Source organism: Vagococcus hydrophili (assembly GCF_011304195.1).
Classification (GTDB): domain Bacteria; phylum Bacillota; class Bacilli; order Lactobacillales; family Vagococcaceae; genus Vagococcus; species Vagococcus hydrophili.
Genome location: NZ_CP049887.1, coordinates 2,246,732 through 2,477,417 on the forward strand (window position 1 = coordinate 2,246,732; position 230,686 = coordinate 2,477,417).

Annotated in this window: 216 protein-coding genes, 20 tRNA genes, 3 rRNA genes, 3 pseudogenes, 1 riboswitch and 1 other annotated feature (2 of these 244 cut by a window edge); of the genes and pseudogenes, 205 read left to right on the top strand and 37 right to left on the bottom strand. The window is 34.8% G+C overall.

Translation table 11 applies throughout. The features are described from left to right. The 11 genes from G7082_RS10935 to G7082_RS10985 all read left to right on the top strand — a co-directional run. A protein-coding gene (locus G7082_RS10935; RefSeq protein ID WP_166035113.1) for a THUMP domain-containing class I SAM-dependent RNA methyltransferase crosses the window boundary here: on the top strand, positions 1 to 266 show its 3' portion. Its footprint begins 889 nt before the window's first position; only the last 266 of its 1,155 coding nucleotides appear in the window; its start codon lies beyond the left edge, outside the window; it ends in the stop codon at positions 264 to 266. Position 267: 1 nt separating this feature from the next. Then, positions 268 to 1,767 (top strand): carboxypeptidase M32, encoded by a 1,500-nt coding sequence (locus G7082_RS10940; RefSeq protein ID WP_166035114.1) that lies wholly within the window; start codon positions 268 to 270, stop codon positions 1,765 to 1,767. A 324-nt stretch (positions 1,768 to 2,091) separates the two neighbouring features. Then, positions 2,092 to 2,958, top strand: coding sequence for an ROK family protein (locus G7082_RS10945; RefSeq protein ID WP_166035115.1), 867 nt, complete (start codon positions 2,092 to 2,094; stop codon positions 2,956 to 2,958). A gap of 159 nt (positions 2,959 to 3,117) precedes the next feature. Beyond that, entirely contained in the window at positions 3,118 to 4,482 is a 1,365-nt protein-coding gene (locus G7082_RS10950; RefSeq protein ID WP_166035116.1) for a TrkH family potassium uptake protein, read from the top strand. Between the two features lie 120 nt (positions 4,483 to 4,602). Continuing rightward, entirely contained in the window at positions 4,603 to 5,493 is an 891-nt protein-coding gene (locus G7082_RS10955) for a class I fructose-bisphosphate aldolase (protein ID WP_166035117.1), read from the top strand. Positions 5,494 to 5,741: 248 nt separating this feature from the next. Continuing rightward, positions 5,742 to 6,404: an NAD(P)H-dependent oxidoreductase gene (locus tag G7082_RS10960; RefSeq protein WP_166035118.1), complete on the top strand. Its 663-nt coding sequence runs from the start codon at positions 5,742 to 5,744 to the stop codon at positions 6,402 to 6,404. Beyond that, positions 6,404 to 6,580, top strand: coding sequence for a hypothetical protein (locus G7082_RS10965; protein ID WP_166035119.1), 177 nt, complete (start codon positions 6,404 to 6,406; stop codon positions 6,578 to 6,580). The genes G7082_RS10960 and G7082_RS10965 overlap by 1 nt, the downstream gene beginning before the upstream one ends. Positions 6,581 to 6,646: 66 nt before the next feature. After that, the gene (locus G7082_RS10970; protein ID WP_166035120.1) at positions 6,647 to 7,225 is read left to right on the top strand and encodes a hypothetical protein; all 579 of its coding nucleotides are present in this window, start codon (positions 6,647 to 6,649) and stop codon (positions 7,223 to 7,225) included. A 189-nt stretch (positions 7,226 to 7,414) separates the two neighbouring features. Further along, a complete protein-coding gene (locus G7082_RS10975; protein ID WP_166035121.1) occupies positions 7,415 to 8,287 on the top strand; it encodes an ATP-binding cassette domain-containing protein in 873 nt (290 codons plus the stop codon). Positions 8,288 to 8,289: 2 nt separating this feature from the next. Further along, positions 8,290 to 9,045: a hypothetical protein gene (locus G7082_RS10980; RefSeq protein WP_166035122.1), complete on the top strand. Its 756-nt coding sequence runs from the start codon at positions 8,290 to 8,292 to the stop codon at positions 9,043 to 9,045. A 115-nt stretch (positions 9,046 to 9,160) separates the two neighbouring features. After that, positions 9,161 to 9,910, top strand: a complete 750-nt coding sequence (locus G7082_RS10985) for a tyrosine-protein phosphatase (protein WP_166035123.1) — start codon at positions 9,161 to 9,163, stop codon at positions 9,908 to 9,910. A gap of 157 nt (positions 9,911 to 10,067) precedes the next feature. Here the strand turns inward: G7082_RS10985 and G7082_RS10990 are convergent, their stop codons facing one another. Beyond that, positions 10,068 to 10,547: a methylated-DNA--[protein]-cysteine S-methyltransferase gene (locus G7082_RS10990; protein WP_166036076.1), complete on the bottom strand. Its 480-nt coding sequence runs from the start codon at positions 10,545 to 10,547 to the stop codon at positions 10,068 to 10,070. 93 nt (positions 10,548 to 10,640) lie between these two features. Here G7082_RS10990 and G7082_RS10995 point away from each other — a divergent pair, with 93 nt between their 5' ends. Genes G7082_RS10995 through G7082_RS11010 form a run of 4 tightly spaced genes read left to right on the top strand, consistent with a single transcriptional unit; the run spans position 10,641 to position 14,079 of the window. Then, positions 10,641 to 12,005 carry a bifunctional metallophosphatase/5'-nucleotidase gene (locus G7082_RS10995; RefSeq protein WP_166035124.1) on the top strand — a complete coding sequence of 455 codons (1,365 nt, stop codon included), beginning with the start codon at positions 10,641 to 10,643 and terminating at the stop codon, positions 12,003 to 12,005. A gap of 19 nt (positions 12,006 to 12,024) precedes the next feature. After that, positions 12,025 to 12,663, top strand: coding sequence for a YutD family protein (locus G7082_RS11000; protein ID WP_166035125.1), 639 nt, complete (start codon positions 12,025 to 12,027; stop codon positions 12,661 to 12,663). After that, on the top strand, positions 12,664 to 13,431 hold the full coding sequence (locus tag G7082_RS11005; protein ID WP_166035126.1) for a TIGR01457 family HAD-type hydrolase: 768 nt from the start codon (positions 12,664 to 12,666) through the stop codon (positions 13,429 to 13,431). 3 nt (positions 13,432 to 13,434) lie between these two features. Continuing rightward, entirely contained in the window at positions 13,435 to 14,079 is a 645-nt protein-coding gene (locus G7082_RS11010; protein WP_166035127.1) for a TIGR01906 family membrane protein, read from the top strand. A gap of 46 nt (positions 14,080 to 14,125) precedes the next feature. Here the strand turns inward: G7082_RS11010 and G7082_RS11015 are convergent, their stop codons facing one another. Continuing rightward, positions 14,126 to 14,614 (bottom strand): phosphatidylglycerophosphatase A family protein, encoded by a 489-nt coding sequence (locus G7082_RS11015; RefSeq protein ID WP_166035128.1) that lies wholly within the window; start codon positions 14,612 to 14,614, stop codon positions 14,126 to 14,128. A 71-nt stretch (positions 14,615 to 14,685) separates the two neighbouring features. Beyond that, a complete protein-coding gene (locus G7082_RS11020) occupies positions 14,686 to 15,672 on the bottom strand; it encodes an NAD(P)/FAD-dependent oxidoreductase (protein WP_166035129.1) in 987 nt (328 codons plus the stop codon). Positions 15,673 to 15,801: 129 nt separating this feature from the next. Between G7082_RS11020 and G7082_RS11025 the strand changes: the two genes are divergently transcribed. From G7082_RS11025 to manA, 6 genes are all read left to right on the top strand, one after another. Next, positions 15,802 to 16,473 carry a TetR/AcrR family transcriptional regulator gene (locus G7082_RS11025; RefSeq protein WP_166035130.1) on the top strand — a complete coding sequence of 224 codons (672 nt, stop codon included), beginning with the start codon at positions 15,802 to 15,804 and terminating at the stop codon, positions 16,471 to 16,473. Positions 16,474 to 16,491: 18 nt separating this feature from the next. Beyond that, on the top strand, positions 16,492 to 18,210 hold the full coding sequence (locus tag G7082_RS11030) for an ABC transporter ATP-binding protein (protein WP_166035131.1): 1,719 nt from the start codon (positions 16,492 to 16,494) through the stop codon (positions 18,208 to 18,210). Next, entirely contained in the window at positions 18,207 to 20,057 is a 1,851-nt protein-coding gene (locus G7082_RS11035) for an ABC transporter ATP-binding protein (RefSeq protein ID WP_166035132.1), read from the top strand. Before G7082_RS11030 ends, G7082_RS11035 begins: the two co-directional genes overlap by 4 nt. Before the next feature lie 138 nt (positions 20,058 to 20,195). Beyond that, positions 20,196 to 21,071, top strand: a complete 876-nt coding sequence (locus G7082_RS11040) for a VOC family protein (protein ID WP_166035133.1) — start codon at positions 20,196 to 20,198, stop codon at positions 21,069 to 21,071. Between the two features lie 116 nt (positions 21,072 to 21,187). Further along, positions 21,188 to 22,225, top strand: a complete 1,038-nt coding sequence (locus G7082_RS11045; RefSeq protein ID WP_166035134.1) for a serine hydrolase domain-containing protein — start codon at positions 21,188 to 21,190, stop codon at positions 22,223 to 22,225. Continuing rightward, on the top strand, positions 22,219 to 23,184 hold the full coding sequence (gene manA / locus G7082_RS11050; RefSeq protein ID WP_166035135.1) for a mannose-6-phosphate isomerase, class I: 966 nt from the start codon (positions 22,219 to 22,221) through the stop codon (positions 23,182 to 23,184). The genes G7082_RS11045 and manA overlap by 7 nt, the downstream gene beginning before the upstream one ends. Before the next feature lie 48 nt (positions 23,185 to 23,232). On the opposite strand, the gene ald is transcribed toward manA, so the two are convergent. The 3 genes from ald to G7082_RS11065 all read right to left on the bottom strand — a co-directional run bounded on the left by ald (position 23,233) and on the right by G7082_RS11065 (position 26,579). After that, positions 23,233 to 24,345 carry an alanine dehydrogenase gene (ald, locus tag G7082_RS11055; protein ID WP_166035136.1) on the bottom strand — a complete coding sequence of 371 codons (1,113 nt, stop codon included), beginning with the start codon at positions 24,343 to 24,345 and terminating at the stop codon, positions 23,233 to 23,235. Positions 24,346 to 24,544: 199 nt separating this feature from the next. Continuing rightward, a complete protein-coding gene (locus tag G7082_RS11060) occupies positions 24,545 to 25,234 on the bottom strand; it encodes a type 1 glutamine amidotransferase (protein ID WP_166035137.1) in 690 nt (229 codons plus the stop codon). Position 25,235: 1 nt separating this feature from the next. Continuing rightward, entirely contained in the window at positions 25,236 to 26,579 is a 1,344-nt protein-coding gene (locus G7082_RS11065; protein ID WP_166035138.1) for a Mur ligase family protein, read from the bottom strand. 267 nt (positions 26,580 to 26,846) lie between these two features. Between G7082_RS11065 and G7082_RS11070 the strand changes: the two genes are divergently transcribed. From G7082_RS11070 to G7082_RS11095, 6 genes are all read left to right on the top strand, one after another. Beyond that, entirely contained in the window at positions 26,847 to 28,403 is a 1,557-nt protein-coding gene (locus tag G7082_RS11070; protein WP_166035139.1) for an ABC transporter substrate-binding protein, read from the top strand. 100 nt (positions 28,404 to 28,503) lie between these two features. After that, the gene (locus G7082_RS11075; protein WP_166035140.1) at positions 28,504 to 29,460 is read left to right on the top strand and encodes an ABC transporter permease; all 957 of its coding nucleotides are present in this window, start codon (positions 28,504 to 28,506) and stop codon (positions 29,458 to 29,460) included. 1 nt (position 29,461) lies between these two features. Next, positions 29,462 to 30,289, top strand: a complete 828-nt coding sequence (locus G7082_RS11080; RefSeq protein WP_166035141.1) for an ABC transporter permease — start codon at positions 29,462 to 29,464, stop codon at positions 30,287 to 30,289. 2 nt (positions 30,290 to 30,291) lie between these two features. Next, on the top strand, positions 30,292 to 31,188 hold the full coding sequence (locus tag G7082_RS11085) for an ABC transporter ATP-binding protein (RefSeq protein ID WP_166035142.1): 897 nt from the start codon (positions 30,292 to 30,294) through the stop codon (positions 31,186 to 31,188). After that, positions 31,181 to 32,083: an ABC transporter ATP-binding protein gene (locus G7082_RS11090; protein ID WP_166035143.1), complete on the top strand. Its 903-nt coding sequence runs from the start codon at positions 31,181 to 31,183 to the stop codon at positions 32,081 to 32,083. Before G7082_RS11085 ends, G7082_RS11090 begins: the two co-directional genes overlap by 8 nt. A gap of 1 nt (position 32,084) precedes the next feature. Next, positions 32,085 to 32,477, top strand: coding sequence for an OsmC family protein (locus tag G7082_RS11095; RefSeq protein WP_166035144.1), 393 nt, complete (start codon positions 32,085 to 32,087; stop codon positions 32,475 to 32,477). Positions 32,478 to 32,823: 346 nt separating this feature from the next. On the opposite strand, the gene G7082_RS11100 is transcribed toward G7082_RS11095, so the two are convergent. Continuing rightward, positions 32,824 to 34,227, bottom strand: coding sequence for a TrkH family potassium uptake protein (locus G7082_RS11100; protein ID WP_166035145.1), 1,404 nt, complete (start codon positions 34,225 to 34,227; stop codon positions 32,824 to 32,826). 131 nt (positions 34,228 to 34,358) lie between these two features. Here G7082_RS11100 and G7082_RS11105 point away from each other — a divergent pair, with 131 nt between their 5' ends. After that, positions 34,359 to 34,619, top strand: coding sequence for a hypothetical protein (locus G7082_RS11105; RefSeq protein WP_166035146.1), 261 nt, complete (start codon positions 34,359 to 34,361; stop codon positions 34,617 to 34,619). Positions 34,620 to 34,953: 334 nt separating this feature from the next. Here the strand turns inward: G7082_RS11105 and tyrS are convergent, their stop codons facing one another. Then, the gene (gene tyrS / locus G7082_RS11110; RefSeq protein WP_166035147.1) at positions 34,954 to 36,222 is read right to left on the bottom strand and encodes a tyrosine--tRNA ligase; all 1,269 of its coding nucleotides are present in this window, start codon (positions 36,220 to 36,222) and stop codon (positions 34,954 to 34,956) included. A 389-nt stretch (positions 36,223 to 36,611) separates the two neighbouring features. On the opposite strand from tyrS, the gene hemH reads away from it, so the two are divergent. Beyond that, entirely contained in the window at positions 36,612 to 37,553 is a 942-nt protein-coding gene (gene hemH, locus G7082_RS11115) for a ferrochelatase (RefSeq protein WP_166035148.1), read from the top strand. A gap of 37 nt (positions 37,554 to 37,590) precedes the next feature. On the opposite strand, the gene G7082_RS11120 is transcribed toward hemH, so the two are convergent. Further along, positions 37,591 to 37,992 carry a ribonuclease HI family protein gene (locus G7082_RS11120; protein WP_166035149.1) on the bottom strand — a complete coding sequence of 134 codons (402 nt, stop codon included), beginning with the start codon at positions 37,990 to 37,992 and terminating at the stop codon, positions 37,591 to 37,593. An 82-nt stretch (positions 37,993 to 38,074) separates the two neighbouring features. On the opposite strand from G7082_RS11120, the gene G7082_RS11125 reads away from it, so the two are divergent. Beyond that, positions 38,075 to 38,515 (top strand): EbsA family protein, encoded by a 441-nt coding sequence (locus G7082_RS11125; protein WP_166035150.1) that lies wholly within the window; start codon positions 38,075 to 38,077, stop codon positions 38,513 to 38,515. 17 nt (positions 38,516 to 38,532) lie between these two features. On the opposite strand, the gene G7082_RS11130 is transcribed toward G7082_RS11125, so the two are convergent. Further along, positions 38,533 to 38,736, bottom strand: coding sequence for a cold shock domain-containing protein (locus tag G7082_RS11130; protein WP_166035151.1), 204 nt, complete (start codon positions 38,734 to 38,736; stop codon positions 38,533 to 38,535). 165 nt (positions 38,737 to 38,901) lie between these two features. Between G7082_RS11130 and G7082_RS11135 the strand changes: the two genes are divergently transcribed. From G7082_RS11135 to G7082_RS11305, 35 genes are all read left to right on the top strand, one after another. Beyond that, positions 38,902 to 39,588, top strand: coding sequence for a CBS domain-containing protein (locus G7082_RS11135; protein ID WP_166035152.1), 687 nt, complete (start codon positions 38,902 to 38,904; stop codon positions 39,586 to 39,588). Between the two features lie 8 nt (positions 39,589 to 39,596). Continuing rightward, positions 39,597 to 40,052 carry a signal peptidase II gene (gene lspA / locus G7082_RS11140; protein WP_166035153.1) on the top strand — a complete coding sequence of 152 codons (456 nt, stop codon included), beginning with the start codon at positions 39,597 to 39,599 and terminating at the stop codon, positions 40,050 to 40,052. A gap of 89 nt (positions 40,053 to 40,141) precedes the next feature. Then, complete coding sequence (locus G7082_RS11145; RefSeq protein ID WP_166035154.1) at positions 40,142 to 40,573, top strand: Fur family transcriptional regulator; 432 nt, start codon at positions 40,142 to 40,144, stop codon at positions 40,571 to 40,573. A 452-nt stretch (positions 40,574 to 41,025) separates the two neighbouring features. Continuing rightward, positions 41,026 to 42,586 (top strand): 16S ribosomal RNA (locus G7082_RS11150). A gap of 85 nt (positions 42,587 to 42,671) precedes the next feature. Next, a tRNA-Ala gene (locus tag G7082_RS11155) sits at positions 42,672 to 42,744 on the top strand. A 191-nt stretch (positions 42,745 to 42,935) separates the two neighbouring features. Further along, a 23S ribosomal RNA gene (locus tag G7082_RS11160) occupies positions 42,936 to 45,844 on the top strand. Between the two features lie 74 nt (positions 45,845 to 45,918). Continuing rightward, positions 45,919 to 46,034, top strand: a 5S ribosomal RNA gene (gene rrf / locus G7082_RS11165). The 16S, 23S and 5S rRNA genes sit together here with 19 tRNA genes alongside, the layout of an rRNA operon. A 13-nt stretch (positions 46,035 to 46,047) precedes the next feature. Further along, positions 46,048 to 46,121: transfer RNA gene (locus tag G7082_RS11170), tRNA-Asn, on the top strand. An 11-nt stretch (positions 46,122 to 46,132) separates the two neighbouring features. After that, positions 46,133 to 46,204, top strand: a tRNA-Glu gene (locus G7082_RS11175). Between the two features lie 24 nt (positions 46,205 to 46,228). Continuing rightward, positions 46,229 to 46,301, top strand: a tRNA-Val gene (locus G7082_RS11180). 11 nt (positions 46,302 to 46,312) lie between these two features. Further along, positions 46,313 to 46,385: transfer RNA gene (locus G7082_RS11185), tRNA-Asp, on the top strand. A 4-nt stretch (positions 46,386 to 46,389) separates the two neighbouring features. Further along, positions 46,390 to 46,462, top strand: a tRNA-Phe gene (locus tag G7082_RS11190). 6 nt (positions 46,463 to 46,468) lie between these two features. Next, a tRNA-Tyr gene (locus G7082_RS11195) sits at positions 46,469 to 46,549 on the top strand. A 21-nt stretch (positions 46,550 to 46,570) separates the two neighbouring features. Then, positions 46,571 to 46,641: transfer RNA gene (locus tag G7082_RS11200), tRNA-Trp, on the top strand. An 11-nt stretch (positions 46,642 to 46,652) separates the two neighbouring features. Further along, a tRNA-His gene (locus G7082_RS11205) sits at positions 46,653 to 46,725 on the top strand. A 13-nt stretch (positions 46,726 to 46,738) separates the two neighbouring features. Further along, a tRNA-Gln gene (locus G7082_RS11210) sits at positions 46,739 to 46,809 on the top strand. A gap of 5 nt (positions 46,810 to 46,814) precedes the next feature. Next, positions 46,815 to 46,885, top strand: a tRNA-Cys gene (locus tag G7082_RS11215). A gap of 19 nt (positions 46,886 to 46,904) precedes the next feature. Continuing rightward, positions 46,905 to 46,988: transfer RNA gene (locus G7082_RS11220), tRNA-Leu, on the top strand. A 41-nt stretch (positions 46,989 to 47,029) separates the two neighbouring features. Then, positions 47,030 to 47,103: transfer RNA gene (locus G7082_RS11225), tRNA-Asn, on the top strand. Between the two features lie 28 nt (positions 47,104 to 47,131). Continuing rightward, positions 47,132 to 47,221, top strand: a tRNA-Ser gene (locus tag G7082_RS11230). A 17-nt stretch (positions 47,222 to 47,238) separates the two neighbouring features. Further along, a tRNA-Glu gene (locus tag G7082_RS11235) sits at positions 47,239 to 47,310 on the top strand. Positions 47,311 to 47,335: 25 nt separating this feature from the next. After that, positions 47,336 to 47,408 (top strand) — tRNA-Phe (locus tag G7082_RS11240). 6 nt (positions 47,409 to 47,414) lie between these two features. Next, positions 47,415 to 47,494: transfer RNA gene (locus tag G7082_RS11245), tRNA-Tyr, on the top strand. Positions 47,495 to 47,505: 11 nt separating this feature from the next. Continuing rightward, positions 47,506 to 47,578: transfer RNA gene (locus G7082_RS11250), tRNA-His, on the top strand. Positions 47,579 to 47,591: 13 nt separating this feature from the next. Continuing rightward, positions 47,592 to 47,662 (top strand) — tRNA-Gln (locus tag G7082_RS11255). 151 nt (positions 47,663 to 47,813) lie between these two features. Beyond that, a complete protein-coding gene (locus G7082_RS11260) occupies positions 47,814 to 49,370 on the top strand; it encodes a PTS transporter subunit EIIC (protein ID WP_202983103.1) in 1,557 nt (518 codons plus the stop codon). 22 nt (positions 49,371 to 49,392) lie between these two features. Then, positions 49,393 to 50,763, top strand: a complete 1,371-nt coding sequence (locus G7082_RS11265) for a class-II fumarase/aspartase family protein (RefSeq protein WP_166035155.1) — start codon at positions 49,393 to 49,395, stop codon at positions 50,761 to 50,763. Next, positions 50,763 to 51,551, top strand: a complete 789-nt coding sequence (locus tag G7082_RS11270) for a carbohydrate deacetylase (protein WP_166035156.1) — start codon at positions 50,763 to 50,765, stop codon at positions 51,549 to 51,551. The genes G7082_RS11265 and G7082_RS11270 overlap by 1 nt, the downstream gene beginning before the upstream one ends. 158 nt (positions 51,552 to 51,709) lie before the next feature. Beyond that, a complete protein-coding gene (locus tag G7082_RS11275; RefSeq protein WP_166035157.1) occupies positions 51,710 to 52,465 on the top strand; it encodes a MurR/RpiR family transcriptional regulator in 756 nt (251 codons plus the stop codon). A 229-nt stretch (positions 52,466 to 52,694) separates the two neighbouring features. Further along, positions 52,695 to 52,844 (top strand): teichoic acid D-Ala incorporation-associated protein DltX, encoded by a 150-nt coding sequence (locus G7082_RS11280; RefSeq protein ID WP_166036078.1) that lies wholly within the window; start codon positions 52,695 to 52,697, stop codon positions 52,842 to 52,844. A 16-nt stretch (positions 52,845 to 52,860) separates the two neighbouring features. Further along, entirely contained in the window at positions 52,861 to 54,372 is a 1,512-nt protein-coding gene (gene dltA / locus G7082_RS11285; RefSeq protein WP_166035158.1) for a D-alanine--poly(phosphoribitol) ligase subunit DltA, read from the top strand. After that, complete coding sequence (gene dltB / locus G7082_RS11290; protein WP_166035159.1) at positions 54,369 to 55,601, top strand: D-alanyl-lipoteichoic acid biosynthesis protein DltB; 1,233 nt, start codon at positions 54,369 to 54,371, stop codon at positions 55,599 to 55,601. The genes dltA and dltB overlap by 4 nt, the downstream gene beginning before the upstream one ends. Before the next feature lie 18 nt (positions 55,602 to 55,619). Then, a complete protein-coding gene (gene dltC / locus G7082_RS11295; protein WP_166035160.1) occupies positions 55,620 to 55,856 on the top strand; it encodes a D-alanine--poly(phosphoribitol) ligase subunit DltC in 237 nt (78 codons plus the stop codon). Next, on the top strand, positions 55,853 to 57,115 hold the full coding sequence (gene dltD, locus G7082_RS11300) for a D-alanyl-lipoteichoic acid biosynthesis protein DltD (protein ID WP_166035161.1): 1,263 nt from the start codon (positions 55,853 to 55,855) through the stop codon (positions 57,113 to 57,115). The genes dltC and dltD overlap by 4 nt, the downstream gene beginning before the upstream one ends. Before the next feature lie 171 nt (positions 57,116 to 57,286). Next, a complete protein-coding gene (locus G7082_RS11305; protein WP_238842646.1) occupies positions 57,287 to 57,916 on the top strand; it encodes a lysozyme family protein in 630 nt (209 codons plus the stop codon). 47 nt (positions 57,917 to 57,963) lie between these two features. On the opposite strand, the gene G7082_RS11310 is transcribed toward G7082_RS11305, so the two are convergent. Next, positions 57,964 to 58,824 carry a polysaccharide deacetylase family protein gene (locus G7082_RS11310; protein ID WP_166035162.1) on the bottom strand — a complete coding sequence of 287 codons (861 nt, stop codon included), beginning with the start codon at positions 58,822 to 58,824 and terminating at the stop codon, positions 57,964 to 57,966. A 168-nt stretch (positions 58,825 to 58,992) separates the two neighbouring features. Here G7082_RS11310 and recJ point away from each other — a divergent pair, with 168 nt between their 5' ends. Beyond that, positions 58,993 to 61,317, top strand: a complete 2,325-nt coding sequence (gene recJ, locus G7082_RS11315) for a single-stranded-DNA-specific exonuclease RecJ (protein ID WP_166035163.1) — start codon at positions 58,993 to 58,995, stop codon at positions 61,315 to 61,317. Further along, positions 61,314 to 61,825: pseudogene (locus G7082_RS11320) on the top strand (adenine phosphoribosyltransferase). Before recJ ends, G7082_RS11320 begins: the two are co-directional and overlap by 4 nt. A 47-nt stretch (positions 61,826 to 61,872) precedes the next feature. On the opposite strand, the gene G7082_RS11325 reads toward G7082_RS11320, so the two are convergent. Next, complete coding sequence (locus G7082_RS11325) at positions 61,873 to 62,421, bottom strand: P-loop NTPase family protein (protein WP_166035164.1); 549 nt, start codon at positions 62,419 to 62,421, stop codon at positions 61,873 to 61,875. Between the two features lie 82 nt (positions 62,422 to 62,503). Then, on the bottom strand, positions 62,504 to 63,319 hold the full coding sequence (locus G7082_RS11330; protein WP_166035165.1) for a GNAT family N-acetyltransferase: 816 nt from the start codon (positions 63,317 to 63,319) through the stop codon (positions 62,504 to 62,506). A gap of 143 nt (positions 63,320 to 63,462) precedes the next feature. Here G7082_RS11330 and G7082_RS11335 point away from each other — a divergent pair. Next, positions 63,463 to 63,535, top strand: a tRNA-Thr gene (locus G7082_RS11335). A 132-nt stretch (positions 63,536 to 63,667) separates the two neighbouring features. Here the strand turns inward: G7082_RS11335 and G7082_RS11340 are convergent. Next, complete coding sequence (locus G7082_RS11340) at positions 63,668 to 64,006, bottom strand: zinc ribbon domain-containing protein YjdM (RefSeq protein ID WP_166035166.1); 339 nt, start codon at positions 64,004 to 64,006, stop codon at positions 63,668 to 63,670. Positions 64,007 to 64,225: 219 nt separating this feature from the next. Between G7082_RS11340 and mltG the strand changes: the two genes are divergently transcribed. The 7 genes from mltG (at position 64,226) to G7082_RS11375 (ending at position 69,832) form a co-directional block, all read left to right on the top strand. Then, positions 64,226 to 65,506, top strand: a complete 1,281-nt coding sequence (mltG, locus tag G7082_RS11345; protein WP_238842647.1) for an endolytic transglycosylase MltG — start codon at positions 64,226 to 64,228, stop codon at positions 65,504 to 65,506. 170 nt (positions 65,507 to 65,676) lie between these two features. Then, a complete protein-coding gene (greA, locus tag G7082_RS11350; protein ID WP_166036080.1) occupies positions 65,677 to 66,150 on the top strand; it encodes a transcription elongation factor GreA in 474 nt (157 codons plus the stop codon). 201 nt (positions 66,151 to 66,351) lie between these two features. Further along, entirely contained in the window at positions 66,352 to 67,083 is a 732-nt protein-coding gene (gene liaF, locus G7082_RS11355; RefSeq protein WP_166035168.1) for a cell wall-active antibiotics response protein LiaF, read from the top strand. Next, complete coding sequence (locus G7082_RS11360; RefSeq protein WP_166035169.1) at positions 67,080 to 68,159, top strand: sensor histidine kinase; 1,080 nt, start codon at positions 67,080 to 67,082, stop codon at positions 68,157 to 68,159. The genes liaF and G7082_RS11360 overlap by 4 nt, the downstream gene beginning before the upstream one ends. After that, positions 68,152 to 68,784, top strand: a complete 633-nt coding sequence (locus G7082_RS11365; protein ID WP_166035170.1) for a response regulator transcription factor — start codon at positions 68,152 to 68,154, stop codon at positions 68,782 to 68,784. Before G7082_RS11360 ends, G7082_RS11365 begins: the two co-directional genes overlap by 8 nt. A gap of 24 nt (positions 68,785 to 68,808) precedes the next feature. Then, positions 68,809 to 69,474, top strand: coding sequence for a potassium channel family protein (locus G7082_RS11370; protein WP_166035171.1), 666 nt, complete (start codon positions 68,809 to 68,811; stop codon positions 69,472 to 69,474). 70 nt (positions 69,475 to 69,544) lie between these two features. After that, the gene (locus G7082_RS11375; protein WP_166035172.1) at positions 69,545 to 69,832 is read left to right on the top strand and encodes a HesB/YadR/YfhF family protein; all 288 of its coding nucleotides are present in this window, start codon (positions 69,545 to 69,547) and stop codon (positions 69,830 to 69,832) included. A 43-nt stretch (positions 69,833 to 69,875) separates the two neighbouring features. Here the strand turns inward: G7082_RS11375 and G7082_RS11380 are convergent, their stop codons facing one another. Continuing rightward, on the bottom strand, positions 69,876 to 70,685 hold the full coding sequence (locus G7082_RS11380; RefSeq protein ID WP_166035173.1) for a DUF1189 domain-containing protein: 810 nt from the start codon (positions 70,683 to 70,685) through the stop codon (positions 69,876 to 69,878). A 184-nt stretch (positions 70,686 to 70,869) separates the two neighbouring features. Between G7082_RS11380 and G7082_RS11385 the strand changes: the two genes are divergently transcribed. From G7082_RS11385 to glmS, 13 genes and pseudogenes are all read left to right on the top strand, one after another. Then, a complete protein-coding gene (locus G7082_RS11385; protein WP_166035174.1) occupies positions 70,870 to 71,478 on the top strand; it encodes a superoxide dismutase in 609 nt (202 codons plus the stop codon). Positions 71,479 to 71,665: 187 nt separating this feature from the next. Further along, on the top strand, positions 71,666 to 71,959 hold the full coding sequence (locus tag G7082_RS11390; RefSeq protein ID WP_420825035.1) for a DUF1507 family protein: 294 nt from the start codon (positions 71,666 to 71,668) through the stop codon (positions 71,957 to 71,959). 18 nt (positions 71,960 to 71,977) lie between these two features. Then, positions 71,978 to 73,213 (top strand): FtsW/RodA/SpoVE family cell cycle protein, encoded by a 1,236-nt coding sequence (locus G7082_RS11395; RefSeq protein ID WP_166035176.1) that lies wholly within the window; start codon positions 71,978 to 71,980, stop codon positions 73,211 to 73,213. Positions 73,214 to 73,230: 17 nt separating this feature from the next. Next, positions 73,231 to 76,656 (top strand): pyruvate carboxylase, encoded by a 3,426-nt coding sequence (locus G7082_RS11400; protein ID WP_166035177.1) that lies wholly within the window; start codon positions 73,231 to 73,233, stop codon positions 76,654 to 76,656. A 24-nt stretch (positions 76,657 to 76,680) separates the two neighbouring features. After that, on the top strand, positions 76,681 to 77,820 hold the full coding sequence (locus tag G7082_RS11405; RefSeq protein WP_166035178.1) for a CAP-associated domain-containing protein: 1,140 nt from the start codon (positions 76,681 to 76,683) through the stop codon (positions 77,818 to 77,820). Next, positions 77,817 to 78,245: a YlbF/YmcA family competence regulator gene (locus tag G7082_RS11410; protein ID WP_166035179.1), complete on the top strand. Its 429-nt coding sequence runs from the start codon at positions 77,817 to 77,819 to the stop codon at positions 78,243 to 78,245. Before G7082_RS11405 ends, G7082_RS11410 begins: the two co-directional genes overlap by 4 nt. Next, complete coding sequence (locus G7082_RS11415) at positions 78,235 to 78,582, top strand: YlbG family protein (protein ID WP_238842648.1); 348 nt, start codon at positions 78,235 to 78,237, stop codon at positions 78,580 to 78,582. Before G7082_RS11410 ends, G7082_RS11415 begins: the two co-directional genes overlap by 11 nt. Before the next feature lie 138 nt (positions 78,583 to 78,720). Beyond that, a complete protein-coding gene (locus G7082_RS11420) occupies positions 78,721 to 79,140 on the top strand; it encodes a PTS sugar transporter subunit IIA (RefSeq protein ID WP_166035180.1) in 420 nt (139 codons plus the stop codon). 12 nt (positions 79,141 to 79,152) lie between these two features. Next, a complete protein-coding gene (locus G7082_RS11425; RefSeq protein ID WP_166035181.1) occupies positions 79,153 to 79,650 on the top strand; it encodes a PTS sugar transporter subunit IIB in 498 nt (165 codons plus the stop codon). Between the two features lie 17 nt (positions 79,651 to 79,667). Next, entirely contained in the window at positions 79,668 to 80,480 is an 813-nt protein-coding gene (locus G7082_RS11430) for a PTS mannose/fructose/sorbose/N-acetylgalactosamine transporter subunit IIC (RefSeq protein ID WP_166035182.1), read from the top strand. Beyond that, complete coding sequence (locus tag G7082_RS11435) at positions 80,477 to 81,304, top strand: PTS system mannose/fructose/sorbose family transporter subunit IID (protein WP_166035183.1); 828 nt, start codon at positions 80,477 to 80,479, stop codon at positions 81,302 to 81,304. The genes G7082_RS11430 and G7082_RS11435 overlap by 4 nt, the downstream gene beginning before the upstream one ends. Positions 81,305 to 81,505: 201 nt before the next feature. Next, complete coding sequence (locus G7082_RS11440; RefSeq protein ID WP_166035184.1) at positions 81,506 to 84,031, top strand: sigma 54-interacting transcriptional regulator; 2,526 nt, start codon at positions 81,506 to 81,508, stop codon at positions 84,029 to 84,031. Positions 84,032 to 84,417: 386 nt separating this feature from the next. Next, positions 84,418 to 86,225, top strand: a pseudogene (gene glmS / locus G7082_RS11445) (glutamine--fructose-6-phosphate transaminase (isomerizing)). Between the two features lie 106 nt (positions 86,226 to 86,331). Here glmS and G7082_RS11450 read toward each other — a convergent pair. Continuing rightward, the gene (locus tag G7082_RS11450; RefSeq protein WP_166035185.1) at positions 86,332 to 88,722 is read right to left on the bottom strand and encodes a transglycosylase domain-containing protein; all 2,391 of its coding nucleotides are present in this window, start codon (positions 88,720 to 88,722) and stop codon (positions 86,332 to 86,334) included. 107 nt (positions 88,723 to 88,829) lie between these two features. Further along, on the bottom strand, positions 88,830 to 89,429 hold the full coding sequence (locus G7082_RS11455) for a GNAT family N-acetyltransferase (protein ID WP_166035186.1): 600 nt from the start codon (positions 89,427 to 89,429) through the stop codon (positions 88,830 to 88,832). Positions 89,430 to 89,607: 178 nt separating this feature from the next. On the opposite strand from G7082_RS11455, the gene G7082_RS11460 reads away from it, so the two are divergent. The 4 genes from G7082_RS11460 to G7082_RS11475 all read left to right on the top strand — a co-directional run bounded on the left by G7082_RS11460 (position 89,608) and on the right by G7082_RS11475 (position 93,704). Then, entirely contained in the window at positions 89,608 to 91,242 is a 1,635-nt protein-coding gene (locus G7082_RS11460) for a peptide ABC transporter substrate-binding protein (RefSeq protein WP_166035187.1), read from the top strand. 92 nt (positions 91,243 to 91,334) lie between these two features. Beyond that, complete coding sequence (locus G7082_RS11465) at positions 91,335 to 92,231, top strand: deoxyribonuclease IV (protein WP_166035188.1); 897 nt, start codon at positions 91,335 to 91,337, stop codon at positions 92,229 to 92,231. 94 nt (positions 92,232 to 92,325) lie between these two features. Beyond that, positions 92,326 to 92,556, top strand: coding sequence for a YneF family protein (locus tag G7082_RS11470; RefSeq protein ID WP_166035189.1), 231 nt, complete (start codon positions 92,326 to 92,328; stop codon positions 92,554 to 92,556). 191 nt (positions 92,557 to 92,747) lie between these two features. After that, a complete protein-coding gene (locus G7082_RS11475; RefSeq protein WP_166035190.1) occupies positions 92,748 to 93,704 on the top strand; it encodes a LacI family DNA-binding transcriptional regulator in 957 nt (318 codons plus the stop codon). A gap of 45 nt (positions 93,705 to 93,749) precedes the next feature. On the opposite strand, the gene G7082_RS11480 is transcribed toward G7082_RS11475, so the two are convergent. After that, on the bottom strand, positions 93,750 to 94,043 hold the full coding sequence (locus tag G7082_RS11480; RefSeq protein ID WP_166035191.1) for a hypothetical protein: 294 nt from the start codon (positions 94,041 to 94,043) through the stop codon (positions 93,750 to 93,752). 280 nt (positions 94,044 to 94,323) lie between these two features. Here G7082_RS11480 and G7082_RS11485 point away from each other — a divergent pair, with 280 nt between their 5' ends. The 6 genes from G7082_RS11485 to G7082_RS11510 all read left to right on the top strand — a co-directional run bounded on the left by G7082_RS11485 (position 94,324) and on the right by G7082_RS11510 (position 102,176). Then, positions 94,324 to 95,988, top strand: coding sequence for a glycoside hydrolase family 13 protein (locus tag G7082_RS11485; RefSeq protein WP_166035192.1), 1,665 nt, complete (start codon positions 94,324 to 94,326; stop codon positions 95,986 to 95,988). Positions 95,989 to 96,008: 20 nt separating this feature from the next. Next, entirely contained in the window at positions 96,009 to 97,769 is a 1,761-nt protein-coding gene (locus G7082_RS11490) for a glycoside hydrolase family 13 protein (RefSeq protein WP_166035193.1), read from the top strand. A 99-nt stretch (positions 97,770 to 97,868) separates the two neighbouring features. After that, positions 97,869 to 99,128 (top strand): extracellular solute-binding protein, encoded by a 1,260-nt coding sequence (locus G7082_RS11495; RefSeq protein ID WP_166035194.1) that lies wholly within the window; start codon positions 97,869 to 97,871, stop codon positions 99,126 to 99,128. 65 nt (positions 99,129 to 99,193) lie between these two features. Continuing rightward, positions 99,194 to 100,495 carry a sugar ABC transporter permease gene (locus G7082_RS11500; protein ID WP_166035195.1) on the top strand — a complete coding sequence of 434 codons (1,302 nt, stop codon included), beginning with the start codon at positions 99,194 to 99,196 and terminating at the stop codon, positions 100,493 to 100,495. Between the two features lies 1 nt (position 100,496). Next, on the top strand, positions 100,497 to 101,345 hold the full coding sequence (locus tag G7082_RS11505) for a sugar ABC transporter permease (protein WP_166035196.1): 849 nt from the start codon (positions 100,497 to 100,499) through the stop codon (positions 101,343 to 101,345). Between the two features lie 12 nt (positions 101,346 to 101,357). Next, positions 101,358 to 102,176 carry a DUF1189 family protein gene (locus G7082_RS11510; RefSeq protein ID WP_166035197.1) on the top strand — a complete coding sequence of 273 codons (819 nt, stop codon included), beginning with the start codon at positions 101,358 to 101,360 and terminating at the stop codon, positions 102,174 to 102,176. A gap of 210 nt (positions 102,177 to 102,386) precedes the next feature. Here G7082_RS11510 and G7082_RS11515 read toward each other — a convergent pair whose 3' ends face one another. Next, entirely contained in the window at positions 102,387 to 103,472 is a 1,086-nt protein-coding gene (locus tag G7082_RS11515) for an FtsW/RodA/SpoVE family cell cycle protein (protein ID WP_420825036.1), read from the bottom strand. A 228-nt stretch (positions 103,473 to 103,700) separates the two neighbouring features. After that, a complete protein-coding gene (locus G7082_RS11520; RefSeq protein ID WP_166035199.1) occupies positions 103,701 to 105,065 on the bottom strand; it encodes an MATE family efflux transporter in 1,365 nt (454 codons plus the stop codon). A 164-nt stretch (positions 105,066 to 105,229) separates the two neighbouring features. Here G7082_RS11520 and trxB point away from each other — a divergent pair, with 164 nt between their 5' ends. From trxB to thrB, 5 genes are all read left to right on the top strand, one after another. After that, on the top strand, positions 105,230 to 106,144 hold the full coding sequence (gene trxB / locus G7082_RS11525; RefSeq protein WP_166035200.1) for a thioredoxin-disulfide reductase: 915 nt from the start codon (positions 105,230 to 105,232) through the stop codon (positions 106,142 to 106,144). 139 nt (positions 106,145 to 106,283) lie between these two features. Next, positions 106,284 to 108,002, top strand: coding sequence for a phospho-sugar mutase (locus G7082_RS11530; RefSeq protein ID WP_166035201.1), 1,719 nt, complete (start codon positions 106,284 to 106,286; stop codon positions 108,000 to 108,002). Between the two features lie 29 nt (positions 108,003 to 108,031). Next, complete coding sequence (locus G7082_RS11535; protein ID WP_166035202.1) at positions 108,032 to 108,343, top strand: ArsR/SmtB family transcription factor; 312 nt, start codon at positions 108,032 to 108,034, stop codon at positions 108,341 to 108,343. A gap of 122 nt (positions 108,344 to 108,465) precedes the next feature. Then, the gene (locus G7082_RS11540) at positions 108,466 to 109,740 is read left to right on the top strand and encodes a homoserine dehydrogenase (protein WP_166035203.1); all 1,275 of its coding nucleotides are present in this window, start codon (positions 108,466 to 108,468) and stop codon (positions 109,738 to 109,740) included. Between the two features lie 13 nt (positions 109,741 to 109,753). Beyond that, a complete protein-coding gene (gene thrB / locus G7082_RS11545) occupies positions 109,754 to 110,614 on the top strand; it encodes a homoserine kinase (protein ID WP_166035204.1) in 861 nt (286 codons plus the stop codon). Between the two features lie 50 nt (positions 110,615 to 110,664). Here thrB and yidC read toward each other — a convergent pair whose 3' ends face one another. Both yidC and G7082_RS11555 read right to left on the bottom strand, forming a co-directional pair. Then, entirely contained in the window at positions 110,665 to 111,594 is a 930-nt protein-coding gene (gene yidC / locus G7082_RS11550) for a membrane protein insertase YidC (RefSeq protein ID WP_166035205.1), read from the bottom strand. An 83-nt stretch (positions 111,595 to 111,677) separates the two neighbouring features. Continuing rightward, a complete protein-coding gene (locus tag G7082_RS11555) occupies positions 111,678 to 111,950 on the bottom strand; it encodes an acylphosphatase (RefSeq protein WP_166035206.1) in 273 nt (90 codons plus the stop codon). A 105-nt stretch (positions 111,951 to 112,055) separates the two neighbouring features. Between G7082_RS11555 and G7082_RS11560 the strand changes: the two genes are divergently transcribed. The 21 genes from G7082_RS11560 (at position 112,056) to G7082_RS11660 (ending at position 131,446) form a co-directional block, all read left to right on the top strand. Further along, positions 112,056 to 112,817 (top strand): TrmH family RNA methyltransferase, encoded by a 762-nt coding sequence (locus G7082_RS11560; RefSeq protein WP_166035207.1) that lies wholly within the window; start codon positions 112,056 to 112,058, stop codon positions 112,815 to 112,817. 128 nt (positions 112,818 to 112,945) lie between these two features. After that, a complete protein-coding gene (locus G7082_RS11565; protein WP_166035208.1) occupies positions 112,946 to 113,449 on the top strand; it encodes an HD domain-containing protein in 504 nt (167 codons plus the stop codon). Positions 113,450 to 113,539: 90 nt separating this feature from the next. Further along, the gene (locus G7082_RS11570; protein WP_166035209.1) at positions 113,540 to 113,866 is read left to right on the top strand and encodes a winged helix-turn-helix transcriptional regulator; all 327 of its coding nucleotides are present in this window, start codon (positions 113,540 to 113,542) and stop codon (positions 113,864 to 113,866) included. A gap of 49 nt (positions 113,867 to 113,915) precedes the next feature. Beyond that, positions 113,916 to 114,122, top strand: a binding site (T-box leader). A 52-nt stretch (positions 114,123 to 114,174) separates the two neighbouring features. Next, complete coding sequence (pheS, locus tag G7082_RS11575) at positions 114,175 to 115,221, top strand: phenylalanine--tRNA ligase subunit alpha (RefSeq protein ID WP_166035210.1); 1,047 nt, start codon at positions 114,175 to 114,177, stop codon at positions 115,219 to 115,221. A gap of 4 nt (positions 115,222 to 115,225) precedes the next feature. Continuing rightward, positions 115,226 to 117,643 carry a phenylalanine--tRNA ligase subunit beta gene (gene pheT, locus G7082_RS11580; RefSeq protein WP_166035211.1) on the top strand — a complete coding sequence of 806 codons (2,418 nt, stop codon included), beginning with the start codon at positions 115,226 to 115,228 and terminating at the stop codon, positions 117,641 to 117,643. A gap of 93 nt (positions 117,644 to 117,736) precedes the next feature. Then, the gene (locus G7082_RS11585) at positions 117,737 to 118,765 is read left to right on the top strand and encodes a 3-deoxy-7-phosphoheptulonate synthase (RefSeq protein ID WP_166035212.1); all 1,029 of its coding nucleotides are present in this window, start codon (positions 117,737 to 117,739) and stop codon (positions 118,763 to 118,765) included. A 204-nt stretch (positions 118,766 to 118,969) separates the two neighbouring features. After that, positions 118,970 to 119,884, top strand: a complete 915-nt coding sequence (locus G7082_RS11590; RefSeq protein ID WP_166035213.1) for a YitT family protein — start codon at positions 118,970 to 118,972, stop codon at positions 119,882 to 119,884. Between the two features lie 221 nt (positions 119,885 to 120,105). After that, on the top strand, positions 120,106 to 120,546 hold the full coding sequence (locus tag G7082_RS11595) for a MarR family winged helix-turn-helix transcriptional regulator (protein ID WP_166035214.1): 441 nt from the start codon (positions 120,106 to 120,108) through the stop codon (positions 120,544 to 120,546). A 22-nt stretch (positions 120,547 to 120,568) separates the two neighbouring features. Beyond that, positions 120,569 to 121,546 (top strand): beta-ketoacyl-ACP synthase III, encoded by a 978-nt coding sequence (locus tag G7082_RS11600; protein WP_166035215.1) that lies wholly within the window; start codon positions 120,569 to 120,571, stop codon positions 121,544 to 121,546. A gap of 32 nt (positions 121,547 to 121,578) precedes the next feature. Continuing rightward, positions 121,579 to 121,824, top strand: coding sequence for an acyl carrier protein (locus G7082_RS11605; protein WP_166035216.1), 246 nt, complete (start codon positions 121,579 to 121,581; stop codon positions 121,822 to 121,824). A gap of 82 nt (positions 121,825 to 121,906) precedes the next feature. Continuing rightward, the gene (fabK, locus tag G7082_RS11610) at positions 121,907 to 122,869 is read left to right on the top strand and encodes an enoyl-[acyl-carrier-protein] reductase FabK (protein ID WP_166035217.1); all 963 of its coding nucleotides are present in this window, start codon (positions 121,907 to 121,909) and stop codon (positions 122,867 to 122,869) included. Between the two features lie 12 nt (positions 122,870 to 122,881). Further along, on the top strand, positions 122,882 to 123,817 hold the full coding sequence (gene fabD, locus G7082_RS11615; RefSeq protein WP_166035218.1) for an ACP S-malonyltransferase: 936 nt from the start codon (positions 122,882 to 122,884) through the stop codon (positions 123,815 to 123,817). A 12-nt stretch (positions 123,818 to 123,829) separates the two neighbouring features. Beyond that, entirely contained in the window at positions 123,830 to 124,564 is a 735-nt protein-coding gene (fabG, locus tag G7082_RS11620) for a 3-oxoacyl-[acyl-carrier-protein] reductase (RefSeq protein ID WP_166035219.1), read from the top strand. A 10-nt stretch (positions 124,565 to 124,574) separates the two neighbouring features. Next, complete coding sequence (fabF, locus tag G7082_RS11625; protein ID WP_166035220.1) at positions 124,575 to 125,813, top strand: beta-ketoacyl-ACP synthase II; 1,239 nt, start codon at positions 124,575 to 124,577, stop codon at positions 125,811 to 125,813. A gap of 2 nt (positions 125,814 to 125,815) precedes the next feature. Next, positions 125,816 to 126,286, top strand: a complete 471-nt coding sequence (accB, locus tag G7082_RS11630; protein WP_238842649.1) for an acetyl-CoA carboxylase biotin carboxyl carrier protein — start codon at positions 125,816 to 125,818, stop codon at positions 126,284 to 126,286. Between the two features lie 10 nt (positions 126,287 to 126,296). Further along, the gene (fabZ, locus tag G7082_RS11635) at positions 126,297 to 126,725 is read left to right on the top strand and encodes a 3-hydroxyacyl-ACP dehydratase FabZ (protein ID WP_166035221.1); all 429 of its coding nucleotides are present in this window, start codon (positions 126,297 to 126,299) and stop codon (positions 126,723 to 126,725) included. Positions 126,726 to 126,729: 4 nt separating this feature from the next. Continuing rightward, on the top strand, positions 126,730 to 128,088 hold the full coding sequence (locus tag G7082_RS11640) for an acetyl-CoA carboxylase biotin carboxylase subunit (RefSeq protein ID WP_166035222.1): 1,359 nt from the start codon (positions 126,730 to 126,732) through the stop codon (positions 128,086 to 128,088). 19 nt (positions 128,089 to 128,107) lie between these two features. Next, positions 128,108 to 128,968, top strand: coding sequence for an acetyl-CoA carboxylase, carboxyltransferase subunit beta (accD, locus tag G7082_RS11645; RefSeq protein WP_166035223.1), 861 nt, complete (start codon positions 128,108 to 128,110; stop codon positions 128,966 to 128,968). Positions 128,969 to 128,974: 6 nt separating this feature from the next. Beyond that, positions 128,975 to 129,766: an acetyl-CoA carboxylase carboxyltransferase subunit alpha gene (locus tag G7082_RS11650; RefSeq protein ID WP_166035224.1), complete on the top strand. Its 792-nt coding sequence runs from the start codon at positions 128,975 to 128,977 to the stop codon at positions 129,764 to 129,766. 295 nt (positions 129,767 to 130,061) lie between these two features. After that, positions 130,062 to 130,394 carry a metal-sulfur cluster assembly factor gene (locus tag G7082_RS11655; RefSeq protein WP_166035225.1) on the top strand — a complete coding sequence of 111 codons (333 nt, stop codon included), beginning with the start codon at positions 130,062 to 130,064 and terminating at the stop codon, positions 130,392 to 130,394. A gap of 527 nt (positions 130,395 to 130,921) precedes the next feature. Next, positions 130,922 to 131,446, top strand: coding sequence for a DUF4230 domain-containing protein (locus tag G7082_RS11660; RefSeq protein WP_166035226.1), 525 nt, complete (start codon positions 130,922 to 130,924; stop codon positions 131,444 to 131,446). A gap of 135 nt (positions 131,447 to 131,581) precedes the next feature. Here the strand turns inward: G7082_RS11660 and G7082_RS11665 are convergent, their stop codons facing one another. Further along, on the bottom strand, positions 131,582 to 132,745 hold the full coding sequence (locus G7082_RS11665) for an iron-containing alcohol dehydrogenase (protein WP_166035227.1): 1,164 nt from the start codon (positions 132,743 to 132,745) through the stop codon (positions 131,582 to 131,584). 109 nt (positions 132,746 to 132,854) lie between these two features. Here G7082_RS11665 and G7082_RS11670 point away from each other — a divergent pair, with 109 nt between their 5' ends. Beyond that, positions 132,855 to 133,754, top strand: coding sequence for a helix-turn-helix transcriptional regulator (locus G7082_RS11670; protein ID WP_166035228.1), 900 nt, complete (start codon positions 132,855 to 132,857; stop codon positions 133,752 to 133,754). Positions 133,755 to 133,763: 9 nt separating this feature from the next. On the opposite strand, the gene G7082_RS11675 is transcribed toward G7082_RS11670, so the two are convergent. Continuing rightward, positions 133,764 to 134,492 (bottom strand): TraX family protein, encoded by a 729-nt coding sequence (locus tag G7082_RS11675; RefSeq protein WP_166035229.1) that lies wholly within the window; start codon positions 134,490 to 134,492, stop codon positions 133,764 to 133,766. Positions 134,493 to 134,752: 260 nt separating this feature from the next. On the opposite strand from G7082_RS11675, the gene G7082_RS11680 reads away from it, so the two are divergent. From G7082_RS11680 to G7082_RS15070, 12 genes are all read left to right on the top strand, one after another. Then, the gene (locus G7082_RS11680; RefSeq protein ID WP_166035230.1) at positions 134,753 to 135,421 is read left to right on the top strand and encodes an MIP/aquaporin family protein; all 669 of its coding nucleotides are present in this window, start codon (positions 134,753 to 134,755) and stop codon (positions 135,419 to 135,421) included. A gap of 103 nt (positions 135,422 to 135,524) precedes the next feature. After that, positions 135,525 to 136,193: a 5'-methylthioadenosine/adenosylhomocysteine nucleosidase gene (locus tag G7082_RS11685; protein ID WP_166035231.1), complete on the top strand. Its 669-nt coding sequence runs from the start codon at positions 135,525 to 135,527 to the stop codon at positions 136,191 to 136,193. Further along, entirely contained in the window at positions 136,190 to 136,570 is a 381-nt protein-coding gene (locus G7082_RS15060) for an HD domain-containing protein (protein ID WP_238842650.1), read from the top strand. The genes G7082_RS11685 and G7082_RS15060 overlap by 4 nt, the downstream gene beginning before the upstream one ends. A gap of 230 nt (positions 136,571 to 136,800) precedes the next feature. Beyond that, on the top strand, positions 136,801 to 137,787 hold the full coding sequence (locus G7082_RS11695; protein WP_166035232.1) for a LacI family DNA-binding transcriptional regulator: 987 nt from the start codon (positions 136,801 to 136,803) through the stop codon (positions 137,785 to 137,787). Positions 137,788 to 137,800: 13 nt separating this feature from the next. Next, complete coding sequence (locus tag G7082_RS11700) at positions 137,801 to 138,232, top strand: GNAT family N-acetyltransferase (protein ID WP_166035233.1); 432 nt, start codon at positions 137,801 to 137,803, stop codon at positions 138,230 to 138,232. Next, positions 138,229 to 138,687, top strand: a complete 459-nt coding sequence (locus tag G7082_RS11705) for a GNAT family N-acetyltransferase (RefSeq protein ID WP_166035234.1) — start codon at positions 138,229 to 138,231, stop codon at positions 138,685 to 138,687. Before G7082_RS11700 ends, G7082_RS11705 begins: the two co-directional genes overlap by 4 nt. A 123-nt stretch (positions 138,688 to 138,810) precedes the next feature. Next, positions 138,811 to 139,836 carry a DUF1002 domain-containing protein gene (locus G7082_RS11710; RefSeq protein ID WP_166035235.1) on the top strand — a complete coding sequence of 342 codons (1,026 nt, stop codon included), beginning with the start codon at positions 138,811 to 138,813 and terminating at the stop codon, positions 139,834 to 139,836. A gap of 274 nt (positions 139,837 to 140,110) precedes the next feature. After that, positions 140,111 to 140,572, top strand: a complete 462-nt coding sequence (locus G7082_RS11715) for a DUF1801 domain-containing protein (protein ID WP_166035236.1) — start codon at positions 140,111 to 140,113, stop codon at positions 140,570 to 140,572. After that, the gene (locus G7082_RS11720) at positions 140,569 to 140,859 is read left to right on the top strand and encodes a DUF1905 domain-containing protein (protein WP_166035237.1); all 291 of its coding nucleotides are present in this window, start codon (positions 140,569 to 140,571) and stop codon (positions 140,857 to 140,859) included. Before G7082_RS11715 ends, G7082_RS11720 begins: the two co-directional genes overlap by 4 nt. Next, on the top strand, positions 140,860 to 141,210 hold the full coding sequence (locus tag G7082_RS11725) for a DUF2200 domain-containing protein (RefSeq protein WP_166035238.1): 351 nt from the start codon (positions 140,860 to 140,862) through the stop codon (positions 141,208 to 141,210). Between the two features lie 127 nt (positions 141,211 to 141,337). After that, positions 141,338 to 141,523, top strand: coding sequence for an aromatic acid exporter family protein (locus G7082_RS15065; RefSeq protein ID WP_238842729.1), 186 nt, complete (start codon positions 141,338 to 141,340; stop codon positions 141,521 to 141,523). Next, positions 141,523 to 141,816, top strand: coding sequence for an aromatic acid exporter family protein (locus tag G7082_RS15070; RefSeq protein ID WP_238842651.1), 294 nt, complete (start codon positions 141,523 to 141,525; stop codon positions 141,814 to 141,816). The genes G7082_RS15065 and G7082_RS15070 overlap by 1 nt, the downstream gene beginning before the upstream one ends. A gap of 107 nt (positions 141,817 to 141,923) precedes the next feature. On the opposite strand, the gene G7082_RS11735 is transcribed toward G7082_RS15070, so the two are convergent. Continuing rightward, positions 141,924 to 142,079, bottom strand: a complete 156-nt coding sequence (locus G7082_RS11735; protein ID WP_166035239.1) for a hypothetical protein — start codon at positions 142,077 to 142,079, stop codon at positions 141,924 to 141,926. Positions 142,080 to 142,321: 242 nt separating this feature from the next. Here G7082_RS11735 and G7082_RS11740 point away from each other — a divergent pair, with 242 nt between their 5' ends. From G7082_RS11740 to G7082_RS11805, 14 genes are all read left to right on the top strand, one after another. After that, positions 142,322 to 142,663: an SdpI family protein gene (locus G7082_RS11740; RefSeq protein WP_166035240.1), complete on the top strand. Its 342-nt coding sequence runs from the start codon at positions 142,322 to 142,324 to the stop codon at positions 142,661 to 142,663. After that, positions 142,660 to 143,382 (top strand): response regulator transcription factor, encoded by a 723-nt coding sequence (locus G7082_RS11745; protein ID WP_166035241.1) that lies wholly within the window; start codon positions 142,660 to 142,662, stop codon positions 143,380 to 143,382. The genes G7082_RS11740 and G7082_RS11745 overlap by 4 nt, the downstream gene beginning before the upstream one ends. Next, complete coding sequence (locus G7082_RS11750; RefSeq protein WP_166035242.1) at positions 143,382 to 144,830, top strand: sensor histidine kinase; 1,449 nt, start codon at positions 143,382 to 143,384, stop codon at positions 144,828 to 144,830. The genes G7082_RS11745 and G7082_RS11750 overlap by 1 nt, the downstream gene beginning before the upstream one ends. A 135-nt stretch (positions 144,831 to 144,965) precedes the next feature. Then, complete coding sequence (locus G7082_RS11755) at positions 144,966 to 145,256, top strand: UPF0223 family protein (protein WP_420825012.1); 291 nt, start codon at positions 144,966 to 144,968, stop codon at positions 145,254 to 145,256. Further along, positions 145,253 to 146,017: an inositol monophosphatase family protein gene (locus tag G7082_RS11760; protein WP_166035243.1), complete on the top strand. Its 765-nt coding sequence runs from the start codon at positions 145,253 to 145,255 to the stop codon at positions 146,015 to 146,017. Before G7082_RS11755 ends, G7082_RS11760 begins: the two co-directional genes overlap by 4 nt. 136 nt (positions 146,018 to 146,153) lie before the next feature. Continuing rightward, on the top strand, positions 146,154 to 147,995 hold the full coding sequence (gene typA / locus G7082_RS11765; protein WP_166035244.1) for a translational GTPase TypA: 1,842 nt from the start codon (positions 146,154 to 146,156) through the stop codon (positions 147,993 to 147,995). A 207-nt stretch (positions 147,996 to 148,202) separates the two neighbouring features. Continuing rightward, the gene (pcrA, locus tag G7082_RS11770; protein ID WP_166035245.1) at positions 148,203 to 150,452 is read left to right on the top strand and encodes a DNA helicase PcrA; all 2,250 of its coding nucleotides are present in this window, start codon (positions 148,203 to 148,205) and stop codon (positions 150,450 to 150,452) included. Between the two features lie 14 nt (positions 150,453 to 150,466). Then, positions 150,467 to 152,488: an NAD-dependent DNA ligase LigA gene (gene ligA, locus G7082_RS11775; RefSeq protein WP_166035246.1), complete on the top strand. Its 2,022-nt coding sequence runs from the start codon at positions 150,467 to 150,469 to the stop codon at positions 152,486 to 152,488. Between the two features lie 56 nt (positions 152,489 to 152,544). Further along, positions 152,545 to 152,850: an Asp-tRNA(Asn)/Glu-tRNA(Gln) amidotransferase subunit GatC gene (gene gatC / locus G7082_RS11780; RefSeq protein ID WP_166035247.1), complete on the top strand. Its 306-nt coding sequence runs from the start codon at positions 152,545 to 152,547 to the stop codon at positions 152,848 to 152,850. Next, entirely contained in the window at positions 152,850 to 154,319 is a 1,470-nt protein-coding gene (gene gatA / locus G7082_RS11785) for an Asp-tRNA(Asn)/Glu-tRNA(Gln) amidotransferase subunit GatA (protein WP_166035248.1), read from the top strand. Before gatC ends, gatA begins: the two co-directional genes overlap by 1 nt. Continuing rightward, entirely contained in the window at positions 154,319 to 155,749 is a 1,431-nt protein-coding gene (gatB, locus tag G7082_RS11790) for an Asp-tRNA(Asn)/Glu-tRNA(Gln) amidotransferase subunit GatB (RefSeq protein WP_166035249.1), read from the top strand. The genes gatA and gatB overlap by 1 nt, the downstream gene beginning before the upstream one ends. Before the next feature lie 24 nt (positions 155,750 to 155,773). Next, positions 155,774 to 156,796, top strand: coding sequence for a diacylglycerol kinase (locus tag G7082_RS11795; protein ID WP_166035250.1), 1,023 nt, complete (start codon positions 155,774 to 155,776; stop codon positions 156,794 to 156,796). An 18-nt stretch (positions 156,797 to 156,814) separates the two neighbouring features. Then, positions 156,815 to 158,194: a 23S rRNA (uracil(1939)-C(5))-methyltransferase RlmD gene (rlmD, locus tag G7082_RS11800; RefSeq protein WP_166035251.1), complete on the top strand. Its 1,380-nt coding sequence runs from the start codon at positions 156,815 to 156,817 to the stop codon at positions 158,192 to 158,194. A 17-nt stretch (positions 158,195 to 158,211) separates the two neighbouring features. Beyond that, complete coding sequence (locus tag G7082_RS11805; protein WP_166035252.1) at positions 158,212 to 158,844, top strand: hypothetical protein; 633 nt, start codon at positions 158,212 to 158,214, stop codon at positions 158,842 to 158,844. A 43-nt stretch (positions 158,845 to 158,887) separates the two neighbouring features. On the opposite strand, the gene G7082_RS11810 is transcribed toward G7082_RS11805, so the two are convergent. The 3 genes from G7082_RS11810 to G7082_RS11820 form a co-directional block, all read right to left on the bottom strand. Then, positions 158,888 to 159,436: a hypothetical protein gene (locus G7082_RS11810; RefSeq protein WP_166035253.1), complete on the bottom strand. Its 549-nt coding sequence runs from the start codon at positions 159,434 to 159,436 to the stop codon at positions 158,888 to 158,890. After that, a complete protein-coding gene (locus G7082_RS11815; RefSeq protein WP_166035254.1) occupies positions 159,433 to 160,239 on the bottom strand; it encodes an FtsX-like permease family protein in 807 nt (268 codons plus the stop codon). The genes G7082_RS11810 and G7082_RS11815 overlap by 4 nt, the downstream gene beginning before the upstream one ends. 104 nt (positions 160,240 to 160,343) lie before the next feature. Then, positions 160,344 to 162,491 carry an LTA synthase family protein gene (locus G7082_RS11820; protein WP_238842652.1) on the bottom strand — a complete coding sequence of 716 codons (2,148 nt, stop codon included), beginning with the start codon at positions 162,489 to 162,491 and terminating at the stop codon, positions 160,344 to 160,346. A 220-nt stretch (positions 162,492 to 162,711) separates the two neighbouring features. Between G7082_RS11820 and G7082_RS11825 the strand changes: the two genes are divergently transcribed. The 3 genes from G7082_RS11825 to ybaK are packed head-to-tail and all read left to right on the top strand — an operon-like array spanning position 162,712 to position 165,185. Continuing rightward, entirely contained in the window at positions 162,712 to 163,890 is a 1,179-nt protein-coding gene (locus G7082_RS11825) for a class I SAM-dependent rRNA methyltransferase (protein WP_166035255.1), read from the top strand. Positions 163,891 to 163,924: 34 nt separating this feature from the next. Next, positions 163,925 to 164,722, top strand: a complete 798-nt coding sequence (gene aroD, locus G7082_RS11830; RefSeq protein WP_166035256.1) for a type I 3-dehydroquinate dehydratase — start codon at positions 163,925 to 163,927, stop codon at positions 164,720 to 164,722. Further along, a complete protein-coding gene (gene ybaK, locus G7082_RS11835) occupies positions 164,673 to 165,185 on the top strand; it encodes a Cys-tRNA(Pro) deacylase (protein ID WP_202983105.1) in 513 nt (170 codons plus the stop codon). The genes aroD and ybaK overlap by 50 nt, the downstream gene beginning before the upstream one ends. Positions 165,186 to 165,233: 48 nt before the next feature. On the opposite strand, the gene G7082_RS11840 is transcribed toward ybaK, so the two are convergent. Continuing rightward, positions 165,234 to 166,508, bottom strand: a complete 1,275-nt coding sequence (locus G7082_RS11840; RefSeq protein WP_166035258.1) for a BaiN/RdsA family NAD(P)/FAD-dependent oxidoreductase — start codon at positions 166,506 to 166,508, stop codon at positions 165,234 to 165,236. A gap of 127 nt (positions 166,509 to 166,635) precedes the next feature. Between G7082_RS11840 and gdhA the strand changes: the two genes are divergently transcribed. Both gdhA and G7082_RS11850 read left to right on the top strand, forming a co-directional pair. Beyond that, complete coding sequence (gdhA, locus tag G7082_RS11845; protein ID WP_166035259.1) at positions 166,636 to 167,985, top strand: NADP-specific glutamate dehydrogenase; 1,350 nt, start codon at positions 166,636 to 166,638, stop codon at positions 167,983 to 167,985. 122 nt (positions 167,986 to 168,107) lie between these two features. Further along, positions 168,108 to 169,454 (top strand): glucose-6-phosphate isomerase, encoded by a 1,347-nt coding sequence (locus tag G7082_RS11850; protein WP_166035260.1) that lies wholly within the window; start codon positions 168,108 to 168,110, stop codon positions 169,452 to 169,454. Between the two features lie 134 nt (positions 169,455 to 169,588). On the opposite strand, the gene G7082_RS11855 is transcribed toward G7082_RS11850, so the two are convergent. Further along, positions 169,589 to 169,738: a hypothetical protein gene (locus G7082_RS11855; protein ID WP_166035261.1), complete on the bottom strand. Its 150-nt coding sequence runs from the start codon at positions 169,736 to 169,738 to the stop codon at positions 169,589 to 169,591. Between the two features lie 158 nt (positions 169,739 to 169,896). Between G7082_RS11855 and G7082_RS11860 the strand changes: the two genes are divergently transcribed. From G7082_RS11860 to rpmF, 14 genes are all read left to right on the top strand, one after another. Further along, complete coding sequence (locus tag G7082_RS11860) at positions 169,897 to 170,334, top strand: OsmC family protein (RefSeq protein ID WP_166035262.1); 438 nt, start codon at positions 169,897 to 169,899, stop codon at positions 170,332 to 170,334. 203 nt (positions 170,335 to 170,537) lie between these two features. Continuing rightward, entirely contained in the window at positions 170,538 to 170,870 is a 333-nt protein-coding gene (locus G7082_RS11865) for a hypothetical protein (RefSeq protein ID WP_166035263.1), read from the top strand. 110 nt (positions 170,871 to 170,980) lie between these two features. Then, a complete protein-coding gene (locus G7082_RS11870; RefSeq protein WP_166035264.1) occupies positions 170,981 to 171,790 on the top strand; it encodes a hypothetical protein in 810 nt (269 codons plus the stop codon). A gap of 130 nt (positions 171,791 to 171,920) precedes the next feature. Then, a complete protein-coding gene (murC, locus tag G7082_RS11875) occupies positions 171,921 to 173,258 on the top strand; it encodes a UDP-N-acetylmuramate--L-alanine ligase (RefSeq protein ID WP_166035265.1) in 1,338 nt (445 codons plus the stop codon). 38 nt (positions 173,259 to 173,296) lie between these two features. Further along, entirely contained in the window at positions 173,297 to 173,776 is a 480-nt protein-coding gene (locus G7082_RS11880; protein ID WP_166036085.1) for a MaoC family dehydratase, read from the top strand. After that, positions 173,763 to 174,452 carry a Bax inhibitor-1/YccA family protein gene (locus G7082_RS11885; RefSeq protein ID WP_238842653.1) on the top strand — a complete coding sequence of 230 codons (690 nt, stop codon included), beginning with the start codon at positions 173,763 to 173,765 and terminating at the stop codon, positions 174,450 to 174,452. The genes G7082_RS11880 and G7082_RS11885 overlap by 14 nt, the downstream gene beginning before the upstream one ends. Positions 174,453 to 174,579: 127 nt before the next feature. Next, the gene (gene polA / locus G7082_RS11890; RefSeq protein WP_166035266.1) at positions 174,580 to 177,231 is read left to right on the top strand and encodes a DNA polymerase I; all 2,652 of its coding nucleotides are present in this window, start codon (positions 174,580 to 174,582) and stop codon (positions 177,229 to 177,231) included. An 85-nt stretch (positions 177,232 to 177,316) separates the two neighbouring features. Then, positions 177,317 to 178,159 carry a DNA-formamidopyrimidine glycosylase gene (gene mutM / locus G7082_RS11895; RefSeq protein ID WP_166035267.1) on the top strand — a complete coding sequence of 281 codons (843 nt, stop codon included), beginning with the start codon at positions 177,317 to 177,319 and terminating at the stop codon, positions 178,157 to 178,159. A 1-nt stretch (position 178,160) separates the two neighbouring features. After that, positions 178,161 to 178,763, top strand: coding sequence for a dephospho-CoA kinase (gene coaE, locus G7082_RS11900; RefSeq protein ID WP_166035268.1), 603 nt, complete (start codon positions 178,161 to 178,163; stop codon positions 178,761 to 178,763). A gap of 138 nt (positions 178,764 to 178,901) precedes the next feature. After that, positions 178,902 to 179,363 (top strand): transcriptional regulator NrdR, encoded by a 462-nt coding sequence (nrdR, locus tag G7082_RS11905; protein WP_086951500.1) that lies wholly within the window; start codon positions 178,902 to 178,904, stop codon positions 179,361 to 179,363. A gap of 19 nt (positions 179,364 to 179,382) precedes the next feature. Continuing rightward, positions 179,383 to 180,798 carry a replication initiation and membrane attachment family protein gene (locus G7082_RS11910; RefSeq protein WP_166035269.1) on the top strand — a complete coding sequence of 472 codons (1,416 nt, stop codon included), beginning with the start codon at positions 179,383 to 179,385 and terminating at the stop codon, positions 180,796 to 180,798. Continuing rightward, a complete protein-coding gene (gene dnaI / locus G7082_RS11915) occupies positions 180,798 to 181,730 on the top strand; it encodes a primosomal protein DnaI (protein WP_166035270.1) in 933 nt (310 codons plus the stop codon). Before G7082_RS11910 ends, dnaI begins: the two co-directional genes overlap by 1 nt. 87 nt (positions 181,731 to 181,817) lie before the next feature. Continuing rightward, entirely contained in the window at positions 181,818 to 182,384 is a 567-nt protein-coding gene (locus G7082_RS11920) for a YceD family protein (protein WP_166035271.1), read from the top strand. A gap of 58 nt (positions 182,385 to 182,442) precedes the next feature. Then, entirely contained in the window at positions 182,443 to 182,622 is a 180-nt protein-coding gene (gene rpmF, locus G7082_RS11925; protein WP_086951496.1) for a 50S ribosomal protein L32, read from the top strand. 163 nt (positions 182,623 to 182,785) lie between these two features. Here the strand turns inward: rpmF and G7082_RS11930 are convergent, their stop codons facing one another. From G7082_RS11930 to G7082_RS11950, 5 genes are all read right to left on the bottom strand, one after another. Next, positions 182,786 to 185,533 carry a polysaccharide deacetylase family protein gene (locus G7082_RS11930; protein ID WP_166035272.1) on the bottom strand — a complete coding sequence of 916 codons (2,748 nt, stop codon included), beginning with the start codon at positions 185,531 to 185,533 and terminating at the stop codon, positions 182,786 to 182,788. A 98-nt stretch (positions 185,534 to 185,631) separates the two neighbouring features. After that, a complete protein-coding gene (gene plsY, locus G7082_RS11935) occupies positions 185,632 to 186,264 on the bottom strand; it encodes a glycerol-3-phosphate 1-O-acyltransferase PlsY (RefSeq protein ID WP_166035273.1) in 633 nt (210 codons plus the stop codon). Between the two features lie 105 nt (positions 186,265 to 186,369). Continuing rightward, positions 186,370 to 186,540, bottom strand: a complete 171-nt coding sequence (locus G7082_RS11940) for a hypothetical protein (protein ID WP_166035274.1) — start codon at positions 186,538 to 186,540, stop codon at positions 186,370 to 186,372. Next, positions 186,540 to 187,121: a DUF1700 domain-containing protein gene (locus tag G7082_RS11945; RefSeq protein WP_166035275.1), complete on the bottom strand. Its 582-nt coding sequence runs from the start codon at positions 187,119 to 187,121 to the stop codon at positions 186,540 to 186,542. Before G7082_RS11945 ends, G7082_RS11940 begins: the two co-directional genes overlap by 1 nt. Beyond that, positions 187,118 to 187,432 (bottom strand): PadR family transcriptional regulator, encoded by a 315-nt coding sequence (locus G7082_RS11950; protein WP_166035276.1) that lies wholly within the window; start codon positions 187,430 to 187,432, stop codon positions 187,118 to 187,120. Before G7082_RS11950 ends, G7082_RS11945 begins: the two co-directional genes overlap by 4 nt. 302 nt (positions 187,433 to 187,734) lie before the next feature. Here G7082_RS11950 and G7082_RS11955 point away from each other — a divergent pair, with 302 nt between their 5' ends. The 5 genes from G7082_RS11955 to G7082_RS11975 all read left to right on the top strand — a co-directional run bounded on the left by G7082_RS11955 (position 187,735) and on the right by G7082_RS11975 (position 192,815). Beyond that, positions 187,735 to 188,784 carry a phosphate/phosphite/phosphonate ABC transporter substrate-binding protein gene (locus G7082_RS11955; RefSeq protein ID WP_166035277.1) on the top strand — a complete coding sequence of 350 codons (1,050 nt, stop codon included), beginning with the start codon at positions 187,735 to 187,737 and terminating at the stop codon, positions 188,782 to 188,784. A gap of 78 nt (positions 188,785 to 188,862) precedes the next feature. Then, positions 188,863 to 189,615: a phosphonate ABC transporter ATP-binding protein gene (phnC, locus tag G7082_RS11960; protein ID WP_166035278.1), complete on the top strand. Its 753-nt coding sequence runs from the start codon at positions 188,863 to 188,865 to the stop codon at positions 189,613 to 189,615. Next, a complete protein-coding gene (gene phnE / locus G7082_RS11965) occupies positions 189,615 to 190,430 on the top strand; it encodes a phosphonate ABC transporter, permease protein PhnE (RefSeq protein ID WP_202983106.1) in 816 nt (271 codons plus the stop codon). The genes phnC and phnE (G7082_RS11965) overlap by 1 nt, the downstream gene beginning before the upstream one ends. Positions 190,431 to 190,445: 15 nt before the next feature. Further along, complete coding sequence (gene phnE, locus G7082_RS11970; protein ID WP_166035279.1) at positions 190,446 to 191,255, top strand: phosphonate ABC transporter, permease protein PhnE; 810 nt, start codon at positions 190,446 to 190,448, stop codon at positions 191,253 to 191,255. A gap of 12 nt (positions 191,256 to 191,267) precedes the next feature. Next, on the top strand, positions 191,268 to 192,815 hold the full coding sequence (locus tag G7082_RS11975; protein WP_166035280.1) for a bifunctional metallophosphatase/5'-nucleotidase: 1,548 nt from the start codon (positions 191,268 to 191,270) through the stop codon (positions 192,813 to 192,815). 53 nt (positions 192,816 to 192,868) lie between these two features. Here the strand turns inward: G7082_RS11975 and G7082_RS11980 are convergent, their stop codons facing one another. Next, a complete protein-coding gene (locus G7082_RS11980; RefSeq protein WP_166035281.1) occupies positions 192,869 to 194,113 on the bottom strand; it encodes an MFS transporter in 1,245 nt (414 codons plus the stop codon). A gap of 300 nt (positions 194,114 to 194,413) precedes the next feature. Between G7082_RS11980 and parE the strand changes: the two genes are divergently transcribed. Together parE and parC are read left to right on the top strand one after the other, a co-directional pair. Beyond that, positions 194,414 to 196,417 carry a DNA topoisomerase IV subunit B gene (parE, locus tag G7082_RS11985; RefSeq protein ID WP_166035282.1) on the top strand — a complete coding sequence of 668 codons (2,004 nt, stop codon included), beginning with the start codon at positions 194,414 to 194,416 and terminating at the stop codon, positions 196,415 to 196,417. Positions 196,418 to 196,447: 30 nt separating this feature from the next. Continuing rightward, positions 196,448 to 198,889, top strand: a complete 2,442-nt coding sequence (parC, locus tag G7082_RS11990; RefSeq protein WP_166035283.1) for a DNA topoisomerase IV subunit A — start codon at positions 196,448 to 196,450, stop codon at positions 198,887 to 198,889. A 53-nt stretch (positions 198,890 to 198,942) separates the two neighbouring features. On the opposite strand, the gene G7082_RS11995 is transcribed toward parC, so the two are convergent. Beyond that, complete coding sequence (locus G7082_RS11995) at positions 198,943 to 199,527, bottom strand: histidine phosphatase family protein (RefSeq protein WP_238842731.1); 585 nt, start codon at positions 199,525 to 199,527, stop codon at positions 198,943 to 198,945. A gap of 344 nt (positions 199,528 to 199,871) precedes the next feature. Between G7082_RS11995 and pflB the strand changes: the two genes are divergently transcribed. From pflB to G7082_RS12135, 28 genes and pseudogenes are all read left to right on the top strand, one after another. After that, positions 199,872 to 202,118, top strand: a complete 2,247-nt coding sequence (gene pflB / locus G7082_RS12000) for a formate C-acetyltransferase (RefSeq protein WP_166035285.1) — start codon at positions 199,872 to 199,874, stop codon at positions 202,116 to 202,118. A gap of 71 nt (positions 202,119 to 202,189) precedes the next feature. Next, positions 202,190 to 202,951 (top strand): pyruvate formate-lyase-activating protein, encoded by a 762-nt coding sequence (pflA, locus tag G7082_RS12005; protein WP_166035286.1) that lies wholly within the window; start codon positions 202,190 to 202,192, stop codon positions 202,949 to 202,951. Positions 202,952 to 202,997: 46 nt separating this feature from the next. Next, positions 202,998 to 203,101: riboswitch (guanidine-I (ykkC/yxkD leader) on the top strand. A gap of 55 nt (positions 203,102 to 203,156) precedes the next feature. Beyond that, the gene (locus tag G7082_RS12010; RefSeq protein WP_166035287.1) at positions 203,157 to 203,495 is read left to right on the top strand and encodes a DMT family transporter; all 339 of its coding nucleotides are present in this window, start codon (positions 203,157 to 203,159) and stop codon (positions 203,493 to 203,495) included. A gap of 1 nt (position 203,496) precedes the next feature. After that, the gene (locus G7082_RS12015) at positions 203,497 to 203,811 is read left to right on the top strand and encodes a DMT family transporter (RefSeq protein ID WP_166035288.1); all 315 of its coding nucleotides are present in this window, start codon (positions 203,497 to 203,499) and stop codon (positions 203,809 to 203,811) included. 58 nt (positions 203,812 to 203,869) lie between these two features. After that, entirely contained in the window at positions 203,870 to 204,196 is a 327-nt protein-coding gene (locus G7082_RS12020) for a GNAT family N-acetyltransferase (protein ID WP_166035289.1), read from the top strand. A 39-nt stretch (positions 204,197 to 204,235) separates the two neighbouring features. After that, complete coding sequence (locus G7082_RS12025) at positions 204,236 to 204,397, top strand: GNAT family N-acetyltransferase (protein WP_166035290.1); 162 nt, start codon at positions 204,236 to 204,238, stop codon at positions 204,395 to 204,397. A gap of 99 nt (positions 204,398 to 204,496) precedes the next feature. Then, complete coding sequence (locus G7082_RS12030; RefSeq protein ID WP_166035291.1) at positions 204,497 to 205,423, top strand: manganese-dependent inorganic pyrophosphatase; 927 nt, start codon at positions 204,497 to 204,499, stop codon at positions 205,421 to 205,423. 70 nt (positions 205,424 to 205,493) lie between these two features. Next, a complete protein-coding gene (locus tag G7082_RS12035) occupies positions 205,494 to 206,444 on the top strand; it encodes a DUF1803 domain-containing protein (RefSeq protein WP_166035292.1) in 951 nt (316 codons plus the stop codon). Between the two features lie 63 nt (positions 206,445 to 206,507). After that, entirely contained in the window at positions 206,508 to 206,861 is a 354-nt protein-coding gene (locus G7082_RS12040; protein ID WP_166035293.1) for a thioredoxin family protein, read from the top strand. 2 nt (positions 206,862 to 206,863) lie between these two features. Beyond that, entirely contained in the window at positions 206,864 to 207,220 is a 357-nt protein-coding gene (locus G7082_RS12045; RefSeq protein WP_166035294.1) for a hypothetical protein, read from the top strand. An 86-nt stretch (positions 207,221 to 207,306) separates the two neighbouring features. Next, positions 207,307 to 208,215: an RluA family pseudouridine synthase gene (locus G7082_RS12050; protein WP_166035295.1), complete on the top strand. Its 909-nt coding sequence runs from the start codon at positions 207,307 to 207,309 to the stop codon at positions 208,213 to 208,215. A gap of 202 nt (positions 208,216 to 208,417) precedes the next feature. Continuing rightward, the gene (gene pyrR, locus G7082_RS12055) at positions 208,418 to 208,957 is read left to right on the top strand and encodes a bifunctional pyr operon transcriptional regulator/uracil phosphoribosyltransferase PyrR (protein WP_166035296.1); all 540 of its coding nucleotides are present in this window, start codon (positions 208,418 to 208,420) and stop codon (positions 208,955 to 208,957) included. A gap of 144 nt (positions 208,958 to 209,101) precedes the next feature. After that, complete coding sequence (locus G7082_RS12060) at positions 209,102 to 210,394, top strand: solute carrier family 23 protein (RefSeq protein ID WP_166035297.1); 1,293 nt, start codon at positions 209,102 to 209,104, stop codon at positions 210,392 to 210,394. A 34-nt stretch (positions 210,395 to 210,428) separates the two neighbouring features. Continuing rightward, positions 210,429 to 211,355, top strand: coding sequence for an aspartate carbamoyltransferase catalytic subunit (locus G7082_RS12065; protein WP_166035298.1), 927 nt, complete (start codon positions 210,429 to 210,431; stop codon positions 211,353 to 211,355). Between the two features lie 10 nt (positions 211,356 to 211,365). Beyond that, on the top strand, positions 211,366 to 212,646 hold the full coding sequence (locus tag G7082_RS12070) for a dihydroorotase (RefSeq protein WP_166035299.1): 1,281 nt from the start codon (positions 211,366 to 211,368) through the stop codon (positions 212,644 to 212,646). A gap of 3 nt (positions 212,647 to 212,649) precedes the next feature. After that, the gene (locus tag G7082_RS12075; RefSeq protein WP_166035300.1) at positions 212,650 to 213,723 is read left to right on the top strand and encodes a carbamoyl phosphate synthase small subunit; all 1,074 of its coding nucleotides are present in this window, start codon (positions 212,650 to 212,652) and stop codon (positions 213,721 to 213,723) included. 1 nt (position 213,724) lies between these two features. Then, positions 213,725 to 216,904, top strand: coding sequence for a carbamoyl-phosphate synthase large subunit (gene carB / locus G7082_RS12080; protein ID WP_166035301.1), 3,180 nt, complete (start codon positions 213,725 to 213,727; stop codon positions 216,902 to 216,904). Positions 216,905 to 216,928: 24 nt separating this feature from the next. Further along, entirely contained in the window at positions 216,929 to 217,708 is a 780-nt protein-coding gene (locus G7082_RS12085; RefSeq protein ID WP_166035302.1) for a dihydroorotate dehydrogenase electron transfer subunit, read from the top strand. Then, positions 217,705 to 218,625: a dihydroorotate dehydrogenase gene (locus G7082_RS12090; protein ID WP_166035303.1), complete on the top strand. Its 921-nt coding sequence runs from the start codon at positions 217,705 to 217,707 to the stop codon at positions 218,623 to 218,625. The genes G7082_RS12085 and G7082_RS12090 overlap by 4 nt, the downstream gene beginning before the upstream one ends. Then, positions 218,622 to 219,338, top strand: a complete 717-nt coding sequence (gene pyrF, locus G7082_RS12095) for an orotidine-5'-phosphate decarboxylase (RefSeq protein ID WP_166036088.1) — start codon at positions 218,622 to 218,624, stop codon at positions 219,336 to 219,338. The genes G7082_RS12090 and pyrF overlap by 4 nt, the downstream gene beginning before the upstream one ends. Continuing rightward, positions 219,338 to 219,958, top strand: coding sequence for an orotate phosphoribosyltransferase (pyrE, locus tag G7082_RS12100; protein ID WP_166035304.1), 621 nt, complete (start codon positions 219,338 to 219,340; stop codon positions 219,956 to 219,958). Before pyrF ends, pyrE begins: the two co-directional genes overlap by 1 nt. A gap of 86 nt (positions 219,959 to 220,044) precedes the next feature. Next, positions 220,045 to 220,644, top strand: a complete 600-nt coding sequence (locus G7082_RS12105) for a Type 1 glutamine amidotransferase-like domain-containing protein (protein ID WP_166035305.1) — start codon at positions 220,045 to 220,047, stop codon at positions 220,642 to 220,644. A 347-nt stretch (positions 220,645 to 220,991) separates the two neighbouring features. Then, positions 220,992 to 222,910 (top strand): annotated as a pseudogene (glgB, locus tag G7082_RS12110) (1,4-alpha-glucan branching protein GlgB). A gap of 46 nt (positions 222,911 to 222,956) precedes the next feature. Beyond that, complete coding sequence (locus G7082_RS12115; RefSeq protein ID WP_166035306.1) at positions 222,957 to 224,099, top strand: glucose-1-phosphate adenylyltransferase; 1,143 nt, start codon at positions 222,957 to 222,959, stop codon at positions 224,097 to 224,099. Further along, positions 224,089 to 225,276: a glucose-1-phosphate adenylyltransferase subunit GlgD gene (glgD, locus tag G7082_RS12120; protein ID WP_166035307.1), complete on the top strand. Its 1,188-nt coding sequence runs from the start codon at positions 224,089 to 224,091 to the stop codon at positions 225,274 to 225,276. Before G7082_RS12115 ends, glgD begins: the two co-directional genes overlap by 11 nt. Continuing rightward, complete coding sequence (glgA, locus tag G7082_RS12125) at positions 225,245 to 226,678, top strand: glycogen synthase GlgA (RefSeq protein ID WP_166035308.1); 1,434 nt, start codon at positions 225,245 to 225,247, stop codon at positions 226,676 to 226,678. Before glgD ends, glgA begins: the two co-directional genes overlap by 32 nt. A gap of 36 nt (positions 226,679 to 226,714) precedes the next feature. After that, the gene (locus tag G7082_RS12130) at positions 226,715 to 229,117 is read left to right on the top strand and encodes a glycogen/starch/alpha-glucan phosphorylase (RefSeq protein WP_166035309.1); all 2,403 of its coding nucleotides are present in this window, start codon (positions 226,715 to 226,717) and stop codon (positions 229,115 to 229,117) included. Between the two features lie 17 nt (positions 229,118 to 229,134). Then, positions 229,135 to 230,686, top strand: the 5' portion of a protein-coding gene (locus tag G7082_RS12135) for a glycoside hydrolase family 13 protein (protein WP_166035310.1). The gene runs 299 nt beyond the window's last position; the window shows 1,552 of its 1,851 coding nt (coding positions 1–1,552); it begins with the start codon at positions 229,135 to 229,137; its stop codon lies beyond the right edge, outside the window.

Sequence of the window (230,686 nt, forward strand, 5' to 3'; positions counted from 1 at the left end):
ATGGTGTTATTGTTGCCAATCCGCCATACGGTGAACGTTTAGGTGAGGAAGAAACGGTTCAGGCATTATATAAGCTAATGGGTAAAACGTATCGTTCAATGCCAACATGGAGTAAATATTTCTTAACAAGTGATTTAACCTTCGAAAAACATTACGGACCAAGATCAACGAAGAAAAGAAAATTATATAATGGGGCATTACGTACTGATTTATTCCAATACTGGGGCACACGTCCTCCAAGAAAACCAAGAGAAGAGAGGGAATAAAATGACTAAAGAGCAAGAATTTTTAGCTTACTTAAAAGAAATTTCATTGCTTCAAGAAGCAGTTGGCCTATCTGAATGGGATAGCCAAACTGGTATGCCTGAAAAAGGAGCTACTTACCGTGCTGAAATGTCTAGTTATTTATCAGGAATGGCCTTTGAAAAATCAACGAACCAAACCATGAAAGATTACTTAACATATTTTGAAGCCAATCAAGACGAGTTGTCAGATTTTGGTAAACAAGTTTTTGCAAAAACAAAAGAAAATTTTGATTTAAACAATAATATTCCTGTAGATCGTTTCCAAGCTTTCTCAAAATTAACATCAAACGCGCATAGTATTTGGGTAAATGCTAGAGAAGCTAAAGATTACGCTATCTACAAAGAAACCTTAGAAGAAATTATTAAAATGACGAAAGAATTTATTCCTTTGTGGAAAAAATCTGAAGCGACAAACTATGATGTTCTTTTAAATCAATACGAACCTGGTATGACAACAGCTATTTTAGATGATGTCTTCAAACAAGTTAAAGATGGCATTATGGCTATTAGAGCGGAGATTGAAGAAAAAGGAACGACTCCACGTACTGATTTTGTCAGCTACAATGTGCCAATCGAAAACCAAAGAGAATTCGTCTCAACAGTTATCGAAAGAATTGGTTACGACTTTTCTAAAGGTCGTTTAGATGATACAGTTCATCCTTTCATGTTGAACTTAAACCGAAATGACGCTCGTATTACAACAAGATGGGCTGAAAATGACTTCACGATGGCGACATTAGGTACGATTCATGAAGCAGGTCACGGCATGTATGAACAACACGTGGACGCTAAATATGATTACACACCACTTGCTGGTGGAACTTCTATGGGAATCCATGAGTCACAATCATTATTTAATGAAATTATTGTGGGTGGAAGTAAAGCCTTCTGGAGTAAACAATATCCATTATTACAATCATTAACTGGTGATACATTTAAAGGGATTGATAATGATACATTCTACAAGGGGCTTAAAGAAACAAAACCAAGTCTTGTTCGGATTGAATCAGATTCATTAACTTACCCATTACACATTATTATTCGTTATGAAATCGAAAAAATGATTTTTAACGATGAAATCGACGTGGCAGATCTTCCAAAAATCTGGAACGATAAATATGAAGAGTATTTAGGTATTCGTCCAGAAAATGATTTAGAAGGTATCCTACAAGATGTTCACTGGGCTGGTGGGAGCTTTGGTTACTTCCCATCATATGCTTTAGGTTATATGTATGCGGCCCAATTACATCATGCCATGAACAAAGTCATGGATGTAGAAGAAATTCTAGCGTCAGATGATTATTCAGCGATTCGCGAATGGTTAACTGAAAACATCCATCAATACGGAAGTTCAAGAAAACCAAATCAATTAATTATGGATGCAACAGGCGAGAGCTTAAATCCACAATATTTGATTGATTACATGAAAGATTTATATTTTGATGTTTATCAAGTGAGATAGACATTATTAAGTACTTCTAATTAATTTTAGAGGTGCTTTTTTTTATTTTCCCCAGTTGCTAGGATCTAAACGCTTTTTTCACCACGCTGATGTAGTCTGGTATAAAAAATCTGCTCCTGCGGCAACTTCAAAAACCACAATCAATCCGAAAAGCATGGATTGTTTGTGATTTCCTCCAGTTGCTTGGAGCAAACCTATTTTTTATACACGCTGATTATCCATTTTCTATGGCTCTTTATGTCAATAGTATAGGTTAGTATAGTTTAAACCAGGTGACTGTGATAAACTAAAATGGAAATTTTAAGCAAATGGGGAGCGGTAGAGATGATATATGGAGCAATTGAAGCTGGTGGAACAAAATTTGTTTGTGCAGTCAGTGATGAAAATTTAACAATCTTAGAACGTGTGAGCATTCCAACAACCACACCAGAAGAAACAATGAAAGAAGTTTTCGCATTTTTTGATCAACATCAACCAAACGCAATTGGTATTGGATCATTTGGACCGATTGATGTGAATCCGCTATCAGAAACATACGGATTTATTACGTCAACACCTAAAGTAGCATGGCAAGATTATCCATTCTTAAATGAAATGAAAAAACGTTACGATATCCCATTCGGTTGGACAACTGATGTGAACGCAGCGGCTTACGGTGAAATGAAAAAGGGTGCAGCAGTTGGTAAATCTAGCTGTATGTATATTACGGTTGGAACAGGTATTGGTGCTGGTATTGTCGTCGATGGCAAAGTAATTCATGGTTACGGTCATCCTGAAGCGGGGCATTTACTTGTAAGAAGACACGTTGAAGATACCTATGAAGGAACTTGTCCTTTCCATAAAGATTGTTTAGAAGGCTTAGCAGCGGGTCCAGCTATTGGCAATCGTTTTGAGACACCTGCCCAAAACTTACCAACAGATCATAAAGCATGGGAAATTGAAGCTCACTACTTAGCGCAAGCTTTAGTAAGTTATACGTTAACAGTTTCGCCAGAAAAAATAATTTTTGGTGGTGGCGTTATGAAACAAAAACAATTATTCCCATTAATTTATAAGGAATTCGAAAAATTAATGAATGGTTACGTGGCGACACCTAATTTAGAAGATTATATTGTTCCTTGTCAATTGGAAGATAATGCGGGTATTACAGGTTGTTTACTGCTTGCGGAAGATGCTCTAAATAACAAGTAATATAATAATCAAAATTGAGATTGACGAAAATGTTAATCTCTTTTTTTAGTTACTTGGAATTAAACACCTTTTTCATCACGCTTATAATCTATGGTTGAAGTCTACTGTAAACAAAGGTACAATGGGCGATAAAGACTAAATGTAATTGAGGAAATAAGAATGATTGATAAGATTAAAAAGCGTCAAAAGAAATTAAAAATGAAATTTAAAATTAGTAATGTCCAGTTTATTGTGCTGATGTTTTTGCTGATTATTTTGGCAGGATCCGTGCTGTTGTGGTTACCTATAACGCACCAAGAAGGTCAAACGTTAGCTTATATTGATGCTTTGTTTGTAGCAACGTCAGCAGTCTGTGTGACAGGATTAACACCGATTAATATCTCAGAAGTTTTAAATCCACTAGGTCATACGATTATGATGCTTTTGATTGAGCTCGGTGGACTTGGTTTTATGTCAGTGGTTTTAATCATCGCGATGATGTTTAAACGACGCCTCTCCTTCCAATCTAGGTTGATAATGAAGGACATGTTAAACTTAGACAGCCATGGTGGTGTGGTTAAGCTATTATCTTTTGTGGTTCAATTTTCATTAACAATACAAGGAATAGGCGCTGTTCTTCTAAGCACCCAGTTCATACCAGAGTATGGGTTAAAGAAAGGTATTTTCTATAGTGTCTTTCATTCAGTTTCAGCTTTTTGTAATGCTGGTTTTGATTTGTTTGGTGATAGCTTAATTGGTTATCGTTCGAATAGTTTTGTTTTAATTGTTATCGCGTGCCTGATTTTAGCAGGTGGCTTTGGTTTTATTGTTTGGTACGATTTAATTCATTATAAAAAAGAACACAAACTATCACTCCATACGAAGATTGCTTTATCGGTTTCATTATTTTTAGTGGTCTTTGGTACGGTTATTTTCTTTGTGACAGATGTGGATGGTAAATCTGGTTGGTTTAATCAATTTGCGAATAGTTTCTTCTTAAGTGTTACACCAAGAACAGCAGGTTTTGCCTCATTAGATTATGGAAGTATGAGTTATGCTGGTTTGCTCTTGACGATTGTTTTAATGTTTATTGGTGGAACTTCTGGATCAACTGCAGGTGGGGTTAAAACAACAACGATTGGTGTTTTAAGTGTTCAACTAATTAGCCTTCTTAAAGGACGCGAAAGTGCGGAAGGCTTTGGTCGTTCTATTCCATTAAAAATTGTTTTGAAATCGTTCATGTTTGTTTTCTTTTCAAGTGTGATTTGCTTTGTGAGTGCTTTGATACTTGCGATGACAGAAACAATTCCTTACCAATCAGGTATTGAGTATGTTTTGTTTGAAGTAGTATCTGCTTTTGCGACAGTAGGATTAACGATGGGGCTGACACCTAATTTAACTGTTTTTGGGAAGTTTCTGATCATGGCCTTAATGTTTATTGGTCGAGTGGGACTTTATACGGTAATTTTCTCCCTACTAAGAAAAGAAATGAAATCTCAAGGGCACAATTTTAGTTACCCTCAAGAAAATGTATTAATTGGATAGAACAAGTTAGAGGATGACCTTAATAAGTCATTCTTTTTTTATTTCTTTCAATTTTCTATTAAAAAATCTGTTCACTTGTATTATAATGAGCATAGAAAAAAGTAAGGGAGTCAGATAAATATGTTAGATGAAAAAAAACTGAAAATTATGCAAGAAAAACCAGGATTTATTGCGGCCTTGGATGAGAGTATTCGTCGGACACCAAGTGCGTTAAGATCATATGGGATTCCTGATGAAACGTATCATACAAATCAAGAGATGCTTGATTTAATTCATGATATGAGATATAGAATCATGGCTAGTTCTGATTTTGATTCAGAACATATTATTGCGACAATTTTATATAAAGATACGCTGAAAAGAACTATTCAAAGAGTGAATACTTGTGAGTATTTATTAGAGAAAAAAGGGATTATTCCCTTCTTAAAAATTGACCAAGGACAAGAACCTGTCATGAATGGTGTTCAACTTATGAAAGAAATCACTGATTTTGATGAGTTGATGGATTTAGCAAAAGCAAATAAAATTTTTGGAACTAAATCTCATTCAATCATTTTGAGTGCTAATAAAATGGGAATTAAAGAAGCTGTAGATCAACAGTTTGATTTGGCTAGAAAAGTTCTTGATAACGGCTTGTTACCAATTATCGAACCAGAAGTTGATATTCATAGTCCGGAAAAAGAACAATCAGAAGCTATTTTAAAAGAAGAGCTTTTAGGGCATTTAAACCAAATGAACCCAGACCAAAAAGTGATTTTAGAACTTAGTTTACCAAGCATTCCTGATTTTTATGAGGAATTATTAAGTCATCCAAATGTTGTAAGAGTTGTTGCTTCATCAGGGGGCTACAAAAAAGCGGAAGCGGACAAAAAATTAAGCCAAAATCATGGTATGATTGCAAGTTTTTCGAGAGCACTAGAAGAAGGTTTAGCGTACCAAGAAACAGATATGGAATTTGATTTTGCTTTAAGAGAAAGTATTCAATCAATCTTTGATGCGTCGATTCAATAGAAAATAGAAAAATCATTTATTAGCTTTTATTCTGTTAAAACAGGTAACAAGCTAGTAGATGATTTTTTGATTATTTCTTTAGAATAAAAATGTCAACTTTAAATAAAGGTTAATAGAATAGATATCTAATTACTAGATGAAAAGAATCTAGAGTGATTAGGTATTCTTATTTGGAATATCTAACTCAAGCAATTTTTTTTATTTAATCAAAAATAATTGGTATGATATGGCAGAATGGAGTGGTAACTGTGAATCAAACCTTAGTCATCATTGCTCATCCAGACGTTCAAAATTCTGGCGTGCAGCAATTTTTAATGGAAAGCTCTCAAAATCTAGGTGGAGTGACAAATTATATATTAACGGAAGAAGCCATTGACATAAAAAAAGAACAAGCAAGATTTAAAGAGTATAAGCGGATTATTTTTCAATTTCCAATGTATTGGTATAGTAGTCCTTTTATTCTTAAAAAATGGCTGGATGAAGTGTTTCAAGACACTAAAACAACAGCCCTATTAAGAGGGAAAGAATTAGGCTTAGTCGTTAGTATGGGTGTTTCTGAAACTTCTTTTGAGGCAGGTAAATCAGAAGGTTTTACGTTGTCAGAAATTTTTAGACCCTTTGAAGCTTTCGCTAAAAAAAATCAAATGACCTACTTACCTATTTTTTCGGTTTCTTTATTTTCATATTTGACTGAATATAAGAAAAAAGAGCTATTGATAAATTATCAACAGTATTTAACTAAAGTGAATAATGACAGCTTTAAAGAAAAAGAAGCTTGGTTTGTTAAACAGTTAGAAAAGATGACTGAAACGTCAAATGAAGATCTTTCAGGCATTCTGAATGTGTTAGAAGATAACCGTGATGAATTAGATGATTTAATGACTTTAGTTCACGAAATGAGGGAAGAATAGTGCATGAAGAAAGTTGGGTATTAGCGCAAATAAAAACAATATCTGAATCTGCCACAACCTACGTGGAAAAAGCTTATTACCAAGAACTAGAGAAAATAATCATTGAACAGTATAAAAGAATTGAACAAGCAAAGGGTGAGTTGGATGGAAATCTTTGGAGTCCTAAAAAATGGTGAAAGCTCTTTATTTTGTGAGATTTTATAGTATACTAGAAAAAAGACTTGAAAATAATGGGTGATGATATGAAGAAAACTTGGATTTTATTAGTAATTCCTTTTTTATTCTTAGTTAGTTGCGGAAAAAAAGAAGAAGTTAAAACAACAGCCACAAGTAATGAACCAAAAGGAATGGTTATTAAAGATGATGCAAAAAAACGAAGTGACATCATCAATAATATTTTAGTAGGTAAATCGAAATTTAGTTTCAATAATGCGCCTTATGATACGATGTCTGATGGAAAATTTACCCAAAATGAGTTATGGGGAACCTTCCAGTCTAAAGATGATCCAACAACTCTTGTTCAGATTAACGCCTCAGATAACGAGCAAAAGATTTATGGTGATATTTCAGGGTATGAATTAGAAGGTATTAAGTGGGATAAACAAGAAGAAGTTCAATATTCTGGTTTCATGGAAGAGGCCATTCAATTTTCTAAAGATAAAAAAACGATGATGTATAAAGCACGTACAGGCGACGTGATTTTTTCAATTACACTCTTTGGTGAAAAAGAATTAACGGATAAAAATATTCTTTCTTTAAAGACTTTAGCTAAAGGCATTAAAGTAGAATTTGTAGAAGGTCAAGTAACTTCTAATCAATAATCAATGACAAATGAGAGCAAATGAGCTAGAATAGTTCTTTGTTCTCATTTTTATTTGAGAACACGAGTAATTGTTTTCTTTTTGACGCTTTTTGTTACTCGTTTGTTATGCACATGTAATATTTGTATAATATCATGAGAAGGTAAGTTCTTATCATGAGCATGCTATGTAGGAAAGGAAAAATTTATTATGACAATAGAAGTTAGAGGGATGTCTAAAACCGCAGATAATCTTCTAGTACTTAATGACATTGATTTAGTTTTTCAAGAGAAAAAAATCTATGGTTTATTAGGACAAAATGATTCAGGAAAAACAACGTTAATGCGTTTAATTGCCCGTTTAAGATTTCCAACAGAAGGGTACATTGAAATTGATGAGATGGATATAGAAGATAATCCAGCTGTACTTAAAAATATTTATTTTCAAACACATGATGATATTTATCCAAGACGAGCTAAATTAAAACATATTGTAAAATGGATGGGACAATTTTATCCAAACTTTCAAACAGAAGAGTGTCTAAATTTGTTAGAAAAGTATCATTTAAACGAAAATGCTATTTTTAGAAGAATGCCTTTGAAGGATAAGACATTATTTAGAACATGTTTAGCTTTAAGTAATGATGTGGATTACTTATTACTTGATGAACCGGCATTTACTTTAGACGCGTATCATCGACATGCATTATACCAAGATTTATTGAAAAGTTATGATCGTTATCCAAAAACAATCATTTTATCAACTCATGCCATTGATGAGATTGAAGAAATTATTGATCGTGTGGTTATCTTAGAAGATGGTCAAGTTTTAATTGATGATGAAGTTAAAAATATTGTCAGTAAAGCTTACTCAGTTAAAGGTGATGAGCGTGATGTGAGAGAATTCTTGCAACAAAAAACAATCTTAGGTCAAGAATATCGTCAAGGTGTGATTAAAGCCTATGTTCAACTCGAAGAAAATGAATTAGAGCATAGTGATCAATTAGAATTAAAACCATTAAACTTACAAGAGTTATTTATTCAGTTAACTAAAGATGTTTATGGTAAGAAGGAGGGAGAATAATTATGAATAAAACAGCACTTATTCGAACTCAGTTATTCCAACAATTAAAAGTATTAAGTTTGTTTATGGTCTTCTATGCTATATTTTTAGGGGCTGCTACAGCGATTCATCAGTTAACAACGAAAAATTTTGCTTTTGATGGCATTAGTTATTTCTTTACCGTGTATTTAGTGATTGGGATTTGGATTAGCTTTTCATCTAATATTACATTTTATAGCTATCATTCCTTCTCAAGAGAGACTATTTTAAGTCGGATGATGATTGTCCAGTTGATTGTTAGTTTAGTCTCAGCAGCTTTAATTGAGCTACACAACTTATTGGTTTTAAAAGTACCATTCTTCTCATTTATTAAACCAGATGACAATATCAAGAATGTTTATATTGATGCTTTGTCTAATCAAATTATTGTTCGAGCGTTTCTGACGATTTTATTTACAGCTTTGGTTATGTTTTGTGTGTTACAATTAGCGAACTTAGCTGTGATTACAACGTATTCAATGAAACAAAAGAAAATATTCATCATTTTAGCGGTGATTACAGTGATTGTGATAGGTATTATCTTTAGCCTACCTTATTGGTCAAAAGGAATGTTTAGTGTGTTAATTACAGTCTTTGGCTTCATTACAGGAGTCAATCAAAGCTTAGTACCAAACATTGTGATTCCATTCGTCTTACTGCTTCTAGTAACACTTATCGCAGCCTACCTAAGTCGTCGTTTCATTAAAAAATTAGAAGTTCATAAAAACCTATTCATCTAAAAAATTAAATTAGTGATAGCTACTTGAATTAAAAGGTAGCTATCTTTTTTTATTTCCATCAGCTATGCTATAATAGACAAAAATTATATTTTTCAAGAACAAGGGAGGAAAAGAGATGCATTCATTAGTTAACTTTAGAGATATTGGAAATGTAGAAACAATGGCAGGAACAAAGGTGAAGCCAGGTTTCTTCTTAAGAAGTGGTGAAGTTGTAGGCGTCGAGGAAAGCACTGTTAGTCGCCTATTGAATGATTATAAATTACGTACAATTGTGGACTTGAGAGGTCAAAAGGAAACAAGTGAACGTCCTGATGATAATATCCAAGGTGTTGATTATGTAAACATTGATATTTTAAAAGATGTAAAAGGTCAAGGAGCAAGCTTCGAGGAGCTTTTAGCAGGTTCTGCGTCTGCTCATCAAGGAATGTTAGATTTATATGGACAAATGATTTTGACAGATGGTGCTCAAAAAGGCTATCAACAATTTTTAGAGATGATTATTGAAAAACCTGATAAATCGGTTCTTTTCCACTGTTTTGCTGGAAAAGACAGAACTGGTTTAGCAGCCGCTTTAATTTTAGGAAGTTTAGGTGTTTCAACAGATTTAATCTATAAAGATTATTTGTTAACAAACGATTTAAGAAAAGATGCGAATCAAAAAATTGTGGATCAATTGAAAAAACAAGGGTTAACGGATCAACAATTACAAGAAGTGTTAGTGATGATGAACGTTGATAGTCGTTACTTAGAACATTCCTTTGATATTATGGAAAAAGAATTTGGCGGGTTTGAAGGCTATATTACAAACGGTTTACACATGCCGAAAAGCTTCTTTAAAGATATGAAATCAGCTTATACAGCTTAATAAAAAAGAGGTTGTGACAGAAGTGTTTAGCTTCAAGAAATAAGAAGGAAATCACGAAAATTGCTTTTCAAATTGTTGTGATTTTCGGCTTATTTCTTAAAGAAGCTACTTCTGTGACACCGTTTAGTTTGTAAAAAAGAGACTGTGACGTATTATGTCACAGTCCCTTTTTATTTTTTTCTAATGATAATAATCTACGTTTAATGGCAATTCCTTCGGGGCTATTGCCAGAATAACCAACCAATTTGCCGTTTTTTCCAATAACTCGGTGGCAAGGAATAATAATAGGAATGGGATTATTTCGATTGGCTTGTCCTACTGCTCGTTGGGCCTTTGGAGAATCAGCTAGAATCGCAATTTCTTGATAGTTTCTAATTTCGCCGTAAGGAATGGTTTGAAGAGCATGCCAAACTTTACGCTGAAAAGTCGTTCCAATTGTTAAATGTAGTGGTACGGTGAAAGTCAATAATTCTCCATTAAAATAGGCAGTAAGCTCTTTTTTTGCTTGTTCTAAATGTTGTTTTTGTAGAAAACTAAGTTCAGGTTGATCTATTGCTTCTTCAACAAAGTCAATTCGGGTGATACCTATATCATCAGCAGTTAGCCAAATTTTAAGTGCACCAAATTCTAAATACATCATACCCACTCCTTTTATATCTCTTATCATATCCGTTTTTTACAAGGTATGGTAATATTATAAGGTAAAGTAGCATGAAAGGTAAATGGCTATATGAATGAAATAATCAATATATTACATACAAATGACCTACATTCTCACTTTGAGAATTGGCCTAAAATTAGACGTTATCTTAATCAAGCACATAGTCACTATCAAGAAAAAAATGAAGAGACTATTTTAGTTGATTTAGGTGATTTCATGGATCGGTTTCATCCGTTGACAGACGTGACAGATGGCATTGCGAATACTGGACTTATGAATCAAGTGCCTTATGATTATGCAACGATTGGCAATAACGAAGGAATTACCAATAGTAAACAACATTTAAATAATTTGTATAATGAGGCTCATTTTGATGTTATCCTAGCTAATCTTTTGGATAACGATACAAAAGATTTTCCTAAATGGGCGAAGCCTTATGATATAAAAATAACGAAAGAAAAAACAAGAATCGCTGTAATTGGATTAACCTGTCCGATTAATTTAACGTATGAACCTTTTGGCTGGACTGCTTTGGATCCTTTAGAAACATTAAGTAGATGGTTACCGGAAATGAAAGCACAAGCTGATATCATTATTGTTTTATCACATTTAGGATTACCAGATGATAAAAAAATTGCTGAAAAATTTTCTGAAATTGATGTCATTATCGAATCTCATACCCATCATTTATTTGAAACAGGGTTAATGCACTGCAATGTCTTATTAGCAGCTGCAGGAAAATTTGGACAACATATTGGTGAAGTTGAGCTGACTATTGTAGAACATCAATTGATTGCTAAAAACGCTAAAACAGTTAAAGTTGAAAACTTACCAACTGATATAAAAGATCAAGAAGAAATTGTTCGATATCAGCAGTTAGGTAGTCAATTATTAAAGAAACAATTAGTTGGCTCTTTACCAGAAAAATTGGAGAAAAAAACTTCTCTTATGGCATTTACCCTTGAGGCAATGAAAGAGTACTCAGGATTAGAGGTTGCCTTATTAAATACTGGGACTATTTTAACTGATTTGGAAAAAGGCAATGTGACTAAAAAAGAACTCCACGATTGTTATCCTCATCCTATGAATTTAATCAAAGTACAATTAAAAGGTCGTGATGTCAAGCGACTCGTTTATGAGATTGAACGATTGAGAGATTATTTACAAAACTATCAAGTGGTAGGAATGAAATTTAGAGGAAAATATTTTGGCGAAATATGTTATGATAGTCTTAGCTTTTGCCAAGAAAAAAGAGAAGTTAAATGGTGTGATAAAGAAATAAATGATGACACTATGTACGAATTTGTGACAGTTGATCATTTGTCGTTCTTACCTTTCTTTCCAACCATGGAAATTGCAGGTGACATTCAAATAATTAGTCCGGACTTTTTAAGAAAAGTTGTCGGTAAACATATAACCAATAAATTTAGTTAAAACTAGAGGTGTAAAAATAATGACTGAAGAAGTAAAGAATGAATTAGAAGTAAATGAAGAAGTAGAAGAAGTTGTTGAAGAGGTGGATGAAGCCCTACAAGAGATGTTGGCAAATTTTACCCCAGATAGTTTTGCGTTAGGTCAAGGAACTTACGCATTAGTTAAAAATTACCGTGATGGCTTTGATTATGAAGCAATTATCAAACGTTATAATGATGTTTTGGAAAAATATGATTATATCGTAGGTGATTGGGGTTATGATCAATTGCGTTTAAAAGGCTTCTTTTTAGATGATTTTAAAGGGGCTCCAATGGACGCTAAAATAAGTACCTTAGAAGATTACTTATATGAGTACTGTAATTTTGGCTGCGCTTATTTTGTTATTCAGCAAACTGGAGAATTTAAACGTCGTGGACGTAATGTCAGCAATCAAAAACGAAATAATAACAACAATAACAACAAGCCAAAACCTAAGGCTCACACAGAAGAAAAGAAATTCAATCAAAATAAGAATAAAAGAAAACCAAAATTTAAAGGAAACAATAAACCAAATCAAGAGAATAAGAAAAAAGCAGAATCAAGTCAAACTTCAAAAAATAATAATCATCAATTTACAATTAGAAAAAAAGAATCACAAGCTAAAAGTGAGGGAAACTAGATGAAAGAGTATCAAGGTTATTTGATTGATCTAGACGGGACAATTTATTTAGGTGAAGAACCTATTCTAGCAGGTAAGAGATTTGTTGAAAAATTACAAGCGAGAGAAATTCCGTTTCTATTTGTGACGAACAATACAACAAAAACCCCAGAAGCAGTGAAAGAAAAACTGTCTAAGCAATTTGATATTCATGTAACAAGCCAGACAATTTATACAGCAACTCTTGCGACTGCAGATTATATGATAGAAAAAAACTTAGGTAAAAAAGTCTATGTCATCGGTGAATCGGGACTAAAATCAGGCATTGAAGCAGCTGGTTTTGAATTGACAGACCAAGAACCTGATTATGTGGTCGTTGGTTTAGACACACAAGTAACTTATCAAAAAATTGCCACAGCCACATTAGCTATTCAAAAAGGGGCACATTTTATCGGAACGAATCCTGATAAGAATATCCCGACAGATCGCGGTTTACTCCCTGGAGCAGGCAGCTTAATTGGAATGCTTGAGATTGCGACAAAACAACGTGCAGTAATCATCGGAAAACCAGAAGCAATCATTATGAACAAAGCTTTGGAAAGATTAAATTTAATAAAAGAAGAAGTGATTATGGTAGGAGATAATTACGAAACTGATATTAGGGCTGGCATTGATAACGGCATTGACAGTTTACTGGTTTTAACAGGTTTCACACCAAAAAATGCAGTGAAAGATTTAAGTATCCAACCAACCTTTGTCATTGATTCTTTAGATGAATGGACATTTTAGTGCATGGAAAAAATTAAAAAATATGGAAGTATCTTAATGTTGGTTTTATTTTTATTAACTTTAGCTATAACACTAACGATTAATGCGAGATGGCTCTATGTGATGGATATCAACCGGCTAGATATTTTAGATTATTTAGATGTGTCAAAAAAACAACTACTTGTTAATTATGATCAATTAATGCATTATTTAAATGTCATTTGGATGAATCCTCTAAAGATGACTGATTTTCCAGTATCTGAGAGTGGAGCGCTTCATTTTTATGAGGTGAAACGTCTTTTTCAAATTAATTATGCTGTTTTGCTTCTAACGGTTATTCCTAGTGTTTTGTATGTGAAAAATCAATATAAAAGTGGCAGGTTATGGGAAATTGTTAGACCTTTTACGTACCTATTAACAGGTCTTGTCATGCTTGTTTTCTTTATGGCTGTTGGATTTGATACTTTTTTTGTGAAATTTCATGAAGTCTTTTTTAACAATGATGCCTGGGTCTTTAATCCAATAACGGATCCCATAATTATGGCATTGCCCCAAGAGTATTTTATGCACTGTTTTATGTTGTTCTTCATCCTATTTATCGCTTTTATAACGAGCTTTATTTTTGTCGGGAGAAGACAATTAAAGACGTTAATTAAATCAAAAAAATAAGAAATCTGGCTCTTTCCAAGAAATGAAAGAGCACAGATTTCTTTTTTTATTTTGGTATTGAGTGAGCGATACGACTAGCCGCTGCTGCCGCAATAGCTCCCACTAAATCATCTAAGAAAGTATGGACTTGTCCGCCTTCATGAGAATTTAACTTCGCTAAAATACCAGGCTTCACTTTATCGATGTAACCGTAGTTAGTAAAACCGATTGAACCATAGACATTAACAATCGATAAGGCCATGATTTCATCAATTCCGTATAAACTTTCATCCGTTGAGATGATTTCTTGTAATGGTTCTAATAATTGATTTTTTTCAGCAAGGATATCTAATTGAATCCCAGTAACAATAGCATTTTGAACTTCTCTTTTTTCAAGAACAGCTTCCACGTTTTCTTTACAAATCGCTAACGTTAAATTTTCAACATAATCTTTTTGTAAGAAGTAAACTAATTCTCCCATATCATCAAGTGTTACACCGCGCTCTAATAACAAGCTATTGGCACTTTCTTTTAATGTTTCTTTTTTTACTATCATTGATTCACCTTCTTATGTGTGTCATGTTAATAATTATACAAAATTAAGAGACTAAGAACAAGGGACATTTGTTATTCATAAAGACTGGTACTGTGCATTGGTTGCAGTCTTTCTTTAGGGTTAATGTAGTGAATCGCGTTATTTACCGCAGTTGGCGCTTCACCAAATCCTGTGGCGATTAGTTTTACTTTACCTTCATACGTTGTAATGTCTCCAATAGCAAACACCCCAGAAATAGACGTTTCTGTATTTGATTTGGTTAAAATGGACGATCCTTTAAAATCAAGGGGCCATTTCTTAATAGGACCAAGTGAAGATGAAAAACCGTAATTAACAATTAAGTCATCAATCTGAATTTCCTCACTAGTTTCTTCTTTTGGATTTTTGATTGTGATTGAAGAAAGTGTTCCGTTAATGCCATTTAAAGTATCAATGACATAAGGTGTTTTAATGTTAATCGTTGAATTCATTAATTGATTCACACTATGTTCGTGAGCGCGAAAAGCAGGGCGACGATGAATCAATGTCACTGATTCAGCAATATTTTCAAGCATTAACGCCCAATCCACAGCAGAATCGCCACCACCACAAATTGTGACATTCTTGCCAGAAAAGACAGACATATCTTTGACATAGTAATGTAATTGTTGCCCTTCAAAATTTTCATGGCCCTCTAAATTTAATCGTCTTGGTTGGAAAGAACCGTTACCAGCTGCGATAATAATTGTTTTAGAGTAATGAGTGCCTAAATTTGTTTTGATTTCAAAGACATCCTCTTCTTTATCAAATGACAAAACTTCTTCACCTAAACAAATCGTATGATTGAATGGTTCAATCTGTTTAGCCAAAGAATCAACTAAAGTTTGTGCTTTAACATTTGGAAAACCTGCTACATCATAAATAAGTTTTTCAGGGTAAAGTAATGAAAGTTGCCCCCCTAAATCAGGTAAGACTTCAATGATTTTTGTTTTGGCTTGACGCATGCCAGCGTAAAAGCCTGCAAAAAGTCCGGTTGGTCCACCACCAATAATAGTAATATCATATATATTTTCGTTCATTTTATCGACTCCTTAAGGTTTAAATCTCAACTTGTAGTATAAATCAGTTAAGGCAAAAAGCATATTTTTTTGACTTATGACACCCTGTCATATATAATGACAGGGTGTCATAAAGAAGGAGTGAGAAACATGCCAACGACAACTTTTTTTAGATTAGATCAAGAAAAGCAAGATAAAATTATCCAAGCAGCCAAAAAAGAATTTACAGAAGCGCCAATTAATGAAGCGTCAATTGCAAAGATTATTAAAGAGGCGGATATTCCAAGAGGTAGCTTTTATCAGTATTTTTCTGGAAAAGAGGATTTGTTTTATTATTTGTTTGATAGAGTGAGAAAAGGACCGGAAGATTATTTGTTTGAGTGTTTAGAATCAGAAAAGGGAGATTTATTAGAGGCATTTAAGAAGTTTTTTGATTATTTTGTTAAAGAAGTTTTTGAAGGTGAGGAAACCTTATTCTTTAAAAATATTTTTTTACATATGACGTATCACAATTCTAGTCGAGCACTTCTGAATGAATTGAGTGAGAAGGAACAAGAAGCAAGAAAAAATCACATTGAAAATCACCGTAAAGGATCAAAAGAAGCTTTTCAGCGAATTTATCAGATGGTCAATCATGAGTTATTAAAAACGACATCTGAAAGGGAATTTAAAATGTTGTTTCGTCAATTATGTACAATGATTTCTAATACCATTAATGAAGGGTATCGAATAAAAAAATGTGATAAAAAATTTAGTGTGGAACAACTAATTCAAGATTTTAATTTAAAAATTGATTGGCTAAAAAATGGTGTAGCTAATTAGTAGAAATGGAGTGATCAAATGATCCGAATAATCAAAAAAATGTCGATGACTGCATTTTTAGGGGCAATTATCTTCATGGTCATTCAAATTACGAGTGATTTATATTTACCAACGCTAACATCTGATATTATCGATAAAGGCGTAACTAAGGGGGACACGTCCTACATCATGCATGTCGGGTTAATTATGATTGGTATCTCTTTAATTGGGATCGTCGCGTCTGTTTTTAATACGCTAATCGCCAGTCGAGAGGCACAAAAATTAGGAAAGAGACTACGTTCAGAAATATATGAAAAAGTTGAGTTTGCTTCTCATACAGAATTTGAAAAAATTGGCACAGCTTCACTGATTACAAGAACAACAACTGACGTGAATCAAATTCAAATGGTGAGTCAAATGTTTCTTAGATTGATGATTAATGCACCGATTACCTTAATTGGAGCGAGCGTCTTAGCTTATTCAAGAGATCCAGAATTAACAAAAATATTTTTATATATTATGCCAGCTTTAATTATCATTGTAGGGGGAATTATGTATTTTGCAGTTCCTCTATTTAAAAGTTTACAATTAAAAACAGATAAATTGAATTTAGTCTTTAGAGAAGGTTTGACAGGTGTCCGTGTTATTCGCGCCTTTAACCAAACGATTTTTGAAGAAAAAAGATTTGATGATGCTAACAAGGATTACACGCAAACAGCGATTAAAGTGAATACATTAATGAGTTTCTTATTACCTATTGTGACGCTGATTATTAGTATTACCAACGTTTCTATTGTTTGGTTTGGTGGTCATAATGTGGCTGAAGGAAGCTTAGAAGTAGGAACGATGATGGCTTTCATGACTTATGCTATGCAAATTTTAATGAGTTTTATGATGATGACCATGATTTTCATTTTTGTTCCTCGTGCCCAAGCTTCTGCAGTGAGAATCAATGAAGTTCTTGACCTTAAAAATGATATTGAAAATAAAAATGAGGTGAAAGAGCTGACTGGAGATAAAAATTTACTATTTCATGATGTTGAGTTCAGTTATCCAGGTGCTGAAAAGGCCGCTATTACTCAAATTGATGTGAGCGTCAAATCAGGAGAAACATTAGCAATTATAGGAGGAACTGGGTCAGGAAAGACAACCTTAATTAATATGATTCCAAGATTCTATGATGTGACGAAAGGTAGCTTGAAGGTAAACAATCAAAATGTGAAAGAAGTCGATCAAGTTGCGCTTCGGGACCGGATTGGATTTGTGCCTCAAAAAGCTGTTTTATTCACTGGGACTATTCGTTCTAACATGTTGTATAGTTTTCCAGAAGCCACAGAAGATGATATCTGGAAGGCTTTAGAAATTGCTCAAGCAAAAGAGTTTGTTTTAGAACTTTCAGAAGGATTAGATAGTATTGTGGAACAAGGGGGAAGTAATTTCTCAGGTGGACAAAGACAACGTTTATGTATTGCGCGTGCTTTAATCAAACCGGCAGATATTTACATTTTTGACGATTCATTTTCAGCTTTAGATTTTAAAACAGATGCGCTTCTTAGAAAAGCATTAAAAGAATCTGTCACAGAGTCGATTGTTGTTATTGTCGCTCAAAGAATCAGTACAGTTGTAGAAGCTGATACGATTTTAGTTTTAGATAATGGTGCCATGGTAGGTAAAGGAAATCACCAAGAATTAAAAGAAACCAATGAAACATATCAAGAGATTTTAACATCTCAACTTAGAGAGGAGGAAATTGCATGAGAGGCGGACCAGGAAAGCAACACAATATGAAAGGTAAACCAGATAAAGCTAAAAATTTCTGGAAAACAACCAAACGATTAATGGGCTATCTTTCTAAAAAAATCTATCTTGTTCTTTTTGTTATTATCTTGGCAATTACCTCAACAGTCTTTCAAATCAGAACACCAAAAATATTAGGTGAAGCGACAACTGAAATTTTTAAAGGATTAATGAAAGCAAAAGAACAAATGCTGCAAGGCGTGAAAGTGGATAGTGTTCCGATTGATTTTGATAAAATTGGAACAATTATTTTTATTGTTTTAGGAATGTACTTAGCATCAGCTATCTTTAGCTTTATCCAACAGTTTATTATGACTCGGATTTCTCAAAACATGGTCTATCAATTAAGACAAGAGTTGAAAGAAAAAATGGGTCGAGTGCCAATTTCGTATTATGATACCCATAGTAATGGTGATATCATGTCCCGGGCTATTAATGACATGGATAATATCTCAGGAACATTGCAACAAAGTTTAACTCAATTAGTAACTAGTGTGATTATGTTCTTTGGTGTCTTGTTTATGATGTTAACGATTAGTTGGAAATTAACGTTAGTCGCATTGATTACAGTTCCTCTAAGTTTAATTGTAACAATGATGATTGCGCCTAAATCACAACGTTATTTTGCGAAACAACAAAAGACACTGGGTTTACTCAACAATCAAATAGAAGAAACTTACGGGGCTCATGCTGTGGTTAAAAGTTTCAACCACGAAAAAGAAAATATCGAAACTTTCGAAGAACAAAATAGTGAATTGTTTAATTCAGGTTGGAAAGCACAATTTATATCAGCGATGATCATGCCTTTAATGAATTTTATTAAAAATATTAGTTATGTATTTGTGGCGGTTATTGGTGGGATTCAAGTAGCTAATGGGCAAATCACCATTGGTAATGTCCAAGCCTTCATGCAATATACCAATCAATTTGCCCAACCATTAGGACAAATGGCGAATTTAATTAATACAATTCAAGCGACAGTGGCGTCAGCTGAGCGGATTTTTGAAGTCATGGATGAAATCGAAATGACAGATAGTGTTGTAGAAGTGCCAACAAGTCTTGATACTAAGGCGGAAGTTGTTTTTAATAACGTGGCATTTGGATACTCGGAAGATAATATTCTAATGAATGATTTTAACTTAAGCGTTGAAAAGGGTCAAAAAATTGCGATTGTAGGCCCAACAGGAGCAGGTAAAACAACCTTAATTAACTTATTAGAACGTTTCTATGATGTGAGTCAAGGAAATATTTTATATCGAAATCGAGACATTCGAAACATGAAGCGAGAAGAATTACGAGCAGATATCTCCATGGTGTTACAAGATACTTGGTTATTTACAGGAACTATTTTTGATAATATAAAATATGGGAATCAAAAAGCCACAGATGAAGAAATTTACGAAGCTGCTAAGGCGGCTAGAGCAGATGATTTCATTCGCAGATTGCCAGAGGGATATCAAACAATTCTTAACGAGGAAGCATCGAATATTTCTCAAGGACAACGGCAATTAGTTACCATCGCAAGAGCCTTTCTTGCCAATCCAGAAGTTTTAATATTAGATGAAGCAACCTCAAGTGTGGATACAAGAACGGAAATTTTAATTCAAAATGGCATGGATGAGTTGCTTAAAAATAGAACAAGTTTTGTCGTGGCTCACAGATTATCAACAATTAGAGATGCGGATAATATTATTGTGATGGAAAAAGGCTCAATCGTAGAAACTGGAAATCATGATAAGTTAATGGCAAATGAAGGCTTATATGCCGATTTATATAACAGTCAATTTAGTGGCAATGTTTCAATTTAAGTTAGTTTAGGACTAAAAAGAGCTTATTTCCAAATAAATAGTTATATTATTAGTCAAATTTCATATAATAATGGTACAATGATAACCGAACAATTTATAGTTATGAAGATTGATAATATACTAGGAGGAATTTATTGTATGGGAAGCTTTTCGTTAGACCCAAAAACTACCTTGTCGTCTATTGCATTGAAAGTTAAAGACTTAGACAAAATGATTAATTTTTATCAACGTGTAATAGGTATGAGCACTATCAGTGAAGAAAACGACATGGCGATTATGGGAATTGGAAGTAAGCGAAAAAAATTAGTTGGTTTGATAGCCACACCAGATGGAAAGGAAGATTCCAACACTCGGACTGGTTTATATCATATGGCTTTTGTGCTTCCAACAAGAGAAGATCTCGCCCTTTTTTTGAAACACATTATGTTAATGAACTATCCTATCGAGGGTCAAAGTGACCATGGTTATTCAGAATCAATTTATATCAATGACCCAGAAGGTAACCGCCTTGAATTTAGTTGGGATAAACCAAAAGAAAAATGGCCGCTCTTAGAAGGTAAAATTAATGGTGTGACGAAAGAATTGAACATGCATAAATTTTTATGTCGTGTTGAAGGAACTTATGAAATGATTCCTGCAGAAACAAAGGTAGGTCATGTTCATTTGTCTATTTCAAATTTAGATCAAAGTGGTGATTTCTATGTGAAAACACTAGGTTTCGCTATTAAAGACGATGATTTTGCTAACACGCACTTTTTAACGGTGAACGATTACCATCATCAAATTGCTTTAAATGAGTGGACACCAGCGATTCAAACACCATTAGTTACCGAAACTGATTTAGGTGTGGATCATATTACTTTTAATTTACCAACATTTGAGAGTTTGTTACTTTTAAAAGAACATCTTGAAGCCCAAGAAGTTGATTTTTACTTTAATAAAGGTAAAAAAATTATTGGTATTAATGATCCGAATGGTATTCAGTTATGGTTTATTGCATGTAAGTGCCAATAAGAATGAAAAAAGTAGAGATAAAAGTGTCCAAATTAAGGAACTTTATCTCTATTTTTATTTTATTGAAGAAATTGTGGTAGAATATAGGCGTAATTAAAAATAGGAGTAAACCATTTATGTACCAACAAACGAAAGCTTTTATGCAGAAAATTGTCAATGAAGAGCAAATTCCAGGAATTACTTTTGCATTTATTGAGGGTGACTCTCTTGAAAAAAATCAAATAGGAGTTAAGCAGACATATCCAAATATTGAACCATTGGAAAAAGAAACTTTGTACGATATGGCATCATTAACGAAAATGATTTGTACTAACACAGTGATCTTGAAACTATTGGAAACAAAAACAATTGAGATAGAGCAACCGCTCAATGTTTACTTACCTGACTTTTTAGATGAAAAGGTAACAATTAAAGAGTTGTTAACCCATACTTCAGGTATCAATCCTTTTATTCCAAACCGAAATGAGTTAGAAAAAGAAGAGTTAAGAGCTGCTATTTTAAGATTAACGTCTGATGAATCAAGAGGAAAAGTTGTCAAATATACGGATACTGGAACGATTCTTCTAGGTTTTCTGATTGAAAAAGTGTACGGAAAATCAGTTCAAGAGGTGTTTATGGAGGAAGTTTTGATTCCTTTAGATATGACACAAAGTAGATTTAAAAATTTTCCGAAAGAAAAGGCAGCTCCAACGGAAAAAAGAAGCGATCGTGGATTAGTCCAAGGGGATGTTCATGACCCAAAGGCTTTTGTTTTAGGTGAAAATTGTGGCAGTGCTGGATTATTTAGCACCCTCGATGATACCATTGCTTTTTCTAAAATGATGTTAAGTCGTGGTAAACACAATCAGAAAACGTTTCTTAAGTCAGAAAGTATCGACTTATTATTAAACAATTATACTGAAAATTGTGAACGCCCAAGGTCTTTAGGTTGGGATTTGATTCCTTATGAGGAACGGTTTTTACTATATCACACAGGTTATACAGGAACTTTCATTATTCTGGATATCCAAACACAAGGCGCTTTTATTTTCTTGTCTAACCGGGTTCACCCAATAGATAAGAGAGAAGAGTACCTCGCAATTCGAGATGAGTTAGTGGCAATTTATTTAGCCGAAAAAATAAATGTTAATTTAGGGAGAGATTGTACATGTTAGAACCATTATTTTTACAACCAGTGCTTCAAGAAAAAATTTGGGGTGGAACAAAATTAAAAACAGATTTTGAATACCCATTAGAAAGTGATAAAGTCGGTGAGTGTTGGGCAATTAGTGCGCATCCTCATGGGGTTTGTACTGTTGAAAATGGTCCATTTAAAGGTGAAAAATTAGATGAACTTTGGAAAAATCAACCAGAACTTTTTGGTAATTCAAAAGAAGACGTTTTTCCTTTATTAACTAAAATTTTAGATGCGGCAGATGACTTATCTGTTCAAGTTCATCCAGATGATTTATACGGAAAAGAGCATGAAGGTGAATTAGGAAAAACGGAATGTTGGTATATTATTAGTGCTGATCCAGGTGCTGAAATTATTTATGGACATCATGCAAAAACAAAAGAAGAATTAGCTGAGATGATTAATAGTGGTGACTGGGAACATTTATTAAGACGTGTACCAGTAAAAAAAGGTGAGTTTTACTTTGTTCCAAGTGGGACAATTCATGCGATTGGTAAAGGTATCATGATTTTAGAAACCCAACAAAGTAGTGACACAACTTACCGTGTGTACGATTATGATCGCTTGGATGATGCAGGAAATCCTCGTGAATTACACATTCAGCAATCACTAGACGTAACAAATGTCCCTCACGTTGATCCTGAATTAGGAATTAAAGAAGAAGGACAAGGGGAATCAAGTGTAATCACTTATATTGAATCAGATTATTTTAACGTTTATAACTGGGAAGTATCAGGTATGCTAAATCTTAAAGCGACAGCTCCTTATACGTTAGTGAGTGTGTTAGATGGTTTTGGTTATATCTCACTTAATGACCAAAAAGAAAAAGTTGAACTTAAAAAAGGGCAACATTTCATCTTAACTTCAGATATTGAAAAATGGCATTTAGAAGGCGATTTAAAAATTATTGCTTCTGAACCAGGAACTAAAAACAGATAATCAAAAAAGGGATTACGACAAAGTTTTGTCATAATCCCTTTTATTTTTTTAAATTAAATCAACTAATGGTGTAAAGCTGCGGTCTTGATCGAGCGCCACTTGTTTAAAGGTTAAATGCCCTTTACATGTATTAACACCAGAAGCTAAAACGTTGCTATCATTGACTGCTTGAACAAATCCTTTGTTAGCTAATTGTGTGATGTAAGGTAAGGTATTGTTTGTTAAAGCAAGTGTAGCAGTTCTAGCAACTGCACCTGGCATATTTGCTACAGCATAATGAAGAACGCCGTGACGCGTATAAACAGGATCATCATGACTCGTGATTTTATCTGTCGTCGCAAAAATACCACCTTGGTCGATTGCGATATCAATAATAACAGAACCTTCCTTCATATCCTTAACCATTTCTTCAGTGACAAGAGTAGGTGCTTTACGTCCTGGAATCAGAACAGCTCCGATAACTAAGTCAGCTTTTTTTAGTGAATGGTGGATATTATGAGAATTAGACATCACTGTTTCAATATTGTTTCCAAAAATATCATCTAATTGAGCTAAACGTTTTTGGTTCACATCTAAGATACGAACGTTTGCTCCTAAACCGATAGCGATTTTAGCAGCGTTTGTTCCAGCCACACCACCACCGATAATTAATACATTTCCTTTAGGTACACCAGGTACTGAAGATAGTAATACTCCAGAGCCACCTTGCGTTTTTTGTAAGAAGAAAGCGCCAGTTTGAGGTGCCATACGTCCAGCAATTTCAGACATTGGCGTTAATAGTGGTAAACTGCCATCTGGTAATTGCACTGATTCATAGGCAATAGCTGTTACTTTGCTTTCAATTAAGGCATCAGTTAATTCTTTAGCTGGTGCTAAATGTAAATAGGTAAATAAGATCAAATCTTCTTTAAAGTAAATATATTCCTCTTTTAAAGGTTCTTTTACTTTTAAGACCATTTCTACATCCCAAGCTTCTTTGGCTTCTTTGACAATTGTTGCTCCATTTTCTTGATACTCTGCATCCGTGTAACCAGAGCCGATGCCGGCGTTGGTTTCGATAAGCACTTCATGATTGTTATCTGTCAATGTTTTGACAAATGGAGGTGTTAAAGCCACACGGTTTTCATTGTTTTTCAGTTCCTTTGGTATCCCAATTTTCATAGAGATTCCTCCTGTCTTTTAAATAAGAATTCTACCGCTAGCCTAAGTATACACCTAACAAAAATAAGATTCTAGGTATTTCTAAGGAAAAAGTGCATGATATCACAAAAATTATTTCGTATGATTTTTCATTTATGAAAACAATTATTTTCATAAAAAAAGGATTTGCTAACATAAAATTATGCAGCAAATCCTTTTTTTAATCTTTCAAATCAGTTAATGAAAATGTTTGGTTATATTTTTTCTCTGTTGCCATATTCAAAATTCTTAAAGCAAGATTTTTATTTTTAGCAAGGAGTGGGCCGTGGAAGTAAGATCCAATAACATTTTTATAAACAACGCCTTCTGTTTGATCTTTACCGTTGTTACCATAACCTTTTTTGACAATCCCTAAAGGTTTTTCGCCTTCTCCTAAGAAAGTTGTTCCATTATGGTTTTCAAATCCAAGGTAGGTTTCATCAAATTCTTCGTTATAAATTTCGATATCCCCAATAAAACGATTGTTATCTTGGCTTAGTGTGTAATGAGGCATCGCATGAATTCCTTCAATTTTCTCACCTTGTGCGCCAATGTAATACTCACCTAGAAGTTGGAAACCACCACAGATTGCAAGGACCACACCGTCATCTTCAATGTATTTAGTTAATTCTTGTTTTTTAGTTTGAATGTCTTTTGATACAATGACTTGTTCGTAGTCTTGACCACCGCCAAAGAAAATTAAATCAAAATCATCAGCGTTAAACTCTTCATAGATACTAACAATATCAATAGAAAAATCAATTCCTAATTGTTTTGCATAAAATTCTAATAATAACAGGTTGCCATTATCACCATATGTATTAAGTAAATTGCCATAAAGATGACACACACGTAAATTATAAGTTGCCAATTTAGTTCGCCTCCTTAATATAGCCTTGTTGGATTAATTCTTTTCTCATTTGCAGTACTGCCGTGTAAGTTGCTAAAACGTAAACATGTTCAGTTGGAACTTGTTTAATTTCAGAAATAACTTCTTTAATATTAGGCATCTCGGTTAAGTTTTTAGGATCAATCCCAGCTACTTTCAGACGTAAAGTCATATCTTCATGACGCTCGCCGCCTGTAATCACTTTGGGAATGGACATCTCTTGTAATTCTTCTAATTGACTGTCCCAAATCCAACTAATATCAATCCCATCTGCATAGTTAGCATTAAGTAAAGCAACAAGTGAAAAGTCAAAAGGTGCCATCTTCATTGTATCAATGACTTGGTTAAGCCCAACTGGATTTTTTACTAAGACAAGGGTACATTTTTTATCTCCAATTTGAATCACTTCTTGACGACCAAATACTTTTTCATCATAAGCTAAACCTTTTCGGATTTTTTCAGGCGCAATATTGTAGTATTCTGCTACAGCAGTCGCTGAAAGGGCGTTATAAACATTATATAATCCACCAACTTCAATATTATACGTTTCCTTATCAATCACAAATTCAGCAGAAGTATTCGTTGTTTTGATTAAATCTGTTAACTGATACTCAAGCTCAGGACGTTTAAAGTCACAGTTAGGACAATAGTATTTACCTAAGTTACTATAAGTAATCATTTTATATTCTAAGATATGTTGACACTCAGGACATAAAACGCCATCTGTATTGTAATGGGCATGGAGCGCTTGGTCTTCCTTGTGATTAAATCCGTAATATTTAACGGGATTTAGAGTTTTAACAGAATTAAAGATTGGTAAATCGCCATTCATTAAAATAGTCGCTTCAGGTGCTTTTTTAGCGCCGTCTACGATTAATTTGTAAGTTGTGTAAATTTCACCATAACGATCCATTTGATCTCTAAAAATATTAGTAAAAACAAACAATTCTGGTGTTAAAAATTCAGTGACTTTACTCAGACTAGCTTCATCTATCTCAAGAACTGCGAAATTTTTTCCATTCTTATTCTTTTTACCTGAAAGAAAAGTTGAAACAATTCCTTGAAGCATATTTGCTCCTGTTGTATTGGTTAAAACTTCTCCAAACTCTTGTTTTAATATGTTCACTGTAAGGGCAGTGGTTAAGGTTTTACCATTTGTCCCTGTGACAACGATAATATGATAGTCTTTCGCTAATTGATCTAAAACCTTTGGATCAATTTTTAAAGCTATTTTACCTGGGAGGCTACTACCACCTTTAAAAAATGTTTGTAAAAACCAACGACTTGACTTACCAGCAAAAGTCGCCAAACTACTGCGTACGCTCATGTATGCTTCCTCCTATTTAAAACTTCAACTAATATATAATACCATATTATATTTAAAACATTGACTAAATGTAAAGAATCAAACCTAAAATTAAACAGATTTTATGAAATAAATAAGATTTGTTCTTAGAATGATAAATTTACTATCTTTTTATAAGTGTAAACAATTGACGGAAATCCTTGATTTGGCTATACTTAGGACTGTTATATATTAAAATGTGATTAAAAGATCCTTTAAATCAATTAATCATCAACAAGGAGAGATTTGATGGAAAAAAAATGGCTTTTCGGAATGACTGCAGTTATCGCGATGACGTTAACGGCATGTGGTTCTAATAAGACAGAAGCACCAAAAGAAAAAAAGGATAAAGATACGTTTACCTACGCAATTAGTGGGGACCCAACGTCACTTAATCCAATCAATGTGGGAGATAGATGGGGATTAACAACAACTAATATGATTTTCTCACCACTTGTCCGCATTGAAGGAGATGGCACTCAGAAAATGGAGTTAGCCAAAGAAGTGACACCAAGTGAAGATGGTAAGTCAGTTACCGTTAAACTAAAAGACGATATCAAATGGTCAGACGGTGAAAAATTAACAGCGGATGATGTTATCTTTACCTATGAACAAAAAGTGAAAAAAGAAAATGGCAATGCGGATAGTTTATGGATTGATGATAAACCTATCGCATTTGAAAAAGTAGATGACACAACTGTTAAGTTTAATTTCCCTTCTGTGAGTGCCGCAGCAATGAACAATATCGCCACAGAAACGTATATTATTCCAGAGCATGTTTATAAAGATGAACCAGATTTTTCAGTCAATGAATTAAAAGCTAAACCTGTAGGAACTGGTCCTTACAAATTAACGAATTACAAACGTGGTGAATATTTGCAATTTGAAGCCAACGATACATATTATGGCGGCAAAGTGAATGTTCCTAAAGTAAACTTGAGAATTATTAGTAATGCAGATACAACGAAAGTGGCTCTTCAAAAAGGCGAAGTGGATGCTTCATACATCTTACCTAATAACATTGAAGACATTAAAAAATCTGATGTAGCAACGTATGAATACAGTGAAAACCGTGTTGGCTACATGGGTGTTAACAATAACTCGGATAAATTAAAAGATGTGAAAGTTCGCCAAGCAATATTTTACGCTTTAAATAAAGAAGAATTAAACAAAGCAGGTTACTTAGATGCTAAATATTATGACAATGTGTATTCTATTTTGCCACCAAATAACCCATACGCAACTGATAAAGTCGAAAAATACGACACTGATGTTGAAAAATCTAAAAAATTATTAAAAGAAGCCGGTGCAGAAGATTTAAAAATCAACTTAGCTTTCTCTTCTGATGATCCTGTTCAAACGATTCAAGCAACGTTAATGCAACAACAATTACAAAAAGCAGGTATCACCTTAGAACTTACTGGTGGGGATAGTGCAGCCTATTTTGCTGAAATGCAAAAACCTGAAACGAAGAAATATGATTTATTCATGGGTGGTTACATCATGGGTAATGATCCTGATTTATATTCTTCATTATTTAAAACAGGTGGTTCTTCTAATTACTTCCACTATAGTAGTGATAAGACAGATAAATTGTTTAATGCAGGTGTTGTTGAATTAGATGATGCTAAACGTAAAGATGTTTATGCTGATTTACAAAAACAAATTGCTGATGATGCTGTCTTTTATCCAATCGTAGATAGTAAAAAAGTATTAGCAGTTAATAAAGCAGTTAAAGATGTAGAAAAAGCTGGTTTAATTCCAATTTATACATTTGAAGATCTTTCTAAATTATCAATCAAATAGAGATAATTTAGTTGAAAAAACTTCGTAAGCAAATTAATCCTTGCCCGAAGTTTTTTCTGTCATATAGAAAGAAAATAAAATGGATAAAGGATGAAGAAAAATGGCTAAGTATATTTTAAAAAGAGTCTTACAAGTAATCCCACTTCTTTTTATTGTTTCATTTATCGTGTTCTCATTGATTCATTTAGCACCTTATGATGCAATCGATTCAATCACAACACCTAATATGTCGAAAGAAACGGTGGAGATATTAAGACAGCGTTATGGATTAGATCAACCCTTTTTAGTTCAATATTTTATGTGGTTAAAACAAATTCTAACTGGAGACTTTGGACATTCTTTAGTGAGTCAACAAAGTATCGCTCAAGAATTGGCAATTAGAATTCCAAATACGATTAAATTGATTTTACCAGCTTATATCACAGCCCTTATTATTGCGATTGTTCTAGGTTTAGTAGCTGGAGCAAATAAAGGTAAATTCCTTGATAAATTCATCGACGGGATTTGTTCTGTTGGAATTTCAATGCCAACATTTTGGTTTGCCATGTTAATGATTTACTTCTTTGGATATAAACTAAATGCCTTACCAATTATTGGTATGCATACGGTTGGAAATGAAGATTCTTTTCTTGATTTTCTCCAACATTTCATTATGCCTTATATTGTTTTAACTGTGGCATTTTTCCCAGACTTAACTCGTTATGTGAGGTCTTCCACAATGTTACAATTATCGGAAGACTATGTCATGGTTCAACAGTCATTTGGAGCAAGTAAAAAGGAAATCTTCTTTAGACATGTGAGTAAAAACGTCTTGTTACCAATTGTGACTCAAATTGGTTTAGCCTTACCAATGCTTGTAACAGGAGCAATTATTACTGAAAGTATTTTTGGTTGGCCAGGCATTGGACCATATTTAATGAGTGCCACTAAAGCACTAGATTTCCCAATTATTATGGCAGTTATGCTCTTATCGGCAACTTTAGTGATTTTAGGGAATTTATTATCGGATATTTTATATACGATTGTTGATCCTCGGATTAGTCAGGGGGATAAGTAAAATGAAAGAAAAGAAATGGTTGAACATTTTAAAAGAAAACAAAACATATTGGTTCCCGATTATCTTTTTAGTCGGCTTAACACTGTTAGCATTAATCGCGCCACTTCTGCCAATTGATCCTAATGCAACAGATGTAGCGCAAATGTCATCTCCGCCAAGTTTTAAACATGTTTTTGGGACAGATGAAGTCGGGAGAGATTACTTTATTCGGGTGGTTTATGGTAGTCGGATTTCCCTTCTTGTGGGTGTCTTAGCGATGTTAGCTTCAACACTGATAGGAACAGTGATTGGGATTGTTTCAGGTTATTTTGGTGGTTGGATTGATAGTTTGTTGATGCGAATTGTCGATATCTTGTCTTCAATCCCTTGGTTAGTTTTAGTGATTGTACTAAGCGTATTGTTAAAACCAGGTTTAGTAACAATTATTTTTGTGATTGGTTGTTTTTCATGGATGAGTATTTCTCGTTTAATTCGAGCGGAAACCTTATCTGTTAAAGAAAGAGAATATGTGATCTACGCCCAATTTATTGGTGAAAAGGATTCTAAGATTATTATGAAACATATTTTCCCAGCTGTTTTACCAACTTTGATTGTGGCTGCAACAGGAAGTATTTCTTCAGCGATTATGACCGAATCAGCTTTAAGTTTTCTTGGGATTGGTATTCAGCCTCCAGTGGCATCTTGGGGAAGTTTACTACAAAATGCCCAAGCGAGTTTACAACAAGCACCGTACATGGCAGTTTTACCAGGTTTATTTATTATCTTAACCGTCTTTTCATTTAATAGTTTAGGTAATTACTTACGTGAATTAACGAGTGTGGAGGGATAATGATGACAGAAAATATTTTAGAAATTAAACATTTAGCAGTTTCAGTTAATAAGAAAAATAAAGACGCTATTCGTATTATCAAGGGGATTGATTTAACAATTCCTAAAGGAGAAATTGTTGGAATCGTTGGTGAATCTGGTAGCGGAAAAAGTATGACCATGAAAAGTTTAATGAAGATTTTACCGGAAAATGGTCATACAACTTATGATAGTTTTTACTTTGATGGAGTGAATCAAGAAGGTAAAAAAGAACGGATTCCAGCAGCAATGATTTTTCAAGACCCAATGACGTCTTTAAATCCTTTAAGAACGATTGGCTATCATTTAATCGAAGTAGTCCAAAGAAAACAAAAGGTCAATAAAAAAGAAGCAGAAAAATTAGCCTTAAAAGAGTTGGAAAAGGTAGGTATCAATTTACCTGAAAAAAGAATGAACCAGTACCCACATGAACTATCTGGTGGAATGCGACAACGGGTAATGATTGCGATGGCTTTACTGGCTAAACCAAAATTATTGATTGCAGATGAGCCTACAACAGCTTTGGATGTGACAATTCAAGCACAGATATTAGAGTTGATTCGAAATCTTCAAAAAGAAGAAGATCTTTCAGTGATTCTTGTGACCCATGACTTTGGAATTGTTGCTGGTATGTGTCAAAGTATTCGCGTGATGTATGACGGTAAAATTGTGGAAGAAGGTCAAATTGATGAAGTCTTCTATGAGCCAGCACATCCTTATACAAAAGAGCTGTTAAAAGCTATTCCAACAGGAGATAAAGGACAAACCTTGTATTCTTTAAGTAGTTATAAGGAAACCACAGAAGAAAGAGAACAAGCTGAAATGTACGTTTTATCAAATACTCACCGTGTGTTGGGAAATGGAGGAGAAAGTCATGAGTAATGAATTAATCCGCGTAGAAAACATTAAACGTTATTTTCCAGTCAAAAATAATTTTGGACAAGTCAAGACCGTGGTGAAAGCCGTTGATAATGTATCTCTAACAATCAAAAAAGGGGAAACATTAGGTTTAGTAGGCGAGTCTGGAAGTGGCAAGACGACTCTAGGTAGAAGCATCTTACAACTAGAAACAATCGATGAAGGTCAAATCTATTTTAAAGATCAATCCCTAATTACAAGTAGTAAAGAAGAAAAGAAACAGTTACTAAAAGAAATGCAAATTATTTTTCAAGATCCTTATTCATCTCTTAATCCGAGAATGACAGCTTTAGATCTTGTTTTAGAGCCTTTACTTTTACAATTTTCTAAAACGGAGGCTTTAGAAAAGGCAAAAGCAATACTTACTAAAGTTGGCTTCACTGAAGAAATGTTCTCAAAATACCCAAAAGAGTTTAGTGGGGGACAACGTCAAAGAATTGGTATCGCTCGAGCTGTCGTTGTGAAACCTGAATTCATTTTGTGTGATGAGCCAATTTCAGCTTTGGATGTCTCTATTCAAGCTCAAGTAATTAACTTACTTGTTGATTTGCAGAAAGAATTAGGCTTAACTTATCTTTTCATCTCTCATGATTTATCCATGGTGAGATATATTTCAGATCGAATTGCTGTGATGTATTTAGGGAAGTTAGTTGAACTTGGACCAGCTGAAAAAATATTTAGTGAACCTCAGCATGCCTATACTAAACGATTATTACAAGCCATTCCCATTGCAGACCCTAAAAAAGCAAGAGCTGCTCAAGCAGAAAATGAGATGAACCACTTAGAAGAAATAGATACAAGCAATCAAACAGAATGGGTTGAAATTAGCCCAGAACATTTTGTTTTAAAGGAGAGATAACATGTCAGTCGATAAAATTGAATTAATTCAAGGAGAAAAAGGAATGGAGTTGCCTGTTGCTACGGGTAACTGGGTAATGCTTAGAAATGAAGGTTACTCACCTGTTCAAAGTATGGTTGGAGCAATCGGGGCTTGTGGCGCTTATGTTTATCAAAGTATTTTAGAGAGTTCAAGAATTGAGTACGTCTTTGAAAAAGTTGAAATTGAGTATGAAAGAGATACAGAAATTCAAAGTGAACCTTTAAAAGAAGTTAAAATTAATTTCTTTGTTAAAGTTGATGAAAAAAGTCAAGGACGAGCAGAGCGAGGATTGAAGTTAATTAGTAAACATTGCCCAGTCATGCAGTCTTTAGATCCGAGAATTAAAGTGGTAGAAGAAGTTAATTTTATTTAATAGCATAATAAAAAACACAAAAATTTAAAAGATAATTTTTGTGTTTTTTGTTTGTTTTTTAGTTACTTGGAGTTAAACGCCTTTTTCACCACGCTATCTGGTCCGGAATAAAAAATCTGCTCCTACGACAACTGGAAGAAACTAAAATTAATTCGAAAAGCGTGAATTATTTTTAGTTTCTTCCAGTTGCTTGGAGCAAAACGATTTTTTATTCACTCCGTTGTAGTCCGGGTTCAAAAGGCAACTCCTGCGGCAGCTTCACAAAGTATAATCAATCCGAAAAGCATGGATTGTTTATGCTTCGCTCCAGCTGCTTGGAGTTAAACGCCTTTTTCACCACTCTGAATTACCCGATAATTATTTTTTCTGTTGGGAATAAATAACCGTGGTCTTGTCGTTCTTTTGGGACGAAGACCATTAGGGTATATAACATCCCAATGCGTCCGATGAACATCAGGACTGCAATCGTTAGTTTTCCGATCAAGGTAAGGTCATCGGTGATGCCAAGTGAAAGTCCAGTTGTACCGAAAGCTGATGCGACTTCTACGATAATCGCAATCATGGAGTGTTCTTCGGTGATGGATAAAATTAGAACGGCAAAGAAGCACATGGCGATAGATAGATTAAATACAACAACAGCTTTTTTGATGTCTCGATCATCGATTCGGCGGCTAAAAATAGTAACGTTATCTTCGCTTTTAATGAATGAAAGCATGTATAAGCCGAGAATCGCAATGGTTGTTGTTCGAACCCCACCACCAACTGAACTAGGACTACATCCAATAAACATGAGCATAGAAAAAAGTAAGAGTGTCGGTGTTTGGAAATCATTTAAATCATTCATCTGTAAACCAGCATTTCTAGTTGTTGTAGAGTAAAACATGGAGCTCATCCATTTTTGGATTTCAGGCATCTCAGAGAATAAATGATTTCGCTCAAGAAGGTATATGGCTAACGTTCCAAAAACAAATAGAATTAAATAAATACTGATAGCTAGTTTACTAAATAGTGAAAATCTAAAGGGGAAACCTGTTTGATATCTTTTATATGTTAGCCATTCTTTAATTTCCATAATAACTGGAAAACCAATTCCACCTACCATAATTAATAAAATTAAGATGGTAATAAAAAGATAATCCTGTGAGTACGGAGTTGCTGATGAGCCAGTGACATCAAATCCAGAATTTGTTACAGCGGAGATCGCTTGATAAAAACCTTGGAAGGTAGCTTCTCCAATCGTGGGGTGATGCCCTGAAAAATAAAAACGTAATGAGAAAATAATACCAAAAATAAATTGGATAATTAATAAAGTGTAAACTGTATTTTTGATTAAACGAACACTTCCACTTAATTTAGGAGAGTTCATGTCAGTCATAATCAGTTGCCGTCTTTTAAGGGAAATTCTTTTTCTTGAGAGAATAAAGAAAAAGGTAGAGAACATCATAATCCCAAGTCCTCCGATTTGAAAGAGTATTTCTAGTAGGACGATACCACGTTGGTTGAAGACTTCGTTAATATTAAAGGTACTAAGACCAGTAACGCTGACAGTACTTACCGCCATGAAAAGCATGTCAAATGCGGAAACATCAGCACCTTCTTTTTGGAAAAAAGGTAGACTTAATAAAAAAAATGAAACGATTGTCATTAAGACGTAGTAGGTAAAAATAATTTGAATGGTGGACAGATGAGTGTTAACAAATCGATGTCCATCCCGCCTTAATTGGAATAAAGACCACTTTTTCTTAAACATAGTAAACTCCTTTGTAATTACATCTTGTTAAGTATAACAAGTAGGGGTTAAAAAGACAAAAAAAATCAGCCTTTTGACGGATGTTATAGGTTCATTTTTTAGTATAATTAAATAAAAGGGAGTGAAGGGGAATGTTAACAATTATTCAGGTACAAACCATTACTTTTATTATTGTTATTTTGTTTCTAGTTCAAAAGAATGGACATTTAAAAAGAAAAGAAAGTTCTAGTTTACTTACTTGGTTAGCAGTACTTTCAGCAGCTAATGCTTTGATCATTTGTCTTTCAATTATTGAAGTATCAGCGTTTAATTTACTGATGCTAGCAAGTGTGAACGGTCTAGTCACAATACTTTATTTATACATACAAAATTATGAGTTATCTAAAAATTGAAGTAAAAAAAGACGAAACTGATTATTGCCAGTTTCGTCTTTTTTAATTTCCACCAGTTACTCAGAGTAAAACGCCTTTTTCACCACTTTATGTAGTCTGGATTCAAAAGGCAACTCCTGCGGCAGCTTCACAAATCATAATCAATCCTAAAAGCGTGGATTGTTTATGATTCGCTCCAGCTGCTTGGAGTTAAGCACCTTTTTGATCACTCTATTGTAGTCTGGAATAAAAAATCTGCTCCTACGACAACTTCAAACATTAAAATTAATTCAAAAAGCACGAATTATTTTAAATGTTCTCCAGTTGCTTGGAGCAAAACGATTTTTTATTCACTCTATACTAAATTAATCAGTGTGTATTTTTTCTTTCCTTTTCTTACAATGATGAATTTATCTTCGATTGATAAGTCGGCTGTAATATCGACTGTGACATCCTTGATTTTTTCACCATTGATTGAAATGGCACCATTTGTGACATCTTCACGTGCTTGACGTTTAGAAGGTTCTACTTTTGTTTCAACTAACCAATCAACAATGTTCATTGTATCTTTGCCAATCGTAGCATTTGGCATGTTTTTAAAGCCATCTTCGATTTGATGAGCTGTTAACTGCTTCACGTCGCCAGAGAATAGAGCAGCAGTAATCGTTAAGGCATCATTTAATGCTTCTTCACCATGAACAAAGGTTGTCATTTGGCTAGCTAATGTTTTTTGCGCTTCACGTTTGTGTGGTTCAGTAGCTACTTTTTCTTCCAATGCAGTGATTTCTTCTTGCGTTAAGAAAGTGAAAAATTTTAAGTACTTGATAACATCACGGTCATCTTGGTTTAACCAAAATTGGTAAAATTCGTAAGGAGATGTTTTCTCTGGATCTAACCAAATGGCACCACCAGCTGTTTTACCGAATTTAGTTCCATCAGATTTTAACATTAAGGGAATCGTTAAACCGAACGCTTTAGCCTCAGCACCTTCTTGTTTTCTAATTAAATCTAAACCAGCTGTAATATTTCCCCATTGATCAGCTCCACCGATTTGAAGACGGACATCATGGTGACGGAATAAGTGTAAGTAGTCCATTGATTGTAAAATTTGGTAAGTAAATTCAGTAAATGAAATACCAGTTTCTAAACGACTAGAAACGATATCTTTTGCTAACATGGTATTAATGTTAAAGTTTTTACCGTAATCTCTTAAGAAATCAAGAAGAGATAAATCTTTTGTCCAATCGTAGTTATTCACCATTGATAATTGTTGATCGTTATCTTCATCAAAGAAAAGTTTTCTCATTTGATTTGTTAAACAATCCACGTTGTGTTGAACTTGCTCCATTGTTTGAAGTTGACGCTCACTCGTGCGTCCACTAGGATCGCCAATTGTACCAGTTGCCCCACCGATTACGATGTATGGATGATGTCCTAATAATTGGAATCTTTTTAGCATCATAAAAGGAATTAAATGCCCAATATGCATGCTGTCTCCAGTTGGGTCAACCCCGCAGTATAAAGAAATTTTATTGTGTTCTACATAGTCACGTAAACCTTCAGCATCTGTTTGTTGATTAATTGCGTCACGCCACATTAACTCATCGATAATATTTGTTGTCATAAAAACATCCCTTTCTATAGATAAATAAAAAGTCCCTACAGAGATTACTCTCTATAGGGACGAAATAATAATTTTCCGTGGTACCACCCAAGTTAGTGTGAAGCATCACACCACTCATAGTTTTTATCGGTTACAAGCCGTAGATAACTAGTGCAACTGAATGTAATTCATCAACTTATGTGTGTCAAATTTCAGCAACCTTTGACTTTCTATAAACAGGGATAAGGGACTACTATTTCAATCGTTATCAATTTATTTAATTACCCATATGCTAAATCAAAAGTGCTGATTTGTCAAATAAAGAATTATTTCGTGAAAAAGTATACTTTCTTTTTAACTTTTAACAAAAAATGTTAAACTGGTAGAGTTACAAAAGGGGGAGAAAATACTTGGTAAAACAAGGCGTTTTATTAGCAAACATCGGAACACCAGATAAACCAGAAACAAAGGAAGTGCGTGAGTATTTAAAACACTTCTTAGGAGACAAACGTGTGATTGATAAACCAAGGTGGCAATGGTTACCTATTTTACACGGAATTATTTTAAATACGCGGCCTAAGAAATCGGCTGCTCTATATAAAAGTATTTGGGAAGAAGAAGGGTCACCTTTATTAATTCATACCAAAGCGCAAACAGAAAATTTACAAAAACTGTTGCCTGATGTATCGGTTAAATTTGGTATGGGATACAGTCACCCGACTATTTCAGAATCACTAAAAGCATTTGAGGAGGAAGGTGTAGAGGAGATTACAATAGTTCCTTTATACCCTCAGTATTCAACAACTACCACAGCTTCAATTCATGATGCAGTATTTAAGCATTATTTGAAAGAAGAAAACATTCCTAAACTTCATTTGATTAGAGAGTTCACAAGTCATCCCTTATATATTGAGATGCTAAGAGAGCAAATTATTTTAGGGATTAAAGAATACAATCCTGAACTTTTAGTTTTTTCTTATCACGGTTTACCTGTTTCTTACATTGAAAAAGGGGACCCTTATAAAGAACAATGTGCCAAAACAACCGCTGCAATTTTTGATGGTTTTGAGATAGACGTTCCTCATAAGGTAACCTATCAATCAAAATTTGGACCAGAAGAGTGGTTAACACCTGCCTTAGATCAAACATTGATGAATTTGCCAAGCGAAGGCGTGAAAAAAGTTCTCATTATTACACCAGGATTTGTTTCAGATTGTATTGAGACTCTAGAGGAGATTGAAGGCGAAAATAGAGAATACTTTATGGAAAATGGGGGAGAAGAGTTTAATTATATCCACCCATTTAACGGAGACCCTGAATTTGCAAAATTGCTTTTAGACGTTATTAAATAAATTAAAAATGATGAGGAGACTTATTGAGTCTACCTCATCATTTTTTTAGTGTTAGTTGCAGCGCTTGCTTAGCTAAGTTGTCAGCGCCTTTATTTTTTTGTTCCCCTTGCCATTCGATGAACAGTAGATCGAATCGGTCGGTTAAAATCAATATTTTTTTCAGAAGACTAGAAAAAATAGGGTCTTTAGCATATTTTTTTTCTAAGGATTGAACAACAATTCGACTATCTGAATAGATGAATATTGTTTCTTTCTCCCAATTATGAGTAAGTGCAAATTCTAAAGCAAATAAAAGTATTTCAAATTCAGCTTCATTATTAGTTTTTGCTCTAAGTGGTTGTTTTATTTGTAATTGTTCTTTATCTATTAGAACAATCATACCACCCGCACTAACTTGTTTTTTTTGATGAGTTGCGGCATCAATATAGATTTTTATCATCGGATTCTCCATTTTTATTTTTTATTTATTTATCTTATGGTAAGATAGGTAATTGTAGAAGAGCTTTTTATAGGAGGCTAATATGAGTACGAGTAAAATACATGTTTTTCGATACCAACCTGAACTTTCAGGATCAATAATCTATTGGTCGATGACATTTGTCCTGTTTTTATTGAGCATGATAGGACTACTAGAAGAACAAGGAAGAATCAATTTATTTAGTATTATCACATTTTTAATTTTTCTTTTTTTTGTTTACCTAGGAACTAGAAGAAAAATGATTCTCACCAACGAACAATTGAAAGTATCCGCTATTTTAAAAAAAAATCGTTATCAAATTGATATTGATAAAATAAAAAACATTTCAGTAGGTAGTCACGGTATAACGATTAAAACAGAAGCTAGAGAGTATGTTTATGTGATGTTTCCACCATCTAAAAATGCATTTGTTTTAAATTTACAGAAGGAAAGCTTATTTACGGGGACGATTTACGGAATAGAAAAAAGTGTTGACGAAAAATAAGTCAACACTTTTTATTTTTATTCAATCACAAGTACTTCTGCTGCTTGTAGACCACGTGCACCTTCTTTAATCGCAAACTCTACTTTTTGACCTTCAAAAAGTACTTTGAATCCCTCTTGAATGATGCCGGTAAAATGTACAAAAATTTCTTCGTCTCCGTCATACACTAGAAAACCATATCCTTTTCTAACGTCAAACCATTTCACTGTGCCGAATTTCATTTTACATACCCCCTAGTGGTCATTTACATGCCTATATTCATTATACGGTGTAAGTATTGTTACGTCAAACACAGGCTTAATCATGTAAAGTATAAATAATAACTCTTTTTACTTTAAGGGAATTGTTATATACTAATCTTTAGTAATTAAGAAATGAGGTGTCTGATGAATAGGGCTGATATTTTTTTAGTCTCATTTAATAAAATAGAGAAATGGTTGAAAAAGCAATTAGAATTCCCAAGTAATATGGGGGTAACAGAAATGTTGAGGAGAGTCAAAAAACGTTCTGATTTACCAATTGCAGAGATTGAATTTGATCTTATCGAGTTTTCCCAACTAAGAAATGCCATTGTGCATAATAGGATTGAAACAGATTTTATTATTGCTGAGCCTAATGAATGGGCAGTGGAGAGAATACTTGAAATTGAAAATGAGCTACTGCATCCGCGCCTAGTGGAACGCATTTTAAAAACAAATGTAAAGATTTTTACAGCAGATGTTCCGCTTCAAGAAATCCTTTATATAATAGTAGAAAAAGAATATTCTCAGTTTCCAATTTATCAAAACAAAAAGTTTAGAGGCTTAATTACAACCAAAGGAATTGGTATGTGGTTTGCTAAAAATGCTGATAATAATATGATGGATCTTAATTATTACACAGCGATTGATATCTTAGATCTAGATAATAAAAGAGATGCTGTCTCCTTTTTATCATTGAGTGACACAGAATACAAAGCAAAAGAACTATTTAAAAGTAATCCGAGACTAGAAGCAATCTTAGTTACTCAGAATGGTAAAAGTAACGGCAAATTAATTGGGATTATTAGTCCTAAAGATTTATTTGGAGAGTGAGAAAAAATATGATTTATTATAGTTTAATAGTTTTAGCATCGGTAATAATTGATCAATTGATTAAATATTGGGTGGTATCAAACATTGAAATACATGAAACGATTTTTAGTAATCCAATCTTATCCCTAACTCATATAAGAAATAGTGGGGCAGCGTGGAGTATTTTAGAAGGGAAAATGTGGTTCTTTACTGTCGTCACAGTTATCGCTTTGATAATATTACCTTACTTACTTTATAAATATCATAATGAAAGTAAATGGATGACGATTGGTTTAAGTTTAATTATTGGTGGCACGTTAGGGAATTTCATCGATCGTATCCGATTAGGCGAGGTTGTTGATATGTTTCAAGTAGAGTTTTTTAATTTTCCAATCTTCAATTTTGCGGATGTTTCATTAGTAATAGGTGTTATGTGTATTTTTGTATATATCTTATTTTTTGAAGAGAAATCTAAAGGAATGTAAATAAAATATACTTATATAACGTAGATTCTTGATATATTGTTAAAATGGTAGTAGAATGAAAATATAAAAAATTCACAAGGATGATGAATATGTCAAATCATATTGTTGAAGATGCAATAAATAAGATGAAAGAATCTAATATACGTATCACACCACAAAGATATGCAATCTTAGAGTATTTAGTTGAGAGTAAAAGTCATCCAACAGCGGATGAAATTTATAAACATCTTGAGCATCGTTTCCCAAATATGAGTGTAGCAACGGTATATAACAATTTAAGATTATTTACAGACATAGGTTTTGTTATTGAAATGGCTTATGGAGACTCTTCTAGTCGATTTGATTTTACATCTACAAAGCATTACCATGCTATTTGCGATAATTGTGGTAAAGTAGTTGATGTCTATTACCCTGGCTTGGAAGATGTGGAGTCGGCAACTGAGCAATTAACAGGATTTAAAGTAAGGGAACATCGCTTAGAGATGTATGGGTTATGTCCTGATTGTCAAAAAGAATCGTAGTAAAAAGCAGGTGATTTTCACCTGTTTTTTATTTTTTTTAGTTTTTTTGAAAAAAAATTAAAAATAAGCTTGATTTTTATTTAAACAATTGATATATTAATACATGTCGTTACGACGGGTGTTAATTTTAAATAACAAAAAAATATTTAAACAAAACACTTGAACAACGAAATGATATGTGTTATTATCATTAAGTCGAAAAGATAACTGACATATTAAATAACAACTTCTGGGAAAACTTTTTTAAAAAGAGTTGACATTCAAAAGAAGTTGTGATAAGATATAAAAGTTGTTACGGCAACGAAATGGATCTTTGAAAACTAAACAAAGTAAGACAAACCAAATGTGATAGGGCGTTTCTATTTTATAGAAACAAACCATATTTAGTGAAATAACATTCGCTAGCAAGTTTTAAAATTAATGAGCTAAACATCGCAAGATGTTAATCAACTTTTATTGAGAGTTTGATCCTGGCTCAGGACGAACGCTGGCGGCGTGCCTAATACATGCAAGTCGAACGCTTTGATTTTCACCGGAGCTTGCTCCACCGAAAATCAGAGAGTGGCGGACGGGTGAGTAACACGTGGGCAACCTGCCCAACAGAGGGGGATAACACTTGGAAACAGGTGCTAATACCGCATAATTTGTTTTCCCGCATGGGAGAATAATAAAAGACGCTTTCGGGTGTCACTGTTGGATGGGCCCGCGCTGCATTAGTTAGTTGGTGGGGTAATGGCCTACCAAGACCGTGATGCATAGCCGACCTGAGAGGGTGATCGGCCACACTGGGACTGAGACACGGCCCAGACTCCTACGGGAGGCAGCAGTAGGGAATCTTCGGCAATGGACGAAAGTCTGACCGAGCAACGCCGCGTGAGTGAAGAAGGTTTTCGGATCGTAAAACTCTGTTGTTAGAGAAGAACAAGTGGGAGAGTAACTGCTCCCACCTTGACGGTATCTAACCAGAAAGCCACGGCTAACTACGTGCCAGCAGCCGCGGTAATACGTAGGTGGCAAGCGTTGTCCGGATTTATTGGGCGTAAAGCGAGCGCAGGCGGTCTTTTAAGTCTGATGTGAAAGCCCTCGGCTCAACCGAGGAAGGTCATTGGAAACTGGAGGACTTGAGTGCAGAAGAGGAGAGTGGAATTCCATGTGTAGCGGTGAAATGCGTAGATATATGGAGGAACACCAGTGGCGAAGGCGACTCTCTGGTCTGTAACTGACGCTGAGGCTCGAAAGCGTGGGGAGCAAACAGGATTAGATACCCTGGTAGTCCACGCCGTAAACGATGAGTGCTAAGTGTTGGAGGGTTTCCGCCCTTCAGTGCTGCAGTTAACGCATTAAGCACTCCGCCTGGGGAGTACGACCGCAAGGTTGAAACTCAAAGGAATTGACGGGGGCCCGCACAAGCGGTGGAGCATGTGGTTTAATTCGAAGCAACGCGAAGAACCTTACCAGGTCTTGACATCCTTTGACCACTCTAGAGATAGAGCTTTCCCTTCGGGGACAAAGTGACAGGTGGTGCATGGTTGTCGTCAGCTCGTGTCGTGAGATGTTGGGTTAAGTCCCGCAACGAGCGCAACCCTTATTGTTAGTTGCCATCATTTAGTTGGGCACTCTAGCAAGACTGCCGGTGACAAACCGGAGGAAGGTGGGGATGACGTCAAATCATCATGCCCCTTATGACCTGGGCTACACACGTGCTACAATGGACGGTACAATGAGTTGCGAGACCGCGAGGTTTAGCTAATCTCTTAAAGCCGTTCTCAGTTCGGATTGTAGGCTGCAACTCGCCTACATGAAGCCGGAATCGCTAGTAATCGTGGATCAGCATGCCACGGTGAATACGTTCCCGGGCCTTGTACACACCGCCCGTCACACCACGAGAGTTTGTAACACCCAAAGTCGGTGAGGTAACCTTTTAGGAGCCAGCCGCCTAAGGTGGGATAGATGATTGGGGTGAAGTCGTAACAAGGTAGCCGTATCGGAAGGTGCGGCTGGATCACCTCCTTTCTAAGGAATATTACGGAAATCACATGGTTGTACTTACTTTGTTTAGTTTTGAGAGATCTATTTTTAAAAATAAATCCTTAAACAAGGGGCCTTAGCTCAGCTGGGAGAGCGCCTGCCTTGCACGCAGGAGGTCAGCGGTTCGATCCCGCTAGGCTCCATTAGTATTGTTATAATACTAAAACATATTGTTCATTGAAAACTGGATAGTTGAAGTTAGACATCAACATTTTTTTTTAACACACCGAGTTGATCAGTTTTATTATTAAAATTGTGATACATAAAATACTATTTAAATTAGCTATCGCTAGTTGATTTAAATAAACAAAGTCTAACCATTAGGTTAGAAAAAGGTTAAGTGAATAAGGGCGCACGGTGGATGCCTTGGCACTAGAAGCCGATGAAGGACGGGACTAACTCCGATATGCTTTGGGGAGCTGTAAGTAAGCTATGATCCAGAGATTTCCGAATGGGGGAACCCAGCATCTTTTATAGGATGTTACTTTCAAGTGAATACATAGCTTGTTAGAGGTAGACGCAGAGAACTGAAACATCTAAGTACCTGCAGGAAGAGAAAGAAAAATCGATTTCCTTAGTAGCGGCGAGCGAAACGGAAACAGCCCAAACCAACAAGCTTGCTTGTTGGGGTTGTAGGACTCAGCTGTGGTAGCTGTTGTGGATAGTCGAATCGACCTGGAAAGGTCAGCCGGAGCGGGTAAAAGCCCCGTAGACGAAATTGACAACACACCTATGAGTATCCTGAGTACGGCGGAACACGAGAAATTCCGTCGGAATCCGGGAGGACCATCTCCCAAGGCTAAATACTCTCTAGTGACCGATAGTGTACCAGTACCGTGAGGGAAAGGTGAAAAGCACCCCGGAAGGGGAGTGAAATAGAACCTGAAACCGTGTGCCTACAAAAAGTCAGAGCCCGTTAATGGGTGATGGCGTGCCTTTTGCAGAATGAACCGGCGAGTTACGATTGCATGCGAGGTTAAGCTGAAGAAGCGGAGCCGTAGCGAAAGCGAGTCTGAATAGGGCGAGTGAGTATGTAGTCGTAGACCCGAAACCAAGTGACCTACCCATGTCCAGGTTGAAGGTGCGGTAAAACGCACTGGAGGACCGAACCCACGTACGTTGAAAAGTGCGGGGATGAGGTGTGGGTAGCGGAGAAATTCCAAACGAACTTGGAGATAGCTGGTTCTCTCCGAAATAGCTTTAGGGCTAGCCTCGGAATTAGAATGATGGAGGTAGAGCACTGTTTGGACTAGGGGCCCGTCTCGGGTTACCGAATTCAGATAAACTCCGAATGCCATTCATTTATGTCCGGGAGTCAGACAGTGAGTGATAAGATCCATTGTCGAAAGGGAAACAGCCCAGACCACCAGCTAAGGTCCCCAAATATATGTTAAGTGGAAAAGGATGTGAGGGTGCACAAACAACTAGGATGTTGGCTCAGAAGCAGCCACCATTTAAAGAGTGCGTAATAGCTCACTAGTCGAGTGCCCTTGCGCCGAAAATGTACCGGGGCTAAACATATTACCGAAGCTGTGGATAGAACTTAGGTTCTATGGTAGGAGAGCGTTCTAAGGGCGTTGAAGCTAGATCGTAAGGACTGGTGGAGCGCTTAGAAGTGAGAATGCCGGTATGAGTAGCGAAAGACAGGTGAGAATCCTGTCCACCGAATGACTAAGGTTTCCTGGGGAAGGCTCGTCCTCCCAGGGTTAGTCGGGACCTAAGCTGAGGCCGATAGGCGTAGGCGATGGATAACAGGTTGAGATTCCTGTACCCGTTTGTTTTGTTTGAACAATGGAGGGACGCAGTAGGTTACAAGATCGCACTGTTGGATATGTGCGTTCAAGCAACAAGTCTTGGTAAGAGTCAAATGCTTTTACCTTTAAGGACAAGTTGTGATGAGGAGGGAAATTAAGTACCGAAGTCTTAATATCACACTGCCAAGAAAAGCTTCTAGTTAGAAACAAACGGCCCGTACCGCAAACCGACACAGGTAGTCGAGGAGAGAATCCTAAGGTGAGCGAGAGAACTCTCGTTAAGGAACTCGGCAAAATGACCCCGTAACTTAGGGAGAAGGGGTGCTGAACGCAAGTTCAGCCGCAGTGAATAGGCCCAAGCGACTGTTTATCAAAAACACAGGTCTCTGCAAAATCGAAAGATGACGTATAGGGGCTGACGCCTGCCCGGTGCTGGAAGGTTAAGAGGATGGGTTAGCTAGTAGCGAAGCTCAGAATTGAAGCCCCAGTAAACGGCGGCCGTAACTATAACGGTCCTAAGGTAGCGAAATTCCTTGTCGGGTAAGTTCCGACCCGCACGAAAGGCGTAACGATTTGGGCACTGTCTCAACGAGAGACTCGGTGAAATTTTAGTACCTGTGAAGATGCAGGTTACCCGCGACAGGACGGAAAGACCCCATGGAGCTTTACTGTAGTTTGATATTGAATGTTTGTAACACATGTACAGGATAGGTAGGAGCCGTAGAGCTCGGGACGCTAGTCTCGAGGGAGGCATTGGTGGGATACTACCCTTGTGTTATGACCATTCTAACCCGCGCCACTTATCGTGGCGGGAGACAGTGTCAGATGGACAGTTTGACTGGGGCGGTCGCCTCCTAAAAAGTAACGGAGGCGCCCAAAGGTTCCCTCAGAATGGTTGGAAATCATTCGTAGAGTGCAAAGGCATAAGGGAGCTTGACTGCGAGAGCTACAACTCGAGCAGGGACGAAAGTCGGGCTTAGTGATCCGGTGGTTCCGCATGGAAGGGCCATCGCTCAACGGATAAAAGCTACCCTGGGGATAACAGGCTTATCTCCCCCAAGAGTTCACATCGACGGGAGGTTTGGCACCTCGATGTCGGCTCGTCGCATCCTGGGGCTGTAGTCGGTCCCAAGGGTTGGGCTGTTCGCCCATTAAAGCGGCACGCGAGCTGGGTTCAGAACGTCGTGAGACAGTTCGGTCCCTATCCGTCGCGGGCGTTGGAAATTTGAGAGGAGCTGTCCTTAGTACGAGAGGACCGGGATGGACACACCTCTGGTGTACCAGTTGTTCTGCCAAGGGCATTGCTGGGTAGCTATGTGTGGAAGGGATAAACGCTGAAAGCATCTAAGCGTGAAGCCCCCTCAAGATGAAATTTCCCATTTCTTTAAGAAAGTAAGATCCCTGAAAGATGATCAGGTAGATAGGCTAGGAGTGGAAGTGCAGTGATGTACGGAGCGGACTAGTACTAATCGATCGAGGACTTAACCAAAGAAAAACGGTGAAGTAAAAAAGATGTCTAACTAAAACATTCAGTTTTGAGTGAACAATCACTCTAATAATAAGTGTGGCGATGATGGCAAGAAGGATACACCTGTTCCCATGCCGAACACAGAAGTTAAGTTTCTTAGCGCCGAGGGTAGTGAGGGGTTTCCCCTTGTGAGAGTAGGACGTTGCCATGCTTATTATAAATTATCCGGCATAGCTCAGTTGGTAGTAGCGCATGACTGTTAATCATGATGTCGTAGGTTCGAGTCCTACTGCCGGAGTTGTTTCAAAAGGCCCGTTGGTCAAGCGGTTAAGACACCGCCCTTTCACGGCGGTATCACGGGTTCGATTCCCGTACGGGTCATGTAACATAATATATTCCATATATGGAGGTTTAGCTCAGCTGGGAGAGCACCTGCCTTACAAGCAGGGGGTCAGCGGTTCGATCCCGTTAACCTCCATTATCTAAACTGGTTCCGTGGTGTAGGGGTTAACATGCCTGCCTGTCACGCAGGAGATCGCGGGTTCAAATCCCGTCGGGACCGTTTAGGCGCAGTAGCTCAGTTGGTAGAGCAACGGATTGAAGCTCCGTGTGTCGGCAGTTCGATTCTGTCTTGCGCCATTATATGGAGGGGTAGCGAAGTGGCTAAACGCGGCGGACTGTAAATCCGCTCCTTCGGGTTCGGCAGTTCGAATCTGCCCCCCTCCATTATTAATATTATCAAACTATAGGGGTATAGTTTAGCGGTAGAACTACGGTCTCCAAAACCGTCAGCGTGGGTTCGATTCCTACTACCCCTGTTTTTACTATGGCGATTGTGGTGAAGTGGTTAACACATCGGATTGTGGTTCCGACATGCGTGGGTTCGATTCCCATCAGTCGCCTATTTAATAATATTGGGCTATAGCCAAGCGGTAAGGCAACGGACTTTGACTCCGTCATCGTTGGTTCGAATCCAGCTAGCCCAGTTTTTGGCGGTATAGCCAAGTGGTAAGGCAGAGGTCTGCAACACCTTTATCATCGGTTCAAATCCGGTTACCGCCTTTTATAGATATATCCTTATGCCGGCGTGGCGGAATTGGCAGACGCGCTGGACTCAAAATCCTGTGCCCGCAAGGGCGTGCCGGTTCGACCCCGGCCGCCGGTATTGCATTTATTGCATATAAGGATAGTCTAATAATTAAATAATCCGGCATAGCTCAGTTGGTAGTAGCGCATGACTGTTAATCATGATGTCGTAGGTTCGAGTCCTACTGCCGGAGTTTTACTTTAAATAAGTTTTTTGAACCTGGAGAGTTGTCCGAGTTGGCCGAAGGAGCATGATTGGAAATCATGTAGACGGTAATAACTGTCTCAAGGGTTCGAATCCCTTACTTTCCGTAATTTTATAATTCTTAGGCCCGTTGGTCAAGCGGTTAAGACACCGCCCTTTCACGGCGGTATCACGGGTTCGATTCCCGTACGGGTCATTACTAAACTATTAATTATAGTTTGGGCGCAGTAGCTCAGTTGGTAGAGCAACGGATTGAAGCTCCGTGTGTCGGCAGTTCGATTCTGTCTTGCGCCATTATATGGAGGGGTAGCGAAGTGGCTAAACGCGGCGGACTGTAAATCCGCTCCTTTGGGTTCGGCAGTTCGAATCTGCCCCCTCCATTTTTATCATGGCGATTGTGGTGAAGTGGTTAACACATCGGATTGTGGTTCCGACATGCGTGGGTTCGATTCCCATCAGTCGCCTATTTAATAATATTGGGCTATAGCCAAGCGGTAAGGCAACGGACTTTGACTCCGTCATCGTTGGTTCGAATCCAGCTAGCCCAGTTAAGACTTGATGATTCAAGTCTTTTTTTTTGTCCAAAAATGATCTAAGTCATTTTTGCTTATCTAGATAGTATTAAGTAATGTTAAGAAGCTTTTTATAAAAAAATTTAAGTGTTAGTATATATTTATCATTTGAAAAGGAGAAGAAAAGATGATTAAAAAAGGGGATTTTGGTGAGTCACTACAAAAGTTTGGACGAACGTTACTTCTTCCAATTGGGGTTTTAGCACCGGTCGGGATGATTTTAGGAATCAGTGGAGCATTTGTTCAACCTTATATGATTGAAAAGTTTGCATTTTTAGGAAATGAAAATGTTAATGCTATTCTTATTAGTATTAGAACGATTGCAAGCGTTATCTTTGATAATATTCCACTACTATTCGCTATGGGTGTGGCTTATGGAATGAGTAAAAAGGATAAAGGAATTTCTGTTTTTGCTGCTGTGACTGGTTATTTAACTTTAATCATTACTATGAATGTTTGGTTGACTTTAACTGGTAAGATGGCTGATCCAGAAATTATGACACAAGTTGGACAAATAAATGTTTTGGGTATTCAAACAATGAATATCAGTGCAGCAGGGGGGATTGTTACAGGGTTAGTTGCTGCTTGGGCAACAGATAAGTTCTATAATTTAGAACTTCCAACTGCATTTGCATTCTTTTCAGGTAAGAAGTCAGTACCAATTATTACAATTGGCGTCATGATTTTAATTGGGGCGTTATTACCATTTGTTTGGGAAGTTTTTGTGCTAGTTTTAACGAAATTTTCAGTGGTTATTTTAAGCACAGTTGGTCCATTCTTTACGGCAGCTGGTGAACGATTATTTATTCCTTTTGGTTTACACCATGTATGGAACGCGCTCTTTAGATTTACTGAAGCAGGCGGGTCTTATGTAATTGATGGGGAAACCTTTGTTGGAGTTGTCCCAGCGATGAATGAAGTGTTATTCAATCAAGGGCCAAATAGTGAGTATTGGTCAATGATGCCTGATTTAACAAGATTCATGGCACAACAACAAATGCTTGTGACACTGTTTCTTTTCCCTGCGATTGCTTTAGCCATGTATAAAGCGTGTCGTGTAGAAAATAGAATAGAAGTTAAGTCGATGCTGATTACGTTGGTTTTAACAGCGATGTTAGGAAACGTTACTGAGCCGTTAGAATTTACTTTTGTGTTCATTGCCCCTCTCTTGTATTTAGCTTATGCAGTTATTGTTGGGATTGGAGCTGTGCTACTTTCTTTAGCAGGAGTGGCAGTTGGATACATTAGGGGAACGGTTTTTGACTTTGCGATTTTCGGATTATTATATGAAAAGACTAACTGGATATTCTTAGTAATTATTGGACTTGGTTTAGCAGTTGTTACTTATTTTATTTTTTACTGGGCAATTATTAAATTTGATATTAAAACACCTGGTCGTGAAGAATCACAAAATATGGATAATACATTAATTAAAGAAAAACGTTACACAGAAGTTGCTGAGATCGTGGTTGAAGCGCTAGGTGGTAAGGAAAATATTGAAAACGTTGAAAACTGTATTACCCGTCTAAGAATTGATTTGAAGGATATTAATGTTGTCAATAAAGAGTTGCTTGAAAAATCAGGTTGTACTGGTTTCTTCTTCCCGGCAGCAAAACATATTCATGTTGTTTATGGCCCTCAAGTTGAATTCGTTAGAAATGCTGTAGATGAAGCATTAGCATAGTAAAAAATGAGGAGGAAAAAAAGTGAGAGCACTATATGATTCAAAAAGTAAAACAATGGATGATCGAGGGATAAAAGAGTTATTCTCGAATGAAGCAAAATATAAAACGTGGCTAATGTTTGAAGCTGCCTTAGCAGAAGCACAAGCGGAGTGTGGTTTTATTCCTAAACAAGCCGCTCTTGATATTAAAGAAGCCGCTAAAATTGAAAATATTGATTTTGAGGAAATGAATAGAATCTATTTAAAAATTGGACATGGGTTTGTGCCTTTTCTAAAAGTTTTAGTTAAAGCTTGTCCAAAAGAGAGCGGGAAATATATTCATTACGGGATTACCACTCAAAATATTCAGCAAAGTTCTCAATTATATATGGTGAAAACCGTTCATGATAAATACATGAAACTTCTGGGTGAGATTTTAGAGAACTTAAGTAAACTAGCTGAGGATAATAAAGATACTGTCATGACAGGTCGGACTCATGGTCGTCATGCCACTCCGATTACATATGGCTATAAAGTTTCTGTTTGGATAAGTGACTTCATTGAATGTGTGGAGAGAATGAGAGAGGCAGAAAAACGTGTCTTTAAAATTATGATGGGTGGAGCGGTAGGAACATTTAGCTCCATGCCAGAAGTTGGGATTGATGTTCAAAAGCGCGTAGCTGAGTTAACAGGTATGTATCCAATGGAAGTTCCTTCAAGAAATATTAGTACTCATAAATTAGAGTACATGATGAATTTATCATTAATGGCAAATATTTGTCATAAAATTGGAGAAGAAGTTTATAGTACTACTTTAGAAGAAATTGCTGAAGTGTCGGAAGGATTTAGCAAAGGGACAGTTGGAAGTAGTACCATGCCTCATAAAATTAACCCTAAACTAGCTAAAGGCATTGTAGCCAATTCTCAAAAATTGTATTCATTACCTGGTGTTGGTATGTACTCAGCCGTTAGACCATATGAAGGTGACAGTAGTTCATACATGTTATTTGATGGCATTTTAGAAGAAGCCCTAGAACTCACAACTGAAGTTTTGCTTAGAACAGAGGAATTAACTAGAACAATGGTCCCTCATCCTGAGCGAATGCTTCACAATGTGTTGAGAAATAAAGGCTTAGATAATACAGAATACGTTATGATGAAAATGGCTGATAAACTTGGGAAAGATGAAGCTCATTCACTTCTATATGACATTGCGATTAAAACAGCAGCTGATGGTGAAGACTTCTACACAAATCTCATGAAAAATAGCTTAATTTCTTCAGAATTTACAGCAGAAGAAGTGAAAGCACTAATCGATCCTAGAAACTATGTGGGACTTTCCAGTGAACTAGCGTCCAAAGAAGCAATACGAGCTCATGAAACAGCTAAATTTATTCAAGAGAATTATAAGTAATGGCAAAGTTGGTCATAAACGCAGATGATTTTGGTTATTCTAAGGCAATTAACCACGGTATTATTGATTCTTTTCAGAATGGTGTTTTAACTTCAACGACTCTAATGGCAAACATGCCAGGATTTGACCATGCCGTAGAATTAAGCCGTAGTAATCCCAATTTAGGAGTGGGAGTTCATTTGTCAATGACATGTGGCAAACCAATACTTACTAATGTTACTGATTTAGTGGAAGAAACTGGGAAGTTTAAATGTTTAGATAAAATCAAGGCGGAATTATTTGAAACTAATTTAGAGCAGCTTTATGATGAATGGGATGCACAAATCAAACACATTCAACAGGCAGGGATCAACATTAGTCATCTTGATTCCCATCATTATACTCACTCGATGGGAGATCATTATAGGGTAGTAGAGGCTTTATCCCTTAAATATCATTTACCAATTAGAAATAGTCATGATGTGAGAACTAAATTTATTAATCCTAATTTAAGTCCTGCCGAGGAGTTATGGCCCCTATTTAACTATCCAGAAATGAAAAGAATGGATAAAAGGTTTTTAGAAGTAAAACAACAACTTTTTAAGATAATCGTGAAAGATTGCCAAAAATACTCTGAGAAAAATAAAGTAGAAGCTGTTTGTCATCCTGGGTTTTTGGATGAGGAAGTTTGGTTTGGCTCAAGTTTTAATTTAGCTAGAATGAGAGAAGTTTCAATTTTATGTGACTTAGATCTTAGTAAATTATTTTCCGAGTATGAATTTGAACTATGTAATTACCATGATTTTTAATCAAATTTAATTTAAGAACATAAAGGCTAATATTTTTAGATAAAACTAACAAAAAGTTAGTGAATATTTAGAGATATCAGTCTTTTTTGCCGTTCTTTGTATCAGACATAAGTAGGAGTTTATGATATAATTCCAAATAGTAGGGGGTAGGGAGTGGAATGGACTTTCTTAAGAATTACGATGAGTTAACTGTTAGTGAGAAAAAGGTACTTCGCTATGTTATAGACAATACTAAAGCCGTTCCTTATATGAATATCAATCAACTTGCAGATGTCAATTTCGTGTCGAAGACCGTGATTATTAATTTATGTCAAAAGTTGGGCTTTAGTGGTTTTAAAGAGTTGAAATTTACCATTAATAATTCAATAAGAGAAGAGCTGGTATCAGAAGAACTAAATGAAGATAAAGTAATCAAGAAACTCGAAAAAAGCATTGAAAAGACGTTATCCTTAGTTATAGATGAGACGATTGATGGCTCGGTTGATTCAATCCTACAAGCAAAAAATATTTTTATCATGGCAAGGGGAACCAGTAAACCTGTTGGGTATTATTTAGAGCATTTATTATTTTCCATGGGTCTTCACTGCTTTTTTATTGATGATTATAATTTATCAGAGTCTTTTACACGACTGGTCACAGAGGATGATGTAGTGATTTTGTTTTCACTATCTGGTCAAACGAAAAAAATTCTTGAAACAGCAAGGGTTCTTAATGTAAAAGGAGCGAAAATGATTAGTATTACATCATTTCAATCGAATAAATTAAGTGATTATTCAGATTATAGTTTATACTGTCATACCGATAACTTTGATACGAAAAAGGATGATTCTATTTCTCGAATTGGTTTCTTTCTTCTAGTTGATTTATTGATTGAAAGTATTAAACAGAAATTATCAAATAATCACATCATTTAGAACTTTCAAAACTTAAGATAATAGTGTAGAATTATATCTTGTGTTTTGATTTCTCGTTGTTTATAATAATTTTGTATTAATATTACTGTGATGTTACAAATGTTTCTATTATGACGATTTCTAGGTCTTAGGTCGTAGAAAAAATTACAACATATGCTTGATACCAAAAATAATATTCTACGATATAATTTGTTTATGATAAAGACGAGAGGATGAAGTTGAAATGGAAATGAAAAAAGTAATTAAAAATGAAGAATCAAGATATTGGTTATCTTTTGTGGGAAAAACAGTGCTTTATGCAACTATATTGTTAGGTTTAATCTATTTATATCACTATAGTTCAGTAGGCGGAGGTTCCTTTATTTACAACCAATTCTAGAAGGAGTATTTGATCGATGAAAAATATAATCTTAGAAACAGTCAAAAAATGGTCTGATGAAAAAGCGGACACTATTTTTTTCGACGAAGGGACACTAAGCCCTACGTATGCAGATTTAGAAAAAAAATCTGATTCACTTGCGTTTTACTTAGAAAACAATCATCAAAACAAAGATAATATTTTAGTTTATGGTGGACAAAATAGCCAAATGGTTACCAGCTTCTTAGCTTGTACCAAATCGGGTCATGGTTACATTCCAGTAGATGCTCACACGCCAGTCGATCGTGTTGAAATGATTTTAGAAGAATCACAAGCAACATGTGTCATTTCTTTAAGCGAATGGCCGTTGAATGTCTCTGATAAAGTGATTACCTTAGAAAAATATGAAGCATTGACGACTGCAGGAGATAAAGCTTCCTTAAAGCATATGGTTGTAGGTGAAGATGTCTACTATACAATCTTTACTTCTGGTACCACTGGGAAACCTAAAGGCGTCCAAATTACTTATGATAATTTAGAAAGTTTTTGTGAGTGGATGTTGTCAGATTTTAGTTTAAAGACAGAGCAACGCTTTTTATGCCAGGCACCATTTTCTTTCGACTTATCAGTAATGGATTTATATCCTTCATTACTAACTGCAGGAACGTTAGTACCGATGGAAAAAAATATGGTAGAGAGTTTCCCATTACTGTTTAGCAGTATTCCTAAAATGAACTTAAACGTGTGGGTATCAACGCCTTCGCTTGTTGAAATTTGTTTACTAAATCCAGATTTCACTGGAGAAAAATTACCTAGTTTGGAAAATTTCCAATTTTGTGGTGAAGAGTTACCACATGGTGTGGCTCAAAAATTATTGGAACGTTTTCCAGAAGCGATAATTTTTAATACGTATGGTCCAACAGAAGCAACTGTTGCGATTACAAGTGTTCAAATTACACAAGACATTTTAGATAGTAACGAAAGATTACCTTTAGGAAGAGCTAAGTCAGATACACGATTAATTATTTTAAATGATGAAGGTCAGGCTCAACCAGAAGGCGAAATTGGTGAAATCATCATCGAAGGACCTGGAGTTTCAACGGGTTACTTCAATAATATTGAAAAAACAGAAGAAGCTTTCTTTTCTTACGAAGGTAAGCCTGCTTATAAAACGGGCGATGCTGGTTTACTTCAAGATGGTCTGCTCTATTATAAAGGTCGCTTAGATTTCCAAATTAAATGGCATGGCTACCGAATTGAATTAGGGGATATTGATCATCACTTAATGGAAAATTCGCGTTTAAGAAATGCGTGTGTGGTTCCAAAATACAATAAAAACCACAAAGTTCAACAATTGATTGCGTATGTTGTATTAGAGACTGAAAGTGAACTCGAAGAAAAAGAGTTAACGAAAGTTTTGAAAGCTGAACTAGAATCTAGTGTTATGGACTATATGATTCCACAACGTTTCATTTATGTGGATCAATTACCATTAACACCAAATGGTAAGGTTGATCGTAAGTGGTTGATTAATGAGGTAAACAAATGATAGATAAATTAGCACAGTTTATTACTTATTTAACACCTTATGAAAAACCATTTTATTTTGTACTAATTGCCGTTTTATTTATTCCCTCAATTATTTATTCATTGAGAGGTAAGAGGCTGCATTGGTACCAAACGCTTTTAACAGTATTCTTTTTATGGATTAGTTTTGCAGGACCTAACATAAAGCAAGGTTATGCCCTAATTGGTTATGTTGTTTGGCAATGTCTTTTAACTGGTGTTTACTTTAGATATCGTCAGAAAGCTAACAGTACTTTCTGGTTTTATATTGCGGTATTTTTAAGTATTATACCGATGATTATTTTAAAAGTAGGACCGCTGACAGATAGTAAATCATTCTTACTCTTTTACTTTTTAGGTTATTCTTACTTAACGTTTAAATCTGTTCAAGTGATTATGGAAATTAGAGATGGCATTATTAAAGATTACAAACTTAAGCACTATATTCAATTCTTACTCTTCTTTCCAACAATTTCTTCAGGACCGATTGACCGTTACCGAAGATTTTTAAAAGATTTAAATAATCCACCATCAAAAGAAAAATATACTGAGCTACTAGGTAAAGGAATTCATTTTATCTTCTTAGGCTTTTTATATAAATTTTTAATTGGTTATGCTTTAGGTAGTCATTTATTACCTTTAGTTCAATCTTTTGCTTTGACAAGAGAAGGCGTATTCCTTGGAACATTAGGTTATATGTATGTCTATAGTTTGTATTTATTCTTTGATTTTGCAGGTTACAGTTTGTTTGCGGTAGGGGTAAGTTACCTACTTGGTTACGAAACACCTATCAACTTTAACAAACCGTTTTTAAGCCCAAATATTAAAGAATTTTGGAACAGATGGCACATGTCTCTCTCTTTTTGGTTTAGAGATTATGTTTACATGAGATTAATGTTTACCTTGATGAAGAAAAAAGTATTTAAGAGTAGAATAGTAGCATCAAATGTTGGCTACTTTGCTTTATTCTTAATCATGGGTGTTTGGCATGGTTTAACATGGTATTATATTGTTTATGGTTTGTATCATGCTCTTTTAATTTGTACTTGTGATGCGTGGTTAAGATTTAAGAAAAAACATAAAGAGCAATTACCAAGTAACAAATGGACCAATGCTTTTGCAATATTTTTAACGTTTAACGCAGTTTGTTTCAGTTTCTTGATTTTCTCAGGATTCTTAGATACACTAGCTAAGCAATTATTTAATATATAATAATAGGAGATGACAGGAATGGATATTAAAGAAACAGTATTAGCAATTTTAGAAGATTTAACAGGTCAAGACGTAAGTGGGACTTTAGATTTAGATTTATATGATGAAGGGTTATTAGATTCAATGGCAACTGTTCAAATGCTTGTTGAAGTAGATGGTCAATTAGGTATTACAGTACCAGTTTCAGAATATGAAAGAAGCGAATGGGGAACACCACAACAAATCATTAACCAAATTACAGCTTTACAAGGATGATCTCTAAGAAAAAATTATTTACTGCGATTGGGCCACTTTTTGTCGCTTTAATTATTGTTGGTGCGGTGATCTTTTCCCCAATCAATTGGTTTTCTAAACCATCGCAAAAAGCAGTACATAAATCGGCATCATCGATGGCAGTAAATGTATTAAAAGGAAATGATTTAAAAAACGAGGCTATGGGTAGCGGTAAATATTTACCCTTCTTTGGTTCATCAGAGTTAAGTCGTGTGAATGCTTTTCATCCGTCAGTATTAGCTCAGAAATACGATCGACCTTATGAGCCTTATTTACTAGGTGCTCCTGGGACCCAATCTTTAACTCACTTTTTCATGTTAAACTCTATGGAAAAAGAATTAAAGAATAAAAAAGTTGTCTTTGTTATCTCTCCTCAATGGTTTGTTAAAGACGGTGTGGGTGACCCAATGTTCTCATTGTTTTACTCACCACTACAAGTCAATCAATATTTGATGAACTTAGATAAAGTTGATGAAAATGATCAATACTTAGCAAGACGTATGCTGAAATTTTCAAGTGTTAGAACAGATACTCAGATGAAATTAATGATGAAAAAAATTAAGTCTGGTGAAGAGTTATCAACGATGAATTACAACCGTGCATCGTATAATTATGAAGTTCTTTCAAAAGAAGATAGCTTATTCAGCCGAATTGGTATCACATCTAAAAGTGATAAGATTACTGAGAAAACAAAAAAATTACCAAGTCAATATTCTTATGAAGAATTAGATAAGATGGCTTTTGAAGCAGGTAAAAAAGGAACAAGTAATAATGAGTTTGAAATTGCTAATTCTTTCTACACTAATCGCATTAGTCCAATGAAAGGTAAATTAGAAAATTCTCAAACGAAATTTGATTATACTGTTTCTCCTGAATTTTCAGATTTCCAGTTAGTTTTAAATAAATTAGCTGAAAACAATATTGACGCTATGTTTGTCATTCCGCCAGTTAATCAGAAATGGTCAGACTATACAGGTCTTTCAACAGATATGTTAGATACTTTCAGTAAAAAGATTACCTATCAGTTAAATTCTCAAGGGTTTAACCATGTGTATGATTATACGCAGAAGCGTGCTGAACCATACTTTATGGAAGATACGATTCATTTAGGATGGCGTGGTTGGATGCAAATGGATCAGGATTTACAAGGATTCTTAAAGGATACAACTAAGCCAGAATATAAGATGAATCCTACAGAGTTTTTATCTAAAGATTGGCAAAAAAGAACAGATTTTGAATGAAAAATGAAAAATAGAGCCTGACCTTTGAGTTAGTCTCTATTTTTTTATATCATTTAGTTGCGGTCATATCTTAATTATGGCTTAAGTTTTGTCGGTTTTACTTGAAAGAGAAGCCAAATTATGACAAAATAACTCGTAAGTTAAAATTAGTAAAAAGGGAGCAATAATTAGTTGAAAGTAAAGAAGAAAAAAAGTTTTTTTAAAAAGTTTGTATTTACTTTATTGCTCAGCTTGGTGGTCCTATCTATCGTTACAGTCTTTATATTAAGGAAGCAAGTTAAAAATGTCATGGTTTGGGAAGATCAAGTAACAACAGCTGCCAAACAATATGGGATTGAAGAATATAGTGATGTGATCTTAGCGATTATCTATACTGAAAGTAAAGGTGATCATGTGGATTTAATGCAGAGTAGTGAAAGTAAATATGGGACAAGAAATCGTATTTTTACAAGTGAAGAAAGTATTGAATCAGGTGTCGAGCACTTAGCAGAAGTGATTAAAGAAGCTGATGCTCAAAAGTGTGATATTTGGACAGCAGTTCAAGCTTATAATTTCGGTTCGAAGTATATAAATTATGTTTCTGATCACGGCAAAAAGAATACGCTAGAAATTTCTGAAACGTATTCAAGAGATATTTTAGCACCGTTATTAGGAAATAAAACTCAGGAAACTTATTTTTATAAGCATCCCTTTGCTTTGATGCATAATGGGGGAAAGCTTTATAAAGATGGTGGAAACTTTTTTTACGCAGAAAGTGTTAAATGGAATTTAAAATTAGTTAAATTATTTTCAAAATTTTAGAGTAAAAAAGAGAGACTGTGACATAAGTAGGTCACAACCTCTCTTTTTTATTGGTAAGATGTAACAAACTCTCCAAAAGCATTTCCATCATATCCTGGTGAGATTCGAACTCTTTTTAAGGCAAATAGACCATCTGATTTTTTAGCATATCCTGGTTCAGTTGTAATCGCCATTTTGTAACCTACTTCTTCTGCGATGCGTTGAACACGTTCGTCATATCGCCCAGCAGGATAGCAGAGTAAGCTAGTGTTTTGACTCAATTCTTTATCAAACCAAGCTTTAGAATCTTTCAACTCGCTTGTAATATGGCTATCTTCAAGAGTGTTCAAGTCTAAATGGGAAACAGTGTGGCTTTCGATATTAATGGTGTCACTTTGAGCCATTTCTTTCATTTGTGCTAAGTCAAAATAACTTGATGATCCCAGTTTAGATGTGATGTAACTAATTGTTGCTTTCATTTTAAGATCTTTTAAAATTGGGAACCCTTCTGTGTAGTTGTTGAGATAACCATCATCTAAAGTAACCCAAACAATTTTTTCAGCTGGCTTTTTATTTTCTGTTAAAACAATATAGGCTTCTTCTGGTGTTAAGGTATAGTAACCATTATCTTTGAGCCATTTCATATGTTCTTTGAATTCAGCAGGAGGAACTTTTAGTGAGTTTCCTTCAGGCTCTGTTAAACTGTGATACATTAAAATCGGGAAACTAATTTCTGTATCGCTCTCAATCCATTTTGTTTTCTCTTTGGAAGTTGAACTGGTTTCAGTTGATAAAGCTGTGACCTCAGTTGAGGAAGATGATGTTTTTGCCACTTCTTTAGTTTTGAAGGGGTTTAAAAAGATGAAACTTGCTAGGGCTACTTCGACAATTAATAAAAAGAAGAGTAACCAAACCCATTTCTTTTTCATAAGGGCCTCCTTAATTTTTATTTCTATTAGAAAGTTTAACAAAACATTGGTATCTAAGCAAGATAGACTGAGAACTGTTTCCTCTTTTTTCGAAGTTGTGCTAAAATGAGTGAGAGAGACATGGGTCTTTTTTTTATTGGAAAAAAGTTTAAGATCAGGAGTGTTAATTTGAAAGAATCACTATATAAATGGAATGTACAAGCAGAGGAAGAGACGTCTAGCGTACTTATTCCTGAATTAGACAGATTAAAGATTAATCAAGAGTTAGCACCACTTTTATGGAGCAGAGGGATTACTACGCCAGAACAAATAGAAACTTATTTCAATCCAACTGTGGCAAATTTCCACGATCCTTTTTTACTTTATGATATGGAAAAAAGTGTGGAGAGAATTCAGCAAGCCATCGAAAATGGCGAAAAAATACTGGTTTACGGTGATTATGATGCTGATGGTATTACAAGCACTACCGTTATGAAAGAAGCTATTGAGTTGATTGGTGGTAATGTCTGTTACTACCTACCTAATCGTTTTACAGATGGTTATGGACCTAATGTGGCTGTTTATAAGAGAATGATTGAAGAAGAGGAAATTCAACTTATTGTAACTGTTGATAACGGAGTAAGTGGGCATGAAGCCATTCAATACGCTAATACAAAAGGTGTGGATGTGATTGTTACAGATCACCATGAATTACCAGAAGAATTACCAGAGGCTTTTGCTATTATTCATCCGAGACACCCAAAAGGAAACTATCCTTTCAACGATTTAGCAGGGGTCGGTGTAGCTTTTAAAGTAGCAACCGCCCTCTTAGGTGAAATTCCGATGGAGAGTCTGGATTTAGTGGCGATTGGGACAATTGCTGATTTAGTTTCTTTAACCGATGAAAATAGAGCCATGGTAAAAATTGGTTTAGAAATAATGAAACAAAGCGAAAGAATTGGATTAAATGCTCTTGCTGACGTTGCAAAAGTTGATTTGACAAGCGCCTCAGAGGAAACGGTTGGATTTACTCTAGCCCCTAGATTAAATGCTATTGGTCGTCTAGGAGATGCTTCACCTGGTGTTGAGTTATTATCTACCTTTGATGATGAAGAAGCAGCCAATATTGCCACATTTATTCAACAAAAAAATACGGAACGTCAAACCATTGTAAAAGATATTACAGCAGAAGCTCTTGAGATGGCTAGAGAAAAAACAGATGATGCTATTTTAATTTTAGTGAATGAAACATGGCATCAAGGAGTTTTAGGAATTGTTGCCAGTCGAGTTGTTCAAGAATTGCATAAACCAACAATTGTTTTGAATTTAGACAAAGAGACTGGTCTTTTAAAAGGGTCTGGTCGGAGTGTTCAAGGAGTTGATTTATTTCAAGTCTTAAGTTCGGTGAAGGACGAGTTAGAAAGTTTTGGTGGTCATCATATGGCTGCTGGCTTAACCTTGAAACACGAAAAATTAGAAGATATAAAAAGCCAAGTGAACCAAAAAATTATTGACTTAGGAATGACTTCTCTAGATAAAGAGGAATTACTGATTGACCGCGTTCTTGAGTTAGATTCAGTCAATGTGGAATTTATTGAACGGTTAAAATTATTATCACCATTTGGGACAGATAACCCGTCACCTTATTTTTTAATTAAATCTAATAAGCTAAAAAACATTAAACAAATCGGGGCAGATAATGCTCATTTAAAATGCCAGTTAAGTGAAAAAGAAACGACAGTCGATTGTCTCGCTTTTAATCGTGGTCAAGAAATTCATGAATTTGAATTTGCAGATGAGATTGAAATCGTAGGGCAGTTATCAATTAACGAATGGAATGGTTTTAGAAAGCCTCAAGTGATGCTGACTGATTTCGCTATTTCAGATTGGCAAATTTTTGATGCCCGTGGTAAGAAAAAACAAGAAATCAATCCACAAACAGACAATGTGGGCTATCTTGTTTTCGAGGAGAAAGTGTTTGAGAAAGTTCAATCTAGAAATCCGCATACTTACTTAATAAAAGATATGAATGAAGCGTTAATTGAAAGGATTAATTCACATGAGGAAGTAGTTATTGTGGATTGTCCTTATGATTTAGAAAATGCTAAGGCTATTTTTAGTCAACTAAATGTCGCAAGAGTCTTTCTAGAAGCTAATGTATTGCAAGAGCATTATTTAACCGGACTTCCAACCAGAGAACAATTTTCAAAACTATTCAAACTAATCGCAGCACAAGAATCAATTGACATCAGAAATAAAATTAAAGACATTTCAATGTATTTAAAAATTGATAAAAATCTATTAATTTTTATGATTCAGGTGTTTTTTGACTTAGGATTTGTTACAATAGATGATGGTCTAATGACTAAAGTCCAAAATCCAGTGAATAAGCCCTTACCAGAAAGTAAAATCTATCAAGATTATCAACACAAAATTGAGATGGAAAAATTATTTTTATACAGCGACATTAAAGAAATTAAACAGTGGATTTTGCAACAGGAGGAATTCAAATGAATTTAAAAGATTATATTGCTAGTATTCCAGACTACCCAAAAGAAGGGTTATCTTCAGAGATATTTCACCTTTAATGGGAGACGGAGCAGCTTACCAGGAAGCAACAAGACAAATTGTAGCTTACGCTAAAGAACGTGGTGCAGAGATGGTTGTCGGACCAGAAGCTCGTGGATTTATTATCGGTTGTCCCGTGGCTTATGAGTTAGGAATTGGCTTTGCTCCTGCTCGTAAAAAAGGGAAATTACCTCGTGAAACAATTGAAGTAGAATACGGCTTAGAATATGGGACTGATATTTTAACGATTCATAAAGATGCGATTAAACCTGGTCAAAAAGTGATTATTTGTGATGATTTATTGGCAACAGGTGGAACAATTGCTGCAACAATCGAATTAGTAGAACAATTAGGTGGCATTGTTGTGGGTTGTGCCTTTTTAGTTGAATTAAATGAACTAAACGGTCGCGATAAAATTGAAGGTTATGATATTTTAAGATTAATGGATTTTTAATAAAATAAAAAAAGCGAACTTAGATAAATATGGCTAAGTTCGCTTTTTTATTGTGTACCACGCATACGATGTTTTCTGTTTTCAGCATGTTTTTTCATTCGCTGCTGATTCTTCATGTATTGGTGTAATCTTTTCTCATCTTTTGGAGACTCTAAAATCATGACACGAGAGGTTTGATTATACAAATTTGTTTTTATACTAGGTAATCTTTTTCTAAAACGATGATTCCATTTGAATAATTTAAACATTCGCTTAATGACTTTTTTCTTCTGTTCAAAAGATCTGGATTTATCAAAAACTTGGGAAACCGTTCGTTTGAAAACTCTGTATTGTGTGATAAAAATAGGATAATCTAAAATAACAATCAATTGTGCCTCGTCAAACGTTTGTTTCGTCCAAGAGCTGACTTGAACGCCTTCAACAATCCACGCATCCAGTGAAGACAGACGTGAGTTGAGTAAAGTGAAGCGTTGATTTTTATCTTTTATTTTTAAAAAATCATCCAATGAAATACCTTGGATGAGATATTTTTCTTGAAGTTTGATAGTTAATGAGGTTTTGCCACTTCCAGCATAGCCTATAATTCTAATTTTCATTTGATTTTGTCTCCAGTCTCATAGATACCTATTAAGACTACCTCAAAAAGAACATTATTTCAATAACCGTATAGAATATAATTTATTTTTTAAGAGGTAAAAAAAGCTGTAATTGAGTTAATTTAGTTGTTAAACCAAAGGAATGTAACATTGAAAATTCTTTAGACGAAGAGTCAAAATTACTTAATGTGAGTGTTTTTTCGAATTGATTATTTAGGTAAATTAAGATATCTTTTATCAAAGATAAGTGCTGTTCATTAAATATAACTAACTGTTGAATTGCTATGCTCGAATCACTTTCTGTAAAACTTAAATAACCGATAATCTGATGTTGATAGTGAATCATTAAAGAATTTTGAGCAAAGATTAATCTATTTTGCCAAGGAATGGTGATAGGTTCTTTGAGGCTGATACGATCCATTGGAAACTGGATAAGCTCAACAAGTGAGTCTTGTTTGTTATCTAAATTACTGATATCAGCAATAATCAGTTCATTTAATATACTATATGAAAGAGAGTCGTACATTTTTTTAGCTTTATAATTAGTGGCAATCACTTCCAGGCGAATCCCTTCACAATTATTTTGAGTAGCTAGTAGTTCAGCGTGTTTCATTAATTTCGTACCGACGTGTTTTCCTCTTGAAGCAGGATCAACAGAGATACCTCCAACCCACATTATTCTTTTATGATTTAATGTTTGAATCCCTAAAAGGATTACACCAAGATAAGCGCCTTCTTCTTCAAAAACGCAAGAAAAATCCCGAGAGAGGCCTAGAGAGTCGATCCGATGGTTTAATTGCTGTTCAGTCATATTAATTGGAACAAGGTAATCGCTGAATCCTTTGTTCCAAGTCTGTGTAACACGAGGCATCGAGGCTTTTGCAATAGGTAATAACATAAAATAAACTCCTTTATCTTCTATAGTAATTACTTATAAATTTAAAGGAGTTGAAAGCAAGAAGCAACTTTTATGAATTATTGTAAAAGAAGTTGACTTACGTTAAGGATAACGGTATCCTATTTAATGATAGAAGAGTATTTGCCGCCTTAGCTCAGTAGGTAGAGCGTTTGCATGGTAAGCAAAAGGTCACCAGTTCAATCCTGGTAGGTGGCTTTGAACCAATAGTGATAATCCTTTATTTATGAGGGATTATCATTATTTTTTTTAAACTTATTACCCAAAAATTAACCTTTTTATTCAAAAAAATAGTAACAAAGAGAATCAACTCCTTGTTACTAAAAAAGATTATAGTTTTTTTACAAATTCTGATTTTAATTTCATTGGACCAAAGCCATCAATTTTACAATCAATATTATGATCGCTATCAACTAATTTAATGTTTTTCACTTTTGTTCCTTGTTTGATTGGGTTGCTTGCACCTTTTACTTTAAGGTCTTTAATGACAGTAATGCTGTCTCCATCAACTAAGATATTGCCGTTTGAATCTTTAACGATAAACTCAGTTGATTCAGCTGAATCTTGTTCTTGTGACCATTCGTGGGCGCACTCAGGACAAACGAATAAACCTCTATCTTCATAAGTATATGCTGATTCACAGTTAGGGCAATTTGGTAATGTTGTCATGTAAACTCTCCTTTAAATTTTATCAATGTTATTGTAACCTATTGAATCTAAAAAAGGAAGTTTATTCTTAATACCTAGTTTTATGAATGAACAAGCATTATAATTAAGTAACAAATATTAAATAAAAAACATTTTTTTTATTTAATATTTGGAATTTTTAAAGAATCATGTATAATGATAGGAGCAAATTTAAAAAAAGAAGTTAAGGAGGACACCTTTTTGACGAACAATAAAGATAACGATTTTAACCAAAAAGATGATGGTCCCAAGTCTGGAAAAGATTTAAAAGATTATGTATTAAATTCTCTACAGGAAACTCCAGATACTGAGGAAGTAGTGCCGGAAAAACCTGAAGTTAATCAAGAAGTCCCAAGACGATCTCGAGGTGGTAAGCAAGATAAATACAGCTCAAGAAAAAAAGAAAATAATATGGTGAAAAAAATTGTTTTGATTATTTCATTGGCGCTTGTGCTGACAATCGCTGTAGCAGTCTTTTCGTTCTATAGCTACTTTAAGTCTAGCTTAAAACCACTTGATTCAAGTAATGATAAATTGGTTCAAATTGAAATTCCGATTGGTAGCTCTAGTAAAGAAATTGGGCAAGTGTTAGAAAAAAGTAAAATCATAAAAAGTGGTTTAGTTTTTTCTTACTATGTAAAAATGAATAATATTTCTGATTTTCAAGCAGGGTATTATCAAATGGCACCTAACATGACCCTTGAAGATATCACAAAGAATTTACAAGCGGGTGGAACATCAGAACCAGAGGCTTTAGCGGACGCTAAGATTACAATTCCAGAAGGTTCATCAATTGATCAAATTGCTGAATTGTTTGAGAAAAAAGCTGATGTTAAAAAAGAAGATTTTATGAAAGTTATTGAAGACGAGAAATTCTTCAATAAAATGGCTGGAAAATACCCAGAGTTGTTAACTAGTGCTAAACAAGCAAAAGATGTGCGTTACCGATTAGAAGGTTATTTATATCCTGCGACATACAATTACTACAAGGATACGTCTCTTGAAGATATCATTGAGCAAATGATTGTTAAAACAAATCAAGTGATGACACCATTTTACGAGACAATTGAGCAAAAGAAAATGACTGTCCAACAAGTCTTGACTTTATCTTCTTTAGTTGAAAAAGAAGGTAGTTTAAAAGAAGACCGTCAAAAAATTGCCCAAGTTTTCTTCAATAGAATCGAGACGGATATGCCATTACAATCTGATATCTCAATTCTCTATGCGATGGATCAACATAAAGTGCATTTGTCGAACAAAGACACGCAAATTGATTCACCTTATAACTTGTATGTGAATAAAGGTTATGGACCGGGACCGTTTAATAATCCTAGTGAAGAGGCAATCTCAGCTGTTATGAGTCCAGAACCTAATGATTATATCTATTTCTTAGCAGATGTGACAACAGGTAAAGTGTACTATGCTAAGACATATGAAGAACATTTAGAACTTAAAAAAGAATATATTGACGATAAAAAATAGATGAAATTTTTTTAAAGAGTGAACAAAAAATTTGTTTTTTGATGTTTACTTTTTAATCCTAACATGGTAATCTGTTTGTTATATTGCTAGTGAAAAGCTTTTCCGATACATTTCGGAAAAGCTCTTCATTTGTCAAATAACTTAATATCGTTTTAAGGAGACGTGAGTCGATTATGGAAAAAGTATATCCGATGACTTTAGAAGGTAAAGAAAAATTAGAGCAAGAACTTGAAGAGTTAAAAACAGTTAAACGTAAAGAAATTGTAGAACGTATTAAAATTGCAAGAAGTTTTGGCGATTTATCTGAGAACTCAGAGTATGAGTCTGCAAAAGATGAGCAAGCCTTTGTTGAAGGGCGAATTACAACATTAGAAAATATGATTCGTTTTGCACAAATCATTGATAATAATAATGTTTCAAAAGATGAAGTATCTATTGGACGAACTGTTAAATTTATAGAATTACCAGATGGTGACGAAGAAGAGTACACTATCGTAGGGAGTGCGGAAGCTGATCCTTTATCAGGTAAAATTTCTAATGATTCACCAATTGCGAAAGCTTTAATTGGACACAAATTAAATGAAGTTGTGACAATTAGTACACCAGGTGGAGACATGGAAGTTCGCATTGAAGAAATTTCTTAATTAAAAACAATAAAGATCTAATTTAAAACAAGTCATTAGCCGCAAAATTGATTTTTGTGTTTAATGACTTGTTTTTGTCAGAATGGAAAAATAAAAAACTAGGACTAAAGTCGTAGAGAATGTTCCTTCTTTTGTGGTTTTGTAAAATGTGTATTTCACTATATACTAGGGATAGAGAAATTTAAGTAAAGGGGAAAGCTTATGCAAAGTTCATGGAGATTCTTTATAGTAACTGAATTATTACTATTTTTATGGGCAGTCTATCAATTATTTGATAATGTGCCAGTGTTATTAATTTTAATTTTTGCTATTATAAATTTTGTCTATTCAGCTAAAAAAGTTTATAAAACTTCCTTCAATCAGTTTCAAAAAATTGGTAGTCTAGCGGCGATGTTGATTTGTCTTTTATATAGTCCCGCCGTTTGGTTGATGCTTGTTTTAGCGATTCTTTTTGTTGGTCTTAAGGGTGTTGAAGTGTCAGGTATTGATCTGTTTTCAAGTGCACCTTGGCGAAAAAAACAAATCAAAATGGTGAAAACAACAGCAAGCGAGCCAAAGTCAGGTCGTCGTTTTAAACGTCCTTGGGTGGGCAATCAACGATTTGGAAGTGATACCTACGAATGGGACGATATCAATATGTCGATTATTTACGGAGACACAATCATTGATTTAGGCAATACTTTATTACCTAAAGAAGACAATGTCGTGATTGTTAGAAAAGGCTTTGGTAAAACACGCATTTTAGTGCCAACAGGAATTGGTGTTTGTTTAGAGCACTCAGCAATGATTGGAGAAGCGGCATTTGAAGGAGAACATTTCAATTTGAAGAATGAGTCTCTAAAATTATATAGTAATGAGTTTGATGAAGCGGCAAGACGTGTTAAAATTGTAACGAACACATTATTTGGAGATATTGAGGTGATTAGAGTATGATTTCTAAAAAGAGTCGTCCTTTAATCTTTTTCTACTCCTTTTTAATGACGTTTATGATCTTAATTATTACTTTATATACTTATTTTTACGCAAAAAATCAAAAAAAATGGATGTTAGAATTAATTCATACGACCATGTTTAAAGTCCCTATCATCATTTATGTGATTGTGATTGCATTAGCTGTTAGCGGCATTGTAATTACACTTCTTTTTGTGTCAAATCGAAAAACATATAGTAAAATAGAGGAACAGCTCCAGCTTTTGGCAGTAGGTAATTATGAACATGAATCATTTACAGAAATTGAAACCTTTGTCAGTCAAGATGAGTTTGTTTCAGAACTTGAGCAAGATATCTATAAAATTAGAAATAAAATGGTGACAATCTCAAGAGAGCTTCAAGAATCAAATAGTTACCCTAAAATGCTTGAAGGTGAAACAAAAGAAGAAGTCATCAAAGAGGAGCGTCATCGTATTGCAAGGGAGTTACATGATTCGGTTAGTCAGCAATTATTTGCCGCAACTATGATGTTATCAGCGCTTAATGAGGGTGTCTCAGAACTAGATGTTCCAGAAGTTGTGGAAAAACAAGTTCAAATGATTGCAAATATCATTAATACTTCTCAATCTGAGATGCGTGCCCTGTTGCTGCATCTGCGACCAATTAATTTAGAAGCTAAGTCATTGAAACAAGGTATTGAGATGCTTTTAAACGAACTTCAAACTAAAATTAATATCGAACTCTTATGGAATGTAGAAGATGTTTGCTTACCTAGTTCAATTGAAGATAATCTATTTAGAATTATTCAAGAATTACTTTCAAATACGCTGCGACACGCCAATGCAAAATCTTTGGAAGTTTATTTGAAAAAAATTGACCAAACAGTTTTACTAAGAGTGGTGGATGATGGTCAAGGTTTTGACATGAATCAGCCAAAAGTAGGTAGTTACGGTTTAAATAATATCAGAGAGCGGGTTGCTGGCATGGGAGGTACTTGTCGAATTGTCAGTTTTAAAGGACAAGGGACAAGTATTGAAATAAAAGTTCCTGTATTAGAGGAGAGTGAAACGAATGATTAAAGTATTGTTAGTTGATGATCATGAGATGGTAAGATTAGGAGTCTCATCTTATTTAATGATTCAATCAGATATTGAAGTGATTGCAGAAGCTGAAAACGGCTTGATTGGTTATGAGAAAGCATTAGAATTGAAACCGGATGTCATTTTAATGGATTTAGTGATGGATGTCATGGACGGGATTGAAGCAACAAAGAAAATTCTTTCAGATTGGCCTGAGGCACGTGTCATTATTGTGACGAGCTTTATTGACGATGAGAAAGTTTATCCAGCCATTGAAGCCGGAGCGGCAGGTTATCTCCTAAAAACATCATCAGCCAAAGATATTGCCAATGCGATTCGTTCAGCTCACCAAGGGGAAAAAGTGTTAGAACCTGAAGTGACAAGTAAGATGATGGAACGGTTATCAAAACCAAAAGAACATGTTTTACATGAAGACTTAACCAACCGAGAAAAAGAAATTTTATTACTTATTTCAGAAGGTAAAAGCAATCAAGAAATTGCAGACGAATTATTTATCACACTAAAAACAGTGAAAACACACGTTTCAAATATTTTATCAAAATTAGATGTTGAAGACCGTACGCAAGCGGCTATTTATGCGTTTAAGCAAGGTATTGTCAAATAAATTAAATAAGTAGGGAGAATCATTATGCGTAAATCATTTGCTATTATTGGATTAGGAAGATTTGGTGGGAGTGTTTGTCGTGAATTAATTAAATCGGATCAAGAGGTATTAGCCATTGATAGTTGTGAAGATAGAGTGAATGAATACATGAATATTGCAACACATGCTGTTGTAGCTAATGCTCAAGATGAAGCAACATTACGGTCATTAGGTCTTAGAAATTTTGATCATGTGATTGTCGCAATTGGGGAAGATATTCAAGCAAGTATCTTAGTTACTTTAATGGCAAAAGAGATGGGTGTGCCAAGAATCACAGCTAAAGCCCAAGACGAGTATCATGCCCGCGTTTTAGATAAAGTGGGAGCAGATACAGTTGTCCATCCAGAAAGAGACATGGGTATTCGGTTAGGGCATAAATTAACCTCGAACAATATGTTGGACTTCATCGAGCTTTCTGAGGATTATTCATTAGCCGAAGTCATGATCACGCATAAGAAGTTTTATAATAAAACCATTGAAGAAATTAACTTTAGAAAACATTTTAATTTAACCATTGTAGCTATCAGACGTGCAAAAAATGAGTTAATCGTCTCACCCCCAGCTAATCAGATGATTATTGAAAATGATATTTTGTTAGTTGTCGGGCACAATGAAGATGTGGATCATTTAGATGAAAAGATGAACCGTTAGCAGTGAGCAAAATGCTCATTGCTTTTTTTTTTATATGTTACAATTCATTTGTAAGAAATGGAGTGATGGAATGAAACTAGAAATAACCCCAGAAGCAGTTGAGTGGTTTGAGAATGAATTACTATTAAGCTCTGGAGACAGCATTAGAATTTATGGGAAATATGGCGGAGCAACTAATGTCCATGTTGGTTTTTCAACAGGATTAGAAGTAACCACTCCTAATGAAGCACTCATTGAAAAAGTGGAAAATGGGATTACGTTTTTCACTGAAGTAGGGGACGAATGGTTTTTTGCTGATTACACCTTAGAGGTTTCTTTAGATGAGACATTAAAAGAGCCAGCTTATTATTATAGATAAAAAAGATAAGGAAAATGACAGTTACGTCAGATTCCTTATCTTTTTATTTTTGTTTTGTTTTTCGATTTGGTTTAGGGAAAATATTAAAGTAAATCAAAAGTGTTAAGGCAAGTCCAGCAGACCCTAATGAAAGACTAGGCCATAAAAATTGAAGGACAATGGTTAAAATAGTTGGAATCGTTGCACAATATACTAAAACTTTGAAAATTTCGCCAAATTTTAAATTGATCATCTTAAGTTTGGTAAAGATATTAGCGAAAAATGTCATAACGACTAAATCAAATAATAAACTTAAGAAAATGACTAAACCTGATGTTAATAAAATAAATAGCACTAATACCATTTTTTGAGAATCATTCGTTAGTAGATTGGTTAAAAAATCTTTATCCAATATTTTGAGTTGAGGTGTTGTATAAGGTAATGATAACACACTGCTATCTAGAACATCAGCAGTAGAGCCAACTGTAGGTAAAACTAAAACAACTTCATTTTTTAGAAGTGCTAGAGCCATGTTACCACCAGTAGCATCTGTTTCAATATCCTTCTTATTACGTTTGCCTTCAGGATCAAAGGTGAAGATCATTGAATTGGTTTGATAAATAAAACCGGCATCTTTCTTATCTGTTTTAATCGCCCCATCTTTAATTGAAAAGTCGGGCACTTTCTGAATGATTTTATCGCCATCTTCTTTTAATGAATCAAGAAAACTCATACTTTGAATCACCGTTGGTAAGCTCAAGATGATAGATAAAAGAATCATGTATAAGAAAACATGGAACCCTTTTTTCTTTCTTGCTTCAATCAAAAGAGAAGGTTGCTTAAATGCTGCTTGAATTAATTTAAATGTACTCATAAGATCTCCTTTGTGAATTAGTCAATACCTTTTATTGTAACGCGTTTGAATCACGGAAACAAGCTTTTGGGATAAATGTTTTTTTCAGTTCAATTTTTTGTTTTTATTGTCGCTTAATGTTATATTTAATGTGTTAAGTCAGACCATTAAGGATTGATTTACTAACTATTAGGAGGCTTTTATAATGACATACACATTACCAGAATTACCATATGCATACGATGCACTAGAACCACACATTGATGAATTAACAATGAAATTACATCATGACAAACATCACAATACATATGTAACTAATTTAAACGCAGCAATTGAAAAACATCCAGAATTAGGATCTAAAACAGTTGAAGAATTAGTATCTAACTTAAACGATGTACCTGAAGACATTCGTATGGCAGTTAGAAATAATGGTGGTGGACATGCAAACCATACTTTCTTCTGGGAAATTATGGCAGCAAACGCTGATGGCGAACCAACAGGAGCAATTAAAGGAGCCATTGAAAGTGCATTTGGAAGTTATGAAGAATTTAAAACAGCCTTCACAGCAGCAGCTTTAGGACGTTTTGGTTCTGGTTGGGCTTGGTTAGTTGTTAATGAAGGTAAATTAGAAATCATGTCAACACCAAATCAAGATTCACCATTATCAGAAGGAAAAACACCTGTATTAGGTTTAGATGTTTGGGAACATGCTTACTATAAAAAATATAGTAACGTTCGTCCTGATTACATTAAAGCATTCTTTAATGTTGTTAACTGGGAAGAAGTAAACAAACGTTTCTCAGCAGTAAAATAGAAAAATAACCCAAAGAGTAAAAGAATTCTTCTTTTACTCTTTTTTATTTGGTAGAATTCTTTACAATGATGGCTTAAATAGACTATTATATATGAAAGAAACTATTTATTAATTTAATGAATGAACATATAAATGAAAATTCTTGAGTATGTTATAATAGGTCAAGGAATTAAGGAGGGCTATCATGATTTTAGAGATAGTAAAAGCTGAAGCATTAGAGGAATTAAATAAAGAAGCAGCCAAAATAAGACAATTGATTACCAATCAAAAAAACTATCAGTGTATTACTCAATGTAAAGCGTTTGAAGAAGTGGTTGATACACAAATGTATGGTTTTTCAAAACAAATAGATTATGCTAAAAGAATTGGCATTTTAACAAGAGAAGAAGGCAGTAAAATAATTAGCGATTTAGAGCAAGAATTAAATCAAGTGTACGGATCTGTTTTTGATGAGCAAAAGAAAAAAGAAACAAGTAAGTAGCGAGAGGAAGTGGTTTTTTTGCCGAAACAAATCAATAAACGCTTGTATTTAGATTATGGTATTTTAATTCCGTATTTATTTTTATCAATTATGGGGATTATTATGGTTTATAGTGCTAGCTCCGCTAAATTGGCGATGCAGGGAAGGAATCCAGCATCAGACGCCATTAAGCAAGCAGCTTTTTTTGTGATTGGCTTACTAGCAATCACGTTTATCTATAAAATGAAGACAAAAGTTTTTCAAAATAAAAATTTTATTATGATTGCTATTGGCGTAATTAGTTTAATGTTAATTTTAACTAAATTTACGAATATGGGACAATCTGGTGGTGGAGCAGATGGTTGGTTAAACATTGGGGGAATTACACTTCAACCAGCAGAATTTCTGAAAATTGTGATTATCTGGTATCTAGCTTATATTTTATCCAGAAGACAAAATATGATTAATAAAAATTTCAAGGAAGCGGCGATGAAACCGTTAATTTTAATTGGTGGTTTGATTTTCTTAGTCGTAATCCAACCAGATAATGGGGGAGCTGTTATTTTAGCAATGATTGCTTCTATCATGATTTTTGCTAGTGGTATTAATTATTTTTATACAGTCCTAGCAATGGGAACAGGAATTGTTGGTGCCTTTTTAGCGATTCAAACGATTGTTTTAACAGGAGGACTCATTTTTCCTGATCGCTTTCAATATGTTTATAATCGTTTTAGAACCTTCTCTAACCCATTTGTTGACCCATTAGGTGCCGGACATCAAATGGTCAATTCTTACTACGCCATGAGTAATGGTGGTTGGTTTGGATTAGGGATTGGTAATAGTATTCAAAAGAAAGGCTTCCTACCAGAAGCTCAAACCGATTTCATGTTCTCGATTGTTATTGAAGAACTAGGTTTGATTGTCTCTTTTGTTATTTTAGGCGTGTTATTGTTTTTAATTTTAAGAATTTTAATTATTGGTATTAAGTCAAAAAATACCTTTAATTCGATGATGTGTATTGGTATCGGCGGGATGATGCTTATTCAAACATTTATCAATATTGGTGGTATTACAGGGATTATTCCTTTAACAGGGGTAACTTTTCCATTTTTAAGTCAAGGTGGCTCAAGCTTAATCACGTTATCTATCGCTGTTGGTTTTGCTTTAAATATCAGTGCAGATGAGAAAAAAAGTCATTTTGACAAACAAAATGAAAAACTAGCAATAGAGTACTCAAGAGAGCAGACAACACGTATGCTTGAATATCATAAATAAGGTTGGAGGAATTTAGTATGAAAAGAGTTTTAGTAGCTAACCGTGGTGAGATCGCTATTCGTGTTTTTCGCGCATGTACAGAGTTAAATATCCAAACTGTGGGTATTTACGCAATGGAGGATGAGAGATCAATTCATCGATTTAAAGCAGATGAAGCTTACCTAGTCGGGAAAGGTAAAAAGGCAACAGACGCGTATTTAGATATTGAAGACATTATTCGCATCGCCAAAAGTAGTAAAGTAGATGCCATCCATCCGGGATATGGATTTTTATCTGAAAATTTAGAGTTTGCTAAAAGATGTCATGAAGAAGGTATTATTTTTATCGGGCCAACGTTAGAACACTTAGATATGTTCGGTGATAAGATTAAAGCAAAAGATGCCGCTATTTCTGCAGGTGTTCAGTCTATACCAGGAACAGACGGTCCAGTTAACTCAGTTGAAGAGGTTTTAGAATTTGCGAATGAATTTTCTTATCCAATTATGATTAAAGCCACACTTGGCGGTGGTGGTCGTGGTATGCGTGTTGCTCGTAATGAAGAAGAAGCAAGAGATGGTTATGAACGTGCTAAAAGTGAAGCGAAAGCAGCTTTTGGTAATGATGAAGTCTACGCAGAGAAATACATTTCAAATCCTAAACATATTGAAGTTCAAATTTTAGGAGATACACACGGTAATGTGATTCATTTATTTGAAAGAGATTGCTCCGTTCAAAGACGTCATCAAAAAGTTGTTGAAGTGGCTCCCTGTGTGTCTATGTCAGATGAGCAACGTGTGAAGATTTGCGATGCTGCTGTTAAACTAATGAAACACGTTGGTTATGTGAATGCTGGAACGGTTGAATTTTTAGTTGAAGGTGAGAATTTTTATTTCATTGAAGTCAATCCTCGTGTCCAAGTAGAACATACAATTACTGAATTAATTACTGACGTGGATATTGTCATGTCTCAATTAGAAATTGCAATGGGCAAAGACTTACATAAAGAAATCGGTATTCCAGAACAAGAAAAAATTAGTATTCACGGCTTTGCAATTCAATGTCGGATCACAACAGAAGATCCTTTGAATAATTTTATGCCTGATACTGGTAAAATAGATACCTACAGATCACCAGGTGGTTATGGTATCAGACTGGATTTAGGAAATGCTTTTGCAGGAGCTGTGGTAACACCATTCTTTGATTCTTTACTTGTAAAAGTCTGTACTCACGGAATTACTTTTGATCAAACAATTTCAAAAATGAATCGTGCACTTAAAGAGTTTAGAATTCGTGGTGTAAAAACGAACATTCCTTTCTTAGCCAATGTGATTTCACATCCAACCTTTAAATCGGGTGACGCGATTACAACCTTTATTGATGAATCACCAGAACTGTTTGAGTTTCCTCGTGTAAGAGATCGTGGAAATAAAACGATGAAATATATTGGTGAAGTGACAGTTAATGGTTTTCCTGGTGTTGGGAAACTAGAGAAAAATTTCCAAAGTGAAGCTAGAATTCCGGGGAAAATCATCACAAAACCAACAATTCAAACAGCTAAGAACATCTTAGATACTCAAGGTGCTGATGCTGTGGTTGATTGGATTAAAAATAAAGATGAAGTGTTACTGACGGATACAACCTTTAGAGATGCCCATCAAAGTTTATTAGCAACTCGTGTTAGAACGAATGACTTAAAGAAAATTGCTCAATTAACAGACGAAGGTGTTCCTGAATTGTTTTCAAGTGAAATGTGGGGTGGTGCGACCTTTGATGTGGCGTACCGTTTCTTAAATGAAGATCCATGGGTACGATTACGTAAGCTAAGAAAATTAATGCCAAATACATTGTTCCAAATGCTCTTTAGAGGATCGAATGCTGTAGGCTATCAAAACTATCCAGATAATGTGTTAAAAGAGTTCATTGAAGTATCTGCGGCAGAAGGAATTGATGTCTTCCGTATTTTTGATAGTTTAAACTGGTTACCACAAATGGAAAAAAGTATTCAGTATGTTCGAGATACAGGGAAAATTGCTGAAGCAGCGATTTGCTACACTGGAGACGTGTTAGATCCAAATCGTGCGAAATACAATCTTGCTTATTACCGAGATATGGCAAAAGAGCTGGAAAAAATGGGTGCTCACATTATTGCAATTAAAGATATGGCAGGGTTACTTAAACCACAAGCTGCGTATCACTTAATTACTGAGTTGAAATCAGCAGTAGATGTGCCAATCCATTTGCATACTCATGATACATCAGGTAATGGGATTATCACTTATTCAGCTGCAACGAAAGCTGGTGTCGATATTATTGATGTGGCTATGAGTGCGATGAGTAGTGCCACAAGTCAACCAAGCATGAGTAGTTTATATTACGCTCTTAACAATGGACCAAGAACGCCCGATGTTAATATAGAAAATATTCAACAGATTAACCATTATTGGGAAGATGTTCGTAAGTTTTATGCGCCATTTGAAAATGGTATTAGTGCCCCTCAAACAGAAGTTTATTCTCATGAGATGCCAGGTGGTCAATATTCAAATCTTCAACAACAAGCAAAAGCTGTTGGACTTGAAGAAAAATGGGAAGATATCAAAGGTATGTATTCTGATGTGAATGAACTATTTGGAGATATCGTTAAAGTAACCCCATCATCTAAAGTAGTAGGGGATATGGCTTTATTCATGGTTCAAAATAACTTAAACTCAGATGATATCTATGCTAAAGGTCGAGAGTTAAATTATCCTGAATCTGTGATTAGTTTCTTCCAAGGAGATTTAGGTCAGCCAACAGGAGGATTTCCTAAAGAACTTAAGGAAATTATCTTAAATGGTCGTGATTCAATTGAAGTTAGACCAGGAAGTTTAGCTAAAGCAGTTGATTTTGAGGCTGTTAAGTTAGAGTTAAAAGACTTAGTTGGTTTTGAACCAAGCAAGCAAGATGTTTTAAGTTATATTATGTACCCTCAAGTCTTTCTTGATTACTGTAAAATGCATGATGCTTTTGGAGATGTGGAGTTACTGGATACGTTAACGTTCTTTAAAGGGATGCGTGTGGGTGAAACAGTTGAAGTTAGAATTGAAAAAGGTAAAACTTTGATTATTACTTTAGATGAGGTTGGTGAACCTGACTTAGAAGGTAATCGTGTGTTATTCTTTAATTTAAATGGTCAACGTCGTGAAATCGTGATTAAGGACCAAAATGTGAAATCTAAAGTCTTGTTAAAAGAAAAAGCAGAACCAACCAATAAAGGACATGTGGCAGCAACTATGTCTGGCTCAGTTTTAGATGTTCTTGTAACGCCTGGAGAGGCAGTTCAAAAAGGACAAGCGCTCCTTGTAACAGAAGCGATGAAAATGGAAACAACGATTTATTCTAAGCGCGATGGCGTGGTGAAACGTGTGTTAGTTTCAAAAGCGGATGCCATTCAATCAGGAGATTTAATGATTGAATTAACGATTTAATTCAAAAGGAAGTAGGCATTATAAGTGAAACGAATAATTGAATTTGTTGTCTGTTTGATATTAGTCTTTAGTGTGGTTTATATAAAACCAGTCATATCATCTTACAAAAATCCAAAGCCTAAGAACGATCTTTCAATTGAGAAAGTAAAAATGACCCATAAATCTGTGCCCTACTATGAACTAAATACAACAGGGATGGCAAATCAGATTGGTAAAACAAAAGAAGAATTTCTAAAAGAATTTCCCAATCCTAAAAAACGCTGGGAATCATATGATCAAACAGAGTGGCTTGTTTACGGGGACTCAGTTAATGATTATTATCAAGTTGAAATAAAAAACCATGTGGTAGTCAGTGCCTTTGTTTTAGGAAGTGACGTTGATTCAAGCCCTTTTACAATGAACATGAATTTAGTTGATTTAGCAGAAATTACAACAATTTTTTCTAACTTCAATTTTGAGTATGGGGATCAAAAATACGAGGTTGAATTAACAGAAGATGACATGAACTATAGGCCTTTAGTCGCTTTTAATAATGGTACTTTTGCTATCTTGCATATGAATCAATTGACAGGGAAACTCTTAGGCATTCGCTATCTTGATAAACAGACGCTCCTTAGTATCATGCCCTATCAAATGGAACAAGAAAATCATGTTAAGCTGACTAAACAAAAGGATACCACTGATTTTAAAAAAGTAGATGAAGCTAACCGAGAACAATTAGTCACTTTACTTAATCTTTTTAGAGAGAAAGATGAAAAAAAAGGCTACCATGTAGATGTTGATTTACAAAACAAAGCAAATAAAGGCTTAGAGATTTTATCAGAAAAGCCAGAATCAATTATTACTGATCAAGATCATCTGGCTGATTGGAAGAAGATGAGCGAAAAACAATCAGAGGCTATCTTGTTATTATCAGATGAAGAGATGTTAAAATTAGGCAAGGAAGTTGAATTGAAAAGTAAAAAAGATCACGGTGTATTTTATGGTCCAGTCAACGACGTTCCTTTTATGGTTACTAATTGGTATGGCAGCCGTTTCTATCATGAAGAAATTGATCATAAAAAAGATACAACGGTTGGCATCACATTTACCAAAGAAAAATCATTAATTTTCTTTGGTGAAGAAGAAAAAAAACAGACGATTGAAAGTAGTGATAAACCTTGATTTATAATGAAGATTTTTTCGAAATTGAAAATCTAGTGAATGAATTATCGGTTGAATTATTAAATAGTCAACACGTTTTAGAGTATGTATCCATTTATAAAGAAATGGATCAAAGTACTGAGGTGGATGTCGTATTGACAGAGTTTTTAAAGGCTAAGGAAAGTTTTGAAAAAATTGAACCTTATGGTAAATACGCACCCGATTTCAAAGAGAAGCGCCGAGAACTAAGACAGAAAAAGAGACTATTAGATACGAATGACTTAGTCTCTAGTTTTAAATATCAAGAAACCTCACTTCAAAATATGTTAGATTACGTGACTCATGATCTTGCGAAAGCTATTTCAGATGACATCAAAATTGATGCCGGTAATCCATTTTTTGAATTTGCAAAAAGAGGATGTGGAGGTAGTTGTCATGTTAGTTAAAGAAGTTGAAGATACGTTAGAGCTAGTTCCCAGAAGAGGTTTAGTGGTCTGGGTTTATAGTTTGAAACAATTAAAAAATTTACGTCGTTTTGGTTATGTCCATCATGTATCAAAAAAAATGAAATACGTTGTGCTCTATGTTGATGATATAGATGTTGATCAAAAAGTTGAGAAATTAGAGAAGCAATTCTTTGTTCGTAGTGTTGAAAAATCAATGCGTCCAGACATTAATATGGATTTCGATAACCGTCTAGGTAATAAAGAAGTTATTGAAGCAGAACCTTTAGAATTTGAAGAGCAAAAAACAGAAATTAGATTAGCAGAGTTTGTAGAATAGAAAAAAATAAAGTGTTTAAATGGATAATTATCTGTTTAAACACTTTTTTATTTGCTTAAAAGAGCGTTATATAAGGCTCTAAATCTGTTTTAGAAGTTGGCACGTGAATTGCTTATATATAAATGAGGTGAGAAATAGATGAAAAGAAATTATTTAATTGCAACACATGGAGAATTAGCCAAAGGTATTCAAAGTTCACTTAATATCTTAGCTGGAAAGGGAGATGATGTGACTGTTATTAATGCCTACATGACAGATGAAGATTACACACCTGTTATTGTTGACTTTATTAATAGCATTGGTGAAAACGAACAAGGCGTTATTTTTACTGATTTATTTGGTGGGAGTGTGAATCAAAAAGTCGTAACAGAAGTTTTAACAGCAGGCAGAGAAGATATTTTTATTTTATCTAATATTAATTTAGCTATTATTTTATCGATTTTATTTTTACCAGAAGAAAGTGCAATTACCACAGAAATGATTCAAGAGGCTATCAATGAAAGTCAGGTAACACTTGTACAAACAAATCAAGATGATGAAGAAGAAGATATCTTTTAGGAGGAAAAAAGAATGATTACACAAGTTAGAGTTGATGACAGATTAATCCACGGACAAGTTGCAGTTGTTTGGACCAAAGAATTAAACGCCCCACTTTTAGTTGTAGCAAATGACGAGGCAGCTAAAAATAATGTGATGCAAATGACATTAAAAATGGCTGTTCCTAATGGGATGAAGTTATTAATTCGTTCAGTTGCGGATGCTATTGAATTGTTTAATGACCCTAGAGGAAAAGATAAACGAATTTTTGTTATTGTAAACAGTGTTTCTGATGCCAATAAAATTGCTCAAAATGTGACAGATTTGGATGCAGTCAATGTAGCTAATGCAGGTCGCTTTGATAAATCAGATCCAGCAACGAAACAAATGGTCTTTCCAAGTGTTCAGTTAAATCCAGAAGAGATTTTGGCAGCTAAAGAGTTGGCTTCCTTAGAAAGAGTCAAAAGTTATAACCAAGTGTTACCAACGAATCCACAAATTGATTTAAAAGAAACAATAAGCAAATTTTAAAAGGGGGAAATTGAATTATGTTAATGAATGCATCCATGGCAGCTTTAGCTGTATTTATCTGTTTTGCGGGAAACTACTTAACAGGTCAAAGTATGATGGAAAGACCACTTGTTGTTGGTCTTGTGACAGGTATGCTTTTAGGAGATATGAAAACAGGGGTTTTAATGGGGGCAGCGCTAGAAGCTGTGTTCTTAGGAAATGTTAATATTGGTGGTGTGATTGCTGCAGAACCAGTAACAGCAACAACTTTAGCAACAACGTTTGCCATTATTTCAAATATTGATCAAAAAGCCGCCATGACTTTGGCTGTGCCAATCGGAATGTTAGCAGCTTTTGTCGTAATGTTTTTAAAAAATGTTTTTATGAATATTTTTGCACCAATGCTTGATAAAGCAGCACGTGAAAACAATCAAAAAATGATTGTGACGCTTCATTATGGAACGTGGGTAATCTATTACCTAATCATTGCTTCTATTTCATTTATCGGAATTTTAGCAGGAAGTGGTCCAGTTAACACCTTTGTTGAAAATATTCCAGAACGTTTGATGAATGGTTTAAGTGCAGCAGGAGGATTACTTCCAGCCGTAGGTTTTGCTATGTTAATGAAATTATTATGGGATAAAAAATTATCAGTCTTTTATATTTTAGGCTTTGTTCTAACAGCTTATTTAAATTTACCAGCTGTTGCAGTGGCTGTTTTAGGTGTAGTTATTTGTGTAGTCAGCGCTCAACGTGATTTACAAATTCAAGAAATTCCTTCAAGTGGTGTAAAAACAGCAGCAAGTGGAACGGTATCTAAACAAGATGAAGAGGAGGACTTTTTCGCATGAAATTCCAAGAAAATTTAAACAAAGAAGAAAAGAAAATGATGCGTTCTGTATTTTGGCGCTCATGGACAATGAACGCTAGTCGTACAGGAGCAACACAATATCATGCGGTGGGAGTTATTTATACGTTACTGCCAGTTATCAATCGTTTTTATAAAACAGATGAAGAGCGCGCTGAGGCCATTGTGCGACATACAACATGGTTTAATGCCACAATGCACATTAATAACTTTATTATGGGACTAGTTGCGTCAATGGAGAAACAAAACAGTGAAGATGAAACTTTTGATGATAGTTCAATCACTGCCGTTAAAGCGTCTTTAATGGGTCCAATTTCAGGTATTGGCGATTCGTTCTTTTGGGGTATTTTAAGAGTTATCGCTGCAGGTATTGGGATTTCTTTAGCGGCTACAGGCTCACCTATGGGCGCGATTGTTTTCTTATTACTATATAATATTCCAGCCTTTTTAATTCACTACTACGCTCTTTATAGTGGGTATTCAGTTGGTGCTAGTTTCATTCAGAAAATGTATGAATCTGGAGGAATGAAAATTTTAACGAAAGCTTCTAGTATGCTTGGTTTAATGATGATGGGTAGTATGACAGCTTCAAACGTTAAATTCAAAACAATTTTAGAAGTAAGTGTTAAAGGCAGTAAAGAAGCCATGAAGATGCAAGTCTACTTAGATCAATTGTTTATTGGTCTGATCCCGTTAATTGTTACCTTGGGTGCGTTTTGGTTACTACGTAAAAAAGTCAATGTTAATGTGGTTATGTTTGGTATTATGTTCTTAGGAATTATTTTAGGTCTATTAGGTATTTGTTAATATTAGTTACGATTAATGTAAAAAATGAATGTATTTACTAATAAAACATCATTTTTACGTTATACTAAACGTTGTTTGGTAATGAATAAAAAGCAATGCAGACACTTAATTTTAAGTTTTGTTTGTATTGCTTTTTTAGAAAATTAATTTAGGTTATTTTTACTTAAAATTAATATATCAGAGATGTAGAAGGTGGTTAGGATGAAAAAAGAAACCCATGACCTAATATTAAAAATACTGGAAAATGAAAAAGAAGGTCTGACAACAACAGAAATAGCAAAGGCACTTGATTTAAGTCGTTCAGCTACTAGTTTGTATTTAAATAAATTACTAGAAAAAAGAGAAATTGATCAAAAAGGAAGTCGCCCTGTTTTATGGCAATCCATTGGTTTAAGTCAAACAGAGATTAAAGATGTTTTTCAACAATACATCGGCTATGACGGAAGTGCTCGTGAAGCGATAGAAAAATGTAAAGCAGCAATTTTGTATCCTCCCATTGGCTTACCTTTGTTATTGTGTGGTCCAAGTGGTGTGGGAAAAAGTTTTTTAGCAAAAATTATTTTTGATTACTTGAAGGAGCACAGAAAAGAAGAAGCGAAGACTTTTATTACATTTAACTGTGCAGATTACGCGAATAATCCAGAGTTATTATCATCGATTTTATTTGGACACACAAAAGGTGCGTTTACAGGAGCCGAAAATGATAAAAAAGGCCTATTGCTTCAAGCAAATGGCGGCGTCTTATTTTTAGATGAAGTTCACCGATTATCAAAAGAAAATCAAGAAAAACTGTTCCAATTTATGGATAGTGGTAAATTCAGACCGGTGGGTGAAGAAAGCAAAGTTGTCTCTAGCCAAGTTCGTCTGTTATTTGCAACAACGGAAGAACCAAAAGAAGTCTTATTGCCCACTTTTTACCGACGGATTTCAGTGGTTGTTAATCTACCTGCCCTTCATGAACGGTCTATTTTGGAGCGAATATCTTTAGTTAATCATTTATTTATGAGAGAATCACTGCGTTTAAATTGTGATTTAAAAATTGAGAGTAAAATTTTTAAGCAATTATTAGATCAACAAATTCCGGGAAATGTAGGAAGTTTGATTAATGAAATTCAAATGTACTGTGCAGATGCTTTAAGAAAAAGTACCACTCCGGAGGTCTTAGAAATAAGTGAAGGAAAACAAACGGAATTTACGATGATTTCTTATCAAGCACATCAAAGTAGTCGTAAAATTGATTACATGAGTCAATTAAATGATGCGTTTACCTCATTAATGAATAGCGAAACAGCTGTCATTGATTTGAAGGAGGAACTCTTACAATTTGATACTCATTTTTTAGAAGGCAATTTTCATGTGGAAAATGATGTCTTAGGCAATCAGTTAATGCTTCAAATAAGTCAGAACAATCAACAAATAATTAATGACCCACAGTTAACTTGTCGTAGTGTCAAAAGTATTATTCGGTTTCTTCAAATTAATCAAAATTCTTTGTCGATTAAAACTCTTGAGGAGCTCAAAAGAAAAGTCACGAAGGAATATCCCCGAACAGCCTTATTTGCTCATTATGTGACAGAAAAAGTATCGTCTGAAATCAAGTTATTTGTGGAAGTTATGTTAAGCGTGTTGCTTATTGACAAGATATCTGAGGACATTAGATATCACGCCTTACTTGTTGCTCACGGAGATACCACAGCCTCAAGCATTCGAGGAGTTGCTAATAAGTTGTGTGGGGAATATATTTTTGACGCAATCAATATGCCTTTAACCTCATCAATTAGAGATGTGGTGGCTCAGGTGAAAATTTGGCTTTCGGAAAGAGATACTTCAGAGGGCGTTATTATGTTGGTAGATATGGGATCGTTAACTCATTTATACAAAAGTTTGAAACCACAAATACTAGGTGAGTTACTTGTAATCAATAACTTGACCACGTCGTACGCCCTTGAGATTGGACAGCAGTTGGTTAACGGTCAAATGTTCTATGATGTAGCTAAACACGCAGAAAAAACCTTTCAAACCAACGTTCAATATTTTGAAGGTTTTTCGGTTGAAAAAAATATTATCATCTCAAGTATCTCTGGACATGATATATCTAAAAAATTAAAAGCAATTTGTGAGAAGAACTTTAATCCTGATATAAAAATTATTACGCTGAATTTTAATGAACTTAGAAACATTTTAGATCGGGCCAGTAATGAGCAGGATTATTTGAAGGAAACTTCTCTCATCCTAACAACTTCTTATTTAGATAATCAAACAGATGTTCCAAGTGTCAATTTACTTGATGTTTTAGATGAAGATGCAGAAAAACAATTGGATATAACCTTTAAAAATTTGATTCATCCAAATAATGTGGCAAATATTTTAAATGAGTTTATTCATTTCTTTTCAAAAGAAGGTTTGTCTGAAAAATTAGAGTTTTTAAACCCTGATGTGATTATTAAGCAAGTTGAAAATACCACTGAAAAATGTGAGAAACGCTTTAATTTACAATTAAGCGCAAAAATGAAATTTAATTTTACCATGCATTTGGCGTTAATGATTGAGCGAATGATGCTAGGTGACACAGATTATCCTGTGCCAGGTAATTTATCAGAGCTTAAACTAAATAATAAGTTCTTTTATCAAAATATGAAGGACATCCTTTATATTTTGGAACAGTTTTACCGAATTCAAATATCAGATTGGGAATTATTTGTTTTATATGAAATATTAAATGCTTAATAAAGAATGACAGGAGAGCTGAAAGAAGCTCTTACTGTCATTTTTTTATACCAATTTCCTAGCAGATACACCAGTGTATCTATACCAATTATTTTAAAAAAACAATTTTTTGTGGAATTTTATTGACTAAACATTGAAATAGAAGTAAGCTATTCTTGTTTCTGTTATAAATATCACGAGGAGGATAGTGTACCAATTGATTGGATAGCGCCAGACCTGTTTTAGACAGGTGACGAGGAAGAACTTATCGAAGATTTCGGCGGGTAGTTCTAGGAAGCTGCATCCTAAAGATGAACAGTAAAATTAGACAGTAATGTCTTTGACAAAGTGTTGATCACGCAGGACAGAAAAACATTAAATTTAAAATGAAAGTTGGATAATATAGTATGTGTGGAATCGTTGGAGTCGTAGGAAGTCAAAATACAAAGAATATTTTATTAAATGGATTACATAAATTAGAGTATCGAGGTTATGATTCAGCAGGAATTATGCTAAGTAATGAACAGGGCATGTATGTGTCAAAAACACCAGGACGCGTGGCTGAATTAGAAGCTTTAGTCTCAGATCAAAAAGATTCTGGAACAGGAATTGGGCATACTCGTTGGGCAACTCATGGTCAACCAACTGAAAATAACGCTCATCCTCATTTAGCAAAAAGTGGTCGTTTTGGTTTAGTTCATAATGGCGTGATTGAAAACTATGAAACTTTAAGAGATACATATTTAACAGATATTACGTTAGCAGGCGACACTGATAGCGAAATTATCGTTGAAGTGGTTGATTATTTTTCAAGACAAGGTTTATCAACTTTAGATGCCTTTACAAAAATGTTAGGTGAAGTAAAAGGGTCATATGCTTTAGCATTAATCGACGTTGAAGATGATCAAAAAATTTACTTAGCTAAAAATAAAAGTCCATTATTAATCGGTTTAGCAGATGGTTATAACTTAGTAGGTAGTGACGCTTTAGCGATGATTGCTGAAACAGACCGTTTTGTTGAGATTATGGACGGGGAAAGAATTATTTTAACAGCAACAGAAGTAACCATTTTAGATAATGACAATCAAGAAGTCTCAAGAGACTTTTATGTGGCTGAAATTGACGCCAATGATGCTGAAAAAGGCTTATATCCTCATTACATGGCAAAAGAAATTGATGAGCAACCAGCAGTTATGAGAACATTAATCCAAGAGTATATGACAGTTGATGGCGTAAGTACGATCTCTGATGATATTTTAGATGAAATGACAGCAAGCGACCGTATTTATATTGTTGGTTGTGGAACAAGCTGGCATGCAGGAATTGTTGGTAAAAAAATTATTGAAGAGTTAACTGGTATTCCAGTTGAGGTTCATTTAGCAAGTGAGATGGGTTATGATATGCCGATTCTTTCTAAAAAACCTTACTTCATTTTCTTAACTCAAAGTGGAGAAACTGCCGATAGCCGTCAAGTATTAGTAAAAGTTAATGCTATGAAATTACCATCATTAACCATCACTAATGTAAAAGGTTCAACTCTATCACGTGAAGCAACTCATACATTATTATTACATGCTGGCCCTGAAATTGCAGTTGCTTCAACAAAAGCATACACATCACAAATTGCTGTTATGGCCTTTTTAGCCAAAGCAATGGGTGAGAAGTTAAGCAATACTCAAGCACAAGCATTAGACTTAGTTCATGAGTTAGGTATAGTTGCAGCTGGTATGGAAACACTTGTTGATATGAAAGAAGATTTTGCTAAACTCAGTGAAGATTTCTTCTTTGAAACAAGAAACGCTTTCTACATTGGTCGTGGGTTAGACTACGCCGTTTCATTAGAAGGTTCTTTAAAACTGAAAGAAATTTCTTACATTCAAGCAGAAGGTTTTGCAGCTGGTGAGTTAAAACATGGTACGATTGCTTTAATCGAAGACAACACACCAGTGGTTGCGATTATCTCAAATGAAGAGATGGGAAGTCATACACGTGGAAATATTAAAGAAGTAGAATCTCGTGGGCTAAAACATTAGTTATCGCAGTTGAAGGATTTGAAAAAGAAACGGATGCGATTGTTTTACCACATGTCCATGGCTTAATTAGTCCATTGTTGACAGTGATTCCGTTACAATTCTTAGCATACTATGCTAGTTTACAACGTGGCTTAGATGTTGATAAACCAAGAAACTTAGCTAAAAGTGTTACAGTAGAATAAAAATAGAAACCATTGATTCTGAAGTTGAGACTAGCTTCAGAGTCAATGATTTTTTTTGCAAAAAAATAGATTAAGGATGAGACCAATCATCCTCAATCTATTTAAGTTATCGTTTCTTTTTCGTGTTTTGCGGCTTAAAGTAAGAATTCCAAGCATCCTTATAGTTATCATCTGTTCCACCAATACCAAATCTAAAGGAGCTGTCTTTAGGACTGCTTCCTTCAGAGTAAAGACTTGTTTTTGTTTTAGAACCACGAAGATTCATGTTATAACCTTCTGTATTGAAACTACCTTCTTTTTGACCAGTAAAATCAACTACTTTTTCTTTCTTGACGCTAGAATCTAGAGAGAATTTTTCGTCGATACCAAAGATGTCTGGATTTTGTTGATAGACATAGTTAGTAATGTAAGACCAGTAAACCATATTCTGTTTATTCCACGTGTCATACATGATAGTCGGTTGATCGTATCCAATCCAGCTACTCATCGTCACAGAAGGATTAGAAGCAGTAAACCAGTAATCTTTCATGTCATCGGTCGTTCCTGTTTTTCCTGCCCAATCAGCTTTAGCTAAGGGAGACCCAATACTATTGAAGGTATCTTTTGCTTGTTGCCCAGTCCCCGAATTAATGACGTCTTTCATCATATCATTCATAATACTTGCAGTGGAAGGTTTGAAGACTTGAACAGGGTCTTTTTTGTGTTCGTAGATAATTTTGCCACTGTTGTCCGTAATCTTATCAATGGCGTAACCTTCGTTATAAACACCTTTATTGGCTAGAGTAGCATAAGCAACAGTTTCCTCAAAAACAGAAATTCCGGTTGATGTTCCACCCAAGGGGATTGACTCGTATCCAAATTCCTCTGCACTAATGCCTTTTATATTCATTTTATCGAAATACTCTTTAGGGTTAACTTCATTACCTAATTCGCCATAAAGATTAACCACAGGGATATTAAGGGACCATTTCAATGATTCTCTAACTGATTTGAAAGAATTACTTCCTTTATCTGAATAGTTATTAATGACTTGACCACTTTTATATTTCTTTGGATAATCTGAAAGCATTGATTCTGAGCCAATTAGACCCACATCAATCGCAGGCGCGTAAGCAATGATTGGTTTGATCGTTGAACCTGGTTGGCGATTCATTTGGAACGCATGATTATATTGATTTTTACTGTAATCACGTCCACCAATAAATCCGTAAATACGTCCCGTTTTATTGTCCATTAAAACACTACCTGTTTCTAAGGTCATGTCCCGTCCGTCATCTAAAACGTACCCGTATTGAGCAACAGCTTCTTGCATTGAATTATGGACATTTTTATCAATAGAACTGTGAACAGTGTAACCATTTTGGCGCAATTCTCTTTTAGAAATTTCAAGATATTTATCATTTAAATCTTTTGATTCTGCAATATCTTTAGCGCTTAGCCCATCTTTTTCATAATAGGTTGGCATAATTTTTGTTGCAGCTTCATTGACTAAATAATCATACAAGTAACCACTGTTATTACTTAATGGTGGTTCTGGTTGAATAAAATCTTTTGCTAAGTCATAATCTTTGGCTTCTTGATACTCTTTTTCATTAATCATTTTCTCACGATACATGTTAAAAAGAACGTCATTTTTTCGATTAAGACCTGCATCAAAATTTTCCTTAAAGGTAGCTGTATTTGTATAGGGTGAGTACTCAATTGGACTTTGAGGTAACCCTGCTAAAAAGGCAGCTTGTGGTAAGGAGACATCTTTGGCATGAACACCAAAAATACCTAATGCAGCTTCTTCAATACCAGCGATGTTTTCTCCGTGGTTATTTCGTCCAAAAGGAGAGACATTTAAGTAAGAATTTAAAATTTCTTCCTTTGAAAAGAATTTTTCGGTTCTTGCTGCGAGTAATATTTCAGAAGATTTACGTTTGTAGGATGTTTCACTCGTTAATACTTGTTGTTTAATCAATTGTTGAGTGATGGTTGAACCACCAGAACTACCACCAACGCCAAGAATATCAGAGGCGGTTGCACGAATAATAGCTTTAGGAACAATTCCTTTATGATCGTAAAAATTTTCATCCTCTGTAGAAACAAGGGCTTTTTTTACAAAAGGCGAAATATCTTCAGATTTAACAGATGTCCGAATTAAATCTGATTTAATGACTGAAACAAGTTCTCCATTAGAATATAAAATCTTGGATTGTTGTTCTAAGTCATTAATCTTTTGCGAGAGCTCTTCTTTACCTGGCACATTTAAGTCTGAAACCAGAGAAGCAAAGTAGCCAAAGCCAACACCTAAGCCAAGAAAACCTAATCCTGAAGCTATCAGAACGAAAATTAAAAAAATGGAACGCATCACTCGGTAAAAGACGTTTAGAGAAAACGAGAAAGTTTTCTTTGGTTGCTCTTGATTTTCAGAGTTGATTGTTCTTGATATATTTTCGTTATCAGGAGTTGGAGGGATAGGCGGTTGATTGTTGTTGTTGCTAGGTTGTGTCAATATATCACCTCAAAACTTATAATGATAAAATTATATCATTTTATCCCTACTATGCCTAGTTTTGAAGAATATGATTTGATTAATTAATAAAGTTTTATTTATTTTTATTAATTGTCAGGTCTCCAAGTCATATAGTACCAACCTGTCTCGTTTAAAAATAATTTTCTAAAAAAACTGTTTTTTGCTGATACAATCTTAAAGCCCAGATTTCTATATAGTTTAATTGCTCCAATATTTGATTCTGCCACATAAAGAGAGAGGTATTCGTGCTCATGAACCGTATTTTTCGCTTGATTAATCAATTGATGCCCAATTCCTTGTCCTCTAAAGGTTTGATCAACCACCACATAGTCAATATAAACTTCATTTTGTTCAACGTGATGTTCTAAAATGCTAAAAATAGTTAATAGCTTTAGTATTTTCAATGGAGAATATTTAAAGAATAAGGAAACAAACTCTTTCATCGTCGTATCACTCTCATTATTTCGTTTGAGAAGGAGGGAACCGGCAATGTGATGCTCAGTTTCTGCGATATATTGAATATTAGAACTTTCCTTATTAGGAAGTTGCCAAAATTTACTGGAAAGTTGAATAATTTCAGTATTTGTAAAATGACTTTGTTTAAATTTGTTATGAAAACTTTCTAAAACAAGTGCTTTTATATTCTCCCCATTTTTTTGATTATCGTAAGTAACAGTAATGTCCATGATAAACCACCTTTCATTGATAGTTCCATTCTACACCGTGTGGTAACCCCATCCTCAAGGATAAAAATATCTTTATTGTATAAAAACATCACGTTAAATAAATATTGCATTCCTGTTAATTTTTTGGTAAGTTTTAATTGTGAAAAAAATAATTTGTTATTTTAAAGGAGACGGTATTGTGAGAAAAAGCAGTTTTTATCTAATTCTAATAAGTTCTATTTTTATTTTAACAGCCTGTACGACAACCAAAACTAAAGAGAAAGAAAGTGAAGAAGTCGCTAAAATAAATGTTATTCAGGAGTTAAATACAATAGACCCATCCTTTTCTGTGGATGTTAATAGTAACATTGTGTTAAATAATATTTATGAAGGTTTGTACCGATTAGATATGGAAAATCAGCCAATACCTGCTGGCGCGAAGGCGTTACCGGAAATTAGTGAAGATGGCTTGATTTATGTGATAAAGTTAAACCCAGAAGCTGTTTGGTCAAATGGTAAAAAAATAACAGCAGATGATTATATATATGCACTAAAAAGATCGATTACCTCAAAAGACGCCCCGCAAAACAATTATTTTTATGACAACATTAAAAATGGTCATGAGGTTTTAGAAAAAAAGAAATCAGTTGAAGAGTTAGGGATTAAAAAAATTGATGATATGACACTTCAATTTGAGTTATCTGAAGCGACTCCTTATTTTACAGCAATGTTAGCAATGCCTGTTTTTTTTCCGTTAAATCAAGAATTTATTGAGGAGAAGGGAGATGATTTTGCGACAACGAGTGAAAACGCCCTTTACAATGGCCCGTTTGTTCTAAGTGAATTTAAAGGCGCTGGAACGAGTAGTAACTGGGTGTATCTTAAAAATGAAACCTATTGGGATAAAGAAGAAGTGAAGTTAGACAAAATAAAGTTTGATGTGGTCAAAGAAACAACAACTAATGTCAATTTATTTGAGAACGGGCAAACAGATGAGGTGAGTGTTTTAGGTGAATATGCTAAAAATAAAAAAGAGGATCCTCAATTTGTTCAAGAGAAGACGACTCAAACGGTTTTTCTTGGTTATAATCACACCAAAGAATTCTATCAAAATGCTAAAATTAGGCAAGCAATCTCTTTACTAATTAACCGAGAAGAATTAGCTCACAATATTTTAGGGAATGGCGTGGAACCAGCAACAGGTTTAATCTTCGAACACTTAGCGGTTAATCCTAAAACGGGAGAAGATTTCACTAAAAATCGCCCGTCATTACTGGCAACAGATGTAGATAAAGCGAAGCAACTTTGGTTAGAAGGAAAGAAAGAATTAGGTTTAGAAGAAACTGAAAAAGTAACAATTCAGTTAATTACATTTGAAAATGAAGATATGGCAAAAACAGCAGAATACTTACAAGGTGTGATCACTGAAAATTTAGAAGGAGCTAAAGTTGAAATTAATTCATACCCAGTGTCTGTTTTTATGGACAATGCGAATAAACAAGCTTTTGATTTATATCTTGTTAGTTGGGGAGCGGATTATGCTGATCCTAATGCCATGTTGCAATTATTCAAATCGGATTCAGGTAGTAATTGGGGGAAATATCAACAACCAAAATATGATAACTTACTTTCAGAAGCTAAGAAAAATAGTTTAGTGCCAGAAAAGAGATGGCAAAATCTAATAGATGCTGAAAATTTACTCATGAAAGAACAAGGAATCACCCCTATCTACAGTTCAAATCCAACCTATCTAAGAAGTACGGAGTTAAAAAATGTCAAATTCCATAACGTGGGCCCAAGATTTGAATATAAATATGCTGAATTAAAAAAATAGCGAAAGTTTTGCTCTTATTTTAGGCAAGAAACTTGTTTGCTAATTTCTTAAATTGTACAATTAGGAGAATAGATAAAAGGGAGCGAATAAATATGTTATTAGGATCACACGTAAGCATGAATGGTAAGGCAATGTTATTAGGTTCTGCAGAATCAGCTGTTAGTTACGGCGCTAATACCTTTATGATTTATACAGGAGCACCACAAAACACAAGAAGAAAGCCTGTCGAAGAACTAAATATTGAAAATGGCTTAGCGTTTATGGCTGAAAACAATTTGGATATTAAAGATATTGTGGTTCATGCCCCTTATATTATAAATTTAGGTAATACGATTAAACCTCAAAATTTTGGTTTTGCTGTGGATTTTCTACGTCAAGAAATTGAACGCGTGGAGGCTATTGGTGCCACTCAAATCACTCTTCATCCAGGAGCTCATGTGGGCGAAGGAGCAGAAAAAGGGATTAATCAAATTATCAAAGGTTTGAATGAAGTCTTAAGACAAGATCAAGTTCCTCAAATTGCCTTAGAAACTATGGCTGGTAAAGGAACTGAAATTGGTCGTTCTTTTGAAGAGTTGGCTCAAATTATCGATGGTGTTACACACAATGACAAGTTATCTGTAACATTAGATACGTGTCATATCAATGATGCTGGCTATAATATACGTGAAGACTTTGATGGCGTTTTAGAAGAGTTTGATAAAATTATTGGTCTTGACCGCTTAAAAGTGATTCATGTGAATGACTCAAAAAATCCGCAAGGTTCTCATAAAGACCGTCATGCAAATATCGGTTTTGGAACGATTGGATTTGATGCCTTAAGTTATGTGGTTCATCATCCACAATTAGAAAACTTGCCAAAAATTTTAGAAACACCTTATGTCGGTGAAGATAAGAAAACAGCGAAAGCGCCTTATGCTTTTGAAATCGCGATGTTAAAAGAAAAGAAATTCAATCCTGATTTACTAGATTTAATTACAAATAGTTAATAAAATATAATAAAAATCCTTTTCTTTTCAAGGGTTATCTAGTAAAATATAGAATTGTGAGATTAATAAATTAGTGGAAGGAGTGACCAAAAATATGAATACAGGATTAGTTATATTATTCATTGTTATTGCATTGTTAGTCGGTGCAGTAGGTGGATTCTTTTTCGCTAAAAAAACATTCGAAGATCAATTAGAGAAAAATCCTCCAGTTAATGAGGATATGTTACGTATGATGATGGCTCAAATGGGACAAAAACCATCTGAGAAGAAAATCCGTCAAATGATGCAAAATATGAAACCTCAAAATACTAAAAAGAAAAAATAGTAGTGTTTAAAGAGGCTTTCAACCATACAAGGAAAGGATAGGTGCTTTTTAGTACCTATCTTTTTGTGTATTCTCAATCAGATTTGAATCGCTTTATTTTATTGAAAAAATATGAAATTAAGCATTTTTTAATAGTAAATTATTTTTTTTAAAGTATAATGACAGTAATATGCTCAAAATGGGGTGGGGAAATGACAACTTTATCAGATGTTGCCAAAAAAGCGAATGTATCAAAAATGACCGTTTCTAGGGTGATTAACCATCCAGAAAAAGTAACAGATGAATTAAAAGAATTAGTATTTAAAGCGATGAAAGATTTAGATTATAAACCCAATGTGGCGGCTAAAGCTTTAGCGAACAACAGAACGCAAGTTATTAAGTTTTTTATTTTAGAAGAAATTGATACAACAGAACCTTATTACATGAATTTATTAATGGGAATCTCAAAAGAACTGGATAAGCATCAATATTCCTTACAACTTGTGACTGAAAATAGTTTTGATTTAGGTCAAAGCGACGGCTATATCATTACAGGGATGAGAGACGAAGATTACCCTTGGATTGAACGTTTGGAAAAACCCTTTGTTTTGTTTGGTGAAAATCGTTATGGGTATGATTTTGTGGATACAGATAACGCAAAAGGGACCGAGTTGTCTACTGAACACGCCATCTCTCAAGGGTATGAAAAAATTGTTTATGTTGGAATTGATGTTAAGGAGCCTTTCGAGTTTTCAAGAGAATCAGGCTACATAAACACGATGCAACGCTACCAGAAAGTCCCAGAAATTGTGAGATTCAACAATCGCTCGCATTTTTCTTACCAGTTTATTGCTGATAAATTTTTAAGATATCCTAAAAAGACAGCGTTTGTTTGTAGTAGTGATCGTTTAGCTATTGGAATTGAGCGTGGACTTCAAGCAAGTAAAGCGAAAGTGCCAGAAGATTACGGTGTGATTGGCTTTGATGGTGTCTTTTTAGATCAAATCGCTTTCCCGAAATTAACAACAGTAAAACAACCTGTTTTTGAAATGGGGGCAGCTTGTGCCAATATGTTGTTAAATAAAATTAAACAAAAAGGAGCACCACAAGGTAACTTATTGTTTGAAGCCTCACTTGTTGTTAGAGGAAGCACTGAAAAAGATAAATAAAAACAAGGGATTGCGACGTACTTATGTCACAGTCCCTTGTTTTTATTATATTAGAATTTTAGTTGTTCTAGTCGTGACTTCTAGTTCGAGAGGTTGAATTAAATAGTTGAAGGTCGGTTCATTCTCAAAATAAAATTGAGCTAAAGGAGAAAGAGGAATAATTAACTGATTGTCATATTGAGCATCAGAGATAAAGGCATTCATTAGTTCATTAAGATGATCTTCGCAGTAGATTTCTTCAATTATTCTAATATTATTCTCAGTGACAGACCATAGTAGTTGATTGACAATGACATCATTCTTTACCATCTCATAACTAGCATCTCTTCTAATAACCATCATACTATCTCCCTTACATTTTTTTGTTTTGTTAAGTTAATTATACCGTTATTATAAAAAGATTAAAACAGATAAAACGATTTTAATCAAAAATTAACATTTCTATTTTAGAAAAATGACTAAATCACTGAATTAAATGAGAATAATCACTAAGAAATAACATGATATCGCCAACAACTGCTGTTTTTTTATTTTTGTTAACGTTAACAAGCATTTATTAGTTGAGTTATTTTGTAACATTTCATAGACTATGAATGAGCTTACAAAGGAGGGGAAAAGTATGACTGAAAATTGGTGGGAAAAAGCAATCGTCTACCAAATTTATCCTAAAAGTTTTAAAGATACGAATAATGATGGTATCGGAGACTTGCAAGGAATTATAAAATCGTTAGATTATATTAAAGAACTAGGGGTTAATACTCTGTGGTTAAATCCTATTTTTATTTCACCACAAGTTGATAACGGTTACGATATTTCGAACTATTATGCGATTGATGAAATATTTGGAGATATAAAAGATGTGGAAGAATTGATTAACGAGGCTCATAAGCGTGATTTGAAAATTATTTTTGATTTAGTTTTAAATCATACCTCAAGTCAACATCCTTGGTTCCAAGAGGCTTTAAAGGGACCAGACAATTTATACCGAGACTATTACCTGTGGGCAGATGAACAATTAGATGGCTCATTACCTAATAATTGGGAATCTTTCTTTGGTGGTTCGGTTTGGGAAAAAGACTATAAGAGTGATCAGTATTATTTCCATTTATTTGATAAAGAAATGCCAGATTTGAACTGGGAAAATCCAGAAGTGATGAAATCAATGATTGATATTGCTAAGTTTTGGTTAGATAAAGGAATAGATGGTTTTAGATTGGATGCGTTTATTCATATGATCAAATCTAAGTTTTCGTTCCAAGTTGCAAACGTCTCCAAAGGTGAAATTGCCATAGCGGAAGAATATTACGCTAATCTTCCTGAAGTGAAACACTACTTATCAGAATTCATCTCAGCCATCAAACACATTAAACCTGACTGCTTTATTTTAGGTGAAGCAGCTTCTGCAACACCTGAGTTGGCAGATAGTTATATTAGGGAAGATTTGTGTGGCGCAGTGATTTCATTTGATCATTTTGATGAGAAAATAATTGGTGATGATAAGAGAATACCAGAAGGTTTAGAAGAAAGAGCCATTGATGCGAAAAAAATGAAAGCTAATTTATCAGATTGGCAAGAAGCATTAACACCTAGTAAATACCCAACACTTTATTGGAATAATCATGATATGCCAAGAGCTGTTTCTAGATTTGGTGATGATGAGACTTACCGAGATAAAAGTGCGAAAGCTTTAGCAACTGGGATGTATTTATTAAAAGGGATTCCAGTTATTCTTTACGGAGAAGAAATTGGTATGAAAAATCTAGCAGTGGACAGTGTGGATACTTTCCAAAGTCCAAAGGCTGTTAGACAACATATCCAGTTACTTGAATCAGGATTCTCAAAGGCAGAGTCTTTAGAAATTATTGCTTCAGTTAATAAAGAGGCGAGTCGTGGTGTGATGCAGTGGAACAAGAGTGATTTTGCTGGTTTTTCAACTAAAGCAAGTTGGATTGGTGAAAATGTGGAAGAAAAATACAATGTTGAATCTGAATTAAAAGATGAAACAAGTATTTTAAGATTCTATCAACAATTACTTAAATTAAAACAAGAAGATATCTTCTCTTTAGGAGATGTTGAATTTTTAGAAAGTTCAGATCAATTATTAGCATACAAAAGAACTTATGAAGATCAATCTGCAGTAGTATTAGTTAATTTAACTAATGAAAGCGTTGAGACACCAGAATGGTTGGCTCAATACAAAGATTGGCAAGAAGTTCTTAGTTCAGAAGTCGAAATGGATGAAAAAGAACTCTTACCATATACATATATCGTATATAAAAATTAGAAAATGGGGAATTTTAAGACATGGAAAGAGCAGCATTATTACATAGACCAGATAGCGAATACGCTTATTTATTTGAAAAAGACGTGATGCACATCCGTTTAAGAACAAAAAGAAGTGACGTGAAAGAAGTAAAGATTATTAAGGGAGATCCTTACTTAATTAATGAAGACAAATGGTACAAAGAATCAGAAAAGATGACTTTAGTGGCAACAACTGAAGATTACGATTATTATCAAATCGCAGTGGACGCTGAATTTAGACGTATCCAATATGCGTTTGATATTGTTGGAACTGATGGAGAAGAAGTCTTTTACGGAGATCGCGGGATTTTTGATTTATCAGAATCAGTGATTGAAAAAGCTGAAAATTACTTCAGAATGCCATTTTTCCAAGAAGTTGATCGTTTCAAAGCGCCTGAATGGGTAAAAGAAACAGTTTGGTATCAAATTTTCCCAGAGCGCTTTGCTAATGGAGACACATCAAATGACCCAGAAGGAACATTACCATGGGGCAGTCAATTACCAGGTCGTGAAGACTTCTTTGGTGGAGATCTTCAAGGTGTGATTGATCATTTAGATTATTTAGTTGATTTAGGGATAAACGGATTATACTTCTGTCCAATCTTTAAAGCGTCATCTAACCATAAATATGATACAATCGATTACTTTGATATTGATCCAGACTTTGGAGACAAAGAAACATTCAAAAAATTAGTAGAAGAAGCGCACAAACGTGGGATTAAAATTATGTTGGATGCGGTCTTTAACCATACAGGATACTATGCACCACAATTCCAAGATGTTGTGAAGAATGGTGAGAACTCTCAATACGCAGATTGGTTCCATATTCATAGCTTCCCAGTGGAAATCGGAACAAATGGTAATTTTGAAGGAGCTAAAACGTTATCATATGATACATTTGCCTTCACTCCAATGATGCCAAAATTAAATACAGCTAATAAAGAAGTTCAAGATTACTTATTAGATATTGCGACTTACTGGGTGAGAGAATTTAACATTGACGCATGGCGTTTAGATGTGGCTAATGAAGTGGATCATCATTTCTGGAAAAAATTCTATGAAGCAACAACTGCCTTAGATAAAGATTTCTACATTTTAGGTGAAATCTGGCACTCTTCTCAAAGTTGGTTACAAGGAGATGAATTCCACGGGGTGATGAACTACGCCTTTACAGAAACAGTGACAAACTTCTTCGTTAAAGACGCTATTTCAGCAACTAAGATGGCCAGTGGTTTATACGAACAATTAATGTTATACCGTGATCAAACGAATCAAGTGATGTTTAACTGTTTAGACTCTCATGATACAGCTAGACTGTTACATATTTCAGGTGAGAACAAAGACATTGCGAAGATGGCTTTAACATTTACCTTCTTACAACAAGGATCACCATGTATTTATTATGGAACTGAAATTGGTATGACTGGTGATAACGATCCTGATTGCCGTAGATGTATGGTTTGGGAAGAAGAAAATCAAGATCAAATCTTCCTAGCATTCACTAAGCAACTGGTTGCATTAAGAAAAGATTATCAACCAATTCTTTCTTACGGTGACTTAACATTTGAAACACTGGATAATGAGGGACAATATGTTGAATTTACTCGTCAAACAACAGAAGGACAAGTTAAAGGTTTCTTTAACAAAGGAGCAAAAGAACAAACTGTCTCAGGTGATTTAGAAGTGTTAATGAGCCAAAATGTTGAGAAAACAGCGTCAGGATACGTTATTCGTGAAAATGGTTTCATCGTTTCGAAATAAAACAAAAGGTGTTAACGGTAACATTGTAAAAACGGTTGCATTGAAAGCCGTAACAGCATAATCTAAGGGTGTAAAGAAAATACATAGGAGGCTTTCTCAATGAAAAAAGGATGGAAACGCTTTGGTCTAGGTTTAGTTGCAGCATCAGCAGTATTAGCATTAACTGCATGTGGTGGAGGCAAAGATAAAAAAGACGAAGGTAAAAAAGATGATACTTTAGAAGTATCAGTAGCAAAAGGCTATGTTAAATATGTAAACGAAATCAAAGGTGACTTTGAAAAAGAAAATGGTATTAAAGTAAAAGTTATCGAAAAAGATATGTTCGAACAATTAGATGCTTTATCTCTTGATGGACCTGCTGGTAAAGCACCTGACGTAATGATGTCAGCATTTGACCGCTTAGGACCTTTAGGGTTACAAGGACATTTAGCAGAAGTTAAATTAAGTGAAGACTCACACTACAATGATACTGATAAAAAACAAGTAACGGTTCAAGATAAACAATATGGTTCTCCAGCAGTTATTGAAACGTTAATTATGTACTATAACAAAGATTTACTTAAAGAAGCACCAAAAACATTTAAAGAATTAGAAGAATTATCTAAAGATGAAAAATATGCCTTTAAAGGTGAAGAAGGAAAAAATACAGCATTCTTAGCTAAATGGACTGACTTCTACTTCGCATATGGATTAATTTCTGGTTACGGTGGTTATACATTTGGTAAAGACGGTACTGATCCTAAAGATGTTGGTTTAAACAACAAAGGTGCTGTTGAAGGAATTCAATATGCTACTGATTGGTTCCAAAAAACTTGGCCAAAAGGTATGATGGATGTTAAAGCTGCTGGTGATTTTGTTACAACTCAATTTACTGAGGGACACGCTGCAGCAATTATCGATGGACCTTGGGCTGCTGCTAACTATAAAGATGCAGGTTTAAACTTTGGCGCTGCTAAAATTCCTACATTAAACAATGGCAAAGAATACGAAGCCTTTGGTGGCGGTAAAGCATGGGTAGTAAGTAACTATTCTAAAAACAAAGAAATGTCACAAAAATGGTTAGATTACGTAACAAACGATAAAAACCAAGAAGCATTCTACAAAGCAACACAAGAAGTTCCAGCTAACAACAATGCTCGTGAAGCTGCAACAAAAGAAAATAACGAATTAACAACTGCTGTTATCGAACAATATAAAAACTCTAAACCAATGCCAAACATTCCAGAAATGGCTGAAATCTTTGCTGGTGGCGAAAACTTAATGTTTGATGCTGCATCTGGTAAGAAAACTCCTCAAGAAGCTGCTGACGCTGCAGTGAAAGTAATCAAAGAAAATATCGATCAAAAATACGGCGAATAAGGAGTTAAATCGGCAGAGCATATAAAAAACTCTGCCGATTTCTTTTATAGATAAGGAGAAAGACAATGGATACAAATCAAAAAAAGAAAGACGTTAAAAAAGCGACGCTTCTTTCAATTATTCCAGGTTTAGGCCAAATTTATAATGAACAAAAATTTAAAGGATTTATCTTCTTAGGAGTTTTTGCGCTATTCATCGTAGAGTTGTTTACTTTTGGTTTATCTGCATTTGAAGGATTTATTACATTAGGGACTGTTCCAGTCGAAGATCATTCACTATTTCTTTTAATAGAAGGAACCCTACAAATTATTATTACTGCAATTTTTCTGATTTTTTATTACTTAAACATTCGTGATGCACGTGTGGTTGCTAAAAAATGGAACGATGGTCAAAAAGTTAATACAACAGCAAAATCAATTATTGAGAATGTGTTGGATGATGGTTTTCCATACCTTTTAACATTACCAGCTTATCTCGTTATGACAGTTGCTATTATTTTTCCAGTTTTAGTTACATTATTTATGGCATTTACTAACTATGACTTTAAACATATTCCACCTGCTGGCTTGATTGACTGGGTAGGAATCAAGAACTTCTTTAGTATTTTCTTCTTAAGTTCTTACCGTGCTACATTTGGAGCAGTATTTAGTTGGACAGTTATTTGGACAGTTTGTGCCTCTACATTACAAATTGTTTTAGGTGTTTTAACAGCTGTAATTGCTAACCAACAATTTATTAAAGGAAAAAGACTTTTCGGGGTTATCTTCTTACTTCCTTGGGCAGTTCCAGCGTTTATCACCATCATGAGTTTCTCTAATATCTTCAACGATAGTATTGGAGCAATCAATACACAAGTTATTCCAATGATTAATCACTTACCATTCGTTGATATTAGTGCGATTTCATGGAAAACAGATCCATTCTGGACAAAAGTTGCGATTATCATGATTCAAGGTTGGTTAGGTTTCCCTTATATTTATGTTATGACAACAGGGATTTTACAATCAATTCCTGGTGAATTATATGAAGCAGCTAAAATCGATGGTGCTAATGCGATTCAACGTTTTAGAACAATCACATTACCAATGATTCTATTTGTAGCCGCACCAATTTTTGTTACTCAATATACAGGTAACTTTAACAACTTCTCAATGATTTACTTATTCAATAATGGTGGACCAGGTAGTGTCGGTGGTGGCGCTGGTTCAACAGATATCTTGATTTCTTGGATTTACAAATTAACAACAGGTAACGCTCCGCAATATTCTGTGGCAGCAGCTGTGACGTTAATTATTTCATTTATTGTAATTAGTATCTCAATGATTGTCTTTAAGAAAACAAACGCTTTTGATATGGAGGGCAAATAAAATGAAGAAAACACACTCCGTAAAACGTACTAGATTTTTATCTCATTTCTTTACGTATTTATTCTTAATTGTCTTAGCAGTAATCGTGGTTTATCCAATTTTAATTACGGTCAGTACAGCGTTTAAAGCTGGAAATGTTAGTGCATTCAGTTTAGATTTTAACAGTGAATGGACGCTTAATAACTTTAGTCGCTTACTGAATGAAACACTTTATGGTAGCTGGTATATCAATACATTAATTATTGCTATCTTCACAATGGTGTGTCAGGTAACAATTATTACTCTAGCAGGTTACACTTACAGTCGTTATCGTTTCGTTGGTCGTAACAGTAGTTTAAAACTTTTCTTAATCGTTCAAATGGTTCCAACGATGGCAGCTTTAACAGCCTTCTACGTTATGGCATTATTACTTAATGCTTTAGACCAACCTTGGTTCTTAACATTGATTTATATCGGTGGTGGGATCCCAATGAACACTTGGTTAATGAAAGGCTATTTTGATACTGTACCAATCGATTTAGATGAGTCTGCTAAATTAGATGGTGCTGGTCACTTTAGAATTTTTGCTCAAATTGTGTTACCATTAGTAAAACCAATGATTGCTGTTCAAGCGTTATGGGCGTTCATGGGACCTTTTGGTGATTACATGTTAGCTAAATTCTTACTACGCTCACCAGAAAAAATTACGGTTGCTGTTGGTCTTCAAACATTCATCAGTAACTCTAAGGATCAACAAGTGGCTTTGTTTGCCGCAGGTGCAATTCTAATTGCATTACCAATTACAGTGTTATTCTTCTTCTTGCAAAAGAACTTTGTATCAGGTTTACTTGCTGGAGGAACAAAAGGATAGGAGTTTTTCTAAATGAAGTCAAGTCAATTCCCAGTTACTTATTTTGCTAATTGTTTTTCAGCTAAAAAAATGTTTTTAAATCGTCGTGAGTTAAAAATATGGCAAATGCTGATTGTAATCATCTTTTTAATTTTTATGTTATTAAATCCGGTAGCGATTAATGCGAATAACTCTCCAGAATTCAAATTAAATAGTATTATGCCAGATTTAACGAAACAAGTATCTAAATCAAATATTGAAGAGATTAAACAAATCACTTTTACCGATAATAAATTAACTGAACAAGAATCAAAAAAGCTAAGTAACGAGATTTACTTAAACACATCAAAAAAGGATTTTGAAAAAGTAAAGACAGGGCTTAATTTTGAAAACGATAAGTTGGTTATGAAAGATGAAAATGGCTTATCTTTTGAATTAAGATATACAGAAGATTGGAAGTTTGCAAATTTTTCAAGTGTTGAAGAGTTTGAAACGTGGTTAAACAAAGAATGGAATGCTCAAAATGCTCCTTACCGTATTTTAAGTATGACGATGCTAGTTGCTTTACTTGTTTTAAGTAGTACGTTATTTTTGGTGTTCGGAACAGCCTTTTTCATCTGGTTAACGAAAAGAAATCATATTTCATCGATTAAATCATATAAAGAAGCCTTGAACGTAACACTTAATTCACTTTTCTTAAGTACATTCATTGCAACTATCATTGGATTGATTCATTATGATATTACCTTAATGATGACAATTCAGGCCTTTGGTTTAGCAATTCAAATTTTAATTATTTTTGCTAAAACGAAATTTAATGATAACTTAGCAGAAGGTAAACCATTTAAATAAACTAAAAAGGATATAACAGTACTAGTTCAATGTGAACTAGCTGTTATATCCTTTTTAATTGTTAGGATTAAACTGCCTTTTTCATCACGCTTTATAGTCCGGATTCAAAAGGCAACTCCTGCGGCAACTTCAGAAATTAAAATTAATTCAAAAACCACGAATTAATTTCTTACAGTTGCTTGGAGTTAAACGCCTTTTTCATCACGCTTATTAATCATAGACATCCATCTCGAATATCAATCCTAGTGCAATTAGTATCGCTACTAGTGATGTTCCACCTTGGCTTAAGAAAGGTAACGGGATACCAGTTAAAGGCAATAGTCCAATGGAAGCCCCAATATTTTCGAAAGTTTGGAAGACTAACATGAAAACAATTCCGACACAGATGTAAAGATTAAACTTCGAGTTACTCTTTAAACCAGCATAGAAAATTTGGAAGAACAGATAGAAATACAAGATGATAACAAGAGATGCTCCCACAAATCCATAAGCTTCACCTACAAAGGTAAAAATCATATCTGACTCTCGAACAGGAACGTAAACTTGAACGCCACTAGCGCCTTTACCTAATAGGCCACCAGAGCCCATGGCAACTAATCCTTGAACTTGTTGATAGGCAATACCATCTGCATAAGAAAAAGGATCTCGCCATGCTTTGACACGATTTAATTGATATTGTTTAAAATGTAATGAAGCTAGAATGTCATTTCCAAATTCTGTAAAAACAAGAACAATTAAAATCCCACCAACTACAGCTAAAATTGAAGCCAAGGTTGCCAAGATCTTCCAATCAATGCCAACAGCGATTAAAAGTGCCCCTAATACACAAACGAAGACAAGAGAAGTTCCGAAGTCTTTTTGCATAAACATTAAAGCGTATAAAGGTAAACTTAGTATGATTAATCTTTTGATGAGATGTAAATCCGTTTTAACGGTTTTTTCTTTTGTTCTCATATCGTATTTAATCAATTCTTTTGAGATGAATAAAATATACGCGATTTTAGCTAGCTCAGAAGGTTGAAATTTAATACCAGCAATATCGATCCAGCGTTTCGTATTCGTTAAATCATACATGGTAGCATCATAGAAAAAATAAAGTGACAGCATGAGAAGTAGAGAAAAGAGGTATAACCAAGGAACTAATTTCCAAATGATTTTCTTATTAATAAACTTCAAAGAAAACATGCAGGCTAAACCGATTAAAACAAAAGCCATTTGTTTAATTGCTTGGTTGACTGCAGAGTAATCTTCATAGGTGGCAACCCAATATTGGAGCCAAATACTTAAAAGGAGCATTAAGAAAATTGGTAAGAAAAGGCCGTAGTTAATCGTTTGTTTTTGTATATGTCTTGATCGTCTTTGTGACAATAACATCACCCTTTAAAATAAATTTAAAATTCCGTTTATTAATCTACCATTAATTGAATGGTGAAAGTAAGTTTTAAAGTTATTTTAAATAAAATTTAATAAATTAAAAAACAACCAAATACTCTCAGTTTGAGCGTGTTTGATCGTTTCAAGTAATTAATGAATATGACTTTTGCTCCGCCAGACACCTGATTTCCATCGCTTAATCATTAAGATTGAACGCAGCCCTTCATCGATTGTGTAAGCTAACCAGACGCCAACAAGGCCTAAATTAAAAGTAATGGCCATCACATATGAAAATGGAAGACTAATGACCCAAAGTACAATTAAGCTACAAATTAATGGGAATTTTACGTCTCCAGTTGCATTAAGAGAGCCAACCATGGTCATATTAATGACTCTAAAAGCTTCTAAAAAGATATCGACTAAAAAGACAATTTTAGCAATGGCGATAACTTCTGGATTGTAGGTAAAAACATGCATAATTGGTTCAATGAAAATCCAAGTTAAGAGTGAAATAACACCAGTTGCAAGCATACCAATTATAATTGTATTCTTGCCTCGGTCATAAGCCCGGTCAAATTCTCTAGCGCCAATATTGCGCCCAATCATAATTTGATTTCCTTGACTTAGTGCCGCGGCAAACAAATAAATGAACTGAGTGATGGCTGTAACGTATGATTTAGCAATTAACATATTTTCCCCAAGTGAGGCAACAATCATCGTTACAACAACTTGTGAAGCCATATAAGACAGGTTCTCGCCAGAAGACGGCAAACCTAGTGTTAAAATTAATTTTAGTTTTTCTTTTGAGAAATCTTTAAACGATATTTTCAAAATATTAAAATGAATTTCTTTGTTTAAAATAATAAAGGCAACTAGTAGTGCAACGGTATTACTAATAACAGCAGATACTCCAAGACCAGCAACCCCTAGATTTGGTAAACCAAAAGGGCTATAAAGAGCAGCGTAATTTCCGATTAATGAGAAAATTAAAGCGACCATGGGAATTAGAAGGGCTGATTTAGTTTTTCCGTGACTCCGTAAGACGGCAACAATAATGGCTGAAATAGAAGTAACGAAAAGGCTAGCGCCAAATATTTGTGTGTACTTAACACCGATTGCGACAATATTTGGTGGTAAATTCATAAATGATAATAATTGCTCTGGAAAAATGACAAATACAGCGCTAAGTAGTAAGCCAATAATAAAAGCCCCGCTAATACCTGTTGTGATAACGGATTTGATTTGTTCTTGTTTTTTTGCTCCAATGAGCTGGGCAATGATAATTTGTACACCGACTGTAATAAACCCGTAGATGAAAACTGAGAGTGTTAGTAGTTGATTAGCCGCTCCCACAGCGGCAACAGCAGATTCCGAATGTTGAGAAATCATCCAAACATTGACATTACCAATAAAAACGCGTAAAAATAATTCAATAAAGATTGGCCAACTTAGAAAAAATAAATCTTTATTAGAGACACTATTTTTACTAAAAAACGATTTAATTGAAAGAAACATTAAAAATTTTCTCCTCCTTTTTGATTTAATTTGCTATGATAGTATTTTAGCGATATTATCAAATAAGTCAATTCATATGTGCAAAAAGATATAAGCAAAAGAATAGACAAGGACAACTTGAAGCGTTAAAGTAATGATGAAATAAAACTTATGGGGGTATATTTATGTACGATGTAATTATAATTGGTGCAGGACCTGGTGGGATGACAGCCGCACTTTATGCGTCACGTTCAGATTTATCTGTTTTAGTGATTGAAAGAGGCGCTCCTGGTGGACAATTGATGAATACATCAGATGTGGAAAATTATCCAGGATTTGAGTCAATTACAGGACCTGATTTAGCCATGAAAATGTATGACAATTCCTCAAATTTTGGGGCAACGCATGCTTACGGCAATGTGACTCGTTTAGAAAATGATGGATTAGTTAAAAGAGTGTATTGTGATGATGAAGTATATGAAGCAAAAACAGTGATTATTGCCTCAGGAAGCGAACATCGTAAAATCGGTATTCCTGGTGAAGAAGAATACGCAGGTCGCGGAGTGTCATATTGTGCCGTATGTGATGGTGCATTCTTTAAAGAGCGCCACTTATATGTGGTTGGTGGTGGAGATTCTGCCGTTGAAGAAGGACTATATTTAACACAATTTGCTAGCAAAGTAACGATTGTTCACCGTAGAGAAGAATTACGTGCTCAAAAAATCTTACAAGATCGTGCCTTTAAAAATGAAAAAATTGATTTTATGTGGAACAAAGTCCCTGTAGAAATAACAGGGGATGATAAAAAAATCACTAATTTAACCTTAAAAGATACAAAAACGGATGAATTAACGACTGTGGATGCAGAAGGTATCTTCATTTATATTGGATTAGATCCATTAACAGAACCATTTCAAGAGTTAAATATTACAAACGGCGAAGGTTGGATTGAAACAAATAACCATATGGAAACACGTATTCCTGGAGTTTATGCCATAGGGGACGTTCGTGATACAGTGTTACGCCAAATTGCAACAGCGGTTGGAGATGGTAGTATTGCTGGACAAGAAGTTTATAAATATATAACTAGTTTAGACTAGACGTACTAAACAGATAAAAATAGATAAAGAGGTTATAAATAAAACAGATGATAGTTTTATTATAACCTCCTATTTTTTTTACTTTTGGACTTCTTTAAGTGGTATAATGAAAGCGAATAAAAAACAGAGGTGATAAGAAATGGAATGGAAAACAACCTATCAACAATGGAATGAATTTGAAAATATAGATGAGCTTGTAAAAACAAGTTTATTGGAAATGGCATCAGATGAAGCGAAGATGAAAGACGCTTTTTATGCTCCCTTAGAGTTTGGGACTGCCGGTATGCGCGGAATTATTGGTGCTGGAATTAACCGTATGAATGTTTATACTGTCAGACAAGCAACAGACGGCTTGGGTAAATTTATTGAAAATTTAGGAGATGCTGAAAAAGAACGCGGTGTAGCGATTGCTTATGATTCAAGACACCAATCACCAGAGTTTGCTATGGCTGCAGCAGAAACATTAGCGGCTCGTGGGATTGCTTCATATGTTTTTGAAAGCTTACGTCCAACGCCAGAATTATCATTTGCAGTTAGACACTTTAACTGTATTGCTGGAATCATGATTACAGCTAGTCACAATCCTGCTGCCTATAATGGTTTTAAAGTGTACGGGGAAGATGGCGGTCAAATGCCACCACATGATGCAGATGCTGTTACAGAATTTGTCCGTTCAATCAAAAATCCTTTAGAAATTGAATTTAAATTACAAGAAGAAGCAGGGGACTTGATTACCATTATTGGTGAAGAAGTTGATGCGACTTATTTAGAAAATATTAAATCAGTGAGTGTGAATCACGACTTGATTAAACGCACTGGAAAAGACTTGAAATTAATTTTTACACCATTACATGGAACGGGGAAAATGCTAGGAGAACGTGCCTTAAAGCAAGCTGGTTTTGAAAGTTTCCAATTAGTGCCAGAACAAGCCGTTGCAGACCCTGACTTTTCAACGGTAGCTTCTCCAAACCCAGAAGAACACTCGGCTTTTGAGTATGCGATTAAATTAGGAGAAAAAGAAGGGGCAGAAATTTTAGTTGCCACAGACCCTGATGCGGACCGTTTAGGCGCAGCCGTTAAATGTGCAGATGGAAGTTACAAAGTCTTAACAGGAAATCAACTAGGTAGCTTAATGGTTCATTACTTGCTTCAAGCACAAAAAGAGCAAGGAACTTTATCAGAAAAAGCAGTTGTGTTAAAATCAATTGTATCAAGTGAATTATCAACAGCAATCTGTCAAAAATTTGATGTTAAAATGGTGAATGTTTTAACAGGATTTAAATTCATTGCTGAAAAAATCAAAGAGTATGAAAAAGATAACTCACAACATTTTGTGTTTGGTTTTGAAGAAAGCTATGGCTATTTAGTTCAACCTTTCGTAAGAGATAAAGATGCGATTCAAGCATTACTATTACTGGCAGAAATTGCAGCTTACTATAAAGAACAAAATAAAACATTAGCAGATGCCATGGAAGATATTTATCAAGAATTTGGTTATTTTGAAGAAAAAACAATTTCGGTTACCATGAGTGGTATTGAAGGCGTTGAGAAAATTAAACAATTAATGAAAGACGTTCGTAAGGATATTCCAACAGAATTTGCTGGTATTAAAGTGGCTTACTATGAAGATTACCAATCTCAAGTGAGAACTTACGCAACAAAAGCAACAGAAACGATTGATTTACCAACAGCAGATGTTCTGAAATTCTTTTTAGAAGATGGTAGCTGGATTGCTATTAGACCTTCTGGAACAGAACCTAAAATTAAATTCTATTTAGGTGTTAAAGGAAGCAGTTTATCAGATACAAATGAAAAAATCATTGCCTTTGAAAAAGCTGTTGGTCAATTTATCGATTAATCAATGTGAATAGATGAAGGTGGAGAGAAATGATGGTTGAAGGCGTAACAGATGAGAATATATTAAGAGTGAGTAGATTTTATAAAAGTATTAGTGATCCAACGCGGTTAAAAATTTTACTAGCTCTTTCAGAAGAAGAATTGAATGTGACGTCGATTACTAATAAGTTAGGAATGGAACAGTCCGCCATTTCTCATCAATTAAAATTACTAAGAGAAAATTACTTAGTGAAGTCTAGAAAAGAAGGCAAAACAGTTGTCTATTCTTTAGACGATCATCATGTAACAGAAATTTTATCTGAAACATTCTTACATTTAAGTCATATCAAAGAGTGTGATTAACATTAAACAGGGGATTGAGACAAAATATTGTCTCTTCCTCTTTTTTTTATAGATAAAATTAGTTATAATTAACAAAATATTAGAAAAAAATGAGTGTGTTTTAATAACATAGGAGTGATCGAATGGCAAAAATAATAAAAATAGGCATTTTAGGTTTGGGAACTGTGGGTTCAGCTATACCATTCTTGTTAAGAGAACAAGAAGAAAAAATACAAAAGCTAACAGGCCTCTCTTTTGAAATTGAGAAAGTGTTTGTGAGAAATGTTTCAAATAAACAAGAAATAGCCAATCAATTTAACCTCAAGTTAACAACAGATATTAGAGACGTGATTGAGAATCAAGAAATTGATATTATCGTTGAAGTAATGGGTGGGACGACTATCGCAAAAGATAGCATCATAACAGCTTTAAAGAATAAAAAACATGTTATCACTGCGAATAAAGACTTGATTGCTCAACACGGAAATGAAATCGAAAAAATAGCCCGAGAAAATAGTTGTTGGCTATATTATGAAGCGGCTGTCGCTGGTGGGATTCCGATTTTGAGAACCCTCTCTAATAGTTTCATCTCCGATAAAATCAATAGTGTTTACGGAATTGTTAATGGGACGACGAACTATATGTTAACCCAAATGACAACGAATAATTGGAGTTACGATGAAGCATTAAAAGAAGCACAACGTTTAGGTTTTGCTGAATCTGATCCGACAAATGATGTAGAAGGTATTGATGCCGCTTATAAAATGGTTATTTTAACTAAATTATGTTTTGGGATGTCTCTTCAAATGAAAGATGTCTCAACTCAAGGAATTACTCAAATTAGTAAACAAGATATTTTGTGTGCTGAGGAAATGGGTTATCAAATTAAATTACTAGGATCAGCCAAAATGATTAATCAAGGAGTCAAAACAAGCGTTGCTCCGACCTTAGTTTCTAATAGTCATCCTTTAGCTAGTGTAGAAAATGAAAAAAATGCAGTATTTATTGATAGTTTTGGAATGGGAGAGACGATGTATTACGGAGCTGGTGCAGGTGGTAATCCTACAGCTAGCAGCATTCTAAATGATCTTATGGTTATAGGTGAGCAACTAAAAAATAAAGTGGAAGTTTCTTCCGTAACTAGATTTGAGGAGTCTGTTGTTTTGGCTGCTGAATCAGATAGTTATTCAAAATACTTTGTAACCTTTGAGATGGAAACAAGTAATGAAACTTTTTTTAATATACTGAAAGATAAACACATTAAGAAGGATCAGATTATTCAAAAAACTAGTGAAAAAGAGCAAGTGTTTACAGCGATACTAACTAGTAAAATGAACAATGAAGAGTTAGTTTTATTGTTAGAGGAAATAAAAGCTGAATTTAAGCTAAGTAATCAAAAAAGTTATCACGTTATTTAAGAGGAGTGAGTCTATGAAAATTATTGTCCCTGCAACGACAGCCAATTTAGGTCCAGGTTTTGATTCTTTTGGTTTGGCTTTGTCGATGTATTTGGAGATAGAAGTTGTTGGTAAAAGTGAAGAATGGGTCATCGAACATGACTTTAAAGGAATATCAGCTGATGAAACTAATTTAATTATTAAAACAGCCCTTGATTTATACCCTGAATTAGTTCCTCATCGGTTAAAAATGGTTTCTGAGATACCTTTAGCTCGCGGTTTAGGTAGTAGTTCATCTGCTATTGTCGCAGGGATTGAACTAGCCAACCAGTTAGGTGAGTTGAATTTAACAAGTGACGCTAAATTAAGAATTGCTGCCAGGATTGAAGGACATCCCGATAATGTGGCTCCTTCTATTTTAGGCAGTTTTGTGGCAGCTAGTCAATTGGAAGAAGATGTTTTCTATACGAAGCATGATTTTCCTGAATGTGGCATTATCGCGGTGATTCCAAATTATCATTTACTAACGTCAGATAGTCGCAATGTCTTACCAGAAAGACTAACCCATGAATACGCAGTAGAGGCTAGTAGTATTTCGAATGTTGTTTTAAGTTCTCTAATTACAGGGAATTTAGAGCAAGCTTGTTTATTAATGGAACAAGACAAATGGCACGAACCGTTTAGAAATGCTTTAGTTCCAGAATTAAATAAGGTGCGAGCATTGAAGAAAAAGCTAAATTTATACACGGCTGTTTTAAGTGGGGCGGGTCCGACTATTTTGGCCTTATGTAAAAAGGATGAATCAGCTAAGATTACGTCAGTGCTACAAGAAAAACTGAATCGCTGTCTTGTCAAAAATCTAGAAGTTGATAAAATAGGAGTTCGAGTTTTATAAAAAAGAAAGAGACTAACATTTTTTTGTCAGTCTCTTTTTTTAATAGATTATTATTTATTTTGTTGTTTACCAGCATTGCGACCTTTAGCATTTTTATTATTGCCATTGTTTTTGTTGGCTGGTTTTTGTTTTCCTTGCGGCGTCACATCTTTAATTTTAGGCTTCACTACTTTAATCGGATTTTTTTCCAATTGTTCAGCAAGTTCTGCTTTAATTTTTGGTTTATGGTAAAGGTTAGTAATTAAAGATTGAATACAACTGAAAATACCACCGATTACCCAGTAAAGTGTTACACCAGCAGGAGCGCTGATTGAGAACATAATAATCATGATAGGTGACATGTAGCTCATCATCTTCATTTGTTTCTTCTGTTCTTCGTTCATACCAATCATGCTAATATAACTTTGAGCAAAGTAACTAATACCTGCTAAAGCGACTAAAAGCATACTTGGTTTTCCTAAGTTAATTCCCATAAAGACAGTTTCATTAATACCTGGCGTAAATTTAGCCGCAAAGAATAATGCGGTAAAGATAGGCATTTGAAGAAGTAATGGTAAACAACCCATACCACCCATTAGATTAATGTTGTTGTCTTTATAAAGTTGTTGTAACTCAGTTTGAGCCTGCATTTTTTCTTCGTTTGAAGTAGCAGCCTTCATTCTTTTGTTGATTTCATCAGTATATGGCTTAACTGAGGCCATTTTTTCCTGTTGAATCATTGATTTTTTCATTTGACTTAAACCAAGTGGCATAATAATCAAACGAACGACAACTGTTAGTAGGATGATGGCTAAACCAAAACCAAGTCCCCAGTCCTCAGCTAAAAAGGTAATCATGTTACTCATAGGTTTCACAAGGAAATTGTAAACAAATCCGTCCCCTGTAGGATTTCCTGTTTTATCTGTCTTAACACAACCAGAAAGAAAAATCAGTAACCCGAATAAACTGGATGTCATCATCCATCGTTTTAATCGCTTCATTCAATTCGTTCCTTTACTATAATCTACACAAAGAATACTATATCTAAAATCACGGGCTTTTTCAATCTAAAAGTAAAATATATTTAGTACCTCACAGAAAAATCAGGATAATCTTCTAAATTTTCATGTGGCTGAATAGTGACGTGATCAACCCGACCAAAAGGTGCAGGTGACTTTTTTACAATGGCGATAAACTGTTGAATTAAATTTTCACTACCGAGCGCCTCAATATAAACATCTCCATTGTCTTCATTTCGCACCATACCTAAAATTCCTAATTCATCCGCTTTTATTTTGGTCATATATCTAAACCCAACACCTTGAACTCGACCTGATACTCGTAATGATACTTTCATAAAATGACCTCGCTTTTTATTTATTTACACCATTATATCTCGTGAATCTTAAACTGTAAATTTAGCTAAAATTTGTTATAATGATTGAGATTGAGAGGGAAAACAATGAAAATAATAGAATCGCTAAAAAATGATTGGGTTAAACAAATAAAAAAATTAGAACAAAAAAAACATAGAGATCAACAAAATAGGTATCTTATTGAAGGAGAGCACTTAGTAGAGGAAGCTATCGCATTTAACGCGCCTGTGGAAAGTTTCATTATTACTGAATCAGCTTTAACAACTCATATTAGTTTAGTTGAAAAAATGGACGTCGAAAAAATTATTCAAGTGACAGATGATATTATGAAACATATCTCAGGTTTACCAAGTCCACAACCAGTAGCAGCCATTGTAGAGAAAAATATAGCTGAAATTAAGTTAGCATCTGCAACAAGATTACTACTATTAGACAATGTTCAAGATCCAGGAAATGTGGGGACAATGATTAGAACAGCGGATGCAGCTGGATTTGATGCCGTTATCTTAGGTGAAGGAACAGCGGATATTTATAATTCAAAAGTGGTTCGTTCTATGCAAGGCAGTCAATTTCACATACAAATCGAAGAAGCTGATTTGTTAAAAAAAATAGATGAACTTAAGCAGTCTAGTGTGACTCTTTATGGAACTGAATTAAATGAGGAAGCTATTTCTTATCAAGAAATAAACAAGGACCACAAATTAGGAATTATTTTAGGTAATGAGGGACAAGGTGTTTCAAGAGAGGTGCTAGAAAATACGGATTATAATGTATACATTCCAATGAAAGGTCAAGCAGAATCCTTAAACGTAGCCATAGCCGCAGGAATTATTATGTTTTCCGTGTAATATATTACAATTTTATTAAGGACGTTTACTAAACTAGTAATTATGATTTCTTCATGATAGAATACTACTAATGTGAATGAAGTAATTAATTAAACTAACATATAACTAAAGGAAAGTGACTATAACTTATGACATTAAACTGGCAAAATGACACTGAATATTTAGAATTAGTAGCAGATTTGATTGACACAAAAGACGTACAAAGCTTAGTCGAATTCAAGCAACATCACTATTCAAACCGTTTAGAACATTCGATTAGTGTGTCGTATAGAAGCTTTCTACTAGCAAAAAAATGGAACGGCAATACGAGAGCAACTGCAAGAGCAGGTCTGTTACATGATTTATTCTATTATGATTGGAAAACAGAAGAAAAATCTCCAAATGGCTCACATGCTTATGTGCACCCAAGAATTGCTTTAGAAAACGCAAGAAAATTAACTGAAATTTCAGATTTAGAAGAAGATATCATTGTAAAGCATATGTTTGGCGCAACGATCGCACCACCTAAGTACAAAGAAAGCTATATTGTTACATTAGTTGATAAGTATTGTGCGTGTGAAGAAGTATTTGTTCCCCTATATGAAAAGATGAAATTTAAAGCCTCAAATTATTTTGGCTTAGTAAATGTATAAAAAATGAGTCGACTTGCTAGAAAAGGTCGGCTTTTTCATTTATACTAAGGATATACTTTTTAAGATAAATGGTATGGATGAGGTGAAAGTATGGAATCATGTAAAGAACGTCAATTTATGTTATGTCCTAAGTTTGAGAAAACATTCGAAATTTTAGGAAAAAAATGGAATGGTCTAATCATCGATGTCTTAATCGAGGATGGTTGTCAACGCTTTGTTGAACTTGCGACTAAAATCCCAGACGTTAGTGATCGTGTGTTAGTAGAACGTTTAAAAGAACTTGAAGAAAAAGGTATTTTAGAGAGAAAAGTTTTTTCAGAAGAAACCAATCGGATTGAGTATGGCTTAACCAAAAAAGGGTTAGAGCTAAAACCAGTCATGGATGAAATCAAAGTATGGGGCGAGAAATGGGTTTAAGTTTAGACTTGACCTTTTGCCTTGTTTCTTGTAGTATGAATGCAATATAACAATAACATTAAGAGAAAAGAGTAATTTAATTATTTTTTCAAAAGGGAGACTTGTCACTGACTGAAAGCAAGTTGTTAAAAGATTAAACGAAGTTCACTTCTCACGTTGTTTATCTCAGTAATAAACCGGTGGATTCATCGTTAACAAATAAAAGTGCACACATAGCGTGTGAATTAGGATGGTACCGCGAGACATCGTTCCTTTGTATAAGGAATGGTGTCTTTTTTTGTTGCTAAAAATAGGAAGGATGGAGAATAATGTCTTTAAAAGAAACATTGGAACAATTAAAGAAAGAAACATTAACAAAAATTGAATCAACGCAAACGTTAGATCATTTGAATGACATCAGAGTTCAGATTTTAGGTAAAAAAGGCTCAATCACAGAAGTGTTAAGAGGAATGAAAGATTTAGATCCTGAAATGAGACCAATTGTTGGTGGATTTGCTAACGAGGTTCGTGATCATTTAACAGAAGAACTAGAACAAAAGAAAGTTGCTTTAGAAGCAGAAGCAATGAATGCTGCTCTTGAAAAAGAAACGATTGATATCACATTACCTGGTCATGAATTCAAAACAGGAACACCTCACATTTTAACTCAAGTGATGGAAGAAATCGAAGACGTGTTCTTGGGATTAGGTTATGAAGTGATTGAAGGTTATGAAGTAGAGCAAGATCACTATAACTTTGAGCGTATGAATATTCCGCAAGATCACCCAGCTCGTGACATGCATGATACTTTCTATATTTCAGAGGATGTTTTACTTAGAACACACACGTCACCAGTTCAAGCAAGAACAATGGAAAAACATGATTTTTCAACTGGGCCACTTAGAATGATCAGTCCAGGAAAAGTGTTCCGCCGTGATAGTGATGATGCAACCCACAGTCACCAATTCCACCAAATTGAAGGTTTAGTGATTGATGAACATATTACAATGGGTGATTTAAAAGGCACGTTAGAAGTGTTACTTAAAAAATTATTTGGTGAAGAGCGTGAAATTCGTTTACGTCCAAGTTACTTCCCATTTACTGAGCCGTCAGTAGAGGTAGATATTAGCTGTTTCAAATGTGGCGGTAAAGGCTGTAACGTTTGTAAACAGACAGGTTGGATTGAAATCTTAGGTGCTGGTATCATCCATCCTAACGTACTAGAAATGTCAGGTATTGATTCAACTAAATTTAGTGGCTTTGCCTTTGGTTTAGGACCAGACCGTGTGGCAATGTTGAAATACGGCGTGAATGATATTCGTTATTTCTATCAAAATGACTTACGATTCTTAGAACAATTCAAAGTAAAGGGGTAAAACAATGTTAGTTTCTTATAAATGGTTAGAAAAATTAGTAGATTTAAAAGATATTACGCCAGAACAATTAGCAGATAAAATGTCTCGTTCTGGAATTGAAGTAGAAGATGTTGCCATTCCTCAAGAAGGACTTAAAAAAATCGTTGTAGGTGACGTGAAAGAATGTCGTCCTCATGGTGATAGCGATCATTTATCAGTGTGTCAAATCGATGTAGGTGAAGAAGAACTTTATCAAATCGTCTGCGGAGCTCCTAATATTCGTGCAGGTAAAAAAGTAATTGTTGCTTTACCAAATTCTCGTATTACTGGGAATGTTAAAATTAAAAAAGGTAAAATGCGTGGAGAAGTCTCTCTTGGAATGGTGTGTTCATTAGATGAGCTTGGTTATTCTAACAGTGTGGTACCAAAAGCGTATGCTGATGGAATTTATTTCTTACCAGATGATGCAACACCAGGAGATGAAGTTTTCTCATACTTAGCAATGGATGATGCGATTGTTGAACTATCAATCACACCTAATAGAGCAGATGCTCTAAGTATGCGAGGGGTGGCTCATGAAGTGGCTGCTATTTACGATAGAAAAGTGACTTTCCCAACAAAAGAATTAGTTGAAGCAAGTGACGCTAATATCTCAGATTACGTATCAGTAGCGATTGAAAGCCAAGAAGATACACCAACTTATCGTATGCGTGTGATTAAAGATGTGGTGATTAAAGAAAGTCCAATGTGGTTACAAACATTATTAATGAATGAAGGTATTCGTCCAATTAATAATGTGGTCGATGTGACAAACTACGTGTTACTTTTATTCGGACAACCACAACATGCCTTTGACTATGACAAATTAGGAAGTAAAGAGATTAAAGTTCGCCGTGCTAATGATGGCGAAAAACTAGTAACTTTAGATGAAGAAGAAAGAGAATTAACTTCAGAAAACATCGTGATTACAAATGGAAAAACCCCAATCGCTTTAGCTGGTGTTATGGGTGGTTTGGACTCTGAAATTACTGAAACAACGACAACTGTTGCTTTAGAAACAGCACTTTTTAACTCAACTTTAACACGTCGTACAGCTCGTGGATTTGGTTTAACAAGTGAGTCAAGCAAACGTTTTGAACGTGGCATCAATGTTTCAACGATGGAAGAAGCAAGTGCTTTTGCCGCTCAAATGATTGCTGAATTAAGCGGTGGTGTAGTAGTTACAGGTGAAGTTATTTCAAATGACTACACGAAAGAAGATGTGGTTGTTTCAATTACATTAGATAAAATTAACCGTTCATTAGGAACTGAGTTATCTCTAACTGATGTTCAAGGGATATTTGAAAGCTTAGGATTTGGTTCTGTTGAAGCAGCAGGAACATTTACAGTAAGTATTCCACCAAGACGTTGGGATATTTCAATCGAAGCAGATTTAGTAGAAGAAGTAGCACGTATTTTTGGTTATGATAACTTACCTTCAACACTACCAAGTGGTTCATCTGTCGCTGGTAAATTATCAAGAAATCAAAAAGTTACAAGAGATGTTCGTCGTCAGTTAGAAGGAAATGGCTTAACTGAAGCGATTAGTTACATGTTAACAACACCTGAGTTGGCAACTAAATTTGTACTTGAACCAAAAAACGTGGTGGCATTAGACCTTCCGATGAGTGAAGAACGATCAACTGCTCGTCAAAGTTTAGTACCGGGATTATTGAAAAATGTGGCGTATAACCAAGCGCGTAAACATAACCAAGTTGCTTTTTATGAAATCGGAAATATCTTTGAACAATTAGAAACAACAGGTTTACCAAAAGAAACAAAACACTTAAGCATGGCGTTATCTGGCACATGGTTTGGTAAAACTTGGGACAGTCCAGCAACAACTGTTGATTTCTATACCTTAAAAGGAATCATAGAGAATTTATCTGAGTTACTTGGATTAGAGGCGGATCTTCTCTTTGTGGCATCTAAAGAGTATCAAGAAATGCATCCGGGACGTACTGCTGAAATCTTTGTGGGAGAAGATAAAGTTGGTTTCATGGGACAAGTTCATCCGGTATTTGCTAAAGAGATGGAAATCAATGAAACCTACGTTTGTGAGTTAGATTTAGAACATCTATGCGCGCTAGCAAAAGAAGAGCCAACATATAAAGAAGTAGGTAAATACCCTTCTATTAAACGTGACATCGCCCTTTTAGCTGATACAGCGGTAACGAGTCAACAAATTATCGATGTAATCCGTGGTAAAGGTGGTAAATTCTTAGTGGATATCCAATTATTTGATGTGTTTGAAAATGAAAAATTAGGACACAATAAAAAATCATTGGCTTATTCATTAATATTCAGAAATGACGAAGCAACCCTTGTTGATGAAGACGTAACATCAGTGATGGAGAAAGTAAATACAGCTCTTTCTGAAGAATTAAGTATCGAAGTAAGATAGAAAATTAAAGGTTGTTACAGAAGTAGTAATGAAGTGAGGATGGCGACAAAAATGCCACCCTCTCTTTATTTACAAAAAAATGGAGGTTAAGTTATGGGATTTGAATATATTAGTCAAGAAATTGACAAAAAAGAGCTGTTAAAAAGTTATCGATTATCGGGAATTGATAAAAAAAGAAAAGCAGAACGAGATTTAGAATTAAAGAATATTTTATCAGGGAAAGACGATCGATTGTTAGCTATTATTGGTCCCTGTTCTGCTCATGACGAAGAGGCAGTTTTGGAATACACTCATTTACTTAGCAAACTACAAGAAAAAATCGAGAACGAAGTTTTTATTATTCCTCGAATCTATACGAACAAGCCAAGAACAAATGGGGATGGGTATAAAGGATTGTTACATCAACCGAGTGCCAATGGGAAAATAAATTTAGTGCAAGGGATTCAATCTGTTCGACAAATCCACCACCGTGTGTTAAGTGAAACAGGCTTAACAACAGCAGATGAGATGCTGTATCCTGAAAATTTAGAGTTTGTTGAAGATCTAATTAGTTATATTGCTGTAGGTGCACGATCTGTTGAAAACCAACAGCACCGTTTTGTGGCAAGTGGAAGTGATCAACCTGTGGGAATGAAAAATCCAACGAGTGGTCATTTAAGTGTGATGTTCAACTCGGTTTATGCAGCCCAACAATCACAAGAATTTATTTTTAACAATCAAGAAGTTAAAACAAGTTCTAATCCATATGCTCATGTTGTTTTAAGGGGTGGTTTGGATAGTTACGGGAAAAATATACCTAATTATCACTACGAAGATTTAGTAAAGGTTTCTGAGCAATACAAACAATCTGATTTAAAAAATCCTTTTGTAGTGATCGATACCAATCATGATAATTCAGGAAAACAGCATTTAGAACAAGTGAGAATCGTCAATGAAGTGTTAGCTCACAGAGAGTGGAATCAAGAATTAAAACCACTTGTCAGAGGATTTATGATCGAGAGTTTCTTAGAAAATGGTCGAGCCGAAGTTGAGGAAGCATTGTTCGGACAATCCATCACAGATCCGTGCTTAGGTTGGCAAGAAACTGAAAAACTATTGTACAAATTAGCGAAGAATAAATAACTAACCTCTTTTTATTAAAAGTAACAGCTAATTTATTGATCATAATGATTTTAGTAATATGAAGTGAAAATTTAAGAAGATTAATAAAACCAGACTAAACATTAAACAATGTTAAGAAAAAAAGGAAAAAGAAGAAATTCTTCTTTCTTTTTTTGTGTTTAATTGTTAATCTTATCAGGATAGATAGATTAAGGAGGATAAAAAATGGGACATATTAAAAAAGCTTATCAAAAAAATGAGATGATTAAAAAGAGTATTATTGTTGTCTTTGCTGGTATTGTACTAGCAGTTGCTTTGAATTTGTTTTTAATACCAGCCAATGTTTTCTCAGCTGGTGTGAACGGGATTGCACAATTACTTTCGGGGATACTTGGAGAGTATAATATAAAGATGGATACTGGGATTTTGATATTTATTATGAATGTGCCCATTGCAGTCTTAGGTTGGATCAAGCTTGGAAAATCAGCAACGATTTATAGTTTACTTACAGTGGTTTCTGTTACTGTGATGACGTTAATTATTCCTGTCACAGAAATTACAGATAACCAAATGATGAACGGGATTGTCGGTGGTGTTTTAACAGGGGTAGCCGTTGGAACGACAATGAAATACGGTTTTAGTACAGGTGGAATGGATATCGTTTCTCTTGTGTTAGCAAAAACAACTGGACGTACAGTAGGCTCTCTAATGATGTTTATCAACGTCTTTATTATTGGAACAGCAGGTTTTGTTTTCGACTGGGAATCAGCACTCTTTACAATTATTTCGATTTTCTGTACCACACAAGTAGTGGATATGATTCATACAAGCCATCAAAAAGTGACCGCCTTTATTATGACCTCCAAACCAGAAGAAGCGATTAAATCGATTCAAGATGAAATTGTTCGTGGGATGACACTTTTACCTGGAACAGGCGTTTATTCTCGAAAAGAGGTAACAGTGATTATGATGGTTGTTACCAAATATGAACTTTATGCATTAGAACAAGCTGTGCGCATGGTGGATCAAAATGCTTTTATAAATATTCTTCCAACACAAACTGTTTTCGGAAGTTTCTGGAACGAAGATCAACAAAATGAAAAGAAAAAAATGATGAGAGAAGCGATGAAAGAGCAATAATGCTCTTTGTCGCTTGTTTTTTTTTAGGTTTAAAATCCTTTGATATCAATGCTTCTAAATGAATTTCTAATTTTATAATAAAAAAAGCTTGCAATTTATTAACGCATTACATATACTTTGATTATCAAATCATTTGATTATCAAACTATTTTTTCGTTGCTTTTTCTTTTTTTTACCCATATACTTTGATTATCAAACTAATAGTGAAAGAGGCATTTGAAATGGATGATAAGATGAATCTCGTCAATGCCCAGCTAGTAAGAGTCTTTAATGACATTTTGACGATTGAAGAGTCGGAACTTAAAAAGAGCAGCTTTTCTGATTTATCAATCAAAGAGATGCATACAATTGAGGCAATTGGTATGGGTGAGAGTAAAACAACAGGAGAAGTAGCAAAGGAGTTATCTGTAACAGTCGGTACCTTAACGGTGGCTGTGAATAATTTGGTGAAAAAAGGATATGTTGATCGTGTGAGAAGTGATTCAGATAGACGAATTGTCCGCTTGAAGTTGACAAATCGAGGTCGTCTGTTTTACAGATCTCATCAGCTATTCCATAAAAAAATGGTTGAAGCTGCCTTAGAAGATATGGCAGGAGAAGAGAAAGAAGCCCTTGTAAGAGGATTAAAAAGTCTTCACAATTTTCTAAAGAAATATTATTAGACGAGTAAGGAGTTGTAATGTTATGCAGTTGTATCCTCAAATCACGAGGGTGGCAAAGTACTTACCATCTAATAAAGTAACAAATGATGATTTATCAAAAATCATGGAGACAAGTGATGAATGGATTGCTTCAAGAACAGGTATCAGAGAACGTCGTATTTCTATAGAAGAAACAACGAGTGATCTTGCCACAGGAGTAGCCAAACAGCTCGTTAAAGAATTAGATGTATTAAGTTTAGATTTTATTATTATTGCGACAATGACTGCAGATTACGGCACACCATCGACTGCTTGTTTGGTTCAAAATAATATTGGAGCAAAAAATGCTTTTTGTTTAGACATTAATGCAGCCTGTTCTGGTTTTATCTTTGCCCTTTCCACCGCTGAAAAATTTTTATCAAGTGGAAAATACCAAAGAGGATTAGTGATTGGTGCTGAAACAATGTCAACCATGCTTAATTGGGAAGACAGAAGTACAGCGGTACTATTTGGAGACGGAGCAGCGGGTGTGTTATTAGAAAACACATCAACCACTCAGAAGTTCTTTGAAGAAAAACTTCAATCAGATGGTACTCGGGGAATGGCTTTATTCGCTAAAGAAAATATCAATCAAAATCCATTTAAAAAGCCGACTGACAATAAGTCGGAAGGAATGAAAATGGAAGGAAAACAGATATTTGATTTCGCACTAAGAGACGTTTCCAAAAATATGCTTGAAACCTTAAGTCTAAACTTAGATTTTAAAGAGGGGCTAGATTATTGCTTAGCCCATCAGGCAAACATTCGAATTTTAGAAGCGATTGCTAAAAAAACTAAAATTCCAATGTCTAAAATGTTACACAATGTGCAGTATTACGGCAATACGTCGGCTGCCTCTGTTCCCCTACTTCTCGTTGATGAACTTGAAAAGGGAACCTTAACTCTAGGGAGTCATCAGAAACTAATGCTAACTGGCTACGGTGCTGGGTTGACCTGGGGAAGTATCTTACTGAAATTATAAAAAAATATAACCATTATTGGAGGAAAATTATTATGTCAACATTTGCAAAAATTCAAGAAATCATCGTGGATCAATTAGGTAAAGAAGAAGAAGAAGTACAATTAACAACAAATTTCCGTGAAGAATTAGAAGCGGACAGTTTAGATTTATTCCAAATCATGAATGATATCGAAGACGCATTCGAAGATTCAGACGTTAAAATTGAAACTGACGAAGGTTTAAACACTGTTGAAGACCTAGTGAAGTTCGTTGACAAACAAATAGCAGAAAATAACTAATTTAAATAAAAATAGAGAAAATAGCTGTAAAGTCACTGACTTTATGAGCTATTTTTTTAAAGGCAATTGAGAGGGTGAACTGATGGAAAAATCAAGATTATGTGAGATGTTAGATATAGATTATCCAATTTTTCAAGGAGCAATGGCTTGGGTAGCAGAAGAAAAATTAGCGAGTGCTGTGGCAAACGCTGGTGGGTTAGGACTGATTGCATCAGGACATGCACCCAAAGAAATTATTAAAGAAAAAATTGATATTGCTAAGAAATTGACGGATAAAACATTTGGCGTAAATATCATGATGATGTCACCTTTTGTTGAAGATATTATTGATTTAGTAATAGAAGAAAAAGTAAAAGTGATTACAACAGGTGCTGGATCACCTGGAAATTACATGAAACGCTTTAAAGAAGCAGGAATTATTGTTATTCCAGTGGTTGCTTCAGTGGCGCAAGCTCGCCGTATGGAAAAAGTTGGGGCAGACGCAGTGGTTGTTGAAGGTATGGAAGGTGGGGGACATATCGGTAAGTCAACGACCATGACCTTAGTTCCACAAGTTGTCGATGCCGTTTCGATTCCAGTTATCGCAGCTGGCGGGATTGGAGACGGACGTGGTGTTGCCGCAGCTTTGATGCTAGGGGCAGAAGCTGTTCAACTTGGAACACGTTTCTTAGTTTCCACTGAATCGATTGCCCATGAAAACTTTAAAGAAAAAGTGGTTAAAGCGAAAGATATTGATACAGTGATTACAGGGATGTTAACAGGGCATCCAGTTCGTGGTTTAAAAAATAAATTAACCAAAGAATTTGAAAAAGCAGAACGTTTTGAAGGTGGTCAAGAAACTCCTGATTTTGATCGTTTAGAAGAATTAGGAAAAGGTGCTCTAAAACGTGCGGTAATCGATGGAGACACTAAAAACAGCTCCATGATGGCAGGTCAAATTGCTGGGATGATTAAAACCGACACTCAAAGTTGTGCTGAAATTATTCAAGAGTTAATGATAGAAACAAAACAAGTATTAAACGAACGCTCTAAAGTTTGGAGCTAAAAGGAGTCAAACATGACAATCGGATTTGTATTTAGTGGTCAAGGTGCACAATACCTTGGCATGGGAAAGAATTTTTACGAAGAGTCAGAATATTTCAAAAATAGAATAGATCAAGCCAGTGATATTTTAGGAGTCAACATTGCTGAAATTATGTTTGAGGATGAAGAAAAATTAAACCTCACTGAATACACACAACCCATTATTTTAGCGATGAGTGTGGCAATTTCTGAGATAGTTAAAAGTGAACTTAAGATTAAACCAGCTGTTGTAGCGGGATTAAGTTTAGGTGAGTACACAGCATTAGTTGAAAGTGGTGCCTTAACTTTTGAGGAAGCTATTACCTTGGTGAATAAACGAGGTAAGTTGATGCAAGAAGCGGTTCCTCAAGGTGTGGGTGCCATGACAGCCGTGATGGGATTAGATCGTGAAACGATTCAATCAGCTTGTTTAGAAGCATCAAAAGTTAAAGGTGTCTATCCTGCTAACTTTAATATGCCAGGACAAATTGTGATTGGTGGCTATAAAGAAGGTGTAGAAAAAGCAGAAGAACTCTTAAGGGAAGCTGGCACTAAACGTGTCATTCCTTTAAAAGTAAGTGGACCTTTCCATACACCTTTATTAGAAACAGCAGCACAGCAATTAGAAGTAGTTTTAAAGAAAGTCTCATTTAAAGAGATGAAGATTCCAGTTGTTACTAATGTAACGGGAGCTGTTATTTCTGAAAGAGATGCTTTAGTAGAAACTTTAACAAAGCAAGTCATGTCACCAGTCTATTTTGAGGATTGTATTAACACCATGATTGAATCAGGTGTGGATACGTTTATCGAAATTGGACCTGGAAAAACATTAAGTAGCTTCATTAAGAAAATCAATAAAAAAATGATCATCCAAAACGTGGAAGACATAAAAACATTAAACCGCTTATCAGAACGATTAGCTAAGGATTAAGGAGATGACAACTTGTTAAAAAATCAAACAGTAGTTATTACTGGAAGTTCAAGAGGAATCGGTCGTGGATTAGCGCTTGAATTTGCCAAACAAGGCGCCAATATTGTATTAAACGCAAGAAAAGAAATCGATCAAGAATTAATTTCTGAAATTGAATCTTATGGAGTTAAAACACATGTGGTTTTAGGGGATATTCAATATTTTGAAGAAGCTAAAAAACTGATTACAGAAGCAAAAGAAGTCTTTGGATCGGTAGACGTGTTAATCAATAATGCGGGTATTACTCGTGATATGTTATTAATGCGAATGAAAGAAGAAGAGTTTGATTCAGTGATTAACGTGAACCTTAAAGGAACATTTAACACGATTCAACACGCTTCAAGTATTATGTTAAAACAAAAATCTGGCACGATTATTAATATGTCTAGTGTGGTTGGTTTAACGGGGAACGCAGGTCAAGCGAACTATGCAGCCAGTAAAGCAGGTGTCATTGGTTTAACAAAATCAGTTGCTCGTGAATTATCATCTCGCGGCATTACATGTAACGCGATTGCTCCAGGATTTATTGAAACAGACATGACAGATGTTTTAAGTGACAAAGTGAAAGAAGCAACGATTGCTCAAATTCCTTTGAAAAAATTAGGACAAGTGGAAGATATCGCAAGAGCCGCTGTCTTTTTAGCGACAAACAAATACATCACAGGTCAGGTCATCAACGTTGATGGTGGCATGGTTATGAATGGCTAGGAGGTAACTCATGAGACGAGTTGTAGTAACAGGAATGGGTGCAGTGACACCTTTAGGAAATACAGCAGAAGAATTCAAAAAGAATGTTTTAGCTGGAAAAAATGGGATTGCCCCAATCAAACGCTTTGATGCCAGTCAAACAGGTATCACAGTTGCCGCTGAGGTGAAAGATTTCGATCCTACTTTATATATGGAGAAAAAAGAAGCCAAAAGAATGGATATGTTTTCTGTTTATGGTATTGCTGCAGCAACCCAAGCTATGGAAGATAGTGGCTTAAAAATAGATGAAATCGATGCAGATCGTTTAGGTGTTATTGTGAGTTCTGGAATTGGTGGAATGGAAACAATTCAAAACCAAGTAATCAGAATGCACGATAAAGGGCCAAAACGTGTGGCACCATTCTTTGTACCAATGGCTATTGGTAACATGGCTGCGGGAAATATTTCAATCAAAGTTGGCGCTAAAGGAATTTGTTCGTCAATTGTGACGGCATGTGCCTCAGCAACTAATGCGATTGGTGAAGCCTTCCGCAACATTAAACATGGTTACTCAGATGCGATTTTAGCAGGTGGGGCAGAAGCTACTGTCTGTGAAATTGGTATTTCTGGATTTGCTTCATTGACTGCGTTAACACCCGCAACTGACCCAAATCGTGCCTCTATTCCTTTTGATAAAGACCGTAGTGGTTTTGTTATGGGTGAAGGGAGTGCCGTGATTGTTTTAGAAGAATTAGAGCATGCGTTAAAACGTGGGGCTAAGATTTACGGTGAAATCGTCGGTTATGGAACAAACGGAGACTCATATCATATTACAAGTCCTAATCCAGATGGTTCTGGAGCGGGTAAATGTATGAAATTAGCGATGGACGAAGCAGGAATCACTCCAAGCCAAGTTAGCTATATCAATGCTCACGGAACAAGTACACCAGCCAATGATAGTGGTGAAACGACGGCAATCAAATATGCTTTAGGTGAAGAAGCTAAAAATGTCCCTGTTTCAAGTACGAAAAGTATGGTCGGACATTTATTAGGAGCAGCAGGAGCGGTTGAAGCGATCGCTTGTTTAGCAGCCCTTGAAGCAGACTTTATTCCACCAACAATTGGTTTAGAAAATCCGGGCGTTGGTTGCGATTTAGATTACGTGCCACAAGTTGGACGTAAACAAGAAGTGGAATACACTTTAAGTAACTCTTTAGGCTTTGGTGGTCACAACGCTGTGATCTGCATGAAGAAATGGCGAGGTGAGTAATTTTGTCATTCTCAGATATTAAAGAATTACTAGAGCTTTTTGAAGCTGGTAATATTCGTGAATTAGATTTGAAACAAGACGAGTTAAGTCTTTACTTAAGCAAAAATGAAACAAGTCGTGAAAAAGTCCAAACTGTAAGTGTTCCAACGCCAACTGTTGAAGCGCCAGTTGTAACGCAAACAAAAGAAGTGGTCGAACAAGCTTCTCAAGTGTTATCTGAAACTACTGCAGTTGCTGAAGGTGAGCCAGTTACTTCCCCTATCGTGGGTGTTGTTTACACATCAAGTGATCCAAGTGCTCCGAGTTTTGTGAGTGTTGGTGATACAGTAGCCGTGGGAGATACCTTATGTATCGTTGAAGCCATGAAAATTATGAATGAAATAAAAAGCGATGTAGCCGGTGTGGTTACTGAAATACTAATAGAAAATGAAGATGTCGTTGAATTTGGTCAAACCTTATTCCGTATCGCCTAGGAGGATTACTATGCAATTAAATGTACAAGAAATTATGGAAATTATCCCAAACCGCTACCCAATCATGATGGTAGATAAGGTAACTGAATTAGAACCAGGAAAATATGTTAAAGCGATTAAAAACGTGACTTATAACGAAAGTTTCTTCCCAGGACATTTCCCAGGAGAACCCGTTATGCCTGGCGTTTTAATTTTAGAAGCCTTAGCTCAAACAGGTTCAATTCCTTTACTTAAGAGTGAAGAATTCCAAGGTCAAACTGGTTACTTAGGTGGTATTGATAAAGTGAAATTCCGTCAAAAAGTTGTTCCAGGTGATGTATTAGTGATGGAAATGGAAATCATTAAACAAAAAGGTAACATTGGTGTTGGTAAAGCAACGGCATCTGTTGAAGGTAAAAAAGTTTGTACAGCTTTAATGACATTTATTATTGGAGCGTAAGCCTATGTTTAATAAAGTTTTAATTGCCAATCGAGGAGAAATCGCCGTTAGAATTATTCGCGGCTGTAAAGAATTAGGAATTAAAACAGTGGCGGTTTACTCTGAGGCAGATAAAGAAGCCTTGCATGTTGAGATGGCAGACGAAGCGATTTGTATCGGTCCAGCTAAGGCAACCGACTCTTATCTAAACATGCACAACGTTTTAAGTGCAGCGATTGTTAGTGGAGCTGAGGCGATTCATCCTGGCTTTGGATTTTTAGCTGAAAACAGTATGTTTGCTGAGATGTGTGAAGAATGCCAAATTAAGTTTATTGGTCCAAAGGCAGAAACAATTGATGCCATGGGGAATAAAATTAATGCGAGAAAATTGATGATTGAAGCGAAAGTTCCTGTTATTCCAGGAAGTGACGGTGAAGTCTCCACCATGAAAGAAGCAAAAGAAATTGCTGATTCTATAGGTTATCCTGTCATGCTAAAAGCTGCGGCTGGTGGTGGTGGAAAAGGGATTCGTAAAGTATTGAAAGAAGATGAATTAGAAGCCCAGTTCCAATCAGCTCAACAAGAAGCATTGGCAGCTTTTGGTAACGGTCAAATGTACATTGAGAAAATAATTTATCCTGCTCGCCATATTGAAGTTCAAATCTTAGGAGATAGTTTTGGTCATGTGATTCATCTAGGAGAAAGAGATTGTTCCCTCCAAAGAAGTAATCAAAAAGTTCTAGAAGAAGCACCGGCCTATGGCTTATCCGAAGAGTTGCGCCAAAAAATGGGAGCCGCAGCCTTAAAAGCAGCGAGTGCTGTGAGTTATGAGAATGCTGGAACGATCGAGTTTCTAGTTGATCAAGACAACCAGTTTTATTTCATGGAAATGAACACAAGAATCCAAGTGGAGCATCCAGTCACTGAAATGGTCACACGAGTTGATATCGTGAAGTGGCAATTAAAAATTGCTTCAGGTGAAGTTTTAACGTTATCACAAGAGGATATTAAGTTAAAAGGACATTCCATTGAATGCCGAATTAATGCAGAAAATCCCTCATTTAATTTCGCGCCTTCTCCTGGAACCGTGTCTAATCTTTTATTACCAAGTGGTGGTTTAGGACTTCGAGTGGATAGTGCAGTTTATAATGGCTATACAATTCCACCTTACTATGATTCGATGATTGCTAAGGTGATTGTTCATGGAGAAACTCGTGTGGAAGCTCTAGCCAAAATGCAACGTGCTTTGTCCGAACTTGTGACAGAAGGATTGTTAACGAATCAAGATTTTCAACTTGATTTGATTACACATCCTGACGTGTTAAAAGGTGTTTATGATACAAGCTTTTTACAAGAAACATTTTTACCAAATTGGAATCATTAAATGATGGAGGAGGAGAGATATGGGGCTATTTAAAAAAAGAGAATATATTCGTATCACTCCGTCCCAAACGCAAGAAGAAACCAATCAACAAAAACCTTTTGTTCCAGATGGCTCTTGGGAGAAATGTCCTAGTTGTCATAAAGCCCTACATAAAAAAGAGTTAGGGGCAGAAAGAACTTGTCATCATTGTGGCTATGGTTTTAGAATTGGAGCAAAACAACGACTATCCTTGATTGTAGATGAGGATAGTTTTGAAGTTTGGGATACAGATATTGCTTTTAAAAACCCGATTAACTACCCAGATTATGAAAAAAAAGTGTCAATTGCTAAGGAAAAGATAGGACTTGATGAGGCTGTTCTGACAGGAAAAGCTAAAATCGGTGGTTTTGATGTGGTAATTGGTGTGATGGATAGTCAATTTATTATGGGAAGTATGAGCAGTGTGGTAGGCGAGAAAATTACTCGTGCTTTTGAAAAAGCGAGATTTTTGAACTTACCAGTGATTATGTTTACCGCTTCAGGTGGCGCCAGAATGCAGGAGGGTATTATGTCCTTAATGCAAATGGCCAAAATATCTGGCGCAGTGAAACGTCATAGTGAAGCTGGCTTACTTTATATTCCCGTCCTTACAGACCCAACAACAGGTGGTGTGACGGCTAGTTTTGCCATGCAAGGGGATATTATTATTGCTGAACCACAAACAATGATTGGTTTTGCAGGTCGTCGAGTTATTGAGCAAACGATTAGACAAAAATTACCTGATGACTTTCAAAAAGCAGAGTTCTTATTAGAAAAAGGCTTTATTGATAGAATTGTCCCTCGATCTGAATTAAGAGAAACCTTAACACTTTTATTATCATTTCACCAAGGAAAGGAGTAGTGAGTCATGGAAAGAACAAAAACAGCTAACGAGATTGTCAAAATAGCTCGTGATGCCAATCGAATCACATCTTTAGAGTTTTTCGAGTCAATCTTTGATTCATTTACAGAATTTCATGGGGATCGATATTACGGAGATGACGGGGCAATTGTAGGTGGTGTCGCTTTTTTAGGCGAGTTACCTGTCACGGTTATTGGGATTCAAAAAGGTAAAAATTTGGAAGAAAACTTGGCTACTAATTTTGGTTCACCAAGTCCAGAAGGATACCGAAAGTCTTTGAGACTTATGAAGCAAGCAGAGAAATTTAATCGTCCAATCATTACTTTTGTGAATACCCCAGGAGCTTTTTGTGGGATTGAAGCAGAAGAACGTGGTGAAGGTGAAGCGATTGCTAATAATCTTTATGAGATGAGTCAATTAAAAGTGCCAATCATTTCGATTTTTACAGGTGAAGGTGGTAGTGGTGGTGCGATTGCCATTGCAGTTGCTAACGAGGTGTGGATGCTAGAAAATAGTATTTACTCCATCCTCTCACCAGAAGGATTTGCTTCTATTTTGTGGAAAGACAGCTCTCGCGCAGAAGAAGCAGCGGAAGTGATGAAACTGACTTCTTTTGACTTGAAAGAACTAGAAGTCATCGAGAAAATCATTCCAGAAACAAGAGATGAAGAAAACTTAAGCACCGAAGAAATCTGTGATAATTTGAAAGAAGAGCTATTAATTAAGATAAGTGAGTTAAGTAAAATGACTCCTGAAGAGTTAATAGAACAGAGATATGAACGATTTAGGAAGTTTTAATTAGAGTGGTGAAAATGGCGTTTAGCTCCAAGCAACTGGAGTGAATACTAAACAATCCACGTTTTTCGGATTGATTAGTATTTGCGAAGTTGCCGCAGGAGCTGCCTTTTGAACCCAGACTACATAGCGTGGATAAAAAAGCGTTTTTATCCATGACCAGTAAAAACTTCATCTAAACAAGGTAGGGGCTGACATTTTTGTTAGCCTCTTTTCTTGCCTGATTATCCGTCTTACTTTGTTTACAAATGAACTTAACTCAGTTATTATAGAGAAGAAATAGAGAGGAGCACTAAACATGAGCGAAAAATGGACAGACGAACAATTAGAAACAATCAAGGATGATATTTTAGCCTCTTTAGAAACAGTTATCGATCCAGAGTTAGGAATTGATATTGTTAATCTAGGCCTTATATATGAAGTAAATTTAGATGATAATGGCTACTGTGAAATCAAGATGACCTTAACAACAATGGGTTGTCCTTTAGCAGACGTTATCACAGAACAAATCCACCTTGCTGTGAGCGAAGTGGAAGAAGTTAAAGAAGTTGAAGTGAAACTTGTATGGTATCCGGCGTGGACGACAGATAGAATGAGCAGATATGCGAGGATATCGTTGGGAATTAAGTAGCGGTATATCAACGTTTACAGGTGTTTTTGTTAGGGTTTGATGACATTTTTTGTCAGTAGTCCAAGCCAATTTTATGAAACTTGGATACCAGACCAAATGAGTGGGTTTTGGGTTAAAAAGCAAACTAAAACACAAAATTATGGGAACTCTTTTATCAATTTTCAAAATTGATGAAGGAGTTTTTTTTATGCCAAAAAATGAGGAATATGTAGAGAATTAGGGTGCTCTTTAATATTGTGCAAATGAAAAAATATAGTCGATATTATTTAGATGAGGAAAAGTAGTAAAATTTTCTTAATTAGGTTATTTTTCACATCATCTTTCACTATACTTTAAATCGTTTAAAATTTTTTGTAATAATCAATTACTTTGTTTTAATAACATGTAGTATAATAAAGTTGTATTTCTAGGAGGAAAGATAAATGATTTTGAAAAAATTTTTTAAGATAAAAGTACCTCTCTGGCTAATAATGCTAATATTCTTAGTCGTCTTAGCAATAGGGGCGTCAGGAGTTTTTTTAGGAAAAATGAAACTATTTGAAAAAGAAGAATCTTCAGTTGAAACTCAAGTAGTTACAGCTATGACTAAACAGAAACAAGTAGCAGTTTTAGGTTTGAGTATTACTGATATTTATGATAAAACGCAAGGGGGAACTATTTTCGGTTTAGATATTCCATTAAGTGAGAAAACAGCATACTTAAAAGGAACTTTCGAAGCGAAATTAGGTTTTGACGGAAAAAAAGTTGAAATTAAAAAGTCAAAAACAGAAGAAAATACATATGATATTTTAATACCTGAATTTATTATTGTAGGTATTAGCAATCCAGATTTTAAAGTCTTAGATAATAAAGGTGAGTTTTTGAGTTTTACAACAGAAGATATAGACACACATGAATTAGCAAACAAAGCGATGAATAATAAAACTTTAAATAAGTACATTAAAATGAATGAAGAATGGTTGAAGGAGCAGTCAAAAGAATATTATGAAAGTATTTTAAAGAGTGTGGACTCAAAGGCTAAATTGAGAATTAATTTTGAAAAAGAGAAATGAAAGAAAGTGATAAATAGAAACTGAATTTTAAGTGTCGTCAATTAAAAATGGTAAAATTTATCAAAAAAGTATGAGATGTGTTTATCCTTGACAGGGCTATACATCTCATACTTTTTTAATCGCTTAAAAATTATTCTACAAACTAAGTTCTAAAACTTGTGTTACTTTATCCAAAGTCAACGATCCTCTTTCCCCTAAAGTTATCCCTAAATCGGTTAGTGGTTCCAGTGATTGGATCACAGTAGGAATAATAGTATGATCTAATCCGTATGATGATAGTTTGGTAGAAACGCCCATAATTTCAAAAAATTCTTTTGTCTTAAAAATACTTAGCGCAATCATCTCTTCTTCTGATCCTTTTTCAATTTTCCAAACGCGTTTGGCGTATTGGAGTAATTTCTCACGTTTTTCCTCTTTTTGAACCTCCATGATAGCTGGTAAAATAGCCCCCATGGTTTTGCCATGATCAATGTTGTGTGAAGCAGTAATCGCATGTCCGATAATATGAGTTGACCAATCTTGTGGCACGCCAGATCCAATTATTCCGTTAATTGCCATGGTAGATGCCCACATTAGATTGGCACGTAATGTATAATCTGTTGGTGTGTGGAGAACTTTTGGACCTTCTTCAATAAGTGTTACTAAGAGACTTTCTGCAAACCGGTCCTGAACATAAGCATCGACTGGATAGGTTAAATATTGCTCCATAATATGAGTAAAGGTGTCAACAATCCCGTTACTTATCTGATTAAGAGGAGCACTATAAGTATAAGTTGGATCAAGTATTGAAAATTTAGGATAAATTACTGGACTACGAAATGGAATTTTAGATCCTTCTGATTTAACAGAGATAACAGCCTCACCATTCATCTCAGTTCCTGTGCCAGATAGTGTTAGAACAGTGCCTAGTGGTAATGCTTTTGTCACGGGTATTTGCTTAATGAGAATATCTGAAGGAATTCCTTCTTCAAAACAAGAAGCAGCCGCAATGAATTTAACTCCGTCGATGACAGAACCACCACCAACAGCTAATAGGAAGTTAATTTGATTTTTTTTGACAAATAAGACCACTTCCATTAATTTTTCATATGTTGGATTAGGTTCAATTCCTCCATATTCATCATAATCAAATTCAGATAGTTGTTTTTTTACATTGTCCAGTAAGCCGCTTTTTTCTGCACTAGAACTACCGTAAATGATTAGCACTTTTGCATTTTTAGGTATTTCTTGATTTAGCTTTTCTAGTTGATTTTTACCAAATAAAATTTTTGTTGGGTTTTGAAATTCAAAATTTTCCATAAAGATTCCTCTATTCGTATTTTTTCAAAAGAACTATCTAATTAAGTTTCTTCTGTGTGGTATCATTATGGCAAATCAATTTTTAGCTAACAAGGAGTGTAATTATCCTATGACAAAATATCATAGTGAATTAGAAAAATTAGAAACTGCTAGAAGACAAGCGTTGGGCGCTTTTTTACGACAACGAAGAGAAAAAGTTAAACCCGAAGATTTTGGGGTTTTAGTTACCGGAAGAAGAAGAACACCAGGATTAAGAAGAGAAGAGCTTGCTCAAATTGCCGGTGTGAGTGTATCTTGGTATACTTGGCTCGAACAAGGCCGTCCAATCAGTGTATCTGATGAGGTTTTAAACAGTATTGCCACTGTTTTAGTATTTGATAAAGCCGAAAAAGACTATTTATTTGAACTGGCTAAAAATCAACCTATTCCAGAGCTTGGAAAGTTAAATCACCCTAAAAGAGAGGATGTTCAAGCTATATTAGACTCTTTTGGAGATAATCCAGCCTACATTATTGATAGTTGTTGGAACCTTGTGGCAGGAAATCAAAATGCTTACAAATTATTTGTCAGCCCAAATATAACTTCATATGATACGTTACCTTGGCAAGAAAAAAATCTTATCTGGACCATGTTTACAAATCCTTATCAAAAAGAATTGATGGTTGAATGGCAAGCAGAAGCAAGGCGCTCTGTTGCTTTGTTTAGGTATAGTAGTCGTTCTTATGTAGGTGAGAATTGGTATAACGAATTCATTGAACAATTAAAAATAGTTTCTACCGACTTTGGTGAGTGGTGGCAAAATTATGATATTGAACCTCCTAAGAGTAAACATAAAAAGTTATATCACCCAATCGTTGGAAATCTAACATTAGATGTGACGACGTTACTACTTCCTGCATATCCTGATACACAACTTGTCGTTTACTTAGGAATTGAAAAAGAAACGATCGTAAAACTAACAGAATTATCAAAAATACCAAACAACACTGAAACTATCACTAAAAGTTGATATAAACTTTTAGTGATAGTTTTTTAGAATGATTAAAATAACCAAATGCACTGGATATATAACATAAAAACTCCACTTGGTAAAGATTGTATTCTTCCCTCGTTCTCCTGTATACCTTAGGAGTAGGGGGATCACAAGTAAAACGCCTAAAGTAGTCAATGGGATGTACCAATGGCTTGTTTCTGGAAAATAAATAAAATCAAAAGTGGTCATAATAAATAGCCAAAAAGTTATAAAAATACAGGGTCCTTTGACTCTATCTTTCGATCCAGCGTTTTTTTGGAAACCGTAAATCATCAAAATGCCAATCATGTTCCAATCGGAATACAAAGTCAAACTAGAAAAAATCATGATAACTAAAAGATTTAACCACTCATTGTAAATCGTATCTGTGACTTTTAACATGATGAGACCTAACATCAATGTGAAGAAGATATTATTAGCAAATTCAATGGGCGAAAAAGAAACTTCTGAGTGAAACAATAGATAGAATGGATAAATCGATAGCAACCAAAATAGTGCCATTCGTAAAAGGTATTTCTTAAAATTTTTTGTATAAAAGAAACCTTCAACTAAAAAATAGGCCATAATTGGAAAGGTTAATTTACCAATCGTTTCTGTTAAGAAATACAGAAAATTAGATATTTCGGCTAAATTAAAAGCTTTTCCAAAGTGGTTGATGATCATCGCGAGAATAGCGATAAGCTTAAGTTGATAGGCATTAAAATTTTTTTGCATAACAAGCTCCTAAATTCATTAATACTTTTAAAAGGATAAAACGTTTACTTAATAAGGATATCATTTTCTAAAGGATCATAATAGTTATTCCTGTTAGTTTCTTTTAATATGTTAAAAAAACATTGAAGAAAAAGTAAACAAGCAATTAAATTTACTCTGATTTTTCAGTTAGCTATACTCTAAAAGTGCTTAAGAAAAGTGCATAAAAATAGTGTTTTTTTAATCTTTTATTTAGATTAAAAAACGTAGGAGGATTTTTTTTGAAGAAGTATTTAGCAGAATTTATAGGGACATTTGTTCTTGTGTTTTTAGGAACTGGAACAGTAGCAATTGCTAACTCTGGAGAAACAGCGATTGGTTATCTTGGTATTGGTTTAGCATTCGGTATGGCTGTTATGGTTATGGCATGTGCCGTTGGTGGTGTTTCTGGTGGTAACTTTAACCCAGCCGTATCACTTGCAATGATGATGAACAAACGTTTAGAAGTGAAAGATGGTATTTTCTACATTATTTCCCAATTTTTAGGTGCCGTTGCTGCATCAGGCGTTTTATCAATTTTCATCAAAGCCCTAGACTTACCAAAAGATGGCTTTGGTCAAACAGATTTTCCAAATGTTACAGCAGGACAAGCGTTTCTTTTTGAAGCAATTATAACGTTCTTATTTGTTTTTGTGATTTTAATGGTAACAAGTGCTAAATTTGGTAATCAAACACTAGCACCAATTGCTATCGGTACAGTTTTAGCTTTCTTAATTATTGTGGCTTTAAATGTAACAGGTGGCTCATTAAACCCAGCACGTAGTTTTGGACCAGCTATTTTTGCAGGTGGTAGTGCTTTATCAAACTACTGGGTATACTTGTTAGCGCCATTAGTTGGATCAGCAGTAGCAGCAATTGTTGCTAAATTTATGGGTAGTGAAGAGAAATAATTATTTAGGGGAAACTTCTATCGTTTTGGTAGAAGTTTTTTTGTGTTTTTTTATTAGTTTCTTATGATAAAATAAACAAAAGACCACAAAAAGGAGTGTCACCATGAAAGTAGGAATCATTTCAGCCATGCCTTCAGAGATGGCGTATGTTTTTGAACATATCAAAATAAAAGAGACAATTAAGAAAAAGATGAATCAATTTACTATTGGAAGTTATCAGGGAATCGATATTGTCTGTGTTGTCTGTGGTGTTGGGAAAGTGAATGCGGCTGTTTATACGCAATTGTTAATTGATGATCAAAGTCCCGATTACATAATTAATATTGGGATTGCTGGAGGATTAGGTGAAGGTGTGAAAACTCTCGATTTAGTTGTGGGAAATTCATACAGTCACCATGATGTGAATGTTAAACAGGCAGAAAGCTTATTTCCTAATAAACGAGCGTTTCCAGCAAGTGACGTTCTGTTAAAACTAATCAAAGAGAAAATTCCAACGATTCATGAAGGAGTTATGACGTCGAGTGAATCTTTTATTGCAAATAACGAAGAAAAACAGCAAATAAAACAACAATTTAATCCGATTTCAGTTGATATGGAAACAAGTGCGATTGCACATTGTTGTTATTTGAATGAGGTACCGTTTATTTCTCTAAGGTGTATTTCTGATTTAGCGGACGATCAAGCAGACGATTCTTATGACAATTTTGAAATTGTAGCCAGTGATTTAGTGGGTGAACACCTTTTAAAAATTCTGGAGGAGTTGAAAAAATGAAGTCGATTGAATCATATAAAATAGCTTTTAAATCTACGGATATTAAAGAACAAGTCACAGAATTTTATAAAGAACACGAAGAAATTTTTATATTAGAACATTCTTTAGAGGTAGCAGAGGAATGTCAAAGATTGGCAGAAAAATACAACTTACCTGTAGAAAAAGCGTATATTGCAGGATTAATTCATGATATTGGTTGCGTGATACCAGATAATGAACGCATCGTTTTTTCTGAATACTACAATGTATCTGTCTGTGACGCGGAAAGCAAATTACCTATGCTGCTACATCAAAAACATGGAGTTATTTTAGCAAAAGAAGTGTTCGGTATAGAAGTCTTAGAAATCCTATCAGCTATAGAATGTCACACGACCTAAAAAAAGAATGCCAGTGATTTAGATAAGTTGGTGTTTATTGCAGATAAAGTGAAGTGGGGTAGTAAAGACAGTGCGCCTTACTTAAAAGAGTTAAAACTAGCACTAAACTTGTCTTTAAATGAAGGTTGCAAGGTTTATTTACAGTGGGTTTTACCAGATTTAAACATTCTACATCCTTGGCTTAATGATGCAGTTAAGGATTTAAAAATAAAAAATAACGAGGGGATTAAATGAAGTTAACCATTAGAGAAATAGCGAAACTAGCGGATGTTTCCATTACAACGGTTTCTTTAATTTTAAATGGCAAAGGAGATCGCTTCAGTGATGAAACGAAGCGGAAAGTATTTAAAGTTGTGGAAGAAAATCACTATACACCTAATTATTTTGCTTCAAATATTATTAAAAAGAAATCCCAATTAATTGGTATTGTTGTGCCAACTATTAAGGAGCCTTTTGCCGCGACATTGATTAATTTAATTCAAAAAGAGTTAAGTCAAAAGAACTATCACTTAATAACCAGTGAATCTTTTGGTGAAATGGAAGAGGAAAAGAAAATTTTAGAACGATATGCTCAGTTTTCTGTGGAAGCTATTTTTTGTTTTACAGGTACAGTCTTTCCTAGTGAATGGTTCAAGGGAGGTTGTTTTCAAGAAATTCCTGTTGTTTTTATTGATAAAGGGATTAATCATAGTCCATATGGTAATGTTTATTTAAACGAGTATGAGACAGTTTTTAAGGCGATGGAGTGGTTGATTGAAAAAGGGCATCAAAAGATAGGTTTGATTAAAGATAATGGAATTGAATTTTCATTTCCTGAAAGAGGGAAAGCTTATAAGGATGCCCTACAAAAACACGGTATTCCTATAAATGATAAGAGAATAACAAGTACTGATTTTTCAGTCGAAAGTGGCTATTTAGGTGCACAAAAAATTATGAAAAATAGCGAAGTAACAGCTATTTTTTGTAGTGATGATAACTTAGCATTAGGGTGTTATCAAGCAGTATTTGATTCTGGAAAACGAGTGAATGAAGAAATTGAAATTATCGGCTTTGATGGGATTGAGTTATTAAAAAATATTCGCCCGCAAATTAAGACTTTAGAGAATCCTTTTGAAGAGTTTGCCCATATACTGTCATACAAAGTACTACAAGCAATTAATCATCCAAAAGAAAAGCAAGAGGATTGCTATTTAGAAATGACATTTAATCTGGATTAAATAGGAGGGTAATATGAGTAATCAAACTATTCAGATTTTTAAACTAGACTCTAAAGAAAATGTAGAACAAATTATCCATATTTTAGAAAAACATCAGCATCAAAAATTTTCAGAAATTGAATTTTCAGAGATTACGTTTTCTTTTGCTGTGATGAAAGATGATATCTACCAAGGTGGTTTAACAGCGAAGAAGACTGGAAATCGAGTTCATATTTCGTTACTAGCTATTAAAGAAGAAAATAGAGGTAGTGGTTTAGGTAGCTTGTTGCTTGAGAAAATAGAACTCATAGCAAAAAATAAATCCGCTAAATATTTAACTGTTAACACACAAGATTACCAAGGATTAGGTTTCTATCAAAAATATGGATTCACAGTCTTTGGAGAACTTACAGATTGTCCGGTAGAAGGAACGACAAAATATTTTCTGAAAAAGGAGTTAAAATGAAGTTAACTTATCGAAAAATGACAGAAAAAGATGAGCAAATGGTTACTAAGATTTTTACTGAGTCTTTTAATTATGATACAGCTTTACATTTTGGAAAAGGCGCAGAGGATGGACCACCAGGATATTCTGATGGTCGTCTATTTAAAAGATTACTGGCTAATCAAGAGGCAGACTCTTTATTGATTACTCGTGCTGATAAAATAATAGGGATAATCGCAATTAATCCAGAAATTAGAGAGGTTCTATATTTTTGTGTGTTACCAGAATGTATTAATCAAGGTGTTGGATCCGCTGTTTGGAAGGATATAGAAGATAAATACGGAAAAGATTACTGGCGATTAGAAACACCTAGCTATTCACTTTCCAATCATCATTTTTATCAAAAAAACGGCTTCAAGAAAACAGGCGAAAAAGAATATCCAGAAGGCGGACGTTCATATATTTTTCAAAAATAACTACTTATATGACTTTTTTATGACTAATCTCAAAGAATTTCTAAAACCCAACTTAAGGATGAGGAAACTTCAACCGATACTTGTTATAATCAATGGCAGATACATAATTAATGGAGGTATTTAATGAAGAATACAAAAAAATTATCACTGAGTGCGTTACTATTAACGACTTTAATAGCAGGGCCAACTGTTTTAGCAGCAAATGAAAAAACAAAAGACGAAGGTTGGAACGTGCCCAATATCGCTTTGGGAAATGGATTGACTGAAGCAGAAAAAACCAAAACAACAGAAATTTTAACGAAAGATTTAGATAAGGTGAAGTCGTTAACTGGAACGGATGTGACAAAGAAAAATCAATTTGAAGTTGATGGAAATGATTTAGTCAAGTATGTAACGGATGTACCAGAATTTACATCTAACTCAAAAGCCTACTCAAGTGCACTAATTGCAAGAACCAAAGAAGGAACTGGTGTAGATGTTGAAATCGTGACCCCAGAAAACATCACAGCACGTACTGAAGCGATGTATCGTTCCGCAGCCATTACAAGTGGTGTTTATGACGCGTATATCAGAATTGGTAGCGTTCGAACAATGGATGGTAGTGGTGCATTAGCAGGTATTTACAAGATTTATGATGAAGTAGATCCAGCAAGTGACACCCAAGATCAAAAGAGTCGTGATGAAAAACGTGAAGTAGCTCAAGAACAAATGAAAGTTGTTTCTTCAATTGATGAAGCGAACAAAGACAAGAAAGATTATTCATCTGAAAACATGTTAGTTATGTTAGCTGATATTCAATTAGAGCTTCAAAAAATGAATAAAAAATTACAAGAAATGTCTGAAGAGCAAAAAGTCAAAGAAGTTACCAATGTCGTAACGGATCAAATCGACAAAAACGGGATGACCAATGCGATTTCAAATGATCAAAAAACACAAATTGTTAACAACATGGTGTCATTTAGTAGTACAGATGCGATTAACGACAAGGAAATGACGAAACAATTAACAGGATTTAAAGATGATTTAGTTAAAAATGGGAAAGAATTCAAAGATAATTTATTGTCTGATGAAAACGTAGAAAAAGCCAAAAGCGGCATATCAGGTTTCTGGCAAGGAATAAAAGATTTCTTCTCTAATTTATTTAAATAAAACAAACGAGTGAGAGGATGACCTAAGTGTCAGCCTCTTATTTGTTTGTTTTTCTATAGTTGCTTTGAGTTAAACGTGTTCTATAGTCCAGGTTCAAAAGGCAACTCCTACGACAACTGGAGAAAAGCATAATCAATCCCAAAATCGTGGATTGTTTACGCTTTTCTCCAGTTGCTTGGAGTTAAACGCCTTTTTCACCATTCTAGTCTTTGAGCAAAAAGATACCTTTATATTTCTTAAAAATGCTATATTAATTAAAAAAAGAAGGTGCTTTATGTCTGAGATAGAAGAGTATTTAAGCAATGTCGATGAAAAAAGAAGTGAAGCTTTTCATAAATTATATGATGTAGTGAAAGACAGCATACCAAGTGGTTTTGAAGAGATGATAACTTACGGGATGATTAGCTTCGTTGTTCCTTTAGAAAGTTACCCGAATGGATATTTAGGGAGAGTTGATGAGCCGTTACCTTTTGTATCACTTGCAGCACAAAAAAATCATATTGCTTTATATCATATGGGGATTATGGGAAATAAAGAAATATTAACATGGTTTGAAGAGGAGTATGCTAAACAAGTGCCAACAAAACTCAATATGGGGAAGAGCTGTATTCGGTTTACTAACGTTAAAAATATTCCTTATGATCTTATTGGTGAGTTAATGACAAAAATTACCATGGAAGAATGGATTGCATCTTACGAAAAATATATGAATAGAAAAGAGAACGCAAAAAAATGACAGCTAAAGAGTATCAATTTGAAGCAGAAATTAAAGCTTCAGAAATAGGTAAAGGTGGAGCATATGTCATTTTTCCTTATGATATCAGAGAAGAATTTGGCAAAGGCCGAGTCAAAGTAACAGTCTATTTTGACAAGGTTGAATACATAGGCAGCATTGTTAATATGGGTGTTAAACATGAGGATGGGTCGGTTGCTTATATTATTGGTATCAAAAAAGAAATTAGAAAGAAATTGCAAAAAAATGTTGGCGATGTAGTCAAAGTAATAGTCAAGGAGGCAATTTAAATGAACAATGAAAAAGTGTTTGAGATGACTTTTAGTAGCGTCTATCCATTGTATGTAAAGAAAATTGAGAAAAAAGGTCGAACAGAAGAAGAGTTGATTCAAGTAATTACTTGGCTAACTGGCTACTCATCAGAAGGAATTCAACAACAAATTCAGCGAGACGTTTCTTTTAGAGTCTTTTTTGAAGAAGCGCCAGAAATGAATCTAAATACTCAACTAATAAAAGGTGTTATTTGTGGTTACCGCGTGGAAGAAATTGAAGATAAGCTCATGCAAAAAATCAGATACTTGGATAAATTAGTCGATGAACTTGCTAAGGGAAAGAAGATGGAGAAAATCTTGCGTTCTTAGAGTGACTTGCTTTTTGTTCGTAAAGTGTATAGAATAGAGTCATGACGAAAGTTTTCTTATTTTTTAAGGGAACTTTTTTTACGCGCAGAAAAAAGAAAGAAGGATTGAAAAAAAGTTGAAAATTGGTATGAGGACAATCAAAACAGGTCTGAGTGTTTTTGTTTGTATATTAATTAGTTTTATTTTTAATCGTGATACGTACGTTGTGTCTTCGATTACAGCAGTCTTTACCTTAAGGGAAGACATGTATAATACCCTAAAATTTGGGAGACATCGTGTCGTAGGTAATATCATGGGGCGCTATTTTCAGTAGTGGCTATTTTTATTTTTCAACAATTTGGCGACGGTGATCTTGTTCAATTAATCGCAATCCCACTTTTAGTAACGGGTATGATTTGGCTGCTTTCTACGGCTCATTGTTATGAAGGAACTGTTGGGGCTTGTGCTACGTTTCTAACGATTCTATTTATGATTCCTGATAACCAGTCGTATACTTATGCTTTAGCTAGAGTCGTGGACAGCTTTATCGGTATGTTTGTTGCATTTGGAATGAATATTGCTTTGCCTTGTAAGTACAAAAAATTAGATGGGTTTAAGGATAAATAAATTTAGGGCAATATGCTTTAAATTTATTTTTTTGCATAACAAAAAAGTATCCATCCATATGAAATGATTGAATACCTTCGTCAATAGCTGGAATCGTCCACAGTTGATTACTCCTTAACTAGTTGATTTAATTTGTTTTTTGCTTCTTCAATCGTAGAACCTTGTGCTGAGATGTTTTCATTGTTTGCATCAAATACAATAAAGATATTTTCCTCAGTGTTTAAAGTAATACGGTATGAAATTGCTTGGTTGTTAAATACCATAATAAATTCTCCTCTCGTGTGTAAATTTGCTTGAGAAAGGCATAAGATTTCATGGTAACAAAATTCCTATTTACAATTTATCATAGGTTTTTTTAAAAATCAAGTAATAAGACTATTATTTTCATGATTTTTTCATAAGTTTTTATTAAGATATAAAATGTGAAGCTTTCTGATAAAGTATGTTTAAGAATTGTCAGAAACATAGTATACTAATAGATATTAAGCGAGGTTGGTGTGAGGAAATGGTTTTTTATTTTGTCGGAATATTATTAACGGTAGTTGGGGTTATTTATTTGATTTTCCCTTCTAAAAACAGAATCAACAAATATGGGTATCGAACTCAAAGAGCAAAATTAAGTGAAGCAAGCTATACTTATGCTCAAAAAGTAGCAGGGAAAACTTTCTTTTTCATAGGAGCAATCACACTACTCATCGGATTAGTTCTGCGTTATTTCGGAATGATCCATTTATATATTATTGAAGTTCTATTAATCGGGGTTCCGATTATTGGTATTTTTTATAAAATTGAACTAGAGTTAGAAAAATTTCACGATAAACAAGAAGAGGACGTGGCGAGCAAATGAAATTATTAATGGTAGAAGATAACGAATCCGTATCAGAAATGATGAAAATGTTTTTTTTAAATGAAGAATGGGATGTTAGTTTTAAATATGACGGTAAAGATGGTTTAGACGAATTTTTAACTGATCCTGAAGGTTGGGACATGATTACTTTAGATTTAAACTTACCAACAATGGATGGCGTAACGGTCTGTCGCGAAATTAGAAAAGTTTCATCAACTGTTCCGATTATCATGTTAACGGCGAGAGATTCAGAAAGTGATCAAGTTATTGGACTTGAGATGGGAGCAGATGACTATGTGACAAAACCGTTTAGTCCTATTACATTAATTGCTCGTATTAAAGCTCTTCATCGTCGTGCAATTCTAACCGACGATTCAGAAAAAACAACGAATGATATTCAAGGTGATTTTGATGTGGTTACTGATCATTTCAAAATGAATATCAAAACACGTGAAGCTTATTTAGATGATCAATTAGTTGATGGCTTAACACCAAAAGAATTTGACTTATTATTAACATTAGCTAAAAAACCAAGACAAGTCTTTTCAAGAGAAAAATTATTAGAACTTGTTTGGGATTATCAATACTTTGGCGATGAGCGAACAGTGGATGCTCACATTAAAAAATTAAGACAAAAAATTGAAAAAGTTGGACCACAAGTGATTCAAACAGTTTGGGGCGTTGGCTACAAGTTTGATGATTCTGGGGTTGGTGAGTAATGAGATACTTGCTACAACAAATGATTGCTTTTTTTGCGATTATTTTAACAGTTCTGATTATTTTTGGGGTGTCTTTTACCACGTTTACTAAAAATACGGTGAAAGAAACAACCTATGATCAATTAGAAGGATATGCGACAACAGTTGTCCAAAATATGAGTAAGCAAGATTGGACGTTGCAACAATCATTGAATACAGCCAGTGCGATTGTTGAAAATCAAAATATCGGCTTTTTTCTATTACAACCAAATCGAACAGCTGTTTATCCACCCTCCGCAAAAGGGCATAGTGGGGATAATTTAATCTCAAATGATGAATTAAAGTTACTAAAAAAGGGTAAAAAAATTCAAAAAACAATTTCTAATGTGTCCCTAGGTACTGATGGGAAAAAAACAACAATGGCAGTTCATATTCAACCGTTGTTTAACAGTGATAATTTTGACTTTGAATACATTTTAATGGTTTGGCAACCAAGTAGTAATATAGAAGAAAGTGTTAGTTCTTTAACGCAAAACTTGTTTAAAGGCTTCATCATTTCAACGATTATTGCCTTGATTATTAGTTACATTTTAGCTAAATTCCAAGTGAATCGGATTAACCGAATGCGAAAAGCGACGAATCAGATTTCAGCTGGAAACTTTGATGTCCATTTAGAGGTGAAAAATAATGATGAACTCGATGATTTAGCGGAAGATTTTAATAAAATGGCTGGCGCTTTAAAGGATTCTCATACTGAAATTGAGCGACAAGAAGAACGCCGTCGAAACTTTATGGCAGATGTGGCTCATGAAATGAGAACCCCGTTAACGACAATCAATGGGTTACTTGAAGGTTTAGCCTACAATGCCATACCAGCTAATCAACAAGATAAGTGTATTAACTTGATGCAAAATGAAACCAAACGTCTGATTCGTTTAGTTAATGAAAACTTAGATTATGAAAAAATATTAACGAATCAAATAAGCATTACGATTCAAAAATTAAATGCTACTGAGATTTTGGAGACATTATCCGAACAACTTAAAGGAAAAGCTGAGGATAAAAAGAATCAAATTATCCTTGAAACCTTAGAACCTGTGGAAGTCTATGCTGATTACGACAGATTCGTTCAGATTATGGTCAATATAATCACCAATGCGATTCAGTTTACTGAAGAGGGCGAGATTAAAATTACCGTTTCAAGAGGTTATATGGAAACAACAGTCTCGATTGCTGATACAGGTATTGGTATGAGTGAGGAACAAGTTAAAAATGTTTGGGATAGATATTATAAAGCTGATCCATCTCGTAAAAATACAAAATACGGAGAATCGGGATTAGGGTTATCCATTGTGGATCAATTAGTGAAACTTCATGGTGGTTCAATTGATATTGAAAGTATTGTTGACCAAGGAACAACCTTCCACATTAATTTTCCTGATAAAGTTGAGGAAGAAGTAGCAGAATAAAGATTTCATTTGAGATTGACGCCTTTTGTCAGTCTCTTTTTTAGGAGTTTTAGGCATAGACTATTATTTTTTGTTTCTTATGACTATCACAAATTCTATTTTTTTGATACACTGAATTTAAGAGGAAAAGGTGAAATGATGAAAGAAAACTACAATTATCCATTAAACCCTGAATGGACGACAGACGAATTGATATTAGTCGTGAATTTATGGGGAACTTTGGAAGAGACTTATGAAAAAAAAGTAACGGCTGAATCATTTTTAAAAGCCTATGCTGGATTTAAAACGGTTGTGAAGAGTATTGGAGAAGAACGAGAGCTTGGTCGAGATTTTGAAGAAGCGTCTGGTTATTCTTTATACCATGTAGCTAAACAAGCCAGAGCGCAGAAAACAGGTATCCTTAACAGAAAGGATTTTGCTAAATGACACAAGTTGCCTTAATGAACCAAGTGGTTGAATGGGTGAATGAAGCAGCAGATCAAATACGTGAAAAACTGAAGTCGCCGATTATGGTGGAAGAAAAAAGTAATCGCCATGATTTAGTGACGAATGTGGACAAAGAAACGGAAGCCTTTTTAGTAGAAAAGATACGCACTAATTATCCTGATGACCATATCTTAGGTGAAGAAGGTCTAGGAGATAATTTGTCTGATACAAAGGGAAGAATCTGGGTGATTGATCCGATTGATGGCACCTTAAATTTTGTGAAACAGCAAGAAAATTTTTGTATTATGATTGGAATTTTTGAGGACAATGTGCCGATACTTGGTTTTATTTATGATGTTGTTAAAGATGAATTTGCCTATGGTGGGGCTAAAACGGGTGTGTTTCTCAATTCTCAATCAGTGAACCAAGTTGAGAATGTGTGTTTAAGAGACGGATTAATCGGTGTCAACGGTGCGATGTTCTGCCATAATACGTTTAATGTCCGTGATATTGCTATAGAAGCTGTAGGTGTCAGAATGCTTGGCTGTGCGGGTCTGGATTTTCTAAATGTGATTCGTGGAAAACAAAATGGCTACATTTCTAACTTAGCACCTTGGGATTTTGCTGCAGGTGTTGCTTTAAGTGAACCCCTTGGCTTAAAGTGCTCTAAGTTTGATGGAAGTCCGTATGATATTTTGGGAGAACGACAATATTTCCTTGTGGCTACCCAAAAAACATATGAAGAAATAGCTAATTATTAATTTTTTTGAAAAAAAGTGGTGAAATGAAAACTTTTCACTTTTTTTCAGCCGTTTTATTTGTTATAATAAGCAGTCGGAAAAATTAGGCAAGCAAGGTTTGTCTATTGTTTTAATAGAGTGAGGAGAGTCTATAATAGTGAAATTAAGAGAAGATATTCGTAATGTGGCAATTATTGCCCACGTCGATCATGGTAAAACAACATTGGTTGATGAATTGTTGAAACAGTCAAATACATTTGATGATCATGAACAAATTCAAGAAAGAGCCATGGATTCTGGAGACATTGAAAAAGAACGTGGTATTACAATTTTGGCAAAAAATACTGCCATTAACTACAAAGACAAACATATCAACATTTTAGATACACCGGGACATGCGGACTTCGGTGGTGAAGTTGAACGTATCATGAAAATGGTAGATGGCGTTATCTTAGTAGTAGATGCTTACGAAGGAACAATGCCTCAAACACGTTTCGTACTTAAAAAAGCCTTAGAGCAAAAATTAACACCAATCGTCGTTGTTAATAAAATTGATAAAGCAACTGCTCGTCCTGCAGAAGTTGTAGACGAAGTATTAGAATTATTAATCGAATTAGGCGCTGATGATGATCAATTAGAATTCCCAGTAGTTTACGCTTCAGCTGTAAACGGAACAACTAGTTTATCAGATGATCCAGCAAACCAAGAAGCAACTATGGATTATGTTTACGATGCTATTTTAGAGCACATCCCAGCACCAGTTGATAATAGCGAAGAGCCATTACAATTCCAAGTATCATTATTAGATTATAGTGACTATGTAGGACGTATTGGTATTGGTCGTGTGTTCCGTGGAACAATCAAAGTTGGGGATCAAGTAGCCTTGATGAAACTTGACGGCGAAGTTAAGAAATTTAGAGTAACAAAACTTTTAGGTTTCTTCGGTTTAGACCGTGTTGAAATTCAAGAAGCTAAAGCTGGAGATTTAATTGCTGTATCTGGTATGGAAGATATCTTTGTTGGAGAAACAGTAACTCCTGTTGATCATCAAGATGCTTTACCAATCTTACACATTGATGAGCCAACTCTACAAATGACTTTCTTAGTAAATAATTCACCATTTGCTGGTAAAGAAGGTAAATACGTTACTTCACGTAAAATTGAAGAACGTTTATTAAACCAATTACAAACAGACGTTTCATTAAAAGTTGAAGAAACTGAATCTCCAGATAAATGGACTGTATCAGGCCGTGGAGAATTACATTTATCAATTTTAATTGAAAACATGCGTCGTGAAGGTTATGAGTTACAAGTATCTCGTCCAACCGTTATTTACCGTAACGTTGATGGAACTGTATGTGAGCCTTTTGAACGTGTTCAAATAGACACACCTGAAGAATACATGGGTGGGGTTATTGAATCATTAGGTCAACGTAAAGCTGAAATGCAAGACATGATTAACTCAGGAAATGGTCAAGTAAGATTAGTCTTCTTAGCACCAGCTCGTGGATTAATTGGTTACTCAACTGAATTCATGTCATTAACACGTGGTTACGGAATCATGAACCACACATTTGATTCTTACTTACCAGTAATTTCTGGTTTAGTAAGTGGACGTCGTAACGGAGCTCTTGTATCAATTGATCAAGGTAAAGCTACGACATACAGTATCATGAGTATTGAAGAACGTGGAACTGTTTATGTTGAACCAGGTACTGACGTATACGAAGGTATGATCATTGGACAAAACAGCCGTGAAAACGACTTAGGTGTTAATATCACTAAAGCAAAACAAATGACTAACGTTCGTTCTGCTAACAAAGATCAAACTTCTGTTATCAAAAAACCAAAAATCTTAACATTAGAAGAATCATTACAATTCTTAAATGATGATGAGTACTGTGAAGTAACGCCAGAAAGTATCCGTTTAAGAAAACAAATCTTAAACAAATCTGAACGTGAAAAAGCAGCTAAAAAGAAAAAAACAGCTGAGAACTAAGAAGAATGAGGCGATATCGCCTCATTTTTTTGTGTATTTGGCTACATTTTTTGGCTGATTAAAAAAGGATATTTTTTTTAATAGCTAAGAAAAAGCTACTAACTAAAAAAGCCTAGAATTAATGCAAAAATCTTCTCATTTTAAAGAAATTTGGTGGGATTTTTGCTATAATGGAAAAGATTTGATAAGAAAGGGTGTTCGTACATCATGAGTAAAAAAGATAGCCTCATCCAAGGCTTAAATCAAAAACAAAAAGAAGCGGTTATGAATATTAATGGACCACTTTTAATTATGGCTGGGGCAGGTAGTGGGAAAACACGTGTTTTAACTCATCGAATTGCGTACATTATCCATGAAAAAGATATTAATCCATGGAATATTTTAGCCATTACCTTTACGAATAAAGCAGCTCGAGAAATGAAAGAGCGTGTTGTTGGTATTTTAGGTTCTAGTGGAGAAGATGTTTGGGTTTCAACATTTCACTCGATGTGTGTTCGCATGTTACGTCGTGATGTGGATGCTATTGGTTATAATCGGAACTTCACGATTTTAGATAGTAGTGATCAATTGACTTTAATGAAGCGAATTTTAAAGGAAGAAAACATTGATCCTAAAAAATATGATCCTCGCAGTATGATTGGTGCGATTAGTAATGCGAAAAATGAACTTTTAACACCTGAATTGTATGCAGAAAGATACACAGGTTTCTTTGAAAAGGTTGTTGGGACCTGCTATAAACGATATCAAAAAGAACTAAGACAAAACCAGTCAATGGATTTTGATGATTTGATTATGCTGACGATTCGTTTATTAAAAGAAAACCCTGAAATTTTAAAATTTTATCAAAATAAATTCCAGTATATTCATGTGGACGAGTATCAAGATACGAACCACGCGCAATATACGTTAGTTAATATGCTTGCTGAAAGATTCAAAAATTTATGTGTTGTTGGGGATGCAGACCAAAGTATTTACGGTTGGCGCGGGGCTGACATGCAAAATATTTTAGACTTTGAAAAAGATTACCCAGATGCAACAACGATTCTCTTAGAACAAAATTATCGTTCTAGTAAAAATATCTTACAAGCAGCAAACAGTGTCATTGATAAAAATGACAATCGTAAGAAGAAAGCACTTTGGACGGATAATGATGAAGGAGAAAAGATCATTTATTTCCGCGGAGAAACAGAACGTGATGAAACCCAGTTTATCGTTTCTAATGTCCAAAAATTCATCAATGAACAAGGGAAAAAATATGGCGATTTCTGTGTCCTTTACCGAACAAATGCGATGAGTCGTGTGGTTGAGGAAACATTCTTAAAATCAAATATTCCTTATAAAATGGTTGGTGGACATAAATTCTACGACCGTAAGGAAATTCGTGATATTTTAGCTTACTTAAATGTCATTTCTAATGAAATGGATTCATTAAGTTTTGAGCGTGTGGTGAATGTGCCAAAACGTGGGATTGGGCCTGGTACAGTTCAGAAATTACGTGATTTTGCAGATATTCATGCTTGGTCACTTCTTCAAGCAGCCATTGACGTTGATTTAACTGGTATTACAGGTAAAGCTCGTAATGAATTAGCTGGCTTTGGTGCCATGATGGAAGATTTCAAAAACATGATTCCATTTTTAAGTGTGACTGAATTAGTGGAACAAGTTCTAGATAAAAGTGATTACCGTGAAGACTTACGCCGTCAAAATACATTAGAAGCTCATTCTCGATTAGAAAACTTAGAAGAATTTCTATCAGTAACGAAAGAATTTGACAAACGTTTTGAAGCTGGTGAGTATGATAATGGAGAAGATGAGGGTGAATTACCAAATAAACTCACACTTTTCTTAAATGACTTAGCTCTAGTTTCAGATTTAGATAATTTAGAAGAAGGCCAAACTCAAGTTACTTTCATGACCCTTCATGCGGCAAAAGGATTAGAATTCCCAGTGGTTTTCTTAATGGGAATGGAAGAAGGCGTCTTCCCACTTTCTAGAGCGCTACTTGAAAATGATGAGCTAGAAGAAGAACGTCGGTTAGCTTATGTGGGGATTACACGAGCGGAAGAGCAACTGTTTTTAACCAATGCATTTAGTCGAACACTTTACGGACGTACTCAATATAATCGTCCATCTCGTTTCTTAGGTGAAATTGATGATAAAGTCATGGAATCATTTGGACGTGAAAATAAAGTCGTTAGACAAACGCCAATTGGTGAAAGAAAAACACGTTCAAGTTATATTCAACCGGAAAATGCTAAAGTATCAAGTAAAGTTCAAACTGGTGGAGAGGCGAGCGCTTGGAAACCTGGCGACAAAGCTGAGCATAAAAAATGGGGCGTTGGAACAGTCGTTAAAGTGAGCGGATCAAGTAAAGATTTAGAGTTAGATATTGCTTTTCCCCAACAAGGAATTAAACGCTTATTAGCAGCCTTCGCCCCAATAACAAAAGTAAACTAAGGAAGTGATGAAGAGTGGATAAAGAACAAGTTAAAACAGAACTTTTTGAACTCAATCAAAAGTTAAATCAGTGGGCCAAAGAATACTATGAAAAAGATACACCAACTGTGGAAGATGCTGAGTATGATCAAGTGTATAGACAGTTAGTTACATTAGAAGAAGCTCATCCAGAACTTGTTTCCTCTGACTCAATCACACAACGTATTGGTGGAGAAGTATCAACTGGTTTCACAAAAGTCCAACATCAAATTCCTATGATGAGTTTGGGTAACGCCTTTAATAAAGAAGATTTGATTAACTTCGATAAGCGAATCAAAAAATTAACAGATATTCCTCTTGAATACATGGTGGAACTTAAAATTGACGGTTTAGCAATTAATCTCCGTTATGAAAATGGTAAGTTCATGCAAGGAGCGACTCGTGGGGATGGAACGATTGGGGAAGATATCACGAATAACTTAAATACGGTGAAATCAATTCCTAAAAAGTTGGCGGAACCTTTAACAATTGATGTTCGTGGTGAGTGTTATATGCCAAAGAAATCTTTTATCGCTTTAAACGAAAAACGTGAAGAAGCTGGGGAGAATGTTTTTGCTAATCCCCGTAATGCAGCGGCAGGTAGTTTAAGACAGCTAGATTCAAAAGTAACGGCTGAAAGAAATCTAAGTACGTTTATATATAATATAGCAGATACTGATAATTTTATGATGACTACTCAAAGTGATTCTTTAGATAAGTTAGACGAGTTAGGGTTAAAAACTAACCATCAACGTAAATTATGCGCTTCTATTGAAGAAGTTTGGGAGTATATCGAATCCTTATTAGATCAACGTCATGAGCTAGACTATGAAATCGACGGAATTGTGATTAAAGTCAATGATTTTAATGCCCAACAAGAAATTGGTTTTACGGTTAAAGCACCTAAATGGGCGATTGCTTACAAATTCCCTGCTGAAGAAGCTGAAACTATTGTAAGAGATATTGAGTGGACAGTGGGACGTACAGGGGTAGTGACACCAACTGCCGTCATGGATCCTGTCCAACTAGCTGGAACAACGGTGGCTCGTGCGAGTCTGCATAATGTGGATTTAATTCGTGATAAAGACATTCGCTTACTGGACGCTGTGATGATTCACAAAGCAGGGGATATTATTCCAGAAGTTACTCGTGTACTAGTTGATAAGAGAACGGACGCAAGTCAGCCTTATGAGATACCAACTCATTGTCCAACCTGTGACTCAGAACTTGAACGAATTGAATCAGAAGTGGCATTAAGATGTATGAATCCGATGTGTCCGGCGCAAATCAAAGAAGGTTTGAATCATTTTGTTTCTCGGAACGCCATGAACATTGATGGCTTAGGACCTCGTGTTTTAGAGCAGATGTACGAAAAAGAAATTATTAAAAATGTGGCTGATTTGTATTTTGTTACTGAGGAAGAACTCTTAACTTTAGATAAAATCAAAGAGAAATCAGCTAATAACATTTTGACCGCTATTCAAAATAGTAAAGGGAATTCTTTGGAAAAATTAATGTTTGGCTTAGGTATTCAGCATGTAGGCGCTAAAGCAGCTAAGTTGATTTCAGAACGCTTTAAGTTTCTTGATGAGGTTATGAAAGCATCTAAAGAAGACATTAATGAGATTGATGCCATTGGACCTGTTATCGCGGATAGTGTGGTTAAATATTTTGATAATGAAGAAGTTCATGCTTTGGTGGAAGAATTAAAACGTGCAGAAATTAATCTATCTTACTTAGGTCAAACAAAAGAAGATTTGAGCCAAGTTGATTCTCCTTTTAAGGACAAAGTAGTGGTGTTAACTGGAAAATTGACTCACTTTAACCGAAATGAAGCCAAAGAAAAAATTGAGGCTTTAGGTGGTAAAGTAACTGGTAGTGTTTCTAAGAAAACAGACATCGTTGTGGCAGGTGAAGAGGCTGGAAGTAAGCTTGAAAAAGCTGAAAAACTAGAAATTACAGTCTGGGACGAAGCTCAAATGGTAGAAGCCATTGAAAATAGTACAAAAGTTGAATAAAATAGTGTAATGTATAGGTATTATGATAATAAGTAATGTAAGGAGCGAAAATAAATATGGCAATAACAAAAGAAGAAGTCAAACGTGTCGCACATCTTTCTAAATTGAAGTTTGATGAAAGTGAATTAGAACTTTTCACGACACAACTGGGAAGTATCATTGAAATGGTCGAACAATTAGAAAGCGTGGATACTGAGGGCGTTCCTTTCACATCTAACGTATTCCCTGAAATCAGTGTGTTAAGAGAAGATGTCGTGGTTCAAGGTGAATCACGTGAAGAGTTATTAAAAAATGTTCCAGAAACAAAAGATGGCTTTATTAAAGTGCCAGCAATTATGGATAATGGGGAGGCAGGCGCATAATGAGCGAGTTATATAAATTAGGAGTTAAAGAACTTTCAGATAAAATTCAATCAAAAGAAGTTTCTGTCACAGAAGTTGTGAAAGAAACGTTTTCAAGAATTGAAGCAACAGACGAGCAATTAGAAGCATTTTTAACATTAAATGAAGAAAAATCTTTAGAAATGGCAAAAGAATTAGATGCTAAAGGGCCATCAAGTGATAAACCCTTAGCAGGTATTCCAATCGGAATTAAAGATAATATTGTGACGAAAGATTTATTAACAACAGCCGCAAGTAAAATGTTATATAACTTTAACCCGCCTTATGATGCGACTGTTATGACAAATCTATACGGTGCTAACATGATTCCTGTTGGAAAATTGAACATGGATGAGTTTGCTATGGGTTCATCGACTGAAACTTCATATTTCAAGAAAACGAAAAATGCGTGGAGCGATAAAAAAGTTCCGGGTGGTTCTTCAGGTGGTTCAGCAGCCAGTGTGGCAGCCGGTCAAATTCCAGCTTCACTTGGAACTGATACAGGGGGAAGTATTCGCCAGCCAGCTTCATACAACGGAATCGTTGGGATGAAACCAACTTATGGTCGTGTGTCACGTTTTGGTTTAATTGCTTTTGCGTCAAGTTTAGATCAAATTGGTCCAATGACTCGTAATGTGGAAGACAACGCTATGATTTTAAACGCTATTTCTGGTCACGATGTTCATGATGGAACAAGTGCTAAAAAAGAAGTTCCTGATTTTACTTCAATGATTGGTCAAAGCATGAAAGGTATGAAAATTGGTGTACCGAAAGAATTTATGACAGAAGGTGTGAATCCTGAAGTTAGAAAATCAATCGAAGAAGCCATTGAAACATACCGCGAATTAGGTGCGGCAGTTGAAGAAGTGAGTTTACCTCATTCACAATACGGTGTTCAAGTTTATTATATTATGGCCTCATCAGAAGCATCATCAAACTTACAACGTTTTGATGGGATTCGTTATGGTTACCGTACTGAAAATATTTCTAATTTAGAAGATGTTTACGTAAATTCTCGTTCTGAAGGATTTGGAGAAGAAGTGAAACGCCGTATTATGTTAGGAACATTCTCATTAAGTGCAGGTTTCTATGATGCGTACTTTAAAAAAGCAGGACAAGTTAGAACCTTAATCGTTGAAGATTTCAAAAAAGTATTCAAAGACTACGATTTAATTCTAGGACCAGTTTCACCAACCATTGCGCATGACTTTGGAACAGATAAAGATAATCCAGTGACAGCTTATATGCGTGATATTTTAACAATCCCTGTCAATTTAGCAGGCCTTCCAGGCATTAGTTTACCATGTGGTTTCTCAGAAGGAATGCCTGTTGGTTTACAATTAATTGGAAACTATTTTGAAGAAGAAAAAATCTACCAAGCAGCAAGTGCTTTTGAAGCAGCAACAGATTTCCATAAAAAGAAACCTGTGATTTTAGGAGGTAATGCTTAATGAATTTTGAAACAATTATCGGACTTGAAGTGCATGTGGAGTTAAAAACAAACTCTAAAATCTTCTCATCTTCTGCAGCCCACTTTGGTGCAGATCCTAATACAAACACGAACGTGGTTGACTTTAGTATGCCAGGTGTTTTACCTGTCATGAATAAAGGCGCTTTAGAATACGGAATGCGTGCTGCTTTAGCTTTAAACTGTACGATTTCTCAATCAACACATTTTGATCGCAAAAACTATTTCTACCCAGATAATCCAAAAGCTTACCAAATTTCTCAAGCAGATGAGCCGATTGGACATGATGGTTGGTTAGAAATTGAAGTTGAAGGCAAAAAGAAAATCATCCGTATTGAACGTGTTCATTTAGAAGAGGATGCAGGTAAAAATATTCACGGAACAGATGGTTTCTCTTATGTGGATTTAAATCGTCAAGGAACACCATTAATCGAAATCGTATCAGAAGCTGATATGCGCTCACCAGAAGAAGCTGCAGCTTACCTTGAAGCAATCAGATCAATTATTCAATTCTCAGGCGTAAGTGACGTTAAAATGGAAGAAGGTTCAATGCGTTGTGATGCGAACATTTCATTACGTCCGTATGGTCAAGAAAAATTCGGTACAAAAGCAGAACTTAAAAACTTAAACTCAATTAGTAACGTGAGATTAGGTTTAATTCACGAAGAAAAACGCCAAGCTAAAGTCTTATTATCAGGTGGCGAAATTCAACAAGAAACAAGAAAATACGATGAAGCAACCAAATCAACAATTTTAATGCGTGTTAAAGAAGGAGCAAGTGACTACCGTTACTTCCCAGAACCAGATGTGCCACGTATTGAAATTTCTGACGAGTGGGTCGAAGAAGTTCGCCAAAGCATTCCAGAACTTCCAGCAGCAAGAAGAGAACGTTACGTAAAAGAATTAGGTTTACCAGAGTATGATGCAATGGTTCTAACACTATCACGTGACATGTCAGACTTCTTTAATGCGACTCTTTTAGAAGGTGCGGATGCTAAACAGGCCTCTAACTGGTTAATGGGTGAAGTGTCAGCTTACTTAAATAGCGAACACTTAGAGCTGTTACAAACGAAATTAACGCCAAGTAACTTAGCAGGCATGATTAACTTAATCGCTGATGGAACAATTAGTTCTAAGATAGCGAAAACAGTTTTTAAAGAATTAATTGAAAATGGTGGAGATGCACGTGAAGTGGTTGAAGCTAAAGGACTAGTTCAATTGTCAGACCCAGCGCAATTATTACCAATTATCAATGACATTCTTGATAACAACGAGCAATCAGTTGAAGATTTCAAAAACGGTAAAGGAAGAGCAGTTGGCTTCTTAGTAGGACAAATTATGAAAGCAACAAAAGGTAAAGCAAACCCAGGTGTTGTTAATAAACTATTGACGGAAGAATTATCAAAAAGATAGATTCGTCAAAAAAGGAGTAAGGCCATGAAGGCACGATTAATTTATAACCCAACATCTGGTAAGGAAATACTGAAAAAGAATTTAGCAGATATTTTAAATGTGATGGAAGAAGCAGGCTACGAATCAAGTGCTTATGCGACAACACCAGAACCATTTTCAGCTAAAAATGAAGCCAACCGATGTGGTTTAGCAGGATTCGATTTAATCGTCGCAGCAGGAGGAGATGGTACCATTAATGAAGTTATTAATGGTATCGCTCCTCTTGATGTACGACCTAAATTAGCAATCATACCAGGAGGCACAACGAATGATTTCGCTCGTGCGCTCCATATTCCAAGAGATAATGTTGTTAAAGCTGCCGAAGTTATCTTGAAAAATCAAATGATTAAATCAGATATAGGTAAAGCAAACGATACTTATTTTATGAATATTGGGGCGGGAGGCTACTTAACGGAATTAACCTATGAAGTGCCATCACAATTGAAAAGTGTGTTTGGTTATCTAGCTTATTTAGTTAAGGGAGCTGAAATGTTACCTCGTGTTAAACCAATTGACATGAAACTAGTGTATGATGAAGGAGTCTATGAAGGCGAAGCATCGATGTTTTTCTTAGGACTAACTAACTCAATTGGTGGCTTTGAGCAGATAGCACCAGATGCCCAATTAGACGATGGTAAATTTTCATTAATTATTGTTAAAACGGCCAATGTTTTGGAAATCATGCACCTTGTAACGATGATGATTAACGGTGGTAAACACGTGAACGATCCACGAGTTATTTATACAAAAACTTCTAAATTTTATGCAGAAGCAAAAGATGAAGATTTCCGTATGATGATTAATTTAGATGGAGAGTACGGTGGAGATGCGCCGATGACGTTTGAAAATCTAAAACAACATATTGAGATATATGCGAACTTAGATGAGATTCCAGAATCAGCTGTTTCAGGTGATATGGAAGAGGCAAGTGATCAGTTTGTTAAAGAAATGGAACAATTAACGAACGAAGATTTAAATGGAGATGGAACCATCTCAGGGAAACAATAAAGAAAAAGGGCGGACTATATGACGAAAGAAAAAAGAGAAATACCTGTAAAAAAGAATGACAAAGTATGGCTTAAAATTGAAGATTTAACACATGATGGACGCGGTGTCGGCAAACTTGATTATTACCCAGTGTTTGTTGAAAATGCCATTCCTGGTGAAGAAATTGAAGTAAGAATTATGAAGACAACGAAAAAATTTGCTTATGGTAAAGTCTTACAATGGAAAACTAAAAGTGAAAACCGTGTGGAAGATGTTGTTTCTGATTGGATCAGAACAGGTATTGCCCCACTTCACCATATGACTTACGAAGCACAATTAGATTTCAAAAAAAATCAAGTTGAAAAAGTAATTAAACGTATCGGTGGCTTTGAAGATGTTGAAGTAAAAGCTGTTAAAGGAATGGAAAATCCATCTAAATACCGTAATAAAGCACAAATTCCAGTTCGTAAGGTTGAAGATCGTCTTCAAACAGGATTCTTCAGAAGAAATAGTCATGATTTAGTACCGATTGACGATTTTTATATTCAAGAACCAGAAATTGATGCAGCTTTAATCGCGATTAAACCAATTTTAGAACAATACAATGTGAAACCTTATGATGAAGAAAAACAAGGTGGAAACTTAAAAAATATCGTGATTAGAAAAGGTCATTACACAAATGAATTAATGATCGTTCTTGTGACGAAAAAGAAAAAAATCTTCAAAATCGGTGAAATCTGTAAAGAAATCGTGTCAGCTGTTCCTAATGTGACATCAATTATCCAAAGTATTCATACTGAAAATAATAATGTGATTTTAGGTAAAGAATTTGTCCGTTTATACGGTGAAGAGTACATTGAAGATCAATTATTAGGGAACACCTACCAAATTTCAGCTAAATCATTCTACCAAGTGAATACAAAACAAGCAGAAGTATTGTATCAAGAAGCAATCGATCGTGCGGAGCTTAAGAAAACAGACGTTGTAATCGATGCTTATTGTGGTATTGGAACAATTGGGTTGTCTTTAGCCAAACAAGTTCAACATGTTTACGGCGTTGAGATGGTTCAGGATGCAATTGATGATGCACAGACAAATGCCGAAATTAATGGGATTGAAAACGTTGAATTCAAAGTAGGAAAAGCTGAATTTGTCTTTGAAAAATGGTTGGAAGACGGCATTAAACCGAACGTTATTATTGTGGATCCTCCTAGAAAAGGATTAGCTGAAACATTTATTGAAGCAAGTTCTAAAATGAACCCTGAAAAAATCGTTTATGTTTCATGTGATCCAGCAACATTTGCTCGTGATTTGAAACTATATGCAGAACGTGGCTATGCACCTGATTATGTTCAACCAATCGATATGTTCCCACAAACATCTCATATTGAGTGTGTCACAGTCTTAAAGAAAAAATAGTTGGGTAGGATGTTAAAATGGAAAAGAAAGTTAATAGTGGTATCAGTACAGGCTGGATTGTTTTCTTTTGTATTATCTTTTGGCCGGTAGGGATTTTTCTAGTTTACCGGAAGATAGTAGGAAATAAAGAAGCTTTATATTATGATGGAAAAGGAATTTTTATCTCATCAATCATCTTGATTTTATGCGCCATTGCAGGAATCTACGGAGCGTTTAATGAGGAAGAAACCATTGCCATTATTTTTACCGCTATTTTATGTTTTTTAGCACCTGGCGTACTGTTATTCTTAAAAGCCAGAACAATGAAGAAAAATAGTGAGAAATTTAAAAAGTACTCAGCGATGATTATTTATCAAAATGTAACGAAGATTTCTGACATTTCAAGTGCTGTTGATTTACCAATGGATACTGTCAAAAGTGATATAGAGATGATGATCAAAAACAATTACTTCCCAAATTCTTACATGGATGAAAGTCGAATGGAGATTATTTTACCAAATCGACAAGTCAAAGAAGATGAAGCCTTTGCTAGAGAAAAAGCTCGTCATGCTCGCGTTGTTAAGTGTGAAGGTTGTGGAGCCGAACAAGAGATAGCAGAAGGTAATATAATGAAATGTGAGTATTGTGGCTCGCTTTTAGAAAATAATTAATAAAAAAAGCAATTGACATTTCAAAGGATGTCAATTGCTTTTTTTATTTAAAGAAGTGATCAATCATTAAGCATTGATCGTAGTAATTAGATTCTGCGACTTCTTTTGTGGGTGTAACAATCACTACAGCGACTTTAGAAAGACGAGTAAACTTTTTTAAAAGTGGCATAAGATTCGTTAGAAAGACTGTGGATTCGTTAGCAGAGTCAAAAATAATAATATTCTGTTTTAGAGCAAGTGAACGAATAATCTGGTAAATCATTTGTTCTGTGTCATTTAATGAGTTTGCAGGTGACAAAAGGGTTTCTTTATCTAATTTAAAACTAACTAATATGGAATCAACTGTTTCCAAAAAGGCTTGTTTATTTTTCTTAGAAACACCTAACATGAGATTATCTTGTACAGAAAGAAAAGGAATCATATTATTTTCCCGTCCCATTAAAGCATAATAATTATCTTGATTGCTTGTTTTGAAAAAGGTAGAAATATCATTTCGATGATTAGTATCAGTTGATTCAAGGATAAGCGATAATTTCTCTGAAAAATAATTAATAAAGATTTCTTCATTTTTTATTTTAGCTTCATGCATCATACAGTTTGTGGCCTCCTATTAAGAAAGAGTGAAGTATAAGTGTAAAATCCTAGTAAGCAACCTAAGAGGCTTGTCAAACAGAGTTTAGCAAAGTTTGATAGGATTATTGAAAATGTTTTTCTAAATGAATTACTACTAACGTGGAACTCGAAAAGGGTGGTCTCATTGTAAGGTGATAAACCACTTTTGACTGGTGTCGCAGGTCCGATAAAATCTTTTTTTGTTTTAGTCACAGTTTTTTTTGAGGCTGAAACATCATTTGTCTCATGAATTGAAAGAAGTTCCTCCTCAAAGTAATTATTAACAACTTCTCGGTTAATATTAACTGAGCGATTAATTAACTGATTTTGAAAAATTAAAAATAAGAGCATGACAAAAGATAGACTAACAATCATCGGTAACAAAAGATCCATTAAGAAATGCTTTAAAATAGTTCCTTGCTTAATACCAATATTTTGCATAGTATAAATCTCTTCTTTTCGGTGTTTAGCAATATAAATGCTGAGTAGGAAAAAGCCAATAACTGAGATTAAAAGTGTTGCAAGATAAAAGTTATTATAAACTGATGTAATGTATTGATGGCTATTTGTTAATTGCTCATTGAAATGTGTATTTGCTTGAGGAAGTATCGTTTTAAGATAGTCCCATTTTTTTAATATAAAAGTCATCATGGCTTCTTGTGAGTAGAGAAGCTGAGATATAAAAGTGAGTAAAAAAAGCAGTAGAGAAAATACTAAGAAAAAGATAATAGATAGTTTCTTATGATATTTAGCTGCTTTATACGATTGTGTCAATGTTGTCATTCTCTCAACCTCCATAATAAAAATTATAGCTATTAGTTGTGAAAAATATATGAATAATCGAAAATAAAAAAAAGACTTTAGTATAAAACTAAAGTCTTTTCATCTTATTTCTTAGTTTCTGATGAAGAACTACTACTTGTATCTGTTTTTGGTGCCCCATTGTATTCTTGGTAGGTCTTTGTCTCATATAAATTTTCTGTTGATTTATTACCATTTTTAGAATAAACACTGGTTGATTTCTTGCCTTTTTTCTCTTCAATCGCTTTTAACTTATCTAAACCATTTTTGTAATCATAATCTTCAGGTTTAACAGGTTCTAAGCCACTTTCAGTATAGAAACGAAGGAGATCTCCATTGGTTAACGCATCAGACATATTAAGCTGTGTACTTGCTTTATCTCTAATGACATCAATCTCACTTATTTGGTCATCAGTCAGGTTACTTAATAATTCACCAGTTTCATTTAAGTAAACAGATTGGCCAATGATTGTGTACTTAGGTGTCACGATTGTTCCATTTCTAAAGGCGACGATTTGATCTTTGTCTTTAGAGAACATATCTTGACCTAATTGAATGTATTTCGATGAATCAATTCCTAGTAAGTGAAGTAGGGTAGGTAGGATATCAATTTGTCCACCGTACGTTTCCATGACTTTACCATTGTTTTGTCCAGGAATATGATACATAACTGGAACACGTTGCATTTGAGCATCATCAAAGTCGTTCCAATCATCTTTTGATTTACCGACTAATTCTGCTAAATATTTGTTTCTTGAATTTGAAATACCATAGTGATCTCCGTAAAGAACGATGATTGAGTTATCGTATAAACCACTTTTCTTCAAGTAATTAAAGAACTCTTCAACGGCTGTATCTAAGTAGTTGGCTGTTGCAAAGTAACCATTAATTGTTGTATCAGGTGTTTTTGCAATAGGGAAGCCAGCATTTTCATCTTTAAATTGAGAATATGGATAATGATTTGTTACCGCAATAAATTTAGAGTAGAACGGTTGTTGTAAGTGCTCTAAATATTTAACGGATTGTTCCATAAACGGTTTATCGTGTAAGCCGTATTGGAATGAATTCTTTTCATTAACGTCATAGTAACTAGCGTCAAAGAAGTAATCATAACCTAAATGTTTATAGGTTTCGTTTCTGTTCCAGAAGGCACCACCATTACCGTGGAAGACAGCACTTGTATAGCCGGCTTCTTGGTTAAGAATAGCAGGAGCTGCTTGGAATGTGTTTTTATCACCTAACTGAGTGAATAAAGGACCTTGCCCTAAACCAAAGAATGAATTTTCTAACATTGTTTCAGCATCACTTGTTTTACCAGAACCAACTTGATGGAAGGCATTGTTAAAACTGTACGTTTCATTTGAGTGATAAATGCTATTTAAGAATGGTGTTACTTCATGCTCCACACCATTTTCATCTTTCAATTTATAATCAATTAAAAATTGTTGGAAACTTTCTAAATGGATATAAATGACGTTACGGTCTTTAGCAATCCCAAATGTTTCTTTGTTTGGTTTTGATTGATGCTCTTTAACATAGTTTTGAACATCAACTAAATCATTTTCACTAGCTTGAGCGCGTCTTTGATTGGCGTGATAGGTTTGAACGCCATCATACACAGTAAAGACATTCATACCTAAATACTTAACAATATGATCACGTGAGAATGTTCTTTTTAGTAATTCTGGACGATCCATTTCAGCTAAAGTTAAGTTAGCCGCAAATAGAAAGACTGAGAAACTTGTAACAGCAAGTGCTGTTCTGGCTTTAATTGGACGATCATCTAACTTGATCACTTTAAAAGCAAGTAAACCAATTAATACGACAATATCAATCCAATACAAGAAGTCATAAGGTCTGAACATGCGTAGAGCACTTTCTCCTAAACCAGATGATACTTTTCCTGCACCTAACATCGTATTTACTGTAATGAAATCAGTAAACTCACGGTAATAGATGACGTTTGAGAATAATAACAGTGTCGTTAATGCTGATATGACAATTAACGCTGTATAGGCTCTTTTTGAATTCTTAACATATAATGATGCCGAGAATAAAAAGATGGTTGTGGCAATTGGACTTAGGAAAAGAATGAAGTATTGAAAAGGACTTTCAATTCCTAAGTTAAAATCTACTAGGTATGCCATGATTGTTTTCGCCCATGTTAAAAATGCTAAGAGCGTGAAAAAACCTAACCTCGTATTCAGTAGATTTTTATAGTAATTATGTTTCACATTTAAACTTCCTTTCTTACATTCCAACCCTTAATTATTAAACTTGTAGTTATACTAAACATACTAACACATTTTACCTTTATCAAGAAAGGGTGTCAATTACAATAGGTGTCATTTAAAAAAAATTAAGACTTAAGTTGTAGTGAAAAAAGTGTGGAACGTAAGTGTTTAAACTGATATAGTAATAGATAGTAAAGAAAAATCAGAAAAGGGTATTTTTATGAGAAGAATAATTTTAAAAAATAAAGCACTAACTAAATTTAATAAGAAGTACCCGTTAATACATAAAGAGGATTTAAAAAACATAGAGGATGAGACAAATCCTGAGTGGGTTTCCTTTTATAGTGAAGGGAATCAGTTTATTGGTTATGGTTATTTAGGAATTCAAAATAAAGGCTACGGTTGGATATTAAGTTTTGACAAAGAACAACCGATTAATTCTAAGTTATTTAAAAAACTATTAAAAGAAGCCATTAACGAAAGAAAGAACTATTTTGATGACGCACAAACAACAGCTTTTCGCCTGCTTAACGGTGAAGGAGACGGCTTAGGTGGTTTAACCATTGATTGGTACGATCATTACTTAGTTTTATCTTGGTACAATGAAACTATTTACTATTATAAGAGCATGATTTTAGAAGCCATCAAAGAAGTGTTACCAGAAGCAAAAGGAATCTATGAAAAAATCAGATTCAAAAGAGATGATTTAGAGGATTCATACTTTGTTGAAGGTGAGCTTGCTGAGGAGCCTTTAATTGTTAAAGAGAACGGGGTTAATTACGCTACCTATTTAAATGAAGGATTAATGACAGGCATCTTTTTAGATCAAAAAGAAGTTAGAAATTATTTGGTTGATGGTTTTGCTGCTGGGAAATCATTACTCAATACATTTAGTTATACAGGGGCTTTCTCCGTTGCAGCGACAGTTGGCGGAAGTTACGAGACAACCAGTGTTGATTTGGCTAAACGAAGTACTGAAAAAACAGAAGAACAATTTCAGGTAAATGGGATTGATCCGAGCAGTCAAAAAATCATCGTCATGGATGTTTTCAACTACTTTAAGTATGCTAAGAAAAAAGAGCTATCCTTTGATATAGTAGTAATGGACCCGCCGAGTTTTGCGAGAAACAAAAAGAAAACTTTCTCAGTGAGTAAGGATTACGGGAAATTAACCACTGAAGCGGTGGAGTTAGTTAATAGAAATGGTCACCTGATTGCCTCAACGAATGCCGCAAATGTGACCATGGATAAATTTAAATCTATGATAGAAAAAGGGATTCAAGAAACAGGGCGTAAATTCAAAAAGCAAGAACAATTTAGATTACCTAGCGATTTTAAAGTCGCTAGTAATTTTCAAGAAGGTAACTATTTAAAAGTATTAATATATGAAATTATATAAAATCATTTAAGAATGATAGATGGGATAGATGAGTATGTCTAAATTAAAGGTTAGAAACGTGACATTAGGTAATAAACAGCCTAAGGTTTGTGTTTCTTTAATAGCAAGTAATTTTGAGGAATTATTTGCAGAAGCAATGAGAATAAGTCGTTTGGATTGTGATGTGATTGAATGGCGTGCAGACTATTTTATGTATGTTAATGATATTTCTTTCATGAGAAAAGCTGCTTATTTTATCAGATACGCCATTGAAGACAAACCTTTAATCTTTACCTTTAGAACGTTAGATGAAGGTGGCGGACAATACATAGAGCCGGAGTATTATTTTGAGTTAAATCGCTACATGGTTCATACAGGGTTAGTTGATGTGATTGATTTAGAGCTTGCTTTACTAACAGAAGTTCAAACAGATGTGGTTCGTTTTGCGAAACAGAATAATGTGAAAGTTTTGATTTCAAGTCATGATTATGCAAAAACACCAACAGAAAATGAATTAACAGAAATGATTTATGATATGAGACACTTAGGTGCGGATATTTCAAAAATTGCAGTCACACCAAATGATATGCAAGATGTCTTAACAATTTTACAAAGTTCTAATACGATTCAAACAGAACGAGAAGACATTCCTTTTGTTTTAATTGGAATGGGTGAGACTGGACGATTAACTCGAATGACAGGTGAATTATTTGGCTCAGTCATGACATTTGCTTCTTCTGGTAAGCATACTTCTGCACCAGGACAGATGGTGATTCCTGAATTGCGTAAAGGTTTGGACGTTATTGGTAAAAAGGATGAAGGTGTTTATTTTGGTCAAAAAGAAAAAGCATAAAACCAATGCGATTCGATTTTTGGAACAGAAGAAAATAGATTTTAGTGTTTCTGAATATCATTTCTCAGAAGGACATACTAGTGCCAAAGAAACAGCTAAGGAATTAGGTTTAGATGAAGCTAATATCTTTAAAACCTTAGTCGCAGTAGGCAATAAAACAGGTCCTATTGTAGGTGTTGTTCCTGGAAACAAAGAGTTAGACTTAAAAAAAATAGCAAAAGTTAGTGGCAATAAAAAAGTGGATATGCTTCCTATGAAAGAATTAGAACCTTTAACAGGTTACATTCATGGAGGCTGCTCTCTTATTGGAATGAAGAAACAATTCCCGACATTTGTGGCAATTGAAGCTGAAGAGTTAGACGTTTTTCATTGCTCAGGTGGTATGCGAGGATTACAGTTAGAAATCAATCCTAAAATAGTAGTAGAACTTCTACGAGGTGAATTTGCGGATATAACCATGTAAAAAAATAAAAATCGGAGGACTGGTTAAGGTCCTTCGATTTTTTTGATATTAATAGTTAAAATAACTTGCGATTTCAGCCGCGTGTTTACCAGCGACATGACCAGTGACAAAAGCAGCCGTAATGTTGTAGCCGCCTGTATAGCCGTTAACATCTAACAACTCACCAGCAAAGAACAAACCATTAACTAATTTACTTTCCATCGTTTTAGGGCTAATTTCTTTTAATTCAACGCCGCCACCAGTAACAAAGGATTTGTCTAGGGGGTAAGTATCATAACCGGTAAATTTGAAATCTTTGACGTTACTAATAAAAGCTTCTTTTTCACCTTCAGTTAATTGTTTTAAACTGTTACTTGAATCAATTTCAGCCTCAGATAACATAAACTCTAAATATCGCTCAGGTAATAAGTTTTTTAAGCCGTTTTTAACAGATTTACTGCCTTGGTCAATGATTCTTTGATTAATCTCTTTTAATAAATCTGCTTCTTCCATCTCTGGTAATGCATCAAGTGAAAGAGGAACCTCGCTGATACCTTTATCTAACTCCTGATTAACAAACATGCTACAACGTAATGCTGCAGGTCCAGAAACACCAAAGTGAGTAAATAGTAAATCCATTTCATGCGCGACAATCACTTTATTTTTATTATTTAGAACAGATAATTTGATGTCTCTAAGTGATAGTCCTTGCAATGTTTTATCCACTACAAATTGATTTTTGGATTTAATAGGTGATTCGGTTGCAAATAGTGGGGTAATAGTATGCCCAAACTTTTTGGCAAATTTGTAACCGTCTCCCGTAGAACCTGTATATTGGAAAGTCTTACCACCGGTTGTCAGAACAACACAAGGAGCAAAGTATTCTTCGTTTAAATCAGTCACAACAGAAGAAATTTGTCCGTTTTCTTCTTTAATACTACGAACAATTGTTTTAGTAATAATTTCTACGTTTAGCTCTTTTAATTTTTTAGCAAGTCCTTCAACAATTGCCTTTGAAGTATTTTCTACAGGGAATAAACGCCCGTGATCTTCTTCTTTTAAAGGAACTCCATTTGTTTCAAAAAATTCCATAATGTCATAATTAGTGAATTGGGAAAAGGCACTGTATAAGAATTTTCCGTTTCCTGGAATAAAATTGATGATTTCTTCAGGCGGACGGTTGTTTGTAACATTACAGCGACCACCACCAGTTAATCTGAGTTTTTTACCTAACATTCTATTTTTGTCGATAATAGCGACTTTTGCGCCATTTTCAGCGGCAGAAATAGCGGCCATCATGCCACTTGTTCCACCACCAATAATAATTACATCAAAGTGATTCATGCTTAGCCTCCTAAATAGTTTCAATTATTATCTTACCACAAAAAAATAAAAAAAATTTGTCGATTTTTTTTGTAAATTTGAAAAATTGCGATATACTATGACTAATTCAGAAAAGGTGTGTGATTTTATGACAGAAACTAAACAGTATTTAGCTAATTTGGAAAAAGAACTTAAGTTAAAATACCCAGAGCAAACAGAATTTTTACAAGCAGTGGAAGAATTTCTTGGCACAGTGGAGCCTTTTTTAGTCAAAAATCCGGAGTTCGTAGAGAAAAATATCTTAGAGATGTTACTTATTCCTGAGCGAATTATCGAATTTAGAATTCCTTGGATGAATGATCAAGGACAATGGAAGATTAATCGTGGTTACCGCGTACAGTATAATTCAGCATTAGGACCATATAAAGGTGGGATGAGATTCCATCCAACGGTTAATCAAAGTATTATGAAGTTTTTAGCCTTTGAGCAAATCTTTAAAAACAGCCTAACGTCATTACCAATCGGTGGTGGTAAAGGCGGGAGTGATTTTGACCCTAAAGGAAAATCCGATGGAGAAATCATGCGCTTTTGTCAAAGTTTAATGCAAGAATTACAAAAATATATTGGACCAAATGAAGACGTACCAGCGGGAGATATCGGTGTTGGTGGACGTGAGATTGGCTATTTATTTGGTGAATACAAACGATTAAATGGTTATCATGCTGGTGTTTTAACTGGTAAACCATTGTCTTATTGGGGAAGTTTAGCTAGAACAGAAGCGACTGGTTATGGTTTAGTTTATTTTGTCTCACACCTGTTAAAAGACCAAAATGATAGTTTCGAAGGTAAAAAAGTACTAGTTTCTGGTAGTGGGAATGTGGCAATCTACGCCATTGAAAAAGCGCAAGAATTAGGCGCAACGGTTTATGGCTGTTGTGATTCGTCTGGTTCAATCATCGACCCAGAAGGCATTGATTTAGCGTTACTAAAAGAAATTAAAGAAGTGAAACGTGAAAGAATTAATACTTACTTAGAAAGTCATCCTAATGCAGAATTTTATCCGAATCAATCAGTTTGGGAGTTAGACTTCAAGTATGATATTGCCTTGCCATGTGCCACACAAAATGAAATTCCAGTGGAACTTGCTAAAAAATTAGTCACAAACGGCGTTCAAATTGTTGCTGAAGGAGCAAACATGCCCACAACTTTAGAGGCTTTAGAAGTCTTAAAAGCAAACAACATTGTTTATTGCCCAGGAAAAGCTGCTAATGCTGGTGGTGTGGCTGTTTCTGCTTTGGAAATGGCTCAAAATGCTCAACGTTTACCATGGACGTTTGAAAAAGTAGATCAAGAATTAAACTTAATTATGAAAAATATTTATGAAACATGTCGTGATACATCTAACGAATATGTTGGAGACTTCGACTTAGTAGCAGGAGCAAATATTGCTGGTTTTGAACGAGTAGCTAAAGCAATGTTGAGTCAAGGATTGGTATAGATGTTTGTTACAAGTAACAAGTTTTGAAATATTTGTTGAAAATAACTACCAAAATTTCAAAAAAATGGTAAAATGTAGTGGTAATCGTGTCTAAAGGCACAACAAAATATAGGAGGATGATTATGTCTCATATTAGTTTAGATTATTCTAAAATGGATAAATTTATTGGTGAACATGAACTTGGTTACATGCAATCAAGCGTTACTGCGGCTCATACTGCGTTAAGAGAAGGTACAGGTGCTGGTAATGACTTTTTAGGATGGATCGATTTACCAGAAAACTACGATAAAGATGAATTCGCAAGAATCAAAAAAGCAGCAGAAAAAATCAAATCAGATTCAGAAGTATTGGTAGTAATCGGAATTGGTGGTTCTTATTTAGGAGCTAAAGCAGCGATTGATTTCTTGAATCACTCATTCTATAACTTATTAGATAACGAAGAAAGAAAAGCTCCACAAGTTTTCTTTGCTGGAAATAGCATTAGTTCTTCATACTTAGCTGATCTAATCCATGTGATTGGTGATCGTGATTTCTCTGTTAACGTGATTTCAAAATCTGGAACAACAACTGAACCAGCTATCGCGTTTAGAGTATTCAAAGATTTACTAGTTAAAAAATATGGTAAAGAAGAAGCCAACAAACGTATTTATGCAACAACTGATAGAGCTCGTGGAGCTGTTAAAGTTGAAGCTGACGCTGAAGGTTGGGAAACTTTCGTTATTCCTGATGATGTGGGTGGACGTTTTACTGTCTTAACACCAGTTGGTTTATTGCCAATCGCTGTAACAGGTGCTGACATTGATAGCATGATGAAAGGTGCTGCTGACGCTCGCATTGCTTACAGCAACGACGACTTAGCAACTAACGAAGCTTACCAATATGCGGCATTACGTAATGTTTTATACCGTAAAGGTAAAGTAACTGAGTTATTAATCAATTACGAACCAAACTTACAATACTTCTCTGAATGGTGGAAACAATTATTCGGCGAATCAGAAGGTAAAGATCAAAAAGGAATTTATCCTTCAAGTGCTAACTTCTCAACTGACTTACATTCATTAGGTCAATACATTCAAGAAGGCCGTCGTAATATCTTTGAAACAGTTATCAAAGTAGACAAAGCACGTCACGAATTAACAATTCCAGAAATGGAACAAGATTTAGATGGCTTAGGTTATATTCAAGGGAATACAATTGATTTTGTTAACACAAAAGCTTTCCAGGGAACTTTATTAGCTCATACTGATGGGGACGTTCCTAACTTTGTATTAACTATTCCTGAAACAGATGCTTACACGTTAGGTTACATGATGTACTTCTTCGAAATCGCAGTAGGTATCTCAGGTTACTTAAATGGCGTAAATCCATTTGACCAACCAGGTGTGGAAGCTTATAAAGCTAACATGTTTGCACTTCTAGGTAAACCAGGATTTGAAGATTTAGCTAAAGAGTTGAATGAACGTCTGTAAATCAACGTTTTTAAGATTTAAAATTTATTGTAGTACCAAAAACATGTATGTATCGAATTGATTGCGGTACTACATTTGGTACTATAAACCTAAAAACACCTAAACGTTTAATTGTTTAGGTGTTTTTTTAGGAGTTATTTTCCAGCGTAAGTAAAAAAATAATAAAAACAGTACAACCATCCTAAAAAGCCGTGGAAAAGTGCCCAACCAAGACTGTTCCACTTTTTGTAGGAAATAATAAAAGCTAATATATTACCAATACCAACTCCAGAACCTGTTTTCATACAGCGCCTCCTCGTACCTATTCTATCAATAAAAATCAACGGAATAAACCGTTTTCTAATATACTGCGGTTAATTGTAATTTATTTCACAAAAGATAGAACTAAATAAAAACTCGTGTTATCTTAAGGTTGTTAAAAGAAATTTAGGGGGAATTTTAAATGGCAATTGAAAAATTTGAAGCGGTTGTAGAAAGTATTGAAGGTTTACAAGTCTCATGTAAATCAAGAAATTTTGAGTTTGTGTTAGATGAACCTAAAAATTTAGGTGGAACTGATACAGGGATGAATCCAGTAGAAGCATTATTAAATTCTTTAGGTGCCTGTAAGGTGATTGTGGCTAAGAGTTTTGCTAGAATGCACAAAATCAAATTGAACAGCATCCGAATTGAAGTTGAAGGTGAATTAGATCCAGATGGGTTTATGGGCAAAAATAAAGAGGCAAAAATCGGTTTTTCTAAAATCACTACTAATTTTTATATTGAAGCTGATAACACAGATGAAGAAATCGAAAAATTTGTGACGTTTATCAACCGAACTTGTCCAGTGGCTGATACTTTAGAGAATTCACCAGTTATGGTCTCAAATATAATTAAATAGAATGGCAGAAGAGGCTTAAAACAAAAGAGCCTCTTTTTTTAGTTTTAATAAATAGTGTAATATTAATGAACAAGGTATAAATAACGTTCTAAATTTAGTTAGTGGTAAATATTTTTAAAATTTGTTCAAGATTTCATTTAACAAAGTAGAAAAATTTTGTTATAATTCATTTCGTAAACAATGAATAGGGAGGTGGAATTCACGTGGCTAACAAAAGTACACAAGGTAAATCAAAATTAGTACTGAGATTTGTATTATTAATTTATATTGTTGAACTTATTTGGTTCTTTTATTCTCAAATTATTGCTAAATTAATGAATGGTCAGAAAATTGATTTTGAATCGAAAGAACTTGCTGTTATTCTTATAATAGGATTATTGGCCATCATCGCCTTTTTTGTCTTAAAAAAATCAAGAAAAGTCGGCGGAATCATATTAGGTGGGCTTATTATTAGTGTGCTACTATTTTGTATTATCGCACCATTATTGGATGTCTACATTCCGATGATTTGGCAACTTTTTCACAATTTAAAATAAAATGTTGGTTTATTTAAACCAACATTTTTTTATTTTATTAGGGAATAATGGTTTTTTTCTGAAAGCGAGTATGATAGACTGTAGACAGTGAAATTAAAGGAATGATAGCGATGTTAAATCTTTCAGATAATAGAGAACATTTTCGTTTTCCTGCCTATGATGATGAAATAGGGGTAAAACTTGAAAAGAAGAGAAGTAGAGAATTTTTAAAAGATATTTTAGACGATGGGTTTGTTTATAATGAACCTGTATCTTTTCCAAAGAACTCTGCAAGAAAAAGTAAAAAAAATAATATAGCCATTGATCCTGTTGAGATAATAGATGCACCAGATTATTTTGGGAAAGAGGCTGTGCTTGAAACTGAAAAAATTTCAGCAGAACCAAAGGCGTCAAAAACAGCATTTCATGAGAAAAAAGTTAAGCTAGATAAAAAAACTGTTTCCATTGAGAACAAGAATACCTATATGGCTTCTAGTGGGCAAGACTACAAATCGCCACAGTCTAGTTTTTCAAATAATTTATTTGAAACTGACAATTATGGCAATGCCAAGCATAAAAAAACAGATAAGGGACGTTCTCAGTTCGAGTCAACTTATGATTTGCCAGGTGAAAAAAATAAAACAATTTTTAAACCAAAACATATCCCAGCATCATTAATTGAAGATAAAAATATTGAGGATAGACCAGCACATAATCGTGAGTTAATTGTGGATGAATTAAGAAAAGTTTCAACCAACAATTTAATGCTGATGGAGGAACAAGTGGTTCTTGATCCAGTTTACGGAGAAAATTTCGATGCTGATTCAGTAGAAGAGATTGAAACGATGGATAAAAAGAAAAACCAACGCCTTGAAAAAACACTATCTGGCATTATTGAAGAAGAGGGCAGCATGAAGTTAGACAGTTATTATTTTGATTAGTTGAATACTTACGCGGTCTAATTACCCGTGTAAGTATTTTTTATTGATTATTTAAATAAATTATACGATAATAAATAAGACATTTATGTAATAGAATTAAAAGTGCATAAGAGAAAAGGGGAATTTTTTTATGGAAATTCATAAAAATAAGATATATCATTTTGTAGGCATTAAAGGTTCAGGTATGAGTTCTTTAGCTTTATTACTACACCAAAAAGGTTTTAAAGTTCAAGGGTCAGATGTTGATAAATATTTCTTCACACAACGAGATTTAGAGAGAGAAAATATCAAAATAATGCCATTTAGTGAACTAAATATTACGGATGATTTAATTGTTATTGCTGGAAATGCTTTTCCAGATTCACATGAAGAAATTCGTGCAGCCTTGAAAAAAGGATTAAAAGTAATTAGATATCACCGTTTCTTAGGTGAGTTTATCGGACTTTACACAAGTATTGCAGTGACTGGCTCACATGGTAAAACAAGTACAACAGGTCTTTTAGCGCATGTTTTATCGGGTGTGGAACCAACAAGTTACTTAATTGGAGATGGAACTGGTCACGGGGAATTAGATGCTAAATTCTTTGCCTTTGAAGCTTGTGAGTACCGACGTCATTTCTTGTCATACCAACCAGATTATGCAATCATCACCAATGTTGATTTTGATCATCCAGACTACTATGAAAGTATTGATGATGTATTTAGTGCATTCCAATCATTTGGTGAGGGTGTTAAAAAAGGTATTGTTGCCTTTGGAGATGATGCTTATTTAAGAAAATTAGAATCTAGTGTTCCTGTTTATTATTACGGAGTGAATGATAATGATGATTTCCAAGCAATCAATATCGAGAGGACAACAATTGGTTCTCATTTTGAAGTAAAACATAAAGGAGAAGTTATTGGTAAATTTACTGTTCCTGCCTATGGTTTACACAATGTGATGAACGCTCTAAGTGTCATTTCAATTAGTTATCTTGAAGGATTGAATATGGAAAAAGTGGCAGATGAAATGGTCACTTTTAGCGGTGTGAAACGTCGTTTTAGCGAAAAGAAAGTTGCTGATATGGTATTAGTAGATGACTACGCTCACCATCCAGCCGAAATTTCAGCAACGATTGATGCTGCTAGACAAAAATACCCTGAAAAAGAAATTATTGCGGTGTTCCAACCACATACTTTTTCTCGTACGATTGCCTTGTTAGATGAATTTGCTACATCTCTTGATTTAGCAGACCAAGTTTATTTATGTGATATTTTCGCCTCAGCAAGAGAAAATGCCGGTGACGTGAAGATTGAAGATTTAGGATCTAAAATCTCTAAAGGTGGCTCAGTAGTTAACATTGATGATATGTCACCTCTTTTAAATCATGAAAATGCGGTAATGATTTTCATGGGAGCAGGAGATGTTCAAAAATTTGAAGTTGCATATGAATCACTTTTAGGTAATACTATAAGAAATAACATGTAATGGTTATTTGAAAAGAGTTGGAAGGTGTGTTGCAAAAAATGCTGAATCATCCAAAGAAAAACGGAAAGAAAATTGATGAATTAGTTGAGGGTGAATCCTTAAGTATTACTGAAACCATTGAAGATGGACAACTATTGCTTTATTTAGGGTTAACAAATGATGCGAATCCTTTATACATTCAACATCAATTTACAGAAAAAACAGAGTATGGTCAGCCGATTGTGCCAAGCATTATGCTAATGGGAATTATATCTAGTGTGATTTCCAAACATTTACCTGGACCAGGCTCTAATATTGTCAATTTTTCTTTTAATTTAATTCAACCGGTCCATCATTATGAGACTTTAACGTTTCATTTTGAGGTGATTAAGATTGATTTGATGAAAGAAGTTGTCACTATCTCAGTCAAAGCTCAAAATTATGATGAAGAGCGTGTCTTGGATGCTGTGGTCATGGTTAAACCAACCAAAGTAAACGAAAATGATGAGAAGGAAGTGGATCTTTATGATGGACAATAATCAAAATGCAGCTCGTACTGCAGGAATTTCTAAGTTTTATAGTAAAGTGTATGGGTATTTAGGGCTTGGAATATTAGTTAGTGCAATGACGTCTTATGTTGTGATGAACTATTTCTTTTATGAAGTAGCAAGTTTTTTAATGGCAAATCGAATTAATTTCTTTTTAATGTGGGGAGTTCAAATTGGATTAGTAGTTTACTTAGGTAAAAATGCTTTTTCTAATTCTGGAAAAACATTAGTTGGGTATTTACTATATACTGTGTTAACAGGTATTACTATCTCAATGACATTAGCTATGTATACACCAACTAAAATCTACTTAGCTTTTGCTACTGCTGCTGGAATGTTTATTGCAATGTCACTAGTAGGTGTGTTCATTAAAAAAGATTTAAGTGCTATGGGACACGCGATGTACAGTTTATTGATTGGTGCATTTATCGCTATTTTACTTAATGTCTTCTTTTTGAAAAGCGGACCAGTTGATTTAATGATTTCATTGGCTATGGTAGTTATTTTTGCTGGCTTAACAGCTTATGACAATCAAAAAATTAAAACAATGTATCAACAAGCAGGAGAACAAACTGCTTCAGGTTTAGCAATCTACTGTGCTATGACCTTATACTTAGATTTAGTTAACTTATTCTTATCTCTATTACGTATCTTCGGTAGAGACTAAAATTAAACTTTAGACTGAAAAGTAATCATTACTTTTCAGTCTTTTTTTATAGCAGTAGATTCTTTTCGCAATCCCTAGCTATTTTTGTTAAAATGGTTGGGAAGTAGCTTGGAAATGGAGTGACAATATGTCAAAAAATAAATTATTACTAGTAGATGGTAACAGTATTGCTTTTAGAGGATTCTTTGCCTTGTATCAATCATTAGAAAGATTCAAAAATAATAACGGCTTGCATACTAATGCCCTTTACGCGGTTAATAATATGTTAGAGAGCATCTTAGAGAAAGAAAAACCAACACATGCCTTAGTAGCGTTTGATGCGGGGAAAACGACTTTCAGACATGCAGTGTATGACGATTATAAAGCAGGGCGTGCTAAAACACCGAGCGAATTCAAAGAACAAATGCCTTATTTAAGAGATTTAATCGAGGGCTTAGGTATGAAGCATTATGAATTAGAAAATTACGAAGCAGATGATATTATTGGAACTCTTGCAACAAATGCTGATAAAGAGTTATTTGATGTAGTTATTATTTCAGGAGACAAGGATTTAACCCAACTTGCTTCTGACAACGTTAAAGTGAACGTAACAGTGAAAGGTGTTAGCGAAATTGAATCTTACACCCCCGAACACATCATGGAAAAATACGGATTAACACCCAATCAAATTATTGATATGAAAGGTTTAGCTGGAGATCAATCAGATAATATTCCAGGTGTGACTAAAATTGGCGAAAAAACAGCGATTAAACTCCTAAAAGAATATGGTACAGTCGAAGGTGTTTATGAAAATGTTGAAACCTTCAAGAAAAGTAAAATGAAAGAAAATCTAATCAATGAAAAAGAAATCGCCCTAATGAGTAAACAACTAGCGACGATTAATACCGATTCACCAATTACGATTAAGGTGGATGAATTAGCCTTTGATGGTAAAAATTTAGAGAAGCTAATACCATTTTATAAAGAAATGGATTTTAATACCTTTTTAAATAAATTAGATACAAGTTCAGTGGATGTTGAGATTGAAGAGAAGAAAAGCATTGAATTTGAAGTGATTAATGAAGTAACTAAAGACATGTTCCAGCCTAATATGAGTTTATATGTAGAAATGTTAGACGATAACTACCACACATCTGATGTGGTTGGCGTGGCTTTTGGAAACGAAGAAAAATACTTTGTGACAACAAGCCTCGATATATTGGAACAGCCTTTATTTGTTGAGTGGTTACAAGATGAAAACATGAGTAAAAAAGTTTTTGATGCCAAACGTACAACAGTCGCTTTAAATCGTTATGGAAGTAAAGTTACTGGTATTAAATTTGATATGTTACTAGCCTCTTACTTAATTGATTCAACGAATAACAGTGAAGATTTGGCAGAAGTGGCTCAAAAATTCAATTATTACGATGTGGATCGTGACGAAGCTGTTTACGGTAAGGGCGCTAAAAAAGGTTTACCAGAGGACGAATCAAAAACCCATGAACACATGGCAAGAAAATTAATGGCAATTAGCAACCTGTATGAGCCTTTAATGACTGAGTTAGAAGATAAAAACCAAATGGACTTATTCATCGACATCGAACTTCCCTTAGCTAAGATTCTAGGAGAAATGGAAATGAAAGGTATAACAGTTAATGCTAGCCGCCTGCAAGAGATGAAAGGTGAGTTTGCCGAACGTTTAACTGAAATTGAGAAAAAAGTCTATGAGGCAGCAGGAGAAGAATTTAATTTAAATTCACCTAAACAATTAGGAGTGATTCTTTTTGAGAAAATGGGACTACCTGTCATCAAGAAAACAAAAACAGGCTATTCAACTGCGGTAGATGTGTTAGAGAAACTAAAAGGTGAGTCACCGATCATTGAAGACATTTTAGCTTATCGTCAAATTGCTAAAATTCAGTCAACTTATGTGGAAGGATTATTAAAAGTCATTTTCTCTGATAATAAAATCCATACGAGATATGTTCAGACGTTGACTCAAACAGGTCGTTTAAGTTCGGTAGACCCTAACCTTCAAAATATTCCGATTCGTTTAGAAGAAGGACGCAAAATTAGACAAGCTTTCGTTCCTAGAAATAAAGATTGGCAACTTTTTTCTTCAGATTACTCTCAAATTGAATTACGTGTGTTAGCTCATATTTCTGATGATGAACATTTGAAGGCTGCTTTCCTTGAAGGGCAAGACATTCACTCAAGTACAGCCATGCGTGTCTTCGGTGTTGAAAAGGAAGAAGATGTGGATAGTAATCTTCGTCGCCAAGCGAAAGCCGTGAACTTTGGAATTGTTTATGGTATAAGTGACTATGGCTTATCTCAAAATTTAGATATTACTAGAAAAGAAGCCCAAGATTTTATTGATACGTATTTTGAGAAATACCCAGGTGTGAAAGACTATATGGAATCTGTGGTTCGTGAGGCAAAAGATAAAGGATACGTAGAGACACTGTATCATCGCCGTCGTTACTTGCCAGATATTAATGCGAGAAACTTTAACATTAGGAGTTTTGCAGAACGTACGGCAATTAATACGCCGATTCAAGGTAGTGCGGCAGATATCTTGAAAATCGCGATGATTCAAATCGATGCGAAGTTAAAAGAAGAAAAAATGGAAGCAACGATGCTCCTTCAAGTTCACGATGAGTTGGTATTTGAAGCGCCAAAATCAGAAATTCCTAAACTACAACAGCTAGTTGAAGAAACGATGGCTAACGCAGTGGCATTGAACGTTCCTCTTAAAGCAGATAGTAGTGTCGGTAACACATGGTATGAAGCTAAATAAAATAAATAGATAATCGCCTGTTGGATTGACTTAGGTAAAAATCAAGTCAATCCGCTCGTGTTTATTTCACATAAGGAGTTTTTTTATGCCAGAATTACCAGAAGTAGAAACGGTCCGTAAGGGATTGGAAAATTTAGTTAAGAATAAAACAATTGAAAGTGTGGAAGTTTACTGGCCAAGAATTATTGAGGCGCCTTTTGTAGATGAGTTCAAAATTAACTTAATCGGAGAAACCATTGAAGAAGTGGAACGTCGCGGTAAGTATCTTATTTTTAAACTCACTCACTTTGATATGATTAGCCACTTAAGAATGGAAGGGAAATTTGAATTCCATTCGAGTAGTGATCCTTTGCTAAAGCATAGTCATGTGATTTTTAAATTCACTGATGAAACAGAATTAAGGTATTTGGATGTCCGTAAGTTTGGTCGTTTTGTACTTGTGGCAAAAGATACAGCTCAAGACTACAAAGGTTTAAAAAAACTAGGTCCAGAACCGATTGCGTCAGATTTTGATTTAGAAGAATTTACTAAAGAATTAAAAAAACGTAAAAAAAGTATTAAGCCTTTACTATTAGATCAGATTCTTGTCACAGGATTAGGTAATATCTATGTGGATGAGGCACTCTTTAGAGCGGAAATACATCCAGAACAAGAAGCCAATACGCTGAAAAAATCTGAAATTACTAGATTACATCAAGAAATAATTGCTGTCCTGGGAGAAGCCGTTGAAGCGGGAGGTACTACCATTCGTTCTTATAAAAACGCCTTAGGAGATGCAGGTTCATTTCAAGTGTCACTTCTTGTCTATGGTCAAAATGGAGAAAGTTGCCCGAGATGTGGCACAGAAATTTTAAAGAAAAAAGTGGCCCAAAGAGGAACTCATTATTGCCCAATATGCCAAGTGTATCATCATAGAAAGGGAAATTAATATGACATTTGTATTAGGTTTAACAGGAGGAATCGCTTCAGGAAAAAGTACTGTAAGCGAATATTTTTTAGAAAAAAAAATCCCGGTAATTGATGCAGATAAAATCGCTAAGGAAGTCGTTGAGCCGAGAACACCAGGACTTTCAAAAGTGATTTCTCATTTTGGAACAAGTATCTTACAAAATAATGGAGAACTTGATCGAAAAAAATTAGGAACGATTATTTTTAATAACGAAGCTGAAAGAATGGCCTTGAATGAGATTGTTCATGGAGAAATCGAACAACGTATTGATCAATTAGTGGACGAACTAAAAAGAGAAAGCCTTTCGTTAATTGTTATGGATATTCCTTTATTATATGAAGTTGATTATCAAGAAAAATGTGATGAAGTGATGACAGTTTTTGTTTCGCATCAGACACAAATGACACGCTTAATGAAGAGAGACAACTTATCAGAAGAAGAAGCAACAGAGAGAATTAAGAGTCAAATGCCTTTAATTGATAAAGCACTATTATCTGATGTTATTATTGATAATGAAGCATCAATTGAAAATACTCGACTGCAAGTAGACAGATGGTTATCAATATTTGAACAAACAAGGTAAAAGGAGCGATAAGCTTCTTTTTTTGTTTACTATTTAAAGGTAATCAGACTATACCTTTCTAGTTATCTCATGTTATAATAGCACTATTAATGAAAGTGATTTTCAGTAAATACTGATAAAATAGATGAGGTGAAGCAGATGCAATGTCCAAAATGTCATTATAACGGATCCAGAGTAGTGGATAGTCGACCTGCTGATGATGGAAGAGCAATTAGACGTAGAAGAGAATGTGAAGATTGTGGGTTTAGATTTACAACCTTTGAAAGAGTAGAAGTAGCGCCGATTTTAGTCGTTAAAAAGAATGGGGCTCGTGAAGAATTTAACCGTGAAAAAGTATTAAGAGGGTTAGTTCGATCTGCAGAAAAACGACCTGTTTCAATGGATGCTATGGAGCAAATTGTGATTAACGTTGAAAATCGTGTTCGTAGTTTAGGTGAAAATGAAGTCTCAACAACCAAAATTGGTGAGTTCGTAATGGAGGATTTAGTGAATTTAGATGAGATTGCTTATATTAGATTCGCTAGTGTCTATCGCCAGTTTAAAGATATGAGCGTTTTCCTTGAGGAACTTCAAGAAGTGATTGACAAGGAAAACAAATAAAAGAGAGTGAGCGATACCCGTGAATGAAGCATGGTCAAAATTAAAACCTAAAGATAAATTTTCAGTAAAAAAAGCGCAGCATGTTTCTGAAATGGATTACGTTGTTTTAAGTATGTTGTATCAACCGATTATCGGCGTAGGAGCCTTGGCATTGATTAATGCGTTGTTAGTCGAAGAAAAAATCGAGACAGCTGAAAGAATGCAGCAACACAGTGTCTTACTCAATCAGTTAGACGTGGGCATTCCAGATTTCTATATGGCTCGTGAGAAATTAGAAAGTGTTGGGTTACTAAAATCTTTTGTTAAAAAGTTAGATAATGAAAATCATTTTATTTACATTATTCAACCAACCCTAGAACCTAGCGTGTTTTTACATGATGATATACTGTCTCTACTCTTAATTGAAAAAGTAGGGTTTCAAAAAGTCGAAGAATTGAGTCGTTTTTTTGATTATTCAATACCAGATATGACCGATTATGTAGAAGTAACTAGATCATTCACTGATGTGTTTCAGTCTATATCTTCCAGGTTAGGTGGTAAAGAAGAAGAGTTAAGAAAAGTGAAAGCTATAGTCACACCTAGAAATAAAGCACCTGAATTAACAATAACTAGTAACCAGTTTGATTGGTTATTCTTTAATAGTTTAATTGAAAGTCTGCATATCGATCAAAATCAAATTGAAGTTGAATTAAAGAGAACCATTAATTTATTTAGTCAGTTATATGGGATTAATGAATTAGAAATGTTTGATTACATTAAGCAGTCAGTGGACTACGTTAATAATCGGGTGATTGAAAAAGACTTTAAACAATCCGTTTATAAAGGCTATCACAGTCGAAAAAAACAAGAAATTGTTGAAAATAAAGAAGAAAACAACATAAACAGGGGTTTGTCTGATACTGAAAAGGACCAATTGAGACAAAATACGTTACGTTTAACTGGTTTTTCGGATGAAGAAATTGCGGTCATTCAATCATGTGAAACAATACCGCCTTTAGTCTTCTTAAAAGCAATCAAAAAACAAAAAGGTGGCTTTGTTAGTTTTAGTGAAAGTCAAACCATTGAAAATTTAAAAACGCAATCAGGACTTCCTGATAGTGTCATTAATGTCATCATACACTATACTTTAGTCGTTCAAGGAAAGCCATCGATTATCCAAAGTCTAGTGATGTCGATTGCTAATGACTGGGCTCAAAAGAAAATATTTTCACCAGAGGACGCCTTGAAACAAGTACAAGATCTTCAAAAAGAACGAGCAAAACCTAAAGCGAAAAGAAATAACTATGGTAACCAGAGTCAGCGAAAAGAAACGCTACCTGATTGGGCTAAAGAAGATGTTGTGCGAAAAGAAACACCACTTTCGGATGAAGAAACTGCCTTTTTCCAAGAGCAATTAAAACAATTAACGAATAAGCCAAAAGAAGGTGACAACTAATGGAAAATATTGGAAAAGGAATCGATAAAACCTTAAAAGCGAAAAACTTAACAGGAAAACTGGATCGTTTAATGGAAGAAGTGATGAATGATCCAGATGTGCAGCAATTTATACTAGATCACCGTGAGCAGTTAACGGATGATGATATTGTAAAAAGTTACGCAAAGTTATATGAATTTGTTCAAGAGAAGAAAAAATTTGAATTAAAAGATGCAACGATGATTGCCCCAGGGTATGAGCCACGCTTATTTATGAATTTTCACTTTATTGATGTGACTTACGTTCCCACAGAAAGTTTGATTAAGCAAAAAGCGCAAGCAGTCATTAAAAATCGAGTGAAGGCGATGGATATGCCTAAAGATATTCGCGAAGCAAGACTGGATCGTTTTGAGTTAACGTCTGAACGTAAAGAAGCTTTTCAAGAAGCTTTTAAGTTTATTAATGAATTTGAAGATTCACCTAAATCATTCCATCAAGGATTGTACTTCCAAGGAACATTTGGTGTGGGTAAAACCTACCTATTAGGTGCGATTGCCAATACGTTGGCTGAGAAAGGTTTCCAAACTACCTTAGTTCACTTTCCAACGTTTGCCGTTGAGATGAAACAATCGATTCAAAAGGATACAGTTGGTGATAAGTTAGATGCGGTTAAAAAAGCCCAAATTTTGATGATTGATGATATTGGAGCAGATTCAATGAGTAGTTGGGTCAGAGATGATATATTAGGGGTTATATTGCAATATAGAATGCAGGAGCAACTTCCAACTTTCTTTTCATCTAATTTCAATATGAAGCAACTAGAAGAAGAGCATTTACGGGTCACACAGCGCGGAGAGGAAGAGCCGTTAAAAGCAAAACGAATTATGGAACGTGTGAGATATCTAACAAAAGAAATCAATATGATAGGTAAAAACCGTAGAATGTATGAGTAATAAAAGATACAAAAAAACGAGTTGAAACTGATTGACAAAGGGATTGCGGACTAGTATAATTATTTTTGTTGCTTAAGGGGTGATTGAATGAAGTGGGCATTGGCTGAATTAAACAAATTTAAAAATAGTCAAGTAGATTTTAAAGAAGCATTAGATTTAAAAGCATCTTTACAAAAAAGAGAACCGTTTATCTTGGATTTAGCTCCTATCTTAGTAGAAGGATTTATTCAGGTAGATAAAGTAGGTTATACTGCTCATTTTTCTGTAGAGACTGTTATTACTTTACCTTCATCTCGTTCATTAGAGCCTGTAGAAGTTCCATTATCGTTAATAATTGACGAGGAATATATGACAGATGCTCAGATTAAAGCGTTAGAAGATATCAGTGATGATGAGAAAGAATTAATCATACCTTTAGAAAAAGATTTGATTGATTTAACTGAGGCAGTGGAAGATTATATCCTGCTGAACTTACCATTACAGGTGTTAACTGCTGAAGAAGAACAAAGCACATCAGGGCTTCCAAAAGGTGATTTTTGGCAAGTTTTGTCTGAAGAAGAGGTCGCATTTGCGGAAAAATTGGATTCAGAAACTAAGATTGATCCTCGTCTTGCGAAGTTATCGGAGTTACTTGTAACAGAAGATGATGAGTAAGATTGGAATATATGTGTTTTTATAACACGTTTTTATTGTTTAGGGAGGTGTATCAACTATGGCAGTACCAGCTAGAAAAACGTCGAAAGCTAAAAAAGCAAGACGTCGTACTCATTACAAATTGTCAGCTCCAGGTTTAACAGCATGTTCAAACTGTGGCGAAATGAGAAAAAGTCATCATGTATGTCCATCTTGTGGTCATTATGACGGAAAAAACGTTATGACAAAAGAAGCATAAGACATTTTAATGAAAATGTAAAAACTGTAGACTAACCATGGGGTCTACAGTTTTTTTGTGAGTTTTACAAACTTATAAAAATATTATGTAAACTATAAGGCGATAAAAAAGGAACTGTGATTTAAATAATCACAATTCCTAATAGTCAACTCTAAGAAAGCTTTTAATATTTAATACTATTTGTTTGGCTGAAATAACCATGTAAAGGTCTTTCTTGCATTTCATAAAGTTCATCAATTGTTACAAATGTATATCCTTTTCGACGTAAGTTATCAATCATTTCTGACACAGAATTAACTGAAGGTTGATGAATATCATGGAGTAAGATAATAGCTCCGTTATGAATGTTATTATTTACGATACTATTGATCATATAGGGATTTCTTGATTCCCAATCGCGAGTATCGATACTCCACATAATAGCAGGTTTTGAAACTAGGTTAGAAACGTAGTTATTAATCGCTCCGTAAGGTGGTCTAAATGTTTTTGGTAATTTACCAGTCGCATAATAGATTGCTTTATCGGTTTGACGCATTTGATTTTGGACTTGATACCCAGAAAGACTGGTTAATTGTGGATGAGAGTAGCTGTGGCTTCCAATTTGATGTCCCTCATTACTGACTCTTTTAGCCACTTTTGGGTTCGCATCGACACCATTTCCAACCATAAAGAAGCTAGCTTTTACATTTTTTGCTTTTAGAATATTTAATAATTGTGGTGTAGTAACAGGATTTGGACCGTCGTCAAAAGTTAGAGCAACGTATTTTTTATTTTTATTGAGTTTTGGAATCGCTCCTTTTATTTGATTTTCAGGTAATAGTCGATAATCAACTGCAGGAGCAATTTCTTTAGGTGTTAACTTAATTTCATCCATACCTAATCCACGACCATTTAACGAAACAACAAAATAATTATTTTTAAACTTGATTTGATTTCGACTAATCGTTGACATGCTTAAAACTTTGTCGATGATACTGCTTGGTCTAGAAGAATCATCTAGCACTTTTTGACAAACAATTTGATGAACTGCAAGTAAACTTTCTGTATTTGGGATGAGTTTATTCATATCATAGTTTTGGGCGGCATCTGCATTAATGTAGCCAATCCATTTGTTTTTGTTATAAATAGAATAGTAGCTCGAACCATTATAATGATAGTAAACGCCACGTGCTTTGAAAGTTTTACCTTTAACATTATCAGTTGTATTTTTTTTGCTCCAGTTAAAGTCACGCCACACAGGATAATTACTATTTGAAAAAGTGACATCCTCCCATAAAGAGTGATAAATTCCTTGTGCTCCCTCAGCAAGGGTGACACCGTTCTTATTTACATAACCTAGCCATTGATTTTTATTGTTAAAAAGAGAGTAATAGGTACTGCCATTGTAATGCTGATAAACCCCTTTAGCATATACTGTTTGATTGTGATAATTACTAGTGGTACTCTTTTTATTCCAAGAAAAATTCTGCCAAAGATCATAATTCCTTGTTGTAACAGATACATATTTATTTAATTTTTGATAACTACCTTCTGGTGAGTCAGTAATACTTCCGCCAGTTTCATTTAGATAACCTAACCATTTACCTTTGTTGTCATAAACGCTTAGATATTTATTACCATTAAAGTGATAATAAATTCCTCTTGCTTTGTAAGTTTTACCATAGTAATTAGAACTATGACCCCGTTTATCCCAACCAAAGCTATTCCACAGGTCGTAATTTTTACTTTTAATGGTGATGTACTTATTAAAAGAATGATAACTACCTTGAGGTCCATTTGCTAGGGTAGTTCCTTTTTCGTTGACATATCCTAACCAACGATCGTTATTGTCATAGACAGACAAGTAACGTTCACCGTTAAAATGATGATAGATACCTTTAGCGATAAGTGTTTGTTTCATGTATTTATCTGTTTTAGATTTAGGTGTCCAACTAAAATTTTGCCATAAATCATAGTTTTTCTTTGTTAAAGTGATGTATTTACCATAAGCCGTGTAATTACCTTGTTTGCCTACTGCATTAACAGTATTTTCTTGTTTAATATAACCAATCCATTTTTCGTTTTGATCAAAAACTGAAAGGTAGTTAATTCCATTAGAATGATAATAAATTCCTTTAGCATGGAGTGTTTTATTTAAATAGTTAGATGTGTTATTTTTTTTAACAAAATCAAAATTTTGATAAATATCTTGTTTATCTTTAATAATATTGATGTAATTATCATATTTTTGGTAATTACCCTGTGGATTATCAGAAACGCTTACATCATCTTTATTAATAAACCCAATAAATTCAGTTTTATTTTTAAATATTGATAAATAAGTGATACCATTAATAACAAGTTCTTCTTGGATTGAGAAAGTTTTTTGTGTGGTTAATTCTGAAGGAAGCTCCTCAGTAAGTTTAGTGTTTTTAAAGACTTTTATGGCATTTGAAATAGTTGCAAAACTGTTCGATTCAGTTCTTTGGACATTTTTTTGATTGATGTAACCAGAAATGCCATTTGGTGCTTCAAAGTGAAAATAGATGTCGTTGTTTAAAGACTCAAATTCTTTATCTAGTTTAAGAATTTGATTAACTAGTAATTCTGAACTTTTTTCATTTTGGTTAGACTCTAAATCTTGAATTGATTCAAAATAAAATTGACTCTTATCCAATAAAACACCATATTTTTCAGGACTAAGATCAATTTCTTTAAAAGATTCTTTGTCTTGAACCTTTGTCTCAATTGTTTGATTAGTACTTGTTGAGTCAGAAGTCTGTGATATTGTACTATTAGTAACCTCTGTTGATTCTGATGTTCCTAAAATAGAATCAGTTGTTGAAGATTCTATAGTAGTAGCGCTTGAACTTACAGCACCTAACCCTAGCGACGCGCTTGTTAAAAGTAAAGCAACCCATTTTTTTTCCATTTTTACAACCTCCTATATAATTACTATTATAACAATAATTGAGTAAAAGAGTAGGGAGTCTATCATATAAATCAGAAATAAAAAAAGAGCCTAAGCTCTTATTTTTTTTCTGATTTATTTAATCCAAAAGGGACACGACTTTCAGTGCCATCTTTGATTCGCTTGATGTTATCACGGTGTCTAATAATAATAAATAATGTAATAGACGTTGCCAAAATCGTTAACAACCAATCTTGATTAGTTAAAATAACCGGAAAGAAAATTGGTAATAAAATAGTTGATAATGTAATTAGTAAAGCACTAAGCATACTTGTCAGACTAACCATACTTGTTAAAAATAAAAGAATCACAAAAATACTTGCTGAATAAGCAAAGAATAGTGGGCTATAGGCAAGTAACATACCAGCACTGGTTGCCACAGCTTTACCACCCTTAAATTTACCGAAGATAGGGAATGTATGTCCTAATATAGCAGCAACACCAAACCATAAAGGGTTAAGCGGTAGATTAAAAATAATAGGCAGAGAAGTAGCCAAAGTTCCTTTTAAAATATCCATGAATAAAACAACTGTCCCAGCTTTTTTACCTAGAACACGAAATGTATTAGTTGTCCCTGTATTGCCACTACCAAAATTTCTAATATCTTTTTTATAAAATAATTGTCCAATCCAAACACCAGATTGTAGTGAGCCTAAAAGATAAGCAATCACTAAAAATAATACTTCTTTCAACAAAAAAACCTCCTTAGGTTAAAAGTAATTTTACCATGAAAGGTTTATTGCTACAATAGAATCGATTAAAGAAAAACCGAATAACAAGCGTGATTTTTTGTCTATTTAATCTTTAGGAATTGAGATGACTTGATACCACTTTTTATGATCTGTTTGATATTTTTCATAATCCATACCAGACATTGAAAAACCTAGGGCGGCAATCACAAATCCAATTACCATCATACTGATACTGATCCAAATAATTTTTTTACCAATTTCTTTTGAATAATTCATTAGAATATTCTTCCTCTCTGACTAAAAATTTTTGTTAGGGGTGTTGTTAGTTTTTTGACTAAAGATGAGATAACTTGCGTAGACGATGTCGTTCCAATTAAACAAAGTAATCCTAAACCAGATGCGAAGACTCCCACTCCTAATTGTGTCACTATATAATAGAAGCTACTGTTAAAAGTTGCCCCAACTAAACTGACAATGCCCGTGACTAAGAAGGCAAAGCTTAAAGAACCTAAAATAAGAGGCAAACACCACAGGATAATAATTCCAGATAAAAGCAATAAAATAATGGATAGTAAAATCGATAACCACAGTGGTGAACCAACAATTAATAAAAACCAAATTAACGGGCTTTTTTGCTTCTCTGATCTGAGCTCTACAGAACTGACGTTGTTGCCTGCAATTGACAATACGAGATCTTCCATAGATCCTAGCTTAGCGACAGCTTCTTCTTCGCTGACGCCATCTTCAACGTAATCCGCAATAATTTCTTGATAGTAATTGATATGGGTTTCTGTATCAAGCACATTCCTCTTGACTAACTCACGTCTTAATCGTGTAATAAATTCTTTTTGGTTCATAATTCATTCGCTCCTTTTATATAGTTGTAAACTTTTTCGATTTCATGCCATTCATCATTGAATGACATTAATTTTTCACTGCCCTTAGGTGTGATTTTGTAATACTTTCTTAAACGTCCGTTATGCTCTACAGAATATGAGGACACAAAAGCATTGGTTTCTAATCTTTTTAAAATAGGGTACAGCGTTGATTCTGAAATCTCGAGTATGGGTGTCATTTTTTTTATAATCATGTACCCATACGAATCTTCTTCTTTAAGCACTGCAAGAACGCAGTAGTCGAGTAAACCGCGACGTAATTGAATATCCAAAGTTATATCCCTCCTGACACCTTATACTATACGACACGATGTATAGTGTGTCAACGAGTATTAATAGAAATCAGTCTAAAGTCTTATGTGTACTAAAAAACCGTTATATTGTGAAGAAAATTAGTATTTAATGAGTGTTGTTAAAGCTTTTCTCCTTCAATTTTTATAAACTATTAATAATAGGTATTATAAATGTAAAATATCAGTTTAAATTTTGTAATCCATAGAATTAAAGAATAACAGGTGATATACTCAATGCAGTACAGGATGTACACAATAAAGCATTTTAGGGGGAAAAATAATTGTTTAAGAAGGTATTTAAGTATGCTGGTGTTTTAGCGTTAGTGGTAACATTAACAGCTTGTGGTGGCAAATCAGACGGAGATAAAAAGAATGCAGATGGCTCAAAAACGATTGATAAATTATCAGTTGGGTTTGTTCCTTCACGTGATCCAGAAGAAATTGTTTCTGCAACAGATCCTTTAAAGAACTTGTTACAAGATGAGTTAAAAAAAGAAGGTTATGATGTTAAAAACATTGATATTACAGTAGGTACTAACTTTGAAGCTGTAGGTGAATCTTTATCATCAGGTACACTTGATGTAGGATTTATTCCTGGTGGAACATATGTTTTATATGATGATGGCGCTGAAGTATTATTAACAGCAACTCGTGCGGGTCTTTCAATTGATTCTGATAAAGCAAAAGATTGGAACGACAACAAACCAACAAAACCAACAGACAAACAAGCTGAATCTTACCGTGCACTTATGATCGCTGGACCATCTTCAAAAGGTCAAGCATTAGCTAAAAAAGTCAACGAAGGTAAAGAATTATCTTGGGATGATTTAAATGGCGCTTCATGGAGTGTAATGAGTTCATCTTCACCAGCTGGATATATCTATCCAAGTTTATGGTTAAAAGAAAACTATGATAAAAACTTATCTGAGTTAAAAAATATTGTTCAATCTGATTCTTACGGTAGTGCCTTTGCTCGTTTGGCTTCAGGTCAGGTAGATGTGGTCTTAGCTTATGCTGATGCTCGTCGTGACTTCGAGAAAAATTGGACAAAAGAATACAACCGTGAAAAAGGTATCTGGGATGAAACAAACGTTATTGGTGTAACACCAGCAATTTATAACGATACTATTTCAGTAAGCAAAAACTCTAAAGTGGTTGACGAAGATTTGAAAAAAGCTTTACAAAAAGCCTTTATTAACATTGGTAAAACAGAAGAAGGTAAAAAAGTTATTTCAATCTACAGTCATGAAGGGTACAAAGAATCAACATCTAAGGATTATGACAATGAACGTAAAGCTCAAAAAATGATCCAAGAATCAACTAAAAAATAAATCCTCTTTCAATAAGAGATAAATAAACTGTGGCTATCCTAAAAAATAGCGACAGTTTATTTTTAAGAAAGGAATATTATGATTAAATTTGATAAAGTCCAAAAGAAATATCCGAATGGTTATGTTGGGCTAAAAGACATTGATTTAGAAATTGAACAAGGTGAGTTTGTTGCGATTATCGGTTTATCTGGTGCAGGGAAATCAACTTTGATTCGTTGTATTAACCGAATGCATGATATCACTGATGGGTCGTTAATGGTTAACGGAACAGACGTTAAAAACATTAAAGGAAAAGAAGTTCGTGAGTTTAGAAAAACTATTGGGATGATTTTCCAATCCTTCAACTTAATTACTAGAGCCACAGTGTTAAAAAATGTATTAATCTCTGCAGTTCCTGAATTATCTTGGTGGAGAAGAATATTAGGTGTCTTCCCAGAAGAAGCAAAAATTACAGCTTTAGAAAGTTTAGATAATGTTGGTATCTTAGATAAAGCTTATATTCGTGTGGATCAATTATCAGGTGGGCAACAACAACGTGTGGCTTTAGCTAGAACATTGGCTAAAAAGCCTGAAGTTATCTTGGCAGATGAGCCAGTAGCAGCTCTTGATCCAGTGACAGCAAAAGTGGTAATGGATGATTTTAAACGAATTAACAAGGATTTAAATATCTCCGTATTAATTAACATTCACCACGTTGATTTAGCTTTAGAATATGCTGATCGCGTGATTGGAATTCGTAAAGGTGAAATTGTCTATGATGGCCCTTCAGAAAAAGTAACTCAAGAGGTTTTAGATGAAATTTACTTGAAAGACGAACAGGAAGGTAACTAATGATGAAATCACTATTGAAAGGAAAGACGATTACTTTAAGTAATGGTAAAACTGTGGTGGAAAAACCATCATCAACGCCATTTGTCGTTTTAGTACTATTTATTTTTACTGTTATTGCGATGAGAGTCACTAAGTTTGATTTTTATGCGCTGATGACTCGTGGGGATCAATTTTTTGTAATTTTAAAGGGAATGTTTCCGCCAGACTTATCATTTTTAGATCGCGTGTGGGCACCGCTTTTTGACACGATTAAAATGTCTCTTTTAGGTTCTTTAGTTGGGGCAATTGTTTCGATTCCTTTAGCTCTTTTAGCGTCATCAAACATTGTCCATAATCGTGTGATTACAGGATTTTTTAAATTATTATTTAGTATCTTAAGAACATTACCAACGATTGTTACAGCACTTATCGCTACCTTTATTTTTGGTTTAGGCACTATGGCAGGGACTTTAGCTATTTTCATCTTTACAGTAGCTTATGTCGGGAAATTAACTTATGAGCAAATTGAATCCTTAGACATGTCAACGTTTGAAGCCCTTGAATCAATGGGAATGACTCGTTTTCAAGCGTTTCGCTATGCAGTAGTTCCTGAAATTTTACCAACATTTTTATCAACGACTCTTTTTAACTTTGAAGGTAATTTAAGATACGCTTCAATTTTAGGATATGTTGGTGCTGGTGGGTTAGGTATCATCTTAAACGAGCAATTAGGTTGGCGTGAATATGCTAATGTTGGAACAATTTTATTAGTATTGGTTTTAACTGTGGCTATCATTGAGACAATCAGTGAATATGCCCGTAAAAAGTTACAGTAGATAAAGGAGAAAATAATGAATCAAGCAATAGAAGCAAAATTAAGACAAGAACCTTCTAAAAAAATGCAATATTTGTTGTTAACAACGATCATTGTAGGCTCTTTTATTTGGTCGCTTTCAGCTATCGAATTTAATGCAGTAGATGAAGGTGGTTGGAAAATTGCGAGTAAGATTATTCAAGGGATTTTGACTCCTGACATGGACTTACTATGGAATTTTACGAACCAAGGTGTATTTTACTTATTATTTGAAACAATTTGTATCGCATTTATTGGAACAATCTTTGGCGCAATTTTATCTATCCCGGTGGCCTTTTTAATGGCACCTAGTATTGTTCCTAAACCAGTTTACTTAGTGATGCGTTTCTTAGTTATCGTGATTAGAACTGTACCAGCCTTAGTTTACGGATTGATGTTTGTTCGTGTCACAGGTCCTGGACCTTTTGCTGGGGCGATGACCATGTCACTGACATCAATTGGGATGGTCTCAAAACTTTATGTGGATATTATTGAAGACATTGATCACGGTGTTCTTGAAGCAATGGATTCAATGGGATGTACGACGTTTGAGAAAATTCGTTTTGGAATTATTCCTCAATTAATCGCTAATTTTGCATCAATTACGATTTATCGTTTTGATATGAACTTAAGAGATGCAACAATTCTTGGTTTAGTTGGAGCTGGTGGTATTGGTTCACCATTAATCTTTGCAATGAACTCATATCGTTGGAACCAAGTAGGCTCAATTTTAATTGGCTTAATTGTCCTAATTTTAATTGTGGAAGTTGTTTCAAATAAATTAAGAAGTAAATTAGTCAACGGATAAGGGGAGAGTTTAATGGAGTTAACACTATTATCGACAAGCGACACTCACGGGTTTTTATATCCAACCGATTTTAGAAAAAGAAATCAGTCATTAGATTTTGGTTTAACAAAAGTCAAAGAACAGATCAAGAAAATAGAAAAAACGGTCCAAGGTTCTTTAATCAAGATCGACAATGGTGATTTCTTACAAGGTTCACCACTTAGTTATTTTCTAGCTAAAAATCCAAGTGCAGGTTCAATGGCTGATGTGATGAATGAAATGGGTTATGACTGCGGTGTGTTAGGAAATCATGAGTTTAACTATGGGATTGAATTTTTAGAAGAAACTATTAGTAAATTAAATTACCCAATCATTTGTGCCAATATTTTAAAAGCAAATGGTGATTTTTTAACAAATTGTCCTTATGTTGTGATTGAACGTGAAGGTGTGAAAATCGCTGTTTTAGGTTTAACCACTCAGTATATTCCTAATTGGGAACAACCTAAAACAGTTGAAGGGTTGGTTTTTAAATCAGCTTTAGAAACAGCAAAAGAATTTGTTCCAAAGTTAAAAGAAGAAGCAGATATCGTCATTGTTAGTTACCATGGTGGTTTTGAGCGTGATTTAGAAACAGGTGAACCCACAGAGGTCTTAACTGGTGAAAATGAAGGTTATGCTCTTCTTCATGAAGTTGAGGGCATTGATTGTTTACTGACAGGGCATCAACACCGTGTGATTAGTTTGAACGATGGTCCTTGTCCAGTAACTCAACCAGGAGACAAAGGTCGATATTTAGGTAGAGTAGACCTCGATTTTGATGAAGTCACTAAGAAAATAAAAAAATCCCAAGCTAGTTTGATTGAAATTAATCAAGAGGTTGAAAATCAAGTGCTACATGAGAAATTCTTACCCTTGTTAAATCAAGTAGAAGATTGGTTAGATCAACCCCAAGGGAAAGTCGAGGGGGATATGACTATTACTGATCCGATGAAAGTCAGAGAATTTAGTCATCCTTATATTGAATTTATTCAAGACGTTCAAAAGGAAGTGACAGGAGTTGCGATTTCTGGGACAGCTCTTTTTGATAATAATGGAACAGGTTTTGGTGAAAGTATTAGTATGCGTGACATTGTGACGAACTATATTTATCCTAATACTGTGGCGGTCTTAGACATCTCTGGTGCCGATTTAAAGGTGGCGTTGGAAAGATGTGCTAGTTACTTTGATACAGATCAAGAGAATCAGTTATGTGTAAGTAAAGAGTTCTTAGAACCTAAAGTGGAGCATTATAATTATGATTTATATAGCGGCATAGACTATACGTTCGATATAAGGAAAGAAAAAGGTCAACGTGTGGTTGAATTAAAAATAGACGATAAAGAAATACAAGATGATGAAAGATTAGAAGTTGTCATGAATCAATACCGGGCAGTTGGTGGCGGTGATTATGGTATGTTCGGACCTGAAAAGATTGTGCGAGAAGTGACGATTGATATGACAGAGTTAATTTCAGGCTATTTAGAAAAACATCCTACAATTATGGCTAAACAACCTAGTAACTTTCATCTGATTAAAACATAAAATAAAGACACCTCAGAGACTAGAATGAAAATCTCTGAGGTGTCTTTTAAAATTTAAATTGATTCATTTTGAGAGGGGATTTTAACAAAAATTAAGCTCGCTGCTGTTAATAAGCCTAAACAAAGGAAGTAGATAAAAGCAGTTAAAAATGTTTCACTTGATTCGACTAAAAAACCGATGACAAGTTGAACAACAGCACCACCAATAATACCACCTGTTGCAATGGTTGAGTAACTCGGTGCGAAGACTTCGCCACTAAACATTTTCATAGGAATGGCCATTAAGGTAACAAAACCTAACGTTAAGAATAACGTAGCAAAACCAAGGACTAAAATAAAGTTAATTGGTTTGTAAACAAAATAAGAAGCAAAAGCAAGAATGGAGCCAATACTTGAAGTAACCATAATGACTTTTTTATCTTGATTACGGAAAAACTTCCCAACAATATAACTACCACCGATTGCTCCTGTTAGGGCGAAGACACCAACAGCTGAACTAATCATGCCAGACTGAGGCAAAGTAATTCCTCGGTAAGAAACTAAAAATGTTGGTAACCAATTGTTTAATCCGTACAATAAACTATTAATAAAGAATGCCGCAAAAAATAGGAACCAAATTGTTGGGTTTTTCCAAACTGAAAGAATCGGTATTTTTTTTGCTGTAGATGCTGATTGTTTTTGATTTTTATCTTTTTTAGGAATAGAAGATGAAATGATAAAAGCAATGACTAAGGAAACAATGGTCAGTAAAGTATAAGCAAAACGCCAGCCTTTCATTTCAATTAGTGGAGACAATAGAATAGGTCCAATCACACCAGCAAATCCTGAAGACGAAATAAGTATTCCTTTAGCGAATGTCCGTCGTTCCACAGGGAAATTATCAATCACTTCTTTACTAGAAGCAGAAGCATAACCAGAGTGAGCAAACATGCCAGAGAGTAATCTCACGGCAATTAACATCTGAATACTTTGGCTTAGACCGAAAATAAAATCAAATATACCGATAAGAATTACTGAAAAAATGACCACAGATCGAGCGCCAAACTTGTTAATCGCAAAACTCATTGGGATTTGCATCAAAGCATAACCAATAAAAAAAGCACTTAAAATAAGTCCCTTGGTACTTTCAGTCATTGGGATGTCTTTACTAATAGAAACAATTGAGATACCAACAGATAATTTATCAATATAAACCATGGAATATCCTAAAAATAAGGAACCTAATAAAACATTTAAATTAACGGGTTTCTTTTCTTGATACACATAATCACCCTTTCTAATATAACTGTAAACAGCCATCTCCTTAAATATACACTTAAAAAGGAAACTAGGAAAGCCTTTTTTTAGTCAGTGTCAGATATTTAATGACTGCTATAAAAGAGTTTTTGATTAAAATTAACTCGCAAAGCTTTGCAACTTTCCAAAATTTATTATAGAATAAGGAAGTAGACGAAATGAAAAGGTTAAGCCAACTTGTCATCAAGTTGTTTTTTTTTGTTCTGAAAAATTGCTTTATCTTGAAATCATTTTGAAGTACTATATATAAAGTGATAAGATGCTTTTTAGCATTGACTTAAATGATGTAAAGGAGTTTTTTTTGTGTCAGATAAAATTGAAAGACAATATGACGATACGTCGATTCAGGTTCTAGAAGGTCTTGAAGCAGTAAGAAAGAGACCGGGGATGTATATCGGTTCGACAGATTCTAAAGGATTACATCATTTAGTATTTGAAATCTTTGATAATGCAGTGGATGAGGCATTATCTGGTTACGGAAATGAAATTGATGTGACAATACATCAAGATAATAGTGTGAGTGTTCGAGATTATGGCCGCGGAATGCCAACAGGAATCCATGCATCTGGTAAACCAACTGTGGAAGTTATTTTTACAGTTCTTCATGCCGGTGGGAAATTCGGTCAAGGTGGCTATAAAACATCAGGAGGACTTCACGGGGTAGGGGCAAGTGTGGTAAACGCCTTATCTAGTCATGTCCATGTAGAAACAGTTAAAAATGGCGAAGAAGTTCAGATAGACTTTAAAGATGGTGGACACACAGATGGTAAATTAAAACGAATTAAACCGTCTAAAAAGAAAAACGGGTCACTGATTACATTCAAACCAGATCCAACTATTTTTTCAACCACTGTTTTTTCTTATGATATCTTAGCGGAACGTTTAAGAGAATCTGCTTTCTTACTTAAAGGAATTAAAATCACCCTAACAGATGAACGTAATGATCAAGAAGAAGTTTTTCTTTTTGAGGATGGTATTAAAGAATTTATCGACTATTTAAATGAAGATAAAGATACGTTAACGCCAGTTATTTATTTTTCAGGTGAAAAAGAAGGTATAGAAGTTGAATTTTCATGTCAGTATAATGATGGCTATTCAGAAAATACTTTATCTTTCGTTAACAATGTAAGAACGAGAGATGGGGGAACCCACGAAGCTGGGATGAAAACAGCTTTAACTAAATCTTTTAATGAATATGCTAGAAAAGTGAGTTTATTAAAAGAAAAAGATAAAAACCTAGAAGGAACAGACTTTAGAGAAGGTCTTTCTGCAATTATATCAGTGAGAATCCCAGAAAATTTACTTCAATTTGAAGGGCAAACAAAAGGGAAACTAGGAACGCCATCAGCTCGTAACGTGGTTGATTCAGTAATTAGTGAGCAATTAGGTTTCTATTTACAAGAAAATAGTGAAATGTCACAGATGTTAATTAGAAAAGCGATTAAAGCTCGTGAAGCTCGTGAGGCAGCTAGAAAAGCTCGTGAAGATAGCCGTAATGGTAAGAAACGTCGTAAAGGCGAGTCTTTATTATCAGGTAAATTAACACCGGCTCAATCAAGAAATCCTAAGAAAAATGAATTATATTTAGTCGAAGGGGATTCTGCCGGAGGTTCAGCTAAACAAGGTCGTGATCGTAAATTCCAAGCGATTTTACCATTAAGAGGTAAGGTAATTAATACAGAAAAAGCGAAACTTCAAGATATTATGAAAAATGAAGAGATTAATACAATGATCTATACTATTGGTGCTGGAGTCGGTACTGATTTTGATATTGATGATTGTAACTACGATAAAGTCATTATTATGACCGATGCGGATACCGATGGGGCTCATATTCAAGTCTTACTATTAACTTTCTTCTATCGTTATATGAAACCTTTAGTTGAAGCTGGTAAAGTTTATATTGCTTTACCACCTTTATATAAGGTTCAAAAAGGAAATGGCAAGAAAGCTGTGATTGAATACGCTTGGACAGATGAAGAGTTGAAACAAGTGACGAGTAACATGGGTAAAGGCTATATGTTACAACGCTACAAAGGTTTAGGTGAGATGAACGCGGATCAGTTATGGGAAACAACAATGGACCCAGAAACAAGAACGTTGATTCAAGTGACAATTGAAGATGGGGCAAAAGCTGAACGTCGTGTAACGACACTAATGGGCGACAAAGTTGAACCTAGAAGACGCTGGATTGAAAAAAATGTTCAGTTCTCTCTAGATGAAGATGGTAGTATTTTAGAAGGATCAACTTCTTCAACACAAGAGCAAACGACTGACGAAGTATTTCAACAAGATAGTTTGTTTTAATCAACACAAAGTGAAGGAGAGAAAAGATAAATGAGTGAACGACATGGTATTCAAAAGTTAACTCTAGAAGAAATTATGGGTGATCGTTTTGGACGATACTCTAAATATATTATTCAAGACAGAGCATTACCTGATATTAGAGATGGATTAAAACCAGTACAACGCCGTATTTTATATTCAATGAACAAAGACGGCAATACATACGAAAAAGCTTTCCGTAAATCAGCTAAATCTGTGGGGAATATTATGGGTAATTACCATCCTCATGGGGATAGCAGTATTTATGAAGCAATGGTTCGTATGAGTCAAGATTGGAAGTTACGTAATCCTTTAATTGAAATGCACGGAAACAACGGGAGTATGGACGGAGATCCACCTGCTGCCATGCGTTATACGGAAGCGCGTCTTTCTGAATTAAGTGGGGAACTATTAACGGATATCGAAAAAGAGACCGTTGATTTTGTTTGGAACTTTGATGACACAGAAAAAGAACCAACTGTTTTACCAGCGAAATATCCAAATCTTTTAGTTAATGGTTCAACAGGGATTTCTGCAGGTTACGCGACAGAAATTCCAACTCATAATTTAGGAGAAATCATTGATGGAACAATTCATTTGATTGACCATCCTAATGCTTCTTTAGATAAATTAATGGAGTTTATTCCTGGACCAGATTTTCCAACAGGTGGGATTTTACAAGGGAAAAAAGAACTTAAAAAAGCGTATGAAACAGGTAAAGGAAAAGTTAACTTACGTTCTAAAACAAGTATCGAACCTTTAAAAGCTGGACGTGAACAAATCGTTATTACAGAAATTCCTTACGAAGTGAATAAAGCTGTTTTGGTTAAAAAAATGGATGAAATGCGTTTAAACCGTCGCTTAGAAGGTATATCTGAAGTTCGTGACGAAAGTGACCGTACAGGACTTAGAATCGTTGTGGAGCTTAAAAAAGAAGTGGATGCTACTGCAGTTTTGAACTTCTTATTTAAAAACACTGATTTACAAATTAACTATAACTTTAATATGGTAGCTATTAATAATTTACGCCCTGAACAAGTGGGATTACAAGCTATTTTAGGTGCTTATATTAGTCATAGAAAAACAGTTATTAGAAAACGCAGTGAGTTTGAACTGAAAAAAGCGAAGAATCGTCAACATATTGTGAGCGGTCTGATTAAAGCTTTATCTATTTTGGATCAAGTGATTGCGACAATTCGAGGTAGTAAAGATAAAAAAGATGCAAAAATGAATTTAGTGGCTTCTTATGCTTTTACAGAAGAACAAGCTGAAGCAATCGTATCATTACAACTTTACCGTTTAACGAATACAGATATCACCGCATTAGAGAAAGAAAACCAAGAATTAGCTGAATTAATTGAAAAATTAATGCAGATTTTAAATAATGAAAAAGAACTTCTTAATGTGATGAAATCTGAGTTAAGAGCAGTTAAAAAGCAATACCAAACACCAAGATTAACTAAACTTGAAGAAGAAATCGAAGAAATCACGATTGAAACGGCTGTTTTAATTCCTCAAGAAGATGTGATGGTAAGCATAACTAAAGAAGGCTATGCTAAACGTAGTAGTTTAAGATCATTTGGAGCATCAAAAGACGATGTTATTGAGATGAAAGAAACAGATAGCCTTGTCTTTAGTGGACAATTAAATACGCATAATCATCTGTTGATCGCAACGAATAAAGGAAATATGATTTACCGTCAAGTTCATGAATTAGCTGATAAAAAATGGAAAGATGTTGGTGAGCATTTCTCTCTAACTATCACATCATTAGATGCTAATGAAAGAATTATCGGTGTCTTCCCGTACACAGAAATCACAGAGAATCTTCAATTTGTCTTTGCGACGAAAGAAGGTATGATTAAACGAACTAATATGAGTGAGTTTAATGTTTGGAGAACGTATAAGAGTCGCCCGACTTTAGGCATGAAATTAAAAACAGAAACAGATGAAGTGATTGCAGTTGAACTGATTGATGGTATGCAAAGTAAAGATGTCTTATTAGTAACACATTTAGCCTTTGGTCTATATTATGACTTAGAGGAAGTTCCAGTTGTTGGAGCAAAAGCTTCAGGGGTTAAAGCTATTAACCTTAAAGATCAAGATTTTGTAGTCAACGGTTTAATTTTAGATAAAAATGAAAAATCAACCATTACTTTAGTGACTCAAAGAGGCTCAGTCAAACGAATGAAAGTCAATGAACTAAGTAAATTAGGTCGAGCAAAACGTGGCTTAATGGTGCTGCGTGAGTTGAAGAGTAATCCACACCGTGTCTTTGCTGTTGTGAAGAATGTTGAGAATCAATTAATTAATATCCAAACAGAATCAAATTCTGTTTATACAGTAGATTACAAGGATTTGGGAATCAATGACCGCCAATCTAACGGTTCATTTGTTAATGATGAAAAAGTAGATGGTTCTATAATTGAAGTAAGTACTAAAATTGTTGAGTAACTAAATTAATCCAAAAAGCGATTAACCATCAGATTTTATGGTTAATCGCTTTTTTAGTTTAGATGAGAATAATCGTGATTAATAATCTCTTTTAAAACAAACGCCGCGTCTTGAACCTCATATTTTAAAATAGAACAGTTTTTAATGCTAGATTCTCGCTTAACTGAACTAAAGGATTCCCAAACACGGTAAAAATTAGCAATAGCAGCATCGTGAGAAACAATTAGGATATGTTGGTTATGAGAAGAAAAAACGATATCTTGAATCGCTTTGTTAATTCTATCTGCTACGTGTTCTTGAGATTCACCGTTGAATTGAACAAAAAAATCATTGTATGGGAGGGGAGGATTAAGATGTTCGCCTTCCCCCTCATAGTCACCAAAATTCCATTCTCTTAAATTCTTATGTGTTTTAAAAGGAAGGTTGGAAATAAGTTGTAAGGTGTCAATTGCCCTCTCAGAAGTTGAAGTATGAGCTTCATCAAGTAAGATTTCGTTATCACGAAAATAATTTCCAGCAATTTTTGCTTGTTCGATCCCTAAGAGTGTCAACGGGGAGTCACAGAACCCTTGAATTTTATGCTGCAAGTTAAAGAGCGTTTGACCATGTCTGATAAGATAAATTGTCTTCATTGATATCCTCCTTTTTTTACTCTTTGAATAGTATAGACTAATTATTGAAAATAATTAGTGAAAAAAGTAGAAAACACGGCATAAAAATCACTCCTGTTATATGTCAGAAGGGACAGTTTAACGCTCTGTTATAGTACAGAAATAGAATTAATTGATACAGAATTAACAATTGATAATGTGAATGAAAGCCTGTAACAATGGTTTTTAGAAAACTTTTTTAAGAATTTTTAATATTTAACTCTTTTTTTCACTATAACACTTGCATTGAAGTGTTTTTGTGTTATACTGAGCATGTAAAACATAAACGAATTAAAAAACTAAAAACAACAATTTTAAGGAGGCTCTCAATAATGGGACATTGGGATGGATTTAAAGGCGACAAATGGCGTACAAGTGTGGATGTTAGAGATTTTATTCAAAAAAACTACACTGAATACAAAGGTGATGACAGTTTCTTAGAGCCAGCTGCTGAAAGTACTGAAAAATTATGGGAAAGATTACAAGAATTATTCGAAGTACAACACGAAAAAAATGGTGTGTACGATATGGATACAAATATCCCTGCTACAATTACATCACATGAACCAGGTTATTTAATCAAAGAAGAAGAAACAATTGTTGGTTTACAAACTGACGTACCATTGAAACAAGCATTTATGCCTTATGGTGGTATTAATATGGCAAACAACGCATTAGTATCTAATGGATACGAAATGGACGACGAAATGACAAAAATCTTCTCTGATTGGAGAAAAACTCATAACCAAGGTGTATTCGACGCTTATACTCCTGAAATGAGAGCTGCTCGTAAAAATAAAATTATTACAGGTCTTCCAGATGCTTACGGACGTGGACGTATTATCGGTGATTACCGTCGTTTAGCTTTATACGGTATTGATTTCTTAATCGCTGAAAAGAAAAAAGATTTATCTAACGTTGGTAACAAAGTAATGATGGATGACATCATCCGCTTAAGAGAAGAAGTTTCTGAACAAATCAGAGCTTTAGCAGACATTAAAGAAATGGCTACTTATTACGGATTTGATATTTCTGCACCAGCTAAAAATGCTCAAGAAGCGATCCAATGGACTTACTTTGGTTACTTAGCAGCTATTAAATCTCAAAATGGAGCAGCTATGTCAATCGGACGTATCTCAGCCTTCTTAGATATTTATATCCAACGTGACTTAGACAACGGTGTAATCACTGAAAATCAAGCACAAGAAATGATTGATCATTTAATCATGAAATTACGTATGGTTAAATTTGCTCGTACGCCTGAGTACAACCAATTATTCTCTGGTTACCCAATTTGGGCTACTTTATCAATCGCTGGTATGGGTGTTGACGGTCGTTCATTAGTAACTAAGAGTGATTTCCGTATTTTACATACTTTAATCAACATGGGACCATCTCCAGAACCAAACTTAACAGTGTTATATTCTTCTCATTTACCAGAAGGATTCAGAACATTTGCTTCTCATATTGCAAAAGAAAGTTCTTCAATCCAATTTGAAAATGATGATTTATTAAGAGCTAACTGGGGATCAGATGATTGTGCGATTGCTTGTTGTGTGTCTGCAACAGTTATGGGTCACGATATGCAATTCTTCGGCGCACGTGCTAACTTAGCTAAAGCAGTTCTTTATGCTATCAATGGTGGTGTGGACGAAAAAACTAAAGCACAAGTTGGACCTAAATTCCGCCCAATGACAGGTGACACTTTAGATTACAACGAATTTGTAGAACGTTACAAAGACATCATGGATTGGTTAGCAGAATTATATGTTAATACATTAAACGTGATTCACTTCATGCATGATAAATACGCTTATGAAGCACCACAATTAGCCTTCATGGAAACTGAATTAAAACGTACTTTCGCTACAGGTATTGCTGGTATTTCTCATGCAACAGATAGCATGATGGCAATCAAACATGGTAACGTTAAAGTTATCCGCGACGAAGATGGTTTAGCAGTTGATTACGTTCCAGCAAACGAATTCCCAACTTACGGAAATGACAATGCTGAAGCAGATGCATGTGCTAACTGGATTTTAGAATACTTCATGACACAAATTAAACGTCAACATACTTACCGTAACTCAACACCAACAACGTCACTTTTAACAATTACTTCAAACGTTGTTTATGGTAAAGCTACAGGTAATACACCTGACGGACGTCGTGCAGGTAAACCACTTGCTCCAGGAGCTAACCCAAGTTACCAAGATGGTAAATTCTTAGGTGAGAAAAATGGTTTATTAGCATCATTAAATTCAACAGCTAAATTAGAATATACTAACGCTCAAGATGGTATTTCAAATACTCAAACAATCAATCCTAATGGTTTAGGTAAAGATGACGCAACTCGCGTTAACAACTTACGTAACGTTATGGATGGCTACTTTGACAATGGTGGTTACCACTTAAACGTTAACGTCTTTACAACAGATTTATTATTAGATGCTCAAGCGCATCCAGAAAAATATCCAAACTTAACAATTCGTGTATCTGGTTATGCCGTTAAATTCCGCGACCTTTCACCAGAACAACAAGCAGACGTTATTTCAAGAACTGCTCACGACAGAATGTAATTTAAAAAATAAATAATGAAGAGGCGGCTGAAGACTTCGGTCGCCTCTTTTAAAATAAGGGATGGAAAGTTATGACAGAAAAAGTTACTGGAAGAATTCACTCAACTGAAAATTTTGGGACTGTAGATGGACCGGGAGTTCGTTTTATCGTATTTATGCAAGGATGTCGCATGAGATGCGAGTTTTGTCATAATCCGGACACGTGGAAAATCAATGGTGGACGTGAAGTGACAACTGATGAAATTTTAGAAGAAGCGCTGCGTTATAAGAGTTATTGGGGTGAAAAAGGTGGGATTACAATTAGTGGTGGTGAACCACTTTTACAACCTGAATTTATCACTGATTTGTTTAAAAAAGCCAAAGCTCATGGCATCCACACAACCATTGATACTTGTGGTCGACCGTTTACTTATGAGGAACCATTTATTAGTCAATTTGATGAGTTGATGAAATACACAGATTTACTGTTATTTGATATTAAACACATTGACAATGAAGCACATAAAAAATTAACAAAAAATCCAAATGATAATATCTTAGAAATGGCAAAACATTTATCTGATATTAACAAACCAGTTTGGATTAGACACGTCTTAGTCCCATTCAGAAGTGATTATGATGAATATTTAATTCGTTTAGACGCATTTATCAAAACGTTGAATAACGTGGATAAAGTTGAAATTTTACCTTATCACACAATGGGGCGCTACAAGTGGGAAGAGTTAGGGTTAACATATCCTTTAGAAGGAATCGATCCACCTACTCAGGAACGCGTGAAAAATGCACAAGATATCTTGCATATCCAAGATTATACAAAATATCAAACGAGATAGTTGACTTTTGAAATTGAGTTGCTATAATCGAATGATACAAATAGCTAGAAGAACTTACTAGGGTTCCGTAATCAAATTGATTAGACTGGTCCGAGAGTAAGCCCGTAGTAATGATTGCTACGCACACGGAAGGACAAAAGCCTGGGAGAATTTACTCTTCGGGCTTTTTTGTGTGGAACTATTATATTTAGAAGGAGAGATTAGTATGAATCGTAGTTGGTTATTAATTTTAGTCGCAGCAGTATTTGAGGTGATGTGGGTTGTTGGTTTAAAACACGCATCAACTCCACTTGAATGGGGAGGAACAGTTATTGCTATTTTTGTAAGTTTTTATTTAATGATTAAAGCAGGGGAGAAGCTACCTGTTGGAACAGTTTATGCAGTATTCGTTGGACTGGGCACAACAGGAACGATTTTAGTAGATGCTTTTGTCTTTAAACAACCAGTTGGTGCAATGACAGTTGTCTTCTTAGTAATTTTATTAATTGGTGTAATGGGACTTAAATTATCATCTGGTGGTAAAGAAGAAAGTGAGGGGAAATAAAATGGCTTGGATTAGTCTAGTTTTTGCCGGTATTTTTGAAATGCTGGGTGTGAATAGTATCAATCAGTATGTAAGTGAGAAATCAAAGAAAAATTTGATTAAGTTAATTATTATGTTTGGTATGAGTTTCTTACTCCTTTCTTATTCCATCGAAAGTTTACCAATGAGTACAGCTTACGCAGTCTGGACAGGAATTGGGGCATCAGGTGGGGCAATTCTAGGAATTATTTTCTATAAAGAACCAAAAGATCCGAAGCGTTTATTCTTTATCGGTTTAATTCTTTTCGCTGCGGTTGGTTTAAAATTAATTAGTTAATATATGTCCTCCAAAGTTTACTATGGTATGATAATAGGAAAACTAGGAGGCTTTTTTTATGGTAGAAAATGTTAGTTTAGTAAAACCAAGTATGGCTTTTGAAAAAGAAATTTTAGATTATAAAGATGAATTTACGGATTATATCCACGGATCAAGTTCTCTTGTTGAGTTTGAAACGATTAGCGACTGGTTGGAATACTTAAAATTATCAGAAAACAAAGAAACCATTCCGAATAAAAATTTTGTTCCCTGTAAGGAATATATGTTAGTTAACAATGACAGTAAAAAAGTTTTAGGTCTATTAAATTTGAGACTAGAACTTAATGATTATTTAACTAAAATTGGGGGACATATCGGTTATTCGGTTGCACCTTCTGAAAGATGAAAAGGTTATGGTAGTCTGATGTTAAAAGAAGGGTTGAAGTTGGCTAAGGAACACCAAATTACTTCAGTTCTATTGACTTGTGATGATGATAATCTTGGTTCAGCAGGAGTTATTGAAAACAATGGTGCTATCTTGGAGAATAAAGTTTATATTGAAGAAGAAAAAGTTTGGGTAAGAAGATATTGGCTTAAAAATAATTAAGATGGTGATTATCTAAATTTTCTTTCATAAACCTATTAAGATAATTTTTATTTATGCTATAATAAAGGGCAAGATATCGATATTGGAGGAATTATTATTATGTCAAAAGTATTAGTTTTCGGACATCAAAACCCAGATACAGATGCGATTACATCTGCTATTTCATATGCTTACTTACAAAAAAAATTAGGGGTAGACGCTGAAGCCGTTGCTTTAGGAACACCCAATGAAGAAACAGCTTTCGCACTTAATTATTTTAACGTTGAAGCACCTCGCGTGATTGAAACAGCTAAAAACGAAGTGGATAGCGTAATGTTAGTGGATCATAACGAAGTGCAACAAAGTGTTTCTGATATTAAAGAATTAGAAGTTTTAGCCGTTGTGGATCATCACAGAATCGCAAACTTTGAAACAGCGAACCCTTTATACTACAGAGGCGAGCCAGTTGGTTGTACGAACACAATCATCTTAAAATTATATAAAGAACATGGCATTGAAATTCCAAAAAATATTGCTGGTTTAATGCTTTCAGCGATTGTTTCTGATTCATTATTATTCAAATCACCAACATGTACAGAAGAAGACGTAAAAGCAGCGAAAGAATTAGCTGACATTGCTGACGTGGACGTGAATGTTTACGGTTTAGATATGTTAAAAGCAGGTACTAACCTGGCTGATAAAACTGCCTTACAATTGATTGATGCAGATGCTAAATCATTCCCAATGGGTGGCAAAAACTTACGTATTGGTCAAGTGAATACAGTAGATGTTAACGATGTATTATCTCGTCAAGCAGAACTTGAAGCTGAAATGGCTAAACAAAATGAATTGAATGGTTTTGATATGTTTGTCTTAGTTGTTACAAACATTTTAGAAAGTGATTCAGTTGTTCTTGTGGTTGGAGAGCCTAAAGAAAAAGTAGAAACAGCTTTCGGTGTTAAATTAGAAAACAACACGGCAGTACTTAGTGGTGTGGTTTCACGTAAAAAACAAGTGGTACCTCCATTAACAAACGCATTTAACTAAAAAAGTGAAAGATCAAAACAAAAGATTTTCTGACTTTTGTTTTGATCTTTTTTTGAAAGGAGGATTATCGTTGTTAATTAAATTAAACAATGAGCCTTTTGATGTTGAAAAGCATCAATTGATGATGTTGCCAATTTTTGAAGAGATACTTGACTATTTATTGACGCATCAAAATCAAGAAGTGACATTACGGGAAATTAAAAGAAATATTTCTGAAACAACCAACATGGATCATTTGATTGATGAAATGATAAAGGATGGATTCGTTTCACGACATCATGGGCGTTATGAATACGCAGGGAATTTCATTTCAGCTGATGAACAGGGTAATTTAATTAATCAAGTGCATCGTTTTTTAGAAAATATAGAAATTAACTCATTAAAAGAAGAGTTAAATAATAAACCAGCAGAAGAACGTTATCTGTCTGTGTTGCACCAACTCTTTAAAAATGGCACATCGTCTGACTTAACGGTTTATGAAACAACTGAAAACGCCAAGAGATGGCTAAAACTCCCAACGAGGTACACAGAGGTTACTGGTAAAAAAGCAACATTCTTTTCTTTTGGAACGTACCAACCTTATTATTCAAATAACCTATCTGATTATTTTAATTATTTGAAATTAAATCACAATGATTTGCCAGATGAATTTCTATCAATTAGAAAAAGAATTGGTGACGTTAATCCTAGTTACTTTATCAATTATTGTGAACGTAAACTGCGAAGACTGGAAAAAGGTAAAGAAGCAGCAGTCAACAAAGCTGATATTTTCATGGAAACTTTATATGAGATGGATTACTTAAAAGTTGAACAGGAAAAATATCTGTTTAATCTGACTCGGTTACCATTGAATTTTGAGTTACCTAGTCTTGTGGGTCTGAGAGATAAACTAAAAAATAAGTTGCAAGATATTTCTTGTGATGAAAAAGAAGTTGATTTTATGATCTCTTGTCTTGTTTTAGAGTGGTTAGTCGATCAAAATTTAATTCACGACTTCAAAAAATATCACGGTGTGCTATAATGAAACATATAGTTTGGCATGGATTCATTCGTTTTATATAATGCTTGTAAGAGGAGTGAAGAGATGTTTAAAAAAATAGAATCTATCGAAGAAATACGAAAGATAATCGCTTCAAATGAATTTACTTTTGTTTATTTTACTCAACCAAATTGTAGTGTTTGTCATGGATTGAAACCGCAAGTTGAGAGTAAATTGAAAGAATTTGAACATGAGATGACGTTTATCGAGGTCGATGCAGTAGAAGTTCCTCAAGTTTCTGGTGAATTTGCAGTGATGACAGCACCGGTTATTTTATTATTTGTTGAGGGAAAAGAATATATGAGAAAAGCGCGCTTTATTCCAGTTCAAGAATTATATCATGATGTAAAGAAAATCATCGAAGGAATGACGTCTGCCAGATCAATCGAGAGGGTGTAAAAATGAAGAAATTTATTTCAATTCTAATATTTGTGGTGATACTAGCAGGTGGAGGTTACTTTGTTTATAATGAATTTATGCGAACAAAAGCACCAGATACAGTCGCAACAGATACAGGTAAAATCACGGTTGATGAGATTAACAAAGAAGAGATTGAAAAACTTGATAAAGAAACACAAGAGTTAGCAAAAAAATATAAATACATGGAAAACTTCACGTCATTTGATGAACTAGATGGTTTGAAACAAGAAGATGGTAGTTATAAAATTGAGAAATACCCAGATGAAAAATTATTTTTAAAAGCTGCTTCAAAACAAAAAGACGGCGGAATTGTTGGTGTCTTTGATGTAAAAGATTAGAATCTAACCAAAATGTTAGGTTCTTTTTTCTTTTTCACGTAAAACTGTGATAGAATAGGTAGGAATTAGACTTAAGGAGCGAATAAATGGAATTATTAAATTATACAATTACAGATGAAAAAGGAAGATTGGATAAAGTGTTAACAGAAGCTTTTAAGCAATTTTCAAGATCACAGATTCAAGCATGGTTAAAAAGTGAACGCGTTACCGTTAACAACGAAATCGCTAGAGCTAATTATAAAGTAAAAGTGGATGACAAAATCGTAATTGATCGACCTGAACCACAAGTGATTGAAGCAATCGCTCAAGATATTCCTTTAGATATTGTTTATGAAGATGATCAAGTGATGGTCATTAACAAACCTCAAGGTATGGTTGTTCATCCGTCAATGGGACATCCAGATGGCACTTTGGTTAATGCGTTAATGAACCATAGTGATAAACTTTCTACTATTAATGATGTGATTCGACCAGGTATTGTTCACCGTATTGATAAAGATACGTCCGGACTTTTAATGGTTGCTAAAAATGATGAGGCTCATCTTTATTTGGCGGATCAATTAAAAGAAAGAAAAGCTTTAAGAAAATATGTAGCCCTTGTTCACGGTGTGATTCCTCATGAAAAAGGTTCAATTAATGCACCAATTGGTCGTAGTAAAGAAAATCGTCAGAAACAAGCCGTAGTTAAAGATGGTAAACCAGCGATTACGCATTTTGAAGTCTTAGAACGTTTCGAAAAGTTCACTTTAGTGGAGTGCCAATTAGAGACGGGTAGAACCCATCAAATTCGTGTTCATATGGATTACATTGGTTTCCAAATTGCTGGAGATCCATTATATGGACCTAAGAAAAGCTTAAAAGGAAATGGTCAGTTCCTACATGCGAGAACATTAGGTTTTGAGCACCCAACAAGTCATGAATTAATGACCTTTGAGAGTGAGCTACCAGAAATTTTTGTAGAAACTTTAGAAGAATTACGCAAAAACATTGATTAATCTGTCATTTTAAGGTATTATTACTTTAATAAATAAATAGAGATCCTTTAAGAGTAGTCCAGAGAGGCTAAGAAGGAATTAAGTTAACTTTAGACGGGTATGCTGTACCTTGAAGTAAGTTAATTAATTTAAGTAGACAAATTCCCTCTTATTCTTTCATGGATAAGAGTTTTTTTATTGGATTTTTTTAGGAGGAAGCTAAGTGTTTGAAAATGAAATTGTTGATAAAATGACAATGAGTAGAGCTTTAACACGTATTACTTATGAAATTATTGAACGTCATAAAGGAATTGACGATATCGTTTTAGTAGGGATTAAAACAAGAGGGATTCACTTAGCGAGAAGAATTGCAGAACGTTTAAAACAACTTGAAGGAGTTGAAGTTCCTGTTGGTGAATTAGATATTACACTATACAGAGACGATAATCACGAAGCTAAAAAAGAAGAACCAACGATTAACGCATCAAACGTTCCATTTGCTCTTGAAAACAAAGAAGTCATTTTAGTGGATGATGTGATTTTTACAGGGAGAACGATTCGTGCAGCACTTGATGCGATTATGGATATTGGTCGTCCGGATAAAATTTCGTTAGCTGTCTTAGTGGATCGTGGACACAGAGAGTTACCGATTCGCGCTGATTATGTGGGAAAAAACATTCCAACTGCAAAATCAGAGCAAATTATTGTAGCCGTTGAAGAAGTTGAAGGATCAGATAGAATTTTAATCAGAAAAAATAAATAAGCTTTTTAATCAAGTCCAGAGAGACTAGGAAAAGCGCAAATAGATACTTTAGAGGAGTTAGTGAATTCTTTTATTGTCTGTTTCCGTACGCCTCGTTTCTAACTATAGATACGAGGCTTTTTTAATACAAAGGAGAAGAAAAAAATGAGTAAAGAATTTAGAAATCCAGATGTTGTTTTAGATATACATGATAAGCCAAGCGGTATTAAGTGGGTAGGACTTAGTTTGCAGCATCTCTTCACCATGTTTGGGGCAACGGTCTTAGTACCAATTTTAGTCGGAATTAACCCAGGAATCGCCCTTTTCAGTTCAGGGCTTGGGACTTTAGTTTACCTGTTTGTCACGAAAGGGAAAATACCGGCTTACTTAGGAAGTAGTTTTGCCTTTATCGCAGCCATGCAAATGTTAATGAAGGATGCAGGTTATCCGGCAATTGCGCTAGGAGCCTTAACAACAGGTTTAGTTTACTTGATTGTTTCCATGATTGTTAAAAAAGCAGGGTCAGCTTGGTTAGACCGCTTATTACCACCAATCGTGGTTGGTCCAGTCGTAATGGTTATCGGACTAGGTTTAGCAGCGAATGCCGCCAATCAAGCCATGTTTGAAAATTTAGGAACGCCAGAACAACTTTATAATGTGAAATACATTGCAGTGGCACTTATTACGTTAGTTCTAACAATTATCTTCAACATGTATTTAAAAGGTTTCTTAGGCTTAATTCCAATCTTACTAGGAATTGTTTGTGGGTACATCGTAGCTCTAATCTTCGGAATTGTGGACACTCAACCAATTAAAGACGCAGCATGGTTTGCCGTACCAAACTTCCAAGTACCTTTTGTTACTTATCCACCTAAATTATATATTACAGCGATCGTGACTATGGCGCCAATCGCTTTTGTAACCATGACAGAGCACATCGGTCACTTAATGGTCCTTAACAAATTAACAAAACGTAACTTCTATGAAAATCCAGGCCTACATAAAACATTGATGGGTGACGGGTTAGCACAAATTGTGGCTGGACTTGTGGGTGGACCTCCTGTAACAAGTTACGGTGAAAACATCGGTGTCTTAGCTATTACACGAGTACACAGCGTCTTCGTTATCGGAGGAGCAGCAACTTTAGCAATGATCTTAGGATTTGTTGGTAAATTAACAGCGATTATCCAAAGTATCCCTGGACCAGTTATTGCTGGAATTAGCTTCATCTTGTTCGGAGTGATTGCTTCAAGCGGATTAAAAATATTAATTGACAACAACATTGATTTTAATCAAAAACGTAACTTATTAATCGCCTCAGTCATCTTAGTTATCGGCATTGGTGGTTTAACATTCCAAGCAGGAACAGTAGCAGTCTCAGGTATGGCTCTAGCAACTTTATTTGGAATCATCATGAACGTGGTCTTACCACAACAAGCTAAAAGCGAAACAGAATAATCAACCCCAAACTTAATTAATAGGAGGAAAACACATGATAGTGACATCGGAAAAAATTAGTTTAAAACATCTTTTAACAGCAGAATCATTGAGTGATCAAGAAGTAATGGGCTTGATTCAACGCGCTCAACAATTTAAACAAGGTGACAGATCACAATTAAATGAACAACAATTTTTTACAGCGAATTTATTTTTTGAAAATAGCACAAGAACGCATAAAAGTTTTGAAGTAGCTGAAAAAAAATTAGGTATCGATGTGATCGAGTTTGATGCCAAAACAAGTTCTGTCTCAAAAGGTGAGTCTTTATATGACACAGTCTTGACCATGTCAGCTATCGGTGTTCACGCCTGCGTCATTAGACATTGGGAAGAAAATTATTATAACGAGTTAATTGAAAGTAAAACAATTACGACCTCAATCATTAATGGAGGTGACGGTAGTGGGAATCATCCGACACAGTGTTTACTTGATTTACTGACTATCTATGAAGAGTTTGGTGATTTTGAGAATTTGGACATTGCGATTTGTGGGGATTTAACCCATTCAAGAGTTGCTAATTCAAACATGAAGATGTTGAAACGACTTGGCGCTAATCTGTTCTTCTGTGGTCCTGCTGAGTGGTATAACAAAAAATACGAAGCTTACGGCGAGTTTATCACGATTGATGAAGCTATCCAAAAAGTCGATGTGATGATGATGTTAAGAGTTCAACATGAACGTCATGAAGAAGGCCACGCTTTTTCAAAAGAGAATTATCACCGTGATTACGGATTGACAAATGAGAGAGCTAAACAAATGAAAGAAAAAGCAATTATCATGCATCCAGCACCAGTTAATAGAGATGTTGAGTTGGCAGATGAATTAGTAGAATCATATCAATCACGGATTACTCAACAAATGAGTAATGGTGTTTTTATGAGAATGGCGATTTTAGAAGCTATATTACACGGGAAAGCATAGGAGGAGAATCATGAAAACATTAATTAAAAATGGCTATATTGTGACAAAGGATAATAAATTAAACCAAGTCGATATTTGGCTAGAAGATTCTAAAATTAAAGCAATCGGTCAACTTGAAAAAGAAGGAATTGACTTTGATGAAGTAATAGACGCTAAGGCAGGTTTAATTACACCAGGATTAGTTGATGTTCATGTCCATTTTAGAGAACCAGGATTTGAGTACAAAGAAACCATCGAAACAGGAAGTGCTTCAGCAGCAAAAGGTGGTTTCACAACAGTTTGTGCCATGCCTAACCTTAACCCAGTACCCGATACAAAAGAAAAACTAAAAGATATTAACGAACGCATTGAAAAAGATAGCAGTGTGAAGATTTTACAATACGCACCAATCACTAAAGAATTAAACAGTGAAGAACTAGTTGATTTCAAAGCTTTGAAAGAAGAAAAAGCGTTTGCCTTCACCAATGACGGTGTTGGGGTTCAAACGGCAGGTGTGATGTATCAAGCCATGAAAGAAGCAGCGAACATCGATATGGCAATTGTTGCTCACACAGAAGACGAGTCCTTATTGTTTGGTGGCGTGATGCACAAAGGTGAAGTTTCCGAAAAACTTGGTTTACCAGGGATTATGAGTGCCACAGAATCCTCTCAAATTGCAAGAGATGTTTTACTTGCTAAAGAGACAGGCGTTCACTACCATGTTTGCCACGTGTCAACAAAAGAAAGTGTTGAAGTGATTAGACAGGCTAAAAAACACGGTGTACATGTGACTTGCGAAGTTTGTCCTCATCATTTAATTATGAAAGATACAGACATCACAGAAGACAATGGCCGATTCAAAATGAATCCACCACTTAGAGCAAGTGATGATCAACAGGCATTAATTGATGGTTTATTAGATGGCACGATTGATTGTATCGCAACAGATCATGCGCCGCACAGTCATGAAGAAAAGAACCAAAGTATGCTACATTCGCCATTTGGCATTATCGGAAGTGAAACAGCCTTCCAACTTATGTATACCCACTTTGTTAAAACAGGTAGATTCACCTTAGAGCAAGTGGTTAATTGGATGACGAAAGTTCCTTCTGAGATTTTCGGATTAGAAACAGGGACATTAAACATTGGTTCTCAAGCAGACATGGCAATTTTTGACTTACAAAAACAAGTCGAAATACCAGAAGAATTTGTTTCAAAATCAAACAATACACCATTTATTGGTGAACAAGTAATTGGAGAAACTATTTATACCTTCGTAGATGGAAAAGTAGTTTGGCATAGAGGAGAGTAAGAGATGAAACGATTGTTGATATTAGAAGATGGTACATGTTTTGAAGGTGTTGGTTTTGGCGCACCAGGAATTGGTACAGGAGAAGTTGTATTTACAACGGGGATGAGCGGCTACCAAGAAGTCTTAACTGACCCAAGTTTTAAAGGGCAAATGATCATGTTTACCTACCCAACAATCGGAAATTATGGCATTAATCGAGATGATTTTGAATCAATGGAGCCATCATGTAACGGGATTATCGTAAAAGACTATGCCCGCGTTGCTTCTAACTGGCGCAGTCAAATGACCTTAGATGAATTTTTGAAAAATAAAAAAATACCGGGAATTGCTGGTATTGATACACGTGCTTTAACACGTAAATTAAGAGAATGTGGCACGATCAAAGGAAGTATCATAGATGTGGTTGATGATATTGAGCATGAGTACGATCAATTAAAAGCGACAGTGTTACCTAATAATCAAGTTCATGAAGTTTCAACAACGAAGGCTTATCATATTCCTGGAACTGGAAAAAATGTTGTCGTGGTTGACTTTGGTATGAAACAAAGTATTTTAAGAGAGCTTGTCTCAAGAAAATGTGGTGTGACAGTTGTTCCTTATCATTACTCAGCAGAACAGATTTTAGCTCTTGCTCCTGATGGGGTGATGTTATCTAACGGACCGGGAGATCCAAAAGATGTCATGGAAGCCAGTCAAATGATTTTAGGCATCCAAGGTCAAGTACCAATCTTTGGTATTTGCTTAGGTCATCAACTGTTAAGTCTTTCAAACGGTGCAGATACATTTAAATTAAGATATGGGCATCGTGGTAGTAATCATCCGGTGAAGGAAATTGCCTCTAACCAAGTGTACTTTACCTCACAAAATCACGGTTACGCGGTTTCAAGAGATAGTTTAGACACAACGGATTTAATGCTAACACATATTGAAATCAATGATGGAACAGTTGAAGGAATTAAACATAAAAAATACCCATCATTCTCAGTTCAATTCCATCCAGATGCGGCACCTGGTCCACATGACGCGGTCTCACTGTTTGATGAATTTGTAGAATTAATGGATACTTGGGGGAAATAAGATGCCAAAAAGAACAGATATTAAAAAGATACTTGTTATCGGATCAGGTCCAATCATTATTGGACAAGCTGCAGAATTTGATTATGCGGGAACACAAGCCTGTTTGGCACTTAGAGAAGAAGGATATGAAGTTATCTTAATCAACTCTAACCCAGCTACTATTATGACAGACAAAGAGATTGCTGATAAAGTTTACATTGAACCAATTACCTTGGAATTTGTAGCTAAAGTATTAAGAAAAGAAAGACCAGATGCGATTCTACCAACGTTAGGTGGGCAAACAGGTTTAAACATGGCCATCACTTTATCTGAAAGTGGCATCTTAGATGAATTAAATATCGAATTATTGGGAACAAAATTAAGCGCCATTGATCAAGCAGAAGACCGAGACTTATTTAAACAATTGATGGAAGAATTAGGCGAGCCAATTCCTGAGAGTGCCATTGTAAATACAGTGGAAGAAGCATTGGATTTTGCTAAAGAAATTGGTTATCCGTTAATCGTACGACCTGCCTTCACATTAGGTGGAACGGGTGGTGGGATGTGTGACGATGAAGAATCGTTAATCGAGATCACTAAAAACGGTTTGCATCTTTCTCCAGCGACACAGTGCTTAATTGAAAAAAGTATCGCAGGCTACAAAGAAATTGAGTATGAAGTCATGAGAGATTCAAATGATAATGCGATTGTGGTGTGTCACATGGAAAACTTTGACCCTGTTGGAATTCATACGGGAGACTCCATTGTTTTTGCTCCATGTCAAACATTATCAGATGTGGAAATCCAGTTATTAAGAGATGCCTCACTAAAAATTATCAAAGCTTTAAAAATCGAAGGTGGCTGTAACGTTCAACTAGCACTTGATCCACATAGCTACCAATACTACGTGATTGAAGTAAACCCTCGTGTGAGTCGCTCCTCAGCTTTAGCAAGTAAAGCTACAGGGATTCCAATTGCTAAATTGGCGGCAAAAATCGCAGTAGGATTAACATTAGATGAAGTGAAAAACCCAGTGACAGAAACAACTTACGCGATGTTTGAACCAGCACTAGACTATGTGGTAACGAAAATTCCAAGATGGGCTTTTGATAAGTTTGAAAAAGGAAATCGCAAGTTAAGTACCCAAATGAAAGCCACAGGAGAGGTCATGTCTTTAGGTCGTACGATTGAAGAATCACTTCTTAAAGCGGTACGCTCACTTGAAATAGGCGCTTATCATATTGAATTAGATGAGTTAAAACCACTAACAGATGACGAAATTACTTATGGCATGATTCACGCTCAAGATGATCGTTTGTTCTACGTATCAGAAGCCATTAGAAGAGGCTTTACAATTTATGAAATCGCTGATTTTACTAAGATAGATGTGTTCTTCTTAGATAAATTACTACATATTATCGAAGTAGAAAAAATGGTGATTGAAAATCCTAAAGATGATGAGCTTTTAAAACAAGCAAAAGAATTAGGTTTCTCTGATAACTACTTAGCCCAAAAATGGGAAATCAAAACTAAAGATGTTTATGACAGAAGAAAAGCTCTGAATCTCTTCCCGGTTTACAAAATGGTCGACACGTGTGCCGCAGAGTTTGCTTCAAAAACACCTTATTTCTACGGAACCTATGAAACTGAAAACGAGAGCTTGAAGTCAGATAAAGAATCAATCATCGTACTAGGTTCAGGACCAATTAGAATTGGACAAGGGGTTGAGTTTGACTACGCGACAGTTCACTCAGTGAGAGCGATTCAAGACGCAGGATACGAAGCGATTATTATGAATAGTAATCCTGAAACAGTCTCAACTGACTTCTCCATCTCAGATAAACTATATTTTGAACCATTGACGATTGAAGACGTGATGCACGTTATCGAACTAGAACAACCAAAAGGCGTGATTGTACAATTCGGCGGACAAACAGCCATCAACTTGGCTGAAAGCTTAACAGAGCACGGCGTAAAAATAATTGGAACAACGATTGAAGATTTAGACCGAGCAGAAAACAGAGATAAATTTGAACAGGCTTTACAAGAATTAGGCATTCCTCAACCGGAAGGCGCGACGGCTACTAATCCAGCTGATGCCATCAAAATTGCAGAGAGAATCGGTTACCCAGTCTTAGTTCGCCCAAGTTATGTATTAGGTGGACGTGCTATGGAGATTGTCTGGAGCACCAAAGATTTAGAGCGCTACATGAAAGAAGCGGTAAAAGCTTCACCAGAGCATCCAGTCTTAGTCGATCGTTACTTAGTGGGAACAGAGTGTGAAGTGGATGCCATCTGTGACGGTGAAAATGTTTTACTTCCAGGTATCATGGAACATATTGAGCGAGCTGGTGTCCATTCAGGAGATTCTATGGCGGTGTATCCACCACAAAATCTATCTGAAGAAGTGCTTGAAAAAATTGTTTCTTACACACGTAAATTAGCTTTAGGACTAAACTGTAAAGGCATGATGAATGTTCAGTTTATCGCCCAAGATTCAGAAGTGTACGTGATTGAAGTTAATCCAAGAGCAAGTCGTACGGTACCATTCTTAAGTAAAGTAACAGGAATTCAAATGGCTCAAGTAGCGACCAAATGTATCTTAGGTCAAACATTAAAAGAACTAGGATTTGAAGATGGGCTTTATAAGTCGTCTGAGTTAGTCCACGTGAAAGCACCAGTCTTCTCATTTGCTAAATTACAAGAAGTAGATACACAACTTGGACCTGAGATGAAATCAACAGGTGAAGTAATGGGAACGGATCGAACGCTTGAAAAAGCATTGTACAAAGCCTTTGAAGCAAGTGGCATGCACTTACCTAATTATGGATCAGTGTTATTCACAGTTTCAGATGAAACAAAAGAAGAAGCGTTAGAACTTGCCAAACGATTTAACGACATTGGGTACGGTTTAGTCGCAACTGAAGGGACAGGAGAATTTTTCAGAAGTCATGGTTTAGAAGTCAAAGTGGTCTCTAAATTAGATCAAAAAAATCAAGTCAATGTGTTAGACATGATTCGCTTAGGACAAACGCAACTAGTCATTAATACAACTGGTAATGAATCACAACCAAAATCAGACGGCTTCAAAATTAGACGAGTTTCGGTTGAAAATGGTGTGCCGTTAATGACCTCATTAGATACAGCAGATGCCATTTTAAAAGTGTTAGAAGATCGTAACTTTTCAGCGATTGCATTATAAAAGAATAAATAAAGGAGAGGGATTATGAAACAAGAAATGATGCTTATTGAGAGCCAGATTGAGTTGGCACCAAGAATATTTGAGTTAACATTGAAAGGAGAACTGGTGGAACAGATGGAAACATCTGGCCAGTTCGTCCACATTCGTGTCCCTCGTTCTGATTTATTATTAAGAAGACCGATTAGTTTAGCCGAAGTAAATCATGAAGAGTCAACATGTAAAGTCATTTACCGAGTAGACGGTTGTGGAACTAGAGCGATCAGTGAATTAGTTAAAGGTCAAGAAATAGATGTTTTAGGACCTTTAGGAAACGGCTTTACCACAGACTTTGTAAAAGAAGACGATGTGATCTTTGTTGTAGGTGGAGGAATTGGTGTACCACCTCTTTATGAATTAGGTAAACGATTGAAAGATAAAAAAGCTAAATTAGTTTTTCTCCAAGGATTTGGTACAAAAGACGCAATTTTTTATGAAAAAGAGTTTTCTGAATTAGGTATGCTAATGATTGCGACAGATGATGGCTCTTACGGATATAAAGGTCACACCGGACATTTGATTGAAAAAGCATTAAAAATTTACCCTAATCCAACAGGCGTTTTTGCTTGTGGTCCTACAGGATTACTTAGAGCCGTTGAAGGAGCATTCAGTGATCATCCTCATGTGTATCTCTCAATGGAAGAAAGAATGGCTTGCGGTGTGGGTGCTTGTTATGCTTGCGTGTGTCAATCGAAGGAAGATCCTACTGTTAATAAAAAAGTGTGTGATGAAGGTCCAGTCTTTAAGTCAGGAGAAGTGATTATATGAGTCGATTAAGTGTGAAATTACCAGGGTTAGATTTAAAGAATCCGATTATTCCAGCAAGTGGCTGTTTTGGATTTGGTGACGAGTATAGTAAGTACTATGACTTAAGTCTTTTAGGTTCAATTATGGTGAAAGCAACAACGTTAGAAAAACGTTACGGCAATCCAACACCACGCGTGGCAGAAACCCCAAGTGGGATGTTAAATGCGATTGGACTTCAAAATCCTGGTTTAGAAACAGTGATGACCAATCAATTACCATCTCTTGAAAAATATGATTTACCAATTATTGCCAATGTCGCAGGTTCTTCAGAAGCCGAATATGTCGCTGTCTGTGCCAAAATTGGTGACGCCCCTAATGTGAAAGCAATCGAGTTAAACATCTCTTGCCCGAACGTAAAAGAAGGAGGCATCGCTTTTGGTACGAGTGCTGAAGTCGCAGCGAGTTTAACACGTGCCGTCAAAAAAGTTGCCAAAGTTCCAGTTTATATTAAATTATCACCTAACGTAACGAACATCGTCCCAATCGCAAAAGCCGTGGAAGAAGCTGGTGCAGACGGCATCACAATGATTAACACACTTTTAGGCATGAGAATTGATTTAAACACAAGAAAACCTGTACTAGCTAATGGAACAGGCGGTTTATCAGGACCTGGAATTAAACCAGTTGCTATTCGAATGATTAATGAAGTCACACGAGCGGTGGATATTCCGGTTATCGGTATGGGTGGCGTAAGTTGTGTGGATGATGTGATTGAGATGTTCTTAGCCGGCGCAAGTGCTGTGGGTGTTGGAACAATGAACTTTACAGATCCTTATATTTGCCCTAAACTGATTGATGAATTACCAAAACGCATGGATGAATTAGGAATTGAAAGCCTAGAAGCGTTAATTAAAGAAGTGAAGGAGTCACGTAAATAATGAATCGACCAATTATAGCTTTAGACTTTCCAAGTAAAGTAGAAGTATTTGAATTTTTGAACCAATTTCCAGCAGAGGAAAAATTATTCGTCAAAGTGGGTATGGAATTATTTTATAAAGAAGGACCAAGCATCGTTAGTGAATTAACTGAATTGGGACATGATGTTTTCTTAGATTTAAAACTACACGATATTCCAAATACTGTAAAATCAGCGATGAAAAATATCGCATCATTAGGTGTAGCGATTACTAACGTTCACGCTGCAGGTGGTCGAGAGATGATGACCGCTGCTTTAGAAGGACTTAAAGAAGGTACACAAACAGGTAAAGACGTGCCTAAATTAATCGCTGTGACACAATTAACTTCAACCAGTGAGGAACAAATGCAGTCAGATCAATTAATTAAGGTGAGTTTAGAAGAAAGTGTCGCTCATTATGCTAAAATGACAGAATTATCAGGGCTTGACGGTGTGGTTTGTTCAGCCTTAGAAGTAAGTGCTATTAGAGAAAAGACAAGTGAGAACTTTATTTGCTTAACTCCAGGAATTAGACCAAGCAATAGTGAAAAAGGAGATCAAAAACGTGTCATGACTCCAAGTGAAGCTAAAGCAATTGGTTCAAGTTATATTGTAGTCGGAAGACCGATTACTCAATCAGAAACGCCTTATGAGAGTTACGTACAGATTAAAAATGAATGGAACGGTGAAAAATAATGAAACAAATCGCAGAGCAATTACTAGAAATTAAAGCAGTGGCACTTAGTCCAAACGATCCTTTTACATGGGCAAGTGGTTTAAAGAGCCCGATTTATTGTGATAACCGTTTAACGATGAGTTTTCCAAAAGTTCGCCGTGACGTGGCACAAGGATTAGCAAAAAAAATCAAAGAAACGTATCCAGACGTTGAAGTCATTGCAGGAACAGCAACAGCTGGTATTCCTCATGCGGCTTGGGTAGCTGAGATTTTAGATTTACCAATGGTTTACATCCGCGGAAAAGCAAAAGATCATGGTAAAAAGAACCAGATTGAGGGTCAAATTTCTGAAGGTCAAAAAATGGTCGTTGTGGAAGATTTAATCTCAACAGGAGGAAGTGTACTTGAAGCCTGTGAAGCTGCTGAAAACGAAGGAGCTAACGTTTTAGGAGTTGCTGCTATTTTCACTTATGAATTGCCAAAAGGCATCGAAAATTTTGAAAATGCCAAAACATCATTTGTTACCTTAACGAACTACAGTGAATTAATCGAAGTAGCAACAGAAAAAGACTATATTACAGAAGCTGATGCTGTTTTACTTAAGAAATGGAAAAAAAATCCAGCAGAGTGGAATAAATAAAGAATCGAAACAACAAGGAGATGATATTTCTTTGTTGTTTTTTTGATATTCTCTTCAAATTAACGTAGAATTTAGAAAAGAAGGGTGTGAGAAATCTGGATAGACAATTAGTTTTAATTTCAGGTGGTGGATTTTCAACTGAAACAGAGGCGTATATTGATAGCTTTGCTTTAAACTTGTGTCCTAAAAAAGAAAAAAAGACCTTAGTTTTTATTCCTACTGCAAGTCATGATGCGATTAACTATATTGAAAAATTTCATCATACCTTTAGAGAACACGATACGTATCACTTAACAAAGGATGAGTTAAAAAATGTAGAATTACTTGAAACAGCTGATCTCATTTATATCGGTGGCGGGAACACTCACTATATGCTAGATACTTGGCGGGAGACAGGTTTTGATCAGAGGTTAATAAAAATGTATGAGAAAGGCAAAGTGATTGTAGGGATAAGCGCAGGGGCAGTTTGTTGGTTCACAGATGTTTTTGAAAATAATCAGAGTTTTAAAGGATTAGGCATATTAAAAGGTAGCTTATGTCCTCATTATGAAAGTAATGAAAAGGAAAGTATTCTGTATAATGAGTGGGAAAGTCAATCCTCAGATATCATTCATTACAAACTAAGCAACAATGAAAACTTACATATCATCAATGAGAGAATTATCTCAAAAATTACCGTTTTATAGATTTTTCAAATAATTAAAATTCAATGAGATATTAAATAACAAGAATAAAAACAAGGTAATCATTTTAATCGATTATCTTGTTTTTATTTTTTATAAGTTCAAAAAAAGAGGGGGCTTAATTGTTAGTTAACTTCAAAAATATGTTCATTTAATAAAAATAAGATTATAAAAACATTTTCATTTTAAATAATAACTCTGTTAATAAAAAAAGTTATATTAAATGAATAAAATTTTAATAATAAAGAACTAACGTCATTTATTTGTGGTATTATATAAGTATAAACAATATAAATTAACTCTTTTTATTTGTTTGTATTAACGTGTTGGAAAGGGTGATGATTTAATTTATGAAAGTAACCGAAGTGCCAATTTTTCACGAAGGATCTCTAAGTGAAAAAAAATCATTTTTAACAGGTGAAAATTTTAAAAGTCAAGACGTTTTAGGTATTCATCAAGTGATTAAAAATGACGAAGTATATTATGTTTTTCGTGTATGGGCACCAAATGCTTTAGAAGTTTATCTGGTAGGTGATTTTAATGATTGGCAAGATACAGCGCCAATGACTAGAGATGAAGAGACAGGAATTTGGGAGATTACGACAAACACACCTCAACAAATGGATTTGTATAAATACCACATTACACAAAATAATGGTCGTCAAATCATGAAAATTGACCCTTTTGCTAAGAAATTTGAAAAAAGACCTGGAAATGCTGCAGTTGTTTATACACAAGCAGACAAGAAATGGAAAGACGGTTTATTCAAAGGACGTAATAAGAGAGTCAAACATCATAAGAGACCGCTGAATATATACGAAGTACATGCAAGTTCATTTAAACACCACGCTAATGGAGAACCATATGGCTTTAAAGAACTGAAAGATGAGTTGATTCCTTACCTCGTAAAGATGAATTATACTCATGTTGAATTTATGCCTTTAATGGAACATCCTTTAGATCAATCATGGGATATCAATTAATAGGCTATTTTGCGTTGTGTTCTTATTATGGCACACCAGAAGAATTCCAAGATTTTGTGGAAGCTTGTCATTTAAATAATATTGGTGTCATTGTGGATTGGGTACCAGGACATTTCTGCGTGAATGATGATGCTCTTGCTTATTATGACGGCACACCTCAGTTTGAGTACACCGAAGAAGATCGGGCGAAAAATGTTCGTTGGGGTTCAATTAACTTTGATTTAGGAAAACCAGAAGTTCAAAGCTTTTTGATTTCTAGTATCCTTTATTGGATTGAAAATTTCCACATTGACGGCATACGTGTGGATGCGGTATCTAGTATGATTTATCGTAATTATGACGATGGTCCGTTCACTTTAAATCATGAAGGTGGTACGAGTAACTTAGAAGGCTGTCATTTTCTAAAAAAACTAAATGCGGTGATAAAACATACTCATCCAGAAGTGATGATGATTGCTGAGGAAAGCTCATCGGAAACTAAAATTACAGGGAGTATAGAAACATCTCTAGGCTTTGATTATAAGTGGAACATGGGCTGGATGAACGACATTTTACGTTTTTACGAGATGGATCCATATTTTAGAAAAGATAATTTCAATTTAATGACCTTCTCCTTTATGTACATGATGGAAGAGAGATTTATTTTACCTTTATCACATGATGAAGTGGTTCATGGTAAAAAGAGCTTAATGCATAAAATGTGGGGTGACCGCTACAAGCAGTTTGCTCAGTTAAGAAATCTATATACTTACTTAATCACTCACCCGGGGAAAAAATTACTGTTTATGGGCAGTGAATGGGGTCAGTTTTTAGAATGGAAGTTCAATGAGCAATTAGAATGGATTGATTTAGAAGATGAGATGAATCAGCAGATGCAGCATTTTACTTCTGATTTAAATCAACTATATAAAGACTCAGGCTCTCTTTGGGAATTAGAGGATGAGCAAGAAACCATTCAGATTATCGATGCTGATAATAAAGATCAAACAGTGTTGTCCTACATCAGGCAAGGAAAGAAAAAGAAAGATTTTATGATCGTTGTCTTAAATATGACACCAGTTGAAAGAAAAGACTTTGAAATTGAAGTTCCTTTTAAGGGAACATATACAGAAGTTTGGAATACGGAAATGAAGGAATACGGTGGAACGTGGGAAGTCCACAATAGTTATTGTGAAACGATTAACAAAAAAGATAGCCGATTTGATTTTGCAGTAAAAACAATTGTGCCAGCGCTTGGGGCAATTATTTTAAAACCAAAAGACATTAAAATTACTCGAAAAAAATAGACAATCGGGAGGAGGACGATGAAGGAAGTTTCTTCATCAAGTCAGTATGAAAAAAGAAGTGTTAGCAATGATTTTAGCAGGTGGTAAAGGGTCAAGGTTAGGTAAATTAACGCAAAATATCGCGAAACCTGCTGTCCCTTTTGGTGGACGATACCGCATCATCGATTTTACCTTAAGTAACTGTATCAACTCTAATATCTCAAACGTAGGGGTTGTGACTCAATATGAACCACTTGTTTTGAATTCACATCTTGGGAATGGTGATAGTTGGGGACTTGACGGAATTAATTCCGATTTAACCGTTTTACAACCTTTCTCAGCCAACGATGGTAGTAAGTGGTTTGAAGGAACCGCTCATGCTATTTTTCAAAATATGGACTATATCGATCGAATGGATCCAGAGTATGTTTTGATTTTATCTGGAGACCATATTTATACCATGGACTATGAAAAGATGTTAGAAGAGCATAAAGAGAAAAAAGCGTCTCTTACCGTGTCAGTTATTGAAGTGCCAATGGATGAAGCCTCTCGCTTTGGTATTATGAATACCGATAAAAACAATCGAGTGATTGAATTTGAAGAAAAACCAGAAAATCCTAAGAACAATTTAGCTTCTATGGGGATTTACATCTTTAACTGGGCGTATTTAAGAGAATTTATGTTAACAACTCATCAAAAAGATGGAGAGATGCTAGATTTCGGGAAACATGTTATTCCTTCATATATTAACAGTGGGGAACGTGTCTATGCTTACCGCTTTGCCGGTTACTGGAAAGATGTGGGTACGGTGGAATCCTTATGGCAAGCGAATATGGAATTTATTGATCCAGAAAATGAGTTGAACATTCGTGATCGTAACTGGCGAATTACTACAAGACACCGTGTATCACCTCCTCAATTTTTAACTGAAACAGCCCAAGTGGATGAATCTCTTGTTTCAAGTGGCTGTTATGTATCGGGTAACGTGAATCATAGTATCATCTCAACCGATGCTCAAATTAGAGAAGGGGCTCAAGTGACTGATAGTGTTATCATGTCTGGGGCTAGAGTTGGTAAAAATGCGATTGTTTATCGTGCCATTATTGGTGAAAATGCTGTCGTTGGAGATAACGCTGTGGTTGAAGGTAAAGAAGAAGTTGCTGTAGTTGGAAATTCAGAAGTCATAGGAGTGTGTAACGATGAAGACTAATAAAACGTGTGCCATCATAGCTGATATAAAAAAAATGGATACGCTATTGCCATTAACAAATCGTAGACCTGTGTCATTGCTTCCTTTTGATGGTATTTACCGCATGATTGATTTTAATTTATCAAATGTGATTGATGCGGACATTCATTCAATTTATATGATTTTTAATCAAGGAATGACCCAATCAGTTATTGATCACATCAATGGTGGTAAAGAGTGGAATTTGAATAGTCTCCCAAATCGTTACTTTATGCATTTTTTCCAAGGGTTAAAAGAACGTAACCCTGAGGAAGATCATTATTATGATTCTGTGATTGAGTACATTCAAAAATCTGATTCTGAGTTTACTGTTTTTATGGGCAATAAAATGCTGTGTAATCTAGACTTGTCTCAAGTGCGCAATGTCCATAAAATGCACCGAGAAGATATAACAGTGGTTTATAAAAAAATGCCACAAGAAAAAATTGCTCCAGAAGATATTATTTTAGATATTTCAGATAATGGCAAAGTAAAAGGTATTACCTCGGCTCAAAACGCCATTGTTGAAAACGAAGTGGATAATCTATTCATGAATATCTGTATTGTTAAATCAGATTGGTTAATCCAAGAGTTAACTAAATGGCGCCAAAATGAAGACATCGCGACGATTGAAGATGTTTTAAAAGATGCGATTAAAACAAAAACAACTTGGGCCTTTGAGTATACTGGTTATTTAAGTAATATTTTTGATATTAAATCTTACTATGATGCCAATATGGAGATGCTTGATTCAAGTAAGTTCTTATCACTTCTTCATTCAAGTAAGAAAATCTACATGAAAAATATCAACGAAGTCCCTACGTATTATGCTAAAACAAGTCGTGTTAATGGTAGTCAAGTGGCAGCTGGTTGTCTTGTTTACGGAAATGTGGAACATTCTTTATTATCAACTGGAACGATCGTCAAAGAAAATGCGACAATCAGTGATTCTATTGTTATGGCGAAATCAACCATTAAGAAAGACGCCGTTGTGAAGTACGCTATTTTAGATAAAAATGTTGTGATTGAAGAGGGCGTTAGTGTTATCGGAACACCAGAAAACCCAATCGTTATTAAAAAGAATGCCCATATTGTTGAAGATATGATTCAAATGGAGGAACAAGTTGATGAGAGTCTTATTTTGCACAGCGGAGTGTAGTCCGTTTTTTAAAACAGGTGGCTTAGGCGACGTAGCAGGAGCCTTACCTAAAGAATTAAAAAGAAATGGCGTGGACGTGAGAGTTGTCCTGCCTTTCTTTTCAAAAATATCTCAAAAATTCAAAGATCAGTGCCAAGATATCGTTAATTTCACAGTGGAAGTCGGTTGGAGAAAACAATATTGCGGAATTAAGTATTTAAATCATGAGGGCATTGATTATTATTTTATTGATAATTTATATTATTTTGATCGTCCGAATATTTACGGAGATTATGATGATGGGGAAAAATTCGCTTTCTTCCAACAAGCTATCATTGAGATGATGGAAAAGATTGATTTTATTCCTGATGTGATGCACCTTAATGATCATCATACAGCCATGATTCCCTTTCTTTTAAAAGAAAAATACGGCTGGGTTAATAGCTTTAACCACATAAGAAAAGTTTTAACGATTCATAATTTGGAATTTCAAGGACAATATGGCCCTGATATCTTACCGGAAGTTTTTGGCATGAGTACAGAGCGTTTTGAAGATGGGACCTTGCGTTTTAATGAGGCGGTCAATTATATGAAAGCTGGGATTTTATACGCTGATAAGATTACAACCGTAAGTCCTAGTTATGCTCGTGAAATTCAAACGGCTGAGTTTGGCTTTGGTTTAGACCCAATCTTGCGGATGGAATCTCATAATTTAAGCGGTATTTTAAATGGGATTGACTATGATGTGTTTAATCCTGAAACGGATTGGCGTTTAAATAATCACTACAACGTAGACAACATTGGGGTTAAACAATTGAATAAACGAGAACTACAAGAGCGTTTAGGTTTACCCATTAGAGACGATGTTCCTTTAATCGGAATGGTCAGTCGACTAACATATCAAAAAGGTTTCCATGTGTTACTTCAAGAGATGGAAAATCTTTTACAATTTGATGTACAAGTCGTCTTACTAGGAACGGGAGATGCGATGTTTGAGCAACAGTTTGCTTACTTTGGCTATAAGTACCCAGATAAAGCAAGTATTAATATTTCTTTTGATGAAACACTGGCTCAACAAATTTATGCGGGTTCTGATCTTTTCTTAATGCCTTCAGCAACTGAACCTTGTGGCTTATCACAAATGATGGCCATGAGATATGGGACACTACCAATCGTTCACGAAATTGGTGGCTTGAGAGATAGTGTTCAACCATATAACCCAGGTAATGGCGAAGGGACTGGTTTTGGATTTAACAACTTCCAACCTTACTATTTGATGGAAGTAATCAAAAAAGCGATTTTCCTTTATTGGGATGAACGAGAAACGTTTGAAAATGTTATGAGACAAGCAATGAGAAAAGATTTTAGTTGGCAACAATCGTCACAACAATATATAGCACTTTACAATGGATTACATAGTTAATGATTTTGTTCGTGTATTGAAAGGTAGAAAAAAATAATGACATTCACCAAAAAAGAATTTAAAAAAGAATTTAAAGAGAGACTGCAAGAGCGTTTTGCTTTGTCAGTCTCAGATGCATCAAACAAGGAATTATATGAAACTTTAGGGAAATTAGTGACATCTCACTATAGTAAAAACTGGAAAAATACGAGACAAGGTTACTTATCAGAAAAACAAAAACAAGTCTTCTATTTCTCTATTGAGTTTTTACCAGGAAGAATGCTGAAAAGTAACTTACTTAATCTAGGAATTTTAGATACGGTTTCAGAAGGTTTAGATGATTTAGGGATTGATTTAGAAGACTTAGTCCAAGAAGAACCAGATATGGCTTTAGGAAATGGTGGTTTAGGACGTTTAGCATCATGTTTTATGGATTCACTCGCGTCTATTGGTATGCCTGGTAATGGTAATGGGATTCGCTATGAGTATGGTTTATTCAAGCAACGTTTTGTTGACGGGTATCAAGTGGAACTTCCGGATGAATGGTTAAACCGTGGGAACATCTGGGAAGTCAGACGTGAAAGTAAAGCGGTTGACGTTCATTTCGGTGGAAAAGTCGATTTGGTTGAACAAGCAAATGGTCAACTAAAACCAATGTATCGCGGTGGTTATTCAATTAAGGCGATTCCTTATGATACTGGGATGACAGGTTTTGAAAATGATACGGTTAATACGATGCGTTTATGGAGTGCTGAAATAACAAAAGAAGATAAAGCGAAATTCCAAAATTTTGAAGGACGTCAAGAACTTGAAAACTTAACATCAGTTCTTTATCCAGATGATTCTAACGAACAAGGTCGTCGTTTTAGATTATCTCAAGAGTATTTCTTTGTTTCAGCAGGTATGCAAAGTATCTTCAAATACTATAAAACTTTAAATTTACCAATGATGGAAATGAATAAGTATATTGCGATTCATATTAACGATACTCATCCAGCGATGTGTGTGGCAGAATTAATGCGTCTTCTCATTGATGAAGAAAACATGTCTTGGGAAAAAGCGTGGGATGTGACGTCCAAAGTCATGAGTTACACCAACCATACTATTATGTCAGAAGCTCTTGAAAAATGGCAAAGTTCATTAATGAAAGAAGTTTGTCCGCGTATTTTCCAAATTATTGAAGAAATTGATCGTCGTTACGTAGAAGAATGGCAAGGGGTATTTGATGAAGGGTTGATTAAGAGAACGCGTATTATTCGTCATGATCAAATTCATATGGCCCATTTAGCAATTATTGGTTCCCACTCAGTTAACGGTGTGGCAAAACTCCATTCAGATTTATTAAAAGCAGTTGTCTTGAAAGATTTTTATACTATTTATCCAGAACGTTTTAATAATAAAACAAATGGGATTGCTCAAAGACGTTGGTCTCAATTAAGTAACCCAATGTTATCAACGACTTTAGATCAGTATATTGGTAAATCTTGGCGTAAGGATACGAATAATTTAAGGTTATTACTCAATCATGAAGACAATAAAAATTTACTGTCAGATTTAGAAAAAACAAAATTTGAAAATAAAAAACGTTTAGCTGCTTATATCGAAGAGCATAACGGCGTAACAGTCTCACCTCATGCGATTTTTGATGTTCAAATTAAACGACTTCATGCTTATAAACGCCAATTAATGAATTTGATGCACATTGTTAAACTTTATTTAGACTTAAAAGAAAACCCAAATTTAGATATCACACCAAGAGTCTTTATGTTCGGGGCAAAAGCAGCACCTAGTTATCATTTTGCTAAGTCAGTGATTAAGTTAATCAATGAAACAGCTAATTTAATTAATAATGATCCAGACATTCAAGATAAAATCAAAGTGGTCTTCTTAGAAAACTATAACGTGAGTTTAGCTGAATTAATTATTCCTGCTGCTGATGTGAGTGAGCAAATTTCTCTCGCGTCTAAAGAGGCCTCAGGAACGTCTAACATGAAGTTTATGTTAAATGGTGCTATTACATTAGCAACTCTAGACGGTGCAAATATCGAGATTAGAGATGCGGTTGGTGAAGAAAATATTGCTATCTTTGGTTTAACTGAATCTGAAGTGTATCGTTATTATAATGAACAAAACTATAACTCAGCAGATATTTATCATAATAACCCAGTCATTAATCGTGTGGTCAATGCATTTGTGGATGGAACGATTCCTAATTGTCAAATGGAAGGTCAAGAAATTTTTGATTCTTTAATTACGTATAACGATGAGTTCTTTGTTTTAAGAGATTTTATGTCTTATTGTGAAGCGCAAGCTTGGATTGATGCGAGCTATAAAGACAAGAAAAAATGGGATAAGATGAGTTTAAATAATATTGCTCACGCAGGTCACTTCTCAGCAGATGACACGGTAAGAAAATACTCTGAAGACATTTGGCAAATTGAACCGATTCGTAAAGGGTAAGAAGAGAGGAAAATTTTTTGGATATTCAATATAATTCATGGTTAACAACCTTTAAACAACCTTTTGGTGCGGTTAAAAAGGGAAAAACAATTGATTTTACTCTCTTTGTTGATTCTTTTGAGGAAATTCAATCTGTGTCTTTAGTTGTTAAGAAACAACAAGAGCGAATTGAAATTGATGAGTTGCCGATGATATTATTTGAAGAAAACAAATACAAGTGCCACTACCAAGTAACAAAGGGTAGTGGTTTGTATTTGTATTGCTTCAAAATAAAGGCAGTAAATCAAGAGGGACATGCGTTTCATTTGTTTTATGGTCAAAGTGAGTTTGGCGGAGAAGGGTGTCAATATATTACTGAAGCTGATGTTTCTTGGTATCAATTGACGTGCTATTCAGAAGAAGATAATGCGCCTGAGTGGTACCAAAAAGCTTGCTTCTATCAAATATTTCCTGATCGGCTTTTTAATGGGAATCCTAGTAAACAAATTAATTCTCCTAAAAAGAACACAATGATTTACGGGGATGAATCAGATCTTCCTTTTTATATTAAAGATGAGACAGGAGACATTAAGAGATGGGATTTTTATGGCGGAAATTTAGCAGGAATAAAAAATAAAATTCCTTATTTTAAAGAACTAGGTATAACAGCTCTTTATTTGAATCCAATCTTTGAAGCCAACAGTAATCACCGATATGACACCAATGATTATTTTAATATTGATCCAGTCCTTGGAACAAAAGAAGAGTTTAAAGAGCTAGTTGAGACGTTACATGAAAACAATATAAAAATAATTTTAGATGGCGTTTTTTCTCATGTTGGCCGTAATAGTCGCTATTTTAATTATTCTGGTGAGTATGGGGAGCATTTAGGTGCTTATCAAAATCCGGAATCAAAATATTTCAGTTGGTTTAATTTTTTTAATTATCCAGATGAGTATAAGTCTTGGTGGGGAATTGCTGATTTACCGCAAATAAATAAGCATGAAACATCCTTTCAAGAATTTATTTATGGAGGAGGAAAAAGTGTTCTCTCTTATTGGTCAACATATGACATTGACGGCTGGCGATTAGATGTAGCCGATGAATTGCCTAATTTCTTTTTAAAAGGCATTAGAGAGCGAATTAATGCGTATGAGAATCAAGTGTTAATTGGAGAAGTCTGGGAAGATGCTTCTAATAAAGTGGCGTATGGTGAGAGTAAAGAGTACGCGTCACATCCTGTTTTACATGGGGTGATGAATTATCCAGTGAGGGATCAGATACTGGCTTTAGTTAATGAGCAAAAGCCAATCGTGGATGTTGTCAAAGAGATGGTCACAATCAAAGAAAACTATCCGAGGTATTTTTATTACAATGCACTGAATAATATCGGTACTCATGATACGGCTAGAATTTACACAGAATGTGGCGAGTCCTATCAAAAAGTTGCTTTAGCATTTGCCTTACTGTTTATGATGCCAGGAGTCCCTTGTGTTTATTACGGAGATGAGGTTGGTCTTGCTGGAGAGGAAGATCCAGACAATCGCCGTTTTTATCCGTGGAAGTCACCTAACACGACTCTGAAAAAAG

Excerpts from the sequence above, each read along its gene's own strand:
- G7082_RS10940 (WP_166035114.1), top strand. The coding sequence starts at position 268 with ATGACTAAAGAGCAAGAATTTTTAGCTTACTTAAAAGAAATTTCATTG.
- G7082_RS10945 (WP_166035115.1), top strand. The coding sequence starts at position 2,092 with ATGATATATGGAGCAATTGAAGCTGGTGGAACAAAATTTGTTTGTGCA.
- G7082_RS10950 (WP_166035116.1), top strand. The coding sequence starts at position 3,118 with ATGATTGATAAGATTAAAAAGCGTCAAAAGAAATTAAAAATGAAATTT.
- G7082_RS10955 (WP_166035117.1), top strand. The coding sequence starts at position 4,603 with ATGTTAGATGAAAAAAAACTGAAAATTATGCAAGAAAAACCAGGATTT.
- G7082_RS10970 (WP_166035120.1), top strand. The coding sequence starts at position 6,647 with ATGAAGAAAACTTGGATTTTATTAGTAATTCCTTTTTTATTCTTAGTT.
- G7082_RS10975 (WP_166035121.1), top strand. The coding sequence starts at position 7,415 with ATGACAATAGAAGTTAGAGGGATGTCTAAAACCGCAGATAATCTTCTA.
- G7082_RS10980 (WP_166035122.1), top strand. The coding sequence starts at position 8,290 with ATGAATAAAACAGCACTTATTCGAACTCAGTTATTCCAACAATTAAAA.
- G7082_RS10985 (WP_166035123.1), top strand. The coding sequence starts at position 9,161 with ATGCATTCATTAGTTAACTTTAGAGATATTGGAAATGTAGAAACAATG.
- G7082_RS10990 (WP_166036076.1), bottom strand. The coding sequence starts at position 10,547 with ATGTATTTAGAATTTGGTGCACTTAAAATTTGGCTAACTGCTGATGAT.
- G7082_RS10995 (WP_166035124.1), top strand. The coding sequence starts at position 10,641 with ATGAATGAAATAATCAATATATTACATACAAATGACCTACATTCTCAC.
- G7082_RS11000 (WP_166035125.1), top strand. The coding sequence starts at position 12,025 with ATGACTGAAGAAGTAAAGAATGAATTAGAAGTAAATGAAGAAGTAGAA.
- G7082_RS11005 (WP_166035126.1), top strand. The coding sequence starts at position 12,664 with ATGAAAGAGTATCAAGGTTATTTGATTGATCTAGACGGGACAATTTAT.
- G7082_RS11010 (WP_166035127.1), top strand. The coding sequence starts at position 13,435 with ATGGAAAAAATTAAAAAATATGGAAGTATCTTAATGTTGGTTTTATTT.
- G7082_RS11015 (WP_166035128.1), bottom strand. The coding sequence starts at position 14,614 with ATGATAGTAAAAAAAGAAACATTAAAAGAAAGTGCCAATAGCTTGTTA.
- G7082_RS11020 (WP_166035129.1), bottom strand. The coding sequence starts at position 15,672 with ATGAACGAAAATATATATGATATTACTATTATTGGTGGTGGACCAACC.
- G7082_RS11025 (WP_166035130.1), top strand. The coding sequence starts at position 15,802 with ATGCCAACGACAACTTTTTTTAGATTAGATCAAGAAAAGCAAGATAAA.
- G7082_RS11030 (WP_166035131.1), top strand. The coding sequence starts at position 16,492 with ATGATCCGAATAATCAAAAAAATGTCGATGACTGCATTTTTAGGGGCA.
- G7082_RS11035 (WP_166035132.1), top strand. The coding sequence starts at position 18,207 with ATGAGAGGCGGACCAGGAAAGCAACACAATATGAAAGGTAAACCAGAT.
- G7082_RS11040 (WP_166035133.1), top strand. The coding sequence starts at position 20,196 with ATGGGAAGCTTTTCGTTAGACCCAAAAACTACCTTGTCGTCTATTGCA.
- G7082_RS11045 (WP_166035134.1), top strand. The coding sequence starts at position 21,188 with ATGTACCAACAAACGAAAGCTTTTATGCAGAAAATTGTCAATGAAGAG.
- manA (WP_166035135.1), top strand. The coding sequence starts at position 22,219 with ATGTTAGAACCATTATTTTTACAACCAGTGCTTCAAGAAAAAATTTGG.
- ald (WP_166035136.1), bottom strand. The coding sequence starts at position 24,345 with ATGAAAATTGGGATACCAAAGGAACTGAAAAACAATGAAAACCGTGTG.
- G7082_RS11065 (WP_166035138.1), bottom strand. The coding sequence starts at position 26,579 with ATGAGCGTACGCAGTAGTTTGGCGACTTTTGCTGGTAAGTCAAGTCGT.
- G7082_RS11070 (WP_166035139.1), top strand. The coding sequence starts at position 26,847 with ATGGAAAAAAAATGGCTTTTCGGAATGACTGCAGTTATCGCGATGACG.
- G7082_RS11075 (WP_166035140.1), top strand. The coding sequence starts at position 28,504 with ATGGCTAAGTATATTTTAAAAAGAGTCTTACAAGTAATCCCACTTCTT.
- G7082_RS11080 (WP_166035141.1), top strand. The coding sequence starts at position 29,462 with ATGAAAGAAAAGAAATGGTTGAACATTTTAAAAGAAAACAAAACATAT.
- G7082_RS11085 (WP_166035142.1), top strand. The coding sequence starts at position 30,292 with ATGACAGAAAATATTTTAGAAATTAAACATTTAGCAGTTTCAGTTAAT.
- G7082_RS11090 (WP_166035143.1), top strand. The coding sequence starts at position 31,181 with ATGAGTAATGAATTAATCCGCGTAGAAAACATTAAACGTTATTTTCCA.
- G7082_RS11095 (WP_166035144.1), top strand. The coding sequence starts at position 32,085 with ATGTCAGTCGATAAAATTGAATTAATTCAAGGAGAAAAAGGAATGGAG.
- G7082_RS11100 (WP_166035145.1), bottom strand. The coding sequence starts at position 34,227 with ATGTTTAAGAAAAAGTGGTCTTTATTCCAATTAAGGCGGGATGGACAT.
- G7082_RS11105 (WP_166035146.1), top strand. The coding sequence starts at position 34,359 with ATGTTAACAATTATTCAGGTACAAACCATTACTTTTATTATTGTTATT.
- tyrS (WP_166035147.1), bottom strand. The coding sequence starts at position 36,222 with ATGACAACAAATATTATCGATGAGTTAATGTGGCGTGACGCAATTAAT.
- G7082_RS11120 (WP_166035149.1), bottom strand. The coding sequence starts at position 37,992 with ATGATAAAAATCTATATTGATGCCGCAACTCATCAAAAAAAACAAGTT.
- G7082_RS11125 (WP_166035150.1), top strand. The coding sequence starts at position 38,075 with ATGAGTACGAGTAAAATACATGTTTTTCGATACCAACCTGAACTTTCA.
- G7082_RS11130 (WP_166035151.1), bottom strand. The coding sequence starts at position 38,736 with ATGAAATTCGGCACAGTGAAATGGTTTGACGTTAGAAAAGGATATGGT.
- G7082_RS11135 (WP_166035152.1), top strand. The coding sequence starts at position 38,902 with ATGAATAGGGCTGATATTTTTTTAGTCTCATTTAATAAAATAGAGAAA.
- lspA (WP_166035153.1), top strand. The coding sequence starts at position 39,597 with ATGATTTATTATAGTTTAATAGTTTTAGCATCGGTAATAATTGATCAA.
- G7082_RS11145 (WP_166035154.1), top strand. The coding sequence starts at position 40,142 with ATGTCAAATCATATTGTTGAAGATGCAATAAATAAGATGAAAGAATCT.
- G7082_RS11260 (WP_202983103.1), top strand. The coding sequence starts at position 47,814 with ATGATTAAAAAAGGGGATTTTGGTGAGTCACTACAAAAGTTTGGACGA.
- G7082_RS11270 (WP_166035156.1), top strand. The coding sequence starts at position 50,763 with ATGGCAAAGTTGGTCATAAACGCAGATGATTTTGGTTATTCTAAGGCA.
- G7082_RS11275 (WP_166035157.1), top strand. The coding sequence starts at position 51,710 with ATGGACTTTCTTAAGAATTACGATGAGTTAACTGTTAGTGAGAAAAAG.
- G7082_RS11280 (WP_166036078.1), top strand. The coding sequence starts at position 52,695 with ATGAAAAAAGTAATTAAAAATGAAGAATCAAGATATTGGTTATCTTTT.
- dltA (WP_166035158.1), top strand. The coding sequence starts at position 52,861 with ATGAAAAATATAATCTTAGAAACAGTCAAAAAATGGTCTGATGAAAAA.
- dltB (WP_166035159.1), top strand. The coding sequence starts at position 54,369 with ATGATAGATAAATTAGCACAGTTTATTACTTATTTAACACCTTATGAA.
- dltC (WP_166035160.1), top strand. The coding sequence starts at position 55,620 with ATGGATATTAAAGAAACAGTATTAGCAATTTTAGAAGATTTAACAGGT.
- dltD (WP_166035161.1), top strand. The coding sequence starts at position 55,853 with ATGATCTCTAAGAAAAAATTATTTACTGCGATTGGGCCACTTTTTGTC.
- G7082_RS11310 (WP_166035162.1), bottom strand. The coding sequence starts at position 58,824 with ATGAAAAAGAAATGGGTTTGGTTACTCTTCTTTTTATTAATTGTCGAA.
- G7082_RS11325 (WP_166035164.1), bottom strand. The coding sequence starts at position 62,421 with ATGAAAATTAGAATTATAGGCTATGCTGGAAGTGGCAAAACCTCATTA.
- G7082_RS11330 (WP_166035165.1), bottom strand. The coding sequence starts at position 63,319 with ATGTTATTACCTATTGCAAAAGCCTCGATGCCTCGTGTTACACAGACT.
- G7082_RS11340 (WP_166035166.1), bottom strand. The coding sequence starts at position 64,006 with ATGACAACATTACCAAATTGCCCTAACTGTGAATCAGCATATACTTAT.
- liaF (WP_166035168.1), top strand. The coding sequence starts at position 66,352 with ATGCAAAGTTCATGGAGATTCTTTATAGTAACTGAATTATTACTATTT.
- G7082_RS11360 (WP_166035169.1), top strand. The coding sequence starts at position 67,080 with ATGATTTCTAAAAAGAGTCGTCCTTTAATCTTTTTCTACTCCTTTTTA.
- G7082_RS11365 (WP_166035170.1), top strand. The coding sequence starts at position 68,152 with ATGATTAAAGTATTGTTAGTTGATGATCATGAGATGGTAAGATTAGGA.
- G7082_RS11370 (WP_166035171.1), top strand. The coding sequence starts at position 68,809 with ATGCGTAAATCATTTGCTATTATTGGATTAGGAAGATTTGGTGGGAGT.
- G7082_RS11375 (WP_166035172.1), top strand. The coding sequence starts at position 69,545 with ATGAAACTAGAAATAACCCCAGAAGCAGTTGAGTGGTTTGAGAATGAA.
- G7082_RS11380 (WP_166035173.1), bottom strand. The coding sequence starts at position 70,685 with ATGAGTACATTTAAATTAATTCAAGCAGCATTTAAGCAACCTTCTCTT.
- G7082_RS11385 (WP_166035174.1), top strand. The coding sequence starts at position 70,870 with ATGACATACACATTACCAGAATTACCATATGCATACGATGCACTAGAA.
- G7082_RS11400 (WP_166035177.1), top strand. The coding sequence starts at position 73,231 with ATGAAAAGAGTTTTAGTAGCTAACCGTGGTGAGATCGCTATTCGTGTT.
- G7082_RS11415 (WP_238842648.1), top strand. The coding sequence starts at position 78,235 with ATGTTAGTTAAAGAAGTTGAAGATACGTTAGAGCTAGTTCCCAGAAGA.
- G7082_RS11420 (WP_166035180.1), top strand. The coding sequence starts at position 78,721 with ATGAAAAGAAATTATTTAATTGCAACACATGGAGAATTAGCCAAAGGT.
- G7082_RS11425 (WP_166035181.1), top strand. The coding sequence starts at position 79,153 with ATGATTACACAAGTTAGAGTTGATGACAGATTAATCCACGGACAAGTT.
- G7082_RS11430 (WP_166035182.1), top strand. The coding sequence starts at position 79,668 with ATGTTAATGAATGCATCCATGGCAGCTTTAGCTGTATTTATCTGTTTT.
- G7082_RS11435 (WP_166035183.1), top strand. The coding sequence starts at position 80,477 with ATGAAATTCCAAGAAAATTTAAACAAAGAAGAAAAGAAAATGATGCGT.
- G7082_RS11440 (WP_166035184.1), top strand. The coding sequence starts at position 81,506 with ATGAAAAAAGAAACCCATGACCTAATATTAAAAATACTGGAAAATGAA.
- G7082_RS11455 (WP_166035186.1), bottom strand. The coding sequence starts at position 89,429 with ATGGACATTACTGTTACTTACGATAATCAAAAAAATGGGGAGAATATA.
- G7082_RS11465 (WP_166035188.1), top strand. The coding sequence starts at position 91,335 with ATGTTATTAGGATCACACGTAAGCATGAATGGTAAGGCAATGTTATTA.
- G7082_RS11470 (WP_166035189.1), top strand. The coding sequence starts at position 92,326 with ATGAATACAGGATTAGTTATATTATTCATTGTTATTGCATTGTTAGTC.
- G7082_RS11475 (WP_166035190.1), top strand. The coding sequence starts at position 92,748 with ATGACAACTTTATCAGATGTTGCCAAAAAAGCGAATGTATCAAAAATG.
- G7082_RS11480 (WP_166035191.1), bottom strand. The coding sequence starts at position 94,043 with ATGGTTATTAGAAGAGATGCTAGTTATGAGATGGTAAAGAATGATGTC.
- G7082_RS11485 (WP_166035192.1), top strand. The coding sequence starts at position 94,324 with ATGACTGAAAATTGGTGGGAAAAAGCAATCGTCTACCAAATTTATCCT.
- G7082_RS11490 (WP_166035193.1), top strand. The coding sequence starts at position 96,009 with ATGGAAAGAGCAGCATTATTACATAGACCAGATAGCGAATACGCTTAT.
- G7082_RS11495 (WP_166035194.1), top strand. The coding sequence starts at position 97,869 with ATGAAAAAAGGATGGAAACGCTTTGGTCTAGGTTTAGTTGCAGCATCA.
- G7082_RS11500 (WP_166035195.1), top strand. The coding sequence starts at position 99,194 with ATGGATACAAATCAAAAAAAGAAAGACGTTAAAAAAGCGACGCTTCTT.
- G7082_RS11505 (WP_166035196.1), top strand. The coding sequence starts at position 100,497 with ATGAAGAAAACACACTCCGTAAAACGTACTAGATTTTTATCTCATTTC.
- G7082_RS11510 (WP_166035197.1), top strand. The coding sequence starts at position 101,358 with ATGAAGTCAAGTCAATTCCCAGTTACTTATTTTGCTAATTGTTTTTCA.
- G7082_RS11515 (WP_420825036.1), bottom strand. The coding sequence starts at position 103,472 with ATGCTCCTTTTAAGTATTTGGCTCCAATATTGGGTTGCCACCTATGAA.
- G7082_RS11520 (WP_166035199.1), bottom strand. The coding sequence starts at position 105,065 with ATGTTTCTTTCAATTAAATCGTTTTTTAGTAAAAATAGTGTCTCTAAT.
- trxB (WP_166035200.1), top strand. The coding sequence starts at position 105,230 with ATGTACGATGTAATTATAATTGGTGCAGGACCTGGTGGGATGACAGCC.
- G7082_RS11530 (WP_166035201.1), top strand. The coding sequence starts at position 106,284 with ATGGAATGGAAAACAACCTATCAACAATGGAATGAATTTGAAAATATA.
- G7082_RS11535 (WP_166035202.1), top strand. The coding sequence starts at position 108,032 with ATGATGGTTGAAGGCGTAACAGATGAGAATATATTAAGAGTGAGTAGA.
- G7082_RS11540 (WP_166035203.1), top strand. The coding sequence starts at position 108,466 with ATGGCAAAAATAATAAAAATAGGCATTTTAGGTTTGGGAACTGTGGGT.
- thrB (WP_166035204.1), top strand. The coding sequence starts at position 109,754 with ATGAAAATTATTGTCCCTGCAACGACAGCCAATTTAGGTCCAGGTTTT.
- yidC (WP_166035205.1), bottom strand. The coding sequence starts at position 111,594 with ATGAAGCGATTAAAACGATGGATGATGACATCCAGTTTATTCGGGTTA.
- G7082_RS11555 (WP_166035206.1), bottom strand. The coding sequence starts at position 111,950 with ATGAAAGTATCATTACGAGTATCAGGTCGAGTTCAAGGTGTTGGGTTT.
- G7082_RS11560 (WP_166035207.1), top strand. The coding sequence starts at position 112,056 with ATGAAAATAATAGAATCGCTAAAAAATGATTGGGTTAAACAAATAAAA.
- G7082_RS11565 (WP_166035208.1), top strand. The coding sequence starts at position 112,946 with ATGACATTAAACTGGCAAAATGACACTGAATATTTAGAATTAGTAGCA.
- G7082_RS11570 (WP_166035209.1), top strand. The coding sequence starts at position 113,540 with ATGGAATCATGTAAAGAACGTCAATTTATGTTATGTCCTAAGTTTGAG.
- pheS (WP_166035210.1), top strand. The coding sequence starts at position 114,175 with ATGTCTTTAAAAGAAACATTGGAACAATTAAAGAAAGAAACATTAACA.
- pheT (WP_166035211.1), top strand. The coding sequence starts at position 115,226 with ATGTTAGTTTCTTATAAATGGTTAGAAAAATTAGTAGATTTAAAAGAT.
- G7082_RS11585 (WP_166035212.1), top strand. The coding sequence starts at position 117,737 with ATGGGATTTGAATATATTAGTCAAGAAATTGACAAAAAAGAGCTGTTA.
- G7082_RS11590 (WP_166035213.1), top strand. The coding sequence starts at position 118,970 with ATGGGACATATTAAAAAAGCTTATCAAAAAAATGAGATGATTAAAAAG.
- G7082_RS11595 (WP_166035214.1), top strand. The coding sequence starts at position 120,106 with ATGGATGATAAGATGAATCTCGTCAATGCCCAGCTAGTAAGAGTCTTT.
- G7082_RS11600 (WP_166035215.1), top strand. The coding sequence starts at position 120,569 with ATGCAGTTGTATCCTCAAATCACGAGGGTGGCAAAGTACTTACCATCT.
- G7082_RS11605 (WP_166035216.1), top strand. The coding sequence starts at position 121,579 with ATGTCAACATTTGCAAAAATTCAAGAAATCATCGTGGATCAATTAGGT.
- fabK (WP_166035217.1), top strand. The coding sequence starts at position 121,907 with ATGGAAAAATCAAGATTATGTGAGATGTTAGATATAGATTATCCAATT.
- fabD (WP_166035218.1), top strand. The coding sequence starts at position 122,882 with ATGACAATCGGATTTGTATTTAGTGGTCAAGGTGCACAATACCTTGGC.
- fabF (WP_166035220.1), top strand. The coding sequence starts at position 124,575 with ATGAGACGAGTTGTAGTAACAGGAATGGGTGCAGTGACACCTTTAGGA.
- fabZ (WP_166035221.1), top strand. The coding sequence starts at position 126,297 with ATGCAATTAAATGTACAAGAAATTATGGAAATTATCCCAAACCGCTAC.
- G7082_RS11640 (WP_166035222.1), top strand. The coding sequence starts at position 126,730 with ATGTTTAATAAAGTTTTAATTGCCAATCGAGGAGAAATCGCCGTTAGA.
- accD (WP_166035223.1), top strand. The coding sequence starts at position 128,108 with ATGGGGCTATTTAAAAAAAGAGAATATATTCGTATCACTCCGTCCCAA.
- G7082_RS11650 (WP_166035224.1), top strand. The coding sequence starts at position 128,975 with ATGGAAAGAACAAAAACAGCTAACGAGATTGTCAAAATAGCTCGTGAT.
- G7082_RS11655 (WP_166035225.1), top strand. The coding sequence starts at position 130,062 with ATGAGCGAAAAATGGACAGACGAACAATTAGAAACAATCAAGGATGAT.
- G7082_RS11660 (WP_166035226.1), top strand. The coding sequence starts at position 130,922 with ATGAAACTATTTGAAAAAGAAGAATCTTCAGTTGAAACTCAAGTAGTT.
- G7082_RS11665 (WP_166035227.1), bottom strand. The coding sequence starts at position 132,745 with ATGGAAAATTTTGAATTTCAAAACCCAACAAAAATTTTATTTGGTAAA.
- G7082_RS11670 (WP_166035228.1), top strand. The coding sequence starts at position 132,855 with ATGACAAAATATCATAGTGAATTAGAAAAATTAGAAACTGCTAGAAGA.
- G7082_RS11675 (WP_166035229.1), bottom strand. The coding sequence starts at position 134,492 with ATGCAAAAAAATTTTAATGCCTATCAACTTAAGCTTATCGCTATTCTC.
- G7082_RS11685 (WP_166035231.1), top strand. The coding sequence starts at position 135,525 with ATGAAAGTAGGAATCATTTCAGCCATGCCTTCAGAGATGGCGTATGTT.
- G7082_RS15060 (WP_238842650.1), top strand. The coding sequence starts at position 136,190 with ATGAAGTCGATTGAATCATATAAAATAGCTTTTAAATCTACGGATATT.
- G7082_RS11695 (WP_166035232.1), top strand. The coding sequence starts at position 136,801 with ATGAAGTTAACCATTAGAGAAATAGCGAAACTAGCGGATGTTTCCATT.
- G7082_RS11700 (WP_166035233.1), top strand. The coding sequence starts at position 137,801 with ATGAGTAATCAAACTATTCAGATTTTTAAACTAGACTCTAAAGAAAAT.
- G7082_RS11705 (WP_166035234.1), top strand. The coding sequence starts at position 138,229 with ATGAAGTTAACTTATCGAAAAATGACAGAAAAAGATGAGCAAATGGTT.
- G7082_RS11710 (WP_166035235.1), top strand. The coding sequence starts at position 138,811 with ATGAAGAATACAAAAAAATTATCACTGAGTGCGTTACTATTAACGACT.
- G7082_RS11715 (WP_166035236.1), top strand. The coding sequence starts at position 140,111 with ATGTCTGAGATAGAAGAGTATTTAAGCAATGTCGATGAAAAAAGAAGT.
- G7082_RS11720 (WP_166035237.1), top strand. The coding sequence starts at position 140,569 with ATGACAGCTAAAGAGTATCAATTTGAAGCAGAAATTAAAGCTTCAGAA.
- G7082_RS11725 (WP_166035238.1), top strand. The coding sequence starts at position 140,860 with ATGAACAATGAAAAAGTGTTTGAGATGACTTTTAGTAGCGTCTATCCA.
- G7082_RS15065 (WP_238842729.1), top strand. The coding sequence starts at position 141,338 with ATGAGGACAATCAAAACAGGTCTGAGTGTTTTTGTTTGTATATTAATT.
- G7082_RS11735 (WP_166035239.1), bottom strand. The coding sequence starts at position 142,079 with ATGGTATTTAACAACCAAGCAATTTCATACCGTATTACTTTAAACACT.
- G7082_RS11740 (WP_166035240.1), top strand. The coding sequence starts at position 142,322 with ATGGTTTTTTATTTTGTCGGAATATTATTAACGGTAGTTGGGGTTATT.
- G7082_RS11745 (WP_166035241.1), top strand. The coding sequence starts at position 142,660 with ATGAAATTATTAATGGTAGAAGATAACGAATCCGTATCAGAAATGATG.
- G7082_RS11750 (WP_166035242.1), top strand. The coding sequence starts at position 143,382 with ATGAGATACTTGCTACAACAAATGATTGCTTTTTTTGCGATTATTTTA.
- G7082_RS11755 (WP_420825012.1), top strand. The coding sequence starts at position 144,966 with ATGATGAAAGAAAACTACAATTATCCATTAAACCCTGAATGGACGACA.
- G7082_RS11760 (WP_166035243.1), top strand. The coding sequence starts at position 145,253 with ATGACACAAGTTGCCTTAATGAACCAAGTGGTTGAATGGGTGAATGAA.
- pcrA (WP_166035245.1), top strand. The coding sequence starts at position 148,203 with ATGAGTAAAAAAGATAGCCTCATCCAAGGCTTAAATCAAAAACAAAAA.
- gatC (WP_166035247.1), top strand. The coding sequence starts at position 152,545 with ATGGCAATAACAAAAGAAGAAGTCAAACGTGTCGCACATCTTTCTAAA.
- gatA (WP_166035248.1), top strand. The coding sequence starts at position 152,850 with ATGAGCGAGTTATATAAATTAGGAGTTAAAGAACTTTCAGATAAAATT.
- gatB (WP_166035249.1), top strand. The coding sequence starts at position 154,319 with ATGAATTTTGAAACAATTATCGGACTTGAAGTGCATGTGGAGTTAAAA.
- G7082_RS11795 (WP_166035250.1), top strand. The coding sequence starts at position 155,774 with ATGAAGGCACGATTAATTTATAACCCAACATCTGGTAAGGAAATACTG.
- rlmD (WP_166035251.1), top strand. The coding sequence starts at position 156,815 with ATGACGAAAGAAAAAAGAGAAATACCTGTAAAAAAGAATGACAAAGTA.
- G7082_RS11805 (WP_166035252.1), top strand. The coding sequence starts at position 158,212 with ATGGAAAAGAAAGTTAATAGTGGTATCAGTACAGGCTGGATTGTTTTC.
- G7082_RS11810 (WP_166035253.1), bottom strand. The coding sequence starts at position 159,436 with ATGATGCATGAAGCTAAAATAAAAAATGAAGAAATCTTTATTAATTAT.
- G7082_RS11815 (WP_166035254.1), bottom strand. The coding sequence starts at position 160,239 with ATGACAACATTGACACAATCGTATAAAGCAGCTAAATATCATAAGAAA.
- G7082_RS11825 (WP_166035255.1), top strand. The coding sequence starts at position 162,712 with ATGAGAAGAATAATTTTAAAAAATAAAGCACTAACTAAATTTAATAAG.
- aroD (WP_166035256.1), top strand. The coding sequence starts at position 163,925 with ATGTCTAAATTAAAGGTTAGAAACGTGACATTAGGTAATAAACAGCCT.
- G7082_RS11840 (WP_166035258.1), bottom strand. The coding sequence starts at position 166,508 with ATGAATCACTTTGATGTAATTATTATTGGTGGTGGAACAAGTGGCATG.
- gdhA (WP_166035259.1), top strand. The coding sequence starts at position 166,636 with ATGACAGAAACTAAACAGTATTTAGCTAATTTGGAAAAAGAACTTAAG.
- G7082_RS11850 (WP_166035260.1), top strand. The coding sequence starts at position 168,108 with ATGTCTCATATTAGTTTAGATTATTCTAAAATGGATAAATTTATTGGT.
- G7082_RS11855 (WP_166035261.1), bottom strand. The coding sequence starts at position 169,738 with ATGAAAACAGGTTCTGGAGTTGGTATTGGTAATATATTAGCTTTTATT.
- G7082_RS11860 (WP_166035262.1), top strand. The coding sequence starts at position 169,897 with ATGGCAATTGAAAAATTTGAAGCGGTTGTAGAAAGTATTGAAGGTTTA.
- G7082_RS11870 (WP_166035264.1), top strand. The coding sequence starts at position 170,981 with ATGTTAAATCTTTCAGATAATAGAGAACATTTTCGTTTTCCTGCCTAT.
- murC (WP_166035265.1), top strand. The coding sequence starts at position 171,921 with ATGGAAATTCATAAAAATAAGATATATCATTTTGTAGGCATTAAAGGT.
- G7082_RS11880 (WP_166036085.1), top strand. The coding sequence starts at position 173,297 with ATGCTGAATCATCCAAAGAAAAACGGAAAGAAAATTGATGAATTAGTT.
- G7082_RS11885 (WP_238842653.1), top strand. The coding sequence starts at position 173,763 with ATGATGGACAATAATCAAAATGCAGCTCGTACTGCAGGAATTTCTAAG.
- polA (WP_166035266.1), top strand. The coding sequence starts at position 174,580 with ATGTCAAAAAATAAATTATTACTAGTAGATGGTAACAGTATTGCTTTT.
- mutM (WP_166035267.1), top strand. The coding sequence starts at position 177,317 with ATGCCAGAATTACCAGAAGTAGAAACGGTCCGTAAGGGATTGGAAAAT.
- coaE (WP_166035268.1), top strand. The coding sequence starts at position 178,161 with ATGACATTTGTATTAGGTTTAACAGGAGGAATCGCTTCAGGAAAAAGT.
- nrdR (WP_086951500.1), top strand. The coding sequence starts at position 178,902 with ATGCAATGTCCAAAATGTCATTATAACGGATCCAGAGTAGTGGATAGT.
- dnaI (WP_166035270.1), top strand. The coding sequence starts at position 180,798 with ATGGAAAATATTGGAAAAGGAATCGATAAAACCTTAAAAGCGAAAAAC.
- G7082_RS11920 (WP_166035271.1), top strand. The coding sequence starts at position 181,818 with ATGAAGTGGGCATTGGCTGAATTAAACAAATTTAAAAATAGTCAAGTA.
- rpmF (WP_086951496.1), top strand. The coding sequence starts at position 182,443 with ATGGCAGTACCAGCTAGAAAAACGTCGAAAGCTAAAAAAGCAAGACGT.
- G7082_RS11930 (WP_166035272.1), bottom strand. The coding sequence starts at position 185,533 with ATGGAAAAAAAATGGGTTGCTTTACTTTTAACAAGCGCGTCGCTAGGG.
- G7082_RS11940 (WP_166035274.1), bottom strand. The coding sequence starts at position 186,540 with ATGAATTATTCAAAAGAAATTGGTAAAAAAATTATTTGGATCAGTATC.
- G7082_RS11945 (WP_166035275.1), bottom strand. The coding sequence starts at position 187,121 with ATGAACCAAAAAGAATTTATTACACGATTAAGACGTGAGTTAGTCAAG.
- phnC (WP_166035278.1), top strand. The coding sequence starts at position 188,863 with ATGATTAAATTTGATAAAGTCCAAAAGAAATATCCGAATGGTTATGTT.
- phnE (WP_202983106.1), top strand. The coding sequence starts at position 189,615 with ATGATGAAATCACTATTGAAAGGAAAGACGATTACTTTAAGTAATGGT.
- phnE (WP_166035279.1), top strand. The coding sequence starts at position 190,446 with ATGAATCAAGCAATAGAAGCAAAATTAAGACAAGAACCTTCTAAAAAA.
- G7082_RS11975 (WP_166035280.1), top strand. The coding sequence starts at position 191,268 with ATGGAGTTAACACTATTATCGACAAGCGACACTCACGGGTTTTTATAT.
- G7082_RS11980 (WP_166035281.1), bottom strand. The coding sequence starts at position 194,113 with ATGGCTGTTTACAGTTATATTAGAAAGGGTGATTATGTGTATCAAGAA.
- parC (WP_166035283.1), top strand. The coding sequence starts at position 196,448 with ATGAGTGAACGACATGGTATTCAAAAGTTAACTCTAGAAGAAATTATG.
- pflB (WP_166035285.1), top strand. The coding sequence starts at position 199,872 with ATGGGACATTGGGATGGATTTAAAGGCGACAAATGGCGTACAAGTGTG.
- pflA (WP_166035286.1), top strand. The coding sequence starts at position 202,190 with ATGACAGAAAAAGTTACTGGAAGAATTCACTCAACTGAAAATTTTGGG.
- G7082_RS12010 (WP_166035287.1), top strand. The coding sequence starts at position 203,157 with ATGAATCGTAGTTGGTTATTAATTTTAGTCGCAGCAGTATTTGAGGTG.
- G7082_RS12015 (WP_166035288.1), top strand. The coding sequence starts at position 203,497 with ATGGCTTGGATTAGTCTAGTTTTTGCCGGTATTTTTGAAATGCTGGGT.
- G7082_RS12020 (WP_166035289.1), top strand. The coding sequence starts at position 203,870 with ATGGTAGAAAATGTTAGTTTAGTAAAACCAAGTATGGCTTTTGAAAAA.
- G7082_RS12030 (WP_166035291.1), top strand. The coding sequence starts at position 204,497 with ATGTCAAAAGTATTAGTTTTCGGACATCAAAACCCAGATACAGATGCG.
- G7082_RS12040 (WP_166035293.1), top strand. The coding sequence starts at position 206,508 with ATGTTTAAAAAAATAGAATCTATCGAAGAAATACGAAAGATAATCGCT.
- G7082_RS12045 (WP_166035294.1), top strand. The coding sequence starts at position 206,864 with ATGAAGAAATTTATTTCAATTCTAATATTTGTGGTGATACTAGCAGGT.
- G7082_RS12050 (WP_166035295.1), top strand. The coding sequence starts at position 207,307 with ATGGAATTATTAAATTATACAATTACAGATGAAAAAGGAAGATTGGAT.
- G7082_RS12060 (WP_166035297.1), top strand. The coding sequence starts at position 209,102 with ATGAGTAAAGAATTTAGAAATCCAGATGTTGTTTTAGATATACATGAT.
- G7082_RS12065 (WP_166035298.1), top strand. The coding sequence starts at position 210,429 with ATGATAGTGACATCGGAAAAAATTAGTTTAAAACATCTTTTAACAGCA.
- G7082_RS12070 (WP_166035299.1), top strand. The coding sequence starts at position 211,366 with ATGAAAACATTAATTAAAAATGGCTATATTGTGACAAAGGATAATAAA.
- G7082_RS12075 (WP_166035300.1), top strand. The coding sequence starts at position 212,650 with ATGAAACGATTGTTGATATTAGAAGATGGTACATGTTTTGAAGGTGTT.
- carB (WP_166035301.1), top strand. The coding sequence starts at position 213,725 with ATGCCAAAAAGAACAGATATTAAAAAGATACTTGTTATCGGATCAGGT.
- G7082_RS12085 (WP_166035302.1), top strand. The coding sequence starts at position 216,929 with ATGAAACAAGAAATGATGCTTATTGAGAGCCAGATTGAGTTGGCACCA.
- G7082_RS12090 (WP_166035303.1), top strand. The coding sequence starts at position 217,705 with ATGAGTCGATTAAGTGTGAAATTACCAGGGTTAGATTTAAAGAATCCG.
- pyrE (WP_166035304.1), top strand. The coding sequence starts at position 219,338 with ATGAAACAAATCGCAGAGCAATTACTAGAAATTAAAGCAGTGGCACTT.
- G7082_RS12115 (WP_166035306.1), top strand. The coding sequence starts at position 222,957 with ATGAAAAAAGAAGTGTTAGCAATGATTTTAGCAGGTGGTAAAGGGTCA.
- glgD (WP_166035307.1), top strand. The coding sequence starts at position 224,089 with ATGAAGACTAATAAAACGTGTGCCATCATAGCTGATATAAAAAAAATG.
- glgA (WP_166035308.1), top strand. The coding sequence starts at position 225,245 with ATGAGAGTCTTATTTTGCACAGCGGAGTGTAGTCCGTTTTTTAAAACA.
- G7082_RS12130 (WP_166035309.1), top strand. The coding sequence starts at position 226,715 with ATGACATTCACCAAAAAAGAATTTAAAAAAGAATTTAAAGAGAGACTG.